A 227,520-nucleotide genomic window follows, 5' to 3' on the forward strand; every position below is an offset into this window, starting at 1 on the left:
CTGGTAGTCGACCCAGCCCTTGCCCTTGGCGGCGGCCAGTTCGATGATCTCGCGGCGGTACTTCTTGCCGTTCGCATCCGGCACGTCGGTCAGGTCCTTGCCGACGATCGAAGGGTTGTACGGGTGCGCCAGCACGATCCCGGTCTTCAGGTCGCGAATGTCCATGTACAGCTCGCCCTGGACGTATTCCGCATCCTTGGCATTAATCTTCTTCATCATTTCGTCCTTGCCCTTGGCCTTGACCAGGGCAACGCCGCGCTCGACCATCGCGATGGCGTCCTTCTCGGTCGGGCCATTGGCCAGGGCAGGGGCGGCGGCGATGGCGAGGCACAGGGCGGCCACGGTGCTGGACAGTTTGGCAAACAATTTCATGTTGACTCCTTGAGTGGAATGTTCTGAGACCAATATTGCTAAAGTGCATTGGCAAATGTACCGGGGGTGGAGAAGAGGCGGATTGCGGTGGCGCAATCGCATTACGCAGCGCGCTAGGAACGTTGCGCATTGGTGTCAGCAGATGCTGACAGTGCGTTCGCAATGCACAGCGCATGCAATGCGGGACCAGCTGTTGTTTCGAAATGAAATCATTGTTTCGGTGCAACGTACTCATGTAAAATCGTCAGCTTTGTTGACTGGCCGGCATGAAACTAGAGAAACAAGTTCACTTCAAGGAGCAGTCGCCGGCGCCGGCCCACCTGGCCTACCGGCGCGATATCGACGGCCTGCGCGCCGTCGCCGTGCTGTCGGTGCTGCTGTTCCATGCCTTCCCGTCCGTGCTGCGGGGCGGCTTCATCGGCGTCGACGTCTTCTTCGTCATTTCCGGTTTCCTGATCACCAGCATCCTCCTGCGCGAGCTTGACGCCGGCAGCTTCAGCTTCGCCGGCTTCTATGCGCGCCGCGTGCGGCGCATCTTCCCGGCGCTGCTGCTGGTGCTGGGATCCTGCCTGGCCTTCGGCTGGCTGGCGCTGTTCCCCGATGAATACGAGCAGCTCGGCAAGCACGTCGTCGGCGGCGCCGGCTTCGCCGCCAACTTCTTCTACTGGGCCCAGGTGGGCTACTTCGACACCGCGGCCGACACCAAGCCGCTGCTGCACCTGTGGTCGCTCGGTATCGAAGAACAGTTCTATATCCTGTGGCCGGTGATCCTGCTGCTGGGCTGGCGCTTGAAGGCCAGGCTGTTCGTGGTGGCGGCCGTGCTGGCGCTGGCCTCGTTCGCGCTCAACATCGGCGGCATCGCCGATCATCCGAGCGCCACCTTCTATTCCCCGGCCAGCCGAGCCTGGGAGCTGCTGCTGGGCGCCGGCCTGGCCTGCCTGCATGCACGTCCTGCCGTTTCCGCAAGCCGGCTTGCGCGGGTATCGCCCAACCTGCTGGCCTGGAGCGGCGCGGCCCTGCTGGCGGCCGGGCTGGCGCTGATCACGCGCAAGGACCAGTTCCCCGGCTGGTTCGCACTGATGCCGGCGCTGGGCGCCGTTCTCTTGATTGGCGCCGGACCGCAGGCCTGGTTCAACCGCGTGCTGCTGTCGAACCGCCTCATGGTCTGGATCGGGCTGGTCAGCTATCCGCTCTACCTGTGGCACTGGCCGCTGCTGTCCTTCGCCCAGATCATCGAGTCGCGCGAGCCGGCGCCCGCGATCCGCGCCGGGGCGCTGCTGCTGGCGCTGCTGCTGGCCTGGCTGACCTACCGGGTGGTGGAACGCCCCCTGCGCGGCGGCAGCGGGCGCGGCAAGGTCGCAGCGCTGTGCGCGCTGATGATCGGCACCGCCGCGGTCGCCGGCTATATCTACCTGAACGACGGCCTGCCGACCCGCAAGCCGGTCCAGGACAACCTGGCCAACCACAAGGCACTGGTGCTGGTCGAGGACAAGGCCAACGCCGAGGCCTGCAAGAAACGTTACGGCTTCGATTCGAACTACGAGTACTGCCTGCAGGCCGACGTGGCGAAGGACCCGACCGTGGTGCTGCTGGGCGACAGCCACGCCTACCACGTCGTCGCCGGCCTGACGAAGTACTACAGCAGCGTCGGCGAGAACCTCCTGATGCTGGGCACCCGCCATCCCTACTGGGGACTCGACCCGCAGGGCGATCCCTACCAGCAGGCGACCCAGCCGATGCTGGAACTGGCGCTCGGCATGCCCTCGGTGAAGACCGTGGTGTTCTCGACCCACCTGCGCTTCGGCAGCGCGCCCGAGCACCGCGTCTGGGTGGATGCGGCGCGCGAAACCTTCCGCCGCTTCAGCGCCGCCGGCAAACAGGTGATCTTCATGAACGACGTGCCGATCATCAGCTTCGACCCGCGTTCGTGCATCAAGCGCGCCGGCGTGGCCTCGTCGGCCACCCGGGTGCCGTGCGCGATCACGCGCGCCGAGTGGGAGCAGCAAGTCGTGCAGCACCGCGAGATCCTGGGCGGGTTCGCCCGGGAGTTCCCGCAGGCCGCCTGGTTCGATGCGTCCGCCGCCCTGTGCGACGACAGCAGCTGCCGCGCCATGATCGACGGGCGCCTGATGTACCGCGACACCAACCACCTCAGTTATGACGGCGACCTGCTGGTCGGCAGGCACTTCGCCGAATGGATGCGCCGGCGCACGCCGCGCCAATGACAGAAACGGCCTGGACACTGCGTTCCAGGCCGACCTGTCCAGTATTTGTCCCGTTCTGTGCTCTCCTTGTTTTACCTCCCCCGATAGGACCTTTCTGATTGATTGACGGCAACTCTCCATAATTTCCGCAACGTAAGATGAATTCTTCCCGGCAACGCTTTTCCTCAGCCGGTTCTTTCATCCCTCGTTTCCTGGAGAACTTCCGTGACCACGACCGAATCGACGCCCTCCAAGTTCAAGCCCTATACCCGGCAGAGTATTCACACCGCGCGCCAGTGGCAATGGCTTACGCCGGAGCTGCAGGAAGCGGTGCAGGTGGTGTCCCATGTGCTGCCGTTCCGCGTGAACGCTTATGTACTGGAGGAGCTGATCGACTGGGACAAGGTGCCGGACGATCCGATCTACCGGCTCACCTTCCCGCACCGCGACATGCTGCCTTCGAACGAGTACGAACAGCTGCGCGACCTGGTGCTGTACAAGAAGGACGAGGCGGCCATCGCCAGGCTGGTGCACGGCATCCGGATGCGCATGAATCCGCACCCGGCCGGCCAGATGACCCACAACGTCCCGCGCGTGAACGATGCGCCGCTCAAGGGCCTGCAGCACAAGTACAAGGAAACCGTGCTGTTCTTTCCCAGCTCGGGCCAGACCTGCCACGCTTACTGCACCTTCTGCTTCCGCTGGCCGCAGTTCGTCGGCATGGACGACATGAAGTTCGATGCCCGCGAGTGCGGCGAGCTGGTGTCCTACCTCGAGACCCACCCGGACGTGACCGACGTCCTGATCACCGGTGGCGACCCGATGATCATGAATACCCGTTCGCTGGCCGAATTCCTCGAGCCGCTGCTGCAGCCGAGCCTGGCCCACATCCAGAATATCCGCATCGGCACCAAGTCGGTGGCCTACTGGCCGCAGCGCTTCGTGTCGGACAAGGACAGCGACGACCTGATGCGCCTGTTCGAGAAGGTGGTCAGGTCGGGCAAGAACCTCGCGATCATGGGCCACTACAATCACGCGGTGGAGCTGCGCCATCCGATTGCCCAGCAGGCCGTCAAGCGCATCGTCGGCACCGGCGCCACGCTGCGCATGCAGGGTCCGCTGATCCGCCACATCAACGAAGACCCGAAGAGCTGGGCCGAGCTGTGGACCACCGGCGTGCGCCTGGGCGCCATCCCGTACTACATGTTCGTCGAGCGCGACACCGGCCCGCGCGACTACTTCTCGCTGCCGCTGGCGCGCGCACACCAGATCTTCCAGGAAGCCTATTCGATGGTGTCGGGTCTGTCGCGCACCGTGCGCGGCCCCTCGATGAGCGCCTTCCCGGGCAAGGTGGTGATCGACGGCGTGGTCACGATCAACGGCGAAAAGCTGTTCGCGCTGCAGTTCCTGCAGGCCCGTAATCCGGAATGGGTGCGCCGTCCGTTCTTCGCCAAGTACGACGCCAGCGCGACCTGGCTCGACCACCTCAAGCCGGCCTTCGGGCGCGACAAGTTCTTCTTCGAACAGGAGAGCGGCGGTCCGTTGCGGGGACCCGGCGGGCGCGTCATCCCCCTGGTGCCGGCATCTCAGCTGCGCGCCAACACGGCCCAGGACGCGGCCTGAAGCGGCCCCGGACCTTCCCGAGCACCGGAGCTGGCCATGCAGGACGCCACCACCGCGCCACGCCTGTCCGGCGTGGCGGTTTTTTTCTACGTGTTCCTGCCGTTCGCGCTGGGGCACTACCTGTCGACGCTGCTGCGCAACGTGAACGCGGTGCTGGCCCCGGACCTGATGGGCGCGCTCGCGCTCACACCGGGTGAACTGGGACTGCTCACCAGCGCCTTCTTCTTCGCGTTCGCGCTGGTCCAGCTGCCGGTCGGGATCGCGCTCGACCGCTGGGGGCCGCGCAAGGTGCAGTTGGTGATGATGCTGGTCGGGGCCCTCGGCGCGCTGCTGTTCTCGCGCAGCAGCGGTTTCGGGCAGCTGGTGGTGGCGCGCGCCGTGATGGGCCTGGGCCTGGGCGGCTGCTTCATGGCGGCGGTCAAGGCGGTCTCCACCTGGATCGCGCCGAGCAAGCTGCCTTCGGTGCACGGCTACCTGATCGCGGTGGGGGGACTGGGCGCCGCCAGCGCCACCATGCCGGTGCGCCTGGTGCTCGACTACACCGACTGGCGCGGACTGTTCGCCATCCTGGCGGCGCTCACCGCCTGCTCGGGCCTTTTGATCGCGCTGCTGTACCCGCGCGAAGGCGATGGCAAAAGCGCTCCGGTGCCCAGGCGCGGCCCGCTGGGCCAGGCGCTGCGCGACGTGTTCCGGGCGCCGGTGTTCCGCACCACAGCTTCGCTGGTGCTGATCCCGCATGCGGTGTTCTTCGGCATCCAGGGTTTGTGGGTCGGACGCTGGCTGTCGGATGTCGCGCGCTTTCCCGACGACGCCGTCGCCTACCTGCTCTACCTGGGCATGGCCGCGGTGATCTTCGGCGCCATCGCGGTGGGCATGATCACCGAGTGGGCGGGACGGCGCGGCATCGCTCCGCTCGACGTCGCCGCCGCCGGCATCGCGCTGTTCCTGCTGGTGCAGGCCGCCTTCGTGGTCAGCTACGAGCCGAGCTTCCAGCTGCTGTCGGTGCTGTTCACGCTGGTCGGGACGATCACGGGGATCGAGTACGCCATCATCGCGCAGTCGATGCCGCGCGAACTGACTGGCCGCGCGGCGACCTGCCTGAACCTGTTGATCTTCATCGGCGCCTTCGTGGTGCAGGCGGGCTTCGGCCTGATGGTCGGACTGTGGCCGCTGGACGATGCGGGACAGGTGCCGGTCCTGGCCTACCGCGTGGCCTTCGCCGTGCTGGTGCTGGTGCAGCTGCCCGGACTGGTCGGCTTCGTGCGGCGGCGCCAGGCAGCGGCGGCGGCCGCCAAGGCCAGCCAGGCCGGCGAGGAAGACGCGGTCGAGGCGGTGCCCACCTGACGCCGGTTCTCTTCCCTGCAATAGCGGACGGCGCGGTATGCTAGATTAGCCGGTATTCGCCTGTCCGTGCCTACAGAGGGAAACCATGCGCGCCCACATCCTGCCCCGCTTGTCCGGCGGCGTCGTGCTGTTGCTGCTTGCCGCCTGCGGCGACCGATCCACGCTGTCTCCCGGCGCCGACGTCGGTCCGCGGCCGACCCTGGCATCGCCGGTCAAATCCCTGATCCCGACCGTGGATATCGCCCCAGCCAAGGGCTGGGCGCAGGGCGCCAGGCCGGCCGCGGCGGCGGGCCTGGCGGTGCATGCCTATGCCACGGGCCTCGACCATCCGCGTTGGCTCCACGTGCTGCCCAACGGCGACGTGCTGGTCGCCGAAAGCAATGCCCCGGAACGCCGGGCCAAGAAAGGCATCAAGGCCTACATCCAGAAGAAAGTGCAGGAAAAAGCGGGAGCGGGGGTTCCGAGCGCGAACCGCATCACGCTGCTGCGCGACGCGGACGGCGACGGCGTCGCCGAAGTGAAGAAGGTGTTCCTGAAGGGCCTGAACTCGCCCTTCGGCATGGCGCTGGTCGGCGACATGCTGTATGTGGCGAACACCGACGGCATCGTGCGTTTCCCCTACCGCGAGGGCGACACCGCGATCACGGCGGCGGCCCAGCCGGTGGCGCCGCTGCCGGGCGGGCCGCTGAACCACCACTGGACCAAGAACATCATCGCCAGCCAGGATGGGCGCAAGCTGTACGCCACTTCGGGCTCCAACAGCAACGTTGCCGAGAACGGCATCGACCAGGAAGTCGACCGCGCCGCCATTCTCGAAGTGGATATCGCCACCGGCAAGACACGCCCCTTCGCCACCGGCCTGCGCAACCCGAACGGACTGGCCTGGCACCCTGGCACCGGGGTGTTGTGGACGGTGGTGAACGAACGCGACGAGATCGGCAGCGACCTGGTGCCGGACTACCTGACCTCGGTGAAGGACGGCGGCTTCTATGGCTGGCCCTACAGCTGGTACGGCCGGCACGTGGACGAGCGGGTCAAGCCGCCGCGCCCGGACCTGGTCGCCAAGGCCATCGTGCCCGACTATGCGCTCGGCGCCCACGTCGCGGCGCTGGGCCTGGCCTTCTATACCGGCACGCTGCTGCCGCAGTTCGCGAACGGCGCCATCATCGGCCAGCACGGCTCCTGGAACCGCAAGCCGCTGTCGGGCTACAACGTGGTCCATGTGCCGTTCAAGGAGGGCAAGCCGGCCGGGAAGCCGGTGGAGCTGCTTACCGGATTTCTCGACAAGGATGGCAATGCGCAGGGCCGTCCGGTGGGCGTCGCAATGGACGGGAAGGGGGCGATCCTGGTGGCGGACGATGTCGGCAACGTGATCTGGCGGATTACGCCAGCAAGCCCTTAGTCGTAGCGTGGGCGGCTATGCCGCCCACGCGTGCAACGAGCGTATTAAAGCCACGGAGCGAGTATTCAAGCGTGATTTGAACGCGTGGGCAGGAGACCTGCCCACCCTACGAACACCCTGCAACAAGCAGGATCGGCAGCCCGGTCCACACAATCGCCACGAACGCCAGCACGGCCCCCAGTGCCGCCGCCCAGTCCAGCAGCCCCGCACCCTGCGGATCGCGCAGGATGCCGCGTTCGCGCCACGCCAGCCAGGCACACACCGCCAGCGCCGCCGCAGTGGCCACGCCCAGCAGCAGCCGGTCCGGTCCGCCCGCGCGCATCGCCGCCGGGGTGCACTGCGCCGCCGCCAGCAGGTAGCAGAAGATGAAGTGCGCGGCCCACACCAGCAGGGGCAGGGTACCGCGCGCGAGCTGTCTGAAGAAGTGTTCGTGCATGGCTTACTCCATCAGCAGCGGGAGGATCTGGATCAGCGCCATGCCGGCGATGCCCTGCAGCGTCGTGTAGTGCCACAGCAGGGCGACGTTGTCGAGCGTTGCGCGGCTGTGCTCTCCCAGGTGGCCGCGCCAGACGCGCAGGCACAGGTAGGGGCCGGCGAGTGCCAGCACCACCACGTGCAGCCCCTGGAAGCTGAGCAGCGCGCCGATTCCGGCAGCCCAGGCGCTGGCGGTCGGGTCGAGGCCCGCGTACTGGTGGCCACGCAGGTCGAGCATGAAGGAGGCCGCGGTGCATGCCAGCGCCGCCAGCACCAGCCAGGGCAGGCGGCGCTTGCCGAGCGCGCGTACCGCCAGCAGCATCAGCGCCGAACTCGCCAGCAGCAGGCCGCCCGAGGCGAACTGCCAGGGCAGCGCGGGCAGCGCGGCGCCGGGCGGCGGGCAGACCTGCAGCCGCATCGACGCGTGGATGTAGGCAAAGCCGAAGGAAGCGAAGATGCAGGCGTCGACCACCAGCATCACCATCGTGCCCCACCATGACTGCGAGGCCGTGGTCTTGGCATTCACCGGCAGCACCAGGTCGTCGGCCACGCGCGCCTCGCGGATGGGCGGCTTGCGGTCCGACTCCCACAGCCAGGCGATGGTGCCCGCCACTGCCATGAAGCCGAAGATCCAGGCCAGCAGCAAGGCCTTGATCGTCAGCAGCAGGAAGAAGCCGGCGGTGCCGAGGGCCGCGATCACCGGCAGCCAGCTGTCGCCCGGCAGCACCATCAGGTAGCGCGGCTCGGCTGCCACCGGGCTGGTGGCGATGGTCTCGCGCAGGCCGGTGGCGGTGCCGGGCAGGTAGTGCTGGCCGCGCTCGACCTCGTCGGACAGGGTCGGCTGGTCCCACAGCGGGTTGGTGGAGCTGATGCGCGGGATGCTGCGGTTGCCGTAGGATTCCGAGGGGAGCCACTCCAGGGTAGCTGCATTCCATGGATTGCCGACTTCCTTCTCGGGGCGGCGCAGGGTGCGCACGGCGTCGACGATGAACAGCAGCACGCCGAAGGCGAAGATGAAAGCGCCGACGGTGGACAGCATGTTCAGGAAGTCCCAGCCCATCTGCGCATCGTAGGTGTAGACCCGGCGCGGCATGCCGACCAGCCCCGTGATGTGCATCGGGAAGAAAGCGAGATTGAAACCGCCGAACATCAGCCAGAACACCCAGCGCGCGACGCGCTCGGACATGCGCTGGCCCTTGACCAGCGGCAGCCAGTAATACATCGCCGCGAACACCGGGAACACCATTCCGCCGATCAAGACGTAGTGCAGGTGGGCCACGATGAAATAGGTATCGTGCACCTGCCAGTCGAACGGGATCACGGCCACCATCACGCCGGTCAGGCCGCCCAGCACGAAGATGAACATGAAGCCCATCAGGAACAGCGCCGGGGAGTTCATCTGCACGCGCCCGTTCCACAGCGTGGCGATCCAGGCGAACACCTGGATGCCGGTCGGGATCGCCACCGCCATGCTGGCCGCCGAGATGAAGCTCATCTCGAGCACGCCCAGGCCGGCCGTGAACATGTGGTGCGCCCACAACCCGAAGCTGAAGAAGCCGACGCCGACCAGGGCCACGATGATGGCGCGCCGGCCCACCAGCGGAGAGGCGGCGATGGTCGGGATCATGGTCGAGACCATGCCGGCGGCCGGCAGGAAGATGATGTAGACCTCGGGGTGGCCGAAGAACCAGAACAGGTGCTGCCACAGGACCGGGTCGCCGCCGCGCTCGGCAATGAAGAAGGGCCAGTCGAAGGCGCGCTCCAGTTCCAGCAGGGCGGTCCCGGCGATCACCGCCGGGAAGGCGAACACGATCATCACCGCCACCACCAGCATGGCCCAGGCGTACACCGGCATGCGGCGCAGCGTCATGCCCGGGGCGCGCGTGAACAGGATGCCGACGATCAGCTCGACCGCGCCGGCGATCGCCGAGATCTCGATGAAGCCGATCCCCAGCAGCCAGAAGTCGGCGTTCAGGCCGGGCGAGTAGGCGGTGCTGGTGTTGGGCGGGTACATGAACCAGCCGCCGTCCGGCGCCAGGCCCACAAAAATGGTGCAGAAGAAGGCCAGGCCGCCGATGGCGTAGGCCCAGTAGGCATAGGCGGACAGGCGCGGGAAGGGCAGGTCGCGCGCGCCCAGCATATTGGGCAGCAGGTAGACGGCGATCGCCTCGACGATCGGAATCGCGAACAGGAACATCATCACCGTGCCGTGCATGGTGAAGACCTGGTTGTAGGTGCCGGGGCTGAGAAGGGTGTTGTCGGGCACCGCCAGCTGCACCCGCATCACCAGGGCCAGGATGCCGGCCAGGACGAAGAACAGCAGCGCGGTGCCGATGTAGAGCAGGCCGATGCTGGTGTTGTTCACCGACTTGAGGAAGCGCCAGCCGGTGGGCGTGCGCCAGACTTCCTTGAGGCGCTCGAATTCGCCCTCGGGCCGTGGCAAGGCATTGGGAAGCTGCGTGGGAAGCTGCGTCATTTCAGGTGCTCGAGGTAGGTGGCCAGGGCGTGCAGGGTCTCGTCGTCGAGCTCGCGCGAACCGGGCATGAAGACGCCGGGCTTGGCCGCCTGCGGATCGGCGATCCAGTCTTTCAGGGTGCCGCGGTGATTGCGCAGGGTGCCGGCGCCGATGTGCATGCGGCTGCCGACGTGGGTCAGGTCCGGCCCCAGGCGCGCGCTTTCAGCCACGCCATCGGCCACGCCGCGGATCGTATGGCAGGCCTGGCAACGCTGCTCGAGGAAGACGGCGCGGCCGCGTTCCAGCACCTGGGTATTCGGGGGCAGGGCGGGGCGGGCCTGGCGCGCCAGCCAGGCGTTGAATTCCTGCGGCGGCAAAGCGACGACGTTCAGCGCCATCTTCGCATGCTGGGCGCCGCAGAATTCGGCGCACTGGCCGCGGTAGATGCCGGGCTTGTCGGCGCGCAGGCTCAGGCCGGTGACCCGGCCCGGCACCATGTCGCGCTTGCCCGCCAGCGCAGGCACCCACAGGCTGTGGATCACGTCGGCCGAATTCAGGCCGAGGTAGACCGCGCGGCCGGTCGGGATGTGGATTTCGTTGGCGGTGACGATCTCGCGTCCGCTCGCCGGATCGCGGTAGCGCACTTCCCACCACCACATCTTGGCGGTGACCGAGATGGCGAGCGCGTCGTGCGAGGTTTGCGGCGCCAACTGGGCGCTGCGCCAGGTGCTCCAGCCCAGCAGCGCGCTCAGGACCACGACCGGAAAGGCGATGCCCCCGCCGCCGATCCACAGCAGCGCGCGCGCAGGTCGCTCCCGGCGCCGCAAGCTCAGGGCCACGAGCGCCATCACGGCTGCGAAGATCAGGGCGCCGGCGCCGAACATGACCCAGGCGAACTGGCTGATGATGGCGGCGTCCCACCCGGCCGGGTGCAGCACGGACTGGAGGCCGTTCATCGCAGGGTGTACAGGAAGGCGGCCATGTGGCGCGCTTCCTGTTCCGTGAGACCCATCGGCGGCATCTCGGTGCCGGGCTTGACGGCGTGCGGCGTGCGCAGCCACTTCACCATATTGGCGGGCTGGTTGGGGATGCCGCCGGCGATGTAGCTCAGGCGGCCGATATGGTCGAGCGCCGGGGCTTCCTGGCCGGCGGCGCCCTGCACCCCGGGAATCGTGTGGCAGGCGCCGCACTGGTATTGGGTCACCAGGCGCAGGCCCTGCTGCACGTCGCCGCCGGGGACGATCGAGCGCGGCTCGTCCTGGCATCCACCAAGCAGCATTGCGCAAGCGAGCGTCATGCAGGCATGTCGGGTAGTTCTGCGGACGAAATCGTGAGAAGGGCAGGGGCGCACGCTTGGAATTCAGAAATTGTGGAGTGGCTTTTATAATACACAAACAATAATGCATTTTTTTTAACGAATCCAATCGGACGCACCCCGCCCATGCTTACCAACCGCCAACGGCTGATCGTCAAGACCGCTGTCCTTACCTTGCTGGCGGCCGGCCTGACTGCGGGGGCGGCGGGTCTTGCGATGCTGTACGGCGGCTGGTACAACATCGCGGCCACGGCCCAGCATTTCCCGCTGGTGTACACGGTGCTGGATGAGGGCCTGAAGCATGCCGTGCGCAATTACGCACAAGACATCGCCGCTCCGCGCCTCGGTGGCGAGCAGCAGTTGCAGCTGGGCGCCCGGGTCTACCGCGACAAGTGCCTGCAGTGCCATGGCGGTCCCGGCGTGGCGCAGTCCACCATCGGCATGAGCATGCAGCCCGTTCCCGGTCCGCTGGTGGACGCGGCCCGGCACTGGGAGCCGCGCGAGTTGTACTGGGTCACGAAGAACGGCATCAAGATGAGCGGCATGCCGGCCTGGGAATACCATCTGCGCGACGACGAGATCTGGGCGGTGGTGGCCTTCGTGACGGTGATGCCGGCCATGAGCAGCCGGGATTTCCGCGTCAGGATGGCGCAGGACGCCGCCAGCAAGGGGGCCGAATGAAGGCGCTGCCGATCGTTGCATTGAGCCTGGCGCTGACGGCCTGCTCGCCCAAGCGCCCGCCGGCGGGCGTGCAGGGCGACCCGGAGCGCGGCAAGTTCGCGGTGACGCAATATGCCTGCCAGTCTTGCCACCTGATCCCCGGCGTGCCCGGACCGAAGGTGTATGTCGGCCGTCCGCTCGAGGACATGGCCCGACGCAAGGTGCTGGCCGGCGCGGTGCCGAACGACCAGGCCGGGCTGGTGCGCTGGATCCGCGATCCGCAGTCGGTGGACCCGAATACCGCGATGCCGAACATGGGCGTGAGCGAGCGCGATGCGATCGACATGAGCGCCTACCTGCTCACCAAGTAAGCTGTTCGGATCCTTGGTATCATCGCCGCCTGTTCAACACGGGGGGATACAAGAATGAGATTGGTACGCTATGGCCGGCCGGGCAAGGAAAAACCGGGCCTGTTCGACGAAGAGGGCCGCCTGCGCGACCTGTCCGGGATCATCGACGACATCGACGCCTCCACGCTTGGCGACAAGGCCCTGCGCAAGCTGGCAAAGCTGGATTGGAAGATGCTGCCCCTGGTTCGCGGCAACCCGCGCCTGGGGGTGCCGGTCAAGGGCGTCGGCAAGTTCATCGGCATCGGCATGAACTACGCCGACCACGCCCTTGAAACCGGCGCCACGGTGCCGGCGGAACCGATCTTCTTTACCAAGGCGACCAGCTGCCTGTCCGGCCCGGACGATCCGGTCCAGCTGCCGAAGGGCTCGAAGAAGACCGACTGGGAAGTCGAACTGGGCGTGGTGATCGGCACCCGCGCGCAATACGTCAGCGAAGACGATGCACTGAAGTTCGTGGCCGGCTACTGCGTGGTCAACGACGTGTCCGAGCGCGCCTTCCAGTTCGAGATGGGCTCGCAGTGGGACAAAGGCAAGGGCTGCGACACCTTCGGCCCGGTCGGCCCCTTCCTGGTAACCCGCGACGAGATTGTCGACGTGCAGGACCTCGACCTCTACCTGGAACTGAACGGCAAGCGCATGCAGACCGGGAATACCGCGAACATGATCTTCACGGTGGCGCAGATCGTCAGCTACGTGTCGCGTTTCATGACCCTGGAGCCGGGCGACATCATCACCACCGGCACCCCGCCGGGCGTGGGCATGGGACGTTCGCCGCAGCGCTTCCTCAAGAAGGGCGACAAGCTGCGCCTGGGGATTGCCGGCCTGGGCGAACAGCAGCAGGAAGTGGCGGCGTTTCCGAAGTAAGCTTCAAGAGCGCGCTCCTAGTCCGGCATCGGCTCCGCGCTCGATGCCGGCACCGCCGTCCTGGCCGTGTTCATCACCATTGCCAGGAAGGTGTAGTACCCGTTGATCCCCATGAGATCGACCACCCCGTGCTCGCCGAACAGCGCCAGGGCATCCGCATACAGCCGGTCCGGAACCGACTTCCCCTCGTGCAGCGCGACGCAGAAGTCGTGCACCACCGCTTCGTCCACCAGCATGTCCTCCGGCCTGCGCCGCTCGGCGATCGCGTGGATGACCGAGGCCGGGATGCCCACCTGGGCCGCGATCGGTGCGTGGATTGCCCATTCGACCTGCTGGTTCCACTGGCGCGCGGTGACCAGGATCGCCAGCTCCGACAGCCGCCCCCCGATCGCGCTGCGGTAGCGCAGGTATTCGCCCATGCGCTGGGCGTACTCCATCAGTTCCGGACTGCGTAGCAGCGGCACGAAGGGCCCGTACACCGCGCCGCGCGGCCCGTCGATGATGGCCTGGGCCGCGGCGCGCTGGGCCGGGGTCATGTCCTGGAGCGCGATCGGTCCGAGTCGGTCGGTCATGGCGGAAGGGACGGAATGTTGTAATCGGAAAATAATTGCACAGCGTTCTTTAAAAATCAAAAGAACCCGCGCGCGACACGCTTATCGTCAATCCTTCTGTCCATGAAGGGAACCGCAATGAGCCATATCCTCCACCGCAACCTGCGCCAGGTACCGCCCACCGCGGTATCGAGCGACGGCATCCGCATGCGCGACAAGGCCGGCCGGATCTACATCGACGCCAGCGGCGGGGCGGCCGTGTCCTCGCTGGGCCATGGCCACCCGGACGTGATCGCCGCCATGCACCGCCAGATCGACCGCTGCGCCTACGCCCACACCGCTTTCTTTACCACCGACGCGGCCGAGGAGCTGGCCGACCGCCTGATTGCGGGCGCGCCGCAGGATATCGGCGGGGTCTACCTGGTATCGGGCGGCTCGGAAGCGATGGAGACGGCCCTCAAGCTGGCGCGCCAGTACTGGGTGGAGGCGGGCGAGCCGCAACGCCACCTGTTCATGGCGCGGCGCCAGAGCTACCACGGCAACACGCTGGGGGCGCTGGCGGTCGGCGGCAACGAGTGGCGCCGCAAGGCCTTTGCGCCGCTGCTGATGGATACGGTGCGGGTGTCAGCCTGCTACGAATACCGCGGCCGCGCAAGCTACCTGAGCGTCGACGACTACACCGCCGGCCTGCTCGACGAGCTGGAAACCCGGATCCTCGAGGCCGGACCAGGCAACATCATCGCTTTCGTCGCCGAACCGGTGGTCGGTGCTACCGGCGGCGCGATCCCCCCGACCCCTGGCTACTTCCAGGGCGTGCGCGACATCTGCGACCGCTACCGCATCCTGTTCATCGCCGACGAGGTCATGTGCGGGATGGGCCGCACCGGCACCATGTACGCCATCGAGCAGGACGGCGTGGCGCCGGACATCATCGCGATCGCCAAGGGCCTGGGCGCGGGCTACCAGCCGATCGGCGCGGTGCTGGCGCACCAGACCATCGTCGACTGCCTGCGCAACGGCAGCGGCATGTTCCAGCACGGGCACACCTACATCGGCCATCCGGTGGCCGCCTCGGCCGCGCTCGAGGTGCAGAAGGTGATCGAGCGCGACGATCTGCTCGCGCGGGTGCGCAGCCGCGGCGCCACGCTGCGGCGCATGCTGGGCGACGTGTTCGGCACCCACGAGCACGTGGGCGACATCCGCGGGCGCGGGATGTTCCTGGCGCTGGAGTTCGTGCACGACCGCGCCAGCAAGACGCCGTTCGCGCCGGAGCGCAAGCTGCACGCGGCGATCAAGGCCAAGGCGATGGAGAACGGGCTGATGGTCTACCCGATGGGCGGGACGATCGACGGGCAGGTCGGCGACCATGTGCTGCTGGCGCCGCCATTCATTGCGACGGCGGCGGATTTGTCGGAGATCGTGTCCAGGCTGTCGGATGCGGTGGAAGCTGCGCTCAAGCAGTAGACAGTAGAGCCGTAGGGTGGGCAGGTCTCCTGCCCACGCGTTCAAATCACGGTGATTCCGCCCGTGCGGCTGGTCATACTCTAACTATCGCCGCGTGGGCAGCGCCACGAGTACGTACTGATCGTATCGTTGGGGTAGAGCCGCCCACCCTACGATTCGTTGCTATCGTCAGGTCACCACCTTGCGCAGCCACTTGGAGATATCCTGCACCTCTTCCAGGCACAGCGAGTGCTGCATCATGTACTCGTGCCACTCGACCTGGTAACCCATCGCCTCGAGAGCCTCGTGCGATTGCTGGGCGCGCGCGAACGGCACCACGCCGTCCTGGCGGCCGTGCGCCATGAAGACCGGTGTGCCCAGGCTTTCCTGGCTGCGTTCCTGCGCGGCCACCGCGGCCAGCGGCAGGTAGCCCGACAGGCACAGCATGCCCGCCAGTTTTTCAGGATGGCGCATGCCGGTCTGCAGGGTCATCGCGCAGCCCTGCGAGAAGCCGGCCAGGATGATGCGCGAGGCCGGGATGCCGCGTGCCTTTTCGCGCGCGATCAGCGCTTCCACGTCGCGCTGCGAGGCGCGCAGGCCGCCTTCGTCTTCGCGCCGGGTCAGGTCGGCGTTGCTGATGTCGTACCAGGCGCGCATCACGTAGCCGTTGTTGATCGTCACCGGCATGGTCTTCGCGTGCGGGAACACGAAACGGATGCCGGGCAGGCCGGAGAGGTCCAGTTCGTTCACGAGCGGGACGAAGTCGTTGCCGTCGGCGCCCAGGCCGTGCAGCCAGATGACCGCCACGGTCGGATTCGGCGCGGTTTCGATCTCGATGTTTTCCAGCAGTTGGGTCATTCGGTTTTCCTTTACGCGGCAGGAGGACGAAGCGCCGACTTCGGGCGGAAGGTCTTGCTGACCAGCGGGTTGGTTTCCATGTAGGGTCCGCCGATCAGGTCGATGCAGTAGGGGAGGGCCGCGAAGATGCCGCCGACCAGCACATTGCCGGCATCGTCCTTCAGGCCTTCGAGTGTTTCCTTGATCGACTTCGGCTGGCCCGGCAGGTTCATGATCAGGGCCGCGTGGTCGTCGGTTTCGCGGATCACCGCGGTCTGGCGCGACAGGATGGCGGTCGGCACGAAGCGCAGGCTGATCTGGCGCATCTGCTCGCCGAAGCCGGGCATCTCTTTCGTAGAGACTGCCAGCGTCGCCTCGGGCGTCACGTCGCGGCGTGCCGGGCCGGTGCCGCCGGTAGTCAGGACCAGGTGGCAGCGCACGTCGTCGACCAGCTCGGCCAGGGTGCGTTCGATGGTCGCGCGGTCGTCGGGGATCAGGCGCGTTTCAACCCGAAATGGCGTGGTGATGGCCTGCGCCAGCCAGTCGCTCAAGGCCGGAATGCCCTTGTCCTCATAGACCCCGCCGCTGGCGCGGTCCGAGACCGACACCAGGCCGATGATCAGCTCACTCGTCGTCGGACTCGTCATCGCCGTCTTCTTCCGCGTCGTCGGCACTGGCCTGCTTCGGCTTCTTGCCCAGGTCTTTCAGGATCTGGAAGATCTCGCGATAGGCCTTGGGCGGCTTGTTCTCCGCCTGTTCCTTGCGCGCATTGCGGATCAGGGTGCGCAGGTGCTGCACGTCGAGTTCCGGGTTTTCGGCCAAGAGCTGGGTCAGGGCCTTGTCGTCGGCCAGGAGTTTCTCGCGGCGGCGCTCGAGGGCGTGCAGGGCGGCGGTTTCGGCTTTCGAGGCGCCCTTCCAGCTGTCGATGGTGCGCTGGATGACGGCGACTTCTTCTTCGTCCAGGGTGCGCATCTTCTTGCCCACGAACTGCAGCGCGCGGCGCCGGCCCTCGTGGTTGGTGATGCTCTGGCAGGTCAGGATGGCTTCCTTGACGTCTTCCGGCATCTCGACGCGCTTGACGCGGTCGCGCGGCGCATCGACCAGCTGTTCGCCGAGTTTCTGCAGCTCGTTCGACTGGCGCTTGGCTTCCGACTTGGACGGGCGTTCGTACTCTTGCTCGAATTCGTTGGACTGGAAGCCGACGGAGCCGCGGTTTGGATTAGGCATGATATAGATAGATCCGATTGGCTGGGAGCCGATCAGTGGAAACTGTAAACGGCTGCTATGATAACTGTTTTAGGGCTCGCCACGAAAACACGATATGAACGACTCCGCTTCGACCTCCGCGACCACCGCCGTGTTCACCCACACCCAGGACCAGCTGAAACAGCTTGCCCGCGACGTATTGGCGTTCGCCAAGGAGCAGGGCGCCACCGATGCCTCGGTCGAGATCAGCGAAGGCAGCGGCCTGTCGGTTTCCGTCCGTAAAGGCAAGATCGAGACCATCGAGCAGAACAAGGACAAGGGCATCGGCGTCACCGTCTACTATGGCCAGCGCCGCGGCAACGCCAACACCTCCGATTTCTCCAGCAAGTCGCTGAAGGATACCGTGGAAGCGGCCTGGAACATTGCCCGCTTCACCGCCGAAGACGACTGCGCCGGCCTGCCCGACGCCGCGCTGCTCGAAACCGCCCCGCGCGACCTGCGCCTGTTCTACCCCTGGCAGATCAGCACCGAAGAAGCGGTCGAACTGGCCCAGCGCTGCGAGAACGCCGCGTTCGAGGTCGATCCGCGCATCAGCAACAGCGAAGGCGCCAGCGTCTACGTGCAGCAATCGCACTTCGTCGGCGCCAACTCGCGCGGCTTCATCGGCGGCTACCCGTTCTCGCGCCACACCATCTCGGTGGCGCCGATCGCCGGCAAGGGCAATAAAATGCAGCGCGACGACTGGTACACCTCGGCGCGCGATCCCAAGAAGCTGGCCCGGCCGGAGCTGGTGGGCCGCTATGCCGCCGAACGCGCGCTGGCGCGCCTGAACGCACGCAAGCTCGACACCCGCACCTGCCCGGTGCTGTTCGAAGCCCCGCTGGCGGCCGGCCTGCTCGGCGCCTTCGTGCAGGCGGTCTCGGGCGGCGCGCTGTACCGCAAGTCGAGCTTCCTGCTCGACACGCTCGGCAAGCAGGTCTTCCCGGACCACATCAACATCGTCGAAGACCCGCACCTGATCGGCGCAGTCGGTTCCGCGCCCTTCGACGAAGAAGGCGTGCGCACGGTGCGCCGCAAGGTGGTCGACAACGGTGTGCTGCAGGGTTATTTCCTGTCCTCGTACTCGGCGCGCAAGCTGGGCATGCAGACCACCGGCAACGCCGGCGGCTCGCACAACCTCGACCTGGTCTCCACCCAGACCAAACGCGCCGACGACTTCGAAGGCATGCTGCGCAAGATGGGCACCGGCCTGCTGGTCACCGAACTGATGGGCCAGGGCGTCAACTACGTCACCGGCGACTACTCGCGCGGCGCGTCCGGCTACTGGGTCGAGAACGGCGTCATCCAGTACCCGGTCGAAGAAATCACCATCGCGGGCAATATGCGCGAGATGTTCACGCAAATCGTGGCGATCGGTAACGATGTCCTTGATCGTGGCAATAAATCGACCGGCTCGATCCTGATCGAGAAGATGGTCGTGGCCGGCTCCTGAGATTAGACTGACTAGCGTTTAACAAAATCCCCAGGGCAAGGCGCATCGCCGCAGTGGCGTACCACGAAGACAGTACGCTAGTACGGAGAGACGAATGGAACGCAGCAATGGGGGTTTTGTTAAACGCACTGACCGGAGAAAAATATGAGCAAGTTCGTTCGCATCGACAAAGAAAGCAGCCAGAAGAGCGTCCTGCTCAACCTCGACCTCGTGGCCACCGTCGAGCTGTCGCAGCCATCCGACCTGCTCAGCTCGGGCAACGAGGCCCGCAAGGCCTACGCCACCTTCCTGGCGGCCGACAAGACCACCATCGCCACCCTGCATTTCGACTCGCTCGACGATGCCGGCAGCTGGGTGAGCAAGCACCTGGGCGTCGAACTCTAAGCCGGCCTGCCCGGCAAGCGGAGGCAACATGGCCAATGTCGTTTTGTCGCAAGCATTCGATTTCCGCAGCGCCCAGGACTGGACCTGGATGCTGCGCGAAACCAATTCCACCCGCATCTCGATCGCCGACACCACCTACCGCCAGACCTTCCTGGGCGACTTCCCACTGGTGGCAGGCAGCAGCCTGAACGGCAAGATCGCGAGTAGCTCCTTTTCCATCAAGGATGCCCCCGTCTACAGCATCAGCGGCCTCGACGTCGAGGCCAGCCTGCTGGCGCCCTATGTCGAGCGCAAGGGCGACCTGCGCGGCCTGTACGCGCCTTTCCTGGCCGGCGATGACGACATCCAGGGCAGCGCCGGCGCCGACGGCCTGATTGGCTTCGCCGGCAACGACCGCATCCGCGGCGGCGGCGGCGACGACTGGATCTCGGGCGGCAGCGGTTTCGATTTCGCGCTCTATGGCGGCGCCCGCGCGGGCTTCACGGTCGCGCGCACGCCTGAGGGCTTCAGTGTGGCGGACGGCGCCGGCGCCGAGGGCCGCGACAGCCTGGTGGAGGTCGAGCGCCTGGTCTTCGCCGATACCAACATGGCGCTCGATGTCGGCGCCGGCGAAGTCGGCGGACGCGCCTACCGCCTTTACGAGGCCGCCTTCAACCGCACCCCGGATGCGCCCGGCGTCGGCTTCTGGATCGGCAAGCTCGATGCCGGCGTGTCGGTAACAGCGGTGGCGCAGGGCTTCATCGACTCGCAGGAATACCGCGAGGCCTACGGCGCTGCCATGACCCACCGCGAGCTCATCACGCGCTACTACACCAACATCCTCGACCGCGCGCCGGAGCAGGCCGGGCTCGACTTCTGGGTGACGAAACTCGACAGCGGTGTGGCGCGCGCCGACGTGCTGGCCGGGATCAGCGAAAGTAATGAGAACATCGGCGCTTCGGCCGCCATCATCGCCAACGGCTTCACTTATCTACCTTATGGCTGAAAACAAGACCAGGGCCAACGGCGCCAGTGTGCGCGCCTATCTCGATGCGATTCCCGACGCTGCCCGGCGCCAGGACTGCGAGGCGATCGCGACAATGATGGAGCGGGTGACCGGCGCCCCGCCGGTGATGTGGGGCACCGGTATCGTCGGCTTCGGCAGTTACCACTACACCTACGACAGTGGCCGCGAGGGCGACGCCCCGCTGGCCGGGTTCGCGTCGCGCAAGGGCGATATCAGCATCTACCTGTCGTGCGACGCGTCCGCGCAAGCGGCGCTGCGCGAACGGCTCGGCCGGCACAAGATGGGCAAATCCTGCCTGTATCTGCGCCGGCTCGACGATGTCGACGCGCTTGTGCTGGAGCAGATGGTGGTCGCGGCAATGGAGGATGCCCTGGCGCGCTACGGCGCCGCCAGCTGATGATTGTTCTGTTTCCTTATGGTAACAAACTTTGCTCTATATGTTTGACATACTAGTGATGTAATGCTAGCGTGCAACTTTTAGTTTGACGTTAAATACTCCATGGCAACTGTACAACTCTTCAAGGCTTTCGACTTCGCTACCAACCAGGACTGGGACTGGGAAGTCACCGCCGCCTCGGCGACCGGCATCACGATCGCTGAAGGTGCTTACAAGCAGACCTTCACCGGCAGCTTCAGCTTCAATGCGGCCGGCGTACCGACCGGCTCGGTCTCGGCCAGCTCCTTCTTCCTCAATAACGAAGAGGTGTACCGTGTCAGCAACCTGTCGCACGACGCCACCCGGATCGCCCAGTTCGTGGAGACCGAAGGCGACACCCAGCAGACCTATGCTTTCGTCCTGAGCGGCGACGATACCATCACCGGCAGCGTCTTCGCCGATGGCCTGATGGGCTACGCCGGCAACGACAGCTTCAACGCCGGCGCCGGCAACGACCGCATCAACGGCGGCGCGGGCAACGATACGATCAACGGGCAGGATGGCGTGGACACCGCGGTGTACGCCGGCGCGCGCGCCAACTACACCGTGACGCGCACCGTCAACGGCTTCACCGTGACCGACAAGACCGGCGCCGAAGGCACCGATACGCTGAGCGGCGTGGAGCGCCTGGTATTCGCAGACGGCAGTGGGGTGGCGTTGGATGTGGAACCGACCAGCGTGAATGCACAGACTTACCGCCTCTACAAAGCAGCCTTTGCACGCGAGCCGGACAAGGGCGGCATCGGGTTCTGGATGAGCGCCGCGGACAAAGGGATGCCGCTGGTCGAGATCGCACAGCAGTTCCTGATCCAGAAGGAGTACGCCGAGGCCTATGGCGGTGTCGCGACGAACCGCGAGCTGGTGACGAAGTATTACCAGAACATCCTGGGCCGCACGCCGGATGCGGGTGGCCTCGATTACTGGACCAATGCGCTCGACAAAAAGGATGTCACGGTGGCGCAGGCGCTGGCCTTCATCAGCGAAAGCGGCGAGAACGTCAGCGGCACCGCGGCGCTGATCGCCAACGGTTTCGACTTCACGCCCTACGGTTGAAGCTTATCCGCCGTAGGGAATGTAGGGAATTCCCTCGGCAATCAGGGCCGCCACGGCGTCGCGGTTTTCCTGGCTCTCGCTGATCGCCGCCAGCACCGTGGGCAGGTCCGCCCTGCCGCTTTCAAGCACGTCCAGCCAGAAAGCATAGCCGCCCGGCTCCGGCGCGCGGTGCAGGATGTTGGTGTACATGCGCGTGACGATTTCCGCGCTCGTGGGCGCGTTGCCGTACAGTTCGGCAAACTCCCGGGAATTGGCGAACCCGGCGGCGATTTCCACCAGCGAGGTTCCCCTATCCATTTGCGCCAGCCAGAAGCTGATGCCCGCGGCATCCGGTTCCCGATTGAAGGCTGCCCGGTAGATGCGGAAAGCCTGGCCTGCTGCATCGCCGATGTCGTAGGCGATCGTGGTGTTGGAGAACTGGATGCGCTCGATGCCGCTCAGGATGTCGGGGGCCTGGCCGGGATCGACCAGGTGCTCGACACTGAAGCCGGCCGCGGTGTGCGTCACGCGGTAGTCGGTGCTGGCCATCGCGTAGCGGACGGTGTCGATGCCGGCGCCGCCGATCAGGGTGTCACCGCTGTCCCCGTACACGATCAGCAGGTCGTTCCCCGCGCCGCCGTCGAGCCGGTTGTCGCCAACGCCGCCGGTATCGAACAACACGTCGTCGCCGTCCCCGCCCAGCAGGACATCGTTGCCGTCGCCGCCCTCGAGCGTGTCATTGCCCGCGCCGCCGTCCAGCTGGTCGCCACCGCCCATGCCGTTCAGCAGATCGTCGCCCTCGCCGCCGCTCAAGGTGTCGGCCATCAGGTCACCGATCAGGATGTCATCGAGGGCAGTCCCGGACAAGCTCAGGCCGCGGGTGCTGCCGCCAGGATCGATGCCGCCGGCGAAGTTAGCCGAAGTCAGCTGCGAAGCATGGACGCCGGCCAGTTGCAAGGCGGTGCTATAGCCGCTGGCGGAACGCAGTTGCACCAGCGTGTCGGTGCCGTCGAATACCAGGCGCAGCAGTCCGTTCGCGAAGGGGTTGGCCGGATCGTTATACGGAAGGTACCAGGACAGGTCGATCCGGTCGCCACCGCTCCCGGCGGTGAAATCGGTGATGCGCAGCTGCGCGCCGCCGGGGGCGCCGCCCTTCAGGACGAAGGTGTCGGCGCCGGCGCCGCCGGAGATCGTCAGGCGCCCCTGGGCCTGCGGCGCCAGGTCGAATTCCAGCCGGTCGGCGCCGCCGCCGCCGTCGACCGCGGTGTCGGGGAGCGCCAGGCTGGACACCGAGACCGAAATCAGGTCGTCGCCGGCGCCGCCGGCAAAGGCATAGCCGTTGTGGCCGCTCAGGCTGTCGTTGCCATCGCCTCCGTCGAGCAGGCCCTTGGAGCCGCCATTCGCGTTCAGGTTGCCAAAGAGGAAGTCGTTGCCACCGCCGCCGTAGAGCTGATTATTGCCTTGGTAGTCTTCCAGCACGTCGTCGCCGCCATAGCCCCTCAGTACGTCGTCTCCGCGGCCGCCTGCCAGCCGATCAGCCAGGTCGCTGCCTTCCAGGATGTCGGCGGCGTCGGTGCCGGTGGCGACGACAGGCCCTGCCGCGACAGCGGCAGTGGCGAACGGATTCGAAGTAAGCAGGAAGGCAAGGTGATTGGACATGGTCGGATGAGTTAATTTCCCATCCGAAACTATCCTACAGGCATCTTTTATTGTCGAGATAAAAGGCGAGCAAGGAACTCAGGCGTTGTGATGTAGAGACAGTCCCTGTTGCTTATGTAAGGATCCGTAGCTATGGAGTTCACGAAACGCCGTTTGCAAGCATGCCAGCCACGACGGTGCGGTTTTCCGCGATCAGCCGGCCTGCTCGACGCGGCTGAGCCGCTGGCCATAAATCCCCCAGGTGCGCGGCTCGCCATCGACCGTGGCTTTCAAGGCCCAGCCGGTGCCGATCTTCTCGACCGTCACCTCGACTTCGAGCTCCCTGGCCACCTTCTCGGCCCAGGCTTGCGCCGAGCCGCGGCCCTTGAACAGCTCCTGGCCTTCGAACACGACGGTGGCGTCGAACACGGAAGCGGCGAAGACGCTCATGCCTGGCCCGATGCAGCCGCTGCGCGGATCGCGTTCAGCACCGGCTGCAGCACCGCGCTTCCCAAGCGCGCGCTGCGGGCGCCGTCCCAGCCCACCTGCGGGTCGGGGTCGTTGGCATTGTCCTTGAACGGCAGTTCCAGCGTCAGCGACAGGCAGCCGAAGGCGTGGGTGATGTGCGAGGAGCCCATGGTGAGCGTCTCGTCGGTGAACGGGGTCTTGCCGTAGCCGTGCACGTCCTGGAAGTCGGGGCTGGCGATCTTGAAGTCGGCGATGAAACGCGCCTGCTGCGCGGCCTGGGCTTCGGTCCAGGTGGGCAGGGATTCGCTGCCGGCCACGAACACGTAGGGCAGGCCTTCGTCGCCATGCACGTCCAGGCACAGGTCGACCCCGGTTTCGTGCATCTTCTTGAGCACCAGGAACACTTCCGGGCTGCGCTCCATCGACGGGTTCATCCACTCGCGGTTCAGGTTGGCGCCGGCCGCGTTGGTGCGCAGGTTGCCGCGCACCGAGCCGTCCGGGTTCATGTTGGGCACCACGTAGAACACGGCGTCCTTCAGCAGCTGGCGCCCGAACGGGTGGGCCGGGTCGAGCAGCGCGTCGAGCATGCCTTCGACGAACCATTCGGCCATGGTTTCACCCGGGTGCTGGCGTGCGATGACCCAGACCTTCTTCTTGCCCTCGTCAGGCTCGCCGATGACCAGCATGTTCAGGTCGCGGCCGTCGACGGTGGACCCGAGGTCGAGCATGCGCACGCTCTCAGACATCTGGGCGCGGTCGAGCAGCTCCAGGTGGCGTTCCCACGAATAGGGTTCGAAGTAGGCGTAGTAGACGCTGTCCATGCCCGGGGTGTGCTCGATGCTCATCACCTGGCCGTCGTACGAGGTCGGCACGCGGAACCAGTTCACGCGGTCGTAGCTGGCCATGGCCTGGTAGCCTTCCCAGCCGGCCGGATAGGCGGCCTGGCCCGCGTTCAGGAAGCGGATCGTGCAGGCTTCGCCCTGCGCGCCCTGCAGGCGGAAGTAGAACCACTGGATGATGTCGGCGTGCGAATCCTTGCGGATGTTCAGGTCGATGGCGTTGGCGCTTGTGGCGTTCACGACCTCGATGGCGCCAGCGTCGAACTGGCTGCTGATCTTGATAGACATGGTGTGTCCTGGTGTTGAATGAATACGGAAAGGGGGGATAATACCGGTTTCAGCGGCGCTACCCAAGGAGCTTTGATGCGGATCGTGATCATCGTGGCAAGCATTTTCTCCTTCTGGCTGGGCGCGCGCATCGCGGACGACCCCCTGGTGGGGATTGTCGTCGCGGCCGTCGTAGCGACCCTCCTGACTTTCGGCCGGCGCACCCTGCGCCGGCGAAATCACATCAAGCCACCGAACCGGTCGTAGAAATCGCTGTCGGCCGCCGGCGTGGCCTCGTCTTCGCGGCGCAGCATCGCCATCACGTGCTCTTCCGCCCGCGCATAGGTCAGCAGGTAGATGCGCCTGGCCAGTTCATAGGCGTCCGAGCCCGGCCACGGGTCGGGCAGCAGCTCGAGCGGCAGCATCGGGTCGTGCAGCTGCACGCGGCGGTAGGCGTGGATCAAGAGGCTGCGGATGGCGAAAGCCTCTTGCGGGCTGATGTCCGCCCTGGTTTCCAGCAGCGGCGTGAAGCTGTCGATGAACTGGCGGTAGGCCGCGGCCACGCTGGACAAGTCCCAGGCATCGCCGACCAGCTCGGGCAGCGGGCGCGAGCCGACGCCGGGCAGCTCGGCCGCATCGCATACGAATACCTTCCCCTGCGCGCCTGAGCGCGCCAGGATCTCGCGCAGTGTGTCGCGCTCGGGCGCCGGGTGCGCCATCACGCCGGTGGCCAGCATCGTGAAGCCTTCCCATTCCAGTTCCTTGCGCAGCAGCGTGCGCAGCTCGCCGTCGATGCTGTTGGTGGGCGCGAGCACGAAGCTCCACCGCCCGTCCCAGTGCAGGCCGGGCGGCGAATAGATGCGGCGGTTGGCGCGTTCGAAACGGGGAAGGGCCTTCGGTTCCAGCGCGTAGCGGCTGCGCCGGCCCTCGCGGCTGGCCACCAGCCAGCCTTCCTGCACCAGGCGGAACACGCTGGTTCGCACCAGCCGGTCGCTCACGCCGAGCGGCGCCAGCAATTCGATCATGCTCCCCAGCCAGAAGGCGCCGCCGTGCGGGGCGATGGCGTCGCCGCACAGGGTCATCACCAGCGATTTGTGGCGTGGCGGGTCAGTCGTGAGAAAGTGGTCGATCCACTCGCCGCTGGTCAGTCTTGTCATGTTGGTAATGGTAACAGAACGCCGCAATATGATTCAAAATTTTGGTGTACATCCATTTTTTTGTATCGTATTATGGATTCACCAGGTTTGCAACGGAGACCAGACATGTACGCACAAATGGTGGAGACCGGACTCAAGAAAGTCCGTACCGAGGAAGACATGGGCGCTGAAGAAGCGGCGTTCCAGGCGCGCATCGACGCCGGCATCAAGATCGAGGCCAAGGACTGGATGCCCGAGGCCTACCGCAAGACCCTGATCCGCCAGATCTCGCAGCATGCGCACAGCGAGATCGTCGGCCAGCTCCCGGAAGGGAACTGGGTCACGCGCGCGCCGACCTTGCAGCGCAAGTCGGTCCTGCTGGCCAAGATCCAGGACGAGGCCGGCCACGGCCTGTACCTGTACAGCGCCGCCGAAACGCTGGGCGTCTCGCGCGACGAGCTGCTGCAGGCGCTGCATTCGGGGAAAGCCAAGTATTCGAGCATCTTCAACTACCCCACCCTGAGCTGGGCCGACATGGGCGCCATCGGCTGGCTGGTGGACGGCTCGGCCATCATCAACCAGATCCCGCTGTGCCGCTGCTCGTACGGTCCGTACGCGCGCGCCATGATCCGCGTCTGCAAGGAAGAGTCCTTCCACGCGCGCCAGGGCTACGACATCATGATGGCCCTCGCCAGGGGCACGCCGGAGCAGAAGGCGATGGCCCAGGATGCGCTGAACCGCTGGTGGTGGCCGTCCCTGATGATGTTCGGTCCGTCGGACGCCGAGTCGGTGAACAGCGCGCAGTCGACCGCCTGGCGCATCAAGCTGTTCTCGAACGACGAACTGCGCCAGCGCATGGTCGACCAGACCGTGCCGCAGGCCGAGTACCTGGGCCTGACCGTGCCCGACCCCGACCTCAAGTGGAATGCCGAGCGCGGCTCCTACGACTTCGGCGAGATCGACTGGAGCGAGTTCCACAACGTCCTGAAGGGCAACGGCCCCTGCAACCGCGAGCGCCTGCGCACCCGCGTGAAAGCCTACGAAGACGGCGAATGGTTCCGCGACGCCCTGGTCGCCCACGCCGAGAAAAAAGCGGCGCGCAAAGCCGCAGCCTGAAGAACGACGGAGAGAGAGAATGAGCAAAGAATGGCCCCTGTGGGAAGTCTTCATCCGCAGCCAGCACGGCCTGGCCCACAAGCACGTGGGCAGCCTGCACGCACCCGACGCCGAGATGGCGGTGAATAACGCGCGCGACGTCTACACCCGCCGCAACGAAGGCGTCAGCATCTGGGTCGTGCGCGCCCAGGACATCGTGGCCAGCAGCCCGAACGACAAGGAAGCCCTGTTCGAGCCGGCCAACAGCAAGGTCTACCGCCACCCGACCTTCTTCCCGATGCCGGAAGAAGTCAAGAACCTGTGAGCGCGCCCGTGGATCAGAAAATCGACTACCTGCTGCGCCAGGGCGACAACGCCCTGATCCTGTCCCAGCAGCTGTGCCAGCTGTGCGGCAAGGGCCCGGCACTGGAAGAAGACATGGCGCTGTCGAACGTCGCGCTCGACCTGCTGGGCCAGACCCGCATGTGGCTGAGCTACGCCGGCGAGCTCGAAGGCAAGGGCCGCGACGAAGACCGCCTGGCCTTCCACCGCGACGCGATTGATTACCGCAACTGCCTGCTGCTGGAGCAGCCGAACGGCAGCTATGCCGAGGTCATGATGCGCCAGTTCCTGTTCGATACCTGGCACTACTTCCTGATGGACGGCCTGACCCGCTCCAGCGACCCGCGCATCGCCGAGATCGCGCAGAAGTCGATCAAGGAAGTCACCTACCACCTGCGCAGGTCCGGCGACCTGGTGGTGCGCCTGGGCGACGGCAGCGACATCAGCCACGCGAAGATGCAGACCGCGCTCGACGAGCTGTGGATGTACAGCGGCGAGATGTTCCTCTACGACGCGGTCGACAATGCGATGGTGGAGCAGGGCGTGGCGCCAGCCAGCGAACCGCTGCGCCAGATGTTCCTCGACCACCTGGCGGAAGTGCTGGCCGAAGCCTCGCTCAAGATGCCGCCAAGCGACGCCTGGATGCAGCGCGGCGGCAAGCAGGGCCGGCACAGCGAGCGCCTGGGCTACATCCTGGCCGAGATGCAGTTCCTGCAGCGTGCCTATCCGGGAGCGCAGTGGTAATGAGCGCGGTCGGCGTCACCCTCGATGAAGTCTGGAGCTGGCTCGGCGACGTGGCCGATCCGGAGATTCCAGTCATCTCGGTGGTGGACCTCGGCATCGTGCGCGAGGTCGCCCTCAACGGCGACACCTGCGTGGTGACGATTACGCCAACATATTCCGGCTGCCCCGCGATGCAGGTGATTGCGGAGTCGGTCAGCGAAGCGCTCAAAGCGCACGGCTTGACGGATGTGCGCATCGTCAGCCGCCTCTCGCCCGCCTGGACCACCGACTGGATGAGCGAAGCCGGCAAGGCCGCCCTCAAGGGCTATGGCATCGCGCCGCCGGTGCAGCAGGCGATCGACATCAGCGGCCTGCACGCCGGCATCCGCCGCCGCGCCGCGCCCGAAGTGGCCTGCCCCAACTGCGGCTCGCCGCACACCCAATTGACCAGCGAGTTCGGTTCGACGCCCTGCAAGGCCCTGTACAAGTGCCTCGACTGCCGCGAGCCTTTCGATTACTTCAAGTGTCACTAAGATGAGCAAATTCTATCCACTCACCGTGGCCAAGGTGAAGCACGAGACCCGCGACGCCATCGCCGTCACCTTCGACGTTCCGCCTGAACTGAAGCCGCAATTCGCCTACCAGCAGGGCCAGCACCTGACCCTGCGCGCCCTGATCGACGGCGAAGACGTGCGCCGTTCCTACTCGATCTGCTCGGCGGTGCAGGACGAACAGCTGCGCGTGGCGATCAAGCGCGTGGCCGGCGGCCAGTTCTCGACCTGGGCCAACGAACACCTGCAACCCGGCGCCACGCTGGAAGTAATGCCGCCGATGGGCCACTTCAACGTGCCGCTCGACCCGGCGAGCGAGCGCCATTACCTGGCCTTCGCGGCCGGCAGCGGCATCACGCCGATCCTGTCGATCGTGAAGACCACGCTCCAGGCCGAGCCGAAGAGCCGCTTCACCATCGTGTACGGCAACCGCGCCTCGTCGAGCGTGATCTTCCGCGACGAGCTGACCGATCTCAAGGACAGCTACATGGAGCGGCTCAAGCTGGTGTATGTGATGAGCCGCGAGCAGCAGGACATCGAACTGTTCAACGGCCGCATCACCGAGGAGAAGTGCGGCCACTTCCTGAAGCACTGGATCGACATCAAGGATATCGATGTGGCCTTCATCTGCGGCCCCGAAGACATGATGCACGGCGTCTCGCGCTCGCTGCAGGCGGCCGGGCTGGCGAAGGAAAAGATCCGCATCGAGCTCTTCGCCGCCAGCATCCCCAAGCACGAGCACAAGCCGCGCAGAATCGATGCAGGAGCGCAGCACCTGACCGAAGTCACCGTGATCATGGACGGCAGCGCAGCCAGCTTCACGATGGACAAGGACAAGGAATCGCTGCTGGATGCCGGCCTGCGTGCAGGCATCGACATGCGCTATTCGTGCAAGGGCGGCGTGTGCTCGACCTGCCGCTGCAAGGTGCTCGATGGCCAGGTGGAGATGGACGTGAACTACGCGCTCGAAGACTACGAAGTGGCGCGCGGTTTTGTGTTGAGTTGCCAGAGCTTCCCGATCACCGACAAGGTGGTGGTCGATTTCGACATTGCGGAATAAATAAAAAGAAACGTGGAGACACCCATGAACTACGAATCCATCCAGTTCAAGATCGACAGCGGCATCGCCCTCCTGACCCTGAACCGTCCCGATCGCCTGAACAGCTTCACCCAGGCCATGCACCTCGAAGTGCGCGACGCGCTGGAGCGCCTGCAGGCCGATAGAACGGTGCGCGTGCTGGTGCTCACCGGGGCCGGCCGCGGCTTCTGCGCCGGCCAGGATCTGCAAGACCGCGCCGTCGCCCCAGGCGCCCCCGGCGTCGACCTCGGCGAATCGGTCGAAAAATTCTATGCTCCGCTGGTCCTCACGCTCAAATCGCTGCCGATGCCGGTCATCTGCGCCGTCAACGGCGTGGCCGCCGGCGCCGGCGCCAACCTGGCCCTGGCCTGCGACATCGTGCTGGCCGCGAAATCGGCCAGCTTCATCGAAGCCTTCTGCAAGCTGGGCCTGATCCCCGACACCGGCGGCACCTGGCACCTGCCGCGCCTGATCGGCCCGGCGCGTGCCACGGGCCTGGCCATGCTGGGCGACAAACTCAGTGCCGAGAAGGCCGAGCAGTGGGGCCTGATCTGGGCCTGCGTTCCCGACGAAGCCTTGATGGACCAGGCCATGGCCATGGCCGAGCACTTCGCCGCCGCGCCGACCAAGGGCCTGGCCTTCACCAAGAAAGCGCTTGCCGCCAGCTGGTCCAACACCCTGCCGGAACAGCTCAAGCTGGAAGGCGAGATGATGCGCGAACTGGGCTACAGCCACGATTACCGCGAAGGCGTCGCCGCCTTCATCGCCAAGCGCCCGGCGCACTTCAAGGGAGAGTAAGACCATGCAGGCACTCCCGAAAGACAGCATCATCGCCGTCATCGGCAGCGGCGCCATGGGTTCCGGCATCGCCCAGGTGGCGGCCACGGCGGGCCACCAGGTGCTGCTGTTCGACACCCGCGAAGGCGCTGCCGACAAGGCCATCGGCGACATCGGCAAGACCTACGCCAGGCTGGCCGAGAAAGGCCGCATGAGCGCGGAGCAGGCCGACCTGGCACACGGGCGTCTCAAGCGCATCGGCACGCTGCAGGAAGCGTCCCAAGCCGCGCTGGTGGTCGAAGCCATCGTCGAGAACCTGGACGCCAAGCGCGCCCTGTTCGCGGAACTCGAAGGCATCGTGCCTGATGACTGCATCCTCGCCACCAACACCTCGTCGATCTCGGTCACCGCCATCGCAGCGAAACTGCGCCGCCCTGAACGCCTGGTCGGCATGCACTTCTTTAACCCGGTGCCGCTGATGGCGCTGGTCGAAGTCATCAGCGGCATCGCGACCGATCGGCAGGTCGCCGACACGACGTACGCCACGGCCGAAGCATGGGGCAAGAACCCGGTGCATGCGAAGTCGACCCCGGGCTTCATCGTCAACCGCGTCGCCCGCCCGTACTACGCAGAAAGCCTGCGCCTGCTGCTGGAACAGGCCGCCGAGCCGGCCACCATCGACGCCGTGCTGCGCGACTGCGGCGGTTTCCGCATGGGCCCCTTCGAGCTGATGGACCTGATCGGCCACGACGTCAACTTCTCGGTGACGAACTCGGTCTACGACGCCTACTTCGGCGACCCGCGCTTCACGCCCTCGATCCTGCAGCGCGAGCTGGTCGACGCCGGCTTCCTGGGCCGTAAGACCGGGCGCGGCTTCTACCGCTACGGCGAAGGCGCCGACAAGCCGGCCGTACAGGAAGACGCGCCGCAGCCGCGACCGGAATCGGTATCGCTCATCGGCAGTGAATCCGACTACCTCGCACCCCTGGCCGCTCGCATCGCTGCTGCAGGCTTCGACATGTCGCGCGAGGAAACCCTGGATGCTACTCCCGGCTTCCTGTGCCAGGGCGCCGCCGTGTATCTCACCGACGGCCGCAGCGCCACGGCGCGCGCCGCCGAGTGCTGGCACGACGACACCGTCATCTACGACCTGCTGCTGGATCCGGCCGGCGCGACCCGCATCGCGCTGGCGAAAGCCGACCAGTGCAGCGTGGACGCCTACCACGCGGTCGTCGGCATGTTCCAGGCCGCCGGCTTTGCCGTCACCCGCCTCGACGACGTGCCCGGCATGGCCGTGATGCGCACCGTCGCCATGCTGGCCAACGAAGCGGCCGACGCCGTCAACCAGGGCGTGTGCAGCGCGATGGCGGTCGACATCGCGATGCAAAAGGGCGTGAACTATCCGCGCGGGCCGCTGGCCTGGGCCGACAGCGTCGGGTTGGAGCACATCGTCGCCGTGCTGTCCAACCTGGCCACCAGCTATGGCGAAGACCGCTACCGCGTCTCGCCGCTGCTGCGCCGGAAGGCCGCCGCCAATCCGCACGGAGCCAGGTTTCATGCACAGTGACCGGAATAGTGAACTGCAGGCGCTGGCCGAACTGGCCGGCAAGACCATGTACGAACGCGACCCCGCCAGCCAGGCGCTCGGCATGCTGCTCGACGAGATCCGCCCCGGCTATGCGCGCATGTCGATGCGGGTGCGCGGCGACATGCTCAACGGCCACGCCACCTGCCACGGCGGCTACATCTTCATGCTGGCCGACAGCGCCTTCGCCTTCGCCTGCAACTCGCACAACCTCAATACCGTGGGCGCGGGCTGCACCATCGATTACCTGGTCCCTGGCCGCGAAGGCGACCTGCTGGTGGCCGAGGCGGTGGAGCAGGCGCTTGCCGGCAAGACCGGCGTCTACGACGTCAAGGTGAGCAACCAGGAAGGGCGCACCGTAGCGCTGTTCCGCGGGAAGTCGCACCGCGTCAGCGGCATGGTGGCAGAGGCAGAGCAGTAAAGCATTCGCAACACACAAGGAGGACGAGATGGTCCAACGCACACCCGCTCCCGGCGAGCTGGAACCGATCGAGCGCGCCAGCCGCGACGAACTGCAGGCCCTGCAGCTCGAGCGCCTGACATGGTCGCTGCACCACGCCTACGAGAACGTGCCGCACTACCGCGCGGCGTTTGACGCCGCCGGCGTCCACCCGAGCGACCTGAAGACGCTGGGCGACCTGGCCAGATTCCCGTTCACCGACAAGAAGACCCTGCGCGACAACTACCCCTTCGGCCTGTTCGCCGTGCCGCGCGAGCAGGTGGTGCGCATCCACGCATCGAGCGGCACCACCGGCAAGGCCACCGTGGTCGGCTATACGCAGAACGACATCGACACCTGGGCCGGCGTGGTGGCGCGTTCGATCCGCGCCGCCGGCGGCCGTGCGGGCGACATGGTGCACATCTCCTACGGCTATGGCCTGTTCACCGGCGGCCTGGGCGCGCACTACGGCGCCGAGCGGCTTGGCTGCACCGTGATTCCGATGTCGGGCGGGCAGACCGAGAAGCAGGTGCAGCTGATCCAGGATTTCCAGCCCTCGATCATCATGGTCACGCCCTCGTACATGCTGAACATCATCGAGGAATTCACGCGCCAGGGGATCGACCCGGCGACGTCCTCGCTGAAGGTGGGCATCTTCGGGGCCGAGCCCTGGACCGACGCCATGCGCCGCGAGATCGAAGCGCGGGCCGGCATCGATGCCGTCGACATCTACGGCCTGTCCGAAGTGATGGGGCCCGGCGTGGCGAGCGAGTGCATCGAAAGCAAGGATGGTCCCGTGATCTGGGAAGACCACTTCTACCCCGAGATCATCGATCCGGACACCGGGGAGGTGCTGCCGGATGGCGAGGAGGGCGAACTGGTGTTCACCTCGCTCTCCAAGGAAGCGCTGCCGATCATCCGCTACCGCACGCGCGACCTCACGCGCCTGCTGCCGCCCACCTCGCGTTCGATGCGCAGAATTAGCCGCATCACCGGCCGTTCGGACGACATGCTGATCATTCGCGGCGTGAACGTGTTCCCGAGCCAGATCGAAGAAATCGTGCTGAAGATGCCGGCGCTGGCGCCGCAATACCAGCTGGTGGTGGCGCGCGACGGCCATCTCGATACGCTGGAGGTGCTGGGCGAACTGCGCGACGCTTCGCTGTCAAGCAGCGAGGTCGACGCGCTGTGCCGCGAGCTCCAGCACTGCATCAAGACCCATGTGGGCGTGACGACCCGCGTGAGCCTGCGCCCGCCCGGCGGCATCGAACGCACGCTGACCGGCAAGGCCCGGCGCGTGGTCGACCAGCGCCCCAAGAACTGACGAACTGAATAATAAGGAGATCCTCATGACCGACGCCTTCATCTGCGACGCCATCCGTACCCCCTTCGGCCGCTACGGTGGCGCGCTCTCCAGCGTGCGCGCCGACGACCTGGGCGCGCTGCCGATCGCCGCCCTCATTGCCCGCAACAAGGACGTGGACTGGGGCGCGGTGGACGACCTGTTCTACGGCTGCGCCAACCAGGCCGGCGAAGACAACCGCAACGTGGGCCGCATGGCCGCGCTGCTGGCAGGGCTGCCGCCAGAGGTGCCGGCCAATACCATCAACCGCCTGTGCGGCTCCGGCATGGATGCCATCGGCAGCGCCGCGCGTGCAATCCGGGCCGGCGAGGCGAACCTGATCATCGCCGGCGGCGTCGAGAGCATGACCCGCGCCCCCTTCGTGATGGCCAAGGCCGACAGCGCCTTCTCGCGCGCCGCCCGGATCGAGGACACCACGCTCGGCTGGCGCTTCGTGAATCCGCTGATGAAGGCCAGGTACGGCATCGACTCGATGCCCGAGACGGCCGAGAATGTGGCGCGCGAGTTCAAGGTCAGCCGCGACGACCAGGACGCCTTTGCCCTGCGCAGCCAGCAGCGCTGGGCGGCCGCGCATGCCAAAGGGTATTTCAGGGATGAGATCGTGCCGGTGACGATTCCCCAGAAGAAGGCCGAGCCGCAGGTGTTCGATACCGACGAGCAGCCGCGCGAGACCAGCCTGGTGGCACTGGCGAAACTGAAGGGTGTGGTGACGCCGGACGGTTCTGTCACCGCCGGCAATGCGTCCAGCCTGAACGACGGCGCCTGCGCGCTGCTACTGGCGTCGGAGACGACCGCCGTGCGTAATGGCCTGATTCCGCGCGCCCGCGTCATCGGCATGGCCACCGCCGGCCTGGCGCCGCGCATCATGGGCTTCGGCCCGGCGCCGGCCGTCAGGAAGCTCTTGCTGCAAACCGGCCTGCGCCTCGACCAGATGGACGTGATCGAACTGAACGAAGCCTTCGCCGCCCAGGGCCTGGCCGTGATGCACGATCTCGGCCTGCCGGACGACGCGGCCCACGTGAACCCGAACGGCGGCGCGATCGCCCTCGGCCACCCGCTGGGCGCATCCGGCGCACGCCTGGTGACGACCGCCGTCAACCAGCTGCACCGCACGGGCGGCCGCTATGCCCTGTGCACCATGTGCATCGGCGTCGGCCAGGGTATCGCGCTCATCGTCGAGCGGGTATAGACATGGTCAAGGTGTACGAGATCGACGGCGTACGGCCGGTGGTGCATCCCAGCGCCTACGTGCATCCGTCGGCGGTGCTGATCGGCGACGTGATCGTCGGCCCGCGCTGCTACATCGGCCCGCTGGCCTCGCTGCGCGGCGACTTCGGCCGCCTGATCCTGGAAGAGGGCGCCAACCTGCAGGACACCTGCGTGATGCACGGCTTTCCGGGCGAAGACACCGTGGTCGAAGTCGACGGCCACATCGGCCACGGCGCCGTGCTGCACGGCTGCCGCGTCAAGCGCAACGCCATGGTCGGCATGAACGCGGTGGTGATGGACAAGGCGGTCGTGGGCGAGGAATCGATCGTCGCGGCGATGAGCTTCGTGAAGGCCGGGATGCTCATCCCGCCGCGCAGCATGGTGATGGGCACGCCCGCCAAGGTCATGCGCGCGCTGACCGATGAAGACGTGAAGTGGAAGAGCTTCGGGACGCGCCAGTACCACGAACTGAATGTGCGCTCGCTGCAGACCATGCGCGAGGTGGAGGCCCATACCGAGGCGGAGCCGGGACGCAAGGGCATCGACTTCGCCCCGGACGGCATGCACAAACCGAAAACCTGAAGAGACAAGAACGGAGACTGACCCCATGGGCAACATCGCAACCCTGCAAAGCCTGATCGCCGGCCGCTGGCACGGCGCGGAGGCACACACCCCGCTGCACAGCGCGCTGAACAACGAACTGATCTTCCACACCCACCTTGAAGCGATCGACTTCGACGAAGCCGTCACCTACGGCCGCAAGACCGGCATCCCGGCGCTGATGCGGCTCGACTTCCAGACCCGCGCCCAGCGCCTGAAGGCCCTGGCCCTCTACATGATGGAGCGCAAGGAAGAACTGTACGAGATCTCGCACCTGACCGGCGCCACCCGTCCCGACAGCTGGGTCGACGTCGAAGGCGGCATCGGCACCCTGTTCGCCTACGCCAGCATGGGCGGGCGCGAGCTGCCCTCGTCGAACGTGCTGCACGAAGGCCCGGCGATCGCCCTTGGCAAGCGCGGCGGCTTCGCCGGCACCCACATCCTGGTGCCGCGCGGCGGCCTGGCGGTGCACATCAACGCCTTCAACTTCCCGATCTGGGGCATGCTGGAAAAATTCGCGCCGAGCTTCCTGGCCGCGATGCCCTGCATCGTCAAGCCGGCCACCGCCACCAGCTACCTGACCCATGCGACCGTCAGGATGATGATGGATTCCGGCCTGCTGCCGGAGGGGGCACTGCAGCTGGTCATCGGCAGCACGGGCGACCTGCTCGACCGCCTGGGCGGCTTCGACGCCGTCACCTTCACCGGCTCGGCCGACACCGCCGCCAAGCTGAAGGCCAACCAGAACCTGATCCGCGCCTCCGTCCCCTTCACCGCCGAAGCCGACTCGCTGAACTGCGCCATCCTGGCCCCGGACGTCACGCCCGACGATCCGGAGTTCGACCTGTTCGTCAAGGAAGTCGCGCGCGAGATGACCGGCAAGGCCGGCCAGAAGTGCACGGCGATCCGGCGCGTGATCGTGCCGGAACAGCACGCCGACGCGGTGGGCGCGCGCCTGCGCGAGCGCCTGGCCAAGGTCACCGTGGGTAATCCGAAGGTCGAGGGTGTGCGCATGGGGGCGCTGGCCTCGATGGACCAGCACCGCGACGTGTCGGAACGAGTCGAGATGCTCGCGCGCGGCAACGAAGTGCTGTTCAGCGCCCGCGACGGCTTCAAGCCGGTGGGCGAGGGCTGTGCCAATGGCGCCTTCTTCGCGCCGACCCTGCTCCTGTGCCGCAACGCATTGGATAATGACGCCGTCCACGACATCGAAGCCTTCGGCCCGGTGTCCACCATGATGACCTACCGCGACATCGACGAAGCCTTGCACCTGGCCGCGCGGGGCAAGGGCAGCCTGGTAACCACGCTGGTGACGAAAGACCCGGCGATCGCCGCGCATGCGGTGCCGATCGCCGCCGCTTCGCACGGCCGCGTGCACATCCTCGAGCGTGAGTCCGCGGTGGATTCCACCGGCCACGGCTCGCCGCTGCCGCAGCTGAAGCACGGCGGTCCGGGCCGCGCCGGCGGCGGCGAAGAGCTGGGCGGCATCCGCGCCGTCAAGCACTTCCTGCAGCGCGCCGCGGTGCAGGGCTCGCCGACCATGCTGGGCGCGGTGACCGGGGAGTACGTGCGCGGCGGCGCCGTCAAGGAAACCGACATCCACCCGTTCCGCCGCTGGTTCGAAGACCTGGAAGTGGGCCACTCGCTGCTGACCCACCGCCGCACCGTGAGCGAAGCCGACATCGTCAACTTCGGCGGCGTCTCGGGCGACTACTTCTACATGCACTTCGACGAGATCGCGGCCAAGGACACCCAGTTCGGCAAGCGCATCGCGCACGGCTACTTCGTGCTGTCGGCGGCGGCCGGCCTGTTCGTGTCGCCGGCCCCGGGGCCGGTGCTGGCCAACTACGGCCTGGACAACCTGCGCTTCGTGGCGCCGGTGGCGATCGGCGACACTATCCGCGCAAGGCTCACCTGCAAGCGCAAGGTCGACCGCAACCGCAGCGACGAACAGGGCCGCGGCCAGGGCGTGGTGGCCTGGGACGTGCAGGTAACGAATCAACACGACGAACTCGTGGCGAGTTACGATATCCTGACGCTGGTACAGAAACGCGGCTAGGACGCACAAGCGCCGTCCGCCGCCAACCAAGGAGACCTTGCATGTCGAGACTGGACCTGAGCAGCATTCCCGTGGTGGGCGGTACGGGCTACCCCGAGCCCTTCGCCGAGCTGGTGGACGGACGCACCAAACAGGCGCTGGGCGATGCCGGCGGCCTGACGCAGTTCGGCGTCAATCTTGTCGAGCTGCAACCCGGTGCGGCGTCCTCGCAGCGCCACTGGCACTCGCACGAGGACGAGTTCGTCATGGTGGTATCGGGCGAACTGGTGCTGCTCACCGACGAAGGCGAGACCTTGATGCGTGCAGGCGACTGCGCGGCCTTCCCGGCCGGAAAGCCAAACGGGCACCACCTGGTCAACCGCAGCTGGGGGCAGGGCGTGTTCCTGTGCGTCGGCTCGCGCATCAAGGGCGATTCGGCGACCTATCCCGACATCGACCTGCGTTACGACGGCGATACCAAGACCTATTCGCACAAGGACGGCACGCCCTATCCACCGCGTGGATGAGCCGGCTCGGTTGAGATCAGTTGAGCTTCTTGGCGTAGCGGGAACGGATGTGCTGGCTGACGAAGGTCGATAGCCCCCGGCCTTCACGCGCCAGTTCCTGCATCCTGGCAATGTTGTCGGCGCCGGCGCTGCGCTCGGTGTAAAGGTAACGGTCACCCCCCGTGAACTGGATGGTGATCGAGTCCTTGCCGATGTCGTAGGCGACGACGCCGGATTCGCCGCTGGTATTGCGATAGCGGTGCATGCGCACCTCCGTGGTGTTCGTCGATACCTGTCATGTGGGTATCGACCGCGCCGGCACAAGATGGCGCCGCCGCTCTCGCAGGCTCAGTGACCGATCTTGCGCCGCACCTTCAGCAAGCCACTTTCTGTACGCACGGCAACCAGGTCCGCATAGTCCGGCACCGGCGCCGAACGCGTCTCGATTGGATGCGTGTGCGTCGCGGTGACGACGATGCTGTCCATCCCCGCCGCTTCCGCCGCGGCCAGGCCGATCGGCGTGTCTTCGAACACCAGGCAATCCTGCGGCGCCACGCCCAGTTTCTTTGCGCCCAGCAAGAACGGATCAGGCGCCGGCTTGCCGCGCTTCACGTCATCGGCCGATACCAGCAGCGGCGGCAAGGGCAGACCTGCAGCGGCGATACGGGCCGTTGCCAGCGCGCGCGAGGCCGAGGTGACGATGGCCCAGCGGTCCGTGGGCAGGCTGGCCAGGAAGCGTCCCACCCCGAGGATCTCTTCGATGTCGGCTACGTCGTCAATCTCGGCCAGCGCGATGCCCAAGGCCTCGGCGACCGGGTCGACACCGGGCAGACCCAGGTGGCGGATGGTGTCTTCGGTGCGCTTGCCATGGATGGTGGGCACGAAGGTTTCCGGGTCGAGTCCATGCCTGAGCGCCCAGGCGGTCCAGACCCGTTCGGCGGACTTGATCGAGGTCAGGATGGTGCCGTCCATGTCGAACAGGAAGGCGGCGTATTCGCGCGAGGGCAGGACGGTGGGATTGGTCGGTGTCACGGGAGCATTCTCGGTGGTGGATGATGATCGTAGGTGCGTTTCATCATTGTGTATTGAACGCGTGGGCGGCGTGGCCGCCCACCGTGCGGATTATTCCGCCAGCTGCTTGCGCACCCGCTCGATCGCCTTGCGCACCTGGTTCGGCGCGGTGCCGCCCACGTGATCGCGCGCCGCTACCGAGCCTTCCAGCGTCAGCACGGCAAACACGTCCTGCTCGATCAGCGGCGAGAACCCGCGCAGCGTGTCGAGCGACATCTCGGACAGGTCGCATTTGGCCGTATCGCAGGCACGCACCGCGTGCGCCACGGCTTCGTGCGCGTCGCGGAAGGGCAGGCCCCTCTTGACCAGGTAATCGGCCAGGTCGGTGGCGGTGGCGTAGCCCTGCAGCGCCGCGGCGCGCATGTTCTCGGCTTTTACCGTGATGCCGCCCGCCATGTCGGCGAAGATGCGCAGGGTGTCGGTAACGGTGTCGATCGTGTCGAACAGCGGTTCCTTGTCTTCCTGGTTGTCCTTGTTGTAGGCCAGCGGCTGGCCTTTCATCAGGGTCAGCAGGGAGGCGAGGTGGCCATACACGCGGCCGGTCTTGCCGCGCGCCAGTTCCGGCACGTCCGGGTTTTTCTTTTGCGGCATGATCGACGAGCCGGTGCAGAAGCGGTCGGCGATGTCGATGAAGCCGATGCGCGGGCTCATCCACATGACCAGTTCTTCCGAGAAGCGCGAGACGTGCATCATGATCAGCGACGCAGCTGCGGTGAACTCGATCGCGAAATCGCGGTCGGATACCGCATCCAGCGAGTTGTGGCACACGTCCTCGAAGCCCAGGGTCTGGGCCACGCGCAGGCGGTCGATCGGGAAGGTGGTGCCGGCCAGCGCGGCGGCGCCCAGCGGCAGGCGGTTCACGCGGCGGCGGGCATCCTGCAGGCGCTCGGCGTCGCGGCCGAACATCTCGACATAGGCCAGCATGTGGTGGCCGAAGGTGATGGGTTGGGCCACTTGCAGGTGGGTGAAGCCCGGCATGATGGTGTCGACGTGGCGCTCGGCCAGGTTCGTCAGCGCGCCGCGCAGGCTCCCCAAGAGGCCCAGGATGTCGTCGATCGCCGCACGCACGTACAGGCGGATGTCGGTCGCCACCTGGTCGTTCCGGGAGCGGCCGGTGTGCAGGCGCTTGCCGGCGTCGCCCACCAGTTCGGTCAGGCGTTTTTCGATGTTCAGGTGCACGTCTTCGAGGTCGAGCAGCCATTCGAAGCTGCCGGCCTCGATTTCGCCCTTGATCTGGGCCATGCCGCGCTCGATCTCGGCGCGGTCGTGTTCGCTGATGATGCCCTGCGCGGCCAGCATCTCGGCGTGGGCGAGCGAACCCTGGATGTCGAACGGCGCCAGGCGCTTGTCGAAGAAGACGGAGGCGGTGTAGCGCTTGACGAGGTCGGAGACGGGTTCGGAGAAGCGCGCCGACCAGGCTTCGGCTTTCTTGGAGAATTGTTCGTTCATGGTGGGATCCCTGTTGGTATCCGACGATTATAACTGTCCTGCGCAACCCCATCCGTGGTGGGTGACAAGCACGAGGAAATGCGCAATGATGTGCGCACTATTCTGCAATTGACAACAATAAGGGGGAGACATGCTTCGATTGGTCCAGCTTGGCCTGGCATTTGCCGTTGCCGCACCCGCGGCGATGGCGCAGCAGGCGGCACCGGCGGCGCCGGCCACGCCCACCGCCGTCGCCGCACCGGCGCCACCCGCCGCCGCCAGCCTGCCGGCAGCCCGCCCGGCCGACGTCGCCTCGATCGACGCCATCATCGCCGCCGTTTACGACGTGATCTCGGGCCCGGCCGGCGCGCCGCGCGACTGGGACCGCATGCGTTCGCTGTTCGCGCCTGACGCCCGCATGGGCGCGGTCGTCCCCCGTCCGGACGGCAGCTTCGTCCTGCGCGCCATGTCGCCGGAAGACTATATCGCCCGCAACACCAAGGCCTTCGCCACCATGGGCTTCTTCGAGACCGAAAAAGCGCGTACCACGGAAACGTTCGGGCAGATCGCCCACGTGTTCAGCACCTACGAGGCGCGCCACGCCAAGGACGACGCCAAGCCCTTCATGCGCGGAATCAACAGCATCCAGCTGATTCACGACGGCAAGCGCTGGTACGTGCTGAGCCTGATCTGGCGCGCCGAAGATCCGAAGCTGCAGCTGCCTGAGCGCTACCTGCGCAACGGCTGAGCGGCACAGGATCGCCCACGGGGACGCCGTTCAATTGAAAGTAATACATCATGCGAACGGCGCTAGAATTGGTTTTTAAGCCAGATTCACAGCTTCCATGATTACCAACGATTCGAGCTTCCAGGTCAGTACCGACCAGTCGCAGCTGGACATCCCGATGATCTATCGCTTCCTGAGCGAGCAGTCGACCTGGGCGGTCGGCATTTCGCGTCCGGTCGTCGAGCGCGCCATCGAGAACTCGCTGTGCTTCGGCGGCTACCTCGACGGGCGCCAGATCGCCTTCGCGCGCGTCATCACCGACTTCGCGACCTTCGCCAACCTGGTGGATGTGTTCGTGGTGCCGGAATACCGCGGACGCGGCTACGGCAAGCAGTTGATCGGTGTCGTGTTGCGCCACCCCAGCCTGCAGAAACTGCGCCGCTTCACCCTCAATACGAGCGACTCGCACGGCCTGTACGAGCGTTTCGGGTTCACTGCCCCCCAGCGTCCGGAAACCTGGATGGAGCGATACTTTCCGAACATTTATTTGTCCTGAGCATACTCAAGACGGCGACGGACTTCTGGAATCAGGCTTACGATAGTCTCCACTGAGAGGATGTCGTATGCTGCGCGTTGTCGTTCATGCTGTCGTCCAGGCTGTGCTTGCGCTGGCCTTGCTGGCAAGCCCCGCGCTTGCCGCAAGCGGCAGCCCCCAGCCGAAGGGTTCGCTCGTGATCATCGGCGGGGCGCTGCGTGCCGACAATGCGGCCGTCTGGGAGCGCATGGTCCAGCTGGCGGGCGGCAAGGGCGCCCGCATCGCCGTGTTCGCCTCGGCCTCGGCCAATCCCGAAAAAGCCGGCAAGTTCCTCGTCGAGCGCTTCAACCATTACGGCGCCAAGGCCTTTTTCGTGCCGGTGGCCGTGCGCCTGTCCGGCATCGACTACCAGGCCGCCGCCGACGACCAGGGCTTGGCCAGCGCGGTGCGCTCGGCCGGCGGCGCCTATTTCGCCGGCGGCGACCAGGGCCGCATCACACGCGCGCTGCGGCGCGAAGACGGCAGCAATACCCGCATGTTGGATGCCCTGTGGGACATGTACCGGCGCGGCGGCATGATCGCCGGCTCCAGCGCCGGCGCCGCCATCATGAGCAGCAGCATGTTCGGCCATCCCAAGACGGTACTGGCCACCCTCAAGCTCGGCCTCGACGACGGCAAGGAGATCGCACCGGGCCTGGGCTTCATCGGCGACGACGTCTTCATCGACCAGCACCTGCTGGTGCGCGGCCGCTTTGCGCGCATGGTGCCGGCCATGCTCAAGAAAGGCTACAAGCTGGGACTGGGCATCGACGAGAACACGGCCATGGTGGTGGGGCCGAGCCGCGAGGTCGAGGTGATCGGCTACCGCGGCGCGCTGCTGGTCGACCTGTCGAAGGCCGTGCCGCAAGAGGGGGCGAAGGAAGGTCCGAAGGGAGGGCCGCTGAGCGTCAGCAACGTGCGCCTGAGCTACCTGGACAACGGCGACCGTTTCAACCTGCTCACCCAGACCTTCACGCCCGCGCCGGACAAGCTGGACAACCGGATCGATCCGGCCCGGCCCTACTATCGCGAACCCCTGTTCTCGGCCGACATCCTCGGCAACAGCACGGTGGTCGACCTGATGGCCAAGCTGATCGACAGCGACCAGCCGGAAGCCATCGGCCTCTCGCTCGACAGCCCGAACGGCACCCAGCCCGACCTCGGCTTCGAGTTCAAGCTGTCGCGCACCAACGACAGCGTCGGCTACCAGTCCTCGTTTACCGAGCAGTACTCGGTCTACAACATGCGGCTCGACATCCGGCCGATCGTGGTGCAGTGGCCGCTGTACCAGTACCGCCAGCTCGAGAGCGTGGCGGCAGGGGTAGCCGGCGCCAGCCGGGCAGATGCCGCCAGGTGAACGCGCAGCGCCGCATTACAATGGATGGCATTCCCGTCACGAGGACCATCCATGACCCGTTTCGCTTCCTGCATCCTTGCCCTTGTCCTTGCCGCCGCCGGCATCGCACAGGCCGCCCAGCCCGCCACCGTCCGCGTCGACTACACCCACAGCGGCAATGCCCTGCAGGACCAGTACGCGCTCGAGCGCGTGCTGATCGAACCGCTGCCCTGGCCCGGCCATCCCGCACGCAACCTGGACAACACCGACCGCGGCCAGAACCGCGTCGAGGTGGTCGATGCGAAAACCGGCGACCTGCTGTACTCGCGCGGGTTCTCGACCATCTTCGGCGAATGGCGCACGACGGAAGAGGCGAACAAGATCAGCCGCAGCTTCCAGGAATCGGTGCGCTTCCCGAAGCCAGACCGCCCGGTGCGCGTGCGCATCCTCAAGCGCGATGACAGGAACCAGTTCTCGGTGGCCTGGAGCGTCGAGGTGGACGCCGACGCCCAGGAGGTCGTCAGGAAGCAGCCGGCTGCACCGGCGCAGCCGATCCCGATCCACGTCAGCGGTCCGTCGCCCGACAAGGTCGACCTCCTGATCATGGGCGACGGCTATACCGCCGCGGAGCTCAAGAAGTTCGAGGCAGACGCGCGGCGCCTGACCAAGCACCTGTTCTCGGTCTCGCCTTTCAAGGAGCGCGCGAAAGATTTCAACGTGTGGGCGCTGGCGGTGCCGACCAGCGAATCCGGCATCAGCCGCCCGTCCACGGGCGTACACCATGCCTCGCAGCTGGGCACGCGCTACGACATCTTCGGCAGCGAACGCTATGTGCTCACGCTGGACAACCGCGCGCTGCGCGACATCGCCCAGCATGCGCCTTACGAGTTCATCGAAATCCTGGTCAACAACGAGACCTACGGTGGGGGTGGCATCTTCGGTCAGTTCAGCACCGCGGCGGCCGGCAACGCGTGGGCCAACTACCTGTTCGTGCACGAATTCGGCCACCACTTCGCCGGCCTGGCCGACGAGTACTACACCTCGCCGGTCGCGTATGCCGCTAGCAGCACGCGCATGGAGCCGTGGGAACCGAACGTCACCGCGCTGCGCGACCCGGCCAACATCAAGTGGAAGCGCCACGTGAAGGCCGGCACGCCGCTGCCCACGCCCTGGCCCAAGGCGGCGTATGAGGAAGCCTCGCGCGCCTACCAATCGAGGCGCGCGGCGCTGCGTGCGGCCAACCGGCCGGAGTCCGACATGAATGCGCTGTTCGTTGAGGACCTGAAGGCCACGCAGACGCTGTTCGCGGGTAAACCCCATCGCCACGCCGTGGGCGCCTTCGAAGGCGCCAACTACGAAGCGAGCGGATACTACCGGCCGGCCATGCAGTGCCTGATGTTCGACCGAAGCGAAGCGTTCTGTCCGGTGTGCCAGGACGGGATTGCCGACATCATCGACCTGTATGCGGGGCCAGCGCGGCAGTAAGGTTTGCTTACAAAATGTCAAGGGTCTAAGTGGGTTGGCTAACAGACCCCGGGGTGGTTGAGTCCGTATTCTGGACTCGTCCTAACACAACAATGATGGCGCCGGCAGCTAGATCGGCGCCTTGACCACCACCGGAAAGGAAATACCATGAACAAACTGATCGCCACCCTCATCGCCGGCCTGCTGGCCACCGCCGCCAACGCCCAGACCACCACGACGCCAGTCGCCACCAAGGCAGTCGTGAAGGCCGAAGCCGAAGCGCAGAAGGACATCGCCAAGGCGGAGTCGAAGGAAATGAAGACCGTCAACAAGGCGGACGAGAAGGTGAACAAGGCAGTTGCCAAGGCCAACGAAAAGCGCGCCGATGCGCGTGAAGACCTGGTCGAGACCCAGGCCGACGTTAACGAGAAAATCGCCAAGGCCGACCCGGAAGACCGCGCCAAGGCCATGGCCAAGGCCGAGAAGAAAGTCGCCGATGCCAACCTGAAGGCGAGCAAGAAGATGATCAAGGCGGACGAGAAGCTGCTCAAGACCCAGGTCGATGCGGCCGCCGACAAGGCGACCGCGGCGGTCAAGACCGAGCAGGTGCGCGCCGAAGCGACCGCGGACGTGCACAAGGCGGCTGCCAAGCACTAAGCTGACTGCGCTTCAAACGAAAACGCCGGCTTGCGAGCCGGCGTTTTTTTTTACGACGTTGTTGTGAAAATGTAGGGTGGGCGGGTCCGCCGCCCACGCGTTCAAATCACGGTGATACTGCCCGGGCGGCTGTTCATGAACCACCTATCACCGCGTGGGCGGGAAAACCCGCCCACCCTACAAAAGTCAGCTGCCTTCCGTGGACCGCATCGCCAGATCCAGCGCCTTGAGCTTCGCCGACAGCGGCTTGCCCTTGCGTGCGCGTTTGCCGAAGTGCGGTTCCAGTCCCGATGCAAACAGCTCCACCGTGCGCGGCTTGGAGCCGGCCCAGGTGCCGATCACATTCAGCCCCTTCTGGTTGATCGGTTGCACCGCCAGCAGGGTTTCCTTCGGATCGAGCTCGATCAGGATCACGCCGCGGCCGCCGTTGGTCAGCACCTTCATTTCGTCGATGCCGAACACCAGCACGCGGCCCTTCTCGGACAGGCAGGCGATGGCGCCGGCGGTGTCACTGACGATCCGCGGCGGCAGCGGCACCGCGCCTTCGTCCAGCGTGATGAAGGACTTGCCGCCCTTCAGGCGGCTGATCATGTCGCCCGCCTTGGCGATGAAGCCGAAGCCGTTCGAGGTCGCCAGCAGCAGGCGCGTGTCCGGGTTGCCTGCGAAGTAGTGCAGGATGCGGACGCCGCCGGACAGGTCGACCAGGGTGGTGATCGGCACGCCGTCGCCGCGCGCTCCCGGCAGCGCGGCCACCGGTACCGAGAAGGTCTTGCCGTTGCTGCCGATGCCGATCAGGGAGTCGACGGTGCGGCACTCGAAGGCCTGGTGCAGCGAGTCGCCGGCCTTGAAGGTGAACTGGGCCGGATCGTGGCCGATGCCGGTGCGCGCGCGCACCCAGCCTTTCTCCGACACGATCACCGTCACCGGCTCGTCGATGACCTTCTGCTCGGCCACCGCGCGCTCGGCTTCCTCGATCAGGGTGCGGCGATCGTCGCCGTACTGCTTGGCGTCGGCTTCGATCTCGCGGATGATCAGGCGCTTCATGGTGGAAGGATTCTCGAGGATGTCCTCGAGCTTCTCCTTCTCGCTGCGCAGCTCGGCCAGCTCCTGCTGGATCTTGATCGCTTCCAGGCGCGCCAGCTGGCGCAGGCGGATCTCGAGGATGTCCTCGGCCTGGCGCTCCGACAGGCGGAAGCGCTCGATCAGCGCGGCCTTCGGCTCGTCCGAATTGCGGATGATCGCGATGACTTCGTCGATGTTCAGCAGGACGGTCTCGCGGCCTTCCAGGATGTGGATGCGGTCATTGACCTTGCCCAGCTTGAACTCGGTACGGCGGCGCACCGTGACGAAGCGGAAGTCGATCCACTCCTGCAGGATTTCCAGCAGGCCCTTCTGGCGCGGGCGGCCATCGCCGCCGATCATCACCAGGTTCATCGGGCTCGAGGTCTCGAGCGAGGTGTGCGCGAGCAGCATCAGCATGAACTCGCCCTGGTCCTGGTTCTTGGACTTCGGCTCGAACACGATGCGCACCGCCGCTTCGCGGCCCGATTCGTCGCGCACGGTGTCGAGCGCGCCCAGGATGGTCTGCTTCAGCGCCAGCTGTTCCGGCAGCAGCGCCTTCTTGCCCGCCTTGACCTTCGGGTTGGTGAGTTCTTCGATCTCTTCCAGCACGCGCTGGGCCGAGCAGCCCGGCGGCAGTTCGGTGACCACCGCCTGCCACTGGCCGCGCGCCAGTTCTTCGATCTTCCAGCGCGCACGCACCTTCATCGAGCCGCGGCCGGTGGCGTACATGTCGGCGATGTTCGAGGCCGGGGTGATGATCTGGCCGCCGCCCGGGAAGTCCGGGCCGGTGATCAGGGTCATCAGCTCGGCGTGGGTGATCTTCGGGTTGCGGATCAGGCTGACCGCCGCCGTCGCCACTTCGCGCAGGTTGTGCGACGGGATCTCGGTGGCCATGCCGACCGCGATGCCGGAGGCGCCGTTGAGCAGCACCATCGGCAGGCGCGCCGGCAGCTGGCGCGGCTCGGTGGTGGAGCCGTCGTAGTTCGGCTGGAAGTCCACCGTGCCCATGTCGAGTTCGTCGAGCAGCAGGCGCGACACCGGCGTCAGGCGCGCTTCGGTGTAGCGCATCGCCGCCGCGCCGTCGCCGTCGCGCGAACCGAAGTTGCCCTGGCCGTCGATCAGCGGGTAGCGCAGCGAGAAGTCCTGGGCCATGCGCACCAGCGCGTCGTACACCGACTGGTCGCCATGCGGGTGCAGTTTACCGAGCACGTCGCCGACCACGGTGGCCGACTTGCGCGGCTTGGCGGTGTGGCCCAGGCCCAGCTCGTGCATCGAGTACAGGATGCGGCGCTGGACCGGCTTCTGGCCGTCCGACACGTCCGGCAGCGCGCGGCCCTTGACCACAGAGACGGCGTAGTCGAGGTAGGCGCGCTCGGCGAAGGTGGAAAGGGTGAGCGTCTCGATGTCGTCCGAGGGCTCGTGTTGTTGTTCGAAGAGGCTTGCTTGTGACGTCATGATCTACATTGTTCTATGCGTGTGCGAGTGCGAAACGTCCGGCATCAGATGTCGGCTTCCGTTTCGTTCCCGTGTTCTTCCAGCCACGCCCGACGGGCGGCGGCTTCGCCTTTCCCCATCAGCATGTTGAAGCGCGCGGCCGACTCGGCCAGGTTGTACTGGCCGAAGGCGACCGGCAGCAGGCGGCGGGTGTCCGGGTTCATGGTGGTTTCCCACAGCTGTTCCGCGTTCATCTCGCCGAGGCCCTTGAAGCGCGAGATGCTCCACACGCCTTCCTTCAGGCCTTCCTTGGTGAGCTTGTCCTCGATGGCCAGCAGCTCGCCGTCGTCCAGCGCGTACAGCTTCTGCAGCGGCTTCTTGCCGCGCGCCGGTACGTCGACGCGGTACAGCGGCGGACGCGCCACGCAGATGTGGCCACTGCGGAACAGGGCGGGGAAGTGCTTGAAGAACAGCGTCAGCAGCAGCACCTGGATGTGGGAGCCGTCCACGTCCGCATCGGACAGGATGCAGATCTTCCCGTAGCGCAGGCCGGTCAGGTCGGGATTGTCGTCCACGCCGTGCGGGTCGACGCCGATCGCGACCGCGATGTCGTGAATCTCGTTGTTCGCGAACAGGCGGTCGCGCTCGGTCTCCCAGGAGTTCAGCACCTTGCCGCGCAGCGGCAGGATCGCCTGGAATTCCTTGTCGCGGCCCATCTTGGCCGAGCCGCCGGCCGAGTCGCCCTCGACCAGGAACAGCTCGTTGCGGGTGATGTCGGTCGATTCGCAATCGGTCAGCTTGCCCGGCAACACGGCCACGCCCGAGGATTTTTTCTTCTCGACCTTCTGCAGCGAACGCAGGCGCGATTGGGCCTGCTTGATGACGAGCTCGGCCAGCTTCTTGCCGTACTCGACGTGCTGGTTCAGCCACAACTCGAGCGGCGGGCGGGTGAAGGTGGAGACCAGCTTGACGGCGTCGCGCGAGTTCAGGCGTTCCTTGGTCTGGCCCTGGAACTGCGGGTCCAGCACTTTTGCCGACAGCACGAACGACACGCGCGCGAACACGTCTTCCGGCAGCAGCTTGACGCCCTTCGGCAGCAGCGAGTGCATCTCCACAAAACTCTTCACGGCGCCGAACAGGCCGTCGCGCAGGCCGGATTCGTGGGTGCCGCCGCTCACGGTCGGGATCAGGTTGACGTAGGATTCGCGCACCACGCCGCCTTCCTCGGTCCAGGCCACCACCCAGGCCGCGCCTTCGCCCTCGGCGAAGCCTTCGTCGCCGGCCGCCGCATATTGCGCGCCTTCGAACAGCGGAATCACGGTCTGGCCGCCGGAAGTCTGGTTCAGCGCCTCGAGCAGGTAGCCGCGCAGGCCTTCGTCATAGCGCCAGGTCTGGACGTCGCCGGTCTTGGCGTTGGTGAGCGTGACGGTCACGCCCGGCAGCAGTACGGCCTTCGAGCGCAGCAGGCGCTGCATGTCGCCGAGCGGAATAGTGGGCGAATCGAAGTACTTCGGGTCGGGACGGGCGGTGACGCGGGTGCCGTTCTTCTTGCCGCCGCGCTCGAGCGGGCGCGAGGTGAGGGGCTCGACCAGGTCGCCGTTCTCGAAAGCCAGGTCGTGCACGCCGTTGCCGTCGTCGTCCTTGCGCCAGACGGTAATTTCCAGGCGCGTCGACAGCGCGTTGGTGACCGACACGCCGACGCCGTGCAGGCCGCCCGAGAAGGCATAGGCGCCGCCCGAGCCCTTGTCGAACTTGCCGCCCGCGTGCAGGCGGGTGAAGACGATCTCGACGGTCGGTACGTTTTCTTCCGGGTGCAGTCCAACCGGAATGCCGCGGCCATCGTCTTCGACCGTGACCGAACCGTCCGTGTTGAGCGTGACGGCGATGTTCTTGCAGTGTCCGCCCAGCGCCTCGTCGGAGGCGTTGTCGATCACTTCCTGGATGATGTGCAGCGGATTCTCGGTCCGGGTATACATGCCCGGACGCTGTTTCACGGGCTCGAGTCCTTTCAGGACACGGATGGATGATTCGCTGTAATCGGATGCGGGTTTCTTGGTGGCCATGCTTATGTTCGTAAATTCAATGCTTGCGCATTCTATCTCTTGTCAGACGGAAAGTTGGCCTTTTTGAGATGCCAAACGTGCTTGTTAGTCCGCACCATTGTGCTAGATTAAAACGATGTGACCCGGAAGTGCCCGAGGAAAGGCTGGAACAGCGATGCACGCACCCAGATATCCATTCACCGTCCGACTGGTCGGGTTTGCACCGGCTGAATGCGCCCAGCTTGAAACGCTGCTGGCGCGTGCCCCGCTGCCGGGGCCGTCGTATTTTTGCCTGCACGACGACAGCTTGCAAGAGCCCGACCTGTACATCGCCGACGGCGCCAATCCGGTCGCCATGGCGCGCCTGGCCTGCCTGCCGCCCGGCGCACTGCAGCCCATCCTGGTCATCGGCGGCGAGGGCGCCAGCAGCCAGCGCATTCTGCCACGTCCGGTCAATCGCGCCAGCTTGTATGAAGCCCTGGCCGACTTGCTCGACTCCCGCGTACAGGCGCTGGCGGCACTGGCCGCGCGCGGCCAACGCTGCCAGCCGGAACGGCGACGAAGGCCGAGGCTGGCGCCCGACACGGAGCCGCCGGATTATTACACCCGCCTGCGCCAGGGACCGCCCGACGGGGCCGTGCTCATCATCGACAAGGGCGGCGCCTTCCGTGACCATGTGGCGCGCGTCGTTGCCAATACCCTTGCCCGCACCCTGGCCAGTTCTTCAAGCAAGGCTGCCGAACATTCCACCGCGGCGGCGTCTTGCCTGGCGCCTGGCGCCGCCGGCCGGCCGGTCGAATGGACCGACAGCAGCCGCGCCGCGGTGCGCCTGTGCGACGAGACCCCGGTGTCGCTGGTGATGATCAACACCTGCGCTCCCGGCATCGAACCGTACAGCCTGAGCAGCGCCATCAAATCCCAGGAAGGGGCAGGGCGCACCGCCGTGCTCTTCCTGGTTGGGCAGTCGTTCAAGTATGACAGCCTGCGCGCCCGCGATGCCGGCGTACGGGGCTTGCTCGACAAACCGGTGGCCGATCGCCACTTGCTGGCCACTTTCCAGAAGCTGCTGGCCATGCCCGGCTGATCGAAACTACTGTAATTGCATACAGTATCAACTGAAAACCGGAATCGCGCAAGGCGGCTTGATGCATCGATGCGCTGCCGGAGCAATAAGACTTTGTAACATTTCCGAATCGTGCGCAGCCCCGGACGCGGCTATATTGGTGGTCATGGCGGAACACGAACAAAAATTACCCAATGCAGTTGCGGGTTCCTCGGTCGAACAGGATCCCGAGATCCCGCTACGGGTGCCCGACAGGCGCGCAACGCAGGGCCAGACCATGCGTGGTCATGCAAAGTATCAACGTGACGGCGACACGCCGCTGGCGCTGGCCGGGCGCGTGCTGAGTTCTCGCTGGCGTGCGTTGCGCGAGCGTTTCGGTCGCGATTTCATGCACCGGACCCTGCATATCGGCGTATCCGCACGCATCTTCCATCCGGAGGCTGGCGCCAAAGGCCTGCTCAGCAAAAACCTGCAATACCTCGAAGAGTCGATCGCGCAATGGGTGATGTCGCGCGATGTGCTGGTGTTCATGATTCCAACCGTGAACACGAACGGACTGTTTCATCCCAGCAACATCACCTTGCGCCATTACGCGCGCCATCTCGACGGGCTGGTGCTGCAGGGCGGTGCCGATGTGGCGCCGCAGACCTATTCCGAGGTGCCGACCCGTCCCGAGTGGAGCGGCGATCGCGCACGCGATGTCTACGAGCTCGAGCTGCTGCATGAATTCGTCGATGCCGGCAAGCCGGTGCTGGGCGTATGCCGCGGCTGCCAGCTGATCAACGTCGCCTTCGGCGGCACCCTGCACCAGGATGTCGCCACCAACGTACCCGAGGCGCTGGCCCACGTGCACGATATCTACGACGCGCATCGCCATGCCGTGCGCTTCCCGCCCGGTTCCATGCTCGGCAAGATGTTCGGCCACCTCGAGCGGCCGATCGTCAATTCGATCCACCACCAGGCGGTCAAGGACCTGGGGCGCGACATTCGCGTCGAGGCCTACTCCGACCCCGACGGCATCATCGAAGCGATCCGCTACCAGCGGGCCGACTTCGTCATGGGGCTGCAGTGGCACCCGGAATTCCACCGCGCCGGCGGCACCGAGCTGCTCGACTGCACCCCTGTGCTCGACGAATTCCTGCGGGCGGCACGCGAGACCCGCCTGTAGTTCGCTTGCCGAAAACGCTTGCATTCATTCCCTCGGTCGCGAATAATGAATGAGAATCATTCTCGTTTATTTGATCGTATTCGTGAGGAGGGCGTGCATGACAAATTCTTTCGCAGAAACTGTGCTGCCGCAGCCAGCACCGGCACCGCGTAGCCAGGACACACTGCTGGTGGCATCGCTGCTGCACCTGATGTCGCATTACACCGCGCGCGGCGACGGCGAACAGCCCTGCGTGAAGCTGGCTTCGGTAATCGAGCGCCACCTGTGCGCGCTGTCGCGCCTGCCTGACGCCGACCCGGTGCTGCGCGCCACCTGCGAGCAGTTGGCCGAGCGCTGGGCGGGACTGGTGGATCGACGGCTGCCGCAGCCGGCGAAACAGCCGCTGCTGGCGCGGTTCATGAAAGGGAGCTGGGGCGGGAAGACCGTCGTGGCGCAGTGAGCGCGTTCCGGAACAGGGCGGCGGCAGCCTAGCGCCGCAGGCGCATGCGCCGGTCGCCCCGGAAGCGCTGGATGGCCGCGTTGACCATGCCTTCCACGCTGCCTTCGCGCTCGTGCACCCGCCGCAGCTGGGCCGCGTCGCTGCCTTCGCGCGCGGCCGCGGCCAGGTGCCGCAGCGCGTCCACGCTGCCCAGCGCCTCGGCATGCGGCATCATCTTGTCCAGCGTCGCCAGGATATCGTCGCGCAGGGGGATGGATTCGTAGGTCTTCGGGTGCGTGATCGCACCGTCCATGCCGAAGCGGCAGGCCTGGAAGCGGTTGTAGTTATAGACCAGGTAGTCGTCCTCGACCGGCGCCGCCTCGGTGCGCGCGAGCAGGTAGCGGCACAGGGCCTGCAGGTAGCCGGCAATGGCCGCCGCGCGCTCCACCGTCAGCGGCGTGTCGCACACGCGCAGCTCGATGGTGCCGTATTCGGGCTTGGGCCGCAGGTCCCAATAAAAGTCCTTCATGCTCTTGATGATGTTGGTGCGCTCCATCTTGGCGAAGTACACGTCAGTGAACTCCTGCCAGGTGTGGACAAAAGGTGCGCGCCCGCTCATCGGGAAGGCGAATACGGAATTCAGGCGCGCCGATTCGAAGCCGGAATCGTGCCCCTGCACGAAAGGCGAGGAGGCCGACAGCGCGATGAAGTGGGGCAGGTAGCGGTTCAGCGCGTGCAGCAGGTAGAGTGCGTCGTCGCCATTGGCGCAACCGATGTGCACGTGCTGCCCGAACACCGTGAACTGCTTGGCCAGGTAGCCGTACAGCTGCGACAGGTATTCGTAGCGCGGCTTGGCTGAAATCTTCTGTGCCGACCAGTGCTGGAAAGGGTGGGTGCCGCCGCCCGCAATGCCGATGTTGAGCAGGTCGCCCGCCGCCACCAGTGTGTCGCGAATCTCGAGCAGCTCCGCCAGCAGGGGGCCGTAGGACGAGTGCACGCTCGAGTTAATTTCGATCATGCTCTCGGTGATCTCCGGCGTCACGTTACCGGGAAAGGGCTTGCGCTTTAGCAGGTGCAGCAGGTCGGGGGCGGCCGCGGTCAGGTCGAAGTCGGACAGGCTGACCAGCTGCAGTTCCAGCTCGACGCCAAAGGTGAGCGGCTGCGACGAGTTAAAGGCTTCAAGCGGCATGGGATCCCTCCGGTGCATCGACGGACGATTCGCGCGCCCACACCAGCGCGCGCTGGATGATGACGGGGCCGAATACTTCCAGCAGCATCGTCACCGCGGCCATCGCGCGCAGTTCCTCGACCACGTGCACGCCCGCATGGCGCGCGTGTTCGATCAGCAGGATCACGAACACCGACAGCGGCGCCAGGCCCAGGCCGGTGAGCGCACCCTTGCGCCACGAGACGCCCGACAGGTGGGCAAACGCCGTGACGCCGGCGGTCTTGGCCACCTGGCGCACCAGCACCACCACGACGGCGAGGGCGCTGCCGGCGGCGATCTGGCGCCAGTCGAGAGTCGAGGCGGCATACAGGAACAGCAGCACGGTCAGCACTTCGCCCAGCACGCCGAAGTTGCGCTGGGCCTGGCTGAAGGCGAGGCGGCGGTGGCGCGCCGTCAGGCCGAAGAACAGCGTGGCGATATAGGGCGAGAGCGTGCCGGCGTCGCACAGCGCCACCAGCAGCACGATGGCGAGCGCGAAGGCGACCGTGGCGTCCTGGCGCGGGTTGTGGATGGCGCGCAGCAGGGCCGGCACCACCACGCCGAAGACCGCGCCGACCAGCGCCGACCCGAGCAGCATCACGAGGCTCTGCCACAGCGCTTCGCCCACCGCGTCGAAGGTGCGGAAGATCCAGAAGCCGATGATGACATTGAAGGCGAACACCGCGAGCACGCAGTTCTGCGCCGTCAGGTGCAGCACGCGTTCGGTGACCTGGCCCGAGCTGCGCTGTTCGTTGATGACGCGGACGATGGTGGCGGGCGAGGTGCCCATCGACAGCGCCGCCATCATCAGGGCGATCAGCTGCGAGGTGCCGAAGGCGATCGCGACCAGGTAGACCAGCACGAAGGTGAGCAGGGATTCGGCCAGCCCGGCCACGCCGAGCCAGGGATTGTTGCGCAACCAGCGCAGGTTGAAGCGGTAGCCCAGTTCGAACAGGATCAGGCCGAAGGCGATGTCGGCCAGCAGCGCCACCGGGCCGGCGTCGGGTGGCGGCAGCACGCCGATCTGGGACGCGCCCAATGCGAAGCCGACCAGGCCATAGAAGCTGATGCGCGGCAGGCCGGTGAAGCGCTGCCCGAATTCGCCGGCCAGCCAGGCGATGGCGAGCGCGATCGGCCATGCGAGGCTGGTCAGGGTGGGCAGCAGGTCGGGCATTCGCGTTCCTCTTGTTATGCGACTTACCGTAGGGTGGGCGGGTCTCCCGCCCACGCGTTCAAGCAGCGTTTGCACGGACGCGGTGTGGTGGGCTGACGCAAACTATCGCCGCGTGGGCGGGGAACCCGCCCACCCTACATGTGGTATTTTTGCTAATTCTACAAGAGGGCGTGCTGCGCACGATTGACGTGCAAGAAGGCTATTTGGAAAGCAGCCGCATCGCCCGCTCCAGCCCTTCCAGCGTGATCGGAAACATCCGGTCATGCATGATCTGCTTGATGACCGCAATCGACTGCCGGTATTGCCACAAGTGTTCCGGCTCCGGATTGAGCCAGGCGAACTTGGGAAACACATTCGTGAAGCGCGCCAGCCAGGCCGCGCCGGCTTCCTCGTTGTTGTACTCGACCGAGCCGCCCGGCGCCAGCACCTCGTAGGGACTCATGGTGGCGTCGCCGACGAACAGCACGCGGGTGTCGGAAGGGTATTTGCGCAGCACGTCCCAGGTCGGGAAGCGCTCGCTGTGGCGGCGCCGGTTGTTCTTCCACAGGTAGTCGTAGACGCAGTTGTGGAAGTAATAGAACTCCATGTTCTTGAATTCGCTCCTGGCGGCCGAGAACAGTTCTTCCACGCGTTCGATGTGGTCGTCCATCGAGCCGCCGACGTCGAGCAGCATCACCACCTTGATGCGGTTCTTGCGCTCGGGCTGCATGCGGATGTCGAGGTAGCCGGCGTTGCTGGCGGTGGCGCGGATGGTGTCGTCCAGCGCCAGTTCTTCCGCCGCGCCCTGGCGCGCGAAGCGGCGCAGGCGGCGCAGCGCCACCTTGAGGTTACGGGTGCCGAGTTCGCGCTCGTCGTCGTAGTCGCGGTAGCTGCGCTGTTCCCACACCTTGACGGCCGTGCGGTTGCGGCTTTGCCCGCCGATGCGGATGCCTTCCGGGTTGGTGCCGCCGTTCCCGAAGGGCGAGGTGCCGCCGGTGCCGATCCATTTGCTGCCGCCTTCGTGGCGCGCCTTCTGCTCCTTCAGCAGTTCTTCCAGGCGCTGCTGCAGCTTGTCGTAGCCGAGCTTTTCCAGCGCGGCCCGCTGCTCCGGCGTGAGCTCGCGCTCGAAACGCTTGAGCAGCCAGTCGAGCGGGATCTCGGCCTTGGCGTCGAACACCGCATTCACGCCATGGAAAAACGCGCCGAAGGCACGGTCGAACTTGTCGAAGTGGGCTTCGTCCTTCACCAGCGTCAGGCGCGCGAGGTAATAGAACTCGTCGAGCGAGGGCGCGGTCACGCCGCGCTGCAGGGCGTCGAGCAGGGTCAGGAACTCCTTGATCGTGACCGGGACCTTGGCGTCGCGCAGGGTGTAGAAGAAATCGATCAGCATACGTTTACACCTTTGCGTGCCGCTCCAGGCGATGGTGCAGGGCGCTCTTGATGGCCGGCCACTCGCTGCGCAACATGCTGTACATGACCGTATCGCGCACCGTGCCGTCGCGGCGCAGGGCATGGTGGCGGATGCTGCCGTCCTTGTGCGCGCCCAGGCGCTCGATGGCGGCCTGCGAAGCGAAGTTCTCGCAGTCGGTGCGCAGGCCGACGACGCCACAGCCGAGCGTATCGAAGGCATGCGACAGCAGGAGCAGCTTGCAGCTGGTGTTCACATGGGTGCGCTGGACGCTTTTCGCGTACCACGTGTAGCCGATCTCGACCCGGCCCACGGCGGGGAGGATGTCGTGGTAGCTGGTGCTGCCAAGGAGCCGGCCGCTGCGGGTGTCGACCACGGCAAACGCGACCCGGTCGCGCGTATCGAGCGCGGTGCCGATGTACTGCGCGACGGCGTGCGGTTCGGGCACGCTGGTCACGCGCAGCTTCCACAATTCGCCGTCGCCGGCAGCGGCGCGCAGGCCTTCCTCGTGGTGCGGCGCGAGCGGTTCCAGGCGCAGGCCGTTGAACTCGAGCGTGAGCGGTGCAATCCGGATTTCCTTCATCAGCGGTTGTTCCTCGACATGGCGATCAGGCGCTCGAACAGGTGCACGTCCTGCTCGTTCTTCAGCAACGCGCCGTGCAGCGGCGGCACGATGGGCTTGCTGTCCTGGCTGCGCAGGGCCGCGGCCGGGAGGTCCTCGGCCAGCAGCAGTTTCAGCCAGTCGAGGAATTCCGAGGTCGACGGCTTCTTCTTGATGCCGGCCACGTCGCGCAGCTCGTAGAAGCTCTGCAGGGCGGCAGCGAGCAAGTCCTGCTTCAGGGTGGGGAAGTGCACCTTGACGATGTCGGCCATCGTCTCGCGGTCCGGGAATTTAATGTAATGGAAGAAGCAGCGGCGCAGGAAGGCGTCCGGCAGTTCCTTTTCGTTGTTGGACGTGATGATCACCAGCGGGCGGTGCTTCGCCACCACCATCTCGCGGGTTTCGTAGACGTAGAACTCCATGCGGTCCAGTTCGCGCAGCAGGTCGTTCGGGAACTCGATGTCGGCCTTGTCGATCTCGTCGATGAGCAGGACCACCGGTTCCGGCGCCGTCAACGCCTGCCACAGCACGCCCTTGACGATGTAGTTGTGGATATCGCGCACCCGCTCGTCGCCCAGTTGCGAGTCGCGCAGGCGCGACACCGCGTCGTATTCGTACAGGCCCTGCTGGGCCTTGGTGGTCGATTTCACGTGCCACTGCAGCAGCGGCATGCCGAGTGCCGCCGCGACCTCTTCGGCCAGCATGGTCTTGCCGGTGCCCGGCTCGCCCTTGATCAGGAGCGGGCGGCCCAGGGTCAGCGCGGCATTGACGGCCAGTTTCAGGTCGGGCGTGGCGACGTAGTTGTCGCTGCCATCGAAGCGTGGGGAAGCGTGCATGGGCGTTCTGGATCGGAGTGAAATGAAGGGGAGTATAAGACAGAAAGAGAGCCCGGACAGGGCGCGTGCGTTTGTAGACTGGGGACAACTCTTCGGATAGAATCGACAGGTTGTTAGTCCATTTGCTAACTTTTTGTGCGTTTGCGGTATTCGAATTACAACTAACGAGCCACACCCATGAAAACATCTTTAGCAGTACTGGTATTGGCAGCGTTTGCCGCCAGCGCCGCCACCACGACCGCGGCCGCCGCGGAAGTTGTCGGCAATCCGAAAGCAGCACCGGCCAAGATCGAAATGTGCATCGGCTGCCACGGCATCCCGGGCTACAAGGCGGGCTTCCCCGAAGTCTTCCCGGTTCCCATGATCGGCGGCCAGTCGGCCAAGTACATCGAAAGCGCACTGAAGGCCTACCGCAAGGGCGAACGCAAGAACCCGTCGATGATGGGTATCGCCGCCTCGCTGAGCGACCAGGACATCGCCGACGTCGCCGCTTACTATGCGCAGCAGACTCCCGCCACGGCCAAACGCTAAGGACCAGCCAATGAAAAAACTGATCTATACGCTGCTTGCCGGCGCCTTTTGCTGCAGTGTCTCCACCTTTGCCTCGGCCGCCGACGTTTCGCGCGGCGAGGCCCTGGCCAAGAAATACAACTGCGCGTCGTGCCACGGCGCCGACTACAACAAGCCGATCGACCCGAGCTATCCGAAGCTGGCGGGCCAGCATGCCGACTACCTGGCCCACGCCCTGCGCACCTACAAGCGCGGCGCCGGCGCCAACGGCCGTACCAACCCGATCATGGCAGGACAGGTGCAGCCGCTGTCGAACAAGGACATGGCCGACATCGGCGCTTACCTGGCCAGCCTGCCGTCGCATTTTGTGGTGAGCAAGTAACACGCTTCAGGCGGTTCCGGCACGAGGCTGGTAAACTGTCGATCCCCCCGACCGGGCAGCCGGCGGGGGGATTTTGTTTTTGTATTGACGGAATCCATGGCCTCCTTGTCCCCCTCCCACATCAAAACCAACCTGCTCAGCGGACTGACCGTCGCCCTCGCACTCGTTCCCGAAGCGATCGCCTTTGCCCTGGTGGCCCAGGTCTCGCCGCTCACCGGCCTGTATGCGGCGGTGCTGGTGTCCTTCATTACTTCCAGCTTCGGCGGCCGCCCGGGCATGATCTCGGCCGCGGCCGGATCGCTGGCGGTGGTGATGGTGGCGCTGGTGGTGCAGCACGGGCCGCAGTATCTGTTTGCCGCGGTCGTGCTGATGGGCGTGCTGCAGCTGTTGTTCGCCGCCGCCCGCCTGGGTAAATTCATCCGCATGGTGCCGCACCCAGTCATGCTCGGCTTCGTCAACGGATTGGCGCTGGTGATCTTCGTCGCCCAGTTCGGCCACTTCAAGACGCCGGGACCGGATGGCACGCTGCAGTGGATGGGCGGCGCGGAACTCGCCACCATGCTGGCCATCGTCGCCGTCACCATGGCGGTCATCTACATCACGCCGCGCTTCACCAGGGCGGTTCCGAGCACCCTGGTCGGCATCCTGCTGGCCAGCGCCGGCTGCGCGCTGCTGGGCATCGACACCAGGACCGTGGGCGACCTCGGCTCGATCGCGGGCGGACTGCCCGGCTTTGCCGTGCCCGAGGTGCCGTGGAACCTGGACACCCTGCGCATCGTCTTCCCGTATGCGCTGGTGCTGGCCGGCGTCGGCCTGATCGAGTCGCTCCTGACCTTGACCCTGATCGACGAGATCACCGATACCCGCGGCCAGCCGAACCGTGAATGCCTGGCGCTGGGCGCGGCCAACGTCGTTACCGGCTTTTTTGGGGGCATGGGTGGTTGCGCGCTGATCGGCCAGAGCATGATCAACGTGAACAGCGGCGGTACCGGGCGCCTGTCGGGCATCGTGGCCTCAGCGTTCCTGCTCTCCTTCATCCTGGTCGGGTCGGCGTGGATCGAGCAGATCCCGCTGGCGGCGCTGATCGGCGTGATGTTCGTGGTCTGCGAGAAGACCTTCGAGTGGGGCACTTTCCGCCTGTTCGGCAAGGTGCCGAGGGCGGACGCGCTGGTGATCTTGCTGGTGGCCGGCATCACGCTGGCCTTCGACCTGGCGGTGGCGGTGCTGGCCGGGGTGGTCGTATCGGCGCTGGTGTTCGCCTGGCAGCATGCGAAGCAGATCCGCGTCGCCACGGGCGTGGACCAGCGCGGCTGGAAGGTCTACGAGCTGGAAGGCACGCTGTTCTTCGCGTCGGTGAGCGGGTTCCAGGCGCTGTTCACGCCCAGGGACGATCCGCAGGACGTGGTGATCGAATTCCTGCGCGCGCGCGTGGTCGACCATTCGGCGATCCAGGCCATCGATGCGCTGGCCGAGCGCTACCGCCAGCTCGGCAAGCGCCTGCACCTGCGCCACCTGAGCCCGGACTGCCGCGAGCTGCTCGAGCGCGCCCGCGACATGATCGAGGTGAACCTGCCGGAAGACCCGCGCTACCACGTCGCCGACGACAAGCTCGGCTGAATCGCGTAGCGATCAGTCGCCCAGTTTTGTATAGGTCAGCTCGTCCGTGGTGCAGCTGGCCGCGATCTGGGCGTCGATGGTTTTCACCCCCTCCGGCTGCGCATGCGCCCGGTACCAGTCGCCGATCGCCGCCAGCGCTTCACAGCGGCGCTCCTTGCCTTCGCTGCTGGCATCGCCCGCCCGCGCCAGCAGCTTGTCGGCGCTGAGCTGGCCGAGGTAGAACTCGCCGATCGGCTTGGGCCATTCGGCGTTCTCGGTGCGTGCGAAGATGGCGGCCAGTTCCGACTTCGCCAGCTCCGCCTGGCCGGCGCGCACGCGGGCGATGTACAGCCACAGGGCGCCGTGGCGCTCGGCCGGCAGCTTGTCGAGCCCACTGCGCAGGCGGCTTGCTGCGCCCGCATAGTCGCGCTGCGCCAGCAGCTTGTGTCCGGTGTACAGGTTGGCGTGTCCGCTGCCGCTCCTGGCGGCCTTTTCCAGCCACTCGTCTGCGCGCCCCTTGTCCTGCGCCACCAGCTTGCCGCTGCGGTAGGCGCGGGCCATGGTGAACTGGGCGTCGGCGTTGCCGCCTTCCGCCTCGGCCACGACCCAGGGCTCGAGCGTGCGGCGCTGGCCGAAGGGCGCGCCACCCACGTACGAGAAGTACAGCTTGTTCTGGCTCATCGCGAACAGCACGCGGTGGGCGCGCAGGAAATCGGCGCCCAGGATCACGTCGGCCATGTTCAGGCCGGAGTTTTCCACCCCCATGTCGGCGTTCTCGACGGTTTCTTCGCCGATCTGGAATTTGACTTTCGCGTGCCAGCGCGAGGCCGAGTGGTCGCCAATGCCGCCGATGTCGGTGCCGCGCGTGACGCCGGGACCGTTGAGGTCGATGCCGGCGCGCTTGGCGGCGTCGGCGGTGATCAGGCTGAAGGCGGCCCCGGTGTCGATCATCGCTTCCAGTTCCTTGCCGTTGATGCGCACGAAGAACTTGGGATTCTTGTGATCTTCTTCGTTATGGCGCCGCAGCGGAATGTCCTGCACGTCCTGGCCCCAGTACCCCAGGTAGGTGCCGCCGCATTTCTCGGGGACGAAGAAGGTCAGCTGCTTGGTCGCCAGCGAAATCTCGACGTCGGTCTGGAACAGGAAGGGTGCACCGAGGATGCCGTCGTAGGTCGGGGTGTCGCCGAAGCTGCCGATCACGGGCATGTTGCTGCGCCCGGCGCGCACCGGCCCGACGATGAACTCATTGACGATAACGGCATAGATCGGCGACGTGCCGCCGAAACCCGCCGCATGCCTGCCGGTGGCGTACAGGCGGATGCCGCGCCGCTCGGTGCCGGTCCGCGTCAGGACGGTCGCGTAGGCGCCGGTGTCGACCAGCAGTTCGGCCGGGCTGCCGTTGATGGTGCCCTCGGTGGTGATCTCCAGGCTGGGGCCGCTGTACCTGAGCGGCAGTTTACCGATCGGGGTATAGGTACACTTGGCCTCCTGGGCGGCGGCGTGGGCGAGGGGCAGGAGGGCGCAGGTCGCGCCCAGCAGCAGGCGCATCGAAGCGCGACAAAGGATCGTGTTCATCCAGCAATACTACGAGGAACATTTCCTTCGTTGCAATCCGTCCTGCATATCCTTGTGCAATTTATATGTACACCGGGGATACTGTTGCAATCATGGAACATGATACAAAAAATGCGGCATGTGCCGCATTGTTGAATCATGTCGTGCCGATCTCAGCGCGTGGCGCGCCGACGTACGCAGTCGATATACGCCTCGGTGTCCGGCGGTACGCCGCCCCGCTGCGACTTCCAGATCATTTCACCGAGACACTCCATGATCTCGTGGTGCGCATCGTGTTCGCCGATGCGGCCGACCAGCAGGTCGTGCGCGGCCTTGATGCCGCGCGGCTGGTCGATCGACACCTGCTCGGCGATCGACAGGTGCATCGACAGGTGCAGGAAGGGGTTCGGCTTGCCGCCCTCGACCGCATAGTCGCGCGCGATCGCCGCTTCCACGTCCTCGAGTTCGGCATGGTATTCGGGGTGCTGGACGATCCAGTCGGCGGCGATGGCGTCCATCGGGCTCAGGATCTCGTTATTGCGCTGCTTGCGCAGGGCGTCGCAGAAAAAGCGGCGCACGTCGTGCGAAGACGGAGTGAACATGGCGAGGCGGAAAAAGGCGGGAAGCGGGCATTCTAGCGCTTCCCGCCGCCGTCTGCTTCAGGATGCCTTTTCCGCAGGCGCGGACGGCGGCCCGCATTCCGGGCGATGGAACATGATCGACCTGGCCTTTTCCATGTCGCCCATGGCCGCCGCATGTTCTCCCATCATGGTCTTGGCCAGGCAGACCTGGCCCCTGGCGCGTGCCTTGTCGTCGCGCGCTTCGTCCAGCAGTTCTTCCTCGTTCACCTTGCCGAGGAAGTGGCGCGCGACCGGATTCGGCCACTGGTCATTGTCGTCGCGCGCGAAGGCCTTGGCCAGGTCGGCCCTGGCGGCCTCGCCTTCGCCCAGGTGCAGGCGCGCCAGGTACAGCCAGAGGGCGGCAGTGCGGTCGCCCGGCAGTTTGTCGAGGCCCAGGCGCAGGTGCCGGGCCGCCAGCGCATACTGGCGCCGCGGCATGTGGCCGCGTCCGATGTGGAAGTTGGCGAAGGCGTTGTCGCCGGCCGCGGCGCGCTCGAGCCAGGCCTTGGACTGGACCGGGTCGCGCGCCACGCCCCGGCCGGCGCCGTGGAGCACGGACAGCATCATTTGGGCATCCGTGTTGCCGCCGTCCGCCTCCTGCTGCATCCAGGGCTCGATGCCGCGCCGCTGTCCCAGCGGCTCGCCGCCGATGTAGCTGATGTAGAGCTTTTCCTGGCTCATGGCGAACAGGACCCGGTGCGAACGCAGGAAGTCCACCCCGAGCAGGAGGTCGACACTGGTCAGCTCGGTGTCGATGACGGCGACCTGCGCATTGTGGATGGTCTCGGCGCCCAGTTCCAGTTTGTCGAACACGGTGACCCAGCGCGCCACCCGGGCTTCGCCGACGCCGACGCTGTAGCCGGCGCGTTCGGTGCCGGGCGCGTCGAGCTTGAGGCCGGCGCGCTTGGCGGCGGCGAGCGTGACCACGGTGCTCGAGGCGCCGCTGTCGATCTTGGCGCTCAGCTTCTTGCCGTTCAACAGGACCGTGAAACGGGGATTCGGATTCTTCTCGTCACTGGACTCGAAGGGCAGGACGGTTGCCTGCGGGTCCCAGTAGGCCAGGAATTCCTTCCCGCAGTCGAGCGGGCGGAAGAAGCGGAGCTGTTTTTCAGCCAGCGAGAATTCAAGGTCGGCCTGCAGCAGGAAAGGCGCGCCGGCAATGCCGTCGTAGGAGGGCGCCGAGCCGAAGTCCTGGATGACCCTGAGCGTGCCGTTTTTGGCAGTGGCCGGGCCGGCGCGGAATTCCTTGAAGCGGGTCAGGTAGATGCGGCTCCAGCCGCCGATGCCGGTAGCGGTTTGTCCGCTGTTGCGTAGCGACATGCCGCGCGGCTCGGTGCCGGTGCGTGTCAGGAGCGTTTCGAAGGCGCCGGTGTCGACCAGCAGCTTGGCCGGTGTGCCGTTGAGCGAGCCTTCCATGGTCAGGTCCAGGGAGGGGCCGGTGTAGTGCACCGGGACGCTCGCGACATTCACGTATTTGCAGCCCTTGGGCGCATCCGCCCCCAGCGCATGCGACGAGGATGGGAGGAGCAGGGCGGCGCAGGCCAGCAGGCGGGTGAATGGCGTCATCCAGCCATTGTCATGGCAATATTTGCATATGGCAATTCAGCCGGCATAAGCCGCGTCGGAATAAAAGTGCGGGACGCGCAAAGACGCCCGCCGCGAGCGCGGCGGGAGAAAAAGGTGGGGAGCACGCTCCCCACCTGCGGCGGACTTACTCGTCCGGCGCCAGCACCAGCGAATCCGGCGCGGACGGCTCGGCTGCCGTAGCAGCCGTCGCAGCCAATGCAGGCTGTTGCGCAGCCGCCTTGCCGGCGCCCTGCGCACGCCCATGCGGCTGGCGCAGGTAGCGCGCGCTGTGGCGGCGCTCGCCATGCGGGCCCCGTGCCGGCCACGTAATGAAGCGCGACAATTCCTGCAGGGCGCGCTGGTAGACATCGCGCTTGAACTCGATTACCACGTCCAGCGGCACCCAGTAGTCGTGCCAGCGCCAGGCATCGAACTCGGGATGGTCGGTCAGGCGCAGGTTGACGTCGTTATCGCGCGCTACCATGCGCAGCAGGAACCAGATCTGCTTCTGGCCACGGTAGTGGCCGCGGATCTCGCGCTTGATGAAGTGATCGGGCACTTCATAGCGCAGCCAGTCGCGGGTACGCCCCACGATCTTGACGTGCTCCTGGCGCAGGCCGATTTCTTCCTCGAGCTCGCGGTACATCGCCTGCTCTGGTGTCTCGCCGTACTTGATACCCCCTTGCGGAAATTGCCACGAGTGCTCACGCACCCGCTTGCCCCACCACACCTCGTTATTGGCGTTCAGCAGGATGATGCCGACGTTGGGGCGAAACCCTTCACGATCGAGCATAAGTGCACCTCGAAACTTTCTGCCGGCCTTGCAACCCTTATATTTTTACCCACAAAGTGCCTTGCCCACCCGGCCGGCTGCTTGCCGACAAGGTGAGTGATGCTTGTTCCGGACCCATTTGTAGAAAGATTGGACGCATCAGCCAGCTAATCCTTTAAAATTAGGTCGATTATAACTCTCTCTTTTTAAAAAGAATTCACGGATATGCGCGCCTCACGATTTTTTATTTCAACGCTTAAAGAAGCGCCTTCCGACGCGGAAATCGTCAGCCACCAACTGATGATGCGCGCCGGGATGATCAAGCGCCTCGGCTCGGGCATCTATACCTACATGCCCACCGGCTTGCGCGTCATCCGCAAGGTCGAGAACATCATCCGCGAAGAAATGAACAAGGCGGGCGCGATCGAACTGCTGATGCCGCTCGTGCAGCCGGCCGAACTGTGGCAGGAGACCGGACGCTGGGACAAGATGGGCCCCGAGCTGATGCGCGTGAAAGACCGCCACGGCCGCGAGTTCGCGATCCAGCCGACCTCGGAAGAAGTCGTCACCGACGTCGTGCGCAGCGAGCTCAAGTCGTACCGCCAGCTGCCGATCAACTTCTATCACATCCAGACCAAGTTCCGCGACGAGCGCCGCCCGCGCTTCGGCCTGATGCGCGGCCGCGAGTTCACGATGAAGGATGCGTATTCCTTCGACCGCGACGTCGAGGGCATGCAGAAGTCCTACGAGAATATGTTCGAGGCGTACACGCGCATCTTCAATCGCTTTGGCCTGAAGTTCCGCGCGGTGGCGGCCGACAACGGCGCCATCGGCGGCACCGGCTCGCATGAATTCCACGTCATCGCCAGCACCGGCGAAGACGCGCTGGTGTACTGCCCGGATTCGGATTACGCCGCCAACATGGAAGCGGCCGAAGCCCTGGCCAGCGGCGAGCGCGCCGCAGGCACCCAGGCGCTCACCAGGACGGCGACCCCGGGCAAGACCAAATGCGAAGCCGTGTCCGAGCTCTTGAACATCCCGCTCCAGCAGCACGTCAAGAGCATCGCCCTGACCGTCGAGAACGAGGGCAAGAAGACCTACTTCCTGCTGCTGCTGCGCGCCGACCATGAACTCAACGAGATCAAGGTCAACAAGGTCGCCGGCCTGAAGGACTTCCGCTTCTCGACCGAAGCCGAGATCCAGGAAGTGTATGGCACCGTGCCGGGCTACCTCGGTCCGATCGGTACCAGGCTGCCGGTCACCGTGGTGGCCGACCGCAGCGTCGCCAACATGGCCGATTTCGTCTGCGGCGCCAACGAGGTGGACTACCACTACACGGGCGCCAACTGGGGCCGCGACTGCGCCGAGCCCCTGGTTGCCGACCTGCGCAACGTGGTCGAAGGCGACGCGTCGCCGGACGGCAAAGGCGTGCTGGCGATCGAGCGCGGCATCGAAGTGGGCCACGTGTTCCAGCTCGGTACCGCGTATTCGGAAGCGATGGGCGCCACCTTCCTGGATGAAAACGGCAAGCCTGCCCCGCTGCAGATGGGCTGCTACGGCATCGGCGTGACCCGCATCCTGGGCGCGGCCATCGAGCAGAACTTCGACGACAAGGGCATCGTCTGGCCGGACGCCATCGCGCCGTTCGAGCTGGTGCTGTGCCCGATGGGCCTGGACCGCAGCGAGATGGTCAAGGAGCAGGTCGAGAAACTGTACGCCGACCTGCAGGCCGCCGGCATCGATGTGATCGTCGACGACCGCGGCCTCCGTCCGGGCGCGATGTTCGCCGACTGGGAGCTGATCGGCGTGCCGCACCGCGTCGTGATCGGCGAGCGCGGCCTCAAGGAAGGCAACCTGGAATACCAGGGCCGCCGCGACGACGCCGCCACCAGCGTGCCGGTCGACGGCATGGTCGCCTTCATCAAGGGCAAGCTGGGCAAGTGAACGTCGTCAGCCTGCCGCCTTGGCTAGCGAGCGCGCTGTTGGCCAGCGCGCTCCTGCTCGGCGGACCCGCGCATGCGGGTAACCAGAAAGAAGAGGCGATGGCTGACTCGGTCCGCCTCGCCCTGGCCAATGCCATCCACGACAGCCGCCCGCCCAAGCCCGTGCTGCGCGACGCGGCGGTGCGGGCGCACTACCAGGCCTGGTTCGACGAGATGTCGAAGCGCCTCGCCAAGCGCATTCCCGACCAGCTCTCGCGCACTGAATTCCTGGAGACGGTCTGGTACGAGTCGGCCCGCGCCGGCCTGGATCCGGCCTTGGTGCTCGGCCTGATCCAGGTCGAATCGGCCTACCGCAAGTACGCGATCTCGATCGCCGGCGCACGCGGCTACATGCAGGTGATGCCGTTCTGGACCAAGGTGATCGGCGACAGCGACCGCCGCATGTTGTTCAACATGCAGACCAACCTGCGCTACGGCTGCGCGATCCTGCGCATGTACATCGACATGGAAAAGGGCAACCTGTATCTCGCCCTGGGACGCTACAACGGCAGCCGCGGCAAGCCGCAGTATCCGAATGCGGTGCTGGCGGCATGGAAGAAGTGGGAATTCAAGCCGGCCGCGTGAGCGCCGTTGGAACAATTCTGCAACATTTCAAACCGCCATATGCACATGGCAAGGTGTAAACTCTTCGCTTTCCAGACGTAGAGGTTCCCATGCGATTGTCCCCCCTCGCCGGCGCCGCGCTGCTTGCCGCGCTGGCAGGATGTGCCGCCGTGCCGCCCGCTTCACAGTCACCCGCCCAGCCCCAGTACCAAGAGCGCGCCAGGAACGTGGTCTTCTTCCTCGGCGACGGCCTGGGCCTGAACACGCTTACCGCCGCGCGCATCTTCCATGCCGGCGAAGAGGGCGAGCTCACCATCGACCGCCTGCCCGAATCGGCCTTCGTGAAGACCTTCTCGAACGACGCGATGGTCACCGACAGCGCCGCCGCCATGGCTGCCTACATGACCGGCGTGAAGCATAACAACGGCGTGATCTCGATGTCCTTCGGCACCCGTTCGATCGCCCCGGCCAAGGACGCCAACGGCAATGCCCTGGTCAGCCAATGTGAACGCGGCACACCCGCCGCCACGCTGCTGGAACTGGCGCGCCGCCGCGGCATGGCGCTCGGCATCGTCACCAACACCAGCGTCACCGACGCTACTCCAGCATCCGCATACGGCCACGCCTGCCACCGTAAGCTCGAGACCGACTTCGCCGCGATGCTGGTGCCGGGCGGCGCCGGCTACAACGGCGCACTGGGGCCGCGCGGACTGGACGTCGTGTTCGGCGGCGGGCGCCAGTTCTTCACCCCCTTCGCCGCGGGCGGCAAGCGCGCCGACAACCGCGACCTGCTGGCCGAACTGGGCAAACAGGGCTTCCGCGTGGTGTCGAACACGGCGCAACTGAATACGCTGGGCGTCGATCCGCAGCAGCCGGCCATCGGCCTGTTCGCCGCCAACCACATGGACTACGACGCCACCCGCGACCAGGCGAAGCAGCCGAGCCTGACCGAGATGACGCGCAAGGCCATCGACCTGCTGGCGCCGCACGCGGGCAGCGGCGGCAAGGGCTTCTTCCTGGTGGTCGAGGGCGGCCTGATCGACCACGCGCTGCACGCCACAACGGCTAAGCGCGCGTTGCAGGAAACCGTGTCGTACAACGACGCCATGCAAGCCGCGCTCGACAAGATGGAGGCGCTCGACCCTGGCCTGAAGAACACCCTGATCGTCGCCACCGCCGACCATGACCACACGCTGCTCCTGAACGGCTACACGGTCCGCACCGGCAAGACCACGCCCACCAACCCGGGCGTGCTGGGCCTGGTGCGCAACGGCGACGGCAGCCCGAAGCTGGACAAGGATGGCCGTCCGTTCACCATCATCGGCTTCGGCACCGGCGAGAACCGCACCAATGGTCCGCGCGGAAGCAAGCCGGCGCTCACCGACGAGATCGTGACGCGCGACGACTACCACCAGGAAGCGGTGGTGCGCACGCGCGCCGGCGCCGAAACGCATGGCGGCACCGACGTCTACCTGGGCGCCGCCGGCGCCGGTGCGGAGCTGTTCCGCGGCACCATCGACAACACCCGCGTCTTCGGCCTGATCAAGAACGCCGCCGGCCTGTAAGGGAACCACCATGAACAAACGACTCAATTTCCTGCTGGCCGCGAGCCTGGCAAGCAGCTGCGCCTTGGGCGCGCCGCAGGCCAAGAACATCATTTTCTTCCTCGGCGACGGCATGGGCCCGACCACGATCACCGCCGCGCGCATTTTCAAGCATGGCGAGGACGGCCTCTTGAACTTCGAACGGCTGGAGCGCACCGCGCGTCTCAAGACCTATTCGAACGACTTCCAGACCACCGACAGCGCACCGTCGATGGGCGCCTACATGACCGGCGTGAAGATCAACCAGGACGGCATCTCGATGAAGGATGCGCGCGCCATCGATCCGGAGCGCGACGCCAACGGCAACCGCACCGTCGACAAGTGCGGCGAGAACAACGGCCAGGTGGTGCCGACCATCCTCGAACTGGCCAAGGCGCGCGGGAAGGCCGTCGGTGCGGTCACGACCACCGAGCTGACCCACGCCACGCCGGCATCGACCTTCTCGCACGCCTGCCACCGCGATGCGGCCTACAGCATCGCGCGCCAGGTCGTGCCGGGCGGCGCGGGCTACAACCGGGCGCTGGGCGACGGCGTCGACGTCCTGATGGGGGGCGGGCGCCACCACTTCACCCCTTTCGACAAGACCGGTAACCCGAAAGGCCGCGCGGACGGGCGCGACCTGCTGGCGGAGCTCGCGGCGCAGGGTTATGCCGTGGCCAACACCCGCGCCGGCATGATGTCGGCGCGTCCGGGCCGCAAGTTCGTCGGCATCTACAGCGCCGACACCCACATGGACTATGCGCTGGCGCGCCGCCCGGAACAGCCGACCCTGAGCGAGATGGCGCTGAAGGCGATCGAGCTGCTGTCAAAGGATCCGGACGGCTTTTTCTTGATGGTCGAAGGCGGCAAGATCGACCACGCCCTGCACGACAACAATGCCAGGAATGCGCTGGCCGACACGGTGGCCTTCGACGAAGCGATCCAGGCCGCGATCGACCGCATGCGCCAGATCGATCCGGGGCTGGAGAATACCTTGATTGTGATCACGGCCGACCATGACCACACGATGGTGCTGAACGGCTACCCGAAGCGCGGCAGCAAGGTGCTCGACATCGTGCACGACTACGCCACCGGCCAGCCGAAGAAGGACGCCGACGGCAAGACCTTCACCGCACTCGTCTTCGGCAACGGCAAGGTACGCCCGGACCAGCGCCAGGATGTCGACAGCGCGGCCGCGCAGGCCGACGACTACCAGCAGGAAGCGGGCGTGCACACGGTGTACGAGTCGCACGGGGGCGGGGACGTGAAGCTGTACGCCCTAGGGGCGGGCTCGGCGCCGTTCAAGGGGACGATGGAGAATACGCAGGTGTTCCACCTGATGAAGGCCGCGGCAGGCCTGTAGGGTGGGCGGGGGGAAAACAGTCCAGTGGACTGTTATCCCGCCCACGCGTTCAAATCAGGGCGATATGGCCTGCGCGACTGCTCGTAGACCAACTATCACCGCGTGGGCGGCGAAGCCGCCCACCCTACGAACGTCACCAGGTCTCAGATCACAAAACAAAAAGCCCCGGTCTCCCGGGGCTTTCTGCTTTCAAGGCTACTGGACAGCCAGCCAGTGCTTACTTCAGGTGGTCCGAAATGAGCTTGGTCATTTCGAACATCGAGACCTGGGCCTTGCCACCGAAGACAGCCTTCAGCTTGTCGTCGGCGTTGATCATGCGGCGGTTTGCTGCGTCTTGCAGGTTCTGGGCCTTGATGTAGTCCCAGACCTTCTTGGTGACCTCGGTGCGTGGCAGCGGCTTGTTGCCGACCACTGCTGCCAGTTCGCCCGACGGGGTCATCTCTTTCATGAAAGCGGCGTTCGGCTTGCGAGCTGCGGCCGGTTTCGCGGCTGGCTTTGCTGCTGCTTTTGCTGGAGCTGCTTTTTTTGCTGCAGGCTTTGCCGCTGCGGCCGGCGTGGCGGCTGCTTTCTTGGCTGGCGCTGCGGTGGATTTTTTGGCTGTTGCCATCTTCAAGCCTCCTAAAACGATCACGGGGAAAGTTGCGTTATTGACGCACGGGCTTATATTGGTGGCCTTTTACTGTTCATGCAAGTCTTTTTCGAAATTTTTTCATTCTTATAAGCCCCGAAATGCGCGCTATCGCACACTCGCGGCACCGCAATTGAAAAAACCCGGCCCCAGAACGTAAAAAACCGCGCGAGGCCAGTGCCCGCGCGGCTTTCTTCAAGATGCCGGTCGATCAGCGCATGCCGGGCATCATGCCCTTCATCCCGCGCATCATCTTCATCAGGCCGCCACCTTTGAGCTTCTTCATCATGGTCTGCATCTGGTCGTACTGGTTCAGCATGCGGTTCACTTCCTGGACCTGCACGCCGGCGCCGGCCGCGATGCGGCGCTTGCGATTGGCTTTGATCAGGTCCGGCTTGGCGCGTTCGAGCGGCGTCATCGAATCGATGATGCCGACCATGCGGCGCACCTGCTTCTCGGCCTGGTCCATGTTGGCGCCGCTTGCCGCCTGCTGGAACTGGGCCGGCAGCTTGTCGAGGAGGCCGGACATGCCGCCCATCTTCTTCATCTGGGTGAGCTGCGCCTTGAAGTCGTTCATGTCGAAACGGCCGCCGCCCTTGATCTTGTTGGCCAGTTCGGTCGCGGCTTCGGCGTCGACGCCCTTGCGCGCTTCTTCCACCAGCGCCAGGATGTCGCCCATGCCCAGCACGCGGTTGGCCATGCGCGAGGGATCGAAGGCCTCCAGTCCATCGAGCTTCTCGGACACGCCGGCGAACTTGATCGGCTTGCCGGTCACGTGGCGCACCGACAGCGCCGCACCGCCGCGCGAATCGCCATCGAGCTTGGTCAGCACGATGCCGGTCAGCGGCAGCGCGTCGTTGAAGGCCTTGGCGGTGTTGATCGCATCCTGGCCCAGCATGGCGTCGACCACGAACAGGGTCTCGACCGGATTGACGGCGGCGTGCACCGCGGCGATCTCCTGCATCATCGCTTCGTCGATGCCGAGGCGGCCGGCGGTGTCGATGATCAGGACGTCGTGGTAGTGCTTCCTGGCCCAGTCGAGCGCATTGCGCGCGATGTCGACCGGCTTGTCGGACGCGGTGCTCGGGAAGAAATCGGCGCCGACCTGCTTCGTCACCGATTCCAGTTGCGCGATCGCGGCAGGGCGGTAGACGTCGGCCGAGACGGTCAGGACCTTTTTCTTCTTCTGTTCCTTGAGGTACTTGGCGAGCTTGCCGGTGGTAGTGGTTTTACCCACGCCCTGCAGGCCGGCCATCAGGATGATCGCCGGCGGCTGCTGGGCGAACGACAGCTGGGACGCTTCGGGACCGAGGTCGGCGCCCATCAGGGCGGCCAGCTCGCGCTGCACCACGCCGACCAGGGCCTGGCCCGGGCTGAGCGAGCCGATGACTTCTTCGCCCAGCGCTTTTTCTTTCACTTTGGCGATGAATTCGCGCACCGCGGGCAGCGCCACGTCGGCTTCCAGCAGGGCCATGCGCACTTCGCGCAGCATCTCGGCGGTGTTCGCCTCGGTAAGGCGCGCCTCGCCGCGCATCGTCTTGACGACCTTGGCTAGGCGTTGGGTAAGGTTATCTAGCATGTTCTACCTGACTATATATACGACGGCATTCGGAAAACCGCCATTCTACCTTGCACGAGCCGCCGAGTTCGACCGCGGCAGCGATATACCGCAGTTTTTCGTGCGGAGTGGTGCGTTCGATCATTTGGAAACCTTGCCGTAACTGATACATGTCACGTACCTACAGGCCATTTCCCTTCAGCATCGTCCTCTGAGCCGCGCGTGTTTCATCGCGGCCGACGCGGGTGACACCATTTGTCTTGCACAAGGGAGAAACTGGCATGATCAAGGTATTCAGCAGCATTCTCGCCGCAACCGCCCTGCTGGCAGCAGGCGGAGTGGCGGCCCAGGAAGTGGTCCGGCTCGGCAACCTCAAGTTTGCGCACTTCGGCGCGGTGTCGTACATCAAGGAGATCGCACCGAAGTGCGGCATCCGGGTCGAGGAGAAGGTCTTCCCGAAAGGTCTGGACGTGATGCAGGCGATCATCGCCGGCGAACTCGACGTCGGCGCGACCGCCTCCGAGGCGGCGATCTCGGGCCGCGCCGGCGGCGCCCCGATCGTGGTGGTGGCCGGCTTCGCCCGCGGCGGGGCGCGGCTGGTGGCGCGGCCGGAGCTCGACATCCGCACCATCAAGCAGCTCAAGGGCAAACGGGTCGGCGTGACCCGCGGCGCGATCCAGGAGGTGCTCCTGATGGCGCAGCTGGCCAAGCACGGCCTCAAGGCCGATCCCAATCCCGGCAAGGACGTGCAGCTGGTGTTCCTGCCTTATGCCGACCTGAACGGGGCACTGCTCGGCAAGCAGATCGACGCCATGATGCAGTCCGAGCCGCAGTCTTCGCAGGCGATCAACAAGGGTTTCGGCGCCGAGGTGCTCAAGCCCTACGACACCCCGATCGGCGAGCCGATACGTACCATGGTCATGACCGAGAAGTTCTACCGCGAACGGCGTCCGCTCGCGGAAAAGTTCATGCGCTGCTTCGTCGAGGCCACCCGCACCTTCATCGACAGCCCGTCGGTGGCGGAGAAATACGTGCGCGAGGTGATCTTCAAGAATCAGATCACGAGCGACGACTTCAACGATGCGATCCGCAATTCGCCTTATTCCTTCGACATCACGCCCGAGCACATCCAGGCCACCACCGACACCATGGTCCGCACCGGGGTAGGGCGCATGGCCAGGCCGCCGGTGGCGCAGGAATGGGTGCGCATCGACCTCTTGGTGGCGGCCAAGAAAAGCCTGGACGTGAAATAAGGAGGCGGCATGAACACGCATACGCAGATCAATGCGCAAGTCAGTGCGCAAGAGCGGCGCAAGCGCCCCCGCGCGCGCTTGGCGGAAGTCGCGGTCGGCGCGGTGGTGCCGGTGGCGGCGATTTTGCTGTGGCAGTGGGTCGCCATGAACGGCTGGGTCAACCCGCAGGTGCTGCCGGCGCCGCTGGACGTCGGGCGCAAGTGGGTGGCCTACCTGCTGCCGCTAATGCCGTTCGAGGCCTATACCGAGGGCGGCTGGTGGTCGTGGGCGCTGTCGGGCGAACTGCCGATCGACATCTATACCAGCATGGTGCGGGTGGTGGTGGGCTTCGCCATCGGCGCAGGGCTGGCGCTGCCGCTCGGGCTGGCGATGGGCGCCAGCCCCGTCGTGTATGCGTGGATGAACCCCCTGGTGCAGATCCTGCGTCCGATTCCGCCGATCGCCTACATCCCGCTGGCGATCCTGTGGTTCGGGCTCGGCAACCCGCCGGCGGTGTTCCTGATCGCGCTGGGGGCCTTCTTTCCGGTGCTGATGAATACCATCGCCGGGGTGCGCCACGTCGACGGCATCTACCTGCGCGCGGCGCGCAACCTCGGCGCCGGCGGCCTCACCATGTTCGTGCGCGTGATCCTGCCGGCCGCCGTGCCCTACATCCTGTCCGGCGTGCGGATCGGCATCGGCACCGCCTTCATCGTGGTGATCGTGTCGGAGATGATCGCCGTGAACAACGGGCTGGGCTTCCGCATCCTGGAGGCGCGCGAGTACTTCTGGTCCGACAAGATCATCGCCGGGATGATCACCATCGGCATGCTCGGCCTGGCGATCGACATCGCCGTGAACCGCCTCAACAACCATCTGCTGCGCTGGCACCGCGGCCTGGAGCACTGACATGAACGCACCGCTGAACGCAACCGAGGCTTTTCCCCCGAAGGAGCCGCATATCCGCATCGACGGCGTGAACAAGGTATTCGAAACCGGCGGCCGGACGGTCACCGCGCTGCAGGACATCCGGCTCGAGATCCCGCGCGGGCAGTTCACCTGCCTGCTCGGGCCTTCGGGCTGCGGCAAGTCGACCCTGCTCAATGCGGTGGCCGGCTTCTCGCTGCCGAGCACGGGCCTGATCACGGTCGACGGCACGCCGGTCACGGCGCCGGGGCCGGACCGCGGCATGGTGTTCCAGGAGTACGCGCTGTTTCCCTGGATGACGGTCGAGGACAACATCGGCTTCGGCCTGCACATCAAGGGCATCTCCAGGGCCGAGATCCGGGAGCGGGTCGGCGCGCTGCTGGGCATGCTGTCGCTGCTCGATTTCCGCCAGCGCTTTCCCAAGGACCTGTCGGGCGGCATGCGCCAGCGGGTGGCGATCGCGCGTGTGCTGGCCCTGGATTCGCCGATCATGCTGATGGACGAGCCCTTCGGCGCCCTCGATGCGCTCACCCGGCGCAACCTGCAGGACGAGCTGCTGCGCATCTGGTCCGAGCTGAAGAAGACCATCCTCTTCGTCACCCACAGCATCGAGGAGGCGGTGTACCTGGCCGACCGCATCGTCGTGATGACCTACCGGCCGGGCACGGTCAAGCGCGACCTGCTGGTCGGGATCCCGCGCATGCGCGATCCGGCGGCGCCGGAATTCAATGCGCTCAAGCGCGAGCTGGGGGTGATGGTGATGGAAGAGCAGCAGCGCCATCATACCGACGAGCTGCGGCTGGCGGCGGTGGACTGAGGCCTGAAGCACCCTCGCGGGGAGGAGGGCTGGCCACCGTCGTAACCTGATGGTGTAGACTCCTATTATGCAGAACTCCCTCTTCCTCGCCGCGGCCCTGCTGTACGCGGTGTGCGCCCTGCTGCCGTCGCGCCGGGGCGCGGTCATCTCCGGCGTCACCGTCCTGGCCTGGGCGGCGCACGGCGCCGCGCTCGGCCTCGACGTGGCCGAGCCGGGCCGGCTGCGCGTCGGCTTTGCCATCATGCTGTCAAGCGCGCTGTGGGTCTCGGTGGCCGCCTACTGGTTAGAGAACCGCAATTTCGCCCTCGACGGCATGCGCCGCCTGGTCATGCCCTTCGCCTGCGCGGCAAGCGTGCTGCCGCTGGTGTTCCCCGGCAGCCTGCTGCAACTGAACAGCCAGTCGCCGGCTTTCGGCTGGCACGTCGCGGTCGCGGTGCTGGCCTACAGCACCCTGACCATCGCCGCCTTCCACGCGGTGCTGATGGCCCTGCAGGAGGCGCGGCTGCACACGCGCGCCGCCCGCGGCGGCTGGCTGGGCAGCACCCTGGACCAGCTGCCGGCGCTGCTGACCATGGAAAAACTGCTGTTCCGCGTCATCTGGATCGGCTTCATCCTGCTCAGCCTCACCGTGCTGTCGGGCGTGGTGTTCTCCGAACAGCTGTTCGGCAGCGCCCTGCGCCTCGACCACAAGAGCGTGTTCGCGCTGCTGTCCTGGCTGCTGTTCGCCGCGCTGCTGGCGGGCCGCCGCTGGCAAGGCTGGCGCGGCAAGACCGCGCTGCGCTTCACGCTGGCCGGCTTTGCCACGCTGGCGCTGGCCTACGTCGGCAGCCGCTTCGTGCTCGAAGTCGTCCTGCACCGGGGGCTGGCATGAGCCGCATCCTGTTCTGGATCCTGCTGGTCGGGCTGGTGGTCATGGCCGTTCGCGCCAAGCTCAAGTCCTTGCATGCGCGCCAAAAGCCGCCGCATGAGCCGCCGCCGCAGCAACCGGTGGCGGAAATCGAAAACATGACCCAGTGCGCGCACTGCGGCCTGCACTTCCCGGCCTCCGAAGCGGTGCACGCCGACGGCCACGACTACTGCTCGCCGGGCCACGTGCGCCTGCCGCCGCGGTAGGCCGGCCGATGCCGTTCTCCGTTTCGCCCAAGGCGGCGCTGTCGCGCGAAGCGCGCACGACCCTGTGGCGCTCGCTCCAGACCTTCACCGTCACCCGCACCGTCATCGCGCTGGTGCTGCTGCTCTACCTGGGCGTGCGCATGACCGGCGGCGGCATGCGCATGGATGCGGCGAATTCCCGCACCTGCCTGTTCTACCTGGCCGCGGCGCTGGTGTTCGGCGCGCTCGGCGCCTGGTGGCGGCGCCGCTTCGCGCTGCAGCTGGGCTGCCAGGTGGCGCTCGACCTGGCCGTGATCTCCTTGCTCTACCTGGAAGCCGGCGGCATGCGCAGCGGCCTGGCGATCCTGTACCTGTTCCCGCTGGCCGGCGCCGCCATCCTGGCGCCACTGACGCTGGCCTTGTTCTCGAGCGCGGTCGCCACGATGTTCCTGCTGCTGGAAGCCACCTGGCAGGTGTTCATGCAGGAGCGCCAGCCGCCGCTGATGCAGGCGGGCCTGTACGGCGCCGCCTTCTTCGCCGGCACGCTGGTAGTCAACCGGCTGGCGGCGCGCCTGATCAAGCAGGAGGAACTGGCGGCGCAGCGCGGCATCGACCTGCGCATCCAGCAGGCGATCAACGGCATCGTCATCGCCGACGTCGGCGACGGCATCCTGGTGGCCGGCGACGACGGTGCGGTCTTCACCGGCAACCCGGCGGCGCGCCGCATGCTGGGCCTGGAAGGGGAGGCGGCCGGTTTCCGGCTCGGCGAGGCGCCGGGACTGGAACCGCTGGCCCAGGCCTTCTGCGCCTGGCTCGGCGCGCCGGTCGAGGGCGCTTCCTTCGTCACCGTCAAGCCCTACCAGGAAGACAGCGGTCCGTTGCGCGGCCGGCGCGACCAGCCGGTGCACCTCAAGCTGCGCTTTGCGCGCGTGGACACGCTCGATGTGGCGCTGGGTCGCAGCGTGGTGTTCATGCAGGACGTCAGCGCCATCGAAAACCAGGCGCAGCAGCTCAAGCTGGCCTCGATGGGACGCCTGACCGCCAGCATCGCACACGAGGTGCGCAATCCGCTGTCGGCCATCGGCCACGCCACCGCGCTGCTGGCAGAAGACCTGCACGGCCCGGCCGAGGTGCGCCTGCTGAAGATCATCGGCGACAATGTCACGCGCGTGAACCGCATGGTGGAAGATATCCTGCAGCTGTCGCGCAAGGTGCAGCCGAACGGCGAACCGCTGCAGCTGGCCCCTTTTCTCGCCGAGCTGAAGGCCGAGTTCTGCGAAACCCACGGCCTGGCCGAGGATATCGTTGAAATAGGCGATGCCGGCCCGAGTGCGGTGCGCTTCGATCCGCTGCACCTGCACGAAGTGCTGCTCAACCTGCTCGGCAACGCGGTGCGCTATGCCAGCCGTGCCCCTGCCAGTATCCGCATCTTCCCGGCGCTCGATGCCGCCGGCCGCATCGAGCTGCATGTGCAGGACGACGGCCCGGGCATCACGCCGGAAGTGCGCGCCCACCTGTTCGAGCCCTTCTACACGACCTCGAGCAAGGGCACCGGCCTGGGCCTGTACCTGGCGCGCGAGTTGTGCCTGAACAACGACGCGAAGCTCGACTACGAATACCGCTTCGATGCCGCGGCCACCGGGCCACGCCGGGCCAGCGGGCGCTTCGTGATCAGCTTTTCGCAGCCGGCCCAGCCAGCTGCCGCCTATATATAGAGAGGACCCATGACCGCACCCCGCATCCTCGTGGTCGACGACGAAGCCGACCTACGCGAACTGCTCGAGATCACCCTGCTCAAGATGGGGCTGGACGTCGACAGCGCCGCCACGCTGCGCCAGGCGCGCGGCCTGGTCGACGAGCACGACTATGCGCTGATCCTCACCGACATGCGCCTGCCGGACGGCCTCGGGCTGGAACTGGTGCGCGAAGTGGCGGCTGCGCACAAGGGTACGCCGATCGCCGTGATCACGGCCTACGGCAGCGCCGAGAACGCGGTGGTGGCGCTCAAGGCGGGCGCCTTCGACTACATCTCGAAACCGGTGGCGCTCGACGCGCTGCGCGTGATGGTGCGCTCCGCGCTGAAATTATCCGAGACGCCGGCGCCGCTGCCTGATGGCGCCGCGCCCGGCTCGCGCATGATCGGCGCATCAAGCGCGATGCAGTCGCTGCGCGCGCAGATCGGGCGGCTGGCGCGCTCGAACGCGCCGATCTCGATCACCGGCGAGTCGGGCAGCGGCAAGGAACTGGCCGCGCGCGAGATCCACGCCCAGAGTTCGCGCGCCGGCAAGCCCTTCGTGGCGGTGAACTGCGGCGCGATTCCCGAAACCCTGATGGAGGCCGAGTTCTTCGGCTACCGCAAGGGCGCGTTTACGGGGGCCGGCGAGGAGCGCGACGGCTTCTTCCAGGCTGCCAACGGCGGCACCCTGATGCTCGACGAAGTGGCCGATCTGCCGCTGCCGATGCAGGTCAAGCTGCTGCGCGCTATCCAGGAACGGCGCGTGCGCAAGATCGGCGCGACCATCGAAGAAGCGGTGGACGTGCGCATCATCAGCGCGACCCACCAGGACCTGGCCAGGTGCGTCGAGCAGGGCAGGTTCAGGCAGGATTTGTTCTACCGCCTGAACGTGATCGAATTGTCGCTGCCGCCGCTACGCGAACGCATCGACGACCTGGCGCCGCTGGTGGACGCGATCCTGGCGCGCCTGGCCGGTCCCGGCCAGGCCAGGCTGGGCCCGGGCGTGCTGGATGCGCTGCGCGCCTATTCCTTCCCGGGGAATATCCGCGAACTCGAGAACGTGCTGGAGCGGGCGCTGGCATTCGCGAACGACGGCGTGATCGAAGTGGGGGATCTGTCGCTCAAGGCGGCGCGCCCGGGCGATGCGGCCGTGCGCGAGCCGGCTCCGGCGCCGATGATCGTGCCGGAACCGGAGCCCGACCCCGTACCGCAGGCGACCCAGGCGCCTGCCGGTCCGGCGATGCTCGGCCCCAACGGCCTGCCCGCCAACCTGCCCGAGTACCTGAGCCAGGTCGAGCGCGACATCATCGGGCGCGCCCTGCAGCAGACCCAGTTCAACCGCACCCAGGCCGCGGCGCTGCTGGGGATCAGCGTACGCCAGTTGCGCTACCAGATGCAGAAGCTGGACATTTGCGCGCCCGACGACAACGTTTGAGATTTCTATATGTAGGGTGGGCGGGTCCCCCGCCCACGCGGTGATCGATATCAGCTACGTTGTCGTGCCGGATGATCTCGCTGCAAACGATCACCGCGTGGGCGGCATAGCCGCCCACCCTACAAGAGCAAAACAGGCGTGTCATCCTGTTGTCTTTTCGCCAGTGCAAAATGCACAAGAATGATGCGCCGGGCATGCGCTTGATGAAGGCTTGAGCAAGGATCTGGAGCAAGGTTAGTGCTCACTCACCGCATACTGCCCGTCGTTCTGGTCATACTGGCTTGTCAAGCCTGTGCACCAAAAAAAACGCAAAATATTAGCGACTTCTTTACTTGCCGTGACCTGGGTCAGGTACTACAATTAGTCTCGTATCAAGATCGAACACTAGATGTAGTGGTAGTGAACCGAAAGCAACTAGGATTCAGGTTCGACTTGAAGCTTGCTCTGCAAGCGACTGATTCAACAGCGATTTCACCCTGCCGCATTGACTTTTTCCATGCTTGCCAGCGAGGAGCTCCAGCTGGCGGGGTATCGCTTTGCTTAAAACAAACCACGGCAGGTACCCGCTGCTCACTGGAGGCTCAATGCAAACAGCACAAGACATTTCGATCAATCCACACGTCACCCCAGGCGCGTCGGCCACGACCACGCCTGCAGAGATCGTTGCGCGTGGTGACTACCGGGTTATCCGCCGTAACGGCGCCGTGGTCGCTTTCGAGCCGCACAAGATCTCGGTCGCCATGACCAAGGCTTTCCTCGCCGTCGCCGGCGGGCAGGGCGCCGCATCGGCCCGCATCCGCGAGCTGGTGGAACAGCTGACCAACAACGTGGTGGCCGCGCTGGTGCGCCGCCAGCCGAACGGCGGCACCTTCCACATCGAAGACGTGCAGGACCAGGTCGAACTGTCGCTGATGCGCTCGGGCGAGCATGACGTCGCGCGCGAATACGTGCTGTACCGCGCCAAGCGCATGGAAGAACGCAAGGCCGCCAAGGAAGCTCTAGGGGGTACCGCCGTGGCCGCACCGCAGATCAATGTGGTCGACGGCGGAGAGCGCCGCCCGCTGGACGTGAACGACGTCCACGCCCTGGTCAACGCCGCCTGCTCGGGCCTGGAAAAGCATGTCGACGCCGACGCCATCGTCGCCGAGACCCTGAAGAACCTGTACGACGGCGTGCCGGTCGAGGAGCTGCACAAGTCGGCCATCCTGGCCGCCCGCGCCCTGATGGAAAAAGACCCGGCCTACAGCCAGGTCACCGCGCGCATCCTGCTGCACACCATCCGCAAGGAAGTCTTCGGCCGCGAAGTGCCGCAAGCCGGCGCCGCGCTCGAGTACATCACCTACTTCCCGCAATACATCGCCAAGGGCATCCAGAACGAGCTGCTGGACGAAGCGCTGGGCACCTACGACCTCGAGCGCCTGGCCAAGGCCATCGTCGCCGACCGCGACCTGCAGTTCGGCTACATCGGCCTGCAGACCCTGTACGACCGCTACTTCCTGCACGTGCGCGAAACCCGCATCGAAATGCCGCAGGCCTTCTACATGCGCGTCGCGATGGGCCTGGCCCTGCGCGAAGCCGACCGCGAAGCGCGCGCCATCGAGTTCTACAACCTGCTGTCGTCGTTCGACTTCATGAGCTCGACCCCGACCCTGTTCAACTCGGGCACCCGCCGCTCGCAGCTGTCCTCGTGCTACCTGACCACCGTCGGCGACGACCTGGAAGGCATCTACGACGCCATCAAGGAAAACGCGCTGCTGTCGAAGTTTGCCGGTGGCCTGGGCAATGACTGGACCCCGGTCCGTGCACTGGGCTCGCGCATCAAGGGCACCAACGGCAAGTCGCAGGGCGTGGTGCCGTTCCTGAAAGTGGTCAACGATACCGCCGTGGCGGTGAACCAGGGCGGCAAGCGCAAGGGCGCGGTCTGCGCCTACCTGGAAACCTGGCACATGGACATCGAGGAGTTTCTCGACCTGCGCAAGAACACCGGCGACGACCGCCGCCGCACCCACGACATGAACACCGCGAACTGGATTCCCGACCTGTTCATGAAGCGTGTGATGGAAAAGGGCCACTGGAGCCTGTTCTCGCCGAGCGAAACCCCGGACCTGCACGACCTGGTGGGCAAGGCCTTCGAAGAAGCCTACGTCGGCTACGAAGCCAAGGCCGCGCGCGGCGAAATGACCGTGTACAAGAAGATCGAAGCGCTCGACCTGTGGCGCAAGATGCTGTCGATGCTGTTCGAAACCGGCCACCCATGGATCACCTTCAAGGATCCGTGCAACATCCGTTCGCCGCAACAGCACGTCGGCGTGGTGCACTCGTCGAACCTGTGCACCGAGATCACGCTGAACACCAGCGCCGACGAGATCGCCGTCTGCAACCTGGGCTCGGTGAACCTGCCGCAGCACATGAAGGGCGACGGCCTGGACCACGCCAAGCTGCAGAAGACCATCCGCACCGCGATGCGCATGCTCGACAACGTCATCGACATCAACTACTACGCCGTCGACAAGGCGCGCAATTCGAACATGCGCCACCGTCCGGTGGGCATGGGCGTGATGGGCCACCAGGACTGCCTGCACATGATGCGCGTGCCGTTCGCGTCGGAGCAGGCGGTGCAGTTCGCCGACACCTCGATGGAAGCCGTCTGCTACTACGCCTACCTGGCCTCGACCGAACTGGCCGAAGAGCGCGGCCGCTACGAGACCTACGCAGGTTCGCTGTGGGACCGCGGCATCCTGCCGCAGGATTCGATCAAGCTGCTGGCGGAAGAGCGCGGCGGCTACCTGGAGCAGGACACCAGCGCATCGATGGACTGGACCCCGGTGCGCGAGCGCATCAAGCAGTTCGGCATGCGTAACTCGAACTGCGTGGCGATCGCCCCGACCGCGACCATCTCGAACATCATCGGCGTGTCGGCCTGCATCGAGCCGACCTTCCAGAACCTGTACGTGAAGTCGAACCTGTCGGGCGAATTCACCGAGATCAATGCGTACCTGGTGCGCGACCTGAAGGCGCGCGACCTGTGGGACGAAGTCATGATCGCCGACCTGAAGTACTTCGACGGTTCGCTCTCCAAGATCGACCGCGTGCCGCAAGACCTGCGCGACATCTACGCCACCGCGTTCGAAGTCGAGCCGAAGTGGCTGGTGGAACAGGCGTCGCGCCGCCAGAAGTGGATCGACCAGGCCCAGTCGCTCAACATCTACATGGCCGGCGCCTCGGGCAAGAAGCTGGACGAAACCTACAAGCTGGCCTGGCTGCGCGGCCTGAAGACCACCTACTACCTGCGCACCATCGCCGCGACGCACATGGAGAAGTCGACCACCCGCACCGGCGCGCTGAACGCGGTGTCGGTCTCGGGCGGCCTGACGGGCGGCCACGCGGCGCCGGCCTCAGTTGCTTCGCCATCGGCGGCGGCACCCGCAGCCTCCGCTCCGGAAGTGGTGGACGGCGCCGCCTGCTACCTGCGTCCGGGCGACGCCGGCTTCGACGAGTGCGAAGCTTGCCAGTAAGCTGCCAATAATCGGCAAGCAAGTGTAAGCCAGCCGCGACGCTGGCTTACACCGTTAACCTCAAAACCGTCGTTCCCGCGAAGGCGGGAAACCAAGTTTGCCAGCACGGCACCGCGCTTGGATTCCCCGCGAGAACGACTTGAAACGAACACCGGCCGTCCGCCCTGCGCGGACGCAGCCACGAAAGAAGGAAGAACACCATGCTCTCTTGGGACGACGAACAAACCACCGCACCAGCCCCGCGCGCACCGCAAGCCGCCGGCGAAGCCGCCCCTGCCGCCGCCGAAGTCGCCAAGCGCGTCAACGCCGACGACAAGCGCATCATCAACGGCCAGACCGACGTCAACCAGCTGGTGCCGTTCAAGTACAAGTGGGCCTGGGACAAGTACCTGGCCGGCTGCGCGAACCACTGGATGCCGCAGGAAGTGAACATGCAGCGCGACATCGAGCTGTGGAAGAGCCCGAACGGCCTGTCGGAAGACGAGCGCCGCCTGGTCAAGCGCAACCTCGGCTTCTTCGTCACCGCCGACTCGCTGGCCGCCAACAACATCGTGCTGGGCACCTACCGCCACATCACCGCGCCGGAATGCCGCCAGTACCTGCTGCGCCAGGCCTTCGAGGAAGCGATCCACACCCACGCCTACCAGTACATCGTCGAGTCGCTGGGCCTGGACGAGCGCGAGATCTTCAACGCCTACAACGAGATCGCGTCGATCCACGACAAGGACCAGTTCCTGATCCCGTTCATCAACGTCCTGACCGACCCGGAATTCAAGACCGGCACCCTGGAAACCGACCAGCAGCTGCTGAAGTCGATCATCGTGTTCGCCTGCCTGATGGAAGGCCTGTTCTTCTACGTCGGCTTCACCCAGATCCTGGCGCTCGGCCGCCAGAACAAGATGACCGGCGCCGCCGAGCAGTACCAGTACATCCTGCGCGACGAGTCGATGCACGTGAACTTCGGCATCGACCTGATCAACACGATCAAGATGGAAAACCCGCAGCTGTGGACCCCGGCCTTCCGCGAAGAGCTGAAAGCCCTGTTCCTGCAGGCGGTCGAACTCGAATACCGCTACGCGGAAGACACCATGCCGCGCGGCGTGCTGGGCCTGAACGCCCCGATGTTCAAGGGCTACCTGCGCTTCATCGCCAACCGCCGCGCCGTGCAGATCGGCCTGGACCAGCTGTTCCCGAACGAAGAGAACCCGTTCCCGTGGATGAGCGAGATGATCGACCTGAAGAAGGAGCGTAACTTCTTCGAAACGCGCGTGACCGAGTACCAGACCGGTGGTGCGCTGAGCTGGGACTGATCCAGTCTTCTTGAGCTTCGCCAGAACCCGGCTGCCAGCGATGGCTGCCGGGTTTTTTCATTCCAGGTCAGGTCTGTGCTAACTTTGCATGCGCCCCCGCCAAGCCACCATGAAGGAACGATGCCAGCCATGAGCCCGGAACAAGCCGACCAACTGCTCCAGACCTTGAAAGCCCGCTTCGACAAGAACATGCAGCGCCACCCGGGACGCGCATGGTCCGAGGTAGCGGCCAGGCTCGAAGGCCAGCGGGCCGCATTGCATGCGCTGGCGGAAATGGAAGCCACCGGCGGGGAGCCGGACGTCATCTGCATCGAGGAGGGAAGTGAAAGCATCGTCTTCTGCGACTGCTCTCCCGAGACGCCGCTGGGGCGCCGCAGCATCTGCTACGACCGCGCCGCGCTGGCAGCACGCAAGGAAAACAAGCCGAAGAGCAGTGCCGAAGAGATGGCCGCCGCCATGGGCGTCAGCCTGCTGACCGAAGACCAGTATCGCGCCTTGCAGCAGCTGGGCGAATTCGACCGCAAGACCTCAAGCTGGATTGCTACGCCGGCGGAGGTCCGCAAGCTGGGCGGCGCGCTGTTCTGCGACCGCCGCTATGGCAGGGTATTCACGTATCACAACGGCGCCGAATCCTATTACGCTGCGCGAGGTTTTCGCAGCCTGCTCACCATCTGAAAAACGGCAAACGGAGCATCGTGCCACCCAAGGCCGCGTTCAGCCGATCCGACAGCCTCTTACTGCTGGCGCTTCTTTTCTTCTTTCTTGACCTTCTTCGCTTCCTTTTTTTCCTTGACGGTTTTCGCCGGTTCTTTCTTGGTGGCTTTCTTTGCGTCCTGGTTCTTACTCATATATTGGTCCCATCATTGGTTCATTGTTGATTAAGTGCGCCAAGCCAGGTAGCAGCTATTTCGAGTGATTCATTGCGCCGGCCAGGATCCCGATTTTCCGGTGTTGCCTGAGCCGGCCAGGGCCTGCTTTAGCCCTTCATCCGCACCACGCCATCGACGATCTTGACGTGATCGCCGCCCTGCCACGCGGGCTGGCCCGCCTGTGCCACGGTCCGGCTCGATCCATTGTCCATGCGCACCGTGGTTTCATAGCTGCGCGTCGACTTCGCGTGCTTTTCGATCTGGTTGCCGGCAAAGGCGCCCCCGATGGCGCCGACCACGGTCATGGCTTCCTTGCCGTGGCCGCCGCCGACCTGGTTGCCCAACAGGCCGCCCACCACGGCGCCGCCCGCCGCACCGAGCCCGCTACCGTCGCCGCGGGTGGTGATGGCGCGGAACGATTCCACGACGCCGCAGTTCTGGCAAGCGAGGGCTGGCGCCCGGCGCACCGGCTCGGCGCGCGGTGCGCGATGCACGACGGGGGAGGGCGCGCGCTGGGCCTGCACCTTGTCGGCCGCTGGGGCGGCACTCAGCATCGTGACCGTATTGTCGGCATCCCGGCTGGCCCCGTTCGACATCGGGATCCAGCCCAGCACGGCTGCGGTTCCGGTCAGGCAAAGCAGCACGACGGCGGCACTGGCAGCGATCATCATCGGATGGGCACGGTTTTTTGAAACACTGGCAAGAGGCATGTTCATGGTGATGTCTTTCTGGTGAAGTCAATATCAGGAGGGGAGTGCAAGAAACAATTCTGTCGGTGCAGCGTTATCCGCTAACTGCTTGCGGCCTTCCGTGGCTTAGCGCGCACAGCCCGAACCGTTTAAAAAAGGGAGAGCGGCAATTTTCTTTGCGATAAAAAAAACGCAAGGGATGCAATAAGACCAGCCATGCTGCTGGAAGGCCCAGACCAGGGCCACGACGCTCGACGTCGCCAGCAGCACGGTGGGGGAGGAAAACGGGCTAGGCCAATGGAAGGAACAGGGAGCGCTTGTCGCGCCGATGGTGGTGGTGGTGCCAGTTGCGTGGTGCATAGCTGCTTTCTTTGAACTTTTCCGGCGCTTCGAGGCATGAGGCTCATGCCGAGCAGGAAAAGCTGGAGGCGCATCATTGCAGCGGCTCCTGCAAACCCGACTATCGCTGCTGGCAAGCCGCCATTCCGTTCGGTACCGCGCACAGACTGCGGAAATTTCTAATTCACATTTGTGTAGGTGTTATGCCTGCCGCGTGCTACCCTGCGTCGTCCATCCATGCCTCCTCACCAGCGAGCACGCAGCACGCGTCCATGCAAGACCCCAACCAGAATCACCTCCTCGCCGCCTTGCTCGACGCAGAATTCGATCGCCTGGCCCCCCATCTCGAGTGTGTCCGCTTGCTGCTGGGCGATGTACTGTCTGAATCCGGCGGGACGCTCGATTACGTCTACTTTCCGACCACCGCCATCATTTCGATCCATTACCTGCTCGAGAACGGCGGCTCATCGGAAATCGCGGGCGTCGGTAACGAAGGGGTCCTGGGCGTCGCACTGTTCATGGGCGGCAGCACCACGCCGAGCCGTGCCGTGATCCAGACCGGCGGCTTCGGATATCGCCTGCCGGTGCGCATCCTGATGGAAGAATTCAACCGCGCAGGCCCGGTGATGCGCCTTCTCTTGCGCTACACGCAGGCCTTGCTTACCCATATGTCGCAGACGGCAGTCTGCAACCGCCACCATACCGTGGAGCAGCAACTGTGCCGCTGGCTGCTGCTCACGCTCGACCGCCTTGGCGCGGGCGAACTCACGATGACGCAGGAACTCATCTCGAACATGCTGGGCGTGCGGCGCGAAGGCGTCACCGAAGCCGCCGGCCGGCTGCAGGGGCATGGATATATCAGCTGCCGGCGTGGCCACATCACCGTGCTCGACCGGGCCGGCCTGGAGCGGCAGGTATGCGAGTGCTACGGCGTGGTCAAGAAGGAGTTCGCCCGCTTGCTGTCCGACGTGCGGCAACGCCAGAGCGCCGCCACCGCGCGCCGTGTCGCCTGACGGCGGCGGTCCACCACCACATTCCGGGCAGCTCGGCAGTCACCGGACATTCAATCGCCTCATGCAAAATACCAGTCAATTTTCCCTTGAGCGCCTTATTGCGGCCGGTTTCACCGCCACGCTGGCCGTTCTGCTCGGGGTCAGCGCATTCGCGTTCCAGGCCGCAGAGGGAGGGGCGGCCACGACCCGCATCGGCGCCAGCCTGTGCGTGCTGTCTTGCTTCCTGGCCGGCCTGCTGTGGCTCGCGCGACGGCAGTCCATGCGGCGCATTGCGCTGGAGGCGAAGACGCCGTCCGCCGCCCTGCTGAAAACCGGGGCGCTGCAGGACGCGATTTTCAACAGCGTCAACTTCTCGAGCATCGCGACCGATGCCGAGGGGGTGATCCAGATCTTCAACGTCGGCGCCCAGCGCATGCTGGGCTATGCCCCGGGCGACGTGATCGACAGGCTCACGCCTGCGAACATTTCTGACGCACAGGAACTGGTCGAGCGTGCGGCCTCGCTCAGCAGCGAATTCGGCGCCAGCATCAGCCCGGGCTTCGAGGCACTGGTCTACAAGGCGCTGCGCGGCATCGAGGACATCTACGAGCTGACCTATATCCGGGCCGACCAGACGCGCTTTCCCGCCCTGGTGTCGGTGACTGCCCTGCGCGGCGCCGACAACCAGGTGATCGGCTTCCTGCTGATCGGCACCGACAATACGGCCCGCAAGAAGGCGGACGCCGCGCAGGCCCTGCTCGACCAGCGCCTGCGCGACCAGCAGTTCTACACGCGTTCGCTGATCGAATCCAACATCGACCCCTTGATCACGACCGACCCGCGCGGCATGATCAGCGACGTCAACAAGCAAACCGAAATGCTGACCGGCCGTACCCGCGACGAGCTGATCGGTGCGCCCTTCAAGAGCTGTTTCACCGAGTCGCAGCGTGCCGACGAGGCAATCAGCCGCGTCCTGCAGGAAGGCAAGCTGACCAATTATGAACTGACGGCGCTGGCGCGCGACGGGAAGCAGACCGTGGTCTCGTTCAACGTGACCACCTTCCACGACCGCGACGGCACCCTGCAGGGCGTCTTTGCAGCGGCGCGCGACGTCACCGAGCGCAAGCGCTTCGAGCACGCGCTGCAGGAGACCAATGCCGAGCTCGGCGCCGCCAGGGAAGCGGCCGACAAGGCCAACCTGGCGAAGTCGGAATTCCTGTCGAGCATGAGTCACGAACTGCGCACCCCATTGAATGCCGTGCTCGGCTTCGCCCAGCTGATGGAATCGGAAGTGCCGCCGCCGGAGCCGCGCCAGCAGCGTTCGATCGACCAGATCCTCAAGGGCGGCTGGTATCTGCTTCGCCTGATCAACGAGATCCTCGACCTGTCCATGATCGAGGCGGGCAAGGTGACGATGTCGCAGGAATCGATGTCGATCAACGATGTGCTGCAAGACTGCAAGGGCATGATCGAACCGCAGGCGAGCAAGCGCGGCATTGCGATGCGCTTCCCGGCGCCCGGGAATGTCTTCTATGTGCACGCCGACCGTACCCGGATCAAACAGGTCATGATCAACCTCCTGTCGAATGCGATCAAGTACAACAGCGCCGGCGGGAGTGTCGTCGTCGAGTGCGCCGACAGCGGCAAGGACCGCGTCCGGATCAGCGTCACGGACACCGGCGCCGGCCTGGCGCCGGATCAGCTTGCGCAGCTGTTCCAGCCGTTCAACCGCCTGGGCCAGCACGATAGTGCCGAGGAGGGCACCGGTATCGGGCTGGTGGTGACCAGGCAGCTGGTCGAACTGATGGGCGGGCAGATCGGCGTCGATAGTGTGGTCGGCAGCGGGACGGTGTTCTGGGTTGAATTCGCGGCATCGGCGCCGCCATGCCTGGTACTCGACAACATCGACGAAGACGCGCTGGAGCGGCGCCACGTCGCGGCCCAGGACGCGGCTGACCAGCCTACCTTGCTCTACGTCGAGGACAACCCGGCCAATCTTGCGCTGGTCGAACAACTGATCGCCCGCCGCGGCGATCTGAAACTGCTCACGGCGATCGACGCCTATCTCGGCATCGAGTTGGCCCGCGCCTACCTGCCGGACGTCATCCTGATGGACATCAACCTGCCAGGCATCAGCGGTTACGGAGCGCTCAAGCGCTTGCGCGACGATCCGGTGACGGCGCACATCCCGGTGCTGGCGCTGTCGGCCAATGCCGTGCCGCGTGACATCGAAAAGGGCCTGGAGGCAGGCTTCTTCCGTTACCTCACCAAGCCGATCCGCGTGCATGAATTCATGACCGCGCTCGACCTCGCCCTGGTGCATGCCGCCAGCAGCCGTCCGCTCCTGCCTGCCGAACAGACCCACTAACATGCCAACGATTATCCAGAGGATCCTCCATGCTTGAAGCCACCGACATCCTGAGCGCAGGCATCCTGATCGTGGACGACCAGGAAGTGAACGTCATGTTGCTCGAGCAAATGTTGCGCAACGAGGGCTACCGGAACATCACGACGACCCAGGATCCGCGCGCGGTCTGCGAGCTGCACGCGCGCCAGCGCTTCGACCTGATCCTGCTCGACCTGCAGATGCCCGAGATGGATGGCTTCGAGGTGCTCGACGCGCTCAAGAAGATCGAACCGGGCAGCTATCTGCCGGTGCTGGTCATCACCGCCCAGCCGGCCCACAAGCTGCGCGCCCTGAAGGCGGGGGCCAAGGACTTTGTCAGCAAGCCCTTTGACTTTGTCGAAGTGCAGACCCGTATCCACAATATGCTCGAAGTGCGCCTGCTGTACCGCAGGCTGGCCGATCACAACCGCCTGCTCGAGCAGGCTGTGCTCGAACGCACCGCCGAGTTGCGCCTCAGCGAAGCACGTTTCCAGCGCTTTACCGAACTGTCGTCGGACTGGTACTGGGAACAGGACGCCAGCGGAAAGCTGACACAGTTTTCCGGTCCGGTCGCAGAAATGCTCGGCATCAGCCAAGGCGCGAGCCCCGACGAACTGGCGGCGGCCGGCTGGAACGTCCAGGAACGGGAGACACTCGACGCCAGGATCGCCAACCGGGAACCCTTCCTCGACTTTATCTATAGCCGTACCTTGCCGGATGGCCGCATCCAGTTCCTCCAGGTCAGTGGTGAGCCGATGTTCGACGCCAGCAGCGCGTTTGCCGGATACCGGGGCATCGGACTGGACGTCAGCGAGCGCATGCGCCGCGCCTGAGCTACTTGCACGTCATGCGCATGGCCGAATGTTCGGTTCCGAACGGAGCCGCGTCAAACAACAGACCATGATGGTGGTTCTCTCCACTACCGCCCCGCCTGCGTCGACCTGACACCGGCGGCCCCCCCGGTCGATCCTTCACCCGCCACGCGGAACCTGTGCCCGATGCCGTCGGGCCGTTCCGCGCTGCGCCGCGCTTTCCGACCGAAACCAAGGAGACAAGCATGATTTTGATTGCAGACGATGATTCGGACTTCGCCGAAAACTGTTCGATGATGCTGGAATTGCATGGCTACGACGTCAACATCGTACCGAATGGCGCACAGGCGCTGGACAGGATTTCTTCCCGACAGCCGGAACTCCTCATTTCCGATTGCTCTATGCCCGGCATGGGCGGCCTCGAACTGAGCAAGCAAATCAGGGCCAGCGCCGCCGCCAAGGACGTGCCCATCTTGCTGATGAGCGGTTCGCTCCAATGCCAGGTCGCGCCCGGAAAGAGTTACGACGCTTTCCTGCGCAAGCCCTTCCTCGCGGAAGATTTATTACTGCAGGTGCGCAAGCTGCTGCAGCGCAGCGCCGGCGCCAGCCGCGGCGACAAGGGATACACATGAAATTATCAGATTTTATCCGGACCCATCTCGAAAGCATCCTGCAGGAGTGGGAAGATTTTGCTTCGACCATGGAGCCACTGGCGGAGGCCAACAAGACCGAGTTGCGCGATCACGCGGCGGCCGTCCTGAAAGTGGTCGCCTCCGACCTGGACACGCCGCAGGCGGAGCATGAAAGCATCGCCAAGTCCAAAGGCCTTGGGCCACAAGCAAGCGCCGATACGGCGGCCGAGATCCACGCCTCCGACCGCGTCGCTTCGGGCTTTACCGGCGAACAGGTCATGGCCGAATACCGGGCACTGCGCTCGAGTGTCCTGCGCTTGTGGGCGCGCCAGGTCGAGATCACCACCGCCGACGACATCCAGGACATGATCCGCTTCAACGAGTCGATCGACCAGGCGCAGACGGAATCGATGGCGCGCTACGCGAAAATGCTGCGCGAAGCCCAGAACCTCTTCCTTGCGATCCTGGGTCACGATGTTCGCACACCGCTCGGTGCGATCAGCATGGGCGCGCAGGTATTGTTGCAGGACCAGAGCTTGCCCTCGAAAGCGCTGAAGGTCGGCCTGAGGATCTTCAACAGCTCGAAGCGGATGGACACGATCGTCCGGGACCTGCTTGATTTTTCGACGACCCACCTGGGCGACGGCATACCGGTCGATCCCCATACCGTCGACCTCGGTGAAATTTGCCTTGGCGTGGTGGAGGAAGCCCGCACCTTCCACCCGGATCGCAAGATCGATCTGGTGGTGGAGGGCGACGTGACCGGCGCCTGGGACGGGGCCCGTATCTCCCAGGCCTTCTCCAACCTGATCTCGAATGCGGTGCAGCACGGCCGGCCCGATAGCGCAATCGGGATTGCGCTGCGCGGTTTCCCGGATGCGGTGAGCTACGAAGTGAAGAACGAAGCCGAGCCGATTCCGCCGGCCAAATTGCGCACCCTGTTCGATCCTGTGAAGCGCTTCGCGATCCGTCCCGCAAACGAGCGTGTCGCATCCAGCACCCAGAACCTGGGACTGGGCCTGTATGTCGTCAAGCAGATCGTGGTAGCGCACGAAGGCGAAGTGTCGGTGAGATCGAACGAGCTCGACGGCGTGGTTTTTTCCGCACGGCTGCCGCGGCTGCATCCGCTGCGCAGGAACGATGATTGATGTAAGCGCTGTACGAGCAGCACGCATCGACAAGTTTCGCCTATGATGGCGCTTTGTCCAGTTCGACGAGGAGACCTCCCTTGCAAGCCAAGACCCTGACGCTGCATGCCGCGCTGCTCGCCAGCCTGGCAGCGGTATCCGCTGCCCATGCCGCGCCCGCGGCCACCGCCGGCCACACCACCTTCCAGAACAACTGCGCCAGCTGCCACAGCGTCGACGCTAGCCTGTCCTCGCGCGCCGGGCCGGGCCTGTTCCGCGTGCTCGGCCGCAAGGCAGCCGGCGTCCCTGGCTATAACTACTCGCAGGCGCTGACCAAGGCCGGCGCCGCCGGCAAGACCTGGACCCGCGAAGAACTCGACGTCTTCCTGGCCGACCCCGCCAGGAACGTCCCCGGCACCACGATGCCGGTCGGCGTCCCCGACAAGCAGACCCGCGCCGCGCTGGTCGACTACCTCGCCACCCTGCAGGGCGCCGTCACGGCGGCCGCGCCGGCGAAGGCCGCGACGCCACTGGAGCGCAGCGGTTCGTATGACGACAACCAGCCCGGCCGCATCCACCACATCAAGCTCACCGACATGCCGCCGCCCTTCGCCACGAGCAGCGCCGGCAACGGCCCGCGCGTCGAAGCGCGTCCGAACGGCAGCATGCCGACCGTGCCGCAGGGCTTCGCGGTGAGCATCTATGCCACCGACGCCGACAAGCCGCGCCTGCCGCTGCGCGCGCCGAACGGCGACATCTTCCTGGCCGCCACCGCCAAGGGCGAGATCAAGCTGCTGCGCGCGAAGGAAGGGCAGCAAGCTGCCACGCCCGAGGTCTTCGCCACCGGCTTGAGCCGCCCCTACGGCATGGCCTTCTGGCCGTCCGGCGCCAACCCGCAATACCTGTACGTCGCCAACGTCAATTCGGTCGTGCGCATTCCCTACCGCAACGGCGACCTGAAAGCGCGCGCCACCCCGGAAACCGTGGTGGCGCAGCTGTCCGACACCAGCGGCGGCCACACCACCCGCACCCTGGCCTTCTCGAACGACGACAAGACCCTGCTGCTGTCGATCGGTTCGGCCACCAACGTCGCCACCGAGATCGGACCCAGGCCGCCCGAGCCGATCGCGCAATGGGAAGCCAGGCACGGGGTGGGCGCCAGCTGGGGCGTGGAGACCGACCGCGCCACCGTCATGGCCTTCGATGTCGACGGCAAGAACCGCCGAACCTACGCCACCGGCCTGCGCAACTGCGTCGGCATGCTGGTCTATCCCGGCACCGGCGACGTGATGTGCACCGTGAACGAGCGCGACGCGCTGGGCGACAACCTGCCGCCGGACTACCTGACGCGCGTGAAGCAGGGCGGTTTCTATGGCTGGCCGTGGTACTACATCGGCGCCAACGAAGACCCGCGCCTGGCTGGCCAGCGTCCGGACCTGAAGGGCAAGAGCATCGTGCCGGACGTGCTGATCCAGTCGCACTCGGCGCCGCTCGGCATGACGGTGTACACGGCGCCGAAGGGCGCGAAGAACGCCTTCCCCAAGGAGTACGAGGGCGACGTCTTCGTGGCCCTGCACGGCTCCTGGAACCGCGGCGTGCGCACCGGCTACAAGGTGGTGCGCGTCTTCATGAAGAACGGCGTGCCGACCGGGCAGTACCAGGACTTCATGAGCGGCATGGTGCTGAGCGACCGTGAAGTGTGGGGGCGCCCGGCCGGCGTCGCGGTGGCGCTTGATGGCGCGCTGCTGGTGGTCGACGACGCCGGCGGCACCGTCTGGCGCATTGCGCCGCAGCGCTGAAGCACGATCCGGAACCCGCGCTTTAAAAACCCGTCATAAGACGGGTTTTTTCATTGTTGAGCCCGGTCATCATCCGCATGCTGCGCCTGCACTAAGGTAAGCGGATGACCCACGACGGAGAGCGGCGATGAATGTTCGGGAAACCCCGCGTGCGGTGACACGCACGGTGGAATGGGAATTCGCCCAGTCGCGCTATGCCTCCGTGCTGGCCGACATCCCTGCCGCCCTGTTTCCCTACTGGGCGCAGGGTGCGCACGAGGAATTCCCCGGCATTCCGCGCGACGCGTCCTTCTATGCCCAGTCGGCCGAAGGCTTGATGATGTTCTTCGATTGCGTGGCCGCCGCCGAACGCCCCTGCGCCCTGCCTTCGCGCGCGGCCGATTCGGTCTGGCATGCATGGACGCGCATGAATGCGGCTGACCTCGACCGCTTCTGCATTCTTCACTTCGGCCGCACGATTCCGCACCTCGACCAGGCAGGGATGAAGGGAAGCATGGACGAAGCACTGGCCGCCTGCCTGGTGCAGGGGCGCCGGCGCGCGTCGAAGCCGGCCGCCGGGACCGACTTGCCGCGCCTGTTCACCCTGGACCAGCGGCTGGGCATGCCGCGCGGTTTCGCTTACGGCATCGTGGGCGGCCTGGTTGCCTGTTCAAGCCTCGATGAGCTCGGGCAGCCCGACGGGCGTCAACGCGTCCCGCATGCGCTGGCGCCGCAGGGCCTCCTGCGGGCCGGCCTGATCAGCCCAGCCGAGTTTGCCAAAGTTCGCGCCAGGGTGCGCGGTCCGGTACCTTCTCTCACGGATGCCACATGGGCCGTCGTCGGCGGCGATGCGGGGCTCGACGGCGACGGCGCGAGCGGGGACGGGGCTGTGTCGTGCGGCGCAGCCAGTGCCTGCGGCAGCGGCTGTGGCGGTGGTGGCTGCGGCGGGAGCTAAGCTCGCTGCCGTCCGGATGAGGTAGTTCGACGCGTACAAGGCTTGCGCCGCGCTGCCGGCGCCGCGGCTATCATGGGCCGGTCCGGCCGGTTGGCGCTGCGGTCTCGCGGCGGGCTTGGCCGCAGGAGAGCGCATGCTGGAGTCCTTCGCCCTGCACTACATTCCCGAATCCTTTTCCGTGGCCGGCCAGAAGCTGATGGGCCGCCAGTCGGCCGGCGTCGGCCTGCTGGGGGCGATCGGCCGGCACGAAGGCTTGCGCGAAGTCGGCTGCTTCGCGGCCGAGCGCTCGCATGCCGACGCATTCGAAGCCAGCCTGCGCGGCGAAGGCTTCGGCGGCGTGGTGGACTGGGTGCCGCCCTCGGCGCCGCAGCGGCTCGAGCGCTTCGGCTGCCTGTACCATCCCGGTCCCGGCATCGAGCGCCTGGCCTGGCGCAGGCTGGCGGCGGGCGAGCATCGCTACAGCCTGTGCGGCATCACGCACGCCACCGCCTCGCACGAGATGATGAGCATGGTCACCAGCCTGCTGGTCGCGCCGGTGCGCAGCTGGGACGCCATCGTCTGCACCTCGCGCGTGGCGCGCGACAGCCTGCGCGTGCTCATCGAGGCGCAGGCCGATTACCTGCGCACGCGGCTCGCGGCGCAGCGCTTCGAGCTACCCCAGCTGCCCCTGATTCCGCTCGGCGTGCATTGCGCCGGCCTGGTGCCGGACCCGGCGCGGCGCCAGGATGCCCGTGCGCGGCTCGGCATCGGCGCCGAGGATGTCGCCTTCCTGTACCTGGGGCGCTTGTCGGTGCATGCCAAGTCCCATCCGCAGCAGATGTTCACCGCGCTGGAGCGTGCGGAAAAGGGCGGGCGGCGCGTCCATCTGATCATCGCGGGCTGGTATGCGGGCGAAGCCGTCGAGGCCGCGTTCCGCGAAGCGGCGGCGCTGCTCTGTCCTTCGGTGCGGCTGGTCGAACTCGATGGCCGTGCGCCCGCCAACCAGCTCGATGCCTGGGCCGCCGCCGACGTGTTCACGTCGCTGGCCGACAACCTGCAGGAGACTTTCGGCCTGACGCCGGTGGAGGCGATGGCGGCCGGGCTGCCCAGCGTGGTCTCGGACTGGAACGGCTACCGTGACACGGTGCGCGACGGCGTCGACGGCTACCGCATCCCGACCGTGATGCCGGGACCGGGCGCGGGACTCGACCTGGCGCTGCGCTACGACGACGGGGTGGACAGCTTCGACATGTACTGCGGCCATGCGAGCCAGGCGGTGGCGGTGGATGGCGCGCTGCTGGCGCAGGCCTACGGCCGGCTGGTGCGCGACGCCGAGTTGCGGCGCCGGCTGGGAGAACAGGCGCGCAGCAGGGCGCGGGCCGAGTTCGACTGGACCGTGATCCTGGGGCGCTACCGCGCGCTGTGGGACGAACTCGACGAGCGGCGCCGCGCCGATCCGGTGCTGGCGCCGCCGCTGCCTGCGCGCGCCCCGGACCGTCCCGATCCGTTCCGGCTGTTCGCCAGTTACGCGACGCGGCCGCTCACGGCGGCCTCGCTGGTGGAGCTGACGCCGGAGGCATCGCTGGCGCTGGTCAACCAGTACCGCGAGCTGGCGGTCAACCGCTTTGCGTCGGCATCGCTGCCGACGCTCGAGGATTTCGGCCGCATGTTCGGCGCGATCGGGCCGCGGCCGGTGGAGGTGGAGGAGCTGGTCGACACGCTGGGACCCTGCGACCGGCCGACGCTGCTGCGCGGCCTGGCCTGGCTGTGCAAGATGGATTTGCTCAGGGTGGTCGAGTAGGGCGGCTTACGCCACTCGTGCGGCCGGCTTGCGGGCCGCCGCCGCGTCCAGGCTGTACGCACCGGCACCGAAGGCCACCACCTGCAGCAGGCCGCCGGCCATCGCGATGTTCTTCAGGAAGTGGATCAGCTGGTTCTGGTCGCCGAACGCGTTGTGGAACACCAGGGCGGTCAGCACCGAGAAGGCTGCCAGTACGGCGGCCACCAGCCGCGTCCTGACTCCCAGCGCCAGCATCACGCCGCCGCCCAGTTCGATCGCCACCGCGGCGACCAGGCCGAGCGTCGCGAACGGCAGTCCGCTGGAGGCGATGTAGCCGATGGTGCCGGCAGGCGCCAGCGCCTTGCCGATGCCGCTGAAGATGAAGATGGCGGCGAGCAGCACGCGGCCGATGGCCGGTGCGGCGGATTGGTCGATGCGTGCTTGCGTGATGGTGTTCATGGCGCTTCCTTTATCGAGTGTCGGTTCGGTTGTCCTGCGCAGCGTTCGTGCTGCGATGGAGTCATCGTAAGACGCGTCCATCGATCGGTGAAGCCTATATAATTCGATAAGACCTATCGAAGGAGTAGATGGATGCTCGACGCGCTCACCATGGACCAGTTGCGCACTTTCATTGCCGCGGCGGACGAGGGCAGCTTCTCCGCCGCAGGCCGCAAGCTGCGGCGCGCGCAGTCGGTCGTGAGCCACACCCTGGCCAAGCTCGAGCTGCAGGTCGGCCTCGCGCTGTTCGACCGCAGCGGACGCTATCCGCAGCTGACCGAAGCCGGCCGCGCGCTGCTGGAAGGGGCGCGCGACGCGGCCAGCAGCATGGATGCGTTCAAGGCGCGGGCGCGCACGCTGGCGGAAGGACTCGAACCCGAACTGGCCGTCGCCGTCGATGTCATGTTCCCGATCGCCACCCTCACCGGCGCAGTCCAGGCTTTCCACCGCCAGTTTCCGAGCACGCCCCTGCGCCTGTATGTCGAGGCGCTCGGCGCCGTGGTGCAGCCGCTGCTCGATGGCCAGTGCCGCATTGCGGTGATCGGATCGCTGCCCGACATCCCGCAAGGCTGCGCGTCCGAGTACCTGGCTGCGATTCCGTCGGCGATTGTCGCCGCGCCCGGACATCCGCTCGCCAACATCAAAGGCACTGTTTCGCGCGTGGCGATGTCAAAGCATGTGCAGCTGGTGCTCACCGACCGTTCGTCGCTCACCGCGGGCCGCGAGTTCGGCGTGATGTCGCCGCTGGTATGGCGGCTCGCCGATCTCGGCGCCAAGCATGCGTTCCTGCGCGCGGGACTCGGGTGGGGCAGTATGCCGCTGCATATGGTGGAACAAGATCTTGCCGATGGATCGCTGGTACAGCTTCGTCTCAAAGCGCATCCTTTGCTGGGTACGGCATTTTCGATGCACGCGATCTGGCTGAAAGACCAGCCGCCCGGACCAGCCGGAAGGTGGTTTGTCGATCGCTTGAAATGCGATTCGGTGTGATGGTTAACAGACATAGGCGAGACATGGGCGCATACGAATGCGCATACGCATGTTTGATTGTGTAAAACCTGATTCAATTTGCGGTGCTCCGGTTGCGCGCTCACAAAGTTTTCGTGTACTTTACGTGTTTGAATTTGTCAAAACGTGAACATGTGATATTGTCGCGTCCATCCGGGCAGTAATCGATCGAATAATAGGACACTGATTCAATCAGTATGCACTTAAGCTTAGCGAAAAGAACAAGCCGCACTGCCTGACCGAGTTCAGGCATGGCGGCTTTTTCTTTTCGCGCCCGCAAGGGTAGCGATGTGAAAACGCGTTGAGTCGGTTGCCTTACGACGTTGGCTGAAGTGCTGCAATCGTGAGGAGTTGCAGCAGTTCAGCCGGTGCCGGATTCATTGGCCCACATTGCATGGCGATGTGGTCCGATGAATAATTCGCCCGCCACTTCAGGGTGGGCGGGTTTTAAACCTTGGCGTATTTCTCATCGCAGATGAAGGAGAATCAAAATGGCAACCGCAAAGAAACCAGCAGCAAAAGCAGCAGCATCCGAGAAGCCGGCAGCAAAGAAAGCAGCCGCCGCGAAACCGGCAGCGAAGTCCAGTGCAAGCAAGGCAGCCGCCAAGCCGGCAGCCAAGCCTGCTGCTAAAGCTGCAGCAACCAAGACCACCGCCACCAAAGCGGCAGCGAAGCCGGCGGCAAAGCCTGCTGCAAAGAAAGCTGCAGCGAAGCCGGCAGCAAAAGCGGCAAGCAAGCCAGCAGCGAAGAAAGCAGCCGCTAAACCGGCAGCCAAGCCAGCAGCGAAGAAAGCAACCGCTAAACCGGCAGCCAAGCCAGCAGCCAAGAAAGCTGCAGCCAAGCCAGCAGCCAAGGCCGCTACAAAATCGGCAGCGAAGCCTGCGGCAAAGAAAGCTGCTGCTAAGCCAGCAGCCAAAAAAGCCGCTGCTAAGCCAGCAGCCAAGGCCGCCGCAACCAAATCGGCAGCCAAGCCTGCAGCAAAGAAAGCTGCTGCTAAGCCAGCAGCGAAAAAAGCCGCTGCTAAGCCAGCAGCGAAAAAAGCCGCTGCTAAGCCAGCAGCCAAGGCCGCCGCCACTAAATCGGCAGCCAAGCCTGCAGCCAAGAAAGCCGCGGCCAAGCCAGCAGCTAAAAAAGCCGCTGCAAAGCCAGCAGCCAAGGCCGCTACCAAATCGGCAGCCAAGCCAGCAGCCAAGAAAGCTGCCGCTAAGCCAGCAGCCAAGAAAGCTGCTGCCAAGCCAGCAGCCAAAGCCGCCGCCACTAAATCGGCAGCCAAGCCTGCAGCAAAGAAAGCCGCTGCTAAGCCTGCAGCTAAAGCCGCTACCAAATCGGCTGCAAAGCCGGCTGCAAAGAAATCGACCGCGACTAAAGCCGCCGCTAAACCTGCTGCAAAGAAAGCAGCTGCTCCAGCTAAATCGGCTGCACCAGCTAAAGCCGCCGCTCCGGCCAAGGCCCCAGCTCCAGCAAAATCGGCCGAAAAAAAAGTCACTACTCCGGTAAAAGCCGCCGCGCCGGCTAAATCCGCTGTAAAAACCGCTGCGACCAAATCGGCTGCTGCCAAGCCTGCTGCAAAGCCGGCCGCAAAAGCCGAAGCCAAGCCGGAAATGAAAGCCGAAGCGAAACCGGAAGCCAAAGCCGAAGCAAAACCGGAAGTGAAAGCCGATAGCAAGGCCGACACCAAATCCGATTCGAAAGCCGATACCAAGTCGGAATCGAAAGCCGAAGCCAAGCCGGAAGCGAAATCCGATTCGAAATCGGACAGCAAATCGGCAGCACCTGCTCCGGCAGCGAAAACCGCGCTGTCGCCGGCAGCTGCATGGCCATTCCCGACCAGCAGCCGTCCGTAATTCAGGCTCGATAGCGCGTCTTGCCTGGATCAGGCAAAATACCGCTGTGTGATCTTCACACAGCGGTTTTTTTTTGAGGAGCCTTCGTGCTGTCCATTCTCCAGTTTATCGTCGATACCGCTGCCGCCTTGCTGGGAGGGCTGCTCTTGCTGCGCTTCTGGATGCAGGCCACGCGCGTGCGTCCGCCGCAGCAGATCGGACAATTCACCTTCACCCTCACCGACTGGCTGGTGCTGCCGCTGCGGCGCCTGGTGCCGGGCATGCGAGGGTATGACTGGGCGAGCCTGATTGGCGCTTTCCTGGTGGTGCTGCTGGCCAGCTCGCTGTTGCTGGTGGCGGGGGCGGATGCGCACCTGGTGCTGCTGCAGGCCTTGTACCGCTTCCTGAACTGGATCCTGTACGGCTTCATGGCGCTGCTGATTATCGATGCGGTCTTCAGCTGGGTGAATCCGAATGCGCCGCTGGCGCCTTTCGTACATGCGCTGAATACGCCGATCCTGCGTCCGATCCGGCGCGTGGTGCCGCCGATCGGCGGAATCGATTTATCGGTGCTGGTGGCGCTGGTGCTGATCCAGATTATTCAGTTCGTGTTGAGGCAGGTGTTTTTCGGCTGACATGATTGAATGCGTTTCTGGCAGCGCACCAATAAAAAAATGGGTCCCGTGGGGACCCATTTTTTGTGCATCGTTGCTGATGTCGTTTAGCGGAACTTGTATCCGAACGCCGCCTCAAACTTCCGCTCGATCTGTTCCGGGGTAAAGCTGTGGTTCTGTCCACCGGTGCTGCCGATCTTGATCGCGCCCAGCAGGCTCGCGATGCGGCCGGTGGTCGGCCAGTCGAAGCCATTCGTGATCCCGTACAGCAAACCGGCGCGGTAGGCGTCGCCGCAGCCCGTCGGGTCGACGATGTCCTCGGCCTTCACCGCGGGGATGCGATGGTGCTCGCCGCTCGCGTAGATGTCCGAGCCTTCGCCGCCGCGCGTGATCACCAGCGCGTCCAGGCGCGCGGCGATGTCGGCCAGGCTCAGGCCGGTGCGGTCCATCACCACTTCGAATTCGTAATCGTTGCACGCCAGGTAGCTGGCTCCGTCGATGAAGCGGATCAGCTCTTCGCCGGAAAACATCGGCAGCTGCTGGCCCGGATCGAACATGAAGGGGATGCCTTGTGCGGCGCAGTCGGCGGCGTGCTTGATCATGCCGTCGCGGCCGTCCGGCGAGATGATCGCCACGCGCAGCGGGCCCTGGTCGGCCACGTTGTTCTCGTGCGAGTACTGCATCGCGCCGGGGTGGAAGGCATTGATCTGGTTGTTGTCCTGGTCCGCCGTCACAAAACACTGCGCGGTGTAGGCGTCGCCGATGCTGCGGATGGCGCGGGTCTCGATGCCCTGTTTCTTCATGCGCTCGAGGTAGTCGCCGCCGTCCTGGCCGATCGTGCCCATCACCAGCGGTTCGCCGCCGAGCAGCTTGAGGTTGTAGGCGATGTTCACCGCGCAGCCGCCGTACTCCAGGCGCATGGTCGGCACCAGGAAGGAGACGTTCACGCGGTGCAGCTGGTCAGCCAGCAGGGTCTCGGCGAAGCGGCCGTGGTACTGCATGATCTTGTCGAAGGCGATCGATCCGCAGATCAGGGCGGTCTTGGTCATGGATGGTCTTTCGAAGGAATTGGAAACGTCAAGGATAGAACACCGCGATATGGTAGCCCGACGGCGCCGGCTCCGCGACGCGGAAGTGCAGTTTCACGGCCTGTTCGGCATGCGCGGCGAAACCTGCCGCCAGCAGCGGCCCTGCCGGCAGATAATCGCGCGGACCGAACACGCGCCGCACCAGCGGCTTGTCGTCGGCGTCGGACAGGGTCAGCTCGATGCTCGGCCAGGCCTGGATCGAGTCGCCCTGGTTGCGCAACTGGGTGGTGAAGGTATAGGCATTGCCGCCCAGGGTGGTCAGTTCGCCGGTGTCGATCACCAGCTGGTCGATCTGGGCCGGCAGCTCGACGCGGCAGCCGAGCACGCCGCATAGCGAGACCAGGGTGGGCTTCAGGCCGGGGTAGCGCGCCGCAAGCAGGGTATGGAAGCTGGTCACGCCCTGTGCCAGCAGGGCGAGCAGCAGCAGCAGGCTGCCGGCGGCCATCGCGATGCGCATCGCCTTGCCCGAGCGTTCGCGCTGGCGTCCGCGCCGCACGAATTCCGGCTCGTCGGGTTCCGGCACGCGCAGCCTGGGCGCTTCGATCCTGGTCGGCGTCAGCTTGGAACGGCGCGCGGCACGCGCTTCCGCCGCCTTCGAGCGGGGCGAGCGCGGCGCGACCTGGGGCGCGCTCGGCGGCAGCGGCATGGTGACCGTGGCGGGACCGGATTCGCGCAGCAGCAGGGGCGGCGCCGCGACCGCGGCCTTCACGGCGGCACGGGAAGGCGCCGTGGCTGTGGCCAAGGCAGAGACGGGCGCGCGCATGGGCGCAGGCTGCTCCGGCTCGTCGTCATGGCCGGGTACCGGCGCGGCCACCAGTTCTTCGTCGACCTGCAAGTCGGCTGCCGCGGGAGACGGCGCGACGACGGGTGCCTGCGGCTCGGGCTCAGCCACGGCGACCGTCTCGATGACCGGGTCAGGGACTGGTTCGGGAACTGGTTCGGGGACTGGTTCGGGGATTGGTTCAGGGGAAGGCGCCGGCTCCGGCTCGGCCACCAGTACAGCATCGTCCTCAGGCTGCGTGGAATCCTCGGCGCTTCCGCTTTCCTCGCTGCTTACTCCCGGCAGGATGCCGAAGGGCGAGAAGGTGCGGTCGAACTCGAGCGTATAGATGGGTTCTTCATCCGTTTCGGCTTCGGGCGCCGGTGCTGCCTCTGCTGCATCGGTCGCACGGCGGCCGCGGACAGATGGAGAAGCGGCAGCAGCAGGAGAAACGGGAGCAGCAGGAGAAACGGGAGCAGCAGGAGAAACGGGAGCAGGCGCGGGAGGGGGCGCCTTGGGCGCCGCGGCGGCCAGGTCGACCAGTGCGGCGCTGCCGTCGAACACCCCGGTGCAGGCGCCGCACCGTACGATGCCCCCACGCAGCTTGAGCTGGTCCGCGGCGACGCGGAACATGGTGCCGCAGTGGGGGCATTGGGTGGCGAGCGCCATGCCTGTGTTGTCCCTTAGCCGGTGATGACGGAACGCGGCGCGGGTGCGGTGTCCTGGCCGAGCGTGCCGTGAAGGGCAACCCAGCCGTCCTGCTCGGCCCAGACGCCCAGCTTGATGAAAGGTGCGTAGGCCGCGGCCACTTCTTCGGCCTGGCGTGCCAGCACGCCCGACAGGATCAGCGACCCCCCCGGCGCCACGCGGCCGGCCAGCATCGGCGCCATCAGCTTCAATGGGCTCGACAGGATGTTGGCCACCACGATGTCGAACTGGCCCCTGGCATGGCGCTCGTTGGGCGCCACGGCCAGGTCGTCCGGCACGTAGAAGTCGATCACGCAGTTGTTGCGCTCGGCGTTGGCGCGTGCCGATTCGATCGCCTGCGGGTCGATGTCGACCCCGGCCACGTCGTGTGCGCCGAGCTTCTTGGCGACCATCGCCAGGATGCCCGAGCCGCAGCCGTAGTCCAGCACCGACTTGCCCGGCGCCGGGTGGGCTTCGAGCCACTCCATGCACAGGCGGGTGGTCGGATGGCTGCCGGTGCCGAAGGCCAGGCCCGGATCGAGCTCGAGGATCAGGCCATTCGGGTCCGGCGCTTCGTGCCAGCTCGGCACGACCCAGATGTTGGCGCCGATGTGGATCGGCTCGAACTGCGACTGGGTCAGGCGCACCCAGTCGGCGTCCGCCACCGCGCGGGTGGTGAAGGAGGGCACGACGGGCAGCCGGATGGCGTTGGCGGCTTCCTGCACGATCGCGAACTGGTCGGCGTCGACCTCAAGGAGAGCCACCACGCGCGAGTGGTCCCAGGCCGCTTCTGTCGGTTCCATGCCCGGCTCGCCGAACAGCGGTTTTTCCGCCTCGGTGCCTTCGTCCGCGTCTTCGACGGAGACCGACAGGGCGCCCGCTTCCATCAGGGCGTCCGACAGGGCCTCCGCGTGGTCGCGCGCTACTTCGATGACGACTTCCGTCCAGCTCATAGATCAGCCTTAACGTCCGCTACCTTGGCTTCCGATTTGGCGCCGATGCCCGTTTCCTTCGGCAGGTCCGGCTTGGAAGCCAGCTTGTGCTCCAGGTAGTGGATGTTGGTGCCGCCCTCGATGAAGCGGGCGTCGACCATCAGCTCACGGTGCAGCGGGATATTGGTGAGAATACCTTCAACCACCATTTCCGAGAGCGCGATTTGCATGCGGCGAATTGCCTGCTCGCGTGTCGCACCGTAGGAAATTACCTTGCCGATCATCGAGTCGTAATGAGGTGGAACATAATATCCTGCATACGAGTGCGAATCGACACGGATGCCGGGACCGCCCGGCGGGTGCCAGCCGGTGATGCGGCCCGGCGACGGCGTGAACTTGAACGGGTCTTCGGCATTGATGCGGCACTCGATCGCGTGGCCCGACAGCATGATGTCGCGCTGGCGGAAACGGAGTTTCTCGCCGCAGGCGATGCGGATCTGTTCCTGCACGATGTCGATCCCGGTGATCATCTCGGTCACCGGGTGTTCCACCTGCACGCGGGTGTTCATCTCGATGAAGTAGAACTCGCCGTTCTCGTACAGGAATTCGAAGGTGCCGGCGCCGCGGTAGCCGATCTTGCGGCAGGCTTCCGCGCAGCGGTCGCCGATCTTTTCGATGAGCTTGCGCGGGATGCCCGGCGCCGGTGCTTCTTCGATGACCTTCTGGTGGCGGCGCTGCATCGAGCAGTCACGCTCGCCCAGCCAGACGGCGTTCTTGTGTTCGTCGGCGAGGATCTGGATCTCCACGTGGCGCGGATTTTCCAGGAACTTCTCCATGTAGACTTCCGGGTTGCCGAAGGCGGTGCCCGCTTCGGTCTTGGTCATCTGCACGGCGCCCAGCAGCGCGGCTTCGGTATGCACCACGCGCATGCCGCGGCCGCCGCCGCCGCCGGCGGCCTTGATGATGACCGGGTAGCCGATCTTGCGCGCGGTCTGCACGATTTCCTTCGGATCGTCCGGCAGGGCGCCGTCCGAACCCGGCACGCAGGGCACGCCGGCCTTGATCATGGCCTGCTTGGCCGAGACCTTGTCGCCCATCAGGCGGATCGAATCCGAACGCGGGCCGATGAAGACGAAGCCCGACTTCTCGACGCGCTCGGCGAAGTCGGCGTTTTCCGACAGGAAGCCGTAGCCCGGGTGGATCGCCTCGGCATCCGTCACTTCGGCGGCGCTGATAATCGCCGGCATGTTCAGGTAGCTGAGCGCCGACTGGGCCGGGCCGATACAGACCGATTCGTCCGCCAGCTTCACGTACTTGGCGTCCTTGTCCGCCTCGGAGTGAACGACGACCGTCTTGATGCCCAGTTCGCGGCAGGCGCGCTGGATACGCAGCGCGATTTCACCACGGTTGGCGATGAGGATTTTTTCAAACATGGTAGGTTCGGTGTTTCTGTGAAAACCGGCGCAGCTCGGGAACAAAGCAGGCGCCGGACACGACATGAATGGGCCGGCGGCGGACGCCGCCAGGCCGAAAGGTTCTTAGCCGATGACGAACAGCGGCTGACCAAACTCGACCGGTTGGCCGTTTTCCACGAGGATCTTGGTGACCGTGCCAGCGACGTCGGCATCGATCTCGTTCAGGAGTTTCATCGCTTCGATGATGCACAGCGTATCACCCTGCTTGATGGTGGCGCCGACTTCGACGAAGGCGGCGGCGCCCGGGGCCGAGGAGCGGTAGAAGGTGCCGACCATCGGCGACTTGACGACATGGCCGGTATGCTCGGGGGCTGCCGGGGCGGCCGGTGCTGCGGCCGGGGCCGGAACGGCATGCTGGGCCGGGGCGGCGTAGTGCTGCACGCCCTGCGACGGCATCATCATCATCTGGTTCTGCGGGTTTGCGGAGGACTTGACGATGCGGACCTTGCTTTCGCCTTCGGTCACTTCGAGTTCAGCGATGTCCGATTCGGCGACCAGGTCGATCAAAGTCTTGAGTTTTCTGAGATCCATGTGAAACCCCTTGGAATGTTTTATTCGTTTTAAGAGAGCTGGCAACGCGATGGCGGGTAAGCCTGCGGCCGCTGATACATGAAGTTGACGTAGATTAACGCGATTTAAGCGCAAAGTCGATGGCAAACCGGTATCCGTCCGGACCCAGGCCGCAGATCACGCCTTGCGCAATCGCGGACAGGTACGAGTGGTGCCGGAAGGGCTCGCGGGCATGGACATTCGAGATGTGCACCTCCACGAACGGGATTGCCACCGCAGCAAGCGCATCGCGCAAGGCCACGCTGGTATGGGTCAGGCCGCCCGGATTGATGACGATCGCCTCCACACCCTCGCCACGGGCGGCGTGGATGCGGTCGATCAAGGCTCCTTCATGGTTGCTCTGGAAGCAGTCGAGGCTGGCGCCCGCGCTTGCCGCCTGTGCTGTTGCTGCCTGTTCGATGTCGGCCAGCGTCGTCGCGCCGTACACCGCAGGCTCCCGGGTCCCCAAAAGATTGAGGTTGGGGCCGTTAAGCAGCAGTAGCTTTTTCGCCATATTGAAGAGTCTGAACGCCCGAAAGGAAGGCATTGTGCCGCCAAGCTCGACTATTGGCAAGCGGTAAAATTGCCAGTTGATGAAGGCATGTTCGGCGCAGTTCGGAATAGTACGATCGTTCGCTTGCCGGGCTTTCGTAGGGTGGGCGGGTCTCCCGCCCACGCGTTCAAATCACGGTGATGCTGCCTGCGCGCCTATTCATATGCCAACTATCACCGCATGGGGTAATTCGGGCCAGTGGCCCGGATTACGCGCCGCCCACCCTACAGCTTCGCCAGGTCCGCGCGCAATTCATCGAACTTCAGCTTGCCCAGATACGTCTTGCGCACCTGCCCATCGGCGCCGATCAACACTGTATACGGCAGCCCGCCTGCGCTGTTGCCGAACTCGCGCGACAGCTCGGTGCCGCCCATCCCCGCCACGTAGAGCGGATAGGCGATCTTCAGCTTGTTCGCAAATTCGTTCATGTTGGAGGGCGAATCGATGCCGATCCCGATCACATTGAAGGTCTTGCCGCCGTCGCTGCCTGCCAGTTCGGACAGTTCCGGCATCTCCTGCACGCAGGGCGCGCACCAGGTTGCCCAGAAATTGACCACCAGCGGCTTGCCGCGCCACTTGGCCAGCGGCTGCGGCGTGCCCTGCAGGTCGTTGAGCGACTGCGCGAACAGGTTCTCGACGGCCGTGTGCGCTTTGCCGCCGGTCGGCGCAATCGCGGTGGTAATGGGAGGAGGGTCTTTCTTGTAGATCGCCACCAGGGCGCCCATGATGCCGAACATCGCGGCAACGGCCGCGTAAGCAGCCACGTGTTTCTTGTTCATTCGTCCTGTTCCAAAGTCTCATCGTTTGCCATCAGCGCGCGCAGCCCGGCTGCGTCGACCCGCTGCAGGCGGCCATCGGCGCGCGGCTTCAATGCGCCGCGCAGATCATGAAAGTCATATAACTCGGCATGAATACTTTCCTTATGCCACATGAAGCTCACCGTTTCAACCGGATCGTGGCGGCCGCCCCGGAAATGGGGCGTTTCGGAGATCTCGATATTGACGTTGCGGTTGAGCAGGTAGATCTCGACCTCCTTGGCGCTGTCGGCGAACAGCTGCAGGTGGATCTCGTCGTGCTCGCCCGCCGTGCCATTGAGCACGGCGCCGGTGAGGTAGGGGCGGAAGTCGGCCAGCTGGTCCATCACCTGCAGGGCGGTCTCGCGCAGGGCGTGCAGGCGCGCGGCCTGGCCGGGACCGCCGAACAGGGCCTGGTATTGACGGACCTGTTCCTCGATCTGGAGGTTGTCGGGCATCAGGTTGGGCGCGGGGCGGTCGACCCCGAGCACCTGGCGGGCCGCCTTGCGGCGCGCGGTGTCGTAGTCGGCGCCATCCTGGGCGACCATGCGCGCAGCGAAGGCGGCAATTTGGGCGCGCAGCTGGAGTAGGTCATGGTTCTGTGTCGGCATGTCCGAATCATACTCTTAAGCGGAAAACGGCAGCGGGTCGGGTAGAATCGCGCTTTCGGACCATTACCGCAGCGATTTTTCATACGACCATGCACATTCATATTCTCGGTATTTGCGGCACCTTCATGGGTGGCCTGGCGGTCCTGGCCAAGGAAGCCGGCCATCGCGTCACCGGCTGCGACGCCAACGTCTACCCCCCGATGAGCACGCAGCTGGAAGCCCAGGGCATCGAGCTGATCCAGGGCTATGGTCCGGAACAGGTGTCGCTCAACCCCGACCTGTATGTGATCGGTAACGTCATGACGCGCGGGAATCCGCTGATCGAAGAGATCCTGAACCGCGGCCTGCCGTATGTCTCCGGCCCGCAGTGGATCGGCGAGCACATCCTGCGCGAAAAATGGGTGCTGGCGGTGGCCGGCACGCACGGCAAGACCACCACCACCTCGATGCTGGCCTGGATCCTGGAAGACGCGGGCTATGCACCGGGCTTCCTGATTGGCGGCGTGCCGATGAACTTCGGCATCTCGGCGCGCCTGCACGGCGACAAGCCGAGCGATTTCTTCGTGATCGAGGCGGACGAATACGACACCGCTTTTTTTGATAAGCGCAGCAAGTTCGTGCACTACCACGCCAAGACCGCGGTGCTGAACAACCTGGAATACGACCACGCCGACATCTTCCCCGACATCGGCGCCATCGAGACCCAGTTCCACCACCTGGTGCGCACCGTGCCGGGCGTCGGACGCCTGGTCGTGAACGGCGACGAAGCCTCGCTCGCTCGCGTCGTCAAGCGCGGCTGCTGGAGCGAGAAGGAAACCTTCGGCATTTCCGAAGGCGTCACCTGGAGCCTGGTCGAACACCAGGGCGGCAGCTTCGACGTCCTCTTCAATGGCGACGTGCAGGGCACCGTGCACTGGGACCTGTCCGGCCACCACAACCGTTCGAACGCGATGGCCGCGATTGCCGCCGCGCGCCACGTCGGCGTGCCGACCTCGCAGGCGATCGCTTCGCTGGCGCGCTTCCAGAGCGTGAAGCGCCGCATGGAAGTGCGCGGCACCGTGAACGGCATCACCGTCTACGACGACTTCGCCCACCACCCGACCGCGATCGCCACCACCGTGGCCGGCCTGCGCCAGAAGATCGGCGCGGCTGGCGCAAAAGCTGGCCGCATCCTGGCCGTGCTCGAGCCGCGCTCGAACACCATGAAGCTGGGCGCCATGAAGGATGCGCTGCCGGGCAGCCTGAAGGATGCCGACCTGGTGTTCGGCTTCGGCAGCCAGCAGGCGCTGGGCTGGTCGCTGGCCGACGCCCTCAAGCCGCTGGGCGCCATCGCCCACAGCTTCGACCAGCTCGACTACATGGTGCAGGCGATCGTGCAGGCGGCCCAGCCGGGCGACCACATCCTCGTGATGAGCAACGGCGGCTTCGGCGGGGTGCACCAGAAACTGCTGGACGCGCTGGCTCCATGATTCTGTATCTCCACGGATTCCGCTCCTCGCCCAAGTCGTTCAAGGCGCGGGTGGTGCAGAAGGCCCTCGACGATGCCGGGCGCGCGCATGAGCTGATCTGCCCGCAGCTGCCGGCCTCGCCGAAAGAAGCGATGGCCTTGGCCCTGCTGCTGGCCGAGCGCCACGCGCCCGACAAGCTGGCCATCGTCGGTTCCTCGCTGGGCGGCTTCTACGCCACCTGGCTGGCCGAGCGCCTGGGTGTGCCGGCGGTGCTGCTCAACCCGTCGGTGAATCCCCTGAAGAACCTGGAACACCACGTCGGCGTCACCACGGCCTGGCACTCCAGCGAACCGTTCGAGTTCCGTCCCGAGTACATCGGCGAGCTGGCCGCGCTGAAGGTCGAAAAAATCACCCGGCCGGAACGCTACTTCCTGATGGCCGCGACCGGCGACGAGGTGCTGGACTACCGCGACATGGTGGCGCACTATCCGGGGGCGAAGCAGCACGTGATTCCCGGCAGCGACCATGCGATCTCGGAATTCCCGCAGTACGTGGATGAGGTGCTGGCTTTCTGCGCCGACGCGAGCATGGCGCAGTGAGGGCCGGCCCGAGAAGCGCTTCGCTGCGGCAGGCGGCCTGGCAGCCGCACGCCGGCGCCGTGCGCGCACCGGAACGGATGCGCGACTGGCTGACCACCGAAGGTTCGCTGACGGCGCGCCTGATGGCGCACAGCAGCGCGTTCCGCGTGCGCCGGCTGCACCAGAACGCCACGACCTGCCTGGCGGACGAGGCACGGGCGATCGGCCTGCCGCGTCCGGGACGCGTGTGGGAGCGCGAAGTGCTGCTGGAGTGCGACGGCATACCGCGGGTGTTCGGCCACACGGTGGTGCCGGCCAGCTGCACGGCCAGCGACTGGCCGCTGTTTTCGGCGCTGGGCGAGCGTTCGCTCGGCACCACGCTGTTCTACGACCCGCTGGTGCGCCGTGGCCAGCTGGAATACGCGCGCATCCGCGCGGGCCATCCGCTGATGGAGCGTGTACATGCCGCTCTCGGTGGACGCGATGATGCACTTTATTATGCGCGGCGTTGCGTCTACCGCCGCCGTCAAGGCCTGCTGCTGGTCACCGAGGTATTCTTGCCCGAGGTGCTGAACCTGAAGCCGGCCAAACCACAACAGAACACGAAATAACATGAACGTATTTTTTGAAGAGTCGGGCGACTTCAAGGTCGGCACCGTGCTGTCGCAGGCGGGCGAGGCCTACCAGGTGGAGCTGGCCAGCGGCAAGCGCAGCAAGGTCAAGGCCAAGGACGTGCTGATCCAGTTCGAGAAGCCGGATCCGGAAACGCTGCTGGCCGCCGCCAAGGGCATCGCCGGCGAAGTGGACCTGGACTTCCTGTGGGAAGTCGCGGGCCAGGAAGAATTCGGCTTCGCCGAACTCGGCCTCGAATACTTCGGCCATGCGCCGCTGCCGCCGGAAGCGGCCGGGCTGGTGCTGGCGCTGCATGCCGCGCCGATCTACTTCCACAAGAAGGGCCGCGGGCGCTACAAGGCGGCCCCGGAACAAACCCTGAAAGCCGCGCTGGCCGGCATCGAAAAGAAGAAGCAGCAGGCCATCATCCAGGCCGGCTACGTCGATGAACTCAAGGCCGGCAAGCTCCCGGGCTCGATGCAGGCCATCGTGCAGCAGCTGCTGTTCAAGCCGGACAAGAACACCATCGAATACAAGGCCCTCGAGGCGGCCGCCAGCGAACTGCAGACCACGGCGCCGCGCCTGATGCTGAGCACGGGCGGGCTGGCGTCGCCGAAAGCGCTGCACATGGCGCGCTTCCTGTTCGAGCACTTCCCGCGCGGCGCCGGTTTTGCGCCGGTCGATGTACCGCAGGCGCCGGTCGAGCTGCCGCTGGCCGAGGTCGCCGCCTTCTCGATCGACGACGTCACCACGACCGAGATCGACGACGCCTTCTCGGTGGTGAAACTCGACGACGGCCTGGTCCGCGTGGGCATCCACATCGCGGCGCCCGGGCTGGCCATCCGTCCGGACGATGCGATCGACAAGATCGCCCGTGCGCGCATGTCCACTGTATATATGCCGGGCGATAAAATCACCATGCTGCCGGACGAAGTGGTGGACGCCTTCACCCTCGCCGAAGGCAAGGATTGCCCGGCGCTGTCGCTGTACGCGGTGCTGAATCCGGCCGACTGGAGCGTGGTCTCGACGCTCACCCGCGCCGAGCGCGTGCCGATCAAGAGCAACCTGCGCCACAACGACCTGGATGCACTGGTCAACGAAGAAACGCTGGCCAGCGGCGAGGGCGAGTATCCTCACAAGGAAGAGCTGGGGCTGCTGTGGCAGTGGGCGCTGCAGCTGGAAGCCGGCCGCATGAAGAAACGCGAAGCCTTCGGCCTCAAGCCGGAACAGGCCAACCGCGTGGACTTCAACTTCTACGTCGAAGACGACGTGGTGAGCATCGTGCGCCGCAAGCGCGGCGCACCGCTCGACAAGATCGTGGCCGAGCTGATGATCTTCGCGAACAGCACCTGGGGCAAACTGCTGCACGACTCGGGCGTGCCTGGCATCTACCGCTCGCAAGGGCCCGGCGCGGGCGGCTGGAACGCCAAGATCCAGGTGCGCATGGTGACGCACGCGGCCCCGCACCAGGGCCTGGGCGTGGACCAGTACGCGTGGAGCACCTCGCCGCTGCGCCGCTACACCGACCTGGTGAACCAGTGGCAGATCCTGGCCTGCGCCTCGCACGGCGTGACCGCGCCGCTGGTCGCGCCGTTCAAGCACCGCGACGCCACCCTGTTCGCGATCGTCTCGAGCTTTGATGCGGCCTACGCGGCCTACAACGACTTCCAGCAGAACATGGAGCGCTACTGGTGCCTGCGCTGGCTGGGGCAGGAAAACGCCAAGCATGTCGATGCCGTGGTGCTGAAAGATGAAGTGGTGCGCCTGGTCGAGATCCCGCTGGTGGCGCGCCTGGCCGGCATGCCGCAGCTGGCGCGCGGCGCGCAGGTCAAGCTCGATATCGTGCGCTGGGACGAAGTCGACCTGTCGCTCGAAGCCCGCCTGCTCGAGGTGGCGGCGGTGGCGCCGGATGCGTCGCTGGAGCTGGAAGAGGAAGAAGAGGGCGATACCGGAGAGGCGGCGCTGGCTGAAGTGGTCGAGGCGGAAGGCGTGGTTGCGGCGGTTACGACGGAAGAAGGCGTCGAGGTTCCCGCCAACGCCGGGTCAGCCTGATACCGTAGGGTGGGCAGGTTTCCTGCCCACGCGGTGACAGTTGGCGGATGAATATCGTTCGCGATGATCTGGCTGCTGGTTGGACGCGTGGGCGGCACAGCCGCCCACCCTACGTGTCGCGACCACGCCCCACAATCTCCCCACGCCCGCAGTTGCAGGTTAGAATGCCCCATCCCTGATCCAACAGCCCTCCCGGGCACGCGCAGTGAAGTATTTGCAAGATAACCGTCCCCTGATGATCGCCCTCGGCGTCTCCGTGCTCGCGCATGCGGGGCTGCTGGCGGTGCGTTTCGCCGCGCCGGATGCGTTTCGGCAGCAGCCGGCCGATCCCGGGCTCGAAGTCATCCTGGTCAACGCCAAGCACGCCAAGGCCCCGGCCAAGGCCGATGCGCTGGCCCAGGCCAACCTGGAAGGCGGCGGCACCGCAGACGCCGGCCGGGTCCGTTCGCCGCTGCCCGACCTGCGCAAGACCGAGGACGGCGAAAGCATCAAGGCCCTGCAGCGCCGCATCGCCGACCTGGAACAGCAACAGCAGAACGTCCTGACCCGCGTGCGCTCGTCGAACTTCGCGGCGCCGCCCAGGACCGAACAGGACAAGCCCGACCCCACCCGCACGGGCGCCGACGTACTCGATACCAGCCGCGCCATCTCGCGCGCCGCGGCCGAAGTCATCGAGCGCATCGAAGACCAGAACAAGCGCCCCAAGCGCACCCAGATCACGCCCAGCACGCGCCAGGTCGGTTATGCGCTCTACTATAAAGAGATGCAGAAGCGGGTCGAGGAAGTCGGCACCCTCAACTTCCCGCAGCAGAACGGCAAGAAGCTGTACGGCGAGCTGGTGGTCTACATCCCGGTGTTCCAGGACGGGACCATCTATATGCGCGACGGCGGCCCGCGCGTCGAGCAGGGCTCGGGCAATCCGGCCCTGGATGCGGCGGCCCTGCGCATCGTGCGCCAGGCCGCGCCCTTCGGGAACTTCCCGTCGAATATGCGCACGCGGGGCAAGGACGACCTGTGGGAAGTGATCACGCGCTTCCGCTTCACGCGCGAAGAAAAAATGCAGACCGAACTGCGAGGCAGCGAAGGATGAGCAGCGCCACCGACAAATACTGCGTGATCGGCAACCCGATCGCCCACAGCAAATCGCCCGAGATCCACCCGGTGTATGCGCGCCAGACCGGCCAGGACCTGGTGTACGAACGCTGCCTCGCACCGCTCGACGGGCTCAAAGCCACCGTGCAGCGCCTGGTCGCGGAGGGCTACCGCGGCGCCAACGTCACCCTGCCGTTCAAGATCGAGGCGGTACAGGTTTGCACCCGGCTGGAAGAGCGCGCACGGGCTGCCGGCGCCGTCAACACCCTGGTGTTCGCGGACGGCGAGATCATCGGCGACAACACCGACGGCCCCGGCCTGGTGGCCGACATCACCCGCAACGCCGGCGTGGCGATGCGCGGCAAGCGGGTGCTGCTGCTGGGCGCCGGCGGCGCCGCGCGCGGCGCGCTGCTGCCCATTATCCAGCAGGGCCCGCGCGAGATCGTCATCGCCAACCGCACCGTGGCCACCGCCGAAGCGCTGGCCCGCGATTTTCACCAGCACGGCGTGCCGATCGGCGCCACCGGCTTTGCCGACATCGCAGGCAGCTTCGACATCGTCATCAACGCGACCTCGAGCAGCCTGGCGGGCGAGCTCCCGCCGCTGCCGGCCGGCGTCTTCGGCCCGGACAGCCTGGCGCTGGACATGATGTACGGCAGCCAGCCGACCGTGTTCATGGATTTCGCTTCCCAAGCCGGCGCCGCCACCCGCGACGGCCTCGGTATGCTGATCGAGCAGGCGGCCGAAGCCTTTGCCATCTGGCGCGGCGTGCGGCCCGATACCGCCGAGGTTTTCAGGAAGATGCGTCCATGAGCACAGCCACGATGGCGATGGGGAAGGCAAAAAAGACTGGCAGGAAGAGCGCGCGCCGCTGGCTCAAGTGGCTGATCCTGGGCCCGGTCCTGCTGGTGCTGCTGGTCCAGCTCTACTTCTTCGTCATGGTCTGCTGGTATTCCGTGTTCAATCCCGGCTCGACCAGCTTCATGCGCCAGCAGCTGTCGGTACTGCGCGAGAAGAACCCGGATGCGAAGCTCAAGCACGAGTGGGTGCCCTACGAGCGCATCTCGCTCAACCTGAAACGGGCGGTGGTGGCCTCCGAGGATGCGCGCTTCGCCGAGCACGGCGGCGTCGACTGGGAAGCGCTGGAAGCCGCGTTTGAAAAGAACAACCGCCGCAGCAAGGTGGTCGGCGGCGGCTCGACCATCACCCAGCAGCTGGCCAAGAACCTGTTCCTGTCCGGCTCGCGCAGCTACCTGCGCAAGGGCCAGGAGATGATCATCGCCTACATGCTCGAGACGGTGATGAGCAAGCGCCGCATCCTCGAGGTCTACCTCAACGTGGTCGAGTATGGCCGCGGCGTGTTCGGCGCCGAAGCGGCGGCGAAGCATTACTTCCGCATCTCGGCCGCCAGGCTGAATGCGCAGCAGGCCGCGCGCCTGGCGGTGATGCTGCCGAACCCGCGCTACTACGACAAGCACCGCACGACCAATTACCTGATGCGCCGCACCGCCCTGATCCAGCGGCGGATGCGTTTTTCCGACCCGCCCTGATTCACGCCGGCGTCAAGCCGGTGTGGAATTTCGTGAAATTTCAGTGCGGTCGAGTGTGTAACAATCAGGCTTTCTCGATCATTGGACGGATAAGCCATGAATGACTCGGCCGCGCCGGTACTGCTGGGATTGACCCTGCCCTCCATCTTCAAGGTCGGCCCCGACTCGACGATCGAAGTCGGCGCGAGCGCCCGCGATCCCGACGGGCAAGCGGTATCGCTGGTCCAGGTCTACCTCGACCGCGAATTCGCCAACCTGACATTCCAGAAGCCGTATTACACCAGGGGGCATACGGACACGTTTTCCGTGCATTTCGCGCCCTGGAGCGTGGGCGATACCGGCCCCGTGAGCGCTAGTTCCCTCGTGTCGATGCTCGACGCCACCGCCCCCGGCACCTACCGCGTGCTGAAAGTGGCGGTGACCGACCTCGCCGGCAACCGGGCCGTGTACGCGGCGTCCGAGCTGCAGGCGATGGGCATCAATACCATGTTCGAAGTCAAGGGCAGCCTCGCCGACACGGCGGCGCCGGTCCTGCTCGGCCTGGACATGCCGGCCAGCGTCGACCTGCGGGCCGGCCGCAGCACGCTCGACCTGCGGCTGCGGGTGCAGGACAATGCCCAGGGCGCGGGCGTGGACCAGGTCATCGTGCGCTTCGACCGCGAGCTCGGCCACGGTTACGGCAAGACGGTGGTGCTGCAGCCCGCGAACCTCACGCGCGACGGCCAGTCCATCGAGCTCGCCAACCTGGGATACCAGCTGGGGCCGCAGACGATGCCGGGCAGCTACCGCATCGACGACGTGACCGTCGTCGACTTCGCCGGCAACCGGAACAGCTACACCGGGGCGCAGCTGGCCGCGCTCGGCATGGACACCGTGCTGGAGGTGAAAAACAGCGCCGCGCAGGCCGCCTTGACCCAGTCGCTTGGCGACGGGGTGCTGCAGCTGGACCTGGCATCGACGGCATGGAAGGCTGCGGAGCCGAACAGTTTCAGGCTGGTCCTGGGATACAGCGCCGACGCGCTGCACTTCGACAGCGCCGCGCTGGCCGCCCGGCCAGGCGGGGTGAGCGCTGCCACAACCTCCACGGACGGCTGGGTACAGCTGGTCGTCACCGGCGCCGGGCTCACCGCGGCCGAGGCCATGGCGGGCATCCGGATCGCGCTGCGTCCGGTCGAAGGCGTACATTCGGCTTGGCAGCTGACCGAATTGTCCGTCAACGGCCAGGACCAGGTTCCCGTCGTGGAGGCGCCGACCGGAGACTTCCTGCAGGGCGGCGACGGCAGCGACCGGGCCGACTTCCGGTTTGCGCGCGAGGACGCCAGCGTCACCCGGACCGCGGCGGGCTTCGAAGTGCGCTCCGCATTCGGGCAGACGACCGTCGTGGCCGACGTCGAGCGCCTGCGATTCGGCGAAGACTACGTGGACCTAGACGAGGATGGCGTCGCCGTCCAGGCCTACCGCCTCTACCAGGCCGCGGTCGACCGCAAGCCCGATGCGGCCGGCCTGGGCTACTGGATTTACCAGATGGAAGCCGGCGCCTCGCTGCAGCAGGTGGCACAAGCCTTCATGGCCGGCAGCGAATTCCGCACGCTCTACGGCAGCACGCTGTCCGACGCCGGCTTCATCACCGCCCTGTACGACAACGTGCTGCACCGTGCGCCCGACGAGGCCGGACTGGCCTGGTGGCGCGCCGCGTTCGCGGACGGGCTCACGCGGGAGGAGGCGCTGGTGTATTTCAGCGAAAGCGCGGAGAACGTGGCGCAAGTGGCCCCGCTCATCGCCAACGGGATCGACTACACGCTTTGGTGACTGCCGGGCCGTGCGCCGGGGCCTGCCGCTGAGGAAATTGTCGTGACAGGGTGGCCGCGTTCGGCGCCTCTCGGTTACACTTGCGGGAAATTTCGAATCCCGGCCGAGAAACGCGCATGATCAACGTATTTGTCCTACAAAATGGCCGCCTGAACCAGGTCAGCGTCGACTCGCGCGAGGACCTGGAAAACGTGACGCCGGTCTGGGTCGACCTGAACGAGCCCACCGACGAGGAACGCATCCTGGTCAAGACGACCTATGGCGTCACCCTGCCGGGCGAAGACGAGGTGTCGGACATCGAGGCCTCGGCGCGCTACTACGAAGCCGAGAACGGCGACCTGCACCTGCGCACCGACTTCCTGCTCGAAGAAGAAGACGGGCCGTCGCGCGTGATCACCGTCGCCTTCATCCTGTCCGGGAAAATCCTGTTCTCGGTGCACAACGACGACCTGCCGGTGTTCCGCCTGGTGCGCCTGCGCGCGCGCTCGCGTCCGGGCTCGATCGAAGACTACATGGACGTGCTGCTCGACCTGTATGCGACCGACGCCGAGTATTCGGCCGATGCGCTCGAGGGGATCTACGAAGCGCTCGAGGAAGTCTCGACCCGCGTGCTGCAGAAGGAATTCACCGACCAGGACGCGGCCGCCGCGCTGAACGCGATCGCGCATGAAGAAGACTTGAACGGCCGGATCCGCCGCAACATGATGGACACGCGGCGCGCGGTCAGCTTCCTGATGCGCGGCCGGCTGCTCAATTCGGACCAGTTCGAGGAAGCGCGCCAGATCCTGCGCGACATCGAATCGCTGGACGGCCACACCTCTTTCCTGTTCGACAAGGTGAACTTCCTGATGGACGCCACCGTCGGTTTCATCAACATTAACCAGAACAAGATCATCAAGATCTTCTCGGTGGCCTCGGTGGCCTTCCTGCCGCCGACCCTGATCGCCAGTATCTACGGCATGAACTTCAAGGTCTTCCCGGAGTTGAACTGGAACTTCGGCTATCCGCTCGCGATCGGGCTGATGGTGGCGGCCATGGCGGCGCCGCTGCTGTACTTCCACCGCCGCGGCTGGCTGCGCTAGGCGTGTGACCTTGGTTCGCCATGGCCGACCTGACCGACGACTTTCCCCAGAATCCCGACACGCCCGGCCGCCTCGACCTGTTCGCGCCGCAGCGTGGGCGATTCGAACGCGGCTATGATGGCGACTGGTTCGCCATCACTCTCGATGCCGGCCAGCGCTACCTGTTTTCGCTGGAATCGACCACCGGCATCAGCCTTCCCGAGATCGGCAGCGCCGTGTATGCGCTGGCAGTGTATGACGCGGCAGGCAACCGGCTGACCAGGATCCTGAACGGCGACTACCTGCACGGCCCGACGATCGAATTCGTACCGCAAGCGGCAGGAACCTATTACGTCGAAGCGATCTCGTTGTACAAATGGTACGGACTGGAAGGCTACGAACTCAAGGCCTCGCTGCGCACCGGGCCCGACGACCAGCCGGCCAGTAGTGCCACCAGCGCCTTCCTGCCGCGCGACGGCTCGGTCACCGGCAGCTTCGAGGTGGCGGGTGATATCGACTGGGTCAGGTTCAGCGTGCAGCCCGGCGTGCATTACCGCTTCGAATTCGAGGGGCCGGGCATCGGCACCGGTTCGCCCTACGTCTTCCCGACCGAGATCCGGATCCTCGATGCCGCCGGCAGGTTCGTACAATACCTGGACTGGGGATTCTCGCCCGCGCAGGCCGGCGACTACTTCCTCGAGTTGCGAGGCCTGCAGGCCGGCACCTTCAAGGGAATCTCGCAGACCTGGCAGGACGACTATTTGCCAAGCAATGCCACGCTGGGCTTTATCGCGCCGGGAGCGCTTGCCACGGGGACCATCGAATTCGAGCACGACGTGGACCGGTTCCGGCTCGAAGTCGAAGAAGGAGTGTTCTATACCCTTACCTTCAATGCCGAACCGGATGCCTATATGCTGTTCCTGCGCGACGCAGCGGGCACGATACGCGAATCCGCCTCGGGCAACATCGACGGCAGGACGATGTCGTTCGATTTCCGCGCGGGCGCAGGGGGCAGCCACTTCCTGGATGTGGAGCAGGGCCCGACGGCCCGCGGCCTGCTCGAACCGCGCTCCTATACGGCCAGCCTGAGTCCCGGGAGGCCCGACCTGGTCGGCGACACCTTCGCGACCGCGCAGCCGGTCCAGATCGGCGTGTCAACCCCGGGCGTGCTGGAGGCTGCCAGCGATGTCGACATGTACCGGGTCTCGCTGGTGGCGGGAGAGCATTATGCGATGACCGTGGGCGCGCACACCGGACGCGCCGAGGGTTTCGTGCTGCGCTTACTCGGCGCGGACGGCGCGACGGTGGCGGTCGACGACGGCTGGGACGACCGCAATTACTCGCTGGCGCTCGACTTCACGCCGACGCTGAGCGGAGATTATTACCTGCAGTTGAAGTCGGCGATGGGCGGGGTGCACCCGTACGCGCTTGCGGTCTTGCCGCTGCGCGGCGACACGGCTGGTCCCGCGCTGCTCGGCAGCACCCATCCCGCCGGCGCCGATGGCGTCGCGCTGACCGACACGACCATCGTGCTGCGCTTCAGCGAGCCGGTCGCGATCGACAAGTCGAAGATCACGATCACCGGCCCGGGCGGCGCCGTGGTCTACCAGGCAAGCGACAACGACTACCTCAGCATGGAGTTTCCTCTGGTCCAGGGAAGCGAGGTGCTGCTCAGGACACGCGCCCATTTCACGCCAGGCAGCTACACGATCCACCTGCCGCAGGGGGCGGTGTCCGACCTGGCGGGGAACCCCTACGCCGGCCCGGACAGCATGCGCTTCACCACCGTCGCGCCGGTCGGGGCCGCGACGTCCGGGAACGACCTGCTGGCGGGGCTGCCGGGACAGCGCATCGACGGCGGCGCCGGCATCGATACGCTGCTGCTGCCGGGCGCGGCCGGTAACTACCTCATTCAGCTTAACGGGCAGGAAGCTACTACGCAGCACGACCTGTGGGGCACGCGCTACGATGTCGTGAATGTCGAACGGCTGCTGTTCGAATACCGGGCGATCGCGCTCGACGTCGACGGCAACGGCGGCCAGGCCTACCGCCTGTATCGCGCCGCCTTCGATCGCGCGCCCGACCTGGAAGGACTGGGTTTCTGGATTGCCCAACTCGACAGGGGCAGCAGCCTGCTCGACGCTGCGCGCGGTTTCATCGGCAGCGCCGAATTCGCGGGACTGTACGGCACCGCGCCGGACGACCAGCTGTTCGTGCGCCTGCTCTACCAGAACGTGCTGCAGCGGGAGCCGGATGCGGCTGGCGCCGCGTTCTGGCTGGCGCGCCTGCATGACGGACAGGGGCGCGAGCAGGTGCTGGCGTCCTTCAGCGAGTCGGCCGAAAACGTCGCGGCGACCCTGGATCTCATCGGGAACGGGTTCCAGTACACGCCCTATTGAGCGCCGCAGGGCCGTTCCCGGCGCGCGTCAGCCGATGCGCTTGAACACCCGGCGCGCTGCTTCCACCGTCTCGTCGATCACCGCATCCGTGTGCTGGGCCGAGACGAAGCCGGCTTCGAACATGGCCGGCGCGAAGTACACGCCCTCGTCCAGCATGCCGTGGAAGAAGCGGTTGAAGCGCTCCTTGTCGCCCGCCATCATCTGGGCGTAGGTCGACGGCACATCCTCCGAGAAGTAGAAGCCGAACATGCCGCCCACCGCGTCGCCGCAGAAGGGGATGTCGTGTTCCCGGGCCGCCTCGGTCAGGCCCTGCACCAGGCGGCTGGCGGCGGCGCCGAGCTTCTCGTAGAAGCCCGGCTCCTGCACCAGCTTCAGGGTGGTCATGCCGGCCGCCACCGCCACCGGATTGCCCGACAGGGTGCCGGCCTGGTACACCGGGCCGATCGGCGCCATTTTCTGCATCAGGTCCGCGCGGCCGCCGAAGGCCGCCACCGGCAGGCCGCCGCCGATCACCTTGCCCAGCGCGGTCAGGTCCGGCGTGATGCCGTACATGCCCTGGGCGCCCTGCAGGCCCACGCGGAAGCCGCACATCACTTCGTCGAAGATCAGCACCGCGCCGTGTTGGGTGCACAGCTCGCGCATGCGCTGCAGGAATTCCGGCGTGGCGCGGATCAGGTTCATGTTGCCGGCCACCGGCTCCACGATCACGCAGGCGATGCTGTCGCCCATCGAAGCAAAAGCGTCTTCCAGTTGCGGGACGTTGTTGTAGTCGAGGACCAGGGTGTGCTTGACGAAATCTTCCGGCACGCCGGCGGAGGTCGGGTTGCCGAAGGTGAGCAGGCCGCTGCCGGCCTTGACCAGCAACGAATCGGCGTGGCCGTGGTAGCAGCCTTCGAACTTGACGATCTTGTCGCGCCCGGTGGCGCCGCGCGCCAGGCGCAAGGCGCTCATGGTCGCCTCGGTGCCCGACGAGACCAGGCGCACCTGCTCGATCGAGGGCAGCAGGCGGCAGATCTCTTCGGCGATCTCGATCTCGCCCTCGGTCGGCGCGCCGAAGGACAGGCCGCGCGTGGCCGCGTCCTGCACCGCCTTGATCACCTGCGGGTGGGCGTGGCCGACGATGGCCGGGCCCCAGGAACCGATGTAGTCGATGTAGCGCTTGCCGTCCGCGTCCCAGAAGTACGGGCCTTCGGCGCGGGTGATGAAGCGCGGCGTGCCGCCCACCGAGCGGAAGGCGCGCACCGGCGAGTTCACGCCGCCCGGGGTCGTCTGCTGGGCGCGGGCGAACAGTTGATCGTTCTTCGAGGTGTTCTGGGTCATGGTAGCGAAAGGGGGCGTATCAGCCCCGGTAGAATTTGTTGGGAATGAACTTGCCCATGCCGAAGCGCTGGGCGTGTTCGAGCGCGCCGGTGGTGTATTCCTGGGCGGCGAACAGCGCCTGCGGCGCTTCCATGCCGCAGGCCATCAGGGCGGCGAAGGCGGCCGAATAGGTATTGCCGGCGCCGACGAACGGGCCCGGCAGGTGCTTCCATTCGACCTTGGCGACCATGCCGTCGGCGTCGAACAGGGTGTTCGAACAGTTGCCCCATTCGTCGCGGGTGCCGGTCACCAGCACGTACTGGCAGCCGGCATTGGTCAGTTCGGCCACATCCGTGAGCAGGGCGTCGGCGCTGTTGTCCTCGCCGTGTTCCGCCACCTCGCGCCAGGTCTCGGCCATGCGGCCCAGTTCCGACTGCGACAGCATCAGGACCGTGGTCTGCGGCGCCAGGATCGAGCGGATCGCGGACAGCATCTCTTCGTCGGCCAGGCCGGAATCGGGCAGGGCGGTCAGGAAGGGGTCGAGGATCAGGGGCGCGTCCGGGTAGTCGGACACGATCTCGGCGATCGCCGCCAGCTGCAGCACGGTGGCGACGGCGCCGACCTTGAAGGCGGCCACCGGCATGTCTTCGAGCAGTACCCGGGCCTGGTCGGCCATCCAGTCGCTGTCGACTTCATGCAGGTTTTCGACCTTGGCGCTGTCGGCCACGAGGATGCCGGCGATGACCGACAGGCCATGGCATCCGTGGGCGGCAAAGGCGGCCAGGTCGGCCTGCACGCCGAGCGCGCCGACCGGGTCGGACACGCCGAATGTCAGGATGAGGGGTAACGGTTGGTTTTGCACGACGGCTGCATTAATATACGCGACTCTCCATTTTACTTTACTGAGGAAGCATATTGTGAGTAACGATTCGACGGCCCCATTCCAGACCTGGATGTGCCTGATCTGCGGCTGGGTCTATGACGAGGCCGCCGGCGCCCCGGACGACGGCATTGCGCCGGGCACCCGCTGGGCCGATGTGCCGATGAACTGGACTTGTCCGGAATGCGGCGCCCGCAAGGACGATTTCGAGATGACCGCGTTCTGACATTCGCCTGGATGTTATCGTTGCGGCATCTGTGTTTGCAAACCGCTACCACGATATTGCTGTAACAGTTGACGTGCTGCAACACATCATGCACAAGGCGGAAACCCTGTGCTATCGTGGCACTTCATGCTGAAGTGAAACGAAAATGACGACATCGCCGCAATCGACCGGCCTGACCATCATGGTGATCGACGACAGCAGCACGATCCGCCGCTCCGCCGAAATCTTCCTGACCCAGGCCGGCTACGAGGTGGTGCTGGCCATTGATGGCTTCGACGCGCTGGCCAAGATCAACGACCACCATCCCGCGCTGGTGTTCTGCGACATCCTGATGCCACGCCTCGACGGTTACCAGACCTGCGCCCTGATCAAGAAGAGCGCGCGCTTCCACGCGACCCCGGTGCTGATGCTGTCGTCCAAGGACGGCCTGTTCGACCGCGCGCGCGGCGCGATGGTCGGCGCAAGCGCCTACCTCACCAAACCGTTTTCCAAGGACAGCCTGCTGGCGGCCGTGCGCGAGCACACCGCCGCCAGGGCCTGATCCCGACCCGAAAACCGAGAACCAAGAACCAAGCCGGAGCCCAAGGTGGCCATTCAAAACATCCTGATCGTCGACGATTCCCCGACCGAACGTTTTTATCTCACCGATATCCTGGCGCGCGCCGGCTATGCCGTGAGCACCGCCCTCAACGGCGAAGAGGCGATCGACAAGATCCGCGCCGAGCGCCCGCAACTGATCCTGATGGACGTGGTCATGCCCGGCGCGAACGGCTTCCAGGTGACGCGCTCGATCGGGCGCGATCCGGAACTGGCGGCGATCCCGGTGATCATCTGCAGCAGCAAGAACCAGGAAACCGACCGCATCTGGGGCATGCGCCAGGGCGCAAAGGATTACCTGGTCAAGCCGGTCGATCCGGCGCTGCTGCTGGCCGCCATCGCCGCGCTCGACGCCCGGCCGGCGCCGGCCGCTGCCGTAGCCGCAGCGGCATGAGCGCTGGCGCGGACGCAAGACCGGACGCAAGACCGGACCCTGCCGCGCGCCGCACCCGGCTGCGCGAATACCAGGAGCAGCTCCTCGAGCGCATGCAGGCCGCCAAGGGTGGCGGCGGCGCGCCGATCCAGCAGCTGGGCATGCAGGTGGGCGCCACCCGCTACCTGCTCGACCTGCTCGAGGCCGGCGAGATCGTCGCCCCGGTGCCGCTGGCGCGCGTGCCGCTGACCCTGCCCTGGTACCTGGGTCTGGCCAACGTGCGCGGTACCCTGGTCGGTGTGATCGACCTGGCGCGCTACCTGGGGCAGGAGAGTACGCCCACCCTCGCATCGCCAGGCGCTTCACCAGGCATGCGCCTGGTGACCTTCGCCCCATCGCTCGGCTTCAATTGCGCACTGCTGGCCGACCGCGTGTACGGCCTGCGCCAGGCGGCCGGCATGCGGCGCGAGGGCGAGCTCCTGCGCGATGCCGACGACCACCTGTGGACGCCGCTTTCGCTCGCGGCACTGGTGCGGGAAGAACGCTTCCTGCACGTTGCACAAGAAGCAGAACAACGCAGCCAATAACTAGACAGCAGCACCAGGAGCCGGTATGGGATTCGCCTCGAAACTCAGCATCAACGTATTCTCGAAAGACAGCGCGGACGACGATACCGTGCTGGCTTCGCCCGACACCCAGTTCGGCGCGGGGGTGCTGCAGCCGCAGTTGCAGCAGCCGCAGCCGTCGCACGACGGCATGCTGCACGGCTCGGCCGACGCCGCCGCGCGCCGGCTCGGCAACACGCGCCCGCGCAAGCCCCTGAACGGCGCCGGCGAGGGCGATGACCTGCGCCTGCCCCTGATCGGCCACCTGTCGCTGTCGCGCCAGCTGCGCCTGGTGATGGCCGCCTTTGTTGCCGGCATCCTGCTGACGGTGCTGTCGATGTGGCAGAACGCCGCGCGTACCGACGTGGTGTCCAGCCAGAGCCAGATCGCGTCCGACGCCCTGATGCATTCCCAGCGTGTGGCCAAGGCTGCGCCGAACGCGCTGCGCGGCGACATGGGCGCGTTCAACGAACTGGACGAAAGCCGTGCCGAAGTCGGCCGCCTGCTGCAGCTGCTGGCGCGCGGCGGGCAGGCCGACGGCAACCCCATCCCGGCAGCCTCGGGCGAGGCCATGCCGATGCTGGCCAAGGCCCGTTCGGCCTGGGTCGCATCGAACGCCGCCGCCACCACCATCGTCGGCAACAAGCGGCACCTGGTCGGCTTCGGCGCCAGCGTGGACAAGCTGGAACCGCTCGCCCTCGAGCTCCAGTCGATCGCCGCCCGGCAGTCCGGCAACCCGGTCTTTGGCCGCCTGGCGGCGCTGACCGATCGCCTGACGGTGTCGACCCATGCTTACCTCGCCTCCGGCGTGCCGCATCGCGACGCCGCCAAGGCCGTCGTGCGCGACGGCGCCGAACTGGGCGCGCTGCTGGACAGCCTGGCCGAAGGCGGCGCCGGGGTAGACGCCGACCTGCGCGAACGCCTGATCGCCGCGCGTACCGCCTACAAGGGCTGGCAGGAAGGACTGGCGCCACTGTCCACCAACCAGCACAACTTCAGCGCCGCGCACGGCGCCGAGGGCGTGATCGCGCGCGACAACGAAGGCCTGCGCTCGACGCTGGCGCGGGTGCAGCTCCAGTACCGCAGCGAACTGGATACCCGCAGCAGCTGGTTCTGGCTGCTGGTCGGCGCCTCGATCTTCACGCTGGCCATGGGCGGCAGCATCAGCCGCGTGATGCTGCTGGACTCGCGCAACCGCACCCGTGGCGCCGATGCCCGGCGCCACGAGGCCGAGGCGATGCGCCAGCTGGCCCAGGCCAAGGAAGAAGAAGCCAAGGCCACCAACGACCAGAACCAGGCGGCGATCCTGCGCCTGATGAACGAACTGCAGGAAGTCGCGGACGGCGACCTGACCGTGCACGCCACCGTGTCGGAAGACATCACCGGCGCGATCGCCGACTCGGTCAACTACACGGTCGAGGAATTGCGCGGCCTGGTGCTGCGGGTCATCAGGACCACCGAGCAGGTGACGCGCGCATCGAGCGGCGCGCAGGCGGTGTCGACCGAGCTGCTGGGCGCCGCCGACGCCCAGTCGCGCGAGATCCAGGAAGTTTCGAGCACCGTGCTGCGGATGGCGTCCCAGATCGCCGACGTGTCGCGTTCGGCGACCGAATCGGCCGACGTGGCGCGCCAGTCGGTGGCGGCGGCGGAGCAGGGCGCCCAGGCGGTGCAGAACGCGATCCTCGGCATGAACGAGATCCGCGAGCAGATCCAGGAAACCTCGAAGCGCATCAAGCGCCTGGGCGAATCCTCGCAGGAGATCGGCGAGATCACCGACCTGATCTCGGACATCACCGAGCAGACCAACGTGCTGGCGCTGAACGCCGCCATCCAGGCCGCGTCGGCGGGCGAGGCGGGACGCGGCTTTTCGGTGGTGGCGGAAGAGGTGCAGCGCCTGGCGGAGCGTTCGGCCGAAGCGGCCAAGGGCATCGGCGCGCTGGTGCGCACCATCCAGGCCGACACCCACGACGCCGTGGCGGCGATGGAAAAATCTACCCAGGGCGTGGTCGAGGGCGCACGCCTGTCCGACGCGGCCGGTGCGGCGCTGCTGGACATCTCGGGCGTGTCGAACCGCCTGGCGGAGCTGATCCAGGACATTTCCATTGCAGCTGAACAGCAGGCGACGTCCGCCAACGGTGTGGCCCATAATATGCAGCACATCCTGTCGGTGACCGAGCATACCCAGGGCGGCACGCGCCAGACCGCGCAGTCGATCCGCGAACTGGCGCTGCTGGCGCAGGAACTGAAAGATTCGGTGTCGCGCTTCCGCGTGGCTGCCTGATTCGCTTAATCGTCGCATCAAGAATCGTCGCACAAAGAACCCATGACCAAGCCTTCATCCCAGCGCATGCCTCTCTTCGATACCGGCCCCCTGTCCTGGGTGATCGGCGAGATCAGGGATGCATTGGGACGCTCGGGCATGGCCCTGCGCGACGCCGCCAACCGCAGCCTGGAGGCGCAGCCGACCCTGCTGCTGCACGCGAAGACCCACTTGCACCAGGCCAATGGCGCCCTGCAGATGGTGGACGTGGACGGCGTCGGCGTGCTCGCGGGCGCGGCCGAGCGCCTGATCGACGGCTTCAAGGATGGGCAGCCCGCCTGCACCCCGGACTCCGTCAAGGCGGTGCAGGATGCCTATGGGGCACTGGTCGAATACCTCGACGAGCTGCTCGGGGGCAGCCCGCAGCAGCCGGCGCGCCTGTTCCCTTATTACCGCGACCTGCAGGAGCAGCTGGGCGTCGAGCGCATCCACCCGTCCGACCTGCTGCCGCAAGACCTGGGCAAGGACGTGCAGCTGCACGCGCCGGCGGCGGCCGCGGCGCCGGATATCGCCGCCTGCCGCGCGCGCTTCGAGAAAGCGCTGCTGCCCTACCTGAAGAGCGGCGACCCGCAGCATGCGGCCGGCATGCGCGATGCGCTGGCGCCGATCGCGGCCAGCCAGGAAGATCCGCGCGCGCGCCTGTTCTGGGAGGCGCTGCGCGCCTTTGCCGGCGTGGTGGCCACGGGTGCGGTCGAGAGCGACCTGTATGTGAAGCAGCTGCTCGGCCATGTCAACATGCAGCTGCGCCGCCTGTCGCAGGGGCAGGGCGGCACGCCGGACGCGCTGCTGCGCGATGCGCTGTTCTTCGTCGCCGCGGCCGAAGGCGCGGCAAGCGAGCCGGACGCCGATGCCCAGCGCCTGCGCCGGGCCTGCGGCCTGGACGGCCTGGTGCCGCACGACTACGCCGCACGCCGCTACGGCCGCATCGACCAGGCCACGCTGCAGGAGGCGCGCGACGCCCTGGCCCGCACCAAATCGGACTGGGACCGCATCGCCACCGAGGGCGACCTCGAGGTGAAGGACGATTTCAACCAGCAGCTCTCGCGCCTGGCCGGCGCCAGCGAAAAGCTGGGCGCGCCGGCGCTGGCGCAGCTGATGCGCGAACTCGGACGCGCCGCGACCGATGCGATGCAGGCGGGCCGCAGCGACGACTTCGGGCTGGAAATGGCGGCCGCCATGCTGTTCGTCGAGAACGGCCTGGACCAGCTGCGCCAGCTGCCCGATGATTTTGCCGAGAATGCCGAAGCGGTCGGTGCGCGCCTGCTGGCGCTGGCCGCCGGCGAAACCCCGCCGGATGCCCCGCACTGGCAGGGCGAGCTGGCGCGCCAGATCCAGCAGGGCCAGACCGTGGCGGTGCTGGCCGGCGAGATCAAGGCCGGCCTGCGCCAGGTCGAGAAGCTGCTCGACGATTATTACGACAACCCCGGCAAGCGCGAGACCCTGGTCCAGGCCGAGCCGGTGCTGCACGGCTTGCTGGGCGCCCTGGCGATCCTCGACCAGGACCAGGCGGTGCAGGCCGTGCGCCACGTGGCCGGCGAGGTGCGTGTCCTGGCGGGCAGCGACGGCGATGTGACGGCGCAATCGAGCCTGCTGCACAACATCGCCCAGAACATCGGTGCGCTTGGCTTCTTCAGCGACCTGCTGGCGCAGAACGGCGAGGCGGCCAAGGGCCGCTTCAGCTTCGACCCGCACAAGCGCCTGTTGCTGGAGCTGCCCTTCGAATTCGTCGAGACCGCGCTGGAGCCCGCCGCCGTGCCGCAGGAGGCGCCCCAGGCGCAGGAAGCGACGATCGAATCGGAGCTGCTCGAGATCTTCATCCTCGAGGCGCAGGAAGTGCTGGGCCTGGTGCTGGAGACCTTGCCGCAGGCCGAAGACAATCCCGCCAGCCAGGAGACCCTGACGCTGCTGCGCCGCGCCTTCCACACGCTCAAGGGCAGCAGCCGCATGGTGAGCCTGGAGCGCTTCGCCGACGCCGCGGCCGCGGTCGAACGCGTCATGAACCTGTGGCTGTCCGAGGCGCGCAGCGCCACGCCCGCGTTGCTCGGACTGCTGCGCCAGGCGCACGCGGAACTCTCCAGCTGGGTGGCCGAGCTGGCGGCCAGCGGCAATTCGGCGCGCGACAGCGCGGCCATCGTGGCGCTGGCGGCCCGCGTGCAGGAGGGCGGAGAGACCGAAGAAGTGCCGACGCTCGACGACGTCATCGTGCCGGAACCGGCTCCGTCTCCCGACACCAAGCGCATCGGCGAACTCGAGATTCCGCGCGGCCTGTACACGGTCTACCTCGAGGAAGCCGAGACCCTGGTGCAGCTGCTGGCGCAGGACTTCGACTCCTGGCAGCTCGACCCGCAGCGACGCGCCTCGCAGGAAGCGCTGAAGGCGGCGCACACGCTGGGCGGCACCTCGTCCACGGTCGGCTACACCGCCCTGCACGACGTCGCCCATGCGCTCGAACTGGTACTGGAAAAACTGGCGGCGCCCGGCCCGCAGCTCGACGACGACGGACGCGCGCTGCTCGACGCGGCCCTGGCGCGCGCGGGCACGATGCTGCAGGTGTTCGCCCTGGGCGAACTGGCGCCATCCCAGCCCGACCTGATCGGCCAGCTCGGCACACTGCTCGAACGCCTGGCCAGCCAGCAGGCCGCCGCCGTGTACGGCGAAGCGGACCCGGCCCTGGCGCAGCAGCTCGACCGCCTGTTCGCCGCCGCCTACGGCGAGCTGCTGGCCGAGCCGCCGCCCGCCGACCTGGAAGAGCGCGCGCAGGAACAAGGCCAGGAACAGGGCCAGGAACAAGCGCAGGCCGGCGCGGCCAGCGAGATCGACGACCTGTTCGACAGCTTCGGCGACGACCCCTTCGCCGCCCCGGCGCTCGACCAGGCCGCACCCGCCGAACCGGAGCCCGTATTCGTTCCGGTCACGCCCGACGAAGCGGTGCTGGACGCGCCGCCCGAATCCGCGGTGGCCGAAGCTGAAGCGCAAGCGCAGCCGCAGCTGGAGAGTGCACCAACGCCCGCACCTGCGCCGGCGCCGACCGACAGCGACCTGGCCACCGGCGCCGCCTTCGGCGACGAACTCGACCCCGACCTGCTGCCGGTATTCCTGGAAGAGGGCGCCGACCTGTTCCCGCAGATCGGCAACGGCCTGCGCCAGTGGCAGCAGAATCCGCAAGACCACGCCATCGCGCAGGGCTTGCAGCGGGCATTGCACACGGTAAAGGGCAGCGCCCGCATGGCCGGCGCGATGCGCCTCGGCCAGCATACCCACGAGCTGGAAACCCAGATCGAGAACATGGTGCATGCCGGGACAAGCACCCCTGCGGCATTCGACGAACTGCTGGCGAACTACGACGGCGCCCTGCTTCTGTTCGAGCAGCTGCAGCAGCCCTCGAACGCGGCGCCCGCAGCTGCGGCAGCGCCGGCCCCCGCCGAGCAGCCGGGCAGCCGCGCCCCGCTGGTGCGGGTGCGCGCCGACATCCTCGACCGCGTCGTCAACCAGGCCGGCGAAGTGTCGATCACGCGCTCGCGCCTGGAAAACCAGGTGGGCTCGCTCAAGGGCGCGCTGTCGGACTTCTCGGAAAACCTCGACCGCCTGCGCCGCCAGATGCGCGAGATCGAGATGCAGGCCGAATCGCAGATCGCATCGACCCTGTCGATCGCCGGCGAGCAGAAATTCGACCCGCTCGAGTTCGACCGCTTCACGCGCCTGCAGGAACTGACGCGCATGATGGCCGAGAGCGTGAACGACGTGGAAGCCTTCCACGAAGGGCTGTCGCGCACGGTGGACAGCGCGGCCGACGACCTGGCGGCGCAGTCGCGCATGACCCGCGACCTGCAGCGCGACCTGATGCGGGTGCGCATGGTGCCGTTCGCGAACCTGTCCGAGCGCCTGTTCCGGGTGGCGCGCCAGACCGCCAAGGAACTCGAGAAGCGCGTCAACCTCGATATCCGCGGCGGCTCGGTGGAAATCGACCGCAGCGTGCTGGAACAGATGGCGGCGCCTTTCGAGCACCTGCTGCGCAATGCGATCGTGCACGGCATCGAAGCCCGTGCCGCGCGCGTCGACGGGGGCAAGCCCGAGACCGGCGAAGTGCTGGTGCAGGTGAGCCAGCACGGCAACGAGGTGGCGATCGTGTTCAGCGACGACGGCGCCGGGCTGGACCTGGCGCGCATCCGCCGCAAGGCGCGCGACCTGGGGCTGCTCGGGCAGGACGCCGAGGTGTCCGACCCCGAGGCCGCCGAACTGATTTTCGAACCCGGCTTCACCACCGCCGACACCCTCACCGAGCTGGCCGGCCGCGGCGTCGGCATGGACGTGGTGCGCTCCGAAGCGCAGGCGCTGGGCGGCCGCGTGGTGGTCTCGACCGAGCCGGGCAAGGGCACGCGCTTTTCGATCCACCTGCCCTTGACGCTCGCGGTGGCGCAAGTGGTGCTGGTCGCCAGCGGCGGGCGCACCCATGCGCTGCCGTCGACGCTGGTCGAGCAGGTGATGCAGGTGCGCGATACCGAGCTGGCCGCCGCGGAGGTTTCCGGGGCGATCGCGGTTTCAGGACAGCCGCATCCGCTGCATGCGCTGGATACGCTGCTGGGAGAACCGGCGGGCGGCGGCACGCTGCAGCGCCTGAATCCGGTGCTGGTCGTGCACGGCGCCGGCGGGCGCATCGCGCTGCGCGTGGACGAGGTGCTGGGCAACCGCGAGGTGGTGGTCAAGAACATCGGTCCGCAGCTGTCCCGGGTGCCGGGCATTGCCGGCGCCACGGTGCTGGGGACCGGCGAGATCGTGCTGATTCTCGATCCGGTGGCGCTGGCCCAGCGTCCCGCGGCGCCACGTGCGGGCGGAGCCGACGAGGCCGCGCAGCCGCAGCGCCCGACCATCATGGTGGTGGACGATTCGATCACGGTGCGCCGCGTGACCCAGCGCCTGCTGGAACGTGAAGGCTACCGGGTGATGCTGGCCAAGGACGGGATCGACGCGCTCGAGCAGATCGACGCGGCAAAGCCCGACCTGATGCTGGTGGATATCGAGATGCCGCGCATGGACGGCTTCGACCTGACGCGCGAAGTGCGCAACAACGACGCCACCCGCGCGATCCCGATCATCATGATCACCTCGCGTACGGCCGACAAGCACCGCAATGTCGCGCTGGGACTGGGCGTGAATGCCTACTTCGGCAAGCCCTACCAGGAGCCGGTGCTGCTGGCGGCGATTGAGAGTTTGCTTAGGTAGGGTGGGCGGCCCCAGCCTTCTTCAGCACCCCGAACCGCTCCAGCGTCCGCTTCCTCGCTTCGTCGTGTTCGACAACGGGCAGCGGATAGTCACGCCCCAGCAACACGCCCTTGTCCGCCAGCGCCTGCGTGTTCACCAGCCACGGCGCATGGATCTCCTTGGCGCCGAGCCGCTCCAGGGCCGGCACCCATTCCCGGATGAAGTCGCCGTGCGCATCGAAGCGCTGCGACTGCGTCACCGGGTTGAAGATCCTGAACCACGGCTGCGCATCGCAGCCGGTCGATGCCGCCCACTGCCAGCCGCCGTTGTTCGAGGCCAGCTCATAATCGTTCAGCTTCAGCGCGAAATAGCGTTCGCCGCGGCGCCAGTCGATCCCGAGGTCCTTGGTGAGGAAACTGGCCGTCACCATGCGCAGCCGGTTATGCATGAAACCGGTCCGGTTCAGCTGCGCCATCGCCGCATCCACCAGCGGATAGCCGGTGCGGCCTTCGCACCAGGCCGCGAATAACGCATCGGCCTCATCCCCGGTATCCCAGGCCAGCGCGTCGAAGGCCGGCTTGAACGATTGCGTCACTACCTGCGGGTGACGCGCCAAAATCATCGAATAGAAGTCGCGCCAGATGAGTTCCGACAGCCAGACCGAGGCGCCGGGACCGCCCAGGCCGGATTCCATCATCTGGCGCGCCGTGCGCACCAGGTGGCGGATCGAGGTCGTGCCGAAGCGCAGGTGGGTCGACAGGCGCGAGGTGCCGTCCTCGGCGGGGAAATCGCGCGCCGTGCCGTAGGCCGCCATGCGCGCTACGAAGCGCTCGAACAGTGCTTCCGCGCCTTCCATCCCCGCCGGCAGCGGCGGCGGCCCGGGCTCGAAGCCGATCTCGGCGAGCGAGGGCAAGCTGGCCGGCCCGGGCGGCGGCGCGAAAGCCTGCGCATAGGGATCGACCGGGTAGGCCGCCAGCGTCTCCGGCATCGCGGCCAGGCGCTTGAGCCAGGCATTCTTGTAAGGAGTAAACACCGAAAACGGTCCCTTGGCCAGCGTCAGCACCTCGTCCTGCTCGAAGATCACCTGATCCTTGAAACGCAGAAATTTCTTACTTTCGGCTGCGAGCCGTGCTTTCATCCGTGCGTCGCGTTCCACCGCGTCGGGTTCATAATCGGCACAGACGAACACCGCGTCGACATCCAGTTCGGTGGCGAGCGCGGGAACCACTTCAAGAGGGCGGCCCTGCCGCACGATCAGAAAACCGCCGAGCCGGCGCAGCTCGGCGTCGAGGCTCGCCAGGCTGGCGTGGATGAACCGCACACGGCGGTCGTCGCGCGGCAGCGGGTCGAGAATGTCGCTGTCATATACAAAAACGCAGTACACACAATTGGACGACGTCAAGGCCCGGTGGAGGGCTGCATGGTCGAATGCCCGCAAGTCGCGCCGGAACCAGACCAAAGAATTGCTCATATTCATCATCGTGTGCAGAGTCAAAGTGGCGGCCGATTTTACTGGGTAGGATTACTCCTAACGGATCTGTATTCATCGCAGGGCGGGTCAGACCCGGGTCGGTAAGGCGGGCGTGACGGGAAGCGGAAAGCGTATGCTGCGAGGCGCTTCCATGGGCTCAGGACCGATTCGGTGTAAACTATCGAAAAGCGTAATATTGTGTCGTGAACACTAAGTCGCAGGACCTGGCGGCCGGCCTACCGGTTGATCAACCAGAGTGAGCCCATGTGAGAGTTAGCGTATGAAAAAAAGCAAAGTTGGCAGCACTCTACCGATGCCCGGCATGCCACCGGAACACGACGAAGCGCTGGGAAAGATTGGCCCTGCTTCGTCCGGGCTGAACCTTGCTAATCATTTCCTGATCGCGATGCCCTCGATCCAGGATCCGATCTTCGGCGGCACCGTCGTCTACGTCTGCGAGCACAACGAAAAAGGCGTGCTCGGCGTCGTCATCAACAAGCCGACCGACATGACGATGGAAGTGCTGTTCGACCGCGTCGACCTGAAGCTGTCGCCGGGCCTGCGCTCCTCGGTGGTGGAGCAGCCGATCATGTTCGGCGGTCCGGTGCAGGACGACCGCGGCTTCGTGCTGCATTCGCCGGGCGGACGCTTCTCGTCCTCGCTCACGGTGACCGACGACGTCGCCTTCACGACCTCGATCGACGTGCTGGAGGCGGTCGCCAGCGGCGCCGGCCCGGCCCGCATGCTGGTGTCGATCGGCTATGCCGGCTGGAGCCCGGGTCAGCTCGAGGAAGAACTTTCTCGCAACGGCTGGCTCACCGTGGGCGCCGACGCCAAGGTCCTGTTCGACCTGCCGATCGACGAACGCTATACCGCCGCCATCAAACTGCTGGGGATCGACCCTCTCATGCTTGCTACTGAAGCTGGCCATGCGTAACGGGGGCTTCGAACCTCGTGGTTGACATCGTTTTTGGTTTTGATTTTGGTGTCAAGCGCATCGGCATTGCCATGGGCAATACCCTCACTGGGCAGGCCCAGCCTTTGACGGTCATCAAGGCCATCGACAATGCCACCCGTTTCCAGGTCATCGGCGAACTCATCGAACAATGGAAGCCGGCGCGCCTCATCGTGGGCGAACCGCGCCATCCCGACGGCGCCGAGCACGACATGACCCTGCGCAGCCGGCGCTTCGCCAACCAGCTCCACGGCCGCTTCAGCCTGCCTGTCGAACTCGTCGACGAGCGTTATTCCTCCGTCGTCATCCCGCAAAAGCGCGGCGAGATCATCGACGCCAAGGCGGCCGCCATCATTTTGCAACAATACTTTGACGCTCATTGACCCTCATGCCAACATCTAACCAAGCGTACGACGCGGAAGCGCTGTACCGCGAACTGCTGGGCCAGGTCCGCGCCGGACTGGCCGGCGTGCCCGACGCCGCCATCGTCGGCATCCATTCGGGTGGCGCCTGGCTGGCCGAGCGCCTGGCGCGCGACCTCGACCTCACCGCGCGTTTCGGCACCATCGACGTTTCGTTCTACCGCGACGACTATGCCAAGAAGGGCCTGCACCCGGACGTGAAACCGACCCACATCCGCTTCCCGGTGGACGGGGCCACGGTGGTGCTGGTGGACGACGTGCTGCAGACCGGCCGCACCACGCGCGCCGCGATCAACGTGCTGTTCGACTACGGTCGCCCGGCCTGCATCCGCCTGGCGGCCCTGGCCGACCGCGGCGGGCGCGAGCTGCCGGTGGCGCCCGACTATGTCGGCACCCGCGCCGAGCTGGCGCCCAGGCAGTCGCTGTGCCTGCAGCGCGGCGACGACGGCCAACTTTCGCTGACCATTGAAGAAGATTCGTCCCCATCTGCCGACCATGCCGAAACTGTTTAATAACCCGCAACTGAACAAGAACGGCGAGCTGCAGCACCTGCTCACCATCGAAGGCCTGCCCAAGTCGGTCATCAACCACATCCTCGACACCGCGTCGAGCTTCGTGGGCATCTCGGACCGCGAGGTCAAGAAGGTGCCGCTGATGCGCGGGAAAAGCGTGTTCAACCTCTTCTTCGAGAACAGCACGCGCACCCGTACCACCTTCGAGATCGCGGCCAAGCGCCTGTCGGCCGACGTCATCAACCTGAACATCCAGGCCTCGTCGGCCAGCAAGGGCGAGTCGCTGCTGGACACCATCGACAACCTGTCGGCCATGCACGCCGACATGTTCGTGGTGCGCCATGCGCAGTCGGGCGCGCCCTACCTGATCGCCAAGCACCTGGTCGAGACCAACCAGTCGCACGTGCACGTGGTAAACGCCGGCGACGGCCGCCATGCGCACCCGACCCAGGGCCTGCTCGACATGTACACGATCCGCCATTACAAGAAGGATTTCACCAACCTGCGGGTGGCGATCGTCGGCGACATCCTGCACAGCCGGGTGGCGCGTTCGGACATCCACGCGCTGACCACGCTCGGCGTGCCGGAAGTGCGCGCCATCGGCCCGCACACGCTGCTGCCGGGCGGCCTGGCCGAAATGGGCGTGCGCACCTTCACCAGCATGGACGAGGGCCTGAAGGACGTCGACGTCATCATCATGCTGCGCCTGCAGAACGAACGCATGAGCGGCGCGCTGCTGCCGTCGGCGCAGGAATACTTCAAGAGCTACGGCCTGACCCCGGAACGCCTGGCGCTGGCCAAGCCGGACGCGATCGTGATGCATCCGGGCCCGATGAACCGCGGCGTCGAGATCGACTCGGCGGTGGCCGACGGCAGCCAGGCGGTGATCCTGCCGCAGGTAACCTTCGGCATCGCGGTACGGATGGCAGTGATGAGCATTTTGGCGGGAGGCAGGGCGTGAAATTGGCAAGGATGAAACTTCATATCAAGAACGGGCGCGTGATCGACCCGGCGAACGGCATCGACCAGGTCGCGGACCTCTTTATCGCCGATGGCGTCATTGCCGCCCTCGGCACTGCTCCCGACGGTTTTGTCGCCGACCAGACCATCGATGCCAGCGGCCTGGTGGTCGCGCCCGGCCTGGTCGACCTGTCCGCGCGCCTGCGCGAGCCGGGCTATGAATACAAGGCGACGCTGGAATCCGAGATGAAGGCGGCAATGCAGGGCGGCGTGACCACCCTGGTGTGCCCGCCGGACACCGACCCGGTGCTGGACGAGCCGGGCCTGGTGGAAATGCTCAAGCACCGCGCGCGCATCCTGGACCAGGCCAACGTGCACCCGCTGGGCGCGCTGACCATGGGCCTGAAGGGCCAGGCGCTCACCGAGATGGCTGAGCTGACCGAAGCCGGCTGCATCGGCTTCTCGCAGGCCGAGGAACCGGTGCTGGACACCACCGTGCTGCTGCGCGCCATGCAGTACGCAAAAACCTTCGGCTACACCGTATGGCTGCGCCCGCAGGACGCCCACATCGGCCGCGGCGGCGTGGCCCACAGCGGGCCGCTGGCCTCGCGCCTGGGCCTGTCGGGCGTGCCCGTCATGTCCGAGACCATCGCCCTGCACACCATTTTTGAGCTGATGCGTGCCACCGGCGCGCGCGTGCACCTGTGCCGCATGTCATCCAGCGCCGGGCTCGAGCTGGTGCGCGCCGCCAAGAAGGAGGGCCTGGCGGTGAGCTGCGACGTCGGCGTGCACCACCTGCACATGACCGACGCCGACATCGGCTTCTTCGACCCCAACGCGCGCTTCAACCCGCCGCTGCGCAGCCAGCGCGACCGCGACGCGATCCGCAACGCGCTGCTGGACGGCACCGTGGACGCGGTCTGCTCGGACCACACCCCGGTGGACGACGACGAGAAGCTGCTGCCTTTCGCCGAAGCGACGCCGGGCTCCACCGGCCTGGAGCTGCTGCTGGCCCTGAGCCTGAAGTGGGCGCAAGAGCAGGACAGCGACAAGGCGCTGGCGCAGGCCCTGGACAAGGTGACATCGAGCGCGGCGCGCGTCGCCGGCCTGCCGGCCGGTACGCTGTCGGTGGGCGCGGCGGCCGACGTGGTGGTGTTCGATCCGGAGGCGCGCTGGAAGGTCGAGCGCAAGGCGCTGGCCAGCCAGGGCAAGCACACGCCTTTCCTCGGCTACGAGCTGGCCGGGCAGGTGCGTGCGACGCTCGTGCGCGGCCGCGTGGCTTTCCAGCGCTGAGCGGCGCGGGCGGCGCCCGCCGCCCGCATGCCTTTAATTTAACGTCGTGAAGCTCAAACTTGCTCTGCGCCTGGCGCGCGTCATGGTCCACCTGGTGGCGGGCCTGGCGACCTGCGCGCTGGTGTTTCCGCTCGTTTCGCTGCGCGCGCGCGAGCGGCTCACCCGGCGCTGGTCGCGCAAGCTGCTCGGCCTGTGCCGCGTCACGGTCGAGCAGGTGGACGGTGCAACTATCCTCGAACACGCACTGATCGTCGCCAACCACGTCTCCTGGCTCGACATCTTCGTCATCAACGCGCTGCATCCCTGCCGTTTCGTGGCCAAGGCCGAGATCCGCGCCTGGCCGGTCCTCGGCTGGCTGGCGGCCGGCGCCGGCACCGTGTTCATCGCGCGCGGCAACCGGCGCGAGCTGCGCCACATCTTCAAGGGCCTGGTCACGGTCTTGCAGGAGGGCCAGCGCGTCGCCCTGTTCCCGGAGGGAACCACGTCGATCCAGGGCGAAGTGCTGCCTTTCCACGCCAACCTGTTCGAAGCCGCCATCGACGCGAAGGTGGCGGTGCAGCCCTACGCGCTGTCGTATGTCGACGCGCGCGGGGAGTTGCACCGCTCGGTCGACTACGTCGGCGACACGACCTTCGTGGACAGCCTGTTCACGATCCTGGAGGGCGAACCGGTGCGCGCGCGCCTGCAGGCCCTGGCGCCGATCGAGGCAGCTGGCGCCCATCGCCGCGAGCTGGCGCAGGCGGCACACGATGCCGTCGCCGCCGCGCTCTGCTGTGATATGTAAAACGTATCACAGGGCACTAAATCATATACTGGACAACTCACAGCCGCGGTGGCACGCTGGTGCATTGATTGTTGCCGCTTGAGGAGACCAGCATGCCCACCTACCGTTCCCGCACCACCACCCAGGGCCGCAACATGGCCGGCGCCCGTGCCCTGTGGCGCGCCACCGGCATGAAGGATGGCGACTTCGAAAAACCGATCATCGCGGTGGTGAACTCCTTCACCCAGTTCGTGCCCGGCCACGTGCACCTGAAGGACCTGGGCCAGCTGGTGGCGCGCGAGATCGAAGCGGCCGGTGGCGTGGCCAAGGAATTCAACACCATCGCCGTGGACGACGGCATCGCCATGGGCCACGGCGGCATGCTGTACTCGCTGCCCTCGCGCGACCTGATCGCCGACTCGGTCGAGTACATGGTCAATGCGCACTGCGCCGACGCCATGGTCTGCATCTCGAACTGCGACAAGATCACGCCCGGCATGCTGATGGCCGCGATGCGCCTGAACATCCCGGTGGTGTTCGTCTCGGGCGGTCCGATGGAAGCGGGCAAGGTGGTCAAGGTGGTCAACAATGACCGCAAGATCATCAAGCTCGACCTGGTCGACGCCATGATCCAGGCCGGCGACAGCAAGGTGTCGGACGCCGATGTGGCGGAGGTCGAGCGCTCGGCCTGTCCGACCTGCGGCTCGTGCTCGGGCATGTTCACGGCGAATTCGATGAACTGCCTGACCGAGGCGCTGGGTCTGTCGCTGCCGGGCAACGGCACCGTCCTCGCCACCCACTCGGACCGCAAGGAGCTGTTCCTGCGCGCCGGCCGCCTGATCGTGGAGATCGCCAAGCGCCACTACGAACAGGACGATTATTCGGTGCTGCCGCGCTCGATCGCCACCAAGGCGGCGTTCGAGAACGCGATGGCGCTCGACGTCTCGATGGGCGGCTCCACCAACACCGTGCTGCACATGCTGGCGGCGGCGCACGAAGCCGGCGTGGAATTCACGATGGCCGACATCGACCGCATCTCGCGCCTGGTGCCCTGCCTGTGCAAGGTGGCGCCGATGACCGACAAGTACCACATCGAAGACGTGCACCGCGCCGGCGGCATCTTCGCGATCCTGGGCGAGCTGGCGCGCGCCGGGCTGTTCGACACCTCGCTGCCGACCGTGCACAGCGCCACGTTTGAAGCGGCGATCGAGAAGTTCGACATCAAGCGCAGCGACGACCCGGACGTCCACCAGCTGTTCCGCGCGGCGCCGGGCGGGGTGCCCACCCAGGTCGCGTTCTCGCAGTCCGAGCGCTTCGACTCGAACGACCTGGACAGGAGCAACGGCTGTATCCGCGACCGCGCGCACGCCTATTCGCAGGACGGCGGCCTGGCGGTCCTGTACGGGAACATCGCGGAGAAGGGCTGCATCGTCAAGACCGCGGGCGTGGACGAGAGCATCCTCAGGTTTTCCGGCAAGGCGCGCGTGTTCGAGAGCCAGGACGCGGCGGTCGAGGGCATCCTGGGTGACACGGTCGCGGCAGGCGACGTGGTCATCATCCGCTACGAAGGCCCGAAGGGCGGGCCGGGCATGCAGGAGATGCTGTACCCGACCTCGTACATCAAGTCCAAGGGCCTCGGCAAGGCCTGCGCGCTGTTCACGGACGGGCGCTTCTCGGGCGGCTCCTCGGGCCTGGTGATCGGCCACGCCTCGCCGGAAGCGGCCGAGGGCGGGGCGATCGGGCTGGTGGAGGAGGGCGACATCATCGACATCGACATCCCGGCGCGCACCATCAACCTGCGCGTCAGTTTCGAGGAGCTGGCGCACCGCCGCGGCAAGATGGAAGACCGCGGGGCGGACGCCTGGCAGCCGGTGGGGCGCGAGCGCTATGTCTCGCAGGCGCTGCAGGCGTATGCGGCGCTGACCACGTCGGCGGACCGCGGCGCGGTGCGCGATCTCTCGCAACTCAAGCGTTAATTAGTAGCGTGGGCGGCTCTGCCGCCCACGCGTTCAACTATCGGACGCTCTGCCGCAACGCTTGCGCGGACTGAACGCGTGGGCAGGAAACCTGCCCACGCTACAAAACCCGTCCGCGAACGGGCATCACTTTTTACCGCTGTGCTCCCGATACTCGGGACAATCCACCTGCAACAGCGAGCGGTCGTCCAGGCACACCGCCGTCAGCTTCCCGCCCCACACGCAGCCGCTGTCGAGCCCCACCAGGTTCGGCCGCAACACCAGTCCCAGCGCGGACCAGTGCCCGAACACCACGGTCACGTCGCGGGTGCGCCGCTGCGGCAGGTCGAACCAGGGCAGCAGCCCCGACCCTTCCGGCCCATTCTCGCTTTCCTTGTGCAGGAAATCCATGCGGCCGCTCGGGGCGCACAGGCGCATGCGCGTGAGCGCGTTGACGATGCAGCGCAGCCGCGCGATGCCGCGCAGGCTGTCGTCCCACTGGTCCGGCTGGTTGCCGTACATGTCGCGCAGGAAGTCGATCCAGCCGTCGCCACGCAGCACGCTTTCCACTTCGTGCGCCAGCGCCATGGTCTGGGCCGCGTCCCACTCGGGCGCGACGCCTGCGTGCACCAGCAGGTGCGCATCGACGAACATCGCCAGCGGGCGCTGACGCAGCCACCCGATCAGCGCATCGCGGTCGGGCGCCGCCAGGATCTCGTCGAGCGTGTCGGAGCGGCTGACGCGCTGCGCGCCGACCGCCACCGCGATCAGGTGCAGGTCGTGGTTGCCGAGCAGGGCTTCGACGCGGCCGGGATGCGCTTCGGACAATGCCTTCATGCGGCGCAGCGCCGTCAGCGAATCGGGACCGCGGTTGATCAGGTCGCCGACGAACAGGATGCGCGGCTGCGCCTGGCCGTGCCGCTGCGCGTCCTCGGCGATGCGCTCGATCAGGAGTTGGGCTTCGTGGGCGCAGCCCTGCAGGTCGCCGATGGCATAGGTTCTCATGTTGTTTTTATCGAAGTGGGGTGATGCGAAGACCGCTGTGCCGATACTAAATGATTTCGTGCAGCGGCGCAGCGGCGCCATCATACGCTGCGTGCGCAGCGATCGAACATGCGCGAATTTGATCCAGTCGAACGACGCGCCGGAGATTCGTATTTTGGGTCCGAAGCACCTCATCTATTCCGGTACAATGTGCAGCATTCCAGATAAGAGTGCCGTGGTTTTTTCGCGGAGTCGACGGCGGAAACGACTCACCATAATTGCACCGAAAGAATAATAATGTTCTCCTTTTTTGTCAGTTTCGTATCCTGTGCGCTGCTGACCCTGCTAGTGATTAAGTATGCGAAGCGCAATGGCACCGCGCTCGACACAGATTATGGCGGCGTGCAGAAGTTCCATACCCATCTCGTTGCGCGCATCGGCGGAGTGCCGCTCTTTCTCGGTGTCTTATTCGCCGCCGCGATTTCCACATTGCGCGAACCGGCACTCGGAACGTGGTTCGCATCCTTGCTCGGGTGCGCCTGCATCGCCATGGCGGGCGGCATCGTCGAAGACTATACCGGCCGCGTTTCGCCGGCGCGCCGGCTGCTGCTCACGATGCTCGCCGCACTGTTCGCCTATTACCTGCTCGGTGCGAAACTCGTGCGCCTCGACCTGCCCTGGGGCGTGCTGCCGCTGCAATTGAATCTCATCGTGCTGCCGCTGACCGTGCTCGCGGTGGCGGGCATCGCGAATGCCGTGAATATCATCGACGGCTTCAATGGCCTGGCCAGCATGGTCAGTATTTGCATGCTGCTGTCGCTGGCGTATGTGGCGCTGCAGGTGGGCGATATGTTCGTGCTGGTGACCGCACTGATCGTGGCCGGCGCCACTGCCGGTTTCCTGATCTGGAATTATCCGGTCGGCCTGATCTTCCTCGGCGACGGCGGCGCCTACTTCCTCGGTTTCATGCTCGGCGAACTGGCGCTGCTGCTGGTGATGCGCAATCCCGGCGTGTCCACCTGGTATGCCGCGCTGCTGCTGATTTATCCCGCATTCGAAACGATATTCTCCGCCTACCGCCGCATGTTCGTGCGCGGTAAATCACCGGCTCTGCCGGACGGTATTCATCTGCATAGTTTGATATTCCGCCGTATCGTGCAATGGACGGTCGGGCCGCGCGAAGCGCGCGCACTGATGAAGCGGAACGCGCGCACCTCGCCTTATTTATGGCTGTTTTCGCTGATGGCCGTGATTCCCGCGACCGTGTTCTGGAAAAACACCGGAGTGCTCATCTTCTTCAGTTTGTTGTTTATAATCAGTTACCTCTGGTTATATGCGCGTATTGTTCGATTTAAGTCGCCACGCTGGCTTTTTCTTCACAAGAAAAAGCGTAATTCAGATGTTTAATGTTAGTATGTCGCGACATTTGGTGAGTATCTCGCCGTGCTGTTTCAAAGTTTAGAGCGTCTAACAAAGCCCTCCGGGCGATACAAGGCAGCAATGAGGTTTTTGTTAGGCGCTCTGGTTTTAACCTTTCACTGATACGAGGGAATGACGATGGATCTGTCCAATATGTCCGTAGGCGATTTGCGCAACCTGCAGGAGCAAATCAAGCAGGAGATGAAAACGCGCGAAGTCCAGGAAGTGCAAAAGGCGCGCGAACAGATTCTGGCGATCGCGCAGAGCGTTGGCGTGCCCCTCAAGGACCTGCTTGCAACCGGCGGCCGTGGTGCCGGCAAGGGAAATTCGACCAAGGGCAATACCGTGGCCGTGCGTTATCGCCATCCGGACAATGCATCGCAGCAGTGGACCGGCCGTGGCCGCCAGCCGAAGTGGGTCAAGGAATGGGTCGAAGGCGGCAAGTCGCTCGACAAGCTGCGCGTCTGATCGTTCCGGCCGGTTGATCCGGCCTCGTTAATACCGGCGCAAGCGGCCCGTCCGATTCCCCAAGGACGCCGCTTGCCGCTACAATACCCAGGTTTGTCATTCCTCCAAGTTTCATACCGATAATTCGGCGTCGACGCCTGCCGCGTCTCTGGCTGCTTTTGCATGCCCGCGCCCCAGCTTTCCAAGGACATCATGGTTGCTCTCTCCAAAACGATCTTCAAAGCCTATGACATTCGCGGCGTCATCGACAAGACGCTGGACGAAGGGATCGCTCGCCACATCGGCCGCGCGTTTGGCGCCGCCGCCCTGGCGAAGGGAGAGCGCAAGGTCGTGATCGGCCGCGACGGCCGCCTGTCGGGTCCCGGCCTCACGGCCGCGCTGGGCGAAGGCCTGCGCGACGCCGGCGTGGACGTGATCGATCTCGGCATGGTCGCGACCCCGATGGTGTATTTCGGTACCAACGTGCTCGACACCCGCTCCGGCATCATGGTCACCGGCAGCCACAACCCGCCGGACTACAACGGCTTCAAGATGGTGATGGCGGGCGAGGCGATCCATGGCGACGCCATCCTGGCGCTGCACGACAGTATCGCCGCATACGACGGCAAGATTGCCGAACAGCGCGGCGCCTACGCCACCCACGACATTAGCAAAGCCTACCTCGAGCGCATCATTGGCGACGTCAAGATCGCGCGCCCGATCAAGATCGCGGTCGACTGCGGCAACGGCGTGGCCGGCGCCTTTGCCGGCGACCTGTACCGCGGCATGGGTTGCGAAGTCGTCGAACTGTTCTGCGACGTGGACGGCCACTTCCCGAACCACCACCCGGACCCGGCGCACCCGGAAAACCTGCAGGACCTCATCAAGGCCCTGCAGGATACCGACGCCGAGATCGGCCTGGCCTTCGACGGCGACGGCGACCGCCTGGGCATCGTCACCAAGGACGGCCAGATCATCTTCCCCGACCGCCAGATGATGCTGTTCGCCAGCGACGTCTTGTCGCGCAACCCGGGCGCCGAGATCCTGTACGACGTCAAGTGCACCCGCCACCTCGCTCCCTGGATCGAGAAAGCCGGCGGCCGGCCGCTGATGTGGAAGACCGGCCACTCGCTGGTCAAGGCCAAGCTCAAGGAAACCGGCGCCCCGCTGGGCGGCGAGATGAGCGGCCACATCTTCTTCAAGGACCGCTGGTACGGCTTCGACGACGGCCTGTACGCCGGCGCGCGCATGCTCGAGATCCTGACCAAGGAGGCTGATCCGTCGGCACTGCTCAACAGCCTGCCGATCGCCAGCAGCACCCCGGAACTGCACCTGCACCTGAAAGAGGGCGAGAACTTCACCCTGATCGACAGCCTGCGCGCCAACGCCACCTTCCCGACCTCCGAGAAAATCAACGGCATCGACGGCCTGCGCGTGGAATACGCGGACGGCTTCGGCCTGGCGCGTTCGTCGAACACGACGCCGGTGGTGGTGCTGCGTTTCGAGGGCGAGAACCCGGAAGCCCTGGCACGCATCCAGGACGAGTTCAAGAAGGTGATCCTGGCCGCCAAGCCGGACGCCGAACTGCCGTTCTAAGGATGCAGATTTGAAGATCCTGCTGGTGCGCGTGTCGTCGCTGGGCGACGTACTGCACAACCTGCCGATGGTGGCCGACATCCTGCGCCACCATCCCGGCGCCACCATCGACTGGGTGGTGGAAGAGGGCTACACCAGCCTGGTGCGCCTCAACCCGCACGTTCGCAAGATCATCCCGTGGGCGCTGCGGCGCTGGCGCAAGAGTCTCGGCAAGGCCCAGACGCGGGCCGAGATCAAGGCCTTCTTCTCCAGCTTGCGCGAAGAAGAATACGACTTCGTGTTCGACACCCAGGGCCTGCTCAAGACCGGCGTGATCATGGGCGCCGCCCGCGTGCGCAAAGGCGGCAAGAAGGTCGGCCTGGCCAACGGCAGCGAAGGCTCGGGCTACGAGGGCATCTCGCGCATCTTCCACACCGACAGCATTCCACTCGACCCGCGCACGCACGCCGTGGCGCGCGGCCGCATGGTGGCCGGCGCCGCGCTGGGTTATGCGGCCGGTTATGTCGCCGATACCCCGCCCGATTTCGGGCTGCCGCCGCCCCAATCCAGCACGCGGCCGAGCTTCCTGCCGGCGGAGGATTACGCCGTATTCTTCCACGGTACCGCGCGCGACGCCAAGAAGTGGCCGCATGCCGACTGGATCGAACTGGGACGCGCGCTGGCGCCGATGCCGGTGCTGTTGCCCTGGGGCTCGCCACCGGAAATGCAGGAGGCCGAGGCGCTGGCCAGCAGCCTGCCGAACGCGCGCGTGCTGCCCAGGCTGTCGATGATGGATGCCGTCGCCGTGGCCCAGCACGCCCGGCTGGCGGTCGGCGTCGACACCGGCCTGACCCACATCGCCGCCGCTTTTGTCCGCCCCACGGTCGAGATCTACTGCGATTCGCCGAAGTGGAAGACCGAGGGCAACTGGTCGGACAAGATCCTCAACCTCGGCGACCTGGGCGCGCCGCCCTCGAGCGCCGACGTGATCGCCGCCGCACGCCGCCTGCTGGAGGCCGTGTGAATCGTTGGCTGTACTCGCTGGCCTGGTGGCTGGCGCTGCCGCTCGTGCTGGGGCGCCTGTGGTGGCGCGGCCGCAAGGAGCCGGGCTACCGCGCCCACTGGGCCGAGCGCCTGGGCTTTCCCGATGCCGCGCCATCGCGCCGCCCGACCCTGTGGGTGCATGCCGTCTCGGTCGGCGAGACCCGCGCCGCCGAGCCCCTGGTCGAGGCACTGCTGAAAGAATATCCCGACTCCCGCATCCTGCTCACCCACATGACGCCGACCGGGCGCGCCACTGGTCACGCGCTGTTCAGCCGCCATGGCGAGCGCGTGGTCCAGTCCTACCTGCCTTACGACACCGGCTTCATGGTGGGGCGCTTCCTGCGCGGCTTCCGGCCACGCGTGTGCATCCTGATGGAAACCGAGGTGTGGCCGAACCTGATCGCCGGCTGCGCAGGCAGCGGGGTGCCGGTGGCGCTGGTGAATGCGCGCCTGTCGGAGCGTTCACTGCGGCGCGGCCAGAAAATGGGCGCCCTGATGATGGACGCGGCGCACGCCATCACGCTGGTGGCGGCGCAGACCGACGCGGACGCCGCGCGTGTCCGCTCGCTCGGCGCGCCGCGGGTCGAGGTCACGGGCAGCATCAAGTTCGACGTGGTGCCGCCGCAGGCCGCGCTGGATAAAGGGGCGTGGCTGCGCGCGCAGATCGGCGCGCGCCCCGTGTTCCTGTGCGCCAGCACGCGCGAGGGCGAGGAAGCCCTGATCCTGGACGCCTGGCTGCGCGCCGCCGACAAGCCGGCCGGGGCGCTGCCGGCGACGCTTCTCGTGATCGTGCCGCGCCATCCGCAGCGCTTCGACGAGGTCGAGAAGCTGGTCGCGGCGCGCGGCCTGTCCGTGCTGCGGCGCTCGCGCATCGAGGCGTGGATCGGCCAGGCCGACGTCCTGCTGGGCGACTCGATGGGCGAAATGTTCGCCTACTTCGCCGCCTGCGACTGCACCTTCATCGGCGGCAGCCTGCTGCCGCTGGGCGGCCAGAACCTGATCGAGGCTTGTGCCCTGGGCAAGCCGGTGCTGGTCGGCGAACACACGTTCAATTTCGCCCAGGCGACCGACGAGGCGGTGCTGGATGGCGCGGCCCTGCGCGTGCCCGACGCCGATGCGCTGGTGGCAGCGGCGCTGCGCCTGCTCGAGGACGAGGCGGCACGCGCCGGCATGGGTGCGCACGCGCTTGCGTTCGCAGGCCGCCACCGCGGCGCCACCCTGCGCACTGTTGAACTCTTGCGACGCCTTATCCGGTAGGTTTTGCTACCATTCCGGTTCGAGCTCGGATCATAACCAGGGGATGCGCAATGTTGTCGTTTAATCACCCGAGACCGGCCAGCAGCAACAAGCCCGTCGCCATGCTGGTGCAACAGCAGGCCGACGACAAGCTGCTGCACGTGCCGCTGACGGGTGCTGTCGATGATGGCCCGGTGGACATCCCGGTGCCATTGGCTGCGCCGCCCGTTCCCGTATCCGAACTGCATTTCTTCGTGCGCTACACGCTGGGTGAATACATCAGCTTCATGTGGCAGCACGGCGGTTTCCTGATCCGCCGGCGGCGCATCCGTTTTCCGGCCAGCCTCTACCTGCGCCTGAAAAGCACCCTCGGTGCGGCCTTCCATTTCGTCATGGCCGGCCGCGGACGGCGCACCTACGAATTCACCATCGACCAGCACGGCATCGTGCGCACCAGCGGGGGCGTGACCCTGATCGGGTGGGAAGACGTGATCGGCGTGCGCACCTATTCGTGCGGGTTCATGATGGTGCTCAAGCGCGGCACCTTGCCGATTCCGTATCGGGCGCTGTCGGAGGTGCAGCTGGGGGCGATGAAGGAACTGGCGGCCGCGCGCCGCGACGCGCTGTTGTAGCTGTTGTAGGGTGGGCGGGGTAGTTTCTGCCAATGGCAGGAATTACGAACGCCCACGCGTTCAACCAGCGGGTGCACAATCGCTTAGCGTCAATTCATACCGAATCTGAACGCGTGGGCAGGGAACCTGCCCACCCTACAAAATCAATCGGCAAATAGTACGGGCATCTCATGCGAGCGCTTCTTCAGCGCCAGCCGCGCCCCGTCGTAATCCGGATACACTTCGCCCACCGTCGCCCAGAATGCCGGACTGTGGTTCATTTCGCGCAGGTGCGCCAGTTCGTGCACCACGACGTAATCGACCAGCGATGGCGGATAGTGGATCAGGCGCCAGTTCAGCCGGATATTTCCTTCGATCGTGCACGAACCCCAGCGCGTGCCCGCCGACGACAGCGCAAAGGCCTTGTAGCTGACGCCCAGCTGCGGCGCGAACCACTGCAGGCGCTCGCCGAACAGGCGCTTGGCCTCGGCCTGGAACCACAGCTTGACGCGTTCCTTCAGCTGCCATTCGGACAATCCCGGCACGACCCCGATCCACAGCTCGCGGCTGGCGGCGTCGTACTGGCAGTGGCTGCGCGCCGCTTCTTCCAGGCGCAGCGTGATCTCGCTGCCCAGGTAGGGCAGGCGGGCGCCATCCTTCCATTCGACCGGGGGACGGTCCTGGCGCTGGGCGCGGCGCTCGCCGCGTTCGAGCAGCTTGGTGAGGATCCAGCGCTGCTTGGCGCGGATCGCATTGTCGATGTCAAGCTGGGAGCAGCGGCGCGGCGCGGTGACGCGCAGGCCGTCGTCGTCGATCATGAAGCCGATCGAGCGGCGTGTCGAGCGGCGCAGGGCGTAATCGACGGTGTGGGGCCCGAGGACGATGCGCAGGAGCGGCGGATCGTCCATGCCCACGGGCGGGGAAGGAAGCAGGTGGCGCGGCGCCGGCGGCGGCGTCTTGAACAGCGGCTGCGAGGGCGCCGCCGCTTTATCCGAAGGCTTCAGCGCCGCGAAGAATTCTTGTGCAAACAGTTCCAGCTGGTTTTCGTCGATCCTGGAGGTCATGAGTTGCTGCGGCCTTGAATTCCTGAGCTGTGCGCTGACGTCGCTCAGCCACCTCTGTAGACGTGGGGCGAGATAACGCGCATTTCGGATTCTATCCAATTTTCGACCTCTTGCATCATGCTGTCGGGGGTGTGATTGTCCGGCGAAATCGGTTTGCCGATCGAGACAGTGATCAGGCCGGGGCGCTTGATGAACGAATTCTTCGGCCAGCACTCACCTGAATTATGCGCGATCGGCACGACCACGGTTTGGGTTTCGACAGCCAGTCGGGTACCGCCGCTCTTGTACCTGCCTTTCTGGCCGACCGGGATGCGGGTCCCTTCGGGGAACATGATGATCCACTGGCCATCCGCGAGCCGGCGGCGGCCGTGCCTGACCACCTGGGCGAACGCGTTCTTGCCCTGCGAGCGGTCGATCGGGATCATGCGCAGCAGCGCCATGCCCCAGCCGAAGAAGGGGATGTAGAGGATCTCCTTCTTGAAGACGTAGACCAGCGGCCGCGTGAGGTTCGGCAGAAGGAAAATGGTCTCCCACGCCGACTGGTGCTTCGACAGGATGATCGCCGGCGCGTCCGGCAGGTTCTCGTAGCCCTTGAATTCGTAGCGGATGCCGCAGATGACTTTCGCGCACCAGATGATGAAGACGTTCCAGCGCGAGGTCACCCAGAAGCGCTTGTTGTAGGGCAGCGGCGCCGCCAGGAAGCATACGCAGGCCCACACGACGGTGGCCACGATCATGACGATCTTGAAGAGCAGGGAACGCAGGAACAGACTGAAGTTACGCAAAGGGGCTCCGGACAAAGGGCTGGTTCTGGATCTGTTTTTTTTAATCTGGCCGCTGTGTCGCGGCCTTGAGGAAGGCGTTCACCATCGACGCGAGGTCGGGGAACACCTGGGTGCCCGGCGGCAGGCCGCCGGTCTGCTGGGTCTTTTCGCCCTTGCCGGTCAGGACCAGGTAGGGCACGCAGCCCATCTTGAATCCGGCCTGCAGGTCGCGCAGCGAGTCGCCGACGGTCGGCACGCCCTTGAGGCTCAGCTTGAAGCGCTTGCTGATCTCTTCGAACATGCCGGCCTTGGGCTTGCGGCAGTCGCAGTTGTCGACCGCCGCGTGCGGGCAGAAGAAGATGGCGTCGATGTCGGCGCCGACCAGCTGGGCGCTGGCGTGCAGTTTCTGGTGGATCGCGTTCAGGGTCGTGATGTCGAACAGTTCGCGCGCAATGCCCGACTGGTTCGATGCGATCACGACCCGGTAACCCGCCTGGTTCAGGCGGGCGATCGCTTCCAGCGAGCCGGGTATGGGAATCCACTCCGCCGGGCTCTTGATGAAGTCCGGCGAATCGTGGTTGATGACCCCATCCCGGTCGAGGATGATGAGTTTCATGGAAAAACCTTAAGCAGCAAGCTTCGAGATATCCGCCACGCGGTTCATCATGCGGTGCAGTTGCGACAACAGCGCCAGGCGGTTGTTGCGCAGGGCGACATCGTCGGCCATCACCATCACGTCGTTGAAGAAGGCGTCGACTTCATCCTTCATCAGCGCCAGCGTCCTGAGGGCGCCGGTGAAATCGCTTTGCCCGAAGGCGCTGGCGACGTCGCCTTCCAGCGTGGTCATCTTCGCGGCCAGCGCGCTTTCCGCCGGCTCGACCAGCAGCGCCTGCGTGACCGACGCGTCCTGCGGCATCGCTTCCTCGTTCTTCTTGAGGATGTTGGTGATGCGCTTGTTGGCGGCGGCCAGCGAGCTCGACTCCGGCAGGGCGGCGAAGGCCTGCACCGCTTCCAGGCGCTGGATGACGTCGTCGACGCGGTCCGGGTTCTGGGCCAGCACGGCTTCCACCTCGTTCGGCGAGAAGCCGCGCTCGCGCAGCATGCCGCGCAGGCGGTCCAGCATGAAGGCCGTCACCTCCGCACGCGGATCCTTGAATGCGGCCTGGCCTTCAAAGACGGCTGCGGCATCGCCCAGCAGCTCCGACAGCGCGAGCGGCAGGCGCTTTTCGACCAGCATGCGCATCACGCCCAGCGCGTGGCGGCGCAACGCGAACGGGTCTTTCTCGCCGGTCGGCTGCAGGCCGATGGCCCAGATGCCGACCAGGGTTTCCAGCTTGTCGGCCAGCGCGACCGCGAGACCGGTGTTGGTCGAGGGAAGAAGGTCGCCCGCGAAGCGCGGCTGGTAGTGCTCGGAGGCGGCCTTGGCCACTTCCTCGTGCTCGCCGTCGTGGCGCGCGTAATACGTGCCCATGATGCCCTGCAGCTCGGGGAATTCGCCCACCATGTCGGTCAGCAGGTCGGCCTTGGCCAGGCGCGCGCCGCGCTCGGCCAACGCCTCGTCGAAGCCGAGGCGCTTGGCGATGCTGGTGGCCAGCTTCGTCACGCGCTCGGTACGCTCGGCCTGGGTGCCCAGCTTGTTGTGGTAGACCACGTTCGAGAGCTGCGGCAGGCGCGACTCCAGCGTCTTTTTCTTGTCCTGCTCGAAGAAGAACTTGGCGTCCGACAGGCGCGGGCGCACCACGCGCTCGTTGCCGCCGACGATGGCCGTCGGGTCGCTCGTTGCGATATTCGACACGATCAGGAAGCGCGAGCGCAGCTTGCCCGTGCTGTCGGTCAGCGCGAAGTATTTCTGGTTGGTCTGCATCGTCAGGATCAGGCATTCCTGCGGCACCGCGAGGAATTCGTCCTCGAAACGGCATTCGTACACCACCGGCCATTCGACCAGCGCGGCCACCTCGTCAAGCAGCGCTTCCGGCATCAGGACCTGGTCGCCGGCAGCTTTTTCCAGCAGTTGAGCGCGGATGCTTTCCTTGCGCGCCTCGGCGCTCGACAGGACTTTGCCTTCGCTTTCCAGCACGCTTGCGTACTGGTCGGCGTGCGGAACGGTGATCTCGCCGCCGTGCGACAGGAAGCGATGGCCCATGGTCTGGCGGCCGGCCTCGAGGCCCAGCAGGGTGAGCGGCAGCACCTGGTCGCCGTGCAGGGCGACCAGGAGGTGCACCGGGCGCACGAACTGCACCGTGTCGCCGCTTGGCCGCTGGTAGCTCATGACCTTCGGGATCGGCAGCTTGGCGACGGTCTCCTGCAGGACGTCCTGCAGGGCGCCGGCGAGCGCGCTGCCGCTCGCGGTGTAGGTGTAGAAGAAGGATTCGGCCTTGCCGTCCTGGGCGCGTTCGAGATCGGACACTTTCAGGTCGGGGAAGCCCAGCGCGGCCAGCTTCTTGGCCAGCGGCGCGGATGGGTTGCCGTCCTTGTCCAGCGCGACGGAGACCGGCAGGATCTTTTCGCGGATCGATTTATCGGGCGAGGTGCCGCGCACATTGGTGATCGTGACGGCCAGGCGGCGCGGGGTGGCGTGCGGCGTGACGGTACTGTCCGCCTCAAGGAAGTCGCGTGCCTTCAGGCCGTTGGCGATGCCGTTGGCAAAGGCGGCGCCGAGCTTGACGAGCGCTTTCGGCGGCAGTTCTTCGGTCTGGATTTCGACGAGGAGAGTCTGGTTCATATTCTGTTCTTATCTATCAGGCTGCGTTCTTGACGTCAGGCCGGGCCTGGGTGGCCCCCAGCATCGGGAAGCCGAGCTTCTCGCGCGAGTCGTAGTAAGCCTGCGCCACCAGGCGCGACAGCGTGCGCACGCGGCCGATGTAGGCGGCGCGCTCGGTCACGGAAATGGCGCCGCGCGCATCCAGCATGTTGAAGCTGTGCGAAGCCTTCATGATCTGCTCGTAGGCCGGCAGCGTCAGCTGCAGCTCGACCAGGCGCTTGGCCTCGGCCTCGTGGTTGGCGAAGGCCTGGAACAGCAGTTCGGTGTTGGCGTGCTCGAAGTTGTAGGTCGACTGTTCGACCTCGTTCTGGTGGAACACGTCGCCGTAGCTGAGCGTCTTCCTTATGCCGTTTTCTTCCCACTCGGTCCACACCAGGTCGTACACGTTCTCGACGCCCTGCAGGTACATGGCCAGGCGCTCGATGCCGTAGGTGATCTCGCCCAGCACCGGCTTGCAATCGAGGCCGCCGACCTGCTGGAAGTAGGTGAACTGGGTGACTTCCATGCCGTTCAGCCAGACTTCCCAGCCCAGGCCCCAGGCGCCCAGGGTCGGGCTTTCCCAGTCGTCCTCCACGAAACGCACGTCGTTCTTCTTCAGGTCCAGGCCCAGCGCCTCGAGCGAACCGAGGTAGAGGTCGAGGATGTTTTCCGGTGCGGGCTTGAGCACCACCTGGTACTGGTAGTAGTGCTGCAGGCGGTTCGGGTTCTCGCCGTAGCGGCCGTCCTTCGGGCGGCGCGACGGCTGCACGTAGGCTGCGCGCCACGGCTCCGGGCCGATCGCACGCAGGAAGGTACCGGTGTGGAAGGTGCCCGCGCCGACTTCCATGTCGTACGGCTGCAGCAGTGCGCAACCCTGCTTGTCCCAGTAGGTCTGCAGGGTAAGGATGATTTGTTGGAATGTGAGCATGTGATGGGGTGCGGCGCGCAGTGGGGCGCGGTCACGGTAATTTGCCAAATGACCAATTCTACTAAGTTTTACCGAAACTCTGGGGGGCGATTCAACTCAGCAGTAAGAATTGACCGGATTTTGTAGGGTGGGCAGGTTCCCTGCCCACGCGTTCAACTCAAGGATGCATTGTGGTCACTCATGCAATGGCTGAACAACTCAAGGATGCATTGTGGTCACTCATGCAATGGCTGAACAACTCAAGGATGCATTGTGGTCACTCATGCACTGGCTGAACGCGTGGGCGGGAGACCCGCCCACCCTACGAATTGCTCTGCCGGTAGTGCCTGCCGGCGAACCATGCGCCCAGCAGCATCAGCCCACCCAGCAGCAGGAACGCCAGGTTGCCAACGCGGACGTAGGGCGTCAGCCCCTCGGTACCGCGCACCGTGGCCGTCAGCACGCCGCGTTCGTAGAAGGGCAGGCGCTGCACCACATTGCCGCGGCCGTCGATGATGGCGGTGGCGCCGTTGTTGGTCGAGCGCAGCATCGGACGGCCGGTCTCGATCGAGCGCATCTGCGAGATCTGCAGGTGCTGCGGGATCGCCACCGATTCGCCGTACCAGGCCAGGTTCGACACGTTCAGCAGCAGCGTCGCCGGCTTCGCGGCCTTGCGCAGCTGGGCCGCGATCTCTTCGCCGAAGGCGTCCTCGTAGCAGATATTCGGCAGCACCAGCTGGTCCTTGACCGGGAAGGCCGCCTGCAGCGCCGGGCCGCGGGTCTGGTCGCCCAGCGGAATGTGCATCAGGTCGGTGAACCAGCGGAAGCCGGGCGGGATGAATTCGCCGAAGGGGACCAGGTGATGCTTGTCGTAGCGGTAGGGCTGGGAGCCCGGGCCGAAGGCGATGACGCTGTTGCCGTAGCGCGTCGGGCTGTCCATCATCGGAATGCCGAGCATCAGGTGGCTGCGCGTCTGCACGGCGTAGGACCGCAGGGCGGCCAGGTAGCCGTCGGGCAGCTGCTGCGGCGCGACCGGAATCGCGGTCTCGGGCGTGGCGATCAGGTCGGCGGGCGCGGCCGTGATCATGCCCTGGTAGCGCCCGATGATCTCGTGTAAATAGGCGGCGTCGAATTTCTGGTCCTGCTTCACATCGCCCTGCAGCAGGCGCACCGTGAGCGGCTGGCCGACTTCCCGGGTCCAGTCGACGAACTTCAGGGTGAAGCCGCCCATCATGACGGCGGCGAACAGCGACAGCGCCGGCCAGCGCGCGCGCTGGGTCAGCATCACCAGGCAGCCGGCGCAGACGGCGGCCAGCACGCCCAGGCCATACACGCCGACAAGGGGAGCAAACCCGGCAAGAGGAGACACGTTGTGGGCATAGCCGGAGGCCGCCCACGGAAAGCCGGTAAAGACCCAGCCGCGCATCCATTCCGACACCCCCCATACCGCGGGCAGCACCAGCAGCACGAAGGCGCTTACCGGCAGCGACCACTTGCGGCGCAGCCAGCTGGCGAGGCCGCCGGCAAAGGCGCCGAACAGGCCCATGTACAGGCCGAGCAGGGCGATGGCGATGGCGCCGAGGATGGCGGGCAGGCCGCCGAAGCGGGTGACGGCGATGTACAGCCAGTGCATGCCGGCCACCGACCAGCCGAAGCCGAACGCCCAGCCGAGCCAGGCGCCGCGGCGCGGCGAGGTCGCCATGCCGACCTGGTAGAAGAACCAGGCCAGGCTGACGAACTGCACCGGCCACCAGCCGAACGGCTGGAAGGACAGCAGGCTGCTTGAACCGGCGAGCGCCATCAGCACCAGCGCCTTCGGGGAAGGCCTGGCGCCGCGCAGGCTCGGATCGGGAGAGGTGGTCGGCTGGGTACGGCGGCGCAGCATCAGTCGTGGTCGTCTTCAGCGAATGGCAGCTTCTCGACCAGCAGCACGTGGATCTGGCGCGCGTCGGCGCGCAGCACTTCGAAGCGCAGGTTCTCGAGGTCGAACACCTCGCCCTTGTGCGGCATGCGCCCCAGGTGGCTGGCGACCAGGCCGCCGATGGTGTCGGCCTCATCGTCCGGCAGGTCGGCGCCGACCTCTTCGTTGAACTGGTCGATCTCGGTCAGCGCCTTGACGCGCCAGCGCGGGCCGAGCTGGCCTTCCTTGATCGACAGGACGTTGTCTTCGTCCTCGTCGACGTCGTACTCGTCGTCGATGTCGCCGACGATCTGCTCGAGCACGTCTTCGATGGTGATCAGGCCGGCCACGCCGCTGTATTCATCGACGACGATGGCCATGTGGTTGTGGTTGGCGCGGAAGTCGCGCAGCAGCACGTTCAGGCGTTTCGACTCCGGGATGAAGATCGCCGGGCGCAGCATCTTGCGCACGTCGAAGGAATCCTCGGCGTAGTAGCGCAGCAGATCCTTGGCCAGCAGGATGCCGGCCACCTTGTCGCGCTCGCCTTCGATGGCGGGGAAGCGCGAATGCTGGGTAGCGAGCACGACCGGCAGCCACTGCTCGATCGGGTCGGTAATGTCGATCACGTCCATTTGCGAACGCGGAACCATGATGTCGCGCACGGACAGGTCGGACACCTGGAACACGCCCTCGATCATCGAGAGTGCATCGGCGTCGATCAGCTTGCGTTCGTGGGCTTCGTGCAGGACTTCGAGGAGTTCTGCGCGGTTTTCAGGCTCGGGGGAGATCAGTGCGGTCAGCCGTTCGAACAGCGACCGGTGGGGTTTGGCGTCCGATCGGACGTCAGTGGGATACTCGGGCATAGTTGGCGTGAAGCCGTTGTTGCGATGGGTATAGGATACACCAAAAGGGCGGTTGGCCCACAATGCGCGCCGTTGGCGGCATGTTGACGTATGGAAACTGCGGGAGCGGTTTTACACCTTCCCGCCCAGGCAGTCAGTCGGAATATGGGTCGGGGTAACCCAGCACTTCCATGATGTCGCGCTCGAACTGCTCCATCTCGTCGGCTTCCTCGTCATGCTCGTGGTCGTAGCCCTGGGCGTGCAGCACGCCGTGCACCACCAGGTGGGCCGCATGTTCCTCGACCGTCTTGCCCTGTTCCTGCGCTTCGCGCTGCAGGACGTCGGTGCACAGGATGATGTCGGCCTGGGTCGGGTCGTCCTCGCCCAGTTCCTCGCCCTCGTTGTAGGCGAAGGTGAGCACGTTGGTGGCGTAGTCCTTGCCGCGGTACTGGCGGTTCAGGGCCAGTCCTTCGTCCGCGTCGACGAAGCGGATCGCCAGTTCGGCCGGGCCGAGCAGGGCCGCCTCGACCCAGCGCTGCAGCATCGCTGCGGTGATCTCCTGCTCGAGGCGGGTATCGGCGTACTGGACGTCGAGGTCGAGCTTATATTTTTTTTCTTGCATTTTTCGTAGGTATCGGTTTGGGGAGGGAGGCCACTTCCTCGATCGAGGCGTTGTTTTCGTAGGCGTCGACAATGCGCGCCACCACCGGGTGGCGCACCACATCCTCGCTCGCGAAATGGGTGAAGGCGATGCCGCGTACGTTCTTCAGCACGTGGATGGCGTCCACCAGGCCGGAACGCTGCGACTTGTGCAGGTCGACCTGGGTCACGTCGCCGGTGATCACGGCCTTGCTGCCGAAGCCGATGCGGGTCAGGAACATCTTCATCTGCTCGACCGTCGTGTTCTGGGCTTCGTCCAGGATCACGAAGGCGTGGTTCAGCGTGCGCCCGCGCATGTAGGCCAGCGGCGCGATCTCGATCACCTGCTTCTCGAACAGCTTCTGGGTACGGTCGAAGCCGAGCAGGTCGTACAGCGCGTCGTACAGCGGGCGCAGGTAGGGGTCGACTTTCTGGCTCAGGTCGCCCGGCAGGAAGCCGAGGCGCTCGCCTGCCTCCACTGCGGGGCGGGTCAGGATGATGCGCTTGACCGCGTCGCGCTCCAGCGCGTCCACCGCGCAGGCGACGGCGAGATAGGTCTTGCCGGTGCCGGCCGGGCCGACGCCGAAGCTGATGTCGTGCTCGAGCACGGAGTTGAGGTACTGGATCTGGTGCGGAGTGCGGCCGCGCAGGTCGCTGCGGCGGGTCTTGAGGGTGGGGCTGACCAGGTCAGACGGCGGCTGGCTGGCAGCGTCCTCGCTGCCGTCCTTGTCCTCCTTCGCCGCCTGCTCTTGCGCGCCAGGCTCGCCCGGGATACGCGGCTTCAGGCCGGAACGCTGTTCCACCAGGGCCAGCTGCACTTCTTCGATCGGCACCACCTTGTTGGCGACCGCGTAGAAGCGCTCCAGCAGTTCCACCGCGCGCTCGGCATTGCTGCCGCTGACGATGAATTTCTCGCCGCGCCGGAACACGGTGACGTCAAGCGCGGCCGAGATCTGGCGCAGGTTTTCGTCGAGCGGGCCGCACAGGTGGGCAAGCCGCGTGTTGTCGAGCGGCTCGGGGATGAAGTACGAAGGCTGGGTAGGGGTGTTTTTCAACTGGCTTTGGCAATCGTTTCAAGGTTGGCGACGAGTTCGCCGCGAAGGAAGTAGTCGTGGCTGGCGGTGATGCGCACATCGGCCAGCTGGCCCACCAAAGAATGTTCCAGATGCGATCCTGTCACATCGGGCGCGAAGATGACCACGCGGTTGTTTTCCGTGCGGCCGGCAAGCTGTCCCGGTTCTTTCTTGGCAGGGCCTTCGACCAGCACGCGCTGGACGCTGCCGACCATGGCCGCACTATATTTGCGGGTATTGGCGTCGATCAGGGCCTGCAGGCGCTGCAGGCGCGCCAGCTTGACCTCGTGCGGCGTATCGTCCTCGAGGTTGGCGGCCGGGGTGCCCGGGCGCTTGCTGAAGATGAAGCTGAAGCTGTTGTCGAAGCCGACGTCCTCGGCCAGTTTCATCATGGCGTCGAAATCGGCATCGGTTTCGCCGGGGAAGCCGACGATGAAGTCGGACGAGAAGGCCATGCCTGGCCGCACCGCGCGGATGCGGCGGATGATCGACTTGTATTCGAGGGCGGTGTAGCCGCGCTTCATGGCGCCGAGGATGCGGTCGGAACCGTGCTGCACCGGCAGGTAGATGTGGTTCACCAGCTGCGGGATCTTCGCATAGGCGTCGATCAGGCGCTGGGTGAACTCCTTCGGGTGGCTGGTGACGTAGCGCAGGCGTGCGATGCCGGGGATGTCGGCAATATATTCCAGCAGCAGGGCAAAATCAGCTATCTCGCCGTTTGCCATTGCGCCGCGGAAAGCATTCACGTTCTGACCCAGCAGCATGATTTCCTTCACGCCCTGGGCGGCCAGGCCGGCGCATTCGGTCAGCACATCCTCGAACGGCCGCGAGACTTCCTCGCCGCGGGTATAGGGCACCACGCAGTAGCTGCAATACTTGCTGCAGCCTTCCATGATCGACACATAGGCCACCGCGCCCTCCACCTTGGCGGGCGGCAGATGATCGAATTTTTCGATTTCCGGGAAGCTGATGTCGACCTGGGCCGCGCCGCTGCTGCGCCGTTCGCGGATCAACTGCGGCAGGCGGTGCAGGGTCTGTGGGCCGAACACGACATCGACGTGCGGCGCGCGCCTGACGATGGCCTGCCCTTCTTGCGAGGCCACGCAGCCGCCCACGCCGATGACCAGTTCCGGCTTGGCGCGCTTGAGCGCCTTGAAGCGGCCCAGGTCGGAAAACACCTTCTCTTGCGCTTTTTCGCGCACCGAGCAGGTGTTGAGCAGGATGACGTCGGCGTCTTCGGGCGAATCGGTGCGAACCAGTCCATCGGAGGCGCCGAGGACATCCGCCATCTTGTCCGAATCGTATTCGTTCATTTGGCAGCCGAAGGTCTTGATGAATACTTTTTTCTGCATGGGGTGCTGGGTGAGAAGAGCTGATGCCGTGGCAATACAAGTAGCCAGTTTACCGTAAATCGCCGGCTGGCCCAGCATACGACGAAGGACGAACGCGTGCCCGGTCCCGATGGAATTTTCATGCCATCTGGAACGATACGTTTCTTAACTTAAGGTCGTTGCAAACATGCTCAGATTGTTAAATGTGGTATGACTAAGAAGTGGGGCCGGGCGATTAAAAAATGTCATGAAAGATTCGACTCTTTCTTCTTGTAAATCAATGGCTTTGGTCTAACTTCTAACTAGGAAAATTTATTAAAGAAATCTCTTGCGTGCGCCACAAATAATCCCCATGTGCTGAAATGACTGAGTGACAAGCTTTCCGCACGATAGCTTGATTTCTGACAATGAGTCACATGCGCCGCTCGGATGTACTGTGCACGTAAGGGCCTGATAATTTGTTTGAAAGACAAGTGCGCATGCGGAGAGGGTACGCGGGGGTAGGCAATCCGGTACGTTGCTTAAGGAAATCTTCAGGCTCGACCTGTTTAATTTCCGAACGGTAGTCCGGGAACTTATGTTGACGAAATGTAGTCTTTAACAAAAGTTCGTAAGGGAACTATTTTAACCAAACTGAAGAGGTAAACATCATGGCACAACAACATCATGCTCTGTCTTCGCAGGAAAGCTACAACCCGAATCACCTGCTGGACATCCTGCTGGGTAAAATGCAGCTGAAGAACGACGCCGCCCTGTCGCGCATGCTCGAAGTTGCGCCGCCGGTGATCAGCAAGATCCGCCACCACCGCCTGCCGGTCGGCGCTTCACTGCTGATCCGCATGCACGAGGTGACGGGGATGAGCATCCGCGACCTGCGCGACCTGATGGGCGATCGCCGCACCAAATACCGCCTGTCGGACGCTCAGGGCCGCCCGAAGCCAGAAGAGAAGGCAGCCCAGGCAGCCGCCGCAGCCGCAGCGGCCCAGCAGCAGCAGCCGCAGCAGCAAGGTAACGAAGCAAATCCGTCGACCGGCAATTATGCTCACTGATGCCGTCGGCATGACGGCCGCGCCTGTCATGCCTTCGGCGCCAGCGGGCTGCGGCACCGCGCCGTAAAGCGCTGTGCCGCGTCGGTCGGCTGGTTTTTCCCTTCGTCAGGCCATCAGGATGGCCGACATTTCCTCGTACTGCAGCTCGGTTTCATGGAAGACCTGCAGCCACGCTTCTTCCGTCAGCCCCAGCGCCGTCCACGCCACCGCGGACACGCGCGGCACCAACTCGTCCGGATTGCCGGCCAGATCCAGCGCATGCACGACCGCGCTCGCCACGTGCACGATCGTCGCCAGGAAGCCTGCGCCGGTCGCCTCGGGCGTGTGGTGGTAGGCGATTGCCTGGCGCAAGGTGTCGGAAAAATGCCAGTGTCCGGCCAGCGCCACGCCGGCGTCGACGTGGTCCACGCCCAGCAGGGCACGTTCGGCCTCGATCAGTTCACCATCGTTCTTGTCGCGCAGCGACAGCACTGCCTGGTAGCGTTCCGGGAAGCGCGCCACCAGCACCAGCCGGCCAATATCGTGCAGCAGGCCGGCGGTGAAGGCATAGTCCATATTGAAGCGTACCCGGCGGGCCAGCGCACGTGCGCAGGCCGCGCTCGCAATCGAGTGGCGCCAGAATCCCTTGTCGTTGAAGCCGGGGCAGCGGCCGGCCGGGAAGCAGCCGGTCAGCGCGGCCGTCGTGATCAGGTTGCGCGTGGCCTCGAAGCCGAGGAAGGTCATGGCCTGCTGGATGGTGGTGGCCTTGACCTGCAGGCCGAAGGCCGAGGAATTGGCCAGGCGCAGGGTCTTGGCGGTCAGCGCCGGGTCATTCGACACTTTCCTGGCCAGCACGCCGATGTCGATGTCTTCCTGGTCGATGCTGCCGAGCAGCTCCATCACCACGGCCGGCAGCGAGGGCAGGTCGTCGACGCCGCCCAGGATGTCGGCGCTGTCGATCGGGAACGCGTTCATGGCGCCACCTCGGGCCGCAGGCGGTAATCTTCGACGTAGCGGCGCAGCAGGCCGGTGGCCCAATCGGCATGGTCGTCGCGCTCGTTGCGGCGGAACAGGTGGTCGAGGCGCGCCTGGAGCGCGGCCGGCTCGGGCTGCGCCAAGGGGAGGGCGCGGCGGATCGGTGCCGCGCCGATGCCATGCCGCGACAGCGACACGATCGTCGCCTCGCTCAGCACCGCGCCTTCGGCCAGCAGCACCTGGCCGTGCGCATCGAGCAGCGCATCGGCGAGCACCATGCCCGGATACAGGTGCGCCAGCGGCAGCAGTTCATAGCGATCGTTCATTGTTCCTCCGCGCTTTCTTTCCATTCAGTACTGGGCGATCTTACACCCGCGGATGCGTGGCGTCCGGCCTGATGCGGGAAATGTTGTACGCTTGCAATCCTGCGACCCGGTCGCTCCATCACAAAGGAAAAGCATGAAACTGTACGTCAGCCCTGGCGCCTGTTCGCTGGCCCCGCACATCGCCCTGATCGCCGCCGGCCTGCCATTCTCGGTCGAACGCGTGAGCCTCAAGACCAAAGCCATCGCCGGCGGCGGCGATTTCCGCGAGATCAACGACAAGGGCTCGGTCCCGGCCCTGCAGCTGGACGATGGCAAGGTGCTGACCGAAGCCGCGGTGTTGTTGCAGTACATCGCCGACCAGGCGCCGGGCGCCACCCTGGCACCGCCCCTCGGCAGCTTCGAGCGCTACCAGCTCATGGAGTCGCTGAACTACATCGCCACCGAGCTCCACAAGCGCTTTACGCCGCTTTTCACCCCGGGCTGCACCGAAGAAGGCCGTAGCGCTGCCTGGGCCGCCCTGGCGCGTCCGCTCGGCTACCTGGCCGGCAAGCTGGAAGGCGGCAGCTTCCTGGACGGCAGGCAGTTCAGCATCGCCGACGCCTACCTGTTTACGGTGCTGAACTGGGCCCAGTTCGCCAGGTTCAGCCTGGACGACTGGCCGGCATTGCAGGCCTACCAGGCCCGCGTCGGCGCCATCCCGGCCGTGCAGGAGGCGATGCGCGCCGAGGGGCTTGCCTGAGCGGACGATGCGCGAGCGCTGCGCCACGCCCAAACGCGCTCGGTTAGGATCGCGCCCATGAGCAGCCAGCGCTACATCGCATTCCTACGGGGGATTAACGTCGGACGCGCCAAGCGGATCGCCATGGCCGACCTGCGCGTGCTGGTCGAGGGCCTCGGCTATACCGGCGTGCGCAGTGTGCTCAACAGCGGCAACCTCGTGTTCCGGGCGCCCAACGCCACGGCGCAGGAGGCTGCCGGGGCGATCGAGGAAGCGCTGGTGCTCAAGCTCGGCGTGGCGGCGCGCGTGTTCGTGCTGGACCGCGACGAGCTGACGGCAGTCGTCGACGGCAACCCGCTGCTGGACGTGGCGACCGACCATGCACGCCTGATCGTGTTCCTGCTGGGTGCGGCGGTACAGCGCGACAAGCTGGCCGCCCTCGACAGCCAGGAGTGGGGCTGCGAACGGCTCGTGCTGGGCGAGCGCGCGGCCTATGTATGGTGTCCGGAAGGGATGTTGGAGAGCGCTGCGGCTACTTCTCTTGGGAAACTACTCGGGGATGGGGGCACGTCGCGCAACTGGAATACGCTGCTGAAGCTGCACGCCCTGTGCGCTGACGCTTGAACGCCTTTGTCCGGTGACCAGAACAAAGGCGCCCGCTAACGCCGCCGTGGCTACTTGAACTTCTCGCTGCTGTCGCGCCCCGCCTTGTAGCCGATCAGGATCAAGCCCAGCAACATCATCGCGAACACTTCCGGTTCCGGCAACTCCGACATGTTCGCCGGCGGCGCCACGATGTCCTGGCGCTGGGTGACCGACAAATTACGTACCGGTTGCTGTACGCGTGCCACGGCATTGTTGGTAGTGGCGAGATCGATGATGGCAGCTTGCGCAGGACTGCCGAGGCAGATCGCCAGTGCTGCTGCCAGTGCATATCTTTTCATGGCCGTTCCTCGTGGTGTTGCTCGTGCATTACTCGTGCATTACTCGTGCATGGTTGGTACTGCGGCTTGCGTCCGGCTCAGGCGGCCCGATATGGAAACGGTCGCGCCACGACACCAGATGGAATCAGGATATCAAAAGCGAGTAAATGGCCGCGCTCAATTGAACTGCTGAGTTGTACAAAGAAGTCATCAGTTTGTCAGCAGATCGACACATGTTGCGATCAATCAAACAATCTTCTAGAATTGCTGGTTAACGCGCGGCAGTCCTGACATTATGGCAAGCTCTTAAGTGATTTGTAATGTCGTATAAGCAAATATGTTGGATATTTTTGAATATTCGATAATATTTGCTGATAATCTGCCAATCATTTTCCTTATTCATCTATTCACTATCGTTGCAATCGTCATTTTTTTCGACGCACGGTATACACCGAGGTTTTTTTTGAGGGTATAGTCTTCCTATCCCATTGCCTTCGGGCATCAAAACAATACCAAACGCACACGTTTGGATACGGCGTGTAACGCACGGCGTGCAACGCCATGAAGCGGCCGCCACGCGCCGCAAGCCGATCCCGCGAGAGACAACGCCGGTACGGCTCCCAGAAGTACGCTGTCCGACAACTTTGCTTAAAGATCAAACGATGCCGAATTTTTCCCAACTTCAGCTTGCTTTCAAAAACGCATTCAAGAGCATTTACGTCCGCATCGCCCTGGCGGCGCTGCTTGGCGTGATTGCGGCCGTCGCAATCTGGAAGTCGACCGTGCCGCAGGATCCGAATCCTGTCGTGCAATCGCAGAATATTGCCGAAATCACCGAGCTGGCCACGCAAAAAGCCCGCCTGGAATACCTCCTGATCGCCAAGCCGCTGTCGGAGTCGCCGCGCTACGTCTACAAGTTCAAGGACACGGCCGCGATCCACGTGGTCAAGGTGCCGAGCACCTCGCACCTGTCGCTCGAGCGTGAAGTGCTGCTCAAGAACGCCATCCCGTACTCGATCGCCAAGGACGACTACCTGGCCAGCCACAAGGCCGTGATGGACGATGGCGCCACCGCCCTCGAGACCGCCGGCACCTTCCTGAAGAACCATGGCCTGACCATCGGCGTGCTGCTGCTGGTGCTGTACCTGCTGAAGTTCGGCGTGCCGGGCATGGGCATGAGCAGCTCGGTCATCACCCCGGACAAGCTCAAGGGCAGCATGGACGACCTGATCGGCATGGACGACATCAAGCAGGAAGTCCTGCACCTGGAAGACATGATCCGCAACCGCGACGAATACCAGTCGCACAACATCGACAAGCCGTTCAACGTGATGCTGACCGGTCCTGCCGGCACCGGCAAGACCAAGCTGGTCGGCTACCTGGCCAAGCGCCTGAACATGCCGCTGATCTCGGCCTCGGGCTCGGCGCTGGAATCGGGTTACGTCGGCGGCGGCTCGAAGGCGCTGAACGCGCTGTACCGCAAGGCCTGCGCCAAGGGCAAGTGCATCATCTTCCTCGATGAGGCGCAGAGCCTGTTCATGCCGCGCGGCCGCAGCGAAAAGAAGTGGGAAGACGACACCGCCAACACCCTGCTGGGCCTGCTGGACGGCGTCAAGAGCGACAAGGGCCAGGGCGTGATCTGGGTAGTCGCCTCGAACTTCGACGATGCCAGTACCGACATGGACGAAGCGATGCTGCGCCGCTTCTCCGTCAAGATCAACTTCCGCCTGCCGAACAAGCTCGAGCGCAAGGAACTGCTGCGCAGCTTCCTGTCGCGCAAGAAAGAAGGCCTGGTGGACTGGAGCGATACCAACCTGGACCAGGTTGCGGAAATCACCCAGAACCTGAGCCCGGCCCTGCTGGAAACCGTGGTCGAGCGCGCGTCGATGCTGTCGATCCAGGAAAAGACGATCATCAACACCAACCTGCTGTTCCGTGCCTACGAACGCGCCACCATCGGCCTGACCGACCGCGCGACCACGGCCGAGAAGACCAAGCAGCGCGAGCGCATCGCCCTGCACGAACTGGGTCACTTCTTCATGCAGATCGACCCTTGGCTGCGCGCCGGCATGAACCTGGCCGAAGTGAAGGAAAAGTCGCACCTGCTGAAGATCAGCACCGAAGCGGTCTCGAAGATCGGCGCGCTGGGCTACGTGCTGCAGTCGGGCGAAGACATGTCGCTGCGCACGCTCGAGGAACTGGAGCGCGACGTGATCGGCCTGTACGGCGGCGTGGCGGCGGAAGAACTGTTCTACGGCCCGCGCGGCATCTCGGTGGGCAGCCAGAACGACATCGAGAAGATCACGAAAATGCTGAACCTGATGGTCGGCCGCCTGTCGATGTATTCGCGCTCGAAGCTCGACTACAGCCAGCTGCAGAAAGACATGGGCGGCGAGCACACGCTGCGCCTGGTGGAAGAAAAGGCCGATGAGCTGTACAGCTACACCCTGAACGCGATCCGCGACTACAAGCTGGTGATCGAATCGCTCAAGGACACGCTGATGGAAGAATATGTGCTGTCCAAGGACGCCGTGTTCGCGCTGCTGGAAGAGCGCAGCGAGCTGATCCACTCGCAACTGCACGGCCGCCACGCCAACCTCAAGCTGTGCGTGGAAGAGGTGGTTGCCGCTTAAGCTTGAACGATTTTCCTTGCTGTTCTTCCGACCCGCCGCGCGCAAGCCGGCGGGTTTTTTTATCGGGTTTCGTAGGGTGGGCGGCTTTGCCGCCCGCGCGTTCAACTACCCGATGAATCATGACGGCGCATCCATTCATACAGGATTTGAACGCGCTACTGGTGCGCGGCTTCCCGCGCTTCGAGCGTCTCCATCACATGCCGCGTCATGCTCGCCGCCAGCTCCTGCTCGCCGACGAACACCTTGCCGCCGGTCTCGTCGCGCAGCAGTGCCGCCTCGCTCTCGTTATGCGAGCGCACCACCACCCGGATCGACGGATTGAGCATGCGCGCGATTTCCACCATCCGGCGCACGTGGAAGGTGTCGGGCGTGGCGATCACCAGCAGGGCCGCATGCGTGATGTGGGCCTGGATCAGCACCGCCGGCTCGGACGCGTTGCCCACCACCGCCGGGATGCCGCGTGCGCGCAACTGCTCGACGATCTCGCGGTTCTGTTCCGCCACCACGAAGTGCACGCCGCGCGCCACCAGGTCGTCGGCGATGCGGCGGCCGACGCGCCCGAAGCCCACCAGCACCACCTGGCCGCTGAGCTTTTCGTGCGCCGTTTCCATCGGCAGTTCGGCCAGCGGGTCGGCCGGACGTTCCAGCTTGCGCGCCAGGTCGGGCTTGGAGCGCAGCCATTTTTCGAGCGGCGCGGCGATGCTGAACATCAGCGGGTTGACCGCGATCGAGATGATGGCGCCGGCCAGGATCAGGTTCTGGCCGAGCACCGGCAGCAATTCCAGCTGCATGCCCAGCGCCGCCAGGATGAAGGAGAATTCGCCGATCTGGGCCAGGGAGGCCGACACCGTGACCGCCGTGTTGATCGGGTAGCGCAGCGCCAGCACCAGTACGAACGCAGCCAGCGACTTGCCGAACAGGATGATCGCCACGGTGGCCAGCACCTGCAGCGGGTATTCGACCAGTACCATCGGGTCGAACAGCATGCCGACCGATACAAAAAACAGCACCGAGAATGCGTCGCGCAGCGGCAGCGACTCTTCGGCCGCGCGGTGGCTCAGTTCGGACTCGCGCAGCACCATGCCGGCGAAGAAGGCGCCCAGCGCGAACGACACCCCGAACAGCGCCGACGAACCGTAGGCGATGCCGACCGCCGCGGCGATCACCGCCAGCGTGAAGAGCTCGCGCGAGCCGGTCTTGGCGACGCGCCACAGGAACCACGGGAAGATCTTGCGGCCGATGACCAGCATGAAGGCCACGAAGGCGCCGACCTGCAGCAGGGTCTTGCCCAGCGCCGGCCACAGCTCGGCGCCGGCGTCGCCCTTGCCGCCGAGCGGGCCGCTGAGCGCGGGCAGCATCACCAGCACCAGCACCATCACCAGGTCCTCGACCACCAGCCAGCCCACCGCGATGCGGCCGTTCATGGAATCGAGCACGCCGCGCGATTCCAGCGCCCGCAACAGCACCACGGTGCTGGCCACCGACAGCGCCAGGCCGAACACCAGACCCGCGCCCAGGCCCCAGCCCCACCAATGCGCCAGCCCGATGCCCATCACCGTCGCCACCCCGATCTGCAGCAGGGCGCCGGGCAGGGCGATCTTCTTCACGTCGAGCAGGTCGCGCAGCGAGAAGTGCAGGCCCACGCCGAACATCAGCAGCATCACCCCGATTTCCGCCAATTGGGAAGCCAGCTGCACGTCCGCGACGAAGCCCGGCGTGGCGGGGCCGATCAGGACGCCGGCGGCGAGGTAGCCGACCAGCGCGGGCAGTTTCAGGCGGATGGCGAGCATGCCGAACAGGAGGCCGAAGCCCAGTGCAGCTGCGATGGTGGTGATCAGGCTGAGTTCATGGTGCATCCGTGCGGCCTCCGTGACAGGTTGACAAGCCTGTCAGTATACGCGACCGAGTCTGCTCATCGGTATTTTTTTATCGGACTTTGCGGCAAGTTTTCGGTAAATAAGCGCAAATCACGGCACAGTCGCGAGCGATAGCAGCACTTTGTGCAGGGATGCGCGCACCGCCGCGTATTGCTCGGGACGCGCATGGCGGTCCAGGCGGAACAGCATCAGGCCCTGGATCTGGGCCACGGCCAGCACCGCGCGTTCCATGCACTGCGCGTCGTCGATGGCCGGATTCAATCCCTGGATCAGGCCATACACGGCCTTGCGCTCGCGGCCGATCATCCTGCCCATCAGGCTGGAGGCGAACGGATGGCGCGAGGCCAGCGCCCAGATCTCGAAGAAGATCGCGTGCATGACCGGATCGGTGATCTCGTCGAGGAACATGTCGACCGTGGTGAGAAAGCGTTCCACCTGAGGACGGCCGGCCATCGCCACCGCGATGCGGTCCATCTTGGCCTGGAACTCGTCCATCGTGGTGAGCAGCAGCGCTTCCAGCAGGCGTTCCTTGTTGCCGTAATAGTGCTGGAGATTCGACAGGCTCATGCCCGAGCTTGATGCCACGCGCCGCATCGACAGTCCGGCGTAGCCTTCGGAAGCCAGCAGGCGGCGCGCGACCTGCAGGATGTCGTGGGCGCGCCCGAAGCCTTTCTCGGTGGTGGTCGAAGCCTTGTCGCGCAGGGCGCGGTCGAGCGAACTATCAGAAATGATGGGCATTGCACGATTATCGCAGAGGCATACCTTAAATAGTACGCCTGACCTATAATCGACCAGAGTAGGTCGTGCGACCTAATAAAGAATCGGGGGCGGGATGAGGAAGGTCTATGTCAGTGGCATCGGGATGATCCCCTTCGCCAAGCCGGGGGCCAGCGCCCACTACCACGAGATGGGCGCCCAGGCGGCCCGCGCCGCGCTGGAGGATGCCCGTGTCGGCTACGAGCTGGTCGAGCAGGCCTACGCCGGCTACGTCTTTGGCGATTCCACCAGCGGCCAGAAGGCCCTGTACGCGGTCGGCATGAGCGGCATCCCGATCGTCAACGTCAACAATAACTGCTCGACCGGTTCGACCGCGCTGTTCCTCGGCCGCCAGGCCATCGCCAGCGGCGCCGCCGAGTGCGTGCTGGTGCTCGGCTTCGAGCAGATGAGCCCCGGCGCCCTCGGCTCGATCTTCACCGACCGCCCGACCCCGTTCGACGCCTTCGACGAAGTGACCGACCGCCTGGTCGGCAAGCCCGAGATCCCTCTGGCGCTGCGCTACTTCGGCGGCGCCGGCCTGGCCCACATGAAGAAGTACGGCACGCCGCTGGAGGCCTTTGCCCGCATCCGCGCCAAGGCCAGCCGCCACGCCGTGAACAATCCGCTGGCGCTGTTCCGCAAGGAAGTCACGGCGCAGGACGTGCTCGACGCGCCCGAGATCTGGCCGGGCGTGATGACGCGCCTGATGGCCTGCCCGCCCACCTGCGGCGCGGCGGCGGCGCTGCTGGTGTCGGGAGAATTCGCGCTGCGCCACGGCCTGCGCCACGATGTCCATATCGCCGCCCAGGCCATGACCACCGACCGTCCCGACACATTCGCGGCGGGCGACATGATGCGCCTGGTGGGCTACGACATGAGCCGCGCCGCTGCGCAACAAGTGTACGAGCAGTCCGGCCTCGGCCCACAAGACCTCGACGTGGTCGAACTGCACGACTGCTTCGCCCACAACGAACTGATCACCTACGAAGCCCTGGGCCTGTGCCCGGAAGGGGGCGCCGACAAATTCATCCGCGAGGGCGACAACACCTATGGCGGGAAAGTCGTCACCAACCCGTCCGGCGGTCTGCTCTCGAAAGGCCACCCGCTGGGCGCCACCGGCCTGGCCCAGTGCTACGAGCTGACCCACCAGCTGCGCGGCTCTGCCTCCGCGCGCCAGGTAGAGGGCGCGCGCGTGGCGCTGCAGCACAACCTGGGCCTGGGCGGCGCCTGCGTCGTCACCATGTACCGCAATGGCTGAGGGGCAGATGGAAGCCGCTTCGCCCTGGATGAACGAGGAACTGGGCGCCTTCCGCGACGCCGTGCGCCGCTTCGTGGCGGGCGAGATCACGCCGCACCAGGACCGGTGGCGCGCGCAGCAGCACGTCGACCGCGACCTGTGGCGCAAGGCCGGCGCCATGGGCCTGCTGCTGGCCGACATCCCGGAAGAATACGGCGGCGCCGGCGGCAGCTTCGCCCACATGGCGGTGGTGTTCGAAGAACTCTCCTACGGCGGCGACACCGCCTTCGGCATCCACGTCCACGCCATCGTCGCGCACTACCTGCTGAACCAGGGCACCGAGGAGCAGAAGCGCAAATACCTGCCGCGGCTGGCCACCGGCGAGACGATCGCGGCGATTGCCATGAGCGAACCGGGCGCCGGATCGGACCTCAAGGGCATCCGTACCACGGCCGTGCGCGGCCCGGATGGCTACCGCGTGAGCGGGTCGAAGACCTTCATCTCGAACGGCTACCTGGCCGACCTGATCCTGGTGGTGGCCAAGACCGACCCGGCTCTTGGGGCCAAGGGCGTGTCCCTGCTGCTGCTCGAAACGAAGGACAATCCGGGATTCCGCGTCGGCCGCATCCTGGACAAGGTGGGGCAGAAGGGCCAGGACACCTGCGAGCTGTTCTTCGACGAGGCGCATGTATCGCTGGAGAATGTGCTGGGCGGGGAGGAGGGCAGGGGCTTCGCCCAGCTCATGACCGAGCTGCCCTACGAGCGCACCATCCTCGGGGTGTGCGGCGTGGCCGCCATCGAACGCGCGCTGCAGCTCACGGTCGCGCATGTGCGCGAGCGCAAGGCCTTCGGCCAGGCGCTGATCGACATGCAGAACACCCGCTTCGTGCTGGCCGAGATCAAGACCGAGGCGACGGTCGCGCGCATCTTCATCGACCGCTGCATCGAGGACATGCTGCTGGATCGCATGGACACCGTGCGCGCCTCGATGGCCAAGTACTGGATCTCGGACCTGCAATGCAAGGTGGTCGACCAGTGCCTGCAGCTGTTCGGCGGCTACGGCTACATGCTGGAATACCCGATCGCGCAGATGTACGTGGACGCGCGCGTCCAGCGCATCTACGGCGGCGCCAACGAGATCATGAAAGAAATCATCGCCCGTTCGCTCTGAAGGAGTTGAAAACATGGCTGGACCATTGTCTGGAGTGCGGGTAGTCGAGATGGTCGGCATCGGGCCCTGCCCGTTCGCGGCGATGATGCTGGCGGACATGGGGGCGGAAGTGATCCGTATCGACCGCAAGACCGATGCGGGCGCCGACAGTCCGTATCCGGTGCTCGGCACCCGCCACGACGTGATGGCGCGCGGGCGCCGCTCGCTGGCGCTCGACCTGAAGAAGCCGGCCGGGCGCTCCACGGTGCTGCGGCTGCTGGAAGGGGCTGACGTGCTGCTCGAAGGCTTTCGTCCGGGCGTCATGGAGCGCCTCGGGCTGGGGCCGGACGATTGCCTGGAACGCAACCCGAAGCTGGTGTACGGGCGCGTCACCGGCTGGGGCCAGACCGGGCCGCTGGCGCAGGCGGCGGGCCACGACATCAATTATGTGGCCCTGTCGGGCATGCTGTACTCGACCGGCCGCGCCGCCAGCCCGCCCCCGCCGCCGCTGAACCTGGTGGGCGACTTCGGCGGCGGCGGCATGATGCTGGCCTTCGGCGTGGTCTGCGCGTTACTCGAGGCGCGCAAGTCCGGCCAGGGGCAGGTGGTGGACGCCGCCATGACCGACGGCGCCGCGCTGCTCGGCGCCATGATGTACGGCCTGCGCGGTTTCGGTGCGTGGAGCGGCCAGCGCGAAGGCAACCTGCTGGATGGCGGCGCCCCGTTCTACGACAGCTATGCCTGCCGCGACGGCAAGTTCATTTCGATCGGCGCCATCGAGCCGCGATTCTTCGCCACGCTCCTGAGCCTCACCGGCCAACATGATCCGCTGTTCACCAAGCGCTGGAACAAGGCGCACTGGCCCGAGCTGAAAGAACGCTTCGCGGCGCTGTTCGCCACGAAGCCGCGCGACGAATGGTGCCGCCTGCTGGAGGGCACCGACGTGTGTTTCGCGCCGGTCCTCGACCTGGAAGAAGCGCCGCGCCACCCGCACAACGCGGCGCGCGGCACTTTTGTGGAGATCGACGGCGTCACCCAGCCGGCGCCGGCGCCGCGCTTCAGCCGTACCTCACCAGCGACCCCTGGCGCGCCAAGCAGCCCCGGGGCCGACAGCGGGGCCATCCTGGCTGACTGGGGCTTCACGCAGCAGTCAATCGAAGCGCTGAGAAACGGCGAAGTCATTTAGCATTGTCGGGTGAACAAAGAAACTGAACTGCGCCAGTCGAAAATGCTCGCGCTCGCGTTCTTCGTGGGCGCCGCCTTGCTGTTCGTGCTCACCCTGTTCCTGCCGCAGAACTGGTGGACCGGCCTGCTGCGCGCCTTTTCCGAAGCCGCCATGGTCGGCGCGCTGGCCGACTGGTTTGCGGTGGTGGCGCTGTTCAAGCGCGTGCCGATCCCGATCGTCTCGCGCCATACCGAGATTATCCCGAAGAACAAGGAACGCATCGCCGACAACCTGGCGCTGTTCGTGCACGAAAAATTCCTCGACACCGACTCGATCGTCCGCCTGATCCAGCGCCACGACCCGGTGCAGAAGGTGGCCGACTGGCTGGTCAAGCCGGACAACACCGAGCTGCTGGGGCAGCACCTGGTGCGGGTCGGGGTCTGGATGCTCGACTTCATCGAAGACAGCGCGGTGCAGGGTTTCATCCGTCGCGCCGTGCATGCGATGGTGAACAGCGTCGACCTGTCGAAGTCGGCCGGCACCATCCTCGAGAGCCTGACGCGCGACGGACGCCACCAGGAGCTGCTCAACGAAGGCATTACCCAACTGGCGCGCCTGCTCGACAACGCGGACACCCAGGCCACGATCTCGCAGGGCATCGTCGACTGGCTCAAGGAAGACTACGCCTTCATCGAAAGCCTGCTGCCCTCGGAGCTCATCGGGCGCAAGGGCGCCAGCCTGGCCGTGCGGCTGGCCTCCGGCATCCTGAACAAGGTGGCGGCCGACCCGCATCACCCGCTGCGCGAGCGCTTCGACGTCTTCACCCTGGAGTTCATCGAGCGCCTCAAGGACGACCCAGCGTTCGCCGGCAGGGCGGAAGAGATCAAGGCCTACCTGCTGGGAGACGAAACGCTCAACGGCTACCTGGCCACCCTGTGGGGCGAGCTGAAAGGCTGGGTGAAAAAGGATTTGCACAGCGAGGATTCCAGCCTGCGCCAGCGCCTGGTGGCGACCGGCGCCTGGGTCGGCAAGGTGCTGGCCGAGGACCCGCAGCTGCGCGCTTCCTTGAGTGAGAACCTGGAATCGGCCGCGCGCGGCATCGCGCCCGAGTTCGCCGGCTTCCTGACCCGCCACATCGCTGACACGGTGAAACAGTGGGACGATCGCGAGATGTCCGGTCAAATCGAACTCAACATCGGCAAGGACTTGCAGTACATTCGCATCAACGGCACCATCGTCGGCGGCCTGATCGGCGTGACCCTGTACCTGCTGTCGCAAGTACCCGCGCTGTTTTGACCGGACGGTAAAATTTCCAGGAGAGTCGCATGGAACAACTTGCATTGAACGCCTGGCTGGCGGCGAACCCGGAGGTCGTGCAGATTCCCGGCCGCGACCTGTTCATCATCGCCAAATACCTGGTGCCGATGGAAGCGACGCTGGCCCAGGGCTGTCTGGTCGCCGCCGGCATCCCGGCCGTGCTGGCCGATGCCCACCTGATGCAGACCGATCTGCTGCTGGCGCCGGCGCTGGGCGGCGTGCGCATCCTGGTGCCGTCGGAGTACCTGCAGCAGGCCGGCGCGGTACTGGAGGGGCTGGCGCGCGGCGACTATGCGCTGGACGACACCTTTAATGCTGAGTAGAACGCCGTTTTGCGTGAGCTACCGAACTTTACGAGGTCGTGCACGGGCGTAGCCTGACGCTTGTGGGCCACTTTTACAAGGAGCGTCATCATGCCTCAAGGTGATAAATCGTCTTACACGGACAAGCAGAAACGCCAGGCCAAGCACATCGAGGAAGGCTACGAGAAGAAGGGCGTGTCGAAGGAAGAAGCGAAGAAGCGCGCCTGGGCGACCGAAAACAAGATCTCGGGTGGCGGCAAGAAGCACTAGGAGCGCCTGACAATTCCCCCGATGGCTGCGTTGCATCGTCTCGCCGTACTAGCGTACTGTCTTCGACGATGCGCCTTGCCCTCGGGGTTTTGTCATGCGCTCCAGATTTCAGCTTGCGAAAGAAAAACGGCCCGGTTCGCGAGAACCGGGCCGTTTCCTGTCTGGTGGTGATAGGTGGACTTGAACCACCGACCCCAGCATTATGAGTGCTGTGCTCTAACCAACTGAGCTATATCACCGAAACTCGCACCGAAACTGTGAAAGCAAAATGGCTTGACCCTGAAGAGTCAAGCCATCCGCTTGGAATTCTGTGGTGGTGATAGGTGGACTTGAACCACCGACCCCAGCATTATGAGTGCTGTGCTCTAACCAACTGAGCTATATCACCGCAACGGCAGGCATTATCGGCGGCGGCGCGTCGCCTGTCAAGGCTGGACGCCGATTCGATGCGCAAAAATCTCGCGCCAATGTCATTTTTCCAACTGGCTTAGCCGGTCCATCAGCTCGCCCGTCGGGTCCGTACCGAGGCAGTCTATCACGATCCGCTCCGGCATCGCGCGCAGCCAGGTGATCTGGCGTTTGGCCAGCTGGCGCGTGGCGATGATGCCCAGTTCGCGCAGTTCCGCGCGGCTGATCCTGCCCTCCAGGTAGTCCCAGGTCTGGCGGTAGCCGACACAGCGTATCGAGGGCAGCGCTGGCGACAGATCGCCACGTGCACGCAGGCGCGCCACTTCGGCCACCAGGCCTTCGTCGTCGCGCTCGCCCAGCATCGCATCGAAACGCAGCGCGATGCGCCGGTGCAGCACGGCGCGGTCCGACGGCTCCAGCGCGAACGACACCAGCTCGAAGGGCAGCTCGGGCTTCGCGCGCAGTCCCAGCAGTTCGGACATCGGCTTGCCGGTGAGTTGAATGATCTCGAGCGCGCGGTTGATGCGCTGGGCGTCGTTGGGTTTGAGGCGCTCGGCGGTCACCGGGTCGAGCGTGTGCAGCTTCGCGTGCATGGCGGGCCAGCCGATCTGTGCAGCTTCGGCTTCGATGTCGGCGCGCACGGCCGCATCGGCGGTCGGCAGCTCGTCCAGGCTGTCGGTGAGGCCCTTGAAGTACATCATCGTGCCCCCCACCAGCAGCGGCAGGGCGCCGCGCGCGCTGATCTCGCCCACCAGGCGGATCGCGTCCTCGCGGAACTGCATCACCGAGTAGCTTTCCAACGGATCGATGATGTCGATCAGGTGGTGCGGCACACTGGCCAGTTCTTCTGCGCTGGGTTTTGCTGTGCCGATGTCCATGCCGCGGTAGACCAGGGCCGAGTCGACCGAGATGATCTCGACCGGGCGGGTCTGGGCGATCGCCAGCGCGGCCGCGGTCTTGCCGGACGCGGTCGGGCCCATGATGGCCACCGCCATCGGTTTCATGTCATTCATATTCATTAAAGCACCTCGAGAAACCGTCGCGAGCGGCAGCAATGGTGGTCGAGAAGCGCAGCTGTACCCGTAGTACAGCCGGTCCGCCGTAGCGGAGCATCGCAGACTGCCAGTGCAACGCGCAGCAGGTTAGTCGAGGTGCCCACTACTGGCCGCGCAGGAAGAGCTTGTCGAGCGCGGCGATCTCGAGCTGGACCCAGGTCGGGCGGCCGTGGTTGCACTGGTCGGAGCGTTCGGTGAGCTCCATCTGGCGCAGCAGGGCATTCATCTCCTGGGTCGAAAGAATGCGGTTGGCGCGCACCGCCGTGTGGCAGGCGAGGGTGCCGAGCAGTTCGTTGCGGCGCTCGATCAGCACGCGCGAGCCGCCGTATTCCCGCACGTCGCGCAGCACGTCGCGCGCCAGCGTCTGGGCGTCGGCGTTCTTCAGCAGGGTCGGCACGGTGCGCACGGCGAGGGTGGTCGGCGACAGTGCGGCGATGTCGAAGCCGAGCGTCTTCAGGGTGTCGCCGTGGTCCTGCGCGGTCGCCACCTCGATGGCGTCGGCGTAGAAGGTCACCGGGATCAGCAACTGCTGCACCTGCAGCTCTTCGCCCTCGAGCCGCGCGTCGAGTGCGTTCTTGATCTGCTCGTAGAGGATGCGTTCATGGGCCGCGTGCATGTCGACCAACACCAGGCCCCTGGTGTTCTGCGCCAGGATGTAGATGCCGTGCAGTTGGGCCAGCGCGAAGCCGAGCGGGAAGTCGTCGTTCGACAGCGGCCGCTCGGTGGCGGAGAGGGGAATACCCACTGGTGCGGCCGCCGTGGCCGGTCCGTTCGACGCGAACAGCGCGCCGTAGGCCGCGGTGCTCTGGGCCACGCCACCGGTGGCCTGCTGGGGCCGCGCATCGTCCCAGCGGCTGCCCGGCGCGAACGGCGAAGGCGAGAAGCTCGGCGCCAGTTGCGCGCCGAACGAGGTCTGCTCGTGCGGACGCTGCGCCCACACCGGCGTGCCGCTCGGCCGTACTTCGGTGGCGGAAACCGGCGCCGGCGCGCTGCCGTGGGCGGTGGCCGAGGTTTGCGCCAGCGCGCGCTGCACCGCATGGAACACGAACTGGTGCACCGCGCGGCTGTCGCGGAAGCGCACCTCGATTTTCGAGGGGTGGACGTTGACGTCGACCAGCGCCGGGTCGAGGTCGAGCGACAGCACGTAGCAGGGGAAGCGGTCGCCGTGCAGCACGTCCTGGTAGGCGGCGCGCACCGCGTGCACCAGCAGCTTGTCGCGCACGAAGCGCCCGTTCACGTAGAAGAACTGGCCGTCGGCGCGCGCTTTCGAGGCGGTCGGCAGGCCGGCGTAGCCGTGCAGGCGCAGCGGGCCGGCGGCTTCGTCCAGCGCGAGGCGCGCGTCGGCGAAGTCGCTGCCGAGGATCTGGGCGCTGCGCCTTGCCGCTTCGCCCACGTTCCAGTGGTCGATGGTGCGGCCGTTGTGCGTGAGGCTGAAGGACACGTCCGGGCGCGACAGGGCGATGCGGCGCACGACTTCGGCGCAGTGGCCGTATTCGGTCTGTTCCGATTTCAGGAACTTGCGGCGCGCCGGGGTGTTGAAGTACAGGTCCTGCACGTCGATGGTGGTGCCGAACGCGCCGGACGACGGCGCCACGGTGCCTTCGTGCGAGCCGACGATCTCGAAGGCGTGCGCCGCGCCCGGTGTGCGCGAGGTGATGCGCACCGCGGCCACCGAGGCGATCGAGGCCAGCGCCTCGCCACGGAAGCCCAGGGTGCCGACGTGCTCGAGGTCGTGCAGCGAAGCTATTTTTGACGTGGCGTGGCGGGCCAGCGCCAGCGGCAGTTGCTCCGGTTCGATGCCGCGACCGTTGTCGGTGATGGCGATGCGCTTGACGCCGCCTTCTTCGAGGCGCACGGTGATCTGGGTGGCGCCCGCATCGAGCGCGTTTTCGAGCAACTCCTTGACCACGGCGGAAGGCCGCTCGACCACCTCGCCGGCGGCGATTTGCGAGATGAGCTGATCGGGCAGCTGCTGGATCGGACGGTGGGTGGGGGCGGGCGCGTTCATCCCCGGATTATAGCCCGCCTACTTTTGCTCGCGCACCGGAATCGCCGCATTGCACAGGTCGACCTTGCCGGTCAGGACCTTGTTCCACGGCCCGCCGCGGTTGCGCTGCGCCTCGAGCACGGCCTGGTAGGTGGCGCTCTCGGTGCGCATTACTTCGAACCTGCTGCGCTCGGCTTCCGGCATGTCGGCGGCCATGCGCACCAGCTTGAGCGGCATGCGCTGCTCCGGCTTCTCGTAGAAGCCTGCGGCGCCCGTGCCGCGCGGCTGGACGGTCAGGAGCGGCATGCCGTGTACGACGCGGCCGACCACGGTGATGTTGCGGTCGAGGTGGCGTGGCGCGTGGCCGATGACCACGTACAGCTGCGAACCGTTGCCGCTGTCGGCGCCGGTGTCGCGCGCCACGCCGATCATGGCGGGACAGTGGACCAGCCACGACTGGCCGGTGGCCGGGTCGCGCGCGGCCGGGAAGCCGCCCGCGTGGCCGACCTGGGGCGCGTAGACGTCGCCGTCCTTCAGGCGGGTGAAGCTGCCGCTGGCCTTGATCGGCGCGGTGAATTCGGCCTTGATGGTCTTGGCGGCCTTGTACGGCTTGGGATTCTCTTCGTCCGGGTCGCCCCACTGCACCACGAAGCCGTCCTGCGCGCGGATGATGAACAGGTCGTCGAAATATTTTTCGCGCACCAGGGCGCGGATGTTGGCGGCGCTGTTCGGCGCGAAGCTTGGTGCCAGTTCGATGATCACACGGCCGGTGGGCAGGTCCATGACCACCGTGTTTTCCGGGTCGAGCGGCCGCCAGTCGGCCGGCTTGGATGCCTTGACCACGTCGGCCACCGACGGCTTCGGCGGCAGTTCCTTCTCGGCCTTGGCGGGAGCGGCGGCGGATGCCGTGCCGGCGGCCAGGACAAGGGTGGCCAGGGCGAGGCGTACGGCGGTCGACAATGCGGTCATGCGGTCTCCAGGGTGGTGTGCGTATCCCGTCGATTGTGCGCGAATGTGGTCGGAAGGTAAAGTCACGGGCCGCGAATAGTCTCGCGCAGGCCATGCAGCCTGGCCGGCCAAGGGAGTGGAGGTGGTATGATGCGCGGCTACCTTTAGGAAGATTATGGATCTGATGCAGTTGTTCGATATGCTCCTGCATGTCGATAAGACGCTGGGCACGCTCCTGGCCCAGTACGGAACCTATGTATACATCGTGCTGTTCGCCATCGTGTTCTGCGAAACCGGCCTGGTCCTGTTCTTCTTCCTTCCCGGCGACACCCTGCTGTTCATTGCCGGCGCTTTCTGCGCCACCGGCGAGATGAACTATGCGCTGCTGATGGCGCTCCTGATCACGGCGGCGGTGACCGGCAATACCCTCAACTACTATGTTGGGCGGGCCATTGGCCAGCGTGTGTTTACGCACAATTACCGCTGGATCAACAAGGACGCGCTGCAGCGCACCCACGACTTTTTTGAAAAGCACGGCGGCAAGACCATCATCGTGGCCCGCTTCGTGCCGGTGGTGCGCAGTTTCGCGCCGCTGGTTGCGGGCGTGTCCGAGATGACGCTGGCACGCTTCCAGTTGTTCAACGTGACCGGCGCCGTACTGTGGGTGGCCAGCCTGGTCACCGCTGGTTACCTCTTCGGCAATTTCCCGGTAGTTAGGGATCACCTGACCGAGATCGTACTGGTCGGCATCTCGGCGGCGATGGTGCCGCTGGCGATCGGCGGCCTGTACCGATTCGGCCGCAATATGCTGAGCCGCTAGGCAAGCGAGGCTTGCCATTCTCGCAGCGCCCCGAGTTTTTCGGGGCGTTCTTGTTCCGGCGCACTCAAGTTTGCGGGTCTTATTGCCGATAAGCATGAGGACAGACCACTCTCGGATTCTCATGCGCCACCTCATCGCCCTGTTAGCTTGCAGCCTTGCCATGGCTGGCGCAAGCGCGAGCGACCCCGCTCCCAAGCCGCCCGACGGCAAGACCGCCAACGTCAAGGCCATCCTGGAAGGCAAGCCGGCCGTCGGCTCGATCAAGCCGGACATCAAGGCCCTGGCCGCCGCTGCTGACGGCCGCACGGCAGCGCCTGCACGCGCGGCCGCGCCTGCTGTTGCCGCGTCGGCGGGCGATGAACAGTCGGAGGTCGACCTGTCGGTGCGCATCGCCGAGCGCCTGGCCCAGCTGCGAGAGCAGCAGGCGGCGCGCGCCGCCGCGGCCTCGAAGGCCCGCAAGGCTGCCGAAGCCAAGCGCCGCAAGGAAGCCGAAGCCGCGATCGCCGCCGCCAACAAGCCGAAGAACGGCACCCACTGGAGCTACGAGGGCGAATACGGCCCTGCCAATTGGTCGAACATCAATTCGGCCTGGGCCAAGTGCAATACCGGCAAACGCCAGTCGCCGATCGACCTGCGCGACGGCATCAAGGTCGACCTCGAGCAGATCGCCTTCGACTACCGTCCCACCTCGTTCAGCGAGATCGACAACGGCCACACCATCCAGGTGACGGTCGGCGGCGGTAACTTCCTCACGGTCGGCAACACGGCCTACGAGCTGCAGCAATTCCACTTCCACCGCCCGTCGGAAGAGCGCATCAACGGCAGGGGTACCGAGATGGTGATCCACTTCGTGCACCGCAGCTTCGAAGGCAAGCTGCTGGTGCTGGCGGTGCTGCTCGAGCGCGGCAAGGCCAATCCGATGATCCAGACGGTGTGGAACAACCTGCCGCTGGAGAAGCAGCTGACGGTGTCGCCCTCGATCCTGCTCGACCCGAACGAGGGGCTGCCTTCGAGGCGCGAGTATTTTACCTATATGGGATCGCTGACCGAGCCGCCCTGCACCGAGGACGTGCTGTGGATCGTCATGAAGCAGACCATGCAGGCCTCGCCGGCGCAGATGGCGCTGTTCTCGCGCCTGTATCCGCTCAATGCGCGGCCGGCTCAGCAGAGCAATGGGCGGATGATCAAGGAATCGAACTGATCGCGAATTGATTACGGATTGATTACGATCGGCTGATGCGGTAAGTGCCGGTCCAGGACTGGCCCGCATCCAGCGTGTGCGGTTCCAGCAGCGCCGGTTCGATGCACACGAAGCGCTGGTACTCGTCGTTTTCCATGTCCGCCAGCGCCGCCGCATCCACCGCGCCCGGATTCCACACGACCGCGTCGGTAAAGCCGGCCTGCTCCAGCACCAGCGTCTCCGCGCCCGTTGCCAGCTGCGCGCGGCCCGCCACGTGTGGATAGATCTCGTCCAGCTTGTCGACGATCGAGATCTCGTCCGACGAGATCCCTTCGATCCGCACTGCGCACACGTCCGCCACCAGGTGATAGGTGTGCAGCGCCGCCGCGAACGGGAAGGGCGCCGCGCCGAGGTTGCGCACGGTGAGCCTCATGCTCAGTTCGTTGGCGCGCACCGCCACGCGCAGGCATAGCGCGAAGGTGTGCGGCCAGGCATCGGCCAGGCTGGTGGGCAGGTCGCCCGCCGCCAGGTCGAAAGTCGCCCAGGCGGCGCCGTCTTCCAGGCCGCCGGTCTCCAGCCCGCTATCGTCGAGGCGCCAGTTGCTCACGCGCGCGAAACCGTGGCGCATGCCGCTGCCCCGCTGCGCGAACTGCGGGAAGATCACCGGCACGCCGCCGCGGATGGCGCGGCTCCCGTCGAGGCTCGATTTCTCGCTCAGGAACATGCGCTCCTTGCCGTCCGCGCCCTTCCACGAGACCAGGTGGGCGCCGTACAGGGTGACGGTGGCTTCGGCGCCGTCCGGCGCCTGGAGGCGGATCGCGGGCAGCTGCCCGACGGTGGTGTGGATCGCGAGGGTCATGATCAGGTCTGCCGGCTCTTGGCCATCGGCGGGTTGTCGGCGAAGTAGCGCTTGATGCCCTTGGTGATGGCTTCGGCCAGCTGGTTCTGGTAGCCGTCGTCCTTCAGCCTGGCTTCTTCGTGGGGGTTGGAGATGAATGCAGTTTCTACCAGAATCGACGGAATGTCAGGCGCCTTCAGCACGGCGAAGCCGGCCTGCTCGACCGCGGCCTTGTGCAGGCGGTTGATGCCGCCGATCTCGCTCAGGACAGCCTTGCCGAGCTTGAGGCTGTCGTTGATCTGCGCCGTGGTCGACAGGTCGAACAGCACGCTGGCGATCTGCTTGTCCTGGGTCGCGAAGTTGGCGCCGCCGACCAGGTCGGCCTTGTTCTGGTCGTTCGCCAGCCAGCGCGCCGCGCTCGAGCTGGCGCCTTTTTCGGACAGCACGAACACCGAGGAGCCGCGCGCGGTCGGCGAGATCCAGGCATCGGCATGGATCGACACGAACAGGTCGGCCTGCACCTTGCGCGCCTTCTGCACGCGCTGGCCGAGCGGCACGAAGTAGTCGCCGTCGCGGGTCAGCATGACGCGGGTATTGGGCAGCGCTTCCAGCTTCGCCTTCAGGCGCTTGGCGACGGACAGCACGATGTCCTTCTCGCGCGCGCCGGACGCGCCGATCGCGCCGGGGTCTTCGCCGCCGTGGCCCGGGTCGAGCGCGATGGTGACCATGCGCACCACCTTCGGCGGCGGGCTGTTCGCGGCGGCTTTCGACGGCGTCGGCTGCAGCGCTTGCGGCGGCGGGGTGCCGTTCAGGGCCGACATCTCGGATTCGAGCTTGGCGATCGCGTCCTGGCCGGCTTCGGTCTGGGCCGGCGGCGCGGCGGGCAGGGGCGAGGCCGGGTTGGCGCTGTTCGCTGCAGCCGTCCCGTCAGTCGTCCACTCGCCCTTTTCGATCATGGCGGCGATCGGGTCCACCGGTATGGCGGGATACAGGTCGAAGATCAGGCGGTGCTTGTAGCCGGCCACCGGCGCCAGCGTGAACACCTGCGGCTTGATTTCTTCCTTCAGGTCGAACACCAGGCGCACCACGTTCGGCCGGTTCTGGCCGACGCGCACCTGCTTGATGTAGGGGTCGTTCGATTCGATCTTGGCGACCAGGCTGCGCAAGGTGTTGTTCAGGCCGAGCCCCTCGATGTCCACGACCAGCCGCGGCGGGTCGGACACGAGGAAGTGCTCGGTCTTGAGTTCGCTGTCGTTCTCCAGCGTCACGCGGGTGTAGTCGGGCGCGGGCCAGACCCGGACGGCAAGGATCTGCGCGGCGAAGGCCGGCAGCGGAGCGACGACGGACAGCAGCAGGGTGCCGCCGGCCTTGAGCAGGGTGCGGCGGAAGGGCGAGCCGGGAATCAGGGAGTCGGCGGCGTGTAGGCGAGACGGTCGAGGCATAGCAGGCCTAGGTGAGACAACGCCTGCAATTCTACATCACGGCCGAGACCGCTGACGTCCAGCAATATCCGGACGTCGGGTGGGGGCAACACCGGTTCGCCCTTTTCGGGCCATTCGACGATACAAATGTTCTTGTCGTCGAAATCTTCGCGAAAGCCCGCATCGAGGAATTCCTCGGGGCTCGACATGCGGTACAGGTCGTAGTGGATGATGTTGACATCCCGACCACCCACTTGCACGCAATAGGGTTCCGACAGCGTATAGGTCGGGCTCTTGACCGTACCTTTGTGGCCGGCCGCCTGGATCAGGGCGCGGGTGAGCGCCGTCTTGCCGGCGCCGAGGTCGCCATGCAGGTAAATCACCAGGCCGGGCTGGAGGGCGCGCGCCAGCGCCGCACCCAATGCGGCGGTGGCGGATTCGTCGGGCAAGTAGGCTTTGAAGGGCTGCATCGAATAAAATACTATGCTTAGTTGCGATATCTCCGGCGCAAGCGCCATGTTGTTCCATCCTGCCATGCCAACCATTCCACCAGATTTGCCAGCACTCGCACGCACCATCAAGACCTGGGGTGCGGAACTCGGTTTCGCCGATGTGCGCATCGCGGACGTCGACCTGGCGCATGCGGAAGCGGGCCTGCAGGCCTGGCTGGACGCCGGCTGCCATGGCGAGATGGATTATATGGCAAGCCACGGCATGAAGCGTGCGCGTCCCAACGAGCTGGTGCCGGGCACGGTGCGCGCCATCGTGGCGCGCATGGATTACCTGCCGATGTCGCGTGGCGAGGACTGGCGCACCGAGGAAACTGTGCGCCAGCTGGAACCCGGCGCGGCCGTGGTCTCGGTGTATGCGCGCGGCCGCGATTACCACAAGGTGCTGCGCAATCGCCTGCAGGCCCTCGCCGAGAAGGTCAAGGCGCTGGTGGGCGAGCTGGGCTACCGCGTGTTTACCGACTCGGCGCCGGTGATGGAGCTGCCGCTGGCGGAAAAGGCGGGCCTGGGCTGGCGCGGCAAGCATACCCTGCTGCTGTCGCGCACGGCCGGCTCGACCTTCTTCATCGGCGAGATCCTGGTCGACCTGCCGCTGCCCGTCGACCCACCTACCGGGGCCCACTGCGGCGGCTGCCAGGCCTGCATCGACGTGTGCCCGACCCAGGCCATCCTGGGGCCTGGCCGGCTGGATGCGCGGCGCTGCATTTCCTACCTCACCATCGAGTTGAAGGGCAGCATTCCGGAAGAGTTCCGTCCGCTGATCGGCAACCGCATCTACGGCTGCGACGATTGCCAGCTGGCCTGCCCGTGGAACAAGTTCGCGCAACGCGCATCCGTGCCCGATTTCGACGAGCGCAATGGCCTCGGCGATGCCGGCATGGTCGACCTGTTCGGATGGGAAGAGGAGGAGTTCAACCGCCGCATGGAAGGCAGCCCGATCCGGCGTATCGGCCACGAGCGCTGGTTGCGCAACCTGGCGGTGGGGCTGGGAAACGCCGCCGCGGGCGGGGCCTTGCGCGGCGATGCGGCGATCGTGGCAGCCTTGCGCGCTCGTGCGGCCCATCCCTCGAACCTGGTGCGCGAGCATGTGGCCTGGGCGCTTGCGCGGCACGGGGCCCTGGTCGATCCCCTACTCGATACGCTTGAGACGCAAGCCTGACCAGTCGCCGTCGATGGAGATCATCGCCACGGCGGTGATGCCGTTTTCCTTGGCATAGGCATTGATCGAATCGCGGTTGATGTCGGTGGCCTTGGAGGCGGTCTGCTTGAGGTAGGCGATCCAGAGCGAGCCCTTTTCGCCCAGTTTTTCCTTAGCCTCAGGCAAGTAGTGCTCGAGCTCCTTGCGGTTGAGCGCGAACATCAGGATCACGTCGAAGGGGCCGTCACCTTCCTTGACGAGCTGGGCGGGCATCTGCGCCGCGACCCAGGGATTGGCCTGGCTGTTGAGGATCAGCATCGATTTCGCTGACCTTAGAAACATCTTGTCTGCAACTGTCTTTTCGCTCATGAGAATTCCTAAATGCAATGCTCCGTCTTTGCGTTCAGGTTCATTTTACAAGGCTTCCTTCAATTCGCTGAGACGCTTGCCACACGCAAAAGTCAGAGAACGGCGAGCAATCAGGAGCGAACAGCGTTTATTTCAAGAGCCCCGCCAGTTCCACCGCCGTCTTGACCTGCATCTTGTCGAAGATGTGCGCCCGGTGTACCTCGACCGTGCGCATGCTGATGCCGAGCTTGTCGGCGACGACCTTGTTCATCATGCCGGCCAGGATCAGGTCGAGCACTTCGCGCTCGCGCGCCGAGAGGGTTGCCAGGCGCGCCTGCACCACGGCGGCCGCCGCCGCCTTGCGCGAGGCGCCCAGGGCTTCTTCCACCCGGTCCATCAGCACGTTGTCGTTGAAGGGCTTTTCAAAAAAGTCGAAGGCGCCGCGCTTGAGCGAGTCGACCGCCATCGGCACGTCGCCATGGCCGGTGAGGAAGATTACCGGCAGGCGTGCGCTCAGGCCAAGCTTGACCAGCTGGTCGAACACGGCGATGCCGTTCATGCCGGGCATGCGCACGTCGAGCAGGACACAATCACCCTGGGCATCACCCTGCGCGCCGTGGGAACCGATGGCGGCGAGGAAGTCTTCGCCGCTGGCGTAGCCGCGCGCTTCCAGGCCGCGCGATTGCGCCAGCCAGCCGAGCGCGTCGCGGATGACGTCTTCATCGTCGACGATGTGCAGCATGGGGGGGTCTCCGTGTGTGTTCTTGTGTTCGTTCAGCGGCAAGGGCCGCAACCGGATTCTAGCCCAGCGCCCCGCTCGCCGCTTGCGCCGGCAATGCGAAGCTGAATACCGTGCCCCCGCCCGGGTTCGGTGCGTGCGTCAAGGTGCCGCCGTGGAATTCGATCGCGGTGCGGCAGATCGACAGGCCCATGCCCATGCCGTCCAGCTTGGTCGAATAGAAGGGCGAGAACAGGCCGGCCGCCACCTCCGGTGCGATGCCGTGGCCGCGGTCGATCACCGCGACCGTCACCATGCCGTCCTGTTGCCCGGCGGCGATGCGCAGCACGCGCTGGTCGCGCCGGGTATCCACCATGGCCTCGATCGCGTTGCGGGTCAGGTTGAGCAGCACCTGTTCCAGCATCACGCGGTCGGCCAGAACAAGGGGCAAGCCCGGCGGCAGTTCGACACGGAGCAGCACGCCGGCCTGGCGCGCCTGCAGCTCGACCAGCGCGCGCACGCCCTCGACCACGCTGCGGATCGTGACCGGCTCGCGGCGCGGCTCGCGCTTCTTCACGAACTCGTGCACGCTGCGGATGATCTGGCCGGCGCGCTGCGCCTGCTGGCGCGCCTGTTCCAGCGCATGCCTGAGCATGCCCGGGTTGACCGGTTCGCCCGACTTACCGGTACGCTCCAGCACATTGAGCGCGCCGGCCGTATAGCTGGAAATCGCGGCCAGCGGCTGGTTCAGCTCGTGCGCCAGCATCGAGGACATCTCGCCCATGGTGGCCAGGCGTGCGCTGGTTTCCAGCTTTTCCTGCTGCTGGCGGTTGAGCTCTTCGGCGCGCTTGCGGTCGGTGATGTCCTGGACCGAACTCATCCAGCCGGTCTGGCGGCCGTCGGCATCGACCAGCGGCGCCTCGTACACCAGCACCGGCACGCGCACGCCGTCGGGGCGCTGGAACACGGTCTCGAACTGCGGCGTGATGTTCCCCGACAGCACGCCGGCGAAGCGCTCTTCGTACTCGAGCATGACTTCCGGCGCCCAGTAGGGCATGGGCGGCTTCTTGCCGACCAGTTCTTCGGCCGGCAAGCCGACGATCTCGCAGAAGGCGCGGTTCACGTAGGTCACGCGGCCTTCGAGGTCGCGCGCGCGCAGGCCGGTGATCAGGGAGTTTTCCATCGCGGTGCGGAAGGCCATCTGCTGGCGCAGCGCCCGTTCGGCCGCCAGGGTGCGCGAGATGTGGCGCCACAGCGAACCCAGGCTCAGCACCAGGCCGAGGGCCAGCACGATCACCGAGCCCACCAGCAGATTGGGCAGCAGCTTGGGTGCGCGCTTGACGCTGTCGGTGGACAGCACCACCAGCGCACCCGGCAGGTCGAGCTCGCGCCGGTGGGTGTAGATGCCGCGTCCCGGGCCGCCGGCCGCGCGCCGGGCGATCGGACGGTCGTCGCGGTCGAGCAGGGTCAGGGCGTTGTCCTGCGCGAACCACCAGGGCACGGCCTCATCCAACAGCACCTGCAGGCTGTAGGTGGCGACCAGGCTGCCCGCCGGCTTGCCTCCCGCATACAGGGGCAGGTACCAGTCGAGCAGGCCCGGCGTGGCTTTCGTCGCGCCATACGCTTCGCTGTAGCGGCCGCGCCGGGTGGCGCCGGCCACGCTTGCCGCCAGCCGGGTCGGCGCGGGCAGGGCGCTTGGCGCCTCCAGGCCATGGCTGGCCAGTACCGTGCCGTCGGGGCCGTACCAGACGATGCGCACCAGCTCGTGGCCGCTCTCGAACATCTGCTTGAAACGCGCCTGCAGGGCCGATGCCGATGGCGGACGCGACACCAGGTCGGCGCCCAGACCGCCAAGTGCCTCTTCGCTGCGCGCCAGCTCGAAGCGCAGGGTCTGCTCGACCCACAGCGTATCGGCGATCAGCTGTTCCTGGCGTTCGGTCGCTTCCATCTGGCGCGCCTGCCAGGGCAGCCAGATCAGCACCGCCAGGAACAGCAGCACCAGCAATACCGGCATCAGCCAGCGCCAGGAACGCGCACGCTGCGCGTCTGCTCCCTGCTGGACGAACGGGAATTTCATGACGGCTCCGTATTTCGCTACACTGTTGGGCTATTGTGGAAGTCCACGATGGCGCGGCAGACGCGTGCCTCGCAGACTGGCCCCACCCATCATATTCTCGTTCCCGCTCAGATGAACCGAACCGCCAAGCCGTTTCACCACCTGGCCGCCGCCGTGCTGCTGGCCGCCGCTGCCAATGGCGCGTGGGCGCAAGCGCCGATCGTCATCAAGTTCAGCCACGTGGTGGCGCCGGACACGCCCAAGGGACGCGCCGCCGAGCGCTTCAAGCTGCTTGCCGAGCGGATGACCGGCGGCCGCGTGAAGGTGCAAGTCTACCCGAACAGCCAGCTCTACAAGGATCGCGAGGAGCTCGAAGCCCTGCAGCTGGGCGCGGTGCAGATGCTGGCGCCCTCGCTGGCCAAGTTCTCGCCGCTGGGCGTGAAGGAATTCGAAGCCTTCGACCTGCCCTATATCTTCCCGTCCAAGGCGGCGCTGTACGCGGTGACGGAGGGACGCATCGGACGCGGCCTGCTGCGCAAGCTGGAGCCGAAGGGCATCACCGGCCTGGCCTATTGGGACAACGGCTTCAAGGTGATGTCGGCCAACAAGCCATTGTTGAAGCCTGCCGATTTCCGCGGCATGCGCATGCGAATCCAGGCCTCGAAAGTGCTGGATGCACAGATGCGCGCACTCGGCGCCCAGCCGCTGGCGCTGGCTTTTTCGGAGACTACCCCGGCGCTGCGCGACGGCGTGGTGGAAGGCACCGAAAATACCCCCTCGAACATGTACACCCAGCGCATGCACGAGTCGCAACAGCACCTGACGGTATCGAACCACGGCTACCTGGGCTATGCCGTCATCGTCAACAAGAAATTCTGGGACGGCTTGCCGGGCGACGTCCGCAAACAGCTGGAACGGGCCATGCGCGAGGCCACGGCTTACGAGAAGACCATTGCCCAGCGCACCAACGATGCGGCGCTGGAATCGATCCGCCGCGCCGGCACCACCACCATCCACACGCTCAGCCCGCAGCAGCAGGCCGAGTGGCGGCGCGCCATGCTTCCGGTGTATGCACAGATGGAAGAACGCATCGGCAAGGACGTGGTGGGGGCGATCCGGCGCGAAGTCGCCAGGTGACGATGGAGGTCTCGTCACGAGCGGCGTATGACACATGCATGACAGCGGAACGAACGTTCATGCGTTTTTCGCATAACCAAAATAATTTTTGGTAATGTGGTCAAAAAGATACGCTCGCCCGGAAAGCTTGCGTTATGATGGGGCCTCTTCGCACTCACATGGTGCGTACGCGAACAGAACACACACGGTTTTGGGGAGCATAGAGAAAATCACGGTAATCCATACCGGAGAACAATCGAGGAGACACACGTTTTACAGAAGCCGTTAGCACTGCTAAACGGCCGGGGACGTGACCCGAATTGTAGCGCACCCTTGGGTGCGCTTTTTTTTCGCCCCAAGGGCGCCATCGGGGCTGGCAGGGTGCCAGGCCAGCGGTTAAGATGGCAGGATGAAGACTGACCAGGCCAGTACCTTGTTCAATGCCATTGTCCCAGCGGCATTTGGCGCCATCGGCATCCGCACCACGGACGACCGCGTGCGCGAACTGGTGTACCTGCAGCCCTCGTTCGAGGAAAAAGCCGCCGACAACGCCGTGGCCGACCAGGCCGCGCAACAGGTGGCGCACTACCTGCAAGACCCCGATTTCCGTTTCGACCTGCCCTTGTTCGAGACCGGCACCGCGTTCCAGCACCGCGTGTGGAGCGAGATTTCCGCCATTCCGCGCGGCAGCGTCAAGACCTACGGCCAGGTGGCCAAGCGCATCGGATCGGCGCCGCGTGCGGTCGGCCAGGCCTGCGGCGCCAACTGGTTTCCACTCATCATTCCCTGCCACCGCGTGACCGCGTCCGGCGGGCTGGGCGGCTTCTCGAACCAGGACGATGAGAACGGCTTTCATCTTTCGGTCAAGCGCTGGCTGCTGCGTCACGAAGGCGCCACCGCATCGCCATGGCAGCAGCAATCGATCTGGGACTGATCGACGAGTTCTGCGACACCCTCTGGCTGGAACAGGGGCTGGCCAAAAATTCGCTCGACGCCTACCGCCGCGACCTGAAGCTGTTCGCCGGCTGGCTGGAAGCGAAGCGCCCGCAACGTCCCAGCCTGCTGGACGTGCAGCCCGAGGACATCGCCGCCTATTTTGCCGAACGCCATGCCGACACCCGCCCCAGTTCGGCCAACCGGCGCCTGTCGGTGCTCAAGCGCTTCTATGGGCTGGCGCTGCGCCGCAACCAGATCCCGATTGATCCCTGCCTCAAGATGGCCTCGGCCAGGCAGCCGCTGCGCTTCGTCCACACCTTGAGCGAAAGCCAGGTCGAAGCGCTGCTCGCGGCGCCGGACGTCTCGACGCCGCTGGGCCTGCGCGAACGCACCATGCTCGAGCTGATGTATGCGAGCGGGCTGCGGGTCTCGGAACTGGTGGCATTGAAAGTGGTCGAAGTCAGCCTGAACGACGGCGTGCTGCGCATCACCGGCAAGGGCAGCAAGACGCGCCTGGTGCCGTTCGGCGGGGAAGCGCGCCTGTGGCTGGAGCGCTACCTGAAAGATGCGCGCGGCATCATCCTGAACGGGCAGGTCGACGACGCGTTGTTCGTCACTGGCCGCGGAGGGGCAATGACGCGGCAGATGTTCTGGATCCTGATCAAGAAGCATGCGCAAAAGGCCGGCATCCAGGGGCCGCTGTCGCCGCATACGCTGCGCCACGCCTTCGCCACGCACCTGTTGAACCACGGCGCTGACTTGCGCGTGGTACAACTGCTGCTGGGGCACGCCGATATTTCGACCACACAGATCTATACGCATGTTGCGCGCGAGCGCCTCAAGCACCTGCATGCCCAGCATCATCCGCGTGGTTAATTCAAGCCACGGCGCGAGCAGTCGGTCATAATGGGCCAGCATTACCGCAGCACCGGGCACCCGCAACATCACATCCATTGTCAACGAGGTGAACATGGCACGGACGAATTTCCAGTACGAAAAACGGCAGCGTGAACTCGAGAAGAAGCGCAAGGCGGAAGAGAAAGCGCGGCGCAAGCAGGATGCGAAACACGAGGGGACAGGTGACGCCCCCGCCGCAGAAGCCGCGCAGGGAGAGCAGGACCAGCAGAATTCGCAGGACGAAGCGGCTCCGCAGAACGTGGCCTGAAGCCACGCCTGCGGGACCGGCAAGGTATTTTTCGCGCTCGGGCTCCGTCCTGACGACAGGGTGGAGCTCCTCGCGCACAATGTCAATATAGATCCGGCGGGCGCCTGACTCCAGCCGGATGCGACAGGCCGTTGGACGGCGGGTCTGAAATGCGCTGCGGCGCGATGAAATGCTGACGGAGCTTGCCTTTGCGTGCCCGCAAACGCCGGGCCGGCAGGGCGGGGAAGAATGACGGGATTGTCATGAGCGTCATGACTGTTTCCGTCTAAAAAGGATTCTTCCGTGAGCGAACAAGCGCGAGACCCGACCGGCTGGCCCAGCGGGCCGCCCGGACTGGACTTGCCTGCAGATCATGCCGAGCAGGCAAAACAGCGCGCCCAACAAACGCAGCAGCAGGCTCCGCAGCAGGGCACGATCGCCGGCGCCATGCCAGAGGCAATCTCTGCCGACGCTCCCGGACGCCAGGCGCTCGACTGGCTGTACCGCTTCGTGACGGCAATCGAACTGGCGCCGGCGGTGGCTGTCCATTCGCGCGATGCGTCCGGCATCGTGCGCTTCTGGAACCACGCCTGCACCCAGCTGTTCGGCATTCCCGCCAGCAGTGCCTTGGGCAAGCCCTTCCGCGACCTGGTGTCCCACCTCGACCGTCAGGCCGAGTTCGACAGCACGATCGACGCCATCTGGCGCGACGGCGTTGCGCCTGCCCCGTGCGACTGGCAGGTCGAGACCGCCGCCGGACGGCAGCTGTGGATGCACTCGAACTATTTCCCGGTCAAGCGTGACGGCGGGACCCAGCAGGTGTTCTGCATGGAAATCGACATCACCGCGCGCAAGCAGGTCGAGGCCGACCTGGTGCAGGCGGCGCGCGTGTTCGAGAACGCGCACGAGGCCATCATCGTCATGGACGCCGAATACCGGGTGCAGACGGTCAACCAGGCCTTCACCGCCATCACCGGCTTCAGCCCCGCCGAGATCATCGGCTCGACGCTGGCCAGCCTGCCCTGGGGTGAGCAGGCGGAGGGCGGAAGCGGGTTCTACGAAACCATCTGGTCCCAGCTCGACGGCCAGGACCGCTGGCAGGGCGAGCTGCCGGCGGTGCGCAAGAACGGCGAACACTACACCGCCTGGGTGGCGCTGACCACCATCCGCGACCCGCATGGGGCGCCCAGCAATACCATGGCGACACTGTCCGACATTAGCGAGCGCAAGCGGGTGGAAGCGCAGGTGCGGCACCAGGCCGAGCACGACACGCTCACCGGGCTGCCCAACCGCGCCCTGTTCCTCGACCGCATGCACCATGCACTGGCCACCTGGCGCCGCCAGCACGACAGCTTCGCCCTCCTGTTCGTCGACCTCGACCGCTTCAAGGCAATCAACGACAACAACGGCCATCGGGCCGGCGACGCGGTGCTGCGCGAGGTCGCCACGCGCCTGCGCGGCTGCGTGCGCGGGGTCGACACCATCAGCCGCCTCGGCGGCGACGAGTTCGTCGTACTGCTGGCCGACATCGGCGGGGTGGACCAGGCCGCGCATGTCGCCAATGCCGTGATGCAGGCGGTCTCGCGTCCCATCGAGGTGGCCGGCCACGTGCTGACGCTGTCGGCCTCGATCGGGGTGGCGATCTGCCCCACCGACGGGAGCGACGTCGACACCCTGATGCACCACGCCGACGTGGCCATGTACCACGCCAAGGAGAACGGACGCAGCAGCTTCCGCTTCTTCAGCCCCGAGATGAATGCGCGCGTGCTCGCGCGCAGCGAACTGGAAAAGCGCCTGCGCCAGGCGCTCGAACGCAAGGAGTTCGTGCTCGAGTACCAGCCCGAACTCGACGTCGGTTCCGGCCAGGTGATCGGCATGGAAGCGCTGATCCGCTGGCGCCATCCCGAGCGCGGCCTGCTGCTGCCGCACGAGTTCCTGCCGGTGGCGGAAGAATGCGGCCTGATCGTGCCGATCGGCGAATGGGTGCTGGGCGAGGCCTGCAGCCAGGCGCGCAGCTGGCGCGACGCCGGCCATGCGGTCACGGTGGCGGTGAACCTGTCCGACATCCAGTTCCTGCACGGCCGCCTGCTCGAGACGGTGGACGCCGCGCTGGCGCGGTCGGGGCTGGCCCCAAGCTGGCTCGACCTCGAAATCACCGAAGGCGCGATCATGCGCGGCGACCAGGGCCTGGACAACACCGTGAAGTCGCTCCGCGAACGCGGGGTGCAACTGACCATCGACCGCTTCGGCACCGGGCTCTCGAGCCTGTCGTCGCTGCGCCGCTTCCCGCTGTCGAAGCTGAAGATCGACCGCAGCTTCGTGAGCGACATCGAGCTCGATCCGATGGATGCGGCCCTGATTCCCGCCATCATCGCCGTCGCCCGCAGCCTGCGCCTGCGCGTGGTCGCCGAAGGAGTGGAAACCGAGGAACAGCTGCGCTTCCTGCGCCAGCACGGCTGCGACGAATACCAGGGTTTCTATGCGGCGGGCGCCAGCAGCCTGCCGGACTTCACGCCGGCGGTGCGCTGAATACCGACATTCAACCTGATCTGCCATGAACCGTAGGGTGGGCGGCTCCACCCGGAAAGCGATCTTCCTGCACCAATGGCGCCGCCCACGCGTTCAAAATACCTATGAGTAGACGGATCGTCTGTTCATGCCGGCGTTGAACGCGTGGGCGGCGCATAGGGAGCAGAATTATTCATTCCGCGGTGGAGCCGCCCACCCTACGAAAGCAAACCCGGCACTATCCTTGCCCGATCAATCCCGCCCGCCATGCGGCTGCCCGGCCTGCGAATACAGGCGGATGCGCGCCAGCACCTGCCCATGGTCCGAGGCTTCGCGCAGCCCGAGGTTGAGGTGGTCGTTCAGGTAAACCACATCGACCACCTCGCCGATCGCGTTCGGCAGCTGCGGATTGAATTCCTGCGACACCAGGATGTGGTCGATGGTCGAGTGGCGGCTTTCGTGCACGATCGAGAAGCCGACGTGGCGCAGGTTGTCCTGGTGCAGATGCAGGCGCGCGGCGTCGAACATGCGCTCGCCCAGCGGTGCGCCTTCGCCCAGCACGATCTCGGTGGTCACCGAATCGGCGACGTCGTTGAAGTCGCCCAGCACGATGCGCGGGCGCTGCTTGTCGCGCGCCATGTCGGTGAGGAGCACCCGTAGCGCGGTGGCCTCGGTGCCGCGCCGGATCAGCGAGCGCAGGCAGGCGAGGGCGTACAGGTTGGGGTCTTCGCCGGTGTCGCTGCTGCGGTAGTCGGGGCGGCGCGACTTGAGATGCACCACCACCACATCGATGACGATGCCCGGCGCCAGCTCGACCTCGGCGTGCAGCGGCGCGCGCGTGAAACGGTCCGGGTCGCGGCTGCCCGGCGGCATCGACACGCTCTCCGGGAACATCGCCATGGGTTGTCCGTGCGTGAGCACCGGCAGGCGCGAGACCAGCGCCACGCTCGGTGTCAGGCGCGGCGCTTCGGGATCGGGGTCGAAGCCCAGTTGGACCGCGTCGCGGTAGTGGCGGGTGCGCGCCAGTACCTCCCGCAGCGTGGCCTGCGAGAAGATTTCCTGGAAGCCGATCACGTCGGCATCGAGCAGGTCGATCTGGTGCGCGGTCCAGTTCAGCTTGGCCTCGTATTCCTCGGCCGTGCAGGGCGCCAGGTTCTCGTAGCAGCGCATGCCGGGCGGGGCCAGGTTGAAGGTGTTGAATGTGGCAAAGCGAATTTCTTGCTGCATAATAGAAACCCCTTAAGTTCATCTTTAGCGTACCACGCATGGCCAAGAAAGAGCACGTCTCTGAGACACCCGCGACCCAGTTCCTGCGCAAGCATGGTGTGGTTTTTAGCGAGCATCCTTACGAATACGAAGAGCACGGCGGCACAGCCGTTTCCGCGCGCGAACTGGGTGTACCTGAACATGATGTGGTCAAGACCCTGGTGATGCAGGACGAGGCGGCGCGGCCGCTGATCGTGTTGATGCATGGTGATTGCAAGGTATCGACCAAGAGTCTGGCGCGCGCGATTCCCTGCAAGTCGGTCGAACCCTGCAAACCCGAGGTGGCGCAGCGCCATTCGGGCTTCCTGGTCGGCGGTACTTCGCCTTTCGGCACCCGCAAGGCGATGCCGGTGTATGTCGAGGAGTCGATCCTGGCGCTGGACAAGATCTATATCAATGGCGGGCGGCGCGGTTACCTAGTCGGCATAGCGCCCGAGATCTTGATCAGCGTGCTGGGCGCGAAACCGGTGCAGTGTGCGCTGGCCGAGTAGCTCAGCGCAGGGCCGATGGTGTATAGTCCGAGCGCCTAGTATTTTGTGCCGAAAAGAAACTAAGAAAGAGACATGAACACCCTGATCGCCACCATCGCCGCCTACCTGATCGGCTCGATTTCCTTTGCAGTCGTGATGAGCCGCGTCTTCGGCCTGTCCGACCCGCGCACCTACGGTTCCAAGAACCCGGGCGCCACCAACGTGCTGCGCAGCGGCAGCAAGAAGGCGGCGATCGCGACCCTGGTCGGCGACGCCGCCAAGGGCTGGTTCGCGGTCTGGCTGGCGGTGCACTTCGGCCCGCAGTACGGCCTGGATGAGGGCGGCATCGCCCTGGTCGCGATCGCGGTGTTCCTGGGCCACCTGTGGCCGGTGTTCTTCCGTTTTGTCGGCGGCAAGGGCGTGGCGACCGCGCTCGGCGTGCTGCTCGGGATTAATCCGTGGCTCGGGCTGGCGACGCTGGCAACCTGGCTGATCGTGGCCTATGCCTTCCGCTATTCGTCGCTGGCGGCGCTGGTCGCCTCGATCTTCGCGCCCTTCTATTACGGCTTGCTGTTCGGCGCGGACGAGATCCTGTTCGCGGTGGCGGCGATGAGCGGCCTGCTCCTGTACCGCCACGGCAGCAATATCGCCAACCTGATGGCGGGCAAGGAGTCGAAGATCGGCAGCAAGGCGAAGGCCGCCGCCAAAAAATAGTTTGCCGCGCCACGCCACGACCGACATCGCGTTACCATATCGGATCCTGGCGCCGAGGGTGCCGCAACGAACAGGAAAGGTGGCAGCCCATGAGCAAGCAACTCAGGATCGATTTCGTATCGGACGTCTCGTGCCCGTGGTGCGCGATCGGCCTCGGCTCGCTGGAGCTGGCGCTCGGCCGTGTCAAGGCCGAGGTCGCGGCCGACATCCATTTCCAGCCCTTCGAGCTGAACCCGGACATGGGGCCGGACGGCCAGGACATCGTCGAGCACATCACCGAGAAGTACGGCGCCACCGCCGAGCAGCAGGCCAAGAGCCGCGAGATGATCCGCGCGCGTGGACTGGACGTCGGCTTCACCTTCGACATGGAGCGGCGCGGCCGCATCTACAACACCTTCGATGCCCACCGCCTGCTGTCCTGGGCCGAGGAAGAAGGCCGCCAGCGCGACCTCAAGATGGACCTGTTCGAAGCCTACTTCAGCCGCTGCGAAGACCCCAGCAACCACGACGTGCTGCTGCGCTGCGTCGAGCGCGTCGGCCTGGACCGCGAGCGGGCCCAGCGCATCCTGGCGTCCAACGACTACGCCGATGAGGTGCGCGAGCGCGAGCAGTTCTTCCAGCGCGCCGGCGTCCACTCGGTGCCGGCCATCATCATCAACCAGCGCCACCTGATCTCGGGCGGCCAGCCGCCGGAAGTGTTCGAGCAGGCGCTGCGCGACATCGCCGCGCGCAGCGAGGCCGCGCCCCGGGTGTAAGCGCGGGTCAGCTCAGTTTCAGCTCAGTTTCAGCTCAGTTTCAGTTCAGTTTCAAATCGAGCACGATCGGCTGATGGTCCGAGGCTGCGGTCTCGGACTGCACCTCCACCGTTGCCACGCGCGGCGCCAGGTCCTCGGTGACGAAGAAGAAATCGTAGCATTCCGGCCGCTCCGGCCACGGGTAGCCGTGCAGGCCGGTGGTGGGGGCGCGCGCCACGCCGCCGTGGACGACGCGCCAGGCGTCCAGGAAGGCCGGGGCGCCCTCGACCGGCGCCAGCATGGCCTGGTAATCGGGCGAGTCCGGCACGAAATTGAAGTCGCCGCACAGGATCGCCGAGGCCGGCCGAAAGCCCAGCTGGAAGGGCGCGTCCAGGTTCGGGTCGGGCTGGAAGACGCGGGCTCGGGCAGCGGCTTCCGCATGCAGCTCGCGGATGCGCTGCACCTGGGCCATGCGCTGCAGCGGCGAATGGTATTCGAGGTGGGTGGTCATCAGGCGCAGCTTGCCGCTGGGCGCGTCGATCACGGTCTCCATCAGTCCGCGCGGCATGCCGGCCGGGTGCCCGGGATCGACCGGCCAGGGCAGCAGGTGGCGGTGCACCTGCGAGATGCGGTACTTCGACAGGATCAGGTTGCCGAACAGGCGGGGAGAGTTGTTCTTGTAGAGTTCACTCGGGGCATGCTCCATCATGTGGTAGCCGCCGAAGGCGCCGCCCAGCTGCTTGAACTGGTTGGCGGTGGCGCCGCCGTCCAGTTCCGGATGGTTGGCCGCTACTTCCTGCAGGCAGACGACATCCGGATTCAGCCGTCGCAGGACGTCGATGATCGCGTGAATGCGAATCCGGCCGTCCTTGCCACAACCCCAACGAATGTTCCAACTTACAACGCGCATCGCTCACTCTCCGTAATACTTTACCGCCGGATATTGCCATCCTTTGGCACGGGGCGGTCACACGGTAGGATCGATGTCAGCCTGGCAAGTTCAATCCTAATAACAGGGCATCAAGCCGCTTCCAGCTCGTCCAGGGGCCAGCGCGGACGCACATTGAAGGCGTAGTCGCGCTGGGCCAGCGCCGGGTTGCGCTCGAGGCGCATGGCGCCGGCAAAGGCGATCATGGCGCCGTTGTCGGTGCAGAATTCCAGCTCCGGGTAATACACCTTGAACCTGCGCCTGGCGGCCGCCGCATTCAGCGATTCGCGCAGCTGGCGGTTGGCGCCGACGCCGCCGGCGATCACCAGGCGGTTCAAGCCGGTATGGCGCAGCGCATTCACGCACTTGGCGGTCAAGACCTCGACGATGGCATCGACGAAGCCGCGTGCGATGTTGGCCTTGTCCTGTTCGCAGATATTGGCCACCACTTTCTCCTCGTGGTTCTTGACCACTGTGAGCACGGCGGTCTTCAGGCCAGAGAAGCTGAAATTGAAATCCTTCGAGTGCAGCATCGGGCGCGGCAGCGTGTAGGCGCTTGGGTCGCCGAACTCGGCCAGGCGCGAGATCGCCGGACCGCCGGGATAGCCCAGGCCCAGCAGCTTGGCCGACTTGTCGAAGGCTTCGCCGGCGGCGTCGTCCAGCGTTTCGCCCAGCAGCGTGTAGCGGCCGACGCCGTCCACCCGCATCAGCTGGGTATGACCGCCCGAGACCAGCAGGGCGAGGAAGGGGAAGTCCGGGCGCTCGCTGGCCAGCAGCGGGGAGAGGAGGTGACCCTCGAGGTGGTGCACGCCCAGCACCGGCTTGTCCAGCGCCAGCGCCAGCGAGCAGGCCACCGAGGAACCGACCAGCAGCGCACCGGCCAGGCCCGGGCCCTGGGTGTAGGCGATGGCGTCGATGTGCGAGGCCGGCATGCCGGCGCGCTTGAGCACTTCTTCCAGCAGCGGCAGGGCGCGGCGGATGTGGTCGCGCGAAGCGAGCTCCGGCACCACGCCGCCATACTCTTCGTGCATGGCCACCTGCGAGTGCAGGGCGTGGGACAGCAGGCCGCGCTCGGTGTCGTACAGAGCCAGGCCGGTTTCATCGCAGGAGGATTCGACGCCGAGAACAATCATGGGGGAGAGCGGAAGGTAAAGCGGAATCCGCCATTGTACCGTAGGGTGGGCGGCTCGGCCGCCCACGCGTCCAACCAGCATATGAAAAGCCAATACGTCAGTTCATACGTGATTTGAACGCGCGTTCGGCAGCGCCGAACACCCTACGGACGTTGCAGCAATTCCTTGTGCGCGCCACGCAACATCGCCTCGGTCTCTTCCCACCCGATGCAGCCATCGGTCACCGAGCAGCCATACTTCAGCTGCGACAGGTCTTCCGGAATCGCCTGCGCGCCGCTGACGATGTTCGATTCGATCATGACGCCGACCAGCGAGCGGTTGCCGTGCTTGATCTGCTGGATCACGTCCGACATCACCAGCGGCTGCAGGTCCGGCTTCTTGTAGCTGTTGGCGTGCGAGCAGTCCACCACCAGGTTGGCCGGCAGCCCGGCCTTCTTCAGCGCGCCTTCGGCGATCGCCACCGACACCGAGTCGTAGTTCGGACGGCCGCCGCCGCCGCGCAACACCACGTGGCCGTAGGCATTGCCGCTGGTGCGCACGATCGAGACCGTGCCCTGGCCGTTGATGCCCAGGAAGGCGTGCGGGTTGGCCGAGGACAGCACGGCGTTGATCGCGATGCTGACGTCGCCGTCGGTGCCGTTCTTGAAGCCGACCGGGGTCGACAGGCCGGACGACATCTCGCGGTGGGTCTGCGATTCGGTGGTGCGCGCGCCGATCGCGGTCCAGGCGATCAGGTCGCCCAGGTATTGCGGCGAGATCGGGTCCAGCGCTTCGGTGGCGGTCGGCAGGCCCAGTTCGCACACATCGAGCAGGAAGCGGCGCGCGCGTTCCATGCCGACGTCGACGCGGAAGGAGTCGTCCATGAAGGGGTCGTTGATATAGCCCTTCCAGCCGGTGGTGGTGCGCGGCTTTTCGAAATACACGCGCATCACCAGCACCATGGTGTCTGCTACCTCGGCCTGCAAGGCCTTGAGGCGGCGCGCATAGTCGAGGCCGGCCTCCGGATCGTGGATCGAGCAGGGCCCGACGACCACGAACAGGCGCCCGTCCTTGCGGTCGAGGATGTTGCGCAGCGTTTCGCGGCCCGCCATCACGGTGGCGAAGGCGCGGTCGCTCAGGGGCAGCGAAGCGTGGAGTTCGGTCGGCGTGGGCATCTGGCCGAACGAACTGACGTTGGTGTTTTCAATGGCAGGCGTGTTGATCATGGCGCTGTTATGTCTGGAGAGAATGTCCAGTGTAGACCGAAAATGCTGCACTTGCACACCGTTGGCCAAAAACTCATGAGACCGCGCACAGGCAAGATCCAGGCGTTGTATGCTTGCATGATGAATGCAAACACAGACCAGAATACGGGCAAGAGCGCCGATCGATTCGCCGCCGCCCCCTTCATCAAGGAGATCGGCCGCGGCGTGAAAGGCGCGCGCAGCATGTCGCGCGAGGATGCGCGGGCGCTGTACACGGCCATGCTCGAAGGCCGCGTGTCCGACCTTGAACTGGGCGCGATCCTGATGGCGATGCGCATCAAGGGCGAGTCCGTGGACGAGCTGGCCGGCTTCATGGAGGCGGCGGAAAGCGCATTCGCGCCGCTGCCTGCGCCGCCGGGCGACTATGCCCCGGTCGTAATCCCGAGCTACAACGGCGCGCGCAAGCTGGCCAACCTGACCCCGCTGCTGGCGCTGCTGCTGGCGCGCGAGGGCGTCCCGACCCTGGTGCACGGCGTGCGCACGGATCCGGGGCGCATCACCACGGCCGAAATCCTCGCCGAGCTCGGCCTGGCAGAAGCGGGTTCCAGCACCGACATCCTCGACGCCTTCGCCAGCCGGCGCCCTGCCTTCATTCCGATCGAAGGGCTGGCCCCGAGCCTGGCCCACATGCTGTCGCTGCGCCGCATCCTCGGGGTGCGCAGTTCGACGCATACCCTGGTGAAAATCCTGCAGCCCTTCGAGGGCCCGGCCCTGCGCCTGGTGTCATACACCCATCCGGAATACCTGGAGACGCTGGGCGCCTACTTCTGCACGGCGGCGCCGGCGGCGCGCGGCGACGCCTTCCTGATGCGCGGCACCGAAGGCGAGACCGTCGCCAATCCGCACCGCGCCCAGCAGATCGACTGGTTCCACGGCGGCCAGCGCACCCTGCTGGTGGAGCGCGACGCGCCGGCCGACGAGCTGTCCCAGGTGCCGGAGGGGCGTGACGCGGCCGGCACCGCCGCCTGGATCGCCGCGGCCTTGCGGGGCGAGGTGCCGGTCCCGCGCCCGATCGCGGCGCAGGTCGCCCGCTGCATCGAGGTTGCACGCAGCTTGCGACGCTGAAAACCTTGCACTCATCAGCAGAAAGGCCATCCCGCGGGATGGCCTTTCTGCTTTCCAGGCCGTGACGTTCTTGCCTGCAATCTTCCAAAGAGATGACTTCGCGCAACAAGTCGACCTTATTTTGTTGCAACATGGAAAAACGATACCGAACTCCAATGCAAACAGTTTCTATCGTAACAACAACGCTTGAGGTGTCGTGATAAGGAAAATCCGTCCGGCTCGCAGGATGCCGTTCCGCCACACTCTGAAGGAAGACCAGAATGACCAAGCACTCCCGTCTCACCCATGCAGCCCTGGCCACGCTCGCGCTGGCGATCAGCGCCGCCACCGGCAGCGCCATTGCTGCCCAGGCCACCGCCACCTCGACCAGCACCGTGGTTACCCCGATCGCGATCACCAAGGCCGCCGACCTGTCGTTCGGCAGCTTCGCAGCGAGCGGCACGAGCGGCACCGTCACCGTCACGCCGGGCGGCACCCGCTCGGTCAGCGGCGGCGTCACGGCTGCCGGCGGCACCGCCAGCGCAGCCCGCTTCGACGTCACCGGGTCGGGGTCGATGACCTATTCGATCGCGTTCACCGGCGCCGCCACGCTGAGCGACGGCACCAATACCATGGCCTTCACCCGGATCAGCGACCTGAGCGCGAGCGCGGCCACCAGCGGCGACGTGTCGTCCGGCACCCTGAGCAGCGGCGCCCAGTCGATCTTCGTCGGCGGCGTGCTGGCGGTGAATGCCAGCCAGCCGGCCGGCACCTACACCGGCTCGGTCATCGCGACCGTCGAGTACAACTGAGCCCCGCGCTTGCGGCCTGGCCTGACCTGATGGTGCCGCTACGCTACCGTTCCCTCCGGCTCGCCGGCACGAAAGTGCTGGCGGCGCTCGTAGGGCTGTCCACGGTCCTTGGGGTACATGCCCAGCAGGTCGTACTCAGCAACACGCGCGGCCTGGAGTTCGGCCGCTTCGTCGCCGGCACCGGCGGCACGATCACCGTGAGCCCGGCAGGCGTGCGCTCGCGCACCGGCGGGATCGTGCTGCTCAATTCCCCGGGCGTCGGCCAGGCCGGCTTCAGCGTGGGCCGAAGCGGCAACGGCGGCAACAACAAGGCCGTAAGCATCTCGGTGCCGGCCAATGGCAGCATCCGCCTGAGTAGCGGGGGCAACAGCATGGCCGTCGACAGTTTCGTCAACAACCCCGCTGCCATCCTGACGGTGCCAACCGGCGGCACCACCCTGTCGATCGGCGCCACCTTGAACGTGGCCCCGAACCAGCCTCCCGGGACGTATTCCGGTTCGTTTCCCTTGACCGTCAATTTTCAGTAGGTTTCCCCGCCATGTTTTCCCTGACCTTCGCTCTGCGCTTCGACCTGCCAGGCTCGACCCTGCTTCGCTCCATGCTGGCCGCGCTGCTGCTGGCGCTGTCCTGGCCCGCGCAGGCGGACCTGATGCTGCATCCGACCCGGATCGTCTTCGACAAGAACACACGCGCCGCCCAGGTCGAGCTGATCAACAACGGCACGACACCGGCCAGCTACCGGATCTCGCTGGTCAACCGGCGCATGCTCGAGTCCGGCAAGTTCGAGCCGGCCGACGCCCCGGCCGAGGGCGAACGCTTCGCCGACGGCATGCTGCGCTATTCGCCGCGCCAGGTCACGCTGCAGCCGGGCACCGCCCAGACGGTGCGCATCATGCTGCGAAAACCCGCCGACCTGCCTGAAGGCGAGTACCGCTCGCATCTGCTGTTCGACAAGCTGCCGGATGCCGACGGCAGCACCAGCATCGAGAACCAGGGCGCGCAAAGCGGCCACATCGGCGTGATGATGAATGCCCTGGTCGGCGCCTCGATGCCGGTGATCGTGCGCCACGGGAACGTCGGCGCGACGGTCAGCCTGGCCGGGCTGGCGCTGCAGAAAGATGCCAGGAGCCCGATGCTGTCGCTGCGCTTCGAGCGCGAGGGCGCGGGCTCGGTGTACGGCGACCTCATGATCAGCTTCACGCCGCGCGGCGGCAAGCCGCAGGTCCTCGCCCAGGTGGCCGGCATCGCCGTCTATAGCCCCAACCGCGTGCGCCAGGCCGCGCTGCCGCTGGAAGTGCCGAAAGGCCTGCAGCTGGCCGGCGGCACCCTCGACGTCGCCTTCCGCGACCGGCCGGAAGCGGGCGGCAAACTGCTTGCGCAGGCCAGCCTGAACCTGCCTTGATTGGCATGCATGCCTGGAGATTGACAAGCGACCTGTTCGAGCAGTAGCTGTGCAGCGCCTTCGTACCGGTGTCCTCCTTGCAGGCTTGTTGTTGCTCCCGGCGGCGCCGCCGGTGGCGGCGGCGCCCATGCCCGCCCTTGAGACCAACCTGGTCCTGCTCGAGGTCCGGCTCGACAACCAAGTATTGTCCGATGCCGTCAACGGCTATGAGATCGGGCGCGACGTGTTCCTGCCGCTTGGCGAACTGGCGCGCCTGCTGACCCTGTCCATCCGGGTGACGCCGGGCGAGGGCAGGGCCAGCGGCTATATCCTGCGCGAAGAGCGGGCCTTCAGCCTCGACGTGCCGGGCCGGGTGGTCGAGATCGCCGGACAGCGGCAGGAGCTCGACCGGACGCAGTGCAAGCTGCACCCCGACGAAATCTATGTGGCCAGCAAGCTGCTGGCGCGCTGGCTGCCGGTCGACCTCGAGATCGACATGCCCAACCTGGCCCTCAGGGTGCGCCCGCGCGAAACGCTGCCGCTGCAGGCCAGGCTGTCCCGGCGCGAGCGCGGCAAGCTGCCGGGCACGCCGGGCGGCTACCAGGAGCCCGGCTACCCGCGCCTGGCCACGCCCTACCAGCAGGCCGGCGTGCCCTTCATCGACCAGACCCTCGGCTTCTCGACCAGCAAGCTCAAGGACAACAGGCAGACCGAGGCCAGCTACACCGCCTACCTGACGGCCGACCTGCTCGGCATGGAGGCGGCCCTCTACGCGAGCCATGCCAGCCAGGACCGGAACGACCCGTCGCGCGGCCTGCGCCTGACGCTCGGCCGCAACGACCCGGACGCCGGCCTGCTCGGCCCGCTGCGGGCGCGTACCGCACTGTTCGGCAGCGTGCCGCTGCCGGGCGTGCCCACCATCGCCGCCAGCAGCCCGACCGGCGATGGTGTGCTGGTGAGCAACCGTCCGCTCGACCAGCCGACCAGCTTCGACCGCCACACCCTGCAGGGGCCGCTGCTGCCGGGCTGGGACGTCGAGCTGTTCTACAACGAGGCGCTGGTCGGCTTCCAGCACTCGCGCCCGGACGGCAAGTACAGCTTCGAGGACCTGCCGCTGGCTTACGGCCCCAACGAATTCCGGCTGGTGTTCCATGGTCCGCTGGGCCAGCTGCGGGTGGAGCGCCACAGCTTCCTGCTGGAGCAGTCGGCGGTGCCGCGCGGCGCGCTGTATTACGATGTCGGCGCACACCGCGACCTGCTCGGGCGGGAGCGGGCGCTGGCGCAGTTCGAATGGGGCGTCAGCGAGCGCATCAATGCCACCGGGGGCTGGCAGCGCGTACCGCTTTTCGACGGCAGCGACCGCCACTACGCCAACCTCGGCCTGCGCAGCTACTGGAACGGCCTGATCGCGACGGCCGATGTGGTCAAGGCGCAGGGCGGCGGCAGCCTGGCGCAGCTGGGCCTGAAAACCCGCATCGGCAACGTGGCGCTGTCGGCCAGCCACGCCTGGCTCGACCGTTTCCAGAGCGAATTCTTTACCCAGGGCCCCGACCCGGTCCGGCTGCGCGACGAAGTGCGGCTCGAGGGCGCGGTGGCGCCTGGCGGCGCGCAGTATTTTCCAGTGGCCCTCCAGGTGCGGCACGACCGGCTGGCGTCCGGCACCCGCAACATCGACGTGCAGGGACGGATCTCGGCCTACCGCGGCGGCGTCGCCTTGACCAAGGCGCTGCGCTGGGCCTCGCTGGGCGGCAACGAGATGGCCGACGGCCAGTTCCAGGTGAGCCGGCGCGTGGCCGGCATCGGCCTGAGCGGCCAGCTGCAGTATGCGATCCTGCCGGAGGCGATGCTGGGCAGCGCGGCGGTGTCGGCCGACTATGCCATGGGTGACGGTTACCTCTTGAACCTCGGCCTGATGCGCAGCTTCCAGGACCGCGAGATGCGCGCCTTCGGTGGCATCAACAAGAGCCTGGGCAGCTACGGGCTGGGGATCAACGGCTTCTATACCAACCGCCACGATTACGGACTGGGCCTGCAGTTCTTCATGGCCATGGGCCTGGAGCCGCGCAGCAGGCGCATCATGTTGGATGCGCAGCCGATGGCCGGCATGGGCTCGGCCTCGATCCGGGTATTCCTCGACCGCGACCTGAACGGCGTCATGGATGGCGCGGACGAAGCCATCCAGGGGGCGGGGTTCACGGTGAACGGCGCCAGTTACGCGGTGCGCACCGACGCCGGCGGCATTGCGTATCTGCCGCGCCTGCCGGCCTACCAGAATACCGACATCGGGCTGGACCCGAACACGCTGGAGGATCCGCAATGGCTGCCGCGCACGCCGGGCGTGCGCATCGTGCCGCGGCCGGGCAAGGTCAGCCAGCTGGAATTCGCGGTGAGCCTGACCGGGGAGGTCGACGGGACCACCTACCTGGTCGCGAACGGCAAGCGCAAGGCGATCGGCGACCTGCAGCTGGAGCTGGTGGATGCTTCGCGCAAGGTGGTGGCGACCATGCGCAGCGCGGCGGACGGGTACTACGTCATGAACGGTATTTTCCCGGGAGAGTACTTCCTGCGGGTGTCGCCGGAGCAGCTCAAACGCCTGGGGCTGACCGATACCGGCATGCACATCGTGACGATCGGGCGCGACGGGACGGTGCTGAACGGGCGCGACCTGGACGTGCGCGCGCTCGAGGCGACCGAGCTGGCCGCCTCGAGCGCGCGTCCCCGTTAAGCACGCCACGCACGCCAAGCATATACAATGGCCGGTTTGGCGAATCGAACGCCAGGCAAGGACACGGTAACAGGGCATGGCAAAACACTACGATGTGGCAGTAATCGGCGCCGGCGCCGCCGGCATGATGTGCGCGGCCGTCGCCGCCCAGCGCGGCAAGCGCGTGGTGCTGCTCGACCATGCCACGCGCCTGGCCGAGAAGATCCGCATCTCCGGCGGCGGGCGCTGCAATTTCACCAACGTGGGCGCCGCCCCGGCCAACTTCCTGTCGCAGAACCCGCATTTCTGCCGCAGTGCGCTGTCGCGCTACACCCCGCAGGATTTCCTCGGCCTGGTGAAAAAGCACCGCATCGCCTGGCACGAGAAGCACAAGGGCCAATTGTTTTGCGACGACTCGTCCGAGCGCATCATCGAGATGCTGCGCGCAGAGTGCGCCCAGGGCGAGGTCAGCTGGCGCATGCCCTGCAAGGTCGGCGCCATCGAAAAAACCGGGTCCGGCTTCCTGGTGACGGCGGAGGGCGGCGACATCAGCTGCGACAGCCTGGTGGTCGCCACCGGCGGCCTGTCGATCCCGAAGATCGGCGCCACCGACTTCGGCTACCGTATCGCCACCCAGTTCGGCCTGCGGATCGTCGAGCCGCGTCCGGGCCTGGTGCCGCTGACCTTCGACGGCCCGAGCTGGGAAGCCTTCGTGCCGCTGGCCGGCATCGCGCTGGAAGTGGAGGTGAGCACGGGTGGCACGGGCAAGGGAAAAGAGAAAACGCAGCGCGGCCACTTCCGCGAAGACCTGCTGTTCACCCACCGCGGCCTGTCGGGCCCGGCGATCCTGCAGATCTCGAGCTATTGGCAGCCCGGCACTCCGATCGTGCTCGACCTGCTGCCCGAGAGGGATGTGGCCGAGGAACTGATCGCCATGAAGACCACGGTGAAAAAGCAGCTCGGCAATGTACTGGCGGGCTGGCTGCCGGCGCGCCTGGCCGACGGCCTATTAGTCGCCAACGGTTTCGCGCCCGACGCCCGCCTGGCCGACATGGCCGACGCCAGGCTGCGCAAGCTGGGCGACGCCATCAACCGCTGGGCCATCGTTCCGACCGGTTCGGAAGGCTACAAGAAGGCCGAGGTGACCCTGGGCGGCGTGGACACGCGCGAGCTGTCGCAGCAGACAATGATGGCCAACGCGGTGCCGGGCCTGTATTTCATTGGCGAGACGGTCGACGTGACCGGCTGGCTGGGTGGCTATAACTTCCAGTGGGCGTGGGCGTCGGGCTACGTGGCAGGCAGCAGTGTCTGAGCGGTGTGGCAATCGTGGAACAGCGCCATAAAAGCTTCCACTGCGCCGCAAATGATGCTAAACTTTCGTTCTTCCTAAATCCAACGGTTTCATTTTTACATGACCACTATCCGCCTTAAAGAAAACGAGCCGTTCGAAGTCGCTATGCGTCGCTTCAAGCGCACTATCGAAAAAACCGGTCTGCTGACCGAACTGCGCGCTCGCGAGTTCTACGAAAAGCCAACTGCAGAGCGTAAGCGCAAGCTGGCCGCCGCAGTGAAGCGCCACTACAAGCGCATCCGCAGCCAGCAGCTGCCGAAGAAGCTGTACTAATCAGACTGCATTGACGGCTTGGTCCGGTGACAACATTGTCCCGGCGAGTCGCTGAGCGTCCGCAAGCCCGCTCCGGTTTTACCGCGGCGGGTTTTGTCGTTTATATCATTCGAATATGGAGGAATCGTGAGCTTGAAAGCCCAAATCACCGAGGACATGAAGAATGCGATGCGCGCCAAGGAAAGCGCACGCCTGGCCACTATCCGCCTGATCCTTGCCGAGATCAAGCGCAAGGAAGTCGACGAGCAGATCGAAGTGGACGATACCCAGACCCTGGCCATCGTCGAAAAGATGATCAAGCAGCGCAAGGATTCGATCACCCAGTTCGAAGCCGGCGGCCGTGCCGACCTGGCCGATATCGAGAAGGCCGAGCTGGTGATCCTGTCGGCGTACATGCCGGCCGGGCTGTCGGACGAGGAAATCGCCGCTGAAGTCCGCGCCGCGGTGACCTCGACCGGCGCTGCCGGTCCGCAGGACATGGGCAAGGTAATGGGTGTGCTGAAGCCGAAGCTGGCGGGGCGTGCGGACATGACGGTCGTTTCCGGCCTGGTCAAGAAGGCGCTTTCCGGCGGCTGATCACGCTGTACTTGCACGCGTGGGCGGGAGACCCACCCACCCTACGGGAACGTGGTCTCGTAGGGTGGGCAGGTTTCCTGCCCACGCGTTCAACCAGCTGTTGAATAGCCGCGACGCGCTTTCCAGAAGCAAGCCCATCCAAACGGATGCCTTGTCGTAAATCAACTTGCAGTCACCGCTGCGGTATAGTCTGAGTTGAGCCAAACACTGAGTACCTCCTAGTGATTCCGCAATCCTTCATCACCGATTTGCTCAATCGTGTCGACATCGTCGACATCGTTGGCCGCTACGTCCAGCTGAAAAAGGGCGGGGCCAACTACATGGGCCTGTGCCCGTTTCACAACGAAAAGTCCCCTAGCTTCACGGTCAGCCCGACCAAGCAGTTCTACCACTGCTTCGGCTGCGGCGCCCACGGCACCTCGATCGGCTTCCTGATCGAATACTCGGGCATGGGCTTCATCGATGCCGTCAAGGACCTGGCCCAGGGCGTGGGCATGGTGGTGCCGGACCAGGACGACAAGATACCGCCGCAGCAGCGCGCCGCCCAGCAGGCCCAGTCGCTCGCCATGACCGAGGCGCTGAACCAGGCCTGTACTTATTACAGGGCACAGTTGCGCGAAGCGCCCAACGCCATCGCCTACCTGAAAAACCGCGGCCTGACCGGCGAAGTGGCGGCCCGCTTTGGCATGGGCTACGCCCCCGGCGGCTGGGACAACCTGCGCTCGGTCTTCCCCGACTACGACGCCCTGGCGCTGGTCGAATCCGGCCTGGTGATCGACAAGGTCGACGAGGACGGCAACAACAAGAAACGCTACGACCGCTTCCGCGAGCGCGTCATGTTCCCCATTCGCAATACCAAAGGCCAGGTGATCGGCTTCGGCGGCCGCGTGCTCGACGGCGGCGAACCGAAATACCTGAACTCGCCTGAAACGCCGCTGTTCCAGAAAGGCCTGGAACTGTACGGCCTGTTCGAGGCGCGGCAAAGCATCCGTGACGCCGGCTACGTGCTGGTGACCGAGGGCTATATGGACGTCGTCGCCCTGGCCCAGCTCGGCTTTCCGCAGGCCGTCGCCACGCTCGGCACCGCCTGCACCAGCACCCACGTGCAAAAGCTGCTGCGCCAGACCGACAACGTGATCTTCAGCTTCGACGGCGACAAGGCCGGCCGCCGCGCCGCGCGCCGCGCGCTGGAAGCCTGCCTACCGCAGGTGACGGATGACAAGACCATCAAGTTCCTGTTCCTGCCGCAAGAGCACGACCCGGACAGCTTCGTGCGCGAGCGCGGCGCCGATGCCTTCGAGCAGGAAATCCATGAGGCGATGCCGCTGTCGCAATTTTTGCTGCGCGAAGTGACGGCCGAGCACGACCTGGGCACGCCGGAGGGCAGGGCACACGCCCAGCACGAAGCCAAGCCGCTGCTGCAGTCGATGGCGCCGACATCGCTGCGCCTGCAGATCGTGCGCGGATTGGCGAGCCTGACCGAATCGACATCGGCCGAGATCGAATCGTTGTTTGAACTGTCCAAGCCCGTATCGGTGGTGCGCCGTGCCCCGCCGCGCCAGGGCCGTCCGAAACCGGTCGGGCTGGAACTGCAAATGTTGCGCATCATGGTGTCGCATCCGCAACTGGCGCACCAGATGGACGAGTCGGCCCAGGCCGCGTTCGACTATTTCGGGCAAGAAGCAGCCGACGGCCTGCGCCACCTGGTCCAGCTGGCGCAAAGCCTGGGCGAACACGGCACCTTCGCGGCCTTGTCACAACAGTTAAAGGAAGTGACGGCAGAATACGACAGCTTGATCTCGGAAATCGCCGCTGAGCCGGAATCCGACGTTGAGGCAGATCGAATCTGGCTGCTCAGTGCTGTGCGCCAAATCAAGAAGGACGCTTTAAAACAAGAACTTAACCAGTTGTTTTCTTCCGGACTGTCCCCAGATCAGGTGAGCACTCGCTATCGCGAGATCGTTGCCCAGCAGGACCTTCTGGACCGTGAAGATGCAGCGGCCATGACGCCCCGTTAATGGATGTCTACGGCCACAACCGTGGTCATTTGTGCAACTTGGAAAAATAGGGGTGCGTGCTATAATAAAACGCTAACTATTGCAAGCTTTGAAACTATTTGGTGTTTCAATCGCGGCGTGGAGTTTCAGTTAGCGAGGCAACTGTTGTTGCCTGCAGGGTGATGTAAGGTAACAAAAAACTTTATCTTTAACCATCGTAAAGTTAGTCGTTGTGACTTCGAAAGCGCCTGTGCCAACCAAGAAACCCGAAACCAAAGTGGTTGCAAAAGCCACCAGAGCGTCCGCCAAGGTGGACAAAGGCCAAGACCAGGCCGAGGTTCGTACGGCGAGCCCGGCTCCGGTCAGCGCGACGACCGATGCTGCCGCCCTGGCCGCCATCGATACGTCCGGCTACGTCCTGCCATCCGTCAAAGTGCCCGGACGCCGTGGCCGCAAGCCCAAGGAATTCACGCCCGAGAACGACGAGATCGCCGCACTCAACGCGGTCGAGCGCGCCGAACTGAAAGCCGCGGACAAGGCCAAGGCCAAGGACCGCAAGGCCAAGGAAAAAGCGCTGCTGAAAGACGCGTTCTCGTCGGATACCGAAGCGAGCGAGGAAGAGCTCGAGATCCGCCGCAACAAGCTCAAGGCCCTGATCAAGTCGGGCAAGGAGCGCGGCTTCCTCACGTATTCCGAGATCAACGACCACCTGCCGGACAATATCGTCGATCCGGAAGCGATCGAAGGCATCATCGGCACCTTCAACGACATGGGCATTGCCGTCTACGAGCACGCCCCTGACGCTGAAACCCTGCTGCTGTCCGACAACGTCGCCACCGTCACCAGCGACGACGAAGCCGAAGCGGCCGCCGAAGCGGCCCTGTCGACCGTCGACTCCGACTTCGGCCGCACCACCGACCCTGTCCGCATGTACATGCGCGAAATGGGCTCGGTCGAGCTCTTGACGCGCGAAGGCGAAATCGAGATCGCCAAGCGCATCGAAGACGGCCTGAAGGACATGATCCAGGCCATCTCGGCCTGCCCGGTGACCATCGCCGAGATCATCGACGCCGCCAGCAAGATCGAGAAGGACGAGATCAAGATCGACGAGATCGTCGACGGCCTGGTCGACGAGGAGGGCGAGGAGCAGACCGCGCCGACCGCGGTCGCCCCGACCTCGACCGACGATGAAGACGAGGACGAAGACGAAGCTGAAGAAGCAGAGGAAGAGGAAGAAGAAGGCGGCGCTGCCTCCGGCGCGGCCGGCTACTCGGCCGAGCAGCTCGAGGCGCTGAAGCAGAATGCCCTCGGCAAGTTCGACAACATCGCCCAGCAATTCGACAAGATGCGCAAGGCCTTCGAGAAGGACGGCTACAACAGCAAGGCCTACGTCAAGGCGCAAGAATCGATCTCCGACGAGCTGCTGGGCATCCGCTTCACCGCCAAGGTGGTCGAGAAGCTGTGCGACACCCTGCGCGGCCAGGTGGATGAAGTGCGCCACATCGAGAAGCAGATCCTGGATGTGGCCGTGAACCGCTGCGGCATGCCGCGTGCCCACTTCATCAAGGTATTCCCGGGCAACGAGACGAACCTGGAATGGGTCGACGGCGAAGTGAACGCCGGCCATGCCTACAGCGCCATCCTGGGCCGCAACATCCCGACCATCAAGGAACTGCAGCAACGCCTGATCGACCTGCAAGCCAGGGTCGTGCTGCCGCTGCCGGACCTGCGCAACATCAACCGCCAAATGGCCGCCGGCGAAATGAAGGCGCGCAAGGCCAAGCGCGAGATGACCGAGGCCAACCTGCGCCTGGTGATCTCGATCGCCAAGAAGTACACCAACCGCGGCCTGCAGTTCCTCGACCTGATCCAGGAAGGCAATATCGGCCTGATGAAGGCGGTGGACAAGTTCGAATACCGCCGTGGTTATAAATTCTCGACCTACGCGACGTGGTGGATCCGCCAGGCCATCACCCGCTCGATCGCGGACCAGGCGCGCACCATCCGTATTCCGGTGCACATGATCGAGACGATCAACAAGATGAACCGGATCTCGCGCCAGATCCTGCAGGAGACCGGCGCCGAGCCGGATCCGGCCACCCTCGCCATCAAGATGGAGATGCCGGAAGATAAGATTCGCAAGATCATGAAGATCGCGAAGGAACCGATTTCGATGGAGACGCCGATCGGCGACGACGACGATTCGCACCTGGGCGACTTCATCGAGGACAACAACACGCTGGCGCCGTCGGACGCCGCGCTGCACGCCTCGATGCGCGGCGTGGTGAAGGACGTGCTGGACTCGCTGACCCCACGCGAAGCCAAGGTGCTGCGCATGCGCTTCGGTATCGAGATGTCGACCGACCACACGCTGGAAGAGGTGGGCAAGCAGTTCGACGTGACCCGCGAGCGCATCCGCCAGATCGAAGCGAAGGCGCTGCGCAAGCTGCGTCACCCGTCGCGCTCGGACAAGCTGAAGAGCTTCCTCGAGGGTAGCAGCGGTTGATTGTTGTAAGCTGGCCTTGAAGGTAAGGCTTGACGGCGCTGTACTAAAAGCAATATCCTCTCGCCACTCTGCTCCTACGGTTCCGCGCCGTTGGAGCGGGTGGCGAGCGTTCTTTCTAGCCACTGTCCCGATTTCCGGGCCTCTAGCTCATGCTTGGTTAGAGCAGCGGACTCATAATCCGTTGGTGCCCGGTTCGACTCCGGGGAGGCCTACCAATAAAAACAAGGGCTTAGAGTGCACAGACCGATTGGGTTTGCTGCTCCCTCTAGGCTCGTGCTTTTCTAGTACCCATGTAGTACCCTATTTCATCAATGAAGGTGTTTGCACTCTAGTCTTTGGACCCCCACCCTAGGCTGGCATCTCAGGCATGATAAACCCCTTCAGGTTGCGATTCCTGTCGTCGAGGGCCCGACTCCCATCGGCCACCCTGATAATTCCAGCACTTAGCCCACTTTGTGGAGTGGGCTTTTTGTTTTGGGCAATAGTGTGGGCGCCTTGTAGGAAATGCGCAACCTTACGTTACCGCTCGTACCTTGGCATGGCCAAGGTACGCAGGAGTAGCGCGTTCCTCCGCGTACAAAGTTCTACAACTGCCTACCCGAAGCAGTATCTTCCTACGCAATCACTACGTTCTCTTGCCAACTAGCAAGGTATACTGACGTCCGTCGAATGCACCCACGCAAATTACAGCACCGAAAGAATTCTGGCTTATGAGGTTCAAACTCGGATGAAAAAACGTATTAAGCTCGCACTTCAAGGGGTGCGCTCTCTGGCAAAGCTCGATCAAATAAGTGTCAGCGCGATACGAAATAACGTGGCAGCAATTGCGCTCATCGTGCCACGCACCTACGGCGCTATGAGCAGCTGGCTAAGCATGCCCTGGTCTGTACAAAGAGTTGTCCTGCAAAATGAGAGGGAGTGGCGAAAATTTAATCGCTATCGCAAAAGACTCGCGCATTCTCGCATTGAACGAGAACTATTTTTCGCAGGTGAGCATCCCCTCAGATTCTCTTTCTCTTTATTTGCTCTTGTCGCTGTTTACTGGACTCTTTTCCAGCTACTGCCACCGGATTGGCTTACCGCGACATGGGGGAAGTGGGCTGCTTCCGAGCAACTGACTTATTTTTCGACGCTGTGGTCCGTTCAAACAACTTTCGCAGCGATGGTTTACCCCATAGTCATCGCGTTTGTAACGGTCTTCTTACAACGACGGCCTGCGGCCGAGACTTTCGTCCACCTTTACATGCTGGATACGGGCGCCCTTGCAGCAGGATTGTCCTCTGTGACACTAGTGCTCGTAATGGCTGCACAGTATTTTTTATTGCCAAGCTACGGCACTGCTTGGCTTCCGATGTGGGTAGCACTTGACGCAGGATGGTTCCTCCTAAATACCGCACTCACGGTCTATTTTTTGTTTAGAACCGTAGAGTTTTTGCGACCGGAGGTACAACAGCAGGTTATTCAGCGTTATGCAGTGGCTGTTGCCCTACCAAGGGACGTAATGAGATTAAATGCGTTCCAAGTGTTTGCTCAGGCGCAGAAGAACGGATGGATTCCAGCCCCGTGTCAATTTGAAGATGCAAAAACGGACGGTCCGAAAGTGCTTCTCAGCACTTTCAGTTTCCGCAAAGGCGACACCCAAGGAACATATCGGCTTCGAGAGCCATCCCGGCTAATAGATGTGCGCTTTTTCCCGTTACGTGTTGTTATCGCTTCTTGGATGTACGCAGCTCGGAAATGGCCGAAGCCGTTAGACGATGAAAATCGTATGTTTGCCTGGCCGCTCTTAACTGTCCCAGTAACGCCTGGCCGTGTTTACCGAGACTCTCCCCCATTAGCAAATGTTGACTCTGGCCCACAGCTACGTTTTTGGCAACGCTGGCTGTTCCGATTCTCGTATATATATCAACCTCTTCGGAAGGAACGCCTTGGTATTCAAGTCAAAGCGATTCTTGACGAATTGGAGGCTGATGCGCGTGTGGCTGCCGGACGTGCAGATGTCGAAGCCTTTGAACGCGCGTATGAAACGCTCACCGACCTGCACAAACTTTTACTGGGTGCATGTCTTGCAAAATCGGACAACGGAAGCATTGGCAGTTGGGCTCTACTACCTGACATGGAGACCTTTACTAACCGCGCGCTACATGTCAACTGGTCTGACGCTTACAGGTCTGTTTTCTCAGCAGCTATTGAGACAATGCTGAGTGATACGCGGCCTATTCGCCGCCTATGCTACGTTGTACAACGCCTTTCAGGTGAAGATTTGTACTCGTCGCCCTTGGAAGTTCGCGAAAACATCATGAAATTGCCTCCATTAATGATGTATCAGCTAGGAGCATGGTGGGCCAAACGGGTTGAAGAACAAGGTGTAATGACGCATGGCCCCCACAATATGGCGGTTCTTCGCGCTCCGTTTCATCGTGTCTACGAAGAGGTAATATCGACCTTTATTGGCGGCTGGGAAGGTGCGCGAAAGACCATTGCGATGATTCCAGACGCATCGGAAGAACTAGATTGGGTGTCTATGCCAACACTAGCTCGCCTCAATGCCGCACATATAGAAGAAACCGCTAGGATGCTCCTTAGTGCAGTTATAAGCGGCGACCGAGTAGCCGCCGAGTGGTTTGCCGATGCACTTTCCAAGTGGTGGGGCTCCAAGTCCTACGAAAACGAACCTTTTGCACTGTACGGAAAGACAAAATATCTGACTATTGACCACTTAAATTTTGAGTGGGATACCCTCTATAACCTTATCGACCTTGATGAGCAGAATGTTCAATTTAGTGGTGGCAAAAGCGCAATGCAACGAGGTATTCTGCGCGGTGTTCTTTACAACTATTGGAACGACATTCGATTATTAGTTATAGAAATGCTGCTTTCATATGCTCTGCATGACGAATCTCCATCCCCGACGCTTGAAGAATCTTTAACATTGGAAGTTGCAGCTGGAATGCTCGGTGGGAAACAGTGGCATGGCGGCGGTACACTCTCGCACCCGCTCAGTGAATTTTCCGCATCAAGCTACCTTAACGCTAAGATTAGACAATACGTAGGCGATGGACAGAGGTCCGGAGGGTATACCGGACGGCTCGACGGATTTGTTGAGCGCATCAAAAACATGGAACGACCACATATGGTCACCTCTCGAACATACTCGTTCTCGGGCGCTGATGATGTTGCATCACTTCAAGAGCAGCAGCTAATATTGTTCTTAGCGCTTTCTAGTGCAAAGTGGGCTCCAAGCGAATCGCTGCGATATCAAATCGGTGTTTGGATGTCAGACCAATACCACAATATTGAGACACTTCGCTATCGAATTCCCGAATGGTTGCGACGCGTAGAAATCGAAGAAGAAATTGGTGTAAAAGTGCTTCCCGCCTTAATGCATCGCTTGAAAAAAGAGTACGATTCTGCCCAAGCGCTCAGCCATGTAAAGAATGGCCTTGAAGCACTGCGAACATTGATTGAAGGCAAGAGAACGGAGTTGCTTGCGGCAGAGCCAGTTGATGCTGAAAGATTAGCTGAAATTTCCGATGCTGCGTCGCGCAAAGGGTTCAATATAGAAACTGGCGAGTTTCCTTTGCATTTATTTGACACTATTAAATTCACTGATGCAAGCCTAGAGAATTTTTCTCTTAAAGTAAAAGAAATTCGCAAAGGCGAACTTACCCGAAAAGAACTGGACCAGCGCGCGGTGAATGAGGGTGAGTATTGGGCGACCACAATCGCCCAACAGGTTGCAATTGTTCTATTAACTGATGTACTCAAACGCTGCGCCAAGCGGGAAGCTTTTGTTCCAAATGCAGAGACTTATTGGACTACGTTAAAAATTGAAGCGGCAGCCATTCGCGCTCGCGGGGAGCAACCTATTTTGTTGCTTAATAATGCAACGCGACCTGAATGGATATGGCAATGGCAGCACGCTGATTTTGGAAGTAGATATATAAGGCCTGATGACCTTCGAGTGCAACGGCATGAGGGACGTGGTCACTCATATGTATGTACGCTTAACGAAACCGATGTTTTTGTAGCACCTATTAGGGCTGGAAAATCTGTTCTTCTCGCGAAAGAATCTTTCAACGCAGTGACTTTCCAAGAATTCAGCCAAGGACGTTTCGTAGATACATCAGTTGACAAATGTGACGATGCCAAACTATTGGTAGACCTAACGCTGACCTTTTCTCGCGACGTAGAGGTCGGAACCCAAGAGGTTGTTTTGTTAAATTACATTGGCGACAGAGAGGGAGCATCGTGAGATGCATTCTCCGCAAATAGCTTATGGAAACTAAAGCTTAGAATGCATGGAATGGCTTCGCAAGGGGCTTCGTCAGAGCGGTCCAGATCCCTTACTGTTGCCGTGGAATCGAGTCCATCAGCCGCCCCAAGAATTTGGCATTAAAGCAAACGGTGCATGCGCTAGCGTATGGCTCTTTCTTGTTGTCTCAGTGAATTTCTGGGCGGTCTAAGGACAGCGTAGGGGTTTCTGAGGAGTGACTCTTTGAGCGTTTCTCTGCCTTGGGCCGGTCTCAATTCGACTTCGGTGTCTCATTGAAACCAATGCATCGTTTTACCCCTTCGCCGATGTCTTTGAAGATGTTAGGATATTTGTTTCCAATTAATAACATCTCGACGATACCTCATGCACCATCAGGCCCTGTCCTCTTTCATCTGGTCCGTCGCCGACCTTCTACGCGGGGACTACAAGCAGTCCGAATACGGCCGCGTCATTCTTCCCTTTACGGTGCTGCGCCGCCTGGACTGCGTGCTGGAGGCAACCAAGCCGGCGGTGTTGGCCGAGTTCGACGCCAAGACCAAGGCCGGCCTGAATCCTGAGCCTTTCTTACTTCGAAAGGCCGGCCAGAGCTTCTACAACACTTCCCCGCTGGACCTTGTGAAGCTGCTGGGCGACCAGGACCACATCCGCCAGAACCTTTACGCTTACGTCCAATCCTTCTCGCCGGCGGCGCGAGACATTTTCGAGCGCTTCGACTTCTATACACAGGTGGAACGCCTGGCTAAGGCCAACCTACTCTACCTCGTCACCGAGAAGTTCGCCAACATCGACCTACACCCCGAGGCCGTGGACAACACCAGCATGGGCCTCGTGTTCGAGGAGCTGATTCGCAAGTTCGCCGAAATCTCGAATGAGACGGCCGGTGAGCACTTCACCCCGCGCGAGGTCATCCGCCTGATGGTGAACCTGCTGTTTATCGAGGACGACGACGTGCTCACCCCCGGAAATGCCGTAGTGCGCACCATCTATGACCCGACAGCTGGCACCGGCGGCATGCTTTCGGTCGCAGGTGAGTACCTGCTAGAGCACAACCCTCAGGCCCGATTGACCATGTACGGCCAAGAGCTCAACGACGAGTCCTACGCCATCTGCAAGGCCGACATGCTCATTAAAGGCCAAGACGTAGCTAACATTGTCCCTGGCAACACACTCAGCGATGATGGCCACGGCGCGCGCAAGTTCGACTATATGCTGTCCAACCCGCCCTTCGGCGTGGAGTGGAAGAAGGTCGAGAAGGCAATCCGTCAGGAGTACGAGAGCAAAGGCTTTGATGGCCGCTTCGGCCCGGGACTTCCGCGCGTGAGCGACGGCTCCATGCTGTTCCTGATGCACCTGCTCTCCAAGATGCGCCCAGCGCAGGACGGCGGCAGCCGCTTCGGCATCGTGCTCAACGGCTCGCCGCTGTTCACGGGCGGCGCCGGCAGTGGCGAGAGCGAAATCCGCCGCTACGTACTGGAGAACGACCTGGTGGAGACTATCGTCGGCCTGCCCACCGATATGTTCTACAACACCGGCATCGCTACGTATGTCTGGATTGTCTCTAACAAGAAGCCGGCCGACCGCAAGGGCTTTGTGCAGCTCATCGACGCCAGCAGCTTCTGGCAGAAGATGCGCAAGAGCCTTGGCAGCAAGCGCAAGGAGATAAGCGACGCGCATATCGCCGCCGTTACGCGCTTGTTCGGTGACTTTACCGAAGCCGAGCTGGTCACGGTGTTCAATGCCGCTGGTCAAGCGCAGGGCGCGCCGCAGCTCATCACGAGCACCGACGCTGCACCCACCGCACCTGCGGGAGGCAAACTCAAGCGCGTCCCTATTTCGCGCATTTTCAGGAATGAGGAATTCGGCTATACCGCCATCACCATCGAGCGGCCATTGCGCGACGAGGATGGAAATCCCTTGCTGGGCGTGAAGGGCAAGCAGAGAGGCAAGCTCCAGCCGGACAGCGCCATGCGCGATACCGAGAACGTGCCGCTGACTGAGGACATCCAGGCATACTTCGAGCGCGAGGTGTTGCCGCATGCACCTGATGCGTGGATTGATGCGGAGAAGAGCAAGGTGGGGTATGAGATTCCGTTCAATCGGCACTTCTATGTGTTTGAGCCGCCGCGTAGCTTGCACGCCATTGACGAAGAACTGAAGGCGGTGTCGGCCAACATCATGAAGATGCTTCAGGAGTTGGCGGAATGAGTTTACCCAAGTATGGGCAGTACAAGGACAGCGGCACGGATTGGCTTGGAGAAGCACCAAGTCATTGGCGAGTCGCTCCGCTTTGGACGCTATTCCGGCGTACTAAGCGAACGGGCTTTGACAGCGAACAGCTGCTGTCCGTCTACCGCGACTTTGGCGTTGTGCCAAAGGCAAGTCGCGACGACAACAATAACAAGCCTTCGGACGACCTCTCTGTCTACCAACTGGTCGAACCAGGTGACCTTGCAATCAACAAGATGAAGGCCTGGCAAGGAGCCGTGGCAATTTCGGAGCACCGTGGCATTGTCAGCCCAGCATACTTCATCTACGAGTCGACCCACAGCGAAAGCTCGCAATATCTCCACTACCTGCTTCGGTCACCTCGCTACATTACAGGCTACCTTTCCCTCTCTAAAGGGATTCGAACGAATCAATGGGACCTAGAGCCGCAATACCATTCGCGTATGCCGGTGCTTCTACCGCCGAAGGATGAGCAAACCGCCATCGCTGCCTTCCTCGACCGCGAAACAGCCAAAATCGCCGCGTTGATTGCCGAGCAGGAAAAGCTTATTGCCCTGCTAACCAGTAAGCGCCAGGCCACCATCTTTCAAGCCGTCACCAGAGGCCTCAACCCAGATGCGCCGATGAAGGATTCCGGCGTGGCTTGGCTGGGGACGGTTCCGGCTCATTGGGAGGTAGCAGCTCTCAAGCGATACTGGAGCGTCACGGACTGCAAGCACATCACAGCCGAGTTCGTAGACGATGGCTATCCGTTAGCAAGCATCAGGGAAGTACAGTCCAGATTCGTTTCACTTGATACTGCCAAGCGAACTACGCGCCACTTCTATGAGCAACTGATTGAAGGCGGCCGGAAGCCATTGCCCGGCGACCTCATATTCAGTCGCAATGCCACTGTCGGTGAAGTCGCGCAGGTCGGCGAGCTCCAACCAGCTTTTGCAATGGGACAGGATGTGTGCTTGCTGCGTCGATTATGTGAGAGTTCGTCCAGCGACTTTATGCAGGCTGTGATTCGCTCAAGCATCGTGACCGAGCAGTTGAAGAACATGATGGTGGGTTCGACGTTCAAGAGGGTGAACGTGGAAGAAATCCGTTGCTTGCAAGTCCCTGCACCACCACCTAGTGAGCAGGCAAGGATTGCGGTGTTCATCATTAACGAAACTATTAGGCTCGACCTGCTTAGGGCAGAAGCCGAGCGCGCCGTCAGGCTGCTCAATGAACGCCGCTCCGCTCTCATTGCCGCTGCAGTAATCGGCCAAATCGATGTGCGGAGCGCGGTATCGCACACTACGGTTGAAGACAGAGAGGCAATTGCGGCATGAGCGACATCCAACTCTTCCGCCTGCACGACGCCGGTGCCGTCAGCGAGCTCGTCAGCCAAGCTGCGCCACTGGAAAAGACCCTGCAAACCCTCATCGAAGGTCAGATGGAGACCTTCTTGGGCGTGCGCTTCCTCGCCAGCGAGTACGCGACCGGCAAAACGCACAAGGGCCGAATCGACTCGCTAGGGCTGGACGAGAACGGCTGTCCGGTCATCATCGAGTACAAGCGCCATAGCAATGAGAACGTCATCAACCAGGGCCTGTTCTATCTCGATTGGCTACTGGACCACCAGGCCGAGTTCCGCTGGCTCGTGATGGAGAAGCTCGGCAAGGAAACCGCCGAGCACATCGAGTGGGCGGGCACGCGGCTATTGTGCATCGCGGCTGACTTCACCCGCTACGACCAGTACGCGGTGCAGCAGATACCACGCAATATCGAGCTCATCCGCTACAAGCTGTTCGGAGACGACCTCTTGTTGTTGGAGCTGGTCAACGCTCAGAGCGTGCCGGACGCCACGGCCGTCAAGCCGGCACCGACTGAGGCACCACCCACCCAACAGGAAACGTCAAAACCGGCAGGAAAGGACAAGTCGCTAGTCGAGCAATTGACGCTGGCCACGCCGGAGATTAAAGCGCTCTACGAGCAGACCACATCACTGCTGCTGTCGTTGGGCGACGACGTGCAGGAAAAGGCACTCAAGCTCTACACGGCCTTTCGCCGGCTGAAAAACTTCGCCTGCGTCATCGCGTACCCGAACCGCCTGCTTATCACACTCAAGCTCGACCCGATTACAGTCGCTCTCGAAGAAGGTTTCAGTCGCGACGTCAGCCAAGTAGGCCATTGGGGCACGGGAGACGTGGAGCTTTGCTTGCACAGTCCTGCTGACCTGCAAAAGGCCCAAGCACTGTTGGAGCGCAGTTACGCCGAGAACTGAGCGCCGCTCAAGCATTCGCATAAGAAAACGGATAAGGGAAGAGCATGAGCCAGAACCTGCACCAGGAACACCACTTCGAGACCGAAATCTGCACCCATCTGGGAGCCAACGGCTGGCTGTACGAGGAAGACGATGCCTCGCAATTCGACCGCACCAGCGGCCTGTTCCTGCCAGACCTTCTGGTCTGGGTGGAAACGACACAACCCGATAACTGGCAGCGCCTGACCAAAACCCATGGCGCTGCACTCCCTCAGGTTCTGGCTGAGCGCGTGCGTAAGAACATGAACGAACGCGGCACGCTCGACGTACTGCGCCGGGGTGTGGAAATGCTGGGCCTCAAGGAGCCGCTGGAGCTGGCTCAGTTCAAGCCGGCGCTGGCTATCAATCCGGCCATCCAAGCAAAGTACGCAGCCAACCGGCTGCGCGTGGTGCGCCAGGTCCGCCACTCGCTCAACAATCCCAAGGACGAACTGGACCTAGTGCTGTTCCTTAATGGTATCGCCGTAGCCACGGTAGAACTGAAAAGTGACTTCACCCAAAGCGTGCACGACGCCGTCGACCAGTACCGCTTCGACCGTCTCCCGCAGCCCAAGGGCGGGGTGCTAGAGCCGCTGCTGGGCTTCCCTGGCGGTGCACTGGTGCACTTCGCGGTGAGCCAAAGCGAGGTGATGATGTCCACGCGGCTGACGGGGCCGGCAACGACCTTCCTGCCCTTCAACCAGGGCAACGCCGGCGGCGCTGGCAACGGCCCCAACCCGGACGGCTTCGCCACGGCCTACTTGTGGGAGGAGGTCTGGGCGGTTCATAGTTGGCTGGACATTCTGCACCGTTACCTCATCTGCAAGCGCAACGACAAGAAGCAGCCGCAAGCGGTCATCTTCCCGCGCTATCACCAGCTCGACGCGACGCGCAAGCTAGTTGCCGATGTGCTGGACAAGGGGCCTGGCGAACGCTACCTGATTCAGCATTCAGCGGGCTCGGGCAAGACAAACTCGATTGCTTGGACGGCGCACTTCCTGGCCGACCTACACGATGCCCAGCACAACAAACTGTTCGACAGCGTGCTGGTGGTCAGCGACCGCACGGTGCTGGACGCGCAGTTGCAGGAGGCTATCTTCGACTTCGAACGCACCCACGGCGTGGTGGCCAACATCATCAACGAGCACGGCAGCAAAAGCGCGCAACTCGGCCAAGCGCTCAAGGGCGGCAAGAAAATCATCGTCTGCACCATCCAGACCTTCCCGTTCGCCTTGCAGGCCGTGCAGGAGCTGGCGGCTACTGAGGGCAAGCGCTTCGCAGTGATTGCCGACGAGGCACACAGCTCGCAAACCGGCGAAGCGGCAGCCAAGCTCAAGCAACTGCTCTCGGCCCAGGAATGGGCCGACCTGCAGGACGGCGGCGAGGTGGACACCGAAGCGCTGCTCGCCGCGCAAATGGAGGCCCGCGCCGGAGTGAAAGGCCTGACCTACGTGGCCTTCACTGCGACACCGAAAGCCAAGACGCTAGAGCTGTTCGGCCGCAAGAGTCCGGACGGCCTGCCGCAGCCTTTCCACGTCTACTCGATGCGCCAGGCCATTGAGGAAGGTTTTATTCTTGACGTGCTGAACAACTACACGAGTTACAAGCTGGCCTTCAAGCTAGCCCATGACGGACAGGAGTGGGACGACAAGGCGGTCGAGCGCAGCACGGCGATGAAGGGGCTGATGCAGTGGGTACGGCTCCACCCCTACAACATCGCCAGCAAGGTGCAAATCGTCGTCGAGCATTATCGCGAGAACGTGCAGCCGCTGCTGGAGGGTAAAGCCAAGGCGATGGTCGTGGTCGGCAGCCGCAAGGAGGCCGTACGCTGGCAGAAGGCCATCCACGCCTACGTCGCGCGGCAGAACTACCCGCTTGGCGTGCTAGTGGCTTTCTCGGGCGAGGTGCATGACACGGAAAGTTTCCCCGAGGCCGTGACAGAGACCAGCGATGCCTTGAACCCCGGATTGCGTGGCCGGGACATCCGCGAGGTATTCAAGGGTGACGACTACCACCTGCTACTGGTGGCGAACAAGTTCCAGACCGGCTTCGACCAGCCGCTACTGTGCGGGATGTACGTGGACAAGATGCTCGGCGGTATCCAAGCTGTGCAGACGCTCTCGCGGCTGAACCGCGCTTACCAGGGCAAGGACACGACCTACGTGCTCGACTTCGTTAACGAGCCATCGGAAATCCTCAAGGCCTTTAAGACCTATTACGAGACTGCCGAGATGGAGGCAGTCACCGACCCTCACCTGGTCTACGACCTGCGCGCCAAACTGGACGCCGCCGGCTTTTACGACGACTTTGAGGTGGACCGTGTCGCTAAGGTCGACCTGGACCCGAACGGCACGCAGAAGCAGCTTGACGCCGCCATTGCGCCCGTGGCCGACCGCCTGCTCAAGCGTTATAAGGCGGCGCAGCAGAACAAGCTGGTGGCCGAAGAGAAGCATGACGATAAGGCCGCGCGCGCCGCCAAGGACCAGCTGGAAGCGCTGCTACTTTTCAAGAACGACACGGGTGCTTACGTGCGGCTCTACGCCTTCCTGAGTCAGATTTTCGACTACGGCAACACCGACATCGAGAAGCGCTTCCTGTTCTACAAGCGCCTTACGCCGCTGCTGGACTTCGGCCGTGAGCGTGACACGGTAGACCTCAGCAAAGTCGTGCTCACTCACCATACGCTGAAAAGCCAGAGTAAGCAGCGAATGGGACTGAGCACAGATGGTACTTATAAGCTACCTCCAATGGATGCTGTCGGCAGTGGCGGCGTACAGGAAAAGCAGCAGGCATATTTAGCCGAAATCCTTGAAAAGGTGAACGGCCTATTCGAAGGTGAACTCTCCGATGATGACCAGCTGGTTTACGTTAATGGTGTGATTAAAGGAAAACTGCTAGAGAATGAAACTCTAATGCGCCAGGCTGCGAGCAATAGCAAAGAGCAGTTCGCCAGCTCTCCTGACCTCAAAGATGCAGTGTTGAACGCGATTATGGACGCATTTGATGCCCACCAAATTATGAGTACCCAAGCCTTAGGTTCCGAACGTATTCGAGACGAACTACGAGACATTTTGCTCGGGCCTGCACGGTTGTACGAGGCTTTAAGAGGGAAGACTGTGCAAGAAAGAGCGAGCTCACAGCATTGATCATTACTCAGTCGTTAGCGCAAGAAAAATAGTGACAAATTTTGACGACTTGCCACACGACGAATAACGGCAAAGCATGGCCCCTTACGTAAATTTCTAAACGTAATCATATGAAAAACAAAAGCATTGCGCTCATTTTTCTTGCAGCATGTAGCACTACCTTTGCAGCAAGCCCAGCTGCCGAAGCTTCAAAAGAAAAAGAACACCCAGCTGCCAATACTGAGAGTGTTCAGTTATCCAACAAAGGTGTTGCTGATGGAGTACTCACTCAAGTGCCAAAGACAGATAAGAATATTGGTGACGTCAAAAATGTACCGAATTCCAAACCTGAGGCAGAAAAGCCACGCAACGCCGAGCAGGTTCAATCTCTACCTTCAAACCTTGGATTTTGGATAACCTTCGTCGCAGTTGTAGCGGGCAGCATAGTCAACTGGCGGCTAAGTAACCGGACGATGAAAAATCAAACCACTGAGGCCACCAAGAGTCGGCAAGCAGACCATCAAAATAAAGTCTCGGAGTACCGCCATGCATGGCTTCAAGAGTTACGCAACACGGCATCCGAGCTGATAAAAGTAATTAATGAAGGACAATCCGCACTCATGCGCCTAAATTTAGCCAGAGATTACCGGGAGGCTGCATTGCAACAGGGGGACGAAGTACTAGAAAGAGAGAACTACGAACAGGTTCGTCTAGCGTACACAGATGAGCGAGTAGCGGCCTCAGAAATACATAAGTACGTCGCTAAAATTAAGCTTATGTTCAAAAAAAATGACCCTCAAGCGGTGACTCTTTTCACACTTCTAGACCAAGTTTTAAAAACCATTGGCGACCCGAATGTTCGTGCACTAGACAATAAGATAATTGAAGACATTGTCGTCGAGCTGCAAATCATCTTAAAGTCTGAATGGGAAACAACTAAAGCGCGCATGTGGCAAGAGCCAACTGACATCACAAAAAGCAAAACAATGTTGACTCTGTGAGCTTGGGTACGGAAGCCACGGCGAAGGCTTAGGGATAACAAGTAAACTAATTTAAGCTTGAGTCATAAATGCTTCGACTACAACTTGCGCATACTGCGCAGAGCAAACGTCAGCATTTATAAGCATTCTTCCAGGCTGAAGCAGCATCAATCTTACCCAATGAATGCACTTCATGCACTTCATACATTTTCAGCGCAAATAGTCGAATGACTCGACGCTTAAGGATCGTCGGCATTTCTGAAAGCTCAATTAGACTCGCGGATTTTCTTCGCCTGCTTAACGAGGTATCTCACCTCTTGCTGCAGCGCTTTCAACCTCCGCTTGAAAGAATTTGGTTTATCAGCGTTCCGTGACGACCTAAGTTTTCCTAACTTCGTAACAGGTCCCGTTGATGTTTCCCACGGCCGCCATGTCCTAATCAAAGCGGCCTGCTTCGCTTTCCGTTCCGGTGTCCATCCGTTTTTCATGGTGTGAATCCAATAGTTCGTTATGTGATTCGCGACTGTCGCGCCTACGGTTGCCTCAAATCTGAGGCTGGCGAACTGATACCCCGCTATATGACCGCGTCTGACATCAGGCAATGCATCAATGCAGTGACTGCCGCTCATGTTCGATGCGATGGTGACTGAACCACTGCTGCCGTGCCGTGCGTCCCGTTGAAGCTCAACAGCCGGTAAAAGAACGCTTGAGGCAACCCTATCCCTACACAGGATAGGGTTGCCTCACTAATCAGGTCGGTCGTTGACTCTATCCCTATAAGGTTGCGGGCGCTTCCCTATAGGCTTATCTTCTTTCATCGGTCTCGTCATGGTCGCAACGAACGAACCTGAAACTTTCGGAGCAGGCACTGCAAGCCCTAGCGCTGTCAGTAGCGGCTCGGGGTCTGCGGTATGCGGCCCCAGCAGCACTCGCAGAAAAGAGCTATCCAACCCGCTATTGGCATCGAGCACGTCATAAGCCAGTTCGATAGCTGCTCGACGTATGGATGCGCTAAGGTGTTTCTTGGGCGTCGCTCGGGTTAACCCGTACAACCGCCCTACATTCTCTTGGAAGGCTGCCTGATGTCCTTGCAGCTTCGTGCGCCCTCCCATAAGGTCACTTCCAACCATCCGACCATCCACCAAGGGCAGAAGGAGAACGTGGCAATGAGGTGCCTCCTCATCGTTATGGATTACCGAACTCAACAGAGGTACATTGAAGTGCTCCATGACCCATTGAGTGGCGTTAGCAAAAAAATTTCCTTGGTCGATTGCTGTGTCCTTAGGTAAAGAAATTACGACTTCCAACGCACGCACAGCATTCACTTTCAAGGGCCTGACGTTAGCTTCCTCCATAATGAATTGAGCTGTTTGCGCGACGCCATCAGCAGTCAAAGCGCCCTGCAGCACAATGTTGTAACCAATACGGCTGGGGTCAATATGCCTTTGCGCTCCAATCTCGGCAGCAATCTCGCGTAGGTTATGCTTTGCCGCTCTAAGCACGATGTCTTTACCGGTCAGCTTTTTGATACGAAGAAATTGCACTTGCGTCACAGTGGCGCCCCGGGAAACAAGAGCACCAACATCGTGAAAATACGCAATAAGGTTGGCCACAAATTGGTGACGGCATTGGCCTTTTTCTTCAAAAGAGCGTTCACGATACAGTCCTTATGCTACGTGCACGCATCCAGGTATTCAAAGAACGGCGGTCCATGTCATCAAGCCAGTAAACACCAAACTTAATTTGGCGGCCATCGCGGTCAATTCCAGGGGTTATCTGACACTGAATGTTCAATCCTTTATTGCGTAGCTTTCCAATCAGATCAGGGCCGTTTGATGCTCCCGTGACGCGGTCAATCTCCTCGCGTGGTCGAGGCCTAATTAACAGAGCGTGCAGAGCGCGCAGGTACCTAGGATTTTTAGTTCCGGTAAATTTACGAGCAAGTTGTGGAGTAGAATGCTCAGTGTCACCGAGGTCCAATTCTGCTATCAATGGGAGTTGGGCCTTTTTCATTCTAGCCCCCGTTCAGCAGACGCTTGATGTCAGCCACGGCCCAGGCAAGGCGACCATTGATGCGGACGGGCCGCAGTGGACCATTGTCCAGACAGGCCCACTTTCTCAGCGTTTGATTTTGGCGACCAAGCCAGTACGCGGCAAGTGCGGTGCCTACGTGGCTACGCTTTTCCGTCTCCGGAGAGGAGAACTGAAGATTTGCATGCATCGTCGTGTCCTTTCGTTGACAAATGACGATGCAAAATCTACGCATGGCAACCGAAGCAGGAGGTTGCCGCAACCACGGAACGTGTCAACCATGCGGGTTAGCGAGCATTTCGCGCAACCAATTAGCGCAACCGCACTTCCTCACTTTCGATGAAAAACGGTGTCAAATGCCCCTGCAGCTCTGGGCGCA

Annotated in this window: 202 protein-coding genes and 3 tRNA genes (2 of these 205 cut by a window edge); 130 read left to right on the plus strand and 75 right to left on the minus strand. The window is 64.9% G+C overall.

What is annotated here, in order from left to right; genetic code table 11:
* A protein-coding gene (locus tag AC56LU_RS04990) for a cache domain-containing protein (RefSeq protein WP_497174501.1) crosses the window boundary here: on the minus strand, positions 1–372 show its 5' portion. The gene continues 96 nt to the left of window position 1, outside the view; 372 of the gene's 468 nt are visible here — the first part of the coding sequence; the start codon lies at positions 370–372; its stop codon lies off the left edge, out of view.
* A 266-nt stretch (positions 373–638) separates the two neighbouring features.
* On the opposite strand from AC56LU_RS04990, the gene AC56LU_RS04995 reads away from it, so the two are divergent.
* From AC56LU_RS04995 to AC56LU_RS05010, 4 genes are all read left to right on the plus strand, one after another.
* Positions 639–2,597 (plus strand): acyltransferase family protein, encoded by a 1,959-nt coding sequence (locus AC56LU_RS04995; RefSeq protein WP_497174502.1) that lies wholly within the window; start codon positions 639–641, stop codon positions 2,595–2,597.
* A 204-nt stretch (positions 2,598–2,801) separates the two neighbouring features.
* Entirely contained in the window at positions 2,802–4,199 is a 1,398-nt protein-coding gene (locus tag AC56LU_RS05000) for a KamA family radical SAM protein (RefSeq protein WP_497174503.1), read from the plus strand.
* Between the two features lie 36 nt (positions 4,200–4,235).
* Entirely contained in the window at positions 4,236–5,543 is a 1,308-nt protein-coding gene (locus AC56LU_RS05005; RefSeq protein WP_497174504.1) for an MFS transporter, read from the plus strand.
* 85 nt (positions 5,544–5,628) lie between these two features.
* Entirely contained in the window at positions 5,629–6,945 is a 1,317-nt protein-coding gene (locus AC56LU_RS05010) for a PQQ-dependent sugar dehydrogenase (protein ID WP_497174505.1), read from the plus strand.
* A 106-nt stretch (positions 6,946–7,051) separates the two neighbouring features.
* On the opposite strand, the gene AC56LU_RS05015 is transcribed toward AC56LU_RS05010, so the two are convergent.
* Genes AC56LU_RS05015 through AC56LU_RS05030 form a run of 4 tightly spaced genes read right to left on the minus strand, consistent with a single transcriptional unit; the run spans position 7,052 to position 11,171 of the window.
* A complete protein-coding gene (locus AC56LU_RS05015) occupies positions 7,052–7,381 on the minus strand; it encodes a hypothetical protein (RefSeq protein WP_497174506.1) in 330 nt (109 codons plus the stop codon).
* Positions 7,382–7,384: 3 nt separating this feature from the next.
* Positions 7,385–9,895: a cytochrome c oxidase subunit I gene (gene ctaD / locus AC56LU_RS05020; protein WP_497174507.1), complete on the minus strand. Its 2,511-nt coding sequence runs from the start codon at positions 9,893–9,895 to the stop codon at positions 7,385–7,387.
* Positions 9,892–10,830, minus strand: a complete 939-nt coding sequence (locus AC56LU_RS05025) for a cytochrome c oxidase subunit II (protein WP_497174508.1) — start codon at positions 10,828–10,830, stop codon at positions 9,892–9,894. The genes ctaD and AC56LU_RS05025 overlap by 4 nt, the downstream gene beginning before the upstream one ends.
* Positions 10,827–11,171 carry a c-type cytochrome gene (locus tag AC56LU_RS05030; RefSeq protein ID WP_497174509.1) on the minus strand — a complete coding sequence of 115 codons (345 nt, stop codon included), beginning with the start codon at positions 11,169–11,171 and terminating at the stop codon, positions 10,827–10,829. The genes AC56LU_RS05025 and AC56LU_RS05030 overlap by 4 nt, the downstream gene beginning before the upstream one ends.
* Before the next feature lie 144 nt (positions 11,172–11,315).
* Here AC56LU_RS05030 and AC56LU_RS05035 point away from each other — a divergent pair, with 144 nt between their 5' ends.
* The 3 genes from AC56LU_RS05035 to AC56LU_RS05045 are packed head-to-tail and all read left to right on the plus strand — an operon-like array spanning position 11,316 to position 13,123.
* Entirely contained in the window at positions 11,316–11,870 is a 555-nt protein-coding gene (locus tag AC56LU_RS05035) for a c-type cytochrome (protein WP_497174510.1), read from the plus strand.
* Positions 11,867–12,220, plus strand: coding sequence for a c-type cytochrome (locus AC56LU_RS05040; RefSeq protein WP_497174511.1), 354 nt, complete (start codon positions 11,867–11,869; stop codon positions 12,218–12,220). Before AC56LU_RS05035 ends, AC56LU_RS05040 begins: the two co-directional genes overlap by 4 nt.
* 54 nt (positions 12,221–12,274) lie before the next feature.
* On the plus strand, positions 12,275–13,123 hold the full coding sequence (locus AC56LU_RS05045) for a fumarylacetoacetate hydrolase family protein (RefSeq protein ID WP_497174512.1): 849 nt from the start codon (positions 12,275–12,277) through the stop codon (positions 13,121–13,123).
* Positions 13,124–13,140: 17 nt separating this feature from the next.
* Here the strand turns inward: AC56LU_RS05045 and AC56LU_RS05050 are convergent, their stop codons facing one another.
* Entirely contained in the window at positions 13,141–13,695 is a 555-nt protein-coding gene (locus AC56LU_RS05050; RefSeq protein ID WP_497174513.1) for a carboxymuconolactone decarboxylase family protein, read from the minus strand.
* A gap of 117 nt (positions 13,696–13,812) precedes the next feature.
* On the opposite strand from AC56LU_RS05050, the gene AC56LU_RS05055 reads away from it, so the two are divergent.
* Entirely contained in the window at positions 13,813–15,138 is a 1,326-nt protein-coding gene (locus AC56LU_RS05055) for an aspartate aminotransferase family protein (protein ID WP_497174514.1), read from the plus strand.
* Positions 15,139–15,306: 168 nt separating this feature from the next.
* Here the strand turns inward: AC56LU_RS05055 and AC56LU_RS05060 are convergent, their stop codons facing one another.
* From AC56LU_RS05060 to yjgA, 3 genes are read right to left on the minus strand one after another with little or no spacing between them, the layout of a single operon-like run.
* Positions 15,307–15,975, minus strand: coding sequence for an alpha/beta hydrolase (locus AC56LU_RS05060; protein WP_497174515.1), 669 nt, complete (start codon positions 15,973–15,975; stop codon positions 15,307–15,309).
* Between the two features lie 11 nt (positions 15,976–15,986).
* The gene (gene mog, locus AC56LU_RS05065) at positions 15,987–16,601 is read right to left on the minus strand and encodes a molybdopterin adenylyltransferase (RefSeq protein ID WP_497174516.1); all 615 of its coding nucleotides are present in this window, start codon (positions 16,599–16,601) and stop codon (positions 15,987–15,989) included.
* Positions 16,579–17,181, minus strand: coding sequence for a ribosome biogenesis factor YjgA (yjgA, locus tag AC56LU_RS05070; protein ID WP_497174517.1), 603 nt, complete (start codon positions 17,179–17,181; stop codon positions 16,579–16,581). The genes mog and yjgA overlap by 23 nt, the downstream gene beginning before the upstream one ends.
* 94 nt (positions 17,182–17,275) lie before the next feature.
* On the opposite strand from yjgA, the gene pmbA reads away from it, so the two are divergent.
* From pmbA to AC56LU_RS05095, 5 genes are all read left to right on the plus strand, one after another.
* Positions 17,276–18,652, plus strand: coding sequence for a metalloprotease PmbA (gene pmbA / locus AC56LU_RS05075; protein ID WP_497174518.1), 1,377 nt, complete (start codon positions 17,276–17,278; stop codon positions 18,650–18,652).
* A gap of 144 nt (positions 18,653–18,796) precedes the next feature.
* The gene (locus AC56LU_RS05080) at positions 18,797–19,036 is read left to right on the plus strand and encodes a hypothetical protein (RefSeq protein ID WP_497174519.1); all 240 of its coding nucleotides are present in this window, start codon (positions 18,797–18,799) and stop codon (positions 19,034–19,036) included.
* Between the two features lie 28 nt (positions 19,037–19,064).
* Positions 19,065–20,021: a DUF4214 domain-containing protein gene (locus AC56LU_RS05085; protein WP_497174520.1), complete on the plus strand. Its 957-nt coding sequence runs from the start codon at positions 19,065–19,067 to the stop codon at positions 20,019–20,021.
* Positions 20,014–20,439 (plus strand): DUF1801 domain-containing protein, encoded by a 426-nt coding sequence (locus AC56LU_RS05090; protein ID WP_497174521.1) that lies wholly within the window; start codon positions 20,014–20,016, stop codon positions 20,437–20,439. The genes AC56LU_RS05085 and AC56LU_RS05090 overlap by 8 nt, the downstream gene beginning before the upstream one ends.
* Before the next feature lie 102 nt (positions 20,440–20,541).
* On the plus strand, positions 20,542–21,531 hold the full coding sequence (locus tag AC56LU_RS05095; protein WP_497174522.1) for a DUF4214 domain-containing protein: 990 nt from the start codon (positions 20,542–20,544) through the stop codon (positions 21,529–21,531).
* A 3-nt stretch (positions 21,532–21,534) separates the two neighbouring features.
* Here AC56LU_RS05095 and AC56LU_RS05100 read toward each other — a convergent pair whose 3' ends face one another.
* From AC56LU_RS05100 to AC56LU_RS05110, 3 genes are all read right to left on the minus strand, one after another.
* Complete coding sequence (locus AC56LU_RS05100) at positions 21,535–23,169, minus strand: DUF4214 domain-containing protein (protein ID WP_497174523.1); 1,635 nt, start codon at positions 23,167–23,169, stop codon at positions 21,535–21,537.
* Positions 23,170–23,361: 192 nt separating this feature from the next.
* Positions 23,362–23,598: a hypothetical protein gene (locus AC56LU_RS05105; protein ID WP_497174524.1), complete on the minus strand. Its 237-nt coding sequence runs from the start codon at positions 23,596–23,598 to the stop codon at positions 23,362–23,364.
* On the minus strand, positions 23,595–24,743 hold the full coding sequence (locus AC56LU_RS05110) for a M14 family metallopeptidase (protein WP_497174525.1): 1,149 nt from the start codon (positions 24,741–24,743) through the stop codon (positions 23,595–23,597). Before AC56LU_RS05110 ends, AC56LU_RS05105 begins: the two co-directional genes overlap by 4 nt.
* A gap of 75 nt (positions 24,744–24,818) precedes the next feature.
* Between AC56LU_RS05110 and AC56LU_RS05115 the strand changes: the two genes are divergently transcribed.
* Positions 24,819–24,989, plus strand: coding sequence for a hypothetical protein (locus tag AC56LU_RS05115; RefSeq protein WP_497174526.1), 171 nt, complete (start codon positions 24,819–24,821; stop codon positions 24,987–24,989).
* Here AC56LU_RS05115 and paaX read toward each other — a convergent pair.
* Complete coding sequence (gene paaX / locus AC56LU_RS05120) at positions 24,962–25,879, minus strand: phenylacetic acid degradation operon negative regulatory protein PaaX (protein ID WP_497174527.1); 918 nt, start codon at positions 25,877–25,879, stop codon at positions 24,962–24,964. The two genes, AC56LU_RS05115 and paaX, sit on opposite strands and share 28 nt — an antisense overlap.
* A gap of 105 nt (positions 25,880–25,984) precedes the next feature.
* On the opposite strand from paaX, the gene paaA reads away from it, so the two are divergent.
* The 13 genes from paaA to AC56LU_RS05185 are packed head-to-tail and all read left to right on the plus strand — an operon-like array spanning position 25,985 to position 38,185.
* Positions 25,985–26,974, plus strand: a complete 990-nt coding sequence (gene paaA / locus AC56LU_RS05125; protein ID WP_497174528.1) for a 1,2-phenylacetyl-CoA epoxidase subunit PaaA — start codon at positions 25,985–25,987, stop codon at positions 26,972–26,974.
* A 19-nt stretch (positions 26,975–26,993) separates the two neighbouring features.
* On the plus strand, positions 26,994–27,278 hold the full coding sequence (gene paaB, locus AC56LU_RS05130) for a 1,2-phenylacetyl-CoA epoxidase subunit PaaB (protein WP_224946646.1): 285 nt from the start codon (positions 26,994–26,996) through the stop codon (positions 27,276–27,278).
* 8 nt (positions 27,279–27,286) lie between these two features.
* A complete protein-coding gene (gene paaC / locus AC56LU_RS05135) occupies positions 27,287–28,039 on the plus strand; it encodes a 1,2-phenylacetyl-CoA epoxidase subunit PaaC (RefSeq protein WP_497174529.1) in 753 nt (250 codons plus the stop codon).
* Complete coding sequence (paaD, locus tag AC56LU_RS05140) at positions 28,039–28,551, plus strand: 1,2-phenylacetyl-CoA epoxidase subunit PaaD (RefSeq protein WP_497174530.1); 513 nt, start codon at positions 28,039–28,041, stop codon at positions 28,549–28,551. Before paaC ends, paaD begins: the two co-directional genes overlap by 1 nt.
* A 1-nt stretch (position 28,552) precedes the next feature.
* Positions 28,553–29,629 carry a 1,2-phenylacetyl-CoA epoxidase subunit PaaE gene (paaE, locus tag AC56LU_RS05145; RefSeq protein ID WP_497174531.1) on the plus strand — a complete coding sequence of 359 codons (1,077 nt, stop codon included), beginning with the start codon at positions 28,553–28,555 and terminating at the stop codon, positions 29,627–29,629.
* A gap of 24 nt (positions 29,630–29,653) precedes the next feature.
* The gene (gene paaG / locus AC56LU_RS05150; RefSeq protein WP_497174532.1) at positions 29,654–30,445 is read left to right on the plus strand and encodes a 2-(1,2-epoxy-1,2-dihydrophenyl)acetyl-CoA isomerase PaaG; all 792 of its coding nucleotides are present in this window, start codon (positions 29,654–29,656) and stop codon (positions 30,443–30,445) included.
* Between the two features lie 4 nt (positions 30,446–30,449).
* Complete coding sequence (gene paaH / locus AC56LU_RS05155) at positions 30,450–31,991, plus strand: 3-hydroxyacyl-CoA dehydrogenase PaaH (RefSeq protein WP_497174533.1); 1,542 nt, start codon at positions 30,450–30,452, stop codon at positions 31,989–31,991.
* Positions 31,981–32,430 (plus strand): hydroxyphenylacetyl-CoA thioesterase PaaI, encoded by a 450-nt coding sequence (gene paaI / locus AC56LU_RS05160; RefSeq protein ID WP_497174534.1) that lies wholly within the window; start codon positions 31,981–31,983, stop codon positions 32,428–32,430. The genes paaH and paaI overlap by 11 nt, the downstream gene beginning before the upstream one ends.
* A gap of 28 nt (positions 32,431–32,458) precedes the next feature.
* Positions 32,459–33,772 (plus strand): phenylacetate--CoA ligase PaaK, encoded by a 1,314-nt coding sequence (gene paaK / locus AC56LU_RS05165; RefSeq protein ID WP_497174535.1) that lies wholly within the window; start codon positions 32,459–32,461, stop codon positions 33,770–33,772.
* A 25-nt stretch (positions 33,773–33,797) separates the two neighbouring features.
* Positions 33,798–35,000: a 3-oxoadipyl-CoA thiolase gene (gene pcaF / locus AC56LU_RS05170; RefSeq protein ID WP_497174536.1), complete on the plus strand. Its 1,203-nt coding sequence runs from the start codon at positions 33,798–33,800 to the stop codon at positions 34,998–35,000.
* Positions 35,001–35,002: 2 nt separating this feature from the next.
* Complete coding sequence (paaY, locus tag AC56LU_RS05175) at positions 35,003–35,602, plus strand: phenylacetic acid degradation protein PaaY (protein WP_497174537.1); 600 nt, start codon at positions 35,003–35,005, stop codon at positions 35,600–35,602.
* A 25-nt stretch (positions 35,603–35,627) separates the two neighbouring features.
* A complete protein-coding gene (paaZ, locus tag AC56LU_RS05180; RefSeq protein ID WP_497174538.1) occupies positions 35,628–37,679 on the plus strand; it encodes a phenylacetic acid degradation bifunctional protein PaaZ in 2,052 nt (683 codons plus the stop codon).
* A gap of 41 nt (positions 37,680–37,720) precedes the next feature.
* On the plus strand, positions 37,721–38,185 hold the full coding sequence (locus AC56LU_RS05185; protein ID WP_497174539.1) for a cupin domain-containing protein: 465 nt from the start codon (positions 37,721–37,723) through the stop codon (positions 38,183–38,185).
* A 16-nt stretch (positions 38,186–38,201) separates the two neighbouring features.
* On the opposite strand, the gene AC56LU_RS05190 is transcribed toward AC56LU_RS05185, so the two are convergent.
* From AC56LU_RS05190 to argH, 3 genes are all read right to left on the minus strand, one after another.
* Entirely contained in the window at positions 38,202–38,429 is a 228-nt protein-coding gene (locus tag AC56LU_RS05190) for a hypothetical protein (RefSeq protein ID WP_497174540.1), read from the minus strand.
* A gap of 83 nt (positions 38,430–38,512) precedes the next feature.
* Positions 38,513–39,196, minus strand: coding sequence for an HAD-IA family hydrolase (locus tag AC56LU_RS05195; protein WP_497174541.1), 684 nt, complete (start codon positions 39,194–39,196; stop codon positions 38,513–38,515).
* A 90-nt stretch (positions 39,197–39,286) separates the two neighbouring features.
* Positions 39,287–40,684 (minus strand): argininosuccinate lyase, encoded by a 1,398-nt coding sequence (gene argH / locus AC56LU_RS05200; RefSeq protein WP_497174542.1) that lies wholly within the window; start codon positions 40,682–40,684, stop codon positions 39,287–39,289.
* 130 nt (positions 40,685–40,814) lie between these two features.
* Between argH and AC56LU_RS05205 the strand changes: the two genes are divergently transcribed.
* The 5 genes from AC56LU_RS05205 to AC56LU_RS05225 all read left to right on the plus strand — a co-directional run bounded on the left by AC56LU_RS05205 (position 40,815) and on the right by AC56LU_RS05225 (position 45,421).
* Positions 40,815–41,411, plus strand: coding sequence for a hypothetical protein (locus AC56LU_RS05205; RefSeq protein ID WP_497174543.1), 597 nt, complete (start codon positions 40,815–40,817; stop codon positions 41,409–41,411).
* Between the two features lie 97 nt (positions 41,412–41,508).
* Positions 41,509–41,946, plus strand: a complete 438-nt coding sequence (locus AC56LU_RS05210; protein ID WP_497174544.1) for a GNAT family N-acetyltransferase — start codon at positions 41,509–41,511, stop codon at positions 41,944–41,946.
* Positions 41,947–42,013: 67 nt separating this feature from the next.
* Complete coding sequence (locus AC56LU_RS05215; RefSeq protein ID WP_497174545.1) at positions 42,014–43,321, plus strand: cyanophycinase; 1,308 nt, start codon at positions 42,014–42,016, stop codon at positions 43,319–43,321.
* Between the two features lie 51 nt (positions 43,322–43,372).
* The gene (locus AC56LU_RS05220) at positions 43,373–44,785 is read left to right on the plus strand and encodes an IgA Peptidase M64 (protein ID WP_497174546.1); all 1,413 of its coding nucleotides are present in this window, start codon (positions 43,373–43,375) and stop codon (positions 44,783–44,785) included.
* Between the two features lie 147 nt (positions 44,786–44,932).
* A complete protein-coding gene (locus AC56LU_RS05225) occupies positions 44,933–45,421 on the plus strand; it encodes a hypothetical protein (protein ID WP_497174547.1) in 489 nt (162 codons plus the stop codon).
* Between the two features lie 186 nt (positions 45,422–45,607).
* On the opposite strand, the gene parC is transcribed toward AC56LU_RS05225, so the two are convergent.
* Both parC and AC56LU_RS05235 read right to left on the minus strand, forming a co-directional pair.
* Positions 45,608–47,938 (minus strand): DNA topoisomerase IV subunit A, encoded by a 2,331-nt coding sequence (gene parC / locus AC56LU_RS05230; protein WP_497174548.1) that lies wholly within the window; start codon positions 47,936–47,938, stop codon positions 45,608–45,610.
* A 44-nt stretch (positions 47,939–47,982) separates the two neighbouring features.
* Positions 47,983–49,980 carry a DNA topoisomerase IV subunit B gene (locus AC56LU_RS05235; RefSeq protein ID WP_497174549.1) on the minus strand — a complete coding sequence of 666 codons (1,998 nt, stop codon included), beginning with the start codon at positions 49,978–49,980 and terminating at the stop codon, positions 47,983–47,985.
* 154 nt (positions 49,981–50,134) lie between these two features.
* Here AC56LU_RS05235 and AC56LU_RS05240 point away from each other — a divergent pair, with 154 nt between their 5' ends.
* The 3 genes from AC56LU_RS05240 to AC56LU_RS05250 all read left to right on the plus strand — a co-directional run bounded on the left by AC56LU_RS05240 (position 50,135) and on the right by AC56LU_RS05250 (position 52,629).
* Entirely contained in the window at positions 50,135–51,043 is a 909-nt protein-coding gene (locus tag AC56LU_RS05240; RefSeq protein WP_497174550.1) for a response regulator, read from the plus strand.
* Positions 51,044–51,188: 145 nt separating this feature from the next.
* Entirely contained in the window at positions 51,189–52,190 is a 1,002-nt protein-coding gene (locus AC56LU_RS05245; protein ID WP_497174551.1) for a gamma-glutamyl-gamma-aminobutyrate hydrolase family protein, read from the plus strand.
* A 97-nt stretch (positions 52,191–52,287) separates the two neighbouring features.
* Positions 52,288–52,629: a hypothetical protein gene (locus AC56LU_RS05250; protein WP_497174552.1), complete on the plus strand. Its 342-nt coding sequence runs from the start codon at positions 52,288–52,290 to the stop codon at positions 52,627–52,629.
* A 28-nt stretch (positions 52,630–52,657) separates the two neighbouring features.
* On the opposite strand, the gene AC56LU_RS05255 is transcribed toward AC56LU_RS05250, so the two are convergent.
* From AC56LU_RS05255 to AC56LU_RS05275, 5 genes are all read right to left on the minus strand, one after another.
* Complete coding sequence (locus AC56LU_RS05255) at positions 52,658–53,797, minus strand: YbdK family carboxylate-amine ligase (protein WP_497174553.1); 1,140 nt, start codon at positions 53,795–53,797, stop codon at positions 52,658–52,660.
* A complete protein-coding gene (locus AC56LU_RS05260; protein WP_497174554.1) occupies positions 53,787–54,989 on the minus strand; it encodes a cation:proton antiporter in 1,203 nt (400 codons plus the stop codon). Before AC56LU_RS05260 ends, AC56LU_RS05255 begins: the two co-directional genes overlap by 11 nt.
* A 199-nt stretch (positions 54,990–55,188) precedes the next feature.
* Positions 55,189–56,358 (minus strand): vWA domain-containing protein, encoded by a 1,170-nt coding sequence (locus AC56LU_RS05265; RefSeq protein WP_497174555.1) that lies wholly within the window; start codon positions 56,356–56,358, stop codon positions 55,189–55,191.
* A 4-nt stretch (positions 56,359–56,362) separates the two neighbouring features.
* The gene (locus AC56LU_RS05270; protein ID WP_497174556.1) at positions 56,363–56,959 is read right to left on the minus strand and encodes a GNAT family N-acetyltransferase; all 597 of its coding nucleotides are present in this window, start codon (positions 56,957–56,959) and stop codon (positions 56,363–56,365) included.
* Entirely contained in the window at positions 56,959–57,813 is an 855-nt protein-coding gene (locus AC56LU_RS05275) for an AAA family ATPase (RefSeq protein WP_497174557.1), read from the minus strand. The genes AC56LU_RS05270 and AC56LU_RS05275 overlap by 1 nt, the downstream gene beginning before the upstream one ends.
* A 177-nt stretch (positions 57,814–57,990) precedes the next feature.
* Here AC56LU_RS05275 and AC56LU_RS05280 point away from each other — a divergent pair, with 177 nt between their 5' ends.
* From AC56LU_RS05280 to AC56LU_RS05290, 3 genes are all read left to right on the plus strand, one after another.
* Positions 57,991–58,344 carry a c-type cytochrome gene (locus AC56LU_RS05280; RefSeq protein WP_497174558.1) on the plus strand — a complete coding sequence of 118 codons (354 nt, stop codon included), beginning with the start codon at positions 57,991–57,993 and terminating at the stop codon, positions 58,342–58,344.
* 10 nt (positions 58,345–58,354) lie between these two features.
* Positions 58,355–58,705 (plus strand): c-type cytochrome, encoded by a 351-nt coding sequence (locus AC56LU_RS05285; RefSeq protein ID WP_497174559.1) that lies wholly within the window; start codon positions 58,355–58,357, stop codon positions 58,703–58,705.
* Between the two features lie 96 nt (positions 58,706–58,801).
* Positions 58,802–60,322 carry a SulP family inorganic anion transporter gene (locus AC56LU_RS05290; protein ID WP_497174560.1) on the plus strand — a complete coding sequence of 507 codons (1,521 nt, stop codon included), beginning with the start codon at positions 58,802–58,804 and terminating at the stop codon, positions 60,320–60,322.
* A gap of 12 nt (positions 60,323–60,334) precedes the next feature.
* Here the strand turns inward: AC56LU_RS05290 and AC56LU_RS05295 are convergent, their stop codons facing one another.
* From AC56LU_RS05295 to AC56LU_RS05310, 4 genes are all read right to left on the minus strand, one after another.
* Positions 60,335–61,876 carry an aspartyl protease family protein gene (locus AC56LU_RS05295; RefSeq protein WP_497174561.1) on the minus strand — a complete coding sequence of 514 codons (1,542 nt, stop codon included), beginning with the start codon at positions 61,874–61,876 and terminating at the stop codon, positions 60,335–60,337.
* A 152-nt stretch (positions 61,877–62,028) separates the two neighbouring features.
* A complete protein-coding gene (locus AC56LU_RS05300) occupies positions 62,029–62,457 on the minus strand; it encodes a DUF1841 family protein (RefSeq protein ID WP_497174562.1) in 429 nt (142 codons plus the stop codon).
* 57 nt (positions 62,458–62,514) lie between these two features.
* Positions 62,515–64,041 (minus strand): aspartyl protease family protein, encoded by a 1,527-nt coding sequence (locus tag AC56LU_RS05305; protein ID WP_497174563.1) that lies wholly within the window; start codon positions 64,039–64,041, stop codon positions 62,515–62,517.
* A gap of 145 nt (positions 64,042–64,186) precedes the next feature.
* On the minus strand, positions 64,187–64,834 hold the full coding sequence (locus AC56LU_RS05310; protein WP_497174564.1) for an RNA pyrophosphohydrolase: 648 nt from the start codon (positions 64,832–64,834) through the stop codon (positions 64,187–64,189).
* A 204-nt stretch (positions 64,835–65,038) separates the two neighbouring features.
* On the opposite strand from AC56LU_RS05310, the gene AC56LU_RS05315 reads away from it, so the two are divergent.
* From AC56LU_RS05315 to AC56LU_RS05330, 4 genes are all read left to right on the plus strand, one after another.
* The gene (locus tag AC56LU_RS05315) at positions 65,039–66,757 is read left to right on the plus strand and encodes a proline--tRNA ligase (RefSeq protein WP_497174565.1); all 1,719 of its coding nucleotides are present in this window, start codon (positions 65,039–65,041) and stop codon (positions 66,755–66,757) included.
* Positions 66,754–67,380, plus strand: coding sequence for a lytic transglycosylase domain-containing protein (locus AC56LU_RS05320; protein ID WP_497174566.1), 627 nt, complete (start codon positions 66,754–66,756; stop codon positions 67,378–67,380). The genes AC56LU_RS05315 and AC56LU_RS05320 overlap by 4 nt, the downstream gene beginning before the upstream one ends.
* An 89-nt stretch (positions 67,381–67,469) precedes the next feature.
* A complete protein-coding gene (locus AC56LU_RS05325) occupies positions 67,470–68,924 on the plus strand; it encodes an alkaline phosphatase (protein WP_497174567.1) in 1,455 nt (484 codons plus the stop codon).
* A 10-nt stretch (positions 68,925–68,934) separates the two neighbouring features.
* Complete coding sequence (locus AC56LU_RS05330; RefSeq protein ID WP_497174568.1) at positions 68,935–70,305, plus strand: alkaline phosphatase; 1,371 nt, start codon at positions 68,935–68,937, stop codon at positions 70,303–70,305.
* A 217-nt stretch (positions 70,306–70,522) separates the two neighbouring features.
* Here AC56LU_RS05330 and AC56LU_RS05335 read toward each other — a convergent pair whose 3' ends face one another.
* Positions 70,523–70,912 (minus strand): SWIB/MDM2 domain-containing protein, encoded by a 390-nt coding sequence (locus AC56LU_RS05335; protein WP_497174569.1) that lies wholly within the window; start codon positions 70,910–70,912, stop codon positions 70,523–70,525.
* Between the two features lie 232 nt (positions 70,913–71,144).
* Positions 71,145–72,512 carry a signal recognition particle protein gene (gene ffh, locus AC56LU_RS05340; protein WP_497174570.1) on the minus strand — a complete coding sequence of 456 codons (1,368 nt, stop codon included), beginning with the start codon at positions 72,510–72,512 and terminating at the stop codon, positions 71,145–71,147.
* A 260-nt stretch (positions 72,513–72,772) separates the two neighbouring features.
* Here ffh and AC56LU_RS05345 point away from each other — a divergent pair, with 260 nt between their 5' ends.
* The 10 genes from AC56LU_RS05345 (at position 72,773) to AC56LU_RS05390 (ending at position 85,229) form a co-directional block, all read left to right on the plus strand.
* Positions 72,773–73,744, plus strand: coding sequence for an ABC transporter substrate-binding protein (locus AC56LU_RS05345; RefSeq protein ID WP_497174571.1), 972 nt, complete (start codon positions 72,773–72,775; stop codon positions 73,742–73,744).
* Between the two features lie 9 nt (positions 73,745–73,753).
* Entirely contained in the window at positions 73,754–74,632 is an 879-nt protein-coding gene (locus tag AC56LU_RS05350) for an ABC transporter permease (RefSeq protein WP_497174572.1), read from the plus strand.
* A 1-nt stretch (position 74,633) separates the two neighbouring features.
* Positions 74,634–75,467 (plus strand): ABC transporter ATP-binding protein, encoded by an 834-nt coding sequence (locus AC56LU_RS05355; RefSeq protein ID WP_497174573.1) that lies wholly within the window; start codon positions 74,634–74,636, stop codon positions 75,465–75,467.
* 67 nt (positions 75,468–75,534) lie between these two features.
* Positions 75,535–76,338 (plus strand): cytochrome C assembly family protein, encoded by an 804-nt coding sequence (locus tag AC56LU_RS05360; RefSeq protein WP_497174574.1) that lies wholly within the window; start codon positions 75,535–75,537, stop codon positions 76,336–76,338.
* Entirely contained in the window at positions 76,335–76,580 is a 246-nt protein-coding gene (locus AC56LU_RS05365; RefSeq protein WP_497174575.1) for a PP0621 family protein, read from the plus strand. Before AC56LU_RS05360 ends, AC56LU_RS05365 begins: the two co-directional genes overlap by 4 nt.
* Positions 76,581–76,588: 8 nt before the next feature.
* Complete coding sequence (locus tag AC56LU_RS05370; protein ID WP_497174576.1) at positions 76,589–78,274, plus strand: two-component system sensor histidine kinase NtrB; 1,686 nt, start codon at positions 76,589–76,591, stop codon at positions 78,272–78,274.
* 9 nt (positions 78,275–78,283) lie between these two features.
* A complete protein-coding gene (locus tag AC56LU_RS05375; RefSeq protein ID WP_497174577.1) occupies positions 78,284–79,729 on the plus strand; it encodes a sigma-54-dependent transcriptional regulator in 1,446 nt (481 codons plus the stop codon).
* 584 nt (positions 79,730–80,313) lie between these two features.
* A complete protein-coding gene (locus tag AC56LU_RS05380) occupies positions 80,314–83,244 on the plus strand; it encodes a ribonucleoside-diphosphate reductase subunit alpha (RefSeq protein WP_497174578.1) in 2,931 nt (976 codons plus the stop codon).
* A gap of 200 nt (positions 83,245–83,444) precedes the next feature.
* Positions 83,445–84,554 (plus strand): ribonucleotide-diphosphate reductase subunit beta, encoded by a 1,110-nt coding sequence (locus AC56LU_RS05385; RefSeq protein ID WP_497174579.1) that lies wholly within the window; start codon positions 83,445–83,447, stop codon positions 84,552–84,554.
* 129 nt (positions 84,555–84,683) lie between these two features.
* Positions 84,684–85,229, plus strand: a complete 546-nt coding sequence (locus AC56LU_RS05390) for a DUF4256 domain-containing protein (RefSeq protein WP_497174580.1) — start codon at positions 84,684–84,686, stop codon at positions 85,227–85,229.
* Positions 85,230–85,530: 301 nt separating this feature from the next.
* On the opposite strand, the gene AC56LU_RS05395 is transcribed toward AC56LU_RS05390, so the two are convergent.
* On the minus strand, positions 85,531–86,139 hold the full coding sequence (locus tag AC56LU_RS05395) for an outer membrane lipoprotein (protein WP_497174581.1): 609 nt from the start codon (positions 86,137–86,139) through the stop codon (positions 85,531–85,533).
* 584 nt (positions 86,140–86,723) lie between these two features.
* Here AC56LU_RS05395 and AC56LU_RS05400 point away from each other — a divergent pair.
* From AC56LU_RS05400 to AC56LU_RS05435, 8 genes are all read left to right on the plus strand, one after another.
* The gene (locus tag AC56LU_RS05400; protein ID WP_497174582.1) at positions 86,724–87,464 is read left to right on the plus strand and encodes a Crp/Fnr family transcriptional regulator; all 741 of its coding nucleotides are present in this window, start codon (positions 86,724–86,726) and stop codon (positions 87,462–87,464) included.
* A 61-nt stretch (positions 87,465–87,525) separates the two neighbouring features.
* Complete coding sequence (locus AC56LU_RS05405) at positions 87,526–89,811, plus strand: PAS domain-containing hybrid sensor histidine kinase/response regulator (RefSeq protein WP_497174583.1); 2,286 nt, start codon at positions 87,526–87,528, stop codon at positions 89,809–89,811.
* A 29-nt stretch (positions 89,812–89,840) separates the two neighbouring features.
* The gene (locus tag AC56LU_RS05410; protein WP_497174584.1) at positions 89,841–90,662 is read left to right on the plus strand and encodes a response regulator; all 822 of its coding nucleotides are present in this window, start codon (positions 89,841–89,843) and stop codon (positions 90,660–90,662) included.
* Between the two features lie 224 nt (positions 90,663–90,886).
* On the plus strand, positions 90,887–91,273 hold the full coding sequence (locus tag AC56LU_RS05415; protein ID WP_497174585.1) for a response regulator: 387 nt from the start codon (positions 90,887–90,889) through the stop codon (positions 91,271–91,273).
* Positions 91,270–92,421, plus strand: coding sequence for an ATP-binding protein (locus tag AC56LU_RS05420; protein ID WP_497174586.1), 1,152 nt, complete (start codon positions 91,270–91,272; stop codon positions 92,419–92,421). The genes AC56LU_RS05415 and AC56LU_RS05420 overlap by 4 nt, the downstream gene beginning before the upstream one ends.
* A gap of 80 nt (positions 92,422–92,501) precedes the next feature.
* A complete protein-coding gene (locus tag AC56LU_RS05425; RefSeq protein WP_497174587.1) occupies positions 92,502–94,199 on the plus strand; it encodes a PQQ-dependent sugar dehydrogenase in 1,698 nt (565 codons plus the stop codon).
* 127 nt (positions 94,200–94,326) lie between these two features.
* Positions 94,327–95,133, plus strand: a complete 807-nt coding sequence (locus AC56LU_RS05430; RefSeq protein WP_497174588.1) for a UCP032817 domain-containing protein — start codon at positions 94,327–94,329, stop codon at positions 95,131–95,133.
* 133 nt (positions 95,134–95,266) lie between these two features.
* On the plus strand, positions 95,267–96,913 hold the full coding sequence (locus AC56LU_RS05435) for a glycosyltransferase family 4 protein (RefSeq protein ID WP_497174589.1): 1,647 nt from the start codon (positions 95,267–95,269) through the stop codon (positions 96,911–96,913).
* 6 nt (positions 96,914–96,919) lie between these two features.
* Here AC56LU_RS05435 and AC56LU_RS05440 read toward each other — a convergent pair whose 3' ends face one another.
* Positions 96,920–97,351, minus strand: a complete 432-nt coding sequence (locus AC56LU_RS05440) for a DoxX family protein (protein WP_497174590.1) — start codon at positions 97,349–97,351, stop codon at positions 96,920–96,922.
* A gap of 132 nt (positions 97,352–97,483) precedes the next feature.
* On the opposite strand from AC56LU_RS05440, the gene AC56LU_RS05445 reads away from it, so the two are divergent.
* From AC56LU_RS05445 to AC56LU_RS05455, 3 genes are all read left to right on the plus strand, one after another.
* Positions 97,484–98,380, plus strand: a complete 897-nt coding sequence (locus AC56LU_RS05445) for a LysR family transcriptional regulator (protein ID WP_497174591.1) — start codon at positions 97,484–97,486, stop codon at positions 98,378–98,380.
* Between the two features lie 509 nt (positions 98,381–98,889).
* On the plus strand, positions 98,890–100,242 hold the full coding sequence (locus AC56LU_RS05450; protein WP_497174592.1) for a transcriptional regulator: 1,353 nt from the start codon (positions 98,890–98,892) through the stop codon (positions 100,240–100,242).
* 86 nt (positions 100,243–100,328) lie between these two features.
* Entirely contained in the window at positions 100,329–100,856 is a 528-nt protein-coding gene (locus tag AC56LU_RS05455; protein WP_497174593.1) for a YggT family protein, read from the plus strand.
* Positions 100,857–100,942: 86 nt separating this feature from the next.
* Here the strand turns inward: AC56LU_RS05455 and AC56LU_RS05460 are convergent, their stop codons facing one another.
* From AC56LU_RS05460 to AC56LU_RS05495, 8 genes are all read right to left on the minus strand, one after another.
* Positions 100,943–101,884 carry a carbohydrate kinase family protein gene (locus AC56LU_RS05460; protein ID WP_497174594.1) on the minus strand — a complete coding sequence of 314 codons (942 nt, stop codon included), beginning with the start codon at positions 101,882–101,884 and terminating at the stop codon, positions 100,943–100,945.
* A 28-nt stretch (positions 101,885–101,912) separates the two neighbouring features.
* Complete coding sequence (locus tag AC56LU_RS05465) at positions 101,913–103,352, minus strand: zinc-ribbon and DUF3426 domain-containing protein (RefSeq protein WP_497174595.1); 1,440 nt, start codon at positions 103,350–103,352, stop codon at positions 101,913–101,915.
* A gap of 14 nt (positions 103,353–103,366) precedes the next feature.
* Complete coding sequence (prmA, locus tag AC56LU_RS05470; protein ID WP_497174596.1) at positions 103,367–104,323, minus strand: 50S ribosomal protein L11 methyltransferase; 957 nt, start codon at positions 104,321–104,323, stop codon at positions 103,367–103,369.
* Positions 104,320–105,735 carry an acetyl-CoA carboxylase biotin carboxylase subunit gene (accC, locus tag AC56LU_RS05475; protein ID WP_497174597.1) on the minus strand — a complete coding sequence of 472 codons (1,416 nt, stop codon included), beginning with the start codon at positions 105,733–105,735 and terminating at the stop codon, positions 104,320–104,322. Before accC ends, prmA begins: the two co-directional genes overlap by 4 nt.
* Positions 105,736–105,840: 105 nt before the next feature.
* Positions 105,841–106,308: an acetyl-CoA carboxylase biotin carboxyl carrier protein gene (gene accB / locus AC56LU_RS05480; RefSeq protein ID WP_497174598.1), complete on the minus strand. Its 468-nt coding sequence runs from the start codon at positions 106,306–106,308 to the stop codon at positions 105,841–105,843.
* Between the two features lie 94 nt (positions 106,309–106,402).
* Complete coding sequence (gene aroQ / locus AC56LU_RS05485; protein WP_497174715.1) at positions 106,403–106,840, minus strand: type II 3-dehydroquinate dehydratase; 438 nt, start codon at positions 106,838–106,840, stop codon at positions 106,403–106,405.
* 263 nt (positions 106,841–107,103) lie between these two features.
* Complete coding sequence (locus AC56LU_RS05490; RefSeq protein WP_497174599.1) at positions 107,104–107,658, minus strand: TlpA family protein disulfide reductase; 555 nt, start codon at positions 107,656–107,658, stop codon at positions 107,104–107,106.
* A complete protein-coding gene (locus AC56LU_RS05495; RefSeq protein WP_497174600.1) occupies positions 107,655–108,284 on the minus strand; it encodes a hypothetical protein in 630 nt (209 codons plus the stop codon). The genes AC56LU_RS05490 and AC56LU_RS05495 overlap by 4 nt, the downstream gene beginning before the upstream one ends.
* Before the next feature lie 89 nt (positions 108,285–108,373).
* Between AC56LU_RS05495 and mpl the strand changes: the two genes are divergently transcribed.
* The 10 genes from mpl (at position 108,374) to AC56LU_RS05545 (ending at position 120,885) form a co-directional block, all read left to right on the plus strand.
* The gene (gene mpl, locus AC56LU_RS05500; protein WP_497174601.1) at positions 108,374–109,753 is read left to right on the plus strand and encodes a UDP-N-acetylmuramate:L-alanyl-gamma-D-glutamyl-meso-diaminopimelate ligase; all 1,380 of its coding nucleotides are present in this window, start codon (positions 108,374–108,376) and stop codon (positions 109,751–109,753) included.
* On the plus strand, positions 109,750–110,331 hold the full coding sequence (locus tag AC56LU_RS05505) for a YqiA/YcfP family alpha/beta fold hydrolase (protein ID WP_497174602.1): 582 nt from the start codon (positions 109,750–109,752) through the stop codon (positions 110,329–110,331). The genes mpl and AC56LU_RS05505 overlap by 4 nt, the downstream gene beginning before the upstream one ends.
* The gene (locus AC56LU_RS05510) at positions 110,328–110,921 is read left to right on the plus strand and encodes a chorismate--pyruvate lyase family protein (protein ID WP_497174603.1); all 594 of its coding nucleotides are present in this window, start codon (positions 110,328–110,330) and stop codon (positions 110,919–110,921) included. Before AC56LU_RS05505 ends, AC56LU_RS05510 begins: the two co-directional genes overlap by 4 nt.
* Before the next feature lies 1 nt (position 110,922).
* A complete protein-coding gene (locus AC56LU_RS05515) occupies positions 110,923–112,974 on the plus strand; it encodes a ribonuclease catalytic domain-containing protein (protein WP_497174604.1) in 2,052 nt (683 codons plus the stop codon).
* Between the two features lie 235 nt (positions 112,975–113,209).
* A complete protein-coding gene (locus AC56LU_RS05520) occupies positions 113,210–114,064 on the plus strand; it encodes a TonB C-terminal domain-containing protein (protein ID WP_497174716.1) in 855 nt (284 codons plus the stop codon).
* Positions 114,061–114,879, plus strand: a complete 819-nt coding sequence (aroE, locus tag AC56LU_RS05525; RefSeq protein WP_497174605.1) for a shikimate dehydrogenase — start codon at positions 114,061–114,063, stop codon at positions 114,877–114,879. The genes AC56LU_RS05520 and aroE overlap by 4 nt, the downstream gene beginning before the upstream one ends.
* Before the next feature lie 17 nt (positions 114,880–114,896).
* The gene (mtgA, locus tag AC56LU_RS05530) at positions 114,897–115,616 is read left to right on the plus strand and encodes a monofunctional biosynthetic peptidoglycan transglycosylase (protein WP_497174717.1); all 720 of its coding nucleotides are present in this window, start codon (positions 114,897–114,899) and stop codon (positions 115,614–115,616) included.
* A gap of 96 nt (positions 115,617–115,712) precedes the next feature.
* Complete coding sequence (locus AC56LU_RS05535) at positions 115,713–117,425, plus strand: DUF4214 domain-containing protein (RefSeq protein ID WP_497174606.1); 1,713 nt, start codon at positions 115,713–115,715, stop codon at positions 117,423–117,425.
* 116 nt (positions 117,426–117,541) lie between these two features.
* Positions 117,542–118,507: a magnesium/cobalt transporter CorA gene (gene corA / locus AC56LU_RS05540; protein ID WP_497174607.1), complete on the plus strand. Its 966-nt coding sequence runs from the start codon at positions 117,542–117,544 to the stop codon at positions 118,505–118,507.
* Positions 118,508–118,527: 20 nt separating this feature from the next.
* Positions 118,528–120,885, plus strand: a complete 2,358-nt coding sequence (locus AC56LU_RS05545; protein ID WP_497174608.1) for a DUF4214 domain-containing protein — start codon at positions 118,528–118,530, stop codon at positions 120,883–120,885.
* Positions 120,886–120,912: 27 nt separating this feature from the next.
* On the opposite strand, the gene hemL is transcribed toward AC56LU_RS05545, so the two are convergent.
* Together hemL and thiD are read right to left on the minus strand one after the other, a co-directional pair.
* A complete protein-coding gene (gene hemL, locus AC56LU_RS05550) occupies positions 120,913–122,205 on the minus strand; it encodes a glutamate-1-semialdehyde 2,1-aminomutase (protein WP_497174609.1) in 1,293 nt (430 codons plus the stop codon).
* 19 nt (positions 122,206–122,224) lie between these two features.
* Complete coding sequence (gene thiD / locus AC56LU_RS05555) at positions 122,225–123,046, minus strand: bifunctional hydroxymethylpyrimidine kinase/phosphomethylpyrimidine kinase (protein WP_497174610.1); 822 nt, start codon at positions 123,044–123,046, stop codon at positions 122,225–122,227.
* A gap of 91 nt (positions 123,047–123,137) precedes the next feature.
* Between thiD and AC56LU_RS05560 the strand changes: the two genes are divergently transcribed.
* From AC56LU_RS05560 to AC56LU_RS05585, 6 genes are all read left to right on the plus strand, one after another.
* Positions 123,138–123,290, plus strand: coding sequence for a rubredoxin (locus AC56LU_RS05560; protein WP_497174718.1), 153 nt, complete (start codon positions 123,138–123,140; stop codon positions 123,288–123,290).
* A 145-nt stretch (positions 123,291–123,435) separates the two neighbouring features.
* Entirely contained in the window at positions 123,436–123,831 is a 396-nt protein-coding gene (locus AC56LU_RS05565; RefSeq protein ID WP_497174611.1) for a response regulator, read from the plus strand.
* Positions 123,832–123,876: 45 nt separating this feature from the next.
* Positions 123,877–124,281, plus strand: coding sequence for a response regulator (locus AC56LU_RS05570; RefSeq protein ID WP_497174612.1), 405 nt, complete (start codon positions 123,877–123,879; stop codon positions 124,279–124,281).
* On the plus strand, positions 124,278–124,847 hold the full coding sequence (locus AC56LU_RS05575; RefSeq protein WP_497174613.1) for a chemotaxis protein CheW: 570 nt from the start codon (positions 124,278–124,280) through the stop codon (positions 124,845–124,847). Before AC56LU_RS05570 ends, AC56LU_RS05575 begins: the two co-directional genes overlap by 4 nt.
* A gap of 25 nt (positions 124,848–124,872) precedes the next feature.
* Positions 124,873–127,146, plus strand: coding sequence for a methyl-accepting chemotaxis protein (locus AC56LU_RS05580; RefSeq protein WP_497174614.1), 2,274 nt, complete (start codon positions 124,873–124,875; stop codon positions 127,144–127,146).
* Positions 127,147–127,188: 42 nt separating this feature from the next.
* Positions 127,189–132,405: a hybrid sensor histidine kinase/response regulator gene (locus AC56LU_RS05585; RefSeq protein WP_497174615.1), complete on the plus strand. Its 5,217-nt coding sequence runs from the start codon at positions 127,189–127,191 to the stop codon at positions 132,403–132,405.
* Here AC56LU_RS05585 and AC56LU_RS05590 read toward each other — a convergent pair.
* The gene (locus tag AC56LU_RS05590; protein ID WP_497174616.1) at positions 132,398–133,861 is read right to left on the minus strand and encodes a cryptochrome/photolyase family protein; all 1,464 of its coding nucleotides are present in this window, start codon (positions 133,859–133,861) and stop codon (positions 132,398–132,400) included. The two genes, AC56LU_RS05585 and AC56LU_RS05590, sit on opposite strands and share 8 nt — an antisense overlap.
* Before the next feature lie 316 nt (positions 133,862–134,177).
* On the opposite strand from AC56LU_RS05590, the gene AC56LU_RS05595 reads away from it, so the two are divergent.
* The 7 genes from AC56LU_RS05595 to ilvD all read left to right on the plus strand — a co-directional run bounded on the left by AC56LU_RS05595 (position 134,178) and on the right by ilvD (position 140,736).
* Positions 134,178–134,792 carry a YqgE/AlgH family protein gene (locus AC56LU_RS05595; protein ID WP_497174617.1) on the plus strand — a complete coding sequence of 205 codons (615 nt, stop codon included), beginning with the start codon at positions 134,178–134,180 and terminating at the stop codon, positions 134,790–134,792.
* Positions 134,793–134,863: 71 nt separating this feature from the next.
* Positions 134,864–135,193 carry a Holliday junction resolvase RuvX gene (gene ruvX / locus AC56LU_RS05600; protein WP_497174719.1) on the plus strand — a complete coding sequence of 110 codons (330 nt, stop codon included), beginning with the start codon at positions 134,864–134,866 and terminating at the stop codon, positions 135,191–135,193.
* 5 nt (positions 135,194–135,198) lie between these two features.
* The gene (gene pyrR / locus AC56LU_RS05605) at positions 135,199–135,744 is read left to right on the plus strand and encodes a bifunctional pyr operon transcriptional regulator/uracil phosphoribosyltransferase PyrR (RefSeq protein ID WP_497174618.1); all 546 of its coding nucleotides are present in this window, start codon (positions 135,199–135,201) and stop codon (positions 135,742–135,744) included.
* On the plus strand, positions 135,728–136,705 hold the full coding sequence (locus AC56LU_RS05610) for an aspartate carbamoyltransferase catalytic subunit (RefSeq protein WP_497174619.1): 978 nt from the start codon (positions 135,728–135,730) through the stop codon (positions 136,703–136,705). The genes pyrR and AC56LU_RS05610 overlap by 17 nt, the downstream gene beginning before the upstream one ends.
* A gap of 11 nt (positions 136,706–136,716) precedes the next feature.
* Positions 136,717–137,997, plus strand: coding sequence for a dihydroorotase (locus AC56LU_RS05615; protein ID WP_497174620.1), 1,281 nt, complete (start codon positions 136,717–136,719; stop codon positions 137,995–137,997).
* A 46-nt stretch (positions 137,998–138,043) separates the two neighbouring features.
* Positions 138,044–138,781 carry a lysophospholipid acyltransferase family protein gene (locus tag AC56LU_RS05620; RefSeq protein ID WP_497174621.1) on the plus strand — a complete coding sequence of 246 codons (738 nt, stop codon included), beginning with the start codon at positions 138,044–138,046 and terminating at the stop codon, positions 138,779–138,781.
* Between the two features lie 92 nt (positions 138,782–138,873).
* Positions 138,874–140,736: a dihydroxy-acid dehydratase gene (ilvD, locus tag AC56LU_RS05625; RefSeq protein WP_497174622.1), complete on the plus strand. Its 1,863-nt coding sequence runs from the start codon at positions 138,874–138,876 to the stop codon at positions 140,734–140,736.
* A gap of 126 nt (positions 140,737–140,862) precedes the next feature.
* Here the strand turns inward: ilvD and AC56LU_RS05630 are convergent, their stop codons facing one another.
* Positions 140,863–141,720: a symmetrical bis(5'-nucleosyl)-tetraphosphatase gene (locus AC56LU_RS05630; protein WP_497174623.1), complete on the minus strand. Its 858-nt coding sequence runs from the start codon at positions 141,718–141,720 to the stop codon at positions 140,863–140,865.
* A gap of 276 nt (positions 141,721–141,996) precedes the next feature.
* Here AC56LU_RS05630 and AC56LU_RS05635 point away from each other — a divergent pair, with 276 nt between their 5' ends.
* The 6 genes from AC56LU_RS05635 (at position 141,997) to AC56LU_RS05660 (ending at position 148,052) form a co-directional block, all read left to right on the plus strand.
* The gene (locus AC56LU_RS05635) at positions 141,997–143,106 is read left to right on the plus strand and encodes an MraY family glycosyltransferase (protein ID WP_497174624.1); all 1,110 of its coding nucleotides are present in this window, start codon (positions 141,997–141,999) and stop codon (positions 143,104–143,106) included.
* Between the two features lie 150 nt (positions 143,107–143,256).
* Complete coding sequence (locus AC56LU_RS05640) at positions 143,257–143,586, plus strand: H-NS histone family protein (protein ID WP_497174625.1); 330 nt, start codon at positions 143,257–143,259, stop codon at positions 143,584–143,586.
* Between the two features lie 192 nt (positions 143,587–143,778).
* Positions 143,779–145,161, plus strand: coding sequence for a phosphomannomutase/phosphoglucomutase (locus tag AC56LU_RS05645; protein WP_497174626.1), 1,383 nt, complete (start codon positions 143,779–143,781; stop codon positions 145,159–145,161).
* Positions 145,162–145,171: 10 nt separating this feature from the next.
* A complete protein-coding gene (waaC, locus tag AC56LU_RS05650) occupies positions 145,172–146,164 on the plus strand; it encodes a lipopolysaccharide heptosyltransferase I (RefSeq protein ID WP_497174627.1) in 993 nt (330 codons plus the stop codon).
* Positions 146,161–147,441, plus strand: a complete 1,281-nt coding sequence (gene waaA, locus AC56LU_RS05655) for a lipid IV(A) 3-deoxy-D-manno-octulosonic acid transferase (RefSeq protein WP_497174628.1) — start codon at positions 146,161–146,163, stop codon at positions 147,439–147,441. Before waaC ends, waaA begins: the two co-directional genes overlap by 4 nt.
* A 50-nt stretch (positions 147,442–147,491) precedes the next feature.
* On the plus strand, positions 147,492–148,052 hold the full coding sequence (locus AC56LU_RS05660) for a YcxB family protein (protein WP_497174629.1): 561 nt from the start codon (positions 147,492–147,494) through the stop codon (positions 148,050–148,052).
* A 143-nt stretch (positions 148,053–148,195) separates the two neighbouring features.
* On the opposite strand, the gene AC56LU_RS05665 is transcribed toward AC56LU_RS05660, so the two are convergent.
* The 10 genes from AC56LU_RS05665 to miaB all read right to left on the minus strand — a co-directional run bounded on the left by AC56LU_RS05665 (position 148,196) and on the right by miaB (position 159,312).
* On the minus strand, positions 148,196–149,095 hold the full coding sequence (locus AC56LU_RS05665) for a M48 family metallopeptidase (protein WP_497174630.1): 900 nt from the start codon (positions 149,093–149,095) through the stop codon (positions 148,196–148,198).
* A gap of 44 nt (positions 149,096–149,139) precedes the next feature.
* Positions 149,140–149,880: a lysophospholipid acyltransferase family protein gene (locus tag AC56LU_RS05670; RefSeq protein ID WP_497174631.1), complete on the minus strand. Its 741-nt coding sequence runs from the start codon at positions 149,878–149,880 to the stop codon at positions 149,140–149,142.
* 40 nt (positions 149,881–149,920) lie between these two features.
* Positions 149,921–150,475, minus strand: coding sequence for a D-glycero-beta-D-manno-heptose 1,7-bisphosphate 7-phosphatase (gene gmhB / locus AC56LU_RS05675; protein ID WP_497174632.1), 555 nt, complete (start codon positions 150,473–150,475; stop codon positions 149,921–149,923).
* A 9-nt stretch (positions 150,476–150,484) separates the two neighbouring features.
* A complete protein-coding gene (gene glyS, locus AC56LU_RS05680) occupies positions 150,485–152,581 on the minus strand; it encodes a glycine--tRNA ligase subunit beta (RefSeq protein WP_497174633.1) in 2,097 nt (698 codons plus the stop codon).
* A gap of 16 nt (positions 152,582–152,597) precedes the next feature.
* On the minus strand, positions 152,598–153,527 hold the full coding sequence (gene glyQ / locus AC56LU_RS05685) for a glycine--tRNA ligase subunit alpha (RefSeq protein WP_497174634.1): 930 nt from the start codon (positions 153,525–153,527) through the stop codon (positions 152,598–152,600).
* Between the two features lie 301 nt (positions 153,528–153,828).
* Positions 153,829–155,391 (minus strand): apolipoprotein N-acyltransferase, encoded by a 1,563-nt coding sequence (gene lnt / locus AC56LU_RS05690; RefSeq protein WP_497174635.1) that lies wholly within the window; start codon positions 155,389–155,391, stop codon positions 153,829–153,831.
* Positions 155,391–156,269 (minus strand): CorC family transporter, encoded by an 879-nt coding sequence (locus tag AC56LU_RS05695; RefSeq protein ID WP_497174636.1) that lies wholly within the window; start codon positions 156,267–156,269, stop codon positions 155,391–155,393. The genes lnt and AC56LU_RS05695 overlap by 1 nt, the downstream gene beginning before the upstream one ends.
* Positions 156,270–156,402: 133 nt before the next feature.
* Complete coding sequence (ybeY, locus tag AC56LU_RS05700; RefSeq protein ID WP_497174637.1) at positions 156,403–156,870, minus strand: rRNA maturation RNase YbeY; 468 nt, start codon at positions 156,868–156,870, stop codon at positions 156,403–156,405.
* Complete coding sequence (locus AC56LU_RS05705; RefSeq protein ID WP_497174638.1) at positions 156,851–157,942, minus strand: PhoH family protein; 1,092 nt, start codon at positions 157,940–157,942, stop codon at positions 156,851–156,853. The genes ybeY and AC56LU_RS05705 overlap by 20 nt, the downstream gene beginning before the upstream one ends.
* Positions 157,939–159,312, minus strand: a complete 1,374-nt coding sequence (gene miaB / locus AC56LU_RS05710) for a tRNA (N6-isopentenyl adenosine(37)-C2)-methylthiotransferase MiaB (protein ID WP_497174639.1) — start codon at positions 159,310–159,312, stop codon at positions 157,939–157,941. Before miaB ends, AC56LU_RS05705 begins: the two co-directional genes overlap by 4 nt.
* 629 nt (positions 159,313–159,941) lie before the next feature.
* On the opposite strand from miaB, the gene AC56LU_RS05715 reads away from it, so the two are divergent.
* A complete protein-coding gene (locus tag AC56LU_RS05715; protein WP_497174640.1) occupies positions 159,942–160,340 on the plus strand; it encodes a hypothetical protein in 399 nt (132 codons plus the stop codon).
* 105 nt (positions 160,341–160,445) lie between these two features.
* On the opposite strand, the gene AC56LU_RS05720 is transcribed toward AC56LU_RS05715, so the two are convergent.
* Complete coding sequence (locus AC56LU_RS05720; protein WP_497174641.1) at positions 160,446–161,294, minus strand: HDOD domain-containing protein; 849 nt, start codon at positions 161,292–161,294, stop codon at positions 160,446–160,448.
* Positions 161,291–161,620, minus strand: coding sequence for a hypothetical protein (locus tag AC56LU_RS05725; protein ID WP_497174642.1), 330 nt, complete (start codon positions 161,618–161,620; stop codon positions 161,291–161,293). The genes AC56LU_RS05720 and AC56LU_RS05725 overlap by 4 nt, the downstream gene beginning before the upstream one ends.
* Before the next feature lie 133 nt (positions 161,621–161,753).
* Here AC56LU_RS05725 and gstA point away from each other — a divergent pair, with 133 nt between their 5' ends.
* Both gstA and AC56LU_RS05735 read left to right on the plus strand, forming a co-directional pair.
* Positions 161,754–162,359, plus strand: coding sequence for a glutathione transferase GstA (gstA, locus tag AC56LU_RS05730; RefSeq protein ID WP_497174643.1), 606 nt, complete (start codon positions 161,754–161,756; stop codon positions 162,357–162,359).
* A 57-nt stretch (positions 162,360–162,416) separates the two neighbouring features.
* On the plus strand, positions 162,417–162,962 hold the full coding sequence (locus AC56LU_RS05735; RefSeq protein ID WP_497174644.1) for a DUF1697 domain-containing protein: 546 nt from the start codon (positions 162,417–162,419) through the stop codon (positions 162,960–162,962).
* A gap of 50 nt (positions 162,963–163,012) precedes the next feature.
* Here AC56LU_RS05735 and AC56LU_RS05740 read toward each other — a convergent pair whose 3' ends face one another.
* Positions 163,013–163,282, minus strand: coding sequence for a hypothetical protein (locus AC56LU_RS05740; protein WP_497174645.1), 270 nt, complete (start codon positions 163,280–163,282; stop codon positions 163,013–163,015).
* A gap of 641 nt (positions 163,283–163,923) precedes the next feature.
* Between AC56LU_RS05740 and AC56LU_RS05745 the strand changes: the two genes are divergently transcribed.
* Positions 163,924–165,894, plus strand: a complete 1,971-nt coding sequence (locus AC56LU_RS05745) for an AAA family ATPase (RefSeq protein ID WP_497174646.1) — start codon at positions 163,924–163,926, stop codon at positions 165,892–165,894.
* A 155-nt stretch (positions 165,895–166,049) separates the two neighbouring features.
* Here AC56LU_RS05745 and AC56LU_RS05750 read toward each other — a convergent pair whose 3' ends face one another.
* Both AC56LU_RS05750 and AC56LU_RS05755 read right to left on the minus strand, forming a co-directional pair.
* Positions 166,050–167,750, minus strand: a complete 1,701-nt coding sequence (locus tag AC56LU_RS05750) for a cation:proton antiporter domain-containing protein (RefSeq protein ID WP_497174647.1) — start codon at positions 167,748–167,750, stop codon at positions 166,050–166,052.
* Positions 167,751–167,861: 111 nt separating this feature from the next.
* Positions 167,862–168,509 (minus strand): TetR/AcrR family transcriptional regulator, encoded by a 648-nt coding sequence (locus AC56LU_RS05755; protein ID WP_497174648.1) that lies wholly within the window; start codon positions 168,507–168,509, stop codon positions 167,862–167,864.
* 94 nt (positions 168,510–168,603) lie between these two features.
* Here AC56LU_RS05755 and AC56LU_RS05760 point away from each other — a divergent pair, with 94 nt between their 5' ends.
* From AC56LU_RS05760 to AC56LU_RS05785, 6 genes are all read left to right on the plus strand, one after another.
* Positions 168,604–169,785 carry a lipid-transfer protein gene (locus AC56LU_RS05760; RefSeq protein ID WP_497174649.1) on the plus strand — a complete coding sequence of 394 codons (1,182 nt, stop codon included), beginning with the start codon at positions 168,604–168,606 and terminating at the stop codon, positions 169,783–169,785.
* Positions 169,786–169,792: 7 nt separating this feature from the next.
* Positions 169,793–170,935 (plus strand): acyl-CoA dehydrogenase family protein, encoded by a 1,143-nt coding sequence (locus AC56LU_RS05765; protein ID WP_497174650.1) that lies wholly within the window; start codon positions 169,793–169,795, stop codon positions 170,933–170,935.
* Positions 170,936–170,948: 13 nt separating this feature from the next.
* Positions 170,949–172,100: a CaiB/BaiF CoA transferase family protein gene (locus AC56LU_RS05770; protein ID WP_497174651.1), complete on the plus strand. Its 1,152-nt coding sequence runs from the start codon at positions 170,949–170,951 to the stop codon at positions 172,098–172,100.
* Between the two features lie 42 nt (positions 172,101–172,142).
* On the plus strand, positions 172,143–173,375 hold the full coding sequence (locus tag AC56LU_RS05775) for a DUF445 domain-containing protein (protein ID WP_497174720.1): 1,233 nt from the start codon (positions 172,143–172,145) through the stop codon (positions 173,373–173,375).
* Positions 173,376–173,404: 29 nt separating this feature from the next.
* The gene (locus AC56LU_RS05780; protein WP_497174652.1) at positions 173,405–173,719 is read left to right on the plus strand and encodes a putative signal transducing protein; all 315 of its coding nucleotides are present in this window, start codon (positions 173,405–173,407) and stop codon (positions 173,717–173,719) included.
* A gap of 90 nt (positions 173,720–173,809) precedes the next feature.
* Positions 173,810–173,968: a hypothetical protein gene (locus AC56LU_RS05785; RefSeq protein ID WP_497174653.1), complete on the plus strand. Its 159-nt coding sequence runs from the start codon at positions 173,810–173,812 to the stop codon at positions 173,966–173,968.
* 162 nt (positions 173,969–174,130) lie between these two features.
* Here AC56LU_RS05785 and AC56LU_RS05790 read toward each other — a convergent pair.
* From AC56LU_RS05790 to AC56LU_RS05810, 5 genes are all read right to left on the minus strand, one after another.
* Positions 174,131–174,207 (minus strand) — tRNA-Met (locus tag AC56LU_RS05790).
* Positions 174,208–174,279: 72 nt separating this feature from the next.
* Positions 174,280–174,356 (minus strand) — tRNA-Met (locus AC56LU_RS05795).
* A gap of 82 nt (positions 174,357–174,438) precedes the next feature.
* Complete coding sequence (gene miaA / locus AC56LU_RS05800; RefSeq protein WP_497174654.1) at positions 174,439–175,389, minus strand: tRNA (adenosine(37)-N6)-dimethylallyltransferase MiaA; 951 nt, start codon at positions 175,387–175,389, stop codon at positions 174,439–174,441.
* A 145-nt stretch (positions 175,390–175,534) separates the two neighbouring features.
* Positions 175,535–177,439 carry a DNA mismatch repair endonuclease MutL gene (mutL, locus tag AC56LU_RS05805; RefSeq protein WP_497174655.1) on the minus strand — a complete coding sequence of 635 codons (1,905 nt, stop codon included), beginning with the start codon at positions 177,437–177,439 and terminating at the stop codon, positions 175,535–175,537.
* An 18-nt stretch (positions 177,440–177,457) separates the two neighbouring features.
* The gene (locus AC56LU_RS05810) at positions 177,458–178,387 is read right to left on the minus strand and encodes a peptidylprolyl isomerase (protein WP_497174656.1); all 930 of its coding nucleotides are present in this window, start codon (positions 178,385–178,387) and stop codon (positions 177,458–177,460) included.
* Positions 178,388–178,541: 154 nt separating this feature from the next.
* Between AC56LU_RS05810 and AC56LU_RS05815 the strand changes: the two genes are divergently transcribed.
* Together AC56LU_RS05815 and AC56LU_RS05820 are read left to right on the plus strand one after the other, a co-directional pair.
* A complete protein-coding gene (locus AC56LU_RS05815) occupies positions 178,542–179,186 on the plus strand; it encodes a VTT domain-containing protein (protein ID WP_497174657.1) in 645 nt (214 codons plus the stop codon).
* 121 nt (positions 179,187–179,307) lie between these two features.
* Entirely contained in the window at positions 179,308–180,387 is a 1,080-nt protein-coding gene (locus AC56LU_RS05820) for a carbonic anhydrase (RefSeq protein ID WP_497174658.1), read from the plus strand.
* Positions 180,388–180,409: 22 nt separating this feature from the next.
* Here AC56LU_RS05820 and AC56LU_RS05825 read toward each other — a convergent pair whose 3' ends face one another.
* From AC56LU_RS05825 to tsaE, 3 genes are read right to left on the minus strand one after another with little or no spacing between them, the layout of a single operon-like run.
* The gene (locus AC56LU_RS05825; RefSeq protein ID WP_497174659.1) at positions 180,410–181,225 is read right to left on the minus strand and encodes an aldose epimerase family protein; all 816 of its coding nucleotides are present in this window, start codon (positions 181,223–181,225) and stop codon (positions 180,410–180,412) included.
* Between the two features lie 2 nt (positions 181,226–181,227).
* Entirely contained in the window at positions 181,228–182,646 is a 1,419-nt protein-coding gene (locus AC56LU_RS05830; RefSeq protein WP_497174660.1) for an N-acetylmuramoyl-L-alanine amidase, read from the minus strand.
* A complete protein-coding gene (tsaE, locus tag AC56LU_RS05835; RefSeq protein WP_497174721.1) occupies positions 182,607–183,095 on the minus strand; it encodes a tRNA (adenosine(37)-N6)-threonylcarbamoyltransferase complex ATPase subunit type 1 TsaE in 489 nt (162 codons plus the stop codon). Before tsaE ends, AC56LU_RS05830 begins: the two co-directional genes overlap by 40 nt.
* A gap of 64 nt (positions 183,096–183,159) precedes the next feature.
* On the opposite strand from tsaE, the gene queG reads away from it, so the two are divergent.
* The gene (gene queG, locus AC56LU_RS05840; protein WP_497174661.1) at positions 183,160–184,293 is read left to right on the plus strand and encodes a tRNA epoxyqueuosine(34) reductase QueG; all 1,134 of its coding nucleotides are present in this window, start codon (positions 183,160–183,162) and stop codon (positions 184,291–184,293) included.
* Here the strand turns inward: queG and AC56LU_RS05845 are convergent.
* From AC56LU_RS05845 to AC56LU_RS05855, 3 genes are all read right to left on the minus strand, one after another.
* Positions 184,264–184,641, minus strand: coding sequence for a DUF3052 family protein (locus tag AC56LU_RS05845; RefSeq protein WP_497174662.1), 378 nt, complete (start codon positions 184,639–184,641; stop codon positions 184,264–184,266). The two genes, queG and AC56LU_RS05845, sit on opposite strands and share 30 nt — an antisense overlap.
* A 127-nt stretch (positions 184,642–184,768) precedes the next feature.
* Positions 184,769–185,362: a response regulator transcription factor gene (locus tag AC56LU_RS05850; RefSeq protein ID WP_497174663.1), complete on the minus strand. Its 594-nt coding sequence runs from the start codon at positions 185,360–185,362 to the stop codon at positions 184,769–184,771.
* Positions 185,363–185,420: 58 nt separating this feature from the next.
* Positions 185,421–187,415, minus strand: coding sequence for a sensor histidine kinase (locus AC56LU_RS05855; RefSeq protein WP_497174664.1), 1,995 nt, complete (start codon positions 187,413–187,415; stop codon positions 185,421–185,423).
* 111 nt (positions 187,416–187,526) lie between these two features.
* On the opposite strand from AC56LU_RS05855, the gene AC56LU_RS05860 reads away from it, so the two are divergent.
* From AC56LU_RS05860 to AC56LU_RS05880, 5 genes are all read left to right on the plus strand, one after another.
* A complete protein-coding gene (locus AC56LU_RS05860; protein ID WP_497174665.1) occupies positions 187,527–188,531 on the plus strand; it encodes a TRAP transporter substrate-binding protein in 1,005 nt (334 codons plus the stop codon).
* Positions 188,532–188,919: 388 nt separating this feature from the next.
* Complete coding sequence (locus AC56LU_RS05865) at positions 188,920–189,444, plus strand: methylated-DNA--[protein]-cysteine S-methyltransferase (protein WP_497174666.1); 525 nt, start codon at positions 188,920–188,922, stop codon at positions 189,442–189,444.
* A complete protein-coding gene (gene xerD, locus AC56LU_RS05870) occupies positions 189,417–190,322 on the plus strand; it encodes a site-specific tyrosine recombinase XerD (RefSeq protein ID WP_497174667.1) in 906 nt (301 codons plus the stop codon). The genes AC56LU_RS05865 and xerD overlap by 28 nt, the downstream gene beginning before the upstream one ends.
* Before the next feature lie 94 nt (positions 190,323–190,416).
* A complete protein-coding gene (locus AC56LU_RS05875; RefSeq protein ID WP_497174668.1) occupies positions 190,417–190,611 on the plus strand; it encodes a hypothetical protein in 195 nt (64 codons plus the stop codon).
* 282 nt (positions 190,612–190,893) lie between these two features.
* Positions 190,894–193,119 (plus strand): putative bifunctional diguanylate cyclase/phosphodiesterase, encoded by a 2,226-nt coding sequence (locus AC56LU_RS05880; RefSeq protein ID WP_497174669.1) that lies wholly within the window; start codon positions 190,894–190,896, stop codon positions 193,117–193,119.
* A gap of 231 nt (positions 193,120–193,350) precedes the next feature.
* Here the strand turns inward: AC56LU_RS05880 and AC56LU_RS05885 are convergent, their stop codons facing one another.
* A complete protein-coding gene (locus AC56LU_RS05885; protein WP_497174670.1) occupies positions 193,351–194,325 on the minus strand; it encodes an endonuclease/exonuclease/phosphatase family protein in 975 nt (324 codons plus the stop codon).
* Positions 194,326–194,363: 38 nt separating this feature from the next.
* On the opposite strand from AC56LU_RS05885, the gene AC56LU_RS05890 reads away from it, so the two are divergent.
* The 3 genes from AC56LU_RS05890 to AC56LU_RS05900 all read left to right on the plus strand — a co-directional run bounded on the left by AC56LU_RS05890 (position 194,364) and on the right by AC56LU_RS05900 (position 196,303).
* The gene (locus AC56LU_RS05890; RefSeq protein WP_497174671.1) at positions 194,364–194,855 is read left to right on the plus strand and encodes an aminoacyl-tRNA deacylase; all 492 of its coding nucleotides are present in this window, start codon (positions 194,364–194,366) and stop codon (positions 194,853–194,855) included.
* Between the two features lie 72 nt (positions 194,856–194,927).
* Entirely contained in the window at positions 194,928–195,548 is a 621-nt protein-coding gene (gene plsY / locus AC56LU_RS05895; protein WP_497174672.1) for a glycerol-3-phosphate 1-O-acyltransferase PlsY, read from the plus strand.
* 89 nt (positions 195,549–195,637) lie between these two features.
* Positions 195,638–196,303 (plus strand): DsbA family oxidoreductase, encoded by a 666-nt coding sequence (locus AC56LU_RS05900; RefSeq protein WP_497174673.1) that lies wholly within the window; start codon positions 195,638–195,640, stop codon positions 196,301–196,303.
* Between the two features lie 40 nt (positions 196,304–196,343).
* Here AC56LU_RS05900 and AC56LU_RS05905 read toward each other — a convergent pair whose 3' ends face one another.
* From AC56LU_RS05905 to AC56LU_RS05915, 3 genes are all read right to left on the minus strand, one after another.
* The gene (locus AC56LU_RS05905) at positions 196,344–197,192 is read right to left on the minus strand and encodes an endonuclease/exonuclease/phosphatase family protein (RefSeq protein ID WP_497174674.1); all 849 of its coding nucleotides are present in this window, start codon (positions 197,190–197,192) and stop codon (positions 196,344–196,346) included.
* Between the two features lie 110 nt (positions 197,193–197,302).
* On the minus strand, positions 197,303–198,343 hold the full coding sequence (gene tsaD, locus AC56LU_RS05910; RefSeq protein WP_497174675.1) for a tRNA (adenosine(37)-N6)-threonylcarbamoyltransferase complex transferase subunit TsaD: 1,041 nt from the start codon (positions 198,341–198,343) through the stop codon (positions 197,303–197,305).
* A 143-nt stretch (positions 198,344–198,486) separates the two neighbouring features.
* Positions 198,487–199,548, minus strand: coding sequence for a 3-deoxy-7-phosphoheptulonate synthase (locus tag AC56LU_RS05915; RefSeq protein WP_497174676.1), 1,062 nt, complete (start codon positions 199,546–199,548; stop codon positions 198,487–198,489).
* 120 nt (positions 199,549–199,668) lie between these two features.
* Between AC56LU_RS05915 and ybiB the strand changes: the two genes are divergently transcribed.
* The 17 genes from ybiB (at position 199,669) to AC56LU_RS06000 (ending at position 225,131) form a co-directional block, all read left to right on the plus strand.
* Positions 199,669–200,652: a DNA-binding protein YbiB gene (gene ybiB / locus AC56LU_RS05920; protein ID WP_497174677.1), complete on the plus strand. Its 984-nt coding sequence runs from the start codon at positions 199,669–199,671 to the stop codon at positions 200,650–200,652.
* 260 nt (positions 200,653–200,912) lie between these two features.
* Positions 200,913–201,443, plus strand: a complete 531-nt coding sequence (locus tag AC56LU_RS05925) for a DUF4402 domain-containing protein (protein WP_497174678.1) — start codon at positions 200,913–200,915, stop codon at positions 201,441–201,443.
* A gap of 29 nt (positions 201,444–201,472) precedes the next feature.
* Entirely contained in the window at positions 201,473–201,970 is a 498-nt protein-coding gene (locus AC56LU_RS05930) for a DUF4402 domain-containing protein (protein WP_497174679.1), read from the plus strand.
* Between the two features lie 11 nt (positions 201,971–201,981).
* Positions 201,982–202,845, plus strand: a complete 864-nt coding sequence (locus tag AC56LU_RS05935) for a fimbrial biogenesis chaperone (protein ID WP_497174680.1) — start codon at positions 201,982–201,984, stop codon at positions 202,843–202,845.
* A 127-nt stretch (positions 202,846–202,972) separates the two neighbouring features.
* Positions 202,973–205,549, plus strand: coding sequence for an MSCRAMM family protein (locus AC56LU_RS05940; protein ID WP_497174681.1), 2,577 nt, complete (start codon positions 202,973–202,975; stop codon positions 205,547–205,549).
* Positions 205,550–205,625: 76 nt separating this feature from the next.
* Positions 205,626–206,840, plus strand: a complete 1,215-nt coding sequence (locus AC56LU_RS05945; protein ID WP_497174682.1) for a BaiN/RdsA family NAD(P)/FAD-dependent oxidoreductase — start codon at positions 205,626–205,628, stop codon at positions 206,838–206,840.
* 99 nt (positions 206,841–206,939) lie between these two features.
* Positions 206,940–207,152: a 30S ribosomal protein S21 gene (rpsU, locus tag AC56LU_RS05950; protein ID WP_005665410.1), complete on the plus strand. Its 213-nt coding sequence runs from the start codon at positions 206,940–206,942 to the stop codon at positions 207,150–207,152.
* A gap of 126 nt (positions 207,153–207,278) precedes the next feature.
* Positions 207,279–207,728: a GatB/YqeY domain-containing protein gene (locus tag AC56LU_RS05955; protein ID WP_497174683.1), complete on the plus strand. Its 450-nt coding sequence runs from the start codon at positions 207,279–207,281 to the stop codon at positions 207,726–207,728.
* 221 nt (positions 207,729–207,949) lie between these two features.
* A complete protein-coding gene (gene dnaG, locus AC56LU_RS05960; RefSeq protein WP_497174684.1) occupies positions 207,950–209,746 on the plus strand; it encodes a DNA primase in 1,797 nt (598 codons plus the stop codon).
* Between the two features lie 289 nt (positions 209,747–210,035).
* Entirely contained in the window at positions 210,036–212,231 is a 2,196-nt protein-coding gene (rpoD, locus tag AC56LU_RS05965; protein ID WP_497174685.1) for an RNA polymerase sigma factor RpoD, read from the plus strand.
* A 136-nt stretch (positions 212,232–212,367) separates the two neighbouring features.
* A tRNA-Ile gene (locus AC56LU_RS05970) sits at positions 212,368–212,446 on the plus strand.
* Positions 212,447–212,958: 512 nt separating this feature from the next.
* Complete coding sequence (locus tag AC56LU_RS05975) at positions 212,959–216,486, plus strand: hypothetical protein (protein WP_497174686.1); 3,528 nt, start codon at positions 212,959–212,961, stop codon at positions 216,484–216,486.
* A 384-nt stretch (positions 216,487–216,870) separates the two neighbouring features.
* Entirely contained in the window at positions 216,871–218,712 is a 1,842-nt protein-coding gene (locus AC56LU_RS05980) for a type I restriction-modification system subunit M (RefSeq protein WP_497174687.1), read from the plus strand.
* Positions 218,709–220,052 carry a restriction endonuclease subunit S gene (locus AC56LU_RS05985; protein WP_497174688.1) on the plus strand — a complete coding sequence of 448 codons (1,344 nt, stop codon included), beginning with the start codon at positions 218,709–218,711 and terminating at the stop codon, positions 220,050–220,052. The genes AC56LU_RS05980 and AC56LU_RS05985 overlap by 4 nt, the downstream gene beginning before the upstream one ends.
* Positions 220,049–220,987 (plus strand): DUF5655 domain-containing protein, encoded by a 939-nt coding sequence (locus AC56LU_RS05990; RefSeq protein ID WP_497174689.1) that lies wholly within the window; start codon positions 220,049–220,051, stop codon positions 220,985–220,987. The genes AC56LU_RS05985 and AC56LU_RS05990 overlap by 4 nt, the downstream gene beginning before the upstream one ends.
* Positions 220,988–221,031: 44 nt before the next feature.
* Positions 221,032–224,151, plus strand: coding sequence for a type I restriction endonuclease subunit R (locus tag AC56LU_RS05995; RefSeq protein ID WP_497174690.1), 3,120 nt, complete (start codon positions 221,032–221,034; stop codon positions 224,149–224,151).
* A 110-nt stretch (positions 224,152–224,261) separates the two neighbouring features.
* Entirely contained in the window at positions 224,262–225,131 is an 870-nt protein-coding gene (locus AC56LU_RS06000; protein WP_497174691.1) for a hypothetical protein, read from the plus strand.
* 725 nt (positions 225,132–225,856) lie between these two features.
* Here the strand turns inward: AC56LU_RS06000 and AC56LU_RS06005 are convergent.
* Together AC56LU_RS06005 and AC56LU_RS06010 are read right to left on the minus strand one after the other, a co-directional pair.
* Positions 225,857–226,723: a plasmid recombination protein gene (locus AC56LU_RS06005; RefSeq protein WP_497174692.1), complete on the minus strand. Its 867-nt coding sequence runs from the start codon at positions 226,721–226,723 to the stop codon at positions 225,857–225,859.
* Positions 226,724–227,471: 748 nt separating this feature from the next.
* Positions 227,472–227,520: the final stretch of a hypothetical protein gene (locus AC56LU_RS06010; protein WP_497174693.1), read on the minus strand. The gene runs 791 nt beyond the window's last position; the window shows 49 of its 840 coding nt (coding positions 792–840); its start codon lies off the right edge, out of view; it ends in the stop codon at positions 227,472–227,474.

This window comes from Telluria sp. PB2R4 (assembly GCF_059685695.1).

Excerpts from the sequence above, each read along its gene's own strand:
- AC56LU_RS05260 (WP_497174554.1), bottom strand. The coding sequence starts at position 54,989 with ATGCCCGACCTGCTGCCCACCCTGACCAGCCTCGCATGGCCGATCGCG.
- AC56LU_RS05085 (WP_497174520.1), top strand. The coding sequence starts at position 19,065 with ATGGCCAATGTCGTTTTGTCGCAAGCATTCGATTTCCGCAGCGCCCAG.
- paaZ (WP_497174538.1), top strand. The coding sequence starts at position 35,628 with ATGGGCAACATCGCAACCCTGCAAAGCCTGATCGCCGGCCGCTGGCAC.
- paaE (WP_497174531.1), top strand. The coding sequence starts at position 28,553 with ATGAGCAAATTCTATCCACTCACCGTGGCCAAGGTGAAGCACGAGACC.
- AC56LU_RS05325 (WP_497174567.1), top strand. The coding sequence starts at position 67,470 with ATGCGATTGTCCCCCCTCGCCGGCGCCGCGCTGCTTGCCGCGCTGGCA.
- AC56LU_RS05115 (WP_497174526.1), top strand. The coding sequence starts at position 24,819 with ATGCGGATCGTGATCATCGTGGCAAGCATTTTCTCCTTCTGGCTGGGC.
- AC56LU_RS05640 (WP_497174625.1), top strand. The coding sequence starts at position 143,257 with ATGGATCTGTCCAATATGTCCGTAGGCGATTTGCGCAACCTGCAGGAG.
- AC56LU_RS06000 (WP_497174691.1), top strand. The coding sequence starts at position 224,262 with ATGAAAAACAAAAGCATTGCGCTCATTTTTCTTGCAGCATGTAGCACT.
- pcaF (WP_497174536.1), top strand. The coding sequence starts at position 33,798 with ATGACCGACGCCTTCATCTGCGACGCCATCCGTACCCCCTTCGGCCGC.
- AC56LU_RS05045 (WP_497174512.1), top strand. The coding sequence starts at position 12,275 with ATGAGATTGGTACGCTATGGCCGGCCGGGCAAGGAAAAACCGGGCCTG.
- AC56LU_RS05220 (WP_497174546.1), top strand. The coding sequence starts at position 43,373 with ATGACCCGTTTCGCTTCCTGCATCCTTGCCCTTGTCCTTGCCGCCGCC.
- AC56LU_RS04995 (WP_497174502.1), top strand. The coding sequence starts at position 639 with ATGAAACTAGAGAAACAAGTTCACTTCAAGGAGCAGTCGCCGGCGCCG.
- AC56LU_RS05940 (WP_497174681.1), top strand. The coding sequence starts at position 202,973 with ATGCCCGCCCTTGAGACCAACCTGGTCCTGCTCGAGGTCCGGCTCGAC.
- AC56LU_RS05050 (WP_497174513.1), bottom strand. The coding sequence starts at position 13,695 with ATGACCGACCGACTCGGACCGATCGCGCTCCAGGACATGACCCCGGCC.
- AC56LU_RS05810 (WP_497174656.1), bottom strand. The coding sequence starts at position 178,387 with ATGACCGCATTGTCGACCGCCGTACGCCTCGCCCTGGCCACCCTTGTC.
- AC56LU_RS05300 (WP_497174562.1), bottom strand. The coding sequence starts at position 62,457 with ATGTTCACTCCGTCTTCGCACGACGTGCGCCGCTTTTTCTGCGACGCC.
- lnt (WP_497174635.1), bottom strand. The coding sequence starts at position 155,391 with ATGCTGCGCCGCCGTACCCAGCCGACCACCTCTCCCGATCCGAGCCTG.
- AC56LU_RS05255 (WP_497174553.1), bottom strand. The coding sequence starts at position 53,797 with ATGCCGCTTGAAGCCTTTAACTCGTCGCAGCCGCTCACCTTTGGCGTC.
- AC56LU_RS05385 (WP_497174579.1), top strand. The coding sequence starts at position 83,445 with ATGCTCTCTTGGGACGACGAACAAACCACCGCACCAGCCCCGCGCGCA.
- AC56LU_RS05575 (WP_497174613.1), top strand. The coding sequence starts at position 124,278 with ATGAGCGCTGGCGCGGACGCAAGACCGGACGCAAGACCGGACCCTGCC.
- AC56LU_RS05745 (WP_497174646.1), top strand. The coding sequence starts at position 163,924 with ATGCCGAATTTTTCCCAACTTCAGCTTGCTTTCAAAAACGCATTCAAG.
- paaK (WP_497174535.1), top strand. The coding sequence starts at position 32,459 with ATGGTCCAACGCACACCCGCTCCCGGCGAGCTGGAACCGATCGAGCGC.
- AC56LU_RS05925 (WP_497174678.1), top strand. The coding sequence starts at position 200,913 with ATGACCAAGCACTCCCGTCTCACCCATGCAGCCCTGGCCACGCTCGCG.
- AC56LU_RS05645 (WP_497174626.1), top strand. The coding sequence starts at position 143,779 with ATGGTTGCTCTCTCCAAAACGATCTTCAAAGCCTATGACATTCGCGGC.
- AC56LU_RS05030 (WP_497174509.1), bottom strand. The coding sequence starts at position 11,171 with ATGACGCTCGCTTGCGCAATGCTGCTTGGTGGATGCCAGGACGAGCCG.
- glyQ (WP_497174634.1), bottom strand. The coding sequence starts at position 153,527 with ATGCTCACATTCCAACAAATCATCCTTACCCTGCAGACCTACTGGGAC.
- AC56LU_RS05250 (WP_497174552.1), top strand. The coding sequence starts at position 52,288 with ATGACAAATTCTTTCGCAGAAACTGTGCTGCCGCAGCCAGCACCGGCA.
- AC56LU_RS05335 (WP_497174569.1), bottom strand. The coding sequence starts at position 70,912 with ATGGCAACAGCCAAAAAATCCACCGCAGCGCCAGCCAAGAAAGCAGCC.
- paaB (WP_224946646.1), top strand. The coding sequence starts at position 26,994 with ATGAGCAAAGAATGGCCCCTGTGGGAAGTCTTCATCCGCAGCCAGCAC.
- AC56LU_RS05515 (WP_497174604.1), top strand. The coding sequence starts at position 110,923 with ATGAACGTATTTTTTGAAGAGTCGGGCGACTTCAAGGTCGGCACCGTG.
- glyS (WP_497174633.1), bottom strand. The coding sequence starts at position 152,581 with ATGAACCAGACTCTCCTCGTCGAAATCCAGACCGAAGAACTGCCGCCG.
- ilvD (WP_497174622.1), top strand. The coding sequence starts at position 138,874 with ATGCCCACCTACCGTTCCCGCACCACCACCCAGGGCCGCAACATGGCC.
- miaA (WP_497174654.1), bottom strand. The coding sequence starts at position 175,389 with ATGAATGACATGAAACCGATGGCGGTGGCCATCATGGGCCCGACCGCG.
- AC56LU_RS05185 (WP_497174539.1), top strand. The coding sequence starts at position 37,721 with ATGTCGAGACTGGACCTGAGCAGCATTCCCGTGGTGGGCGGTACGGGC.
- AC56LU_RS05785 (WP_497174653.1), top strand. The coding sequence starts at position 173,810 with ATGCCTCAAGGTGATAAATCGTCTTACACGGACAAGCAGAAACGCCAG.
- AC56LU_RS05980 (WP_497174687.1), top strand. The coding sequence starts at position 216,871 with ATGCACCATCAGGCCCTGTCCTCTTTCATCTGGTCCGTCGCCGACCTT.
- AC56LU_RS05545 (WP_497174608.1), top strand. The coding sequence starts at position 118,528 with ATGGCCGACCTGACCGACGACTTTCCCCAGAATCCCGACACGCCCGGC.
- AC56LU_RS05590 (WP_497174616.1), bottom strand. The coding sequence starts at position 133,861 with ATGAATATGAGCAATTCTTTGGTCTGGTTCCGGCGCGACTTGCGGGCA.
- AC56LU_RS05830 (WP_497174660.1), bottom strand. The coding sequence starts at position 182,646 with ATGCCTCGACCGTCTCGCCTACACGCCGCCGACTCCCTGATTCCCGGC.
- AC56LU_RS05395 (WP_497174581.1), bottom strand. The coding sequence starts at position 86,139 with ATGAACATGCCTCTTGCCAGTGTTTCAAAAAACCGTGCCCATCCGATG.
- AC56LU_RS05295 (WP_497174561.1), bottom strand. The coding sequence starts at position 61,876 with ATGAACACGATCCTTTGTCGCGCTTCGATGCGCCTGCTGCTGGGCGCG.
- AC56LU_RS05275 (WP_497174557.1), bottom strand. The coding sequence starts at position 57,813 with ATGCACGCTTCCCCACGCTTCGATGGCAGCGACAACTACGTCGCCACG.
- mpl (WP_497174601.1), top strand. The coding sequence starts at position 108,374 with ATGCACATTCATATTCTCGGTATTTGCGGCACCTTCATGGGTGGCCTG.
- AC56LU_RS05945 (WP_497174682.1), top strand. The coding sequence starts at position 205,626 with ATGGCAAAACACTACGATGTGGCAGTAATCGGCGCCGGCGCCGCCGGC.
- AC56LU_RS05190 (WP_497174540.1), bottom strand. The coding sequence starts at position 38,429 with ATGCACCGCTATCGCAATACCAGCGGCGAATCCGGCGTCGTCGCCTAC.
- AC56LU_RS05565 (WP_497174611.1), top strand. The coding sequence starts at position 123,436 with ATGACGACATCGCCGCAATCGACCGGCCTGACCATCATGGTGATCGAC.
- paaD (WP_497174530.1), top strand. The coding sequence starts at position 28,039 with ATGAGCGCGGTCGGCGTCACCCTCGATGAAGTCTGGAGCTGGCTCGGC.
- ruvX (WP_497174719.1), top strand. The coding sequence starts at position 134,864 with ATGGGCAATACCCTCACTGGGCAGGCCCAGCCTTTGACGGTCATCAAG.
- AC56LU_RS05420 (WP_497174586.1), top strand. The coding sequence starts at position 91,270 with ATGAAATTATCAGATTTTATCCGGACCCATCTCGAAAGCATCCTGCAG.
- AC56LU_RS05450 (WP_497174592.1), top strand. The coding sequence starts at position 98,890 with ATGGCAACCGCAAAGAAACCAGCAGCAAAAGCAGCAGCATCCGAGAAG.
- AC56LU_RS05035 (WP_497174510.1), top strand. The coding sequence starts at position 11,316 with ATGCTTACCAACCGCCAACGGCTGATCGTCAAGACCGCTGTCCTTACC.
- AC56LU_RS05580 (WP_497174614.1), top strand. The coding sequence starts at position 124,873 with ATGGGATTCGCCTCGAAACTCAGCATCAACGTATTCTCGAAAGACAGC.
- rpsU (WP_005665410.1), top strand. The coding sequence starts at position 206,940 with ATGACCACTATCCGCCTTAAAGAAAACGAGCCGTTCGAAGTCGCTATG.
- AC56LU_RS05535 (WP_497174606.1), top strand. The coding sequence starts at position 115,713 with ATGAATGACTCGGCCGCGCCGGTACTGCTGGGATTGACCCTGCCCTCC.
- ybeY (WP_497174637.1), bottom strand. The coding sequence starts at position 156,870 with ATGCAAGAAAAAAAATATAAGCTCGACCTCGACGTCCAGTACGCCGAT.
- mtgA (WP_497174717.1), top strand. The coding sequence starts at position 114,897 with ATGGGGAAGGCAAAAAAGACTGGCAGGAAGAGCGCGCGCCGCTGGCTC.
- aroQ (WP_497174715.1), bottom strand. The coding sequence starts at position 106,840 with ATGGCGAAAAAGCTACTGCTGCTTAACGGCCCCAACCTCAATCTTTTG.
- AC56LU_RS05365 (WP_497174575.1), top strand. The coding sequence starts at position 76,335 with ATGAGCCGCATCCTGTTCTGGATCCTGCTGGTCGGGCTGGTGGTCATG.
- AC56LU_RS05215 (WP_497174545.1), top strand. The coding sequence starts at position 42,014 with ATGCTGCGCGTTGTCGTTCATGCTGTCGTCCAGGCTGTGCTTGCGCTG.
- AC56LU_RS05560 (WP_497174718.1), top strand. The coding sequence starts at position 123,138 with ATGTGCCTGATCTGCGGCTGGGTCTATGACGAGGCCGCCGGCGCCCCG.
- AC56LU_RS05930 (WP_497174679.1), top strand. The coding sequence starts at position 201,473 with ATGGTGCCGCTACGCTACCGTTCCCTCCGGCTCGCCGGCACGAAAGTG.
- AC56LU_RS05915 (WP_497174676.1), bottom strand. The coding sequence starts at position 199,548 with ATGATCAACACGCCTGCCATTGAAAACACCAACGTCAGTTCGTTCGGC.
- accC (WP_497174597.1), bottom strand. The coding sequence starts at position 105,735 with ATGTTTGAAAAAATCCTCATCGCCAACCGTGGTGAAATCGCGCTGCGT.
- hemL (WP_497174609.1), bottom strand. The coding sequence starts at position 122,205 with ATGACCCAGAACACCTCGAAGAACGATCAACTGTTCGCCCGCGCCCAG.
- AC56LU_RS05755 (WP_497174648.1), bottom strand. The coding sequence starts at position 168,509 with ATGCCCATCATTTCTGATAGTTCGCTCGACCGCGCCCTGCGCGACAAG.
- AC56LU_RS05270 (WP_497174556.1), bottom strand. The coding sequence starts at position 56,959 with ATGAAGGAAATCCGGATTGCACCGCTCACGCTCGAGTTCAACGGCCTG.
- tsaE (WP_497174721.1), bottom strand. The coding sequence starts at position 183,095 with ATGCAGCCCTTCAAAGCCTACTTGCCCGACGAATCCGCCACCGCCGCA.
- AC56LU_RS05715 (WP_497174640.1), top strand. The coding sequence starts at position 159,942 with ATGGCACAACAACATCATGCTCTGTCTTCGCAGGAAAGCTACAACCCG.
- AC56LU_RS05740 (WP_497174645.1), bottom strand. The coding sequence starts at position 163,282 with ATGAAAAGATATGCACTGGCAGCAGCACTGGCGATCTGCCTCGGCAGT.
- AC56LU_RS05860 (WP_497174665.1), top strand. The coding sequence starts at position 187,527 with ATGAACCGAACCGCCAAGCCGTTTCACCACCTGGCCGCCGCCGTGCTG.
- paaA (WP_497174528.1), top strand. The coding sequence starts at position 25,985 with ATGTACGCACAAATGGTGGAGACCGGACTCAAGAAAGTCCGTACCGAG.
- AC56LU_RS05060 (WP_497174515.1), bottom strand. The coding sequence starts at position 15,975 with ATGACCCAACTGCTGGAAAACATCGAGATCGAAACCGCGCCGAATCCG.
- AC56LU_RS05850 (WP_497174663.1), bottom strand. The coding sequence starts at position 185,362 with ATGCTGCACATCGTCGACGATGAAGACGTCATCCGCGACGCGCTCGGC.
- AC56LU_RS05435 (WP_497174589.1), top strand. The coding sequence starts at position 95,267 with ATGCTGGAGTCCTTCGCCCTGCACTACATTCCCGAATCCTTTTCCGTG.
- AC56LU_RS05750 (WP_497174647.1), bottom strand. The coding sequence starts at position 167,750 with ATGCACCATGAACTCAGCCTGATCACCACCATCGCAGCTGCACTGGGC.
- AC56LU_RS05465 (WP_497174595.1), bottom strand. The coding sequence starts at position 103,352 with ATGGCGCTCGCCACCCAATGCCCCCACTGCGGCACCATGTTCCGCGTC.
- AC56LU_RS05735 (WP_497174644.1), top strand. The coding sequence starts at position 162,417 with ATGAGCAGCCAGCGCTACATCGCATTCCTACGGGGGATTAACGTCGGA.
- AC56LU_RS05935 (WP_497174680.1), top strand. The coding sequence starts at position 201,982 with ATGTTTTCCCTGACCTTCGCTCTGCGCTTCGACCTGCCAGGCTCGACC.
- pmbA (WP_497174518.1), top strand. The coding sequence starts at position 17,276 with ATGAACGACTCCGCTTCGACCTCCGCGACCACCGCCGTGTTCACCCAC.
- AC56LU_RS05400 (WP_497174582.1), top strand. The coding sequence starts at position 86,724 with ATGCAAGACCCCAACCAGAATCACCTCCTCGCCGCCTTGCTCGACGCA.
- AC56LU_RS05095 (WP_497174522.1), top strand. The coding sequence starts at position 20,542 with ATGGCAACTGTACAACTCTTCAAGGCTTTCGACTTCGCTACCAACCAG.
- AC56LU_RS05265 (WP_497174555.1), bottom strand. The coding sequence starts at position 56,358 with ATGCTGATCGATTTCTTCTACACCCTGCGCGACGCCAAGGTCCCGGTC.
- AC56LU_RS05360 (WP_497174574.1), top strand. The coding sequence starts at position 75,535 with ATGCAGAACTCCCTCTTCCTCGCCGCGGCCCTGCTGTACGCGGTGTGC.
- AC56LU_RS05490 (WP_497174599.1), bottom strand. The coding sequence starts at position 107,658 with ATGAACAAGAAACACGTGGCTGCTTACGCGGCCGTTGCCGCGATGTTC.
- AC56LU_RS05820 (WP_497174658.1), top strand. The coding sequence starts at position 179,308 with ATGCGCCACCTCATCGCCCTGTTAGCTTGCAGCCTTGCCATGGCTGGC.
- AC56LU_RS05865 (WP_497174666.1), top strand. The coding sequence starts at position 188,920 with ATGAAGACTGACCAGGCCAGTACCTTGTTCAATGCCATTGTCCCAGCG.
- AC56LU_RS05310 (WP_497174564.1), bottom strand. The coding sequence starts at position 64,834 with ATGCTCGATCGTGAAGGGTTTCGCCCCAACGTCGGCATCATCCTGCTG.
- AC56LU_RS05875 (WP_497174668.1), top strand. The coding sequence starts at position 190,417 with ATGGCACGGACGAATTTCCAGTACGAAAAACGGCAGCGTGAACTCGAG.
- mog (WP_497174516.1), bottom strand. The coding sequence starts at position 16,601 with ATGACGAGTCCGACGACGAGTGAGCTGATCATCGGCCTGGTGTCGGTC.
- AC56LU_RS05110 (WP_497174525.1), bottom strand. The coding sequence starts at position 24,743 with ATGTCTATCAAGATCAGCAGCCAGTTCGACGCTGGCGCCATCGAGGTC.
- AC56LU_RS05780 (WP_497174652.1), top strand. The coding sequence starts at position 173,405 with ATGGAACAACTTGCATTGAACGCCTGGCTGGCGGCGAACCCGGAGGTC.
- AC56LU_RS05460 (WP_497174594.1), bottom strand. The coding sequence starts at position 101,884 with ATGACCAAGACCGCCCTGATCTGCGGATCGATCGCCTTCGACAAGATC.
- AC56LU_RS05380 (WP_497174578.1), top strand. The coding sequence starts at position 80,314 with ATGCAAACAGCACAAGACATTTCGATCAATCCACACGTCACCCCAGGC.
- AC56LU_RS05205 (WP_497174543.1), top strand. The coding sequence starts at position 40,815 with ATGCTTCGATTGGTCCAGCTTGGCCTGGCATTTGCCGTTGCCGCACCC.
- AC56LU_RS05315 (WP_497174565.1), top strand. The coding sequence starts at position 65,039 with ATGCGCGCCTCACGATTTTTTATTTCAACGCTTAAAGAAGCGCCTTCC.
- AC56LU_RS05345 (WP_497174571.1), top strand. The coding sequence starts at position 72,773 with ATGATCAAGGTATTCAGCAGCATTCTCGCCGCAACCGCCCTGCTGGCA.
- AC56LU_RS05010 (WP_497174505.1), top strand. The coding sequence starts at position 5,629 with ATGCGCGCCCACATCCTGCCCCGCTTGTCCGGCGGCGTCGTGCTGTTG.
- AC56LU_RS05775 (WP_497174720.1), top strand. The coding sequence starts at position 172,143 with ATGCTCGCGCTCGCGTTCTTCGTGGGCGCCGCCTTGCTGTTCGTGCTC.
- AC56LU_RS05055 (WP_497174514.1), top strand. The coding sequence starts at position 13,813 with ATGAGCCATATCCTCCACCGCAACCTGCGCCAGGTACCGCCCACCGCG.
- AC56LU_RS05615 (WP_497174620.1), top strand. The coding sequence starts at position 136,717 with ATGAAACTTCATATCAAGAACGGGCGCGTGATCGACCCGGCGAACGGC.
- AC56LU_RS05885 (WP_497174670.1), bottom strand. The coding sequence starts at position 194,325 with ATGCAGCAAGAAATTCGCTTTGCCACATTCAACACCTTCAACCTGGCC.
- xerD (WP_497174667.1), top strand. The coding sequence starts at position 189,417 with ATGGCAGCAGCAATCGATCTGGGACTGATCGACGAGTTCTGCGACACC.
- AC56LU_RS05660 (WP_497174629.1), top strand. The coding sequence starts at position 147,492 with ATGTTGTCGTTTAATCACCCGAGACCGGCCAGCAGCAACAAGCCCGTC.
- AC56LU_RS05845 (WP_497174662.1), bottom strand. The coding sequence starts at position 184,641 with ATGAGCGAAAAGACAGTTGCAGACAAGATGTTTCTAAGGTCAGCGAAA.
- AC56LU_RS05355 (WP_497174573.1), top strand. The coding sequence starts at position 74,634 with ATGAACGCACCGCTGAACGCAACCGAGGCTTTTCCCCCGAAGGAGCCG.
- AC56LU_RS05080 (WP_497174519.1), top strand. The coding sequence starts at position 18,797 with ATGAGCAAGTTCGTTCGCATCGACAAAGAAAGCAGCCAGAAGAGCGTC.
- AC56LU_RS05975 (WP_497174686.1), top strand. The coding sequence starts at position 212,959 with ATGAAAAAACGTATTAAGCTCGCACTTCAAGGGGTGCGCTCTCTGGCA.
- aroE (WP_497174605.1), top strand. The coding sequence starts at position 114,061 with ATGAGCAGCGCCACCGACAAATACTGCGTGATCGGCAACCCGATCGCC.
- AC56LU_RS05285 (WP_497174559.1), top strand. The coding sequence starts at position 58,355 with ATGAAAAAACTGATCTATACGCTGCTTGCCGGCGCCTTTTGCTGCAGT.
- AC56LU_RS05665 (WP_497174630.1), bottom strand. The coding sequence starts at position 149,095 with ATGACCTCCAGGATCGACGAAAACCAGCTGGAACTGTTTGCACAAGAA.
- AC56LU_RS05370 (WP_497174576.1), top strand. The coding sequence starts at position 76,589 with ATGCCGTTCTCCGTTTCGCCCAAGGCGGCGCTGTCGCGCGAAGCGCGC.
- AC56LU_RS05695 (WP_497174636.1), bottom strand. The coding sequence starts at position 156,269 with ATGCCCGAGTATCCCACTGACGTCCGATCGGACGCCAAACCCCACCGG.
- AC56LU_RS05985 (WP_497174688.1), top strand. The coding sequence starts at position 218,709 with ATGAGTTTACCCAAGTATGGGCAGTACAAGGACAGCGGCACGGATTGG.
- mutL (WP_497174655.1), bottom strand. The coding sequence starts at position 177,439 with ATGAACGCGCCCGCCCCCACCCACCGTCCGATCCAGCAGCTGCCCGAT.
- parC (WP_497174548.1), bottom strand. The coding sequence starts at position 47,938 with ATGACGTCACAAGCAAGCCTCTTCGAACAACAACACGAGCCCTCGGAC.
- AC56LU_RS05225 (WP_497174547.1), top strand. The coding sequence starts at position 44,933 with ATGAACAAACTGATCGCCACCCTCATCGCCGGCCTGCTGGCCACCGCC.
- AC56LU_RS05430 (WP_497174588.1), top strand. The coding sequence starts at position 94,327 with ATGAATGTTCGGGAAACCCCGCGTGCGGTGACACGCACGGTGGAATGG.
- AC56LU_RS05405 (WP_497174583.1), top strand. The coding sequence starts at position 87,526 with ATGCAAAATACCAGTCAATTTTCCCTTGAGCGCCTTATTGCGGCCGGT.
- AC56LU_RS05305 (WP_497174563.1), bottom strand. The coding sequence starts at position 64,041 with ATGACGCCATTCACCCGCCTGCTGGCCTGCGCCGCCCTGCTCCTCCCA.
- paaH (WP_497174533.1), top strand. The coding sequence starts at position 30,450 with ATGCAGGCACTCCCGAAAGACAGCATCATCGCCGTCATCGGCAGCGGC.
- AC56LU_RS05245 (WP_497174551.1), top strand. The coding sequence starts at position 51,189 with ATGGCGGAACACGAACAAAAATTACCCAATGCAGTTGCGGGTTCCTCG.
- AC56LU_RS05040 (WP_497174511.1), top strand. The coding sequence starts at position 11,867 with ATGAAGGCGCTGCCGATCGTTGCATTGAGCCTGGCGCTGACGGCCTGC.
- AC56LU_RS05890 (WP_497174671.1), top strand. The coding sequence starts at position 194,364 with ATGGCCAAGAAAGAGCACGTCTCTGAGACACCCGCGACCCAGTTCCTG.
- gstA (WP_497174643.1), top strand. The coding sequence starts at position 161,754 with ATGAAACTGTACGTCAGCCCTGGCGCCTGTTCGCTGGCCCCGCACATC.
- paaG (WP_497174532.1), top strand. The coding sequence starts at position 29,654 with ATGAACTACGAATCCATCCAGTTCAAGATCGACAGCGGCATCGCCCTC.
- paaY (WP_497174537.1), top strand. The coding sequence starts at position 35,003 with ATGGTCAAGGTGTACGAGATCGACGGCGTACGGCCGGTGGTGCATCCC.
- AC56LU_RS05900 (WP_497174673.1), top strand. The coding sequence starts at position 195,638 with ATGAGCAAGCAACTCAGGATCGATTTCGTATCGGACGTCTCGTGCCCG.
- AC56LU_RS05375 (WP_497174577.1), top strand. The coding sequence starts at position 78,284 with ATGACCGCACCCCGCATCCTCGTGGTCGACGACGAAGCCGACCTACGC.
- AC56LU_RS05210 (WP_497174544.1), top strand. The coding sequence starts at position 41,509 with ATGATTACCAACGATTCGAGCTTCCAGGTCAGTACCGACCAGTCGCAG.
- AC56LU_RS05720 (WP_497174641.1), bottom strand. The coding sequence starts at position 161,294 with ATGAACGCGTTCCCGATCGACAGCGCCGACATCCTGGGCGGCGTCGAC.
- AC56LU_RS05025 (WP_497174508.1), bottom strand. The coding sequence starts at position 10,830 with ATGAACGGCCTCCAGTCCGTGCTGCACCCGGCCGGGTGGGACGCCGCC.
- AC56LU_RS05290 (WP_497174560.1), top strand. The coding sequence starts at position 58,802 with ATGGCCTCCTTGTCCCCCTCCCACATCAAAACCAACCTGCTCAGCGGA.
- queG (WP_497174661.1), top strand. The coding sequence starts at position 183,160 with ATGCCAACCATTCCACCAGATTTGCCAGCACTCGCACGCACCATCAAG.
- AC56LU_RS05445 (WP_497174591.1), top strand. The coding sequence starts at position 97,484 with ATGCTCGACGCGCTCACCATGGACCAGTTGCGCACTTTCATTGCCGCG.
- AC56LU_RS05520 (WP_497174716.1), top strand. The coding sequence starts at position 113,210 with ATGATCGCCCTCGGCGTCTCCGTGCTCGCGCATGCGGGGCTGCTGGCG.
- prmA (WP_497174596.1), bottom strand. The coding sequence starts at position 104,323 with ATGAGCTGGACGGAAGTCGTCATCGAAGTAGCGCGCGACCACGCGGAG.
- pyrR (WP_497174618.1), top strand. The coding sequence starts at position 135,199 with ATGCCAACATCTAACCAAGCGTACGACGCGGAAGCGCTGTACCGCGAA.
- AC56LU_RS05440 (WP_497174590.1), bottom strand. The coding sequence starts at position 97,351 with ATGAACACCATCACGCAAGCACGCATCGACCAATCCGCCGCACCGGCC.
- AC56LU_RS05005 (WP_497174504.1), top strand. The coding sequence starts at position 4,236 with ATGCAGGACGCCACCACCGCGCCACGCCTGTCCGGCGTGGCGGTTTTT.
- AC56LU_RS05595 (WP_497174617.1), top strand. The coding sequence starts at position 134,178 with ATGCCACCGGAACACGACGAAGCGCTGGGAAAGATTGGCCCTGCTTCG.
- yjgA (WP_497174517.1), bottom strand. The coding sequence starts at position 17,181 with ATGCCTAATCCAAACCGCGGCTCCGTCGGCTTCCAGTCCAACGAATTC.
- AC56LU_RS05905 (WP_497174674.1), bottom strand. The coding sequence starts at position 197,192 with ATGCGCGTTGTAAGTTGGAACATTCGTTGGGGTTGTGGCAAGGACGGC.
- plsY (WP_497174672.1), top strand. The coding sequence starts at position 194,928 with ATGAACACCCTGATCGCCACCATCGCCGCCTACCTGATCGGCTCGATT.
- AC56LU_RS05855 (WP_497174664.1), bottom strand. The coding sequence starts at position 187,415 with ATGAAATTCCCGTTCGTCCAGCAGGGAGCAGACGCGCAGCGTGCGCGT.
- AC56LU_RS05240 (WP_497174550.1), top strand. The coding sequence starts at position 50,135 with ATGCACGCACCCAGATATCCATTCACCGTCCGACTGGTCGGGTTTGCA.
- AC56LU_RS05630 (WP_497174623.1), bottom strand. The coding sequence starts at position 141,720 with ATGAGAACCTATGCCATCGGCGACCTGCAGGGCTGCGCCCACGAAGCC.
- ctaD (WP_497174507.1), bottom strand. The coding sequence starts at position 9,895 with ATGACGCAGCTTCCCACGCAGCTTCCCAATGCCTTGCCACGGCCCGAG.
- AC56LU_RS05635 (WP_497174624.1), top strand. The coding sequence starts at position 141,997 with ATGTTCTCCTTTTTTGTCAGTTTCGTATCCTGTGCGCTGCTGACCCTG.
- AC56LU_RS05765 (WP_497174650.1), top strand. The coding sequence starts at position 169,793 with ATGGAAGCCGCTTCGCCCTGGATGAACGAGGAACTGGGCGCCTTCCGC.
- miaB (WP_497174639.1), bottom strand. The coding sequence starts at position 159,312 with ATGCAGAAAAAAGTATTCATCAAGACCTTCGGCTGCCAAATGAACGAA.
- AC56LU_RS05770 (WP_497174651.1), top strand. The coding sequence starts at position 170,949 with ATGGCTGGACCATTGTCTGGAGTGCGGGTAGTCGAGATGGTCGGCATC.
- argH (WP_497174542.1), bottom strand. The coding sequence starts at position 40,684 with ATGAACGAACAATTCTCCAAGAAAGCCGAAGCCTGGTCGGCGCGCTTC.
- AC56LU_RS05410 (WP_497174584.1), top strand. The coding sequence starts at position 89,841 with ATGCTTGAAGCCACCGACATCCTGAGCGCAGGCATCCTGATCGTGGAC.
- ffh (WP_497174570.1), bottom strand. The coding sequence starts at position 72,512 with ATGCTAGATAACCTTACCCAACGCCTAGCCAAGGTCGTCAAGACGATG.
- AC56LU_RS05495 (WP_497174600.1), bottom strand. The coding sequence starts at position 108,284 with ATGCCGACACAGAACCATGACCTACTCCAGCTGCGCGCCCAAATTGCC.
- paaX (WP_497174527.1), bottom strand. The coding sequence starts at position 25,879 with ATGACAAGACTGACCAGCGGCGAGTGGATCGACCACTTTCTCACGACT.
- accB (WP_497174598.1), bottom strand. The coding sequence starts at position 106,308 with ATGGATCTCAGAAAACTCAAGACTTTGATCGACCTGGTCGCCGAATCG.
- AC56LU_RS05105 (WP_497174524.1), bottom strand. The coding sequence starts at position 23,598 with ATGAGCGTCTTCGCCGCTTCCGTGTTCGACGCCACCGTCGTGTTCGAA.
- AC56LU_RS05090 (WP_497174521.1), top strand. The coding sequence starts at position 20,014 with ATGGCTGAAAACAAGACCAGGGCCAACGGCGCCAGTGTGCGCGCCTAT.
- AC56LU_RS05015 (WP_497174506.1), bottom strand. The coding sequence starts at position 7,381 with ATGCACGAACACTTCTTCAGACAGCTCGCGCGCGGTACCCTGCCCCTG.
- AC56LU_RS05760 (WP_497174649.1), top strand. The coding sequence starts at position 168,604 with ATGAGGAAGGTCTATGTCAGTGGCATCGGGATGATCCCCTTCGCCAAG.
- AC56LU_RS05280 (WP_497174558.1), top strand. The coding sequence starts at position 57,991 with ATGAAAACATCTTTAGCAGTACTGGTATTGGCAGCGTTTGCCGCCAGC.
- gmhB (WP_497174632.1), bottom strand. The coding sequence starts at position 150,475 with ATGAAACTCATCATCCTCGACCGGGATGGGGTCATCAACCACGATTCG.
- AC56LU_RS05100 (WP_497174523.1), bottom strand. The coding sequence starts at position 23,169 with ATGTCCAATCACCTTGCCTTCCTGCTTACTTCGAATCCGTTCGCCACT.
- AC56LU_RS05995 (WP_497174690.1), top strand. The coding sequence starts at position 221,032 with ATGAGCCAGAACCTGCACCAGGAACACCACTTCGAGACCGAAATCTGC.
- AC56LU_RS05725 (WP_497174642.1), bottom strand. The coding sequence starts at position 161,620 with ATGAACGATCGCTATGAACTGCTGCCGCTGGCGCACCTGTATCCGGGC.
- AC56LU_RS05235 (WP_497174549.1), bottom strand. The coding sequence starts at position 49,980 with ATGGCCACCAAGAAACCCGCATCCGATTACAGCGAATCATCCATCCGT.
- AC56LU_RS05330 (WP_497174568.1), top strand. The coding sequence starts at position 68,935 with ATGAACAAACGACTCAATTTCCTGCTGGCCGCGAGCCTGGCAAGCAGC.
- tsaD (WP_497174675.1), bottom strand. The coding sequence starts at position 198,343 with ATGATTGTTCTCGGCGTCGAATCCTCCTGCGATGAAACCGGCCTGGCT.
- AC56LU_RS05390 (WP_497174580.1), top strand. The coding sequence starts at position 84,684 with ATGAGCCCGGAACAAGCCGACCAACTGCTCCAGACCTTGAAAGCCCGC.
- AC56LU_RS05990 (WP_497174689.1), top strand. The coding sequence starts at position 220,049 with ATGAGCGACATCCAACTCTTCCGCCTGCACGACGCCGGTGCCGTCAGC.
- ybiB (WP_497174677.1), top strand. The coding sequence starts at position 199,669 with ATGAATGCAAACACAGACCAGAATACGGGCAAGAGCGCCGATCGATTC.
- AC56LU_RS05585 (WP_497174615.1), top strand. The coding sequence starts at position 127,189 with ATGACCAAGCCTTCATCCCAGCGCATGCCTCTCTTCGATACCGGCCCC.
- AC56LU_RS05505 (WP_497174602.1), top strand. The coding sequence starts at position 109,750 with ATGATTCTGTATCTCCACGGATTCCGCTCCTCGCCCAAGTCGTTCAAG.
- AC56LU_RS05825 (WP_497174659.1), bottom strand. The coding sequence starts at position 181,225 with ATGACCCTCGCGATCCACACCACCGTCGGGCAGCTGCCCGCGATCCGC.
- AC56LU_RS05815 (WP_497174657.1), top strand. The coding sequence starts at position 178,542 with ATGGATCTGATGCAGTTGTTCGATATGCTCCTGCATGTCGATAAGACG.
- AC56LU_RS05350 (WP_497174572.1), top strand. The coding sequence starts at position 73,754 with ATGAACACGCATACGCAGATCAATGCGCAAGTCAGTGCGCAAGAGCGG.
- corA (WP_497174607.1), top strand. The coding sequence starts at position 117,542 with ATGATCAACGTATTTGTCCTACAAAATGGCCGCCTGAACCAGGTCAGC.
- AC56LU_RS05610 (WP_497174619.1), top strand. The coding sequence starts at position 135,728 with ATGCCGAAACTGTTTAATAACCCGCAACTGAACAAGAACGGCGAGCTG.
- AC56LU_RS05415 (WP_497174585.1), top strand. The coding sequence starts at position 90,887 with ATGATTTTGATTGCAGACGATGATTCGGACTTCGCCGAAAACTGTTCG.
- paaI (WP_497174534.1), top strand. The coding sequence starts at position 31,981 with ATGCACAGTGACCGGAATAGTGAACTGCAGGCGCTGGCCGAACTGGCC.